This is a genomic window from Blautia hominis, from assembly GCA_002270465.1.
Classification (GTDB): domain Bacteria; phylum Bacillota; class Clostridia; order Lachnospirales; family Lachnospiraceae; genus Blautia; species Blautia hominis.
Map to the genome: position 1 here is coordinate 114,252 of NQOF01000006.1, position 230,686 is coordinate 344,937.

Below are 230,686 nucleotides of genomic sequence, written 5' to 3' on the forward strand. Positions count from 1 at the left end.
TGCAAATTGTATTTTGAAAGGAAAAGTGCCGTTTACGACAGGTGAGGATGGGGTAGTATCTGTAAAAACAATTTTGGCAGCTTATGAAAGTGCACGTACAGGGCAACGTCAAAGGTTATGAGGAGGGGATAAGAATGAAACTCGGATGTGCTTCATGGTGTTTTACAGCACCTCATTATCAGGCTCCTTATGAGCCAGCAATCCACATTGTAGGAGACCTTGGCTTTCAGGCCATTGAAATGATTGCCCACAATGAAAAGGATGTAAAAGAGTACTATACTGCGGAAAAAATAAAAGAACTTAGAGACCTGATTACATCATATCATATGGAAATTTCAGAGTTTGCTTTCTATACGCAGATTACACAGGGACTTGCAAGCCTGGATGACACCGTCAGGGAAGGTGCATTCATGAAATTTGAGGAAATGGTTAGGATTGGCCATGAACTTGGGACGGATATGATTAATATGGTGTCAAATTGGGTATATGGTCAGAAAAGTCCGGTTGAATATGTGCCAAACTACTGGTCTCCCCATGTTGAAGGGGTCCCATACCAGGAATTAACGCAGAACATGATATACCCCGTTGATTTTGACTGGGAAAAAGTCTGGGGCCGCTATATGAATACAATCTGTAGATGCCTGGATATTTGCCGAAAATATAAAATGCGGTTTAATGTAGAGGGGCACGCCAATGTTATAGTGGGAAATTCGGATGCTATGCTGCGTATGTTTGACAACATACCAGATAAAGACCTAGGGATTAATCTGGATACGGCATGGCATATGATACAGAGAGAATATGTACCGATGGTTGTGGAGAAACTAGGTTCCAGAATTTTCCACGTCCATATGAGAGACGGAGATGGTATGATAAATTATAATCTTCCACCTGGAAAGGGAATAAACAACTGGAAAGATACGCTGAAAGCTTTAAAAAATACGGGATATGACGGAGTTCTATCTTTTGAAATGGCAGGATTTTTGCATGCGGATAAAGTGATAGGAGATGCCAAACATTATATAGAAAATATTTTGGCAGAATTATGAAAGTAGGAGGTACAGATATTGAATCGTGGCATGGAAGAGAGACTTTATTTAAGTGATGACAATATATGTACCTCCTTTAAAATTTTTATTCATGAGTATTCATCGCCTCTGCATTATCATAAATATCTGGAAATTCTATATATTTTGGAAGGCAGGGTGAAGGTACAGGTAAATTCTATGGACATGATTGCAAATCCGGGTTCTTTGTTTTTCATTAACAGTAAGGAAGACCACAAGACAGATTTTATGAATGACGAAAAGCATAAAATTCTCTGTATTCAGTTTGATACTGATATTCTGTATTCTCTGGGAGGAATTGCCCATGAGGTTAAATATATAGCCCCTATATTAAATAAGCAGGTCCATTTTCCGACATACCTGGATGCCAGAAAGGAAGAGGGTATATTAGAAATCCTGAACGAGCTTCTGGAGGAGGTTCAGCAAAAAAAGGTGGGATATGAGATGGTACTGAAGGCTGATTTCTATAAATTGATAGCCTGGTATTTTAGAAAGGCTGAGGAGTGCCTAAAATTGGAAGAGGGCAGTCATGTGCTGGAAGCGGAGAAGGATGAACGTCTGAAAGTGGTGTTTGATTATGCGAATAAAAATTATATGAAAGATATAAAGACCCAGGATGCAGCTGATGAAGTGTTTTTAAGCTATACTTATTTTTGTAAACTATTTAAACAGCATACAAAACTTACATTCATGGAATATCTTAATAAAGTAAGGCTTGCAGAGGCCAGAAAGCTGTTGGTAGATACAAATATGAGTATTGGAGAAATCGCAGCAAAGACAGGATTTAAAGACCAGAACTATTTTACCAGAATTTTTAAAGATACCTTTCAGGAAACACCAAGTAAATTTAGGAAAAATGTACTTTTGCAAAAGAAAAATGAGAAGTAGGTGAGTGAAAATATTTAATAATATACAAAATTGTTCAGGGTGGATCTGTACAGAGTGTTTCTGCTGTACATATCTATCCTGGACATTTTTGTTTGTGTATAATAGACATTATATGTAAATTCAGGTAAAATAAAGAAAACTCCCTCCCGACGCCAGCCGACATTTTTTCGACAATACGGCGCTACGCTTCTTACAACTTTATTTTACGGAAAAAACAAGAGATCGGGGGATAAGCATGAAGGATACTTACAGAAAAGCAATGGAGATATGGGAGGTTCCGGAAGTGTTTTATGAGGCAGCCATTCCCATGTACCGTGATCATGAGGCAGAGCTTGCTGTCAGATTCGGAAGAGATCCCGTTTCCGGACAGGAAATCTGCCGTCTGCTCAGAGAATGGGGGAAAGAGGAGGCAGAGCGCCTGCTCTTTGAGAGTTATCAGAGGAATGTGCTGGAAAAGTGCCAGGATGACATCAGCAAAGAAACCTTCTATAGAATGACGGATTTCTATTCCCGCTATCCGTATTTTGCCCAGTATGAACCGGAAGCCTATGGGGAATTTACCCAGGAGACAGTGGACCGTTTAAATGAATGGGATCTGAAAGTATACATGGACCGCACAGCCCAGGCAGCCCTTGCCATAGCTGCCGGCAAAGATGTGCCCATGCACCAGACCCAGTATCTGACTCTGCAGGAGTCCTTTGATATGATGGACACACTGGGGGTGGAGCTTATAATCCTGCCCTGTAACTGCAAAGCCATGGGCAGATGTACCGAAAAGCCTGTGAATGTGTGTATAAACAAGCTGGAAAAAGGACCAAACACGCCGTATGACAGAAAACTCGGAACCATCCTCACACTGGAGGAGACGAAAAAACTGATTCGCCGGATCAATAAAAAAGGGCTTATGCAGTCAGGGGAAAATAATGTGCTGTGCAACTGTGACGGCGTTTACTGTTATCCCACCAAAATGGCCAGGATCCTGGGGACCAGGCTTCATTATCCAACCTCCCACTACGAGACTTTGTGGGATGAAGATCTCTGTGTTCAGTGCGGAAAATGTACGAAGATCTGTAATTTTGAGGCCTTCTGCAAGGACGAGGCAGGTAAGGTGAAGTTCGATCCTGGGAAATGCTGGGGCTGCACCATCTGTTCTGCAAACTGTCCGAAAGGCGCAATTTCATTAAAGAAAAGAGTGACAGAACCGGGAAGTGATCTTACAGAAAATAGGTAAAGGTGAAAACATGGATAGAAGATATTCTCATGACATAGAAGTTCAGCTTATGGGACGGCCGGGTGTACTGCTTTTTGGGGAAAAGGTTTCTTTTCCCTATCAGAAGGTGGAAGGCCTGTTTTATTATTTGTGTGTGAATAGCCAGATATCCAGAAGCCAGGCAATCAGCGTTTTGTGGGCAGAGAGTAGTGAATCCACTGCCAGGAAGAATTTGAGGGATGCTGTCTATAATATCAGAAAAGTGCTGGGACAGGACATTCTCACGGTTGAAGGCAACACGTTGATCGTTCTGAACCGGCAAAGGGATATAGATATAGACATTGAACATATTACAAGGGAAAACCTGCTGGAAAGCTGGAAAGGGGAATTTCTCCAGTTTTTCTTTGTAAAGAATTGTTATGAGTTTGAAGCTTGGGCAGAAGGGGAAAGGTCTGAGCGGAAACGAAGCTACATAAAGGCTCTGCAGCTTAAGATCATGGGGCAGAAGATTGGACAGGGGCTTGAATTTCTGGAAGAGAGCGGCAGGATCCTCATACAGAACGAGGTGCTTGACGAGGAACTGTACCGCATTATCATGAAAAAACTGGCGGAGGCGGGAAGATACCTTTCCGCTATGGAAATCTTCCAGTCCCTGAAAACCTTTCTGGAGAAAGAAGTGGAGGAGTCACCGGAGGAGGAGACACAGGAGCTTTACGAGAAAATATCGGATATGAAGAACAGGCTGAAACGCCGGCCTGAGGAGAGAGGAGAATATTTTTTCGGAAGAGCGGATATTCTCTATGACATCTATTCCCGTATCGGCACAAGGGATGGGGATATGGAAAGGCGGTATCGTTCTTTTCTTATTACAGGGGAACCGGGCGTGGGGAAAAGTATGCTCCTGGAACAGATCGAGAGAATGGTGGAGGACTCGGATTATCTGATGTTTACCTGGGCCTGCTGTGAGACGGAGAAAGATCTATATCTGATGCCGTGGCATGGGATCATGGCAAAGGTGGATGAATACTGTAAGAAAAACGGATTGGATGTGGAGTCTCCCACAGATATCCTGCTGCGGCAGAACGCTTCGGATGTACAGTTTTTTATGACCCGTTTTGAAATACTGACAGAGTCGGTTTTCCGATACCTGACAAAGTATTTCCGTGACAGAAAGATCCTGCTTTTTATTGATGATATTCAGTGGATGGATTCCATGAGTATGCGGCTTATGAGTAATCTGCTGTTCCGCATGGGGCAGGGGCAGATGCTTGTGGTGGCTGCCAGCAGGGAGGATGACGGCGATGACATTAAAAGCTTCAAGATTCCTCTGATCGGAAGGGGGATCCTGAAAGAGATAGAGTTAAAACCATTTACCCTGGAGGAGGCCAGGCAGGTTATTGAGGCGACTGATGCAGGCATTCTGGACAATCCGCGGCTTGTGGAACAGATTTATAAAAAGACTCAGGGCAATCCTCTGTTTTTTATGGAATCCCTGCGGCTGTATGAGCGAAAAGAGAACGGCGGTGCATTTACGGACAGAATGTCAAATGTTATCCAGAGCCGCCTGTTAAGCCTCTCCAGACGGGAAAGGGTCATGCTGGATATTGTGTCTATCTTCTCCCTTCCTGTGACAAAAGGGGAGATCAACCAGATCCTGGGTATGGAAGAGCTGCAGCTTCTGCAGATACTGGAGCCTCTGCTGGATAAAAAGATCCTTTATGAAAAACTGGTGAGCGGTGAAGTGCACTATGGGTTCCGCCATCAGATCATCCGCGAATATGTATACAGCTGCCTGCCAAAAGAAAAAAAGGATATATACCATAATTATATTGCCAGGTATTATGAACAGGAATACGAGCGCCATAAGAATCTGGGGACCTGTTCCCTGGTCATCCATCACTATGAACAGTGCGGGGATCGGTATAAAATGTATTGGTTTAAGGTAGAGTATCTGGAGGCGTTCTACAGGATTTCCTATGACTTTTATCCTATGTTAGCAAGGAAAGCGGTATTCAGCGGTAATATCGACGGCTTTTTGGCAAAGGAAGACGAGCTTGTGGAGCTGGCGGAGGAGATCAGATCCCTGCAGGAGACGGATTCCCGGATGACGCCCATACGCATGCGCGTGGAATATCTTCTCGGGCGTTATGAGATGTTTGTCAGGGACTGCCACAGAGGGAAAAAATACATTGAGAAGAGCCTGGAACTGGCAAAGGAGATTGCAGACAGGGATTATATTTTTTATAATTACCTGCAGCTTATTTTATACGGAGACCTGACAGGCCAGAATGCGTTTATGCAAAATGTGATCGAAACCTGTATGGCATTTATGAGGGACTGCACCCATCATCATCTGGAGGAGGAGTGTATGCTGATACGGTATCTGGGCATCTGTAGGATGAAAGACGGAGAGTATCAGCAGGCAGAGAAGCTTTTTATGGAGGCAGTAAAACGCCTTGACCATGCAGACGACAGAACTGAGCATTACAGAAGAGAGCTGTCAGCCTGTCATCACCATATGGGAATCTGTTATATCAGGCAAAAGAAGTGGGATATGGCCAGCGGCTGTTTAAAAAGAGCAGTGGAGATCGGAGAGAAATATATGGTATCCGGTGAGGCGGGGGTATTCTACTCAGATATGAGTCTTGTGCTGTGCCGGATGGGAGATTTGAAGGGGGCGAATGCATTTGCCGAGAAAGCACGTTCCTGCTTCATGCAGGCCGGTTCCCTGTGGGGGGAGGCCAAGACAGATCTGTGCTGCGCGCTGATCGCAGAGGCGGAAGGCAGACCGGAAGAGGGAAAACGCTGTCGGGAGCTTGCGGACCGGACAGCTAAGAAATTGGACAGTAGTTTTTTATGGGAAGAACTGAAAATGATGGAAAATTAGGGACAGATGCGGTGAGAGATCTCCGTGTCTGTTTTTTTATATAAAAAGCAGGAAATCGGCAGGTTTTAAAAAATAGTATTGGACAGCAGACGGTTTTCCGACGAATTGCTGATACAAATAGAGTATCCGTCAGATGACGAAAATGGAAAGGAGTTACAGCAAAATGAAGAAAGAAGTATTTACCCCAAAGGGAATGAAAGTGTTCGGAGGCCCTGTGGCTGAGGCTGCCATTGCAGGCGGTTTTGCCTTTGTCTCAGGACAGATAGCCCTTGACCCTGAGACAGGAGACATTATTCACGGAACCATCCAGGAGGAGACAAGAGCAGCGCTTGGCAACCTGAAACTGCTGGTGGAGGAGATGGGGGCAACTCTGGAGGACGTGGTGAAATGCGATGTGTTCTTATCCACAATGAAGGATTTTGATGCCATGAATGAAATATACACAGAATTTTTCGGCACGGAATGTCCTCCTGCAAGATGCGGTGTTGCACTTGAACTCTGGGGCGGAATGAAGATTGAAGTGGGAGCCATTGTAAAACTGTAAACGGAGGATGGCATATGTTAATAAATCAGATAAAGCAAACGGAACTGGAGACAATCCATGAAAAGACCCTGTATCTGCTGGAGCATGTAGGTGTGGATTTTGAGCACCCTGAGCTTTTGGAACTGTACAGGAAACAGGGGTTACGCACAGAGGGGAACCGGGTGTATTTTGACAAAGAGACAGTGGAGCGTGCACTGTCCACGGCACCGGCCAGCTTTGTGATGAAGACACCTTTTGAGGAATTGAAGATCGGTGAGGGGGGACAGGCCATTTGTTCCGCATCAGGGTCCAGGAAGATCCTGAGGGACAATAAAGTCTATGACCCCACACCGGAGGACTATGTGAATATCCGCAAGCTGGATGCGTCCAGCAGCATGATCAACCTATCCAGCTCTCCGCTGACTTATATCCCGGCATTTCCAAAGGAGAGGGCAGAGGTGATCAAAGGGGCGCTTACCCTGAAATATTCCACCCATCCTGTCATCATGTCCTGCTTCGGAAAAACGGATGCGGAGGAGACCATACAGCTTGCACGTGATTTTTATGATACGGACGAGGGGTATTACACCATAGGGGTGGGAAATGTTATTTCGCCCATGCGCTATGCCAAGGATGATATAGAAGGACAGCTTGCCTATACCAAGAGAAATCTTCCGGTGGTAATCGCCTGCTGCGCCATACCGGGCATGACAAGTCCTGTAACACTGGGCGGCACCATTGTCCAGAACAACGCGGAGGTGCTGGCAGGTGTCATCATGACCCAGCTTGTGAATCCGGGAGCGCCGGTTGTCTACGGAAATACCACCTATGTCTCTAATATGAGAAAGGCCATGCCGGTTTCCTGGGGCTGTGAGGAAGCACTGTTTATCCAGTATGCAAAGGCTATGGCAGACTACTATCACATTCCATGCCGTACCGGCGGTTCCCTGTCTATGGGCAAAGAGCTGGATTACCAGAACGGCGCGGAGACAGCCATGTCCCTTATGACCAGCCTGGATGTAAAGGCAGACTTTATTTTCCATTCCTTCGGGGAGATGGACGGCCTGAATGTATTCAGCTTTGAGAAATACGTGCTGGATGAACAGATGATGGCTGCCAGAAAATCTGCGGAGAGTATTGACATTTTCTCAGAGGAAGATATGGATCTGGAAACGATCGAGGAGGTAGGGCCGGGAGGAAATTACCTGGCAGAGGAGGAGACGATCCTGCGCTACCGGACAGAGATCTATTATCCGGAGCTTTACAGTCTGGAAAATTATGCGGATTGGGAGCGGAACGGAAGAGTCTCTGTAGAACAAAAAGCAAAAGAACGGGTGGAAAAACGCCTGAGAGAATACACCCAGCCAAAGTACACGGCAAAGCAGAGAGCTGTGCTTGAGAAGGCTCTGGAGGGATTTGACCTGTAACGGGGAAAAGTGCATACGGCAAAGCCGTATGATGACAAAAGGAAAAGCAAAAGAAGAGGGAGGTTGTTTTTATGACCATTATTGACAACATCGTAGTCGTGATCTGTTTTATCGGTATTCTGGTAGTAGGATATTATTTTTCCAAGACCTCACAGGATATGGACAGTTTTTACAAAGCAAACCGGGCTCTGCCCTGGTCTTTGGTGGTGGGTACCCTGATGGCATCCTGGTATGGCGGCGCAGGTGTTGTGGGAACCGTAGGCTATTCCACAACCATGGGTTTTGCAGGATTCTTTATCTGGTCCATCGGTGCCCATGCGGTGCGTTTTCCCCTGGCCCTTTGGGTGGCACCCAGAATTTCCGTGAAGGCAAAGGGAACCATCCCTGACCTTCTGCGGGTGCACTACGGAAAATTTGCGGCTGTCCTGGGCGCGATCGTTATTGTGATCACCTGTCTGTCGATCGGTGAGATCGCAGCAGTGGGATATGTAGGAGAAGGTGCCTGGCATGCGGATAAGATCATGGTGGCAGCCATTGTAGTAGCCATTTCCATCGGAGTCACCTGTCTGGGCGGCTTAATGGGGGTAGCTGTGACGGATATGATCTTCTTTTTCCTGATGGTTACCTGTGTATCCTCCGCATTCCCAAAACTGTTCTTCAGCGTGGGCGGACTGGAAGGCATCAAAGCGGCACTGAGCGGTCCGGCTCCGGAGATGCTCACCGCATTCGGCGGAATTCCGGTTCCGCAGGCTGCTATCCTGATCATTCTCTGTATCAACCTGTATAAGGACCCTGCGTTTTATCAGAGGTTTGCAGCAGCCAACTCTCCGAAAACAGGTAAAAGAGCCATGCTTTTATGTTTTTCCATCTGGCTCTCCTTCGACGTGGTCACCATTATGACAGGAACCATTATCCGTGTCCGTGACACAGCACTGGCTGTGCAGCCGGAAGTTACCTATGTGGCTACAGTGATCGAGTATCTGCCGGTTGTGGCAAGAGGTTTGTTTGTGGTAGGGATTCTGGGAGCTATCATCTCCACGCTGGACAGTTATTACCTGATTGGCGGAGAGATCATCTCTAATGATATTATTTACATGCTCAGAGGAGACAAAAAGCTGAAGGATAAAGTCAGCATTACGATCACAAGAGTGGCAGCAGTTATTTTCGGTATTATCGGTCTCTTTACCGCATTCCGATTTGACCGCGTGTATGACGCGTTCCTGTTTTTGAGCAGTATCAGTATGACGCTGTTGTTTGTGCCGATCATCGCGGCCCTGATGTTTGACGGCAAAAAGACGAATGTGGCAGGTATTGCCAGTATGCTTGTAGGTGGTGTTACCTGGATCATATTCCAGTATGTATGGCCTGTTACCATATCAGGCGTAACCATTGACCCGGTTCTCATCGGTCTGCCCCTCTCCTTTGTGGCCTTCCTCATTGGAAACCGCTTTGGCAAGGATTTGAGCGCGGAACGCAGACTGAAAGGAATGTAAGGAGGAAGCAGAGATGAAAGATCCCAAAGAAAAGACAAGTGAACTGACAGAACAGGAAAGAGCAGAGCTGAAAGTGGAATGGCTGGGTGTGGACGGCGCTTTGGTGCTCCTCTATATTGTGCTGGCATGTATTTATGGATATGGAATGCTGAACAGTGTGGATTTTATTATCGGTATCATGGCTCCGGGAATCGCCATTCTTATAACCGTGGGCGTTTTCCTGAAATATTGTACAGAAGTAGTTTCCTTTGCCACAGGCAAAAAAGGCAGTGACAAGAAAAAGAAAAAATAAAGTAATTCAGCACAGGGCTGCGCGGAATGTTAGCTGCAAAGTCCTGTGCAGAAAAAAAGAGAAGAGACGGCACATATGACTGTATGGGAAGTACCGGTCACGAAGCGGCAGGCAGTCCGGCAAGGATAAGGTTTGTAAGGAGGTATAGGTAAATGAAAATAGAATGTTTTCCTGTAAAGATGAAAGAGGAGGAAGCTCTCAGAATCGCAAAAGGTGGGAAAAATCCCATCGTGCGTGCCCTGTTTGGAAGTAAGAAAATCAACCTCCGTATTATGTATCTGGAAAGCCGTTATATTACATATGAAATGACGTACAAAGACAATATCATTGTCAAGACCATCAAGAAGAAAAAAGACGAGGACAGACAAAAGATCCGTGTGATGGTGGAAGCTACCACCTGCAGTGCCTCCTATGTGGAGGATGATATAGCAACAGAAGTAAAGGATGTGGAAGAAAATGATATCCAGCCCACCTATTATGAAGACAAGAGGCTCACAGACTGCGGCGCCATTATGGCAGGCCGGATGGTGAGACGCCATGTGGGCAGGAATTTAGCTATAAAGCCGGTTGAGGAGCGCAAGGTTTACCGTCCGTTTTACATTGCCATCTATGGGGACATGGTGCAGGGGACAAAAGCCAGATACATGCCTATAGCGGCAGACGGAAATGTAGTGTGCAGAAACTTTTAAAGGGGGAAAGCAGATGAAGGAAGAAAAAATGACAAAAGTAGTTTTAGGCAGGAAACTGACCATAGAGGAATTTATGGCAGTGGTGCGTTTTCATGCGGAGGTGGATTTTTCCCCGGAATACAGGCAGCGGGTAGAGAAATCCAGAAAAATTGTGGAGACATGCGTGGAGGAGGAGCGGGTAGTCTATGGCACCACCACAGGTTTTGGGGCCTTGGTCACAAAGACTATAGGAAAAGAGGACGCGGAAAAATTACAGCGTAATATTATCCTGACCCATTCCACCAGTGTGGGGGAGCCTTTCAAAGAGGAAGAGGTAAGGGCCATTATCCTGATGGTCTTACAGAGCCTTGGCATGGGCATGAGCGGTGTGCGGATGGAGCTTTTGGAACATTACCGGGACTTTTTGAATAAGGATCTCATACCCTACACGCCACGGGAAGGTTCGGTGGGATATCTGTGCGCGGAGGGACATATTGCGGCAGCTTTGATCGGAGAGGGAAGGATGTATTACCGTGGGGAGCTGTCTGACAGCAAGACCGCACTTAGGAAGGCCGGCATGGAGCCGTTTTCACCCAGCTATAAGGAAGGGCTTGCACTTCTGAACGGTACATCCTCCCCTACGGCCCTGGCAGCTATCGGTATTTACGATCTGCTGAAAGCAGTGGAATCTGCTGACGTGGTGGCAGCCATGTCTTTTGAGATGCTGAACGGGCTTCTGCGGGCCTACGATGACAGAGTGCTCAACTGCCGCCCCCAGAAAGAACTTTTGGAGACGGCTGCTCTTATCAAGCGGATGCTCCGTGGTTCCCAGGTGATAAAGAAGGCAGAGGGTACCCATGTGCAGGATCCCTTGTCACTGCGGTGTATCCCGCAGCTTCACGGCGCGGTGAAGAAGACCCTGCGGGATGCCTGGGCGGCAATTGAGGTGGAGATCAACGGATGTGCGGACAATCCCATTGTATGTGGGGAACCGGATGACCCCCAGGTGTTTTCCAACGGAAATCCGGATGCCTCCTATGTGGGGATTGAGATGGATTCCGCCTGCATTGCAGCCACAGCGGCGGCGAAAATGTCGGAGCGCAGAAATGTGCGCTTCCTGGATGAAAAACTGTCGGAACATCCTTATTTCCTGATCAAAAGGCCCGGCCTGAATTCCGGACTTATGATACCCCAGTATACACAGGCAGGGCTTCTGAATGATATGAAAATCCTGTCTACCCCGGCCACTGTGGACAGTGTGACCACAAGTGCCAACCAGGAAGACTATGTGTCCATGGGATACAATGCCTGTAAAAAAGCGCTCAGTATAGCTGAAAAATTCGAGTATATCCTGGCGATCGAACTGTTCTCCGCATACCAGGCGCAGCAGTTTGTGGACGCATCCCTGGCAAGGGGAGAGGGGACCGCGGCTGTATTGGAGGCCATGAAAGACCTGGTGCCCGTCATGGAGGAGGATATTTATATATACCCCTACCTGGAAAAACTCAAAGACTGGATCCACGACGGCGGGCTTCTAAAAAGTGCCCGGACTGTACTGGACAAATAAAAAACAGAGGAGGATCATACATGCATTTAACACAGCACCAGCAGGATATGCTGGATGGAAAATATGGAAAGGGAGCAGCCTATGCCATGAAAATACAGGCGGCGATCGGCGAGTCTTTTGGCGCTGAAAGGATGGTTCCCATCACCAGGGCACATGTTGCCCTGTCAAATCAGGAGGCAGACCTGTGGTTTGCGGAGAAGATGCTTGCAGGCGGCGCGAAATGCCGGATAACTCCCACAGTCAATCCCGGTTTCTGCCTGGAATTCTTCAAAAACAGGGACATGGTGGCATTGGAATATGCGGATCTGATGCAGAGAACACACAATGCCTATAAAGCACTGGGAGCACAGCTCTCCTATAACTGTACCCCCTATATTGACACAAATGTACCGAATTACCGGGAGGTGATCGCCTTCTCGGAATCCAGCGCCACACCTTACGCCAACGCGGTGTGGGGAGCCAGGACCAACCGGGAGGGGGCTAATAGTGCCCTCTGTGCAGCCATCACAGGCTGTGTGCCGGAGTACGGTCTTTTGCTGGACGAGAACAGAAAAGGTGATATCCTGGTGGAGATACAGGCAGATGTGAAGAATGACTTTGACTATCATATCATCGGTATGCTTGGCAAGAAGATCGGGGAGGGCATTCCTGTATTTACCGGCTTTCCGAAGGAAACCATCACGAAGGAGGCGCTGAGAAATCTGGGTGCCCAGCTTAATACATCAGGCGCTTACGGCATGTACCATATTGTGGGAGTTACCCCGGAAGCCCCTGATCTGGAGACCGCTTTTGGAGGTAAGGCGCCAAAGAGAACGGTGGTGATCACCAATGAGGACAAAGAAGCAATTTTAAAAGAAATCTCTCTGGAAGGCAGCAGGACAATTGACTTTGCCATGTTTGGATGCCCTCATTTCACACTGGAGGAAGTAAAATACATAGCGGAAAAACTAGAAGGAAAGAAGCTTGAAAAAGAGATGTGGATCCTCACATCCAGCCATGTAAAAGAGATGGCAGTCCGCATGGGATTTGACCAGATCATCACAGACGCAGGCGGTTTTATCGTGCCTGACAGCTGCCCGGACCAGCCCTGCTGGAGGCATTTGACAGGCAAAGTCGGAATCACGGAATCACCGAAATGTGCTTACTATCCCCAGAGGAGAGGCATTCATTTTGTTATCCGGGACCTTGACACATGTATCGAAGCAGCACTCACCGGGGAGGTAAGATAATATGGGAAAAATATTTACATGCCATAAGATTTCTGAGGGCCGTGCGGAGGCGCAGGCCATTGTATCAAAGGACCATATCATGTTCTATCTGATAGACCCTGCCACAGGCACTGTCATAGAGAAGGCCCATGATCTGGAGGGAAGATCCGTTGCTCATAAGGCACTGATCTTTCCCGGCGGAAAGGGCAGTTCCGTGGTGCAGGCAGATGGCCTCTACCAGTTAAACCAGAGGGAAAATTCACCGGCAGCCATGATCATTGAGCATCCGGAAACAGTGCTGGTGTCCAGTGCCATCATAATGGAGGTGCCTATGGTGGACAGGGTGGACCCCGCATTTTATGAGACTGTGAAGGATGGGGACCGGATCGTTGTGGATGCAGACCAGGGGATCATTGAGATCCTGGAGGAAACGGAGGAGAGCAAGTGATTCATTTGACAGAAGAAGAGCAGGAGATCCTGGACGGAAAACAGGGAAAGCTTCGCCAGACTGCTCTGGAAAATATCGTGCAGTATGCCCGGGTCCTGGGGGCGGAAAAACTCTGTAAAGTGACAAAGGCCACTGTGTTCTGCGGGAGCCATACCTATCTTGGCGTCTGTAAAAGTAAAGATTTCCATGAGGTATTTTCCAGGATGAACCTGGCCCGTGATGAGCGGATCGTCTTTGACAGCGTGGACAAGGACTGCTATGTGCAGTCCTGCGTGGCTGCCAGCGACCAGTTTGATCATGAGATCTTCAACCAGCCCAAAGAGGATTTTGATAAGAACAGTTACTATCTAGAGGAGGCCAGAAAAGCAGGAGTTACCATAGCCGGTTCCTGCTCCCCTTATCTGATGGGGTGGCTGCCTGTGCGCGGGGAGCATTTTGTGACCACAGAGTCAGGCGTTACCATCATGGGCAATTCCATATGGGGCGCGTGCTGCAATGCAGATGGGATCGAAGCGGCTTTCTGGTCAGCCATCTGCGGCAGGACACCTTACTGGGGATACCATGTGAAGGAAAACCGCTACGGGACCCATTTGATCCATGTGGAGGCGGACCTTGACTCCCCTGTGGAATGGGAGCTGCTGGGAAAAGCCATGGGAAAACGGCTGCCGCTGACCGGCTGCACACCGGTCCTTACCGGCAATTTTGAGGGTGTGGATTTTGTAAAGCTGAAAAGTTTTTTTACTGCCCTTGCTATTACTACCAACTGCAGGATGTGCCATATCGTGGGGATTACCCCGGAAGCCAATACACTTGAGGAGGCTTTTATGGGACACGAGGTGCAGGAGGAATTTACGCTGACGCAGCAGGATATCTGTTCCGCTTATGAGCCCCTGTGTGAGACAGAAGGAGGCTCTGTGGATCTGGTCAGCCTGGGCTGCCCTCATTATGATATCCATCAGATTAAAGAGGCAGCGGATTATATTTGTGGCAAAAAGATACACAATGGTGTAAGATTTATGATATGGACCGTATATCCCATCAAGGCCATGGCGGATTTAAACGGATATACGAAGATGATCGAAGATGCAGGAGGAACCATACAGACAAGTACCTGTCCGGTTACAATAGGAGACTGTTTCTTAAAGCGTTACAAAGGGCAGGTCTATGACAGTCTGAAACAGTCCGGAAGCGTGCGCTCAGAGGGCTGCGCCGAACGTGTCTATTATACGGATAAATACCGCTGCATAGACGCAGCAGTATCCGGCGTTTGGAAGGAGGAATACCGGTGGAAAAAATAGTGCTGCAGGGCAGAGGTGTGATACCGGGCATTGTGGAAGGCGAAGCATTGGTGTGCGCGGACAGTATCACAGGATGGGGCGGCATCGACCCGGAAACAGGTGTGATAAAGGATTATGAGAACATCAATAAAGGGAAAAGTATAAAGGATACCATTCTGATCATGCCGGGCAGTAAAGGCTCCAACGGATGGTCCTGCTATTTCGGGGCAGCAAGAGCCGCCGGCTCTGCGCCCAGGGGATGGGCATTTTCCAAAATAGACAGCAGTGCAGGGGTTGCCAGCGCTGTTATGCAGATTCCCACAGTGGTGGATTTTTCAAAAGAGGATGACCCGTGCGTCCGTGTGAAAACAGGCGACTTTGTGAGGCTTGACGGAACAAAAGGTACGCTGGAGATCCTGAAGGCATCTTTGCAGTAAGAACATGTGATATCAATTGAAGGCCGGGACCATGGCAGAGCCGGCACAGGAAGAGAGGAAAAACCTGCTATGCTCGTGAAGAAGATAAAAGATTCAGAAGTGCAGATGATTCATGAGAAGTCTCTGGAAATTCTGGAGCGTGTGGGCGTGAATTTTGAACACCGTGAAATTCTGGAGGTATTCAAAAAGAGAGGGATTCGTGTGGAGGGACAGAGGGTTTATTTTGAACGCTCTCTCACAGAGGAAATATTGAAAGGCCTGAAGCCCAGCTTTACCATAGAGACGCCCTTTGCCAGCCTGAAAATAGGGGATGGAGGCAAGGCTGTCTCCACTGCCTCAGGTGCCATGACCATATTGAGAGACGGGGAGATATGCACCCCCACGGTAAAAGATTACATTGATGCCACCAAGATGGACGAGACAAGCCGTCTGGTGAACCTGTGCTGCGTGCCGGGTATCTATGCCTCCGGGCTTCCGGATGGCAAGGTGGAACTGCTAAAGACCGTCCTGAGCCTGAAATATTCCCAAAAGCCGCTGATCGCATCCTGTGAAACAGGAAAGAGCGCAGCGGAATCCATTGAGTTCATTAAGGACTTTTACAAAGAGATGGGGGAATATTTTACGATAGGCGTGGAAAATGTGAGTTCCCCCCTCAGGTACAGCAGGGAGGACGTGGCAGCCACCCTGGCTTATGTAAAAAGGAACCAGCCGGTTGTGATCACCTGCTGCTCCGCGCCGGGGATGACCAGTCCCATCACAGTGGGCGGTACGGTGGTGCAGAACAACGCGGAGGTACTGGCAGGCATTCTCATGACTCAGGTGGTAAATCCCGGCGTTCCGGTGGTCTACGGCAATGTGACCTACAGCGCGGATATGAGAAAGGCAGTTCCCATCTCCTGGGGACCGGAGGTTGCGGTCTTCATGCAGTATGCAAAGGCAATGGCTGACTTTTACGGCATTCCCTCCAGGGTGGGCGGCTCCCTCTCAGGCGCGAAGCAGCTTGACTGGCAGGACGGCGCCGAGACAGCCGTGTCCCTGATGACCACTTTTGACTGCGATACGGATTTTATTTTCCATGCATTTGGGGAGATGGACTGTCTGAATGTGTTCAGCCTGGAAAAATATGTGCTGGATGAGGAGATGCTGGAAGCTAGATTCTCAGTGGAAAACCGTGATTATATAACAGAGGAGTCCATCCATATGGACATGATCAGAAGGGTAGGGCCGGGTGGGACCTATATGCTGGAGGATGAGACCCTGGAGCTGTATCAGAAAGAATTATTTCATCCCAGGCTGTTCAACAGTGAGATATACCATAACTGGAAGCAGCTGGGTATGCCCTCTGTCATCTTAAAGGCCCAGGAATTGGTAAGAGAGCGCCTGGATGGGTATTGCCTGCCTGTATATGATAAACGGCAGACCCAGATGCTGGATGAACTTCTGGCAATACTATAGAGAGGATGTAGCGATCCGGCAGGCCTGCACATTTACTGCGCTGACCGTAAGAACGTATTCGGCAGCCGGGCAATAATCCCATCGACAAAGGCGATCCTGTATGGATTTTTGCTGGTAACTGTGAAGGGGCTGTATCGTTACGAGAGGATAAAGATTTATGGGTGTTACAGTAAAAATAGAAGAGATAAAAGAGCTGATGCGCAAAGCTTTGGCACTGAGGGGCATTACAGGGGAATATGCGGAATTTATGATCTCCGATTATCTGGAATCCGAACTGGAGGGGCACAGAACCCATGGCCTGTCAAAATTTTTGACCGTGGATGCAGGTCTTTCCAGAAGGAGCGGAGACATGAAGCTGATCAAGCAGAAAGGCTGTTATGCCCAGGTGGACGGTAACGGAGAACTGGGGCATATTGCGGCCCTGTACTCCACCAATCTGGCAATTGCTGCGGCAAAAGAACACGGTGTGGGGATTACAGCCCTGAAAAATGTGGGGCGCTATTCCAGGATCACGCCCTATGCCAGAAAGATTTCCAAGGAGGGGCTTGTGGGTATGATCACCAACAACGGAGGTCCGGCCTGCGTGGCTCCCTTTGGAGGGGCAAAAGCCATGTTCGGCACCAATCCCCTCTGTTTCTCCTTCCCCAGCAAAAGAGGAAAACCTTATATTTTTGATTTTGCCACTTCCCAGAAGGTATGGGGCGAAGTCCGGCAGTCCATTGTGGAGAACCGGCCGCTTCCGGATCACTGTTTTATAGACGGGGAGGGGAATTTTACCACAGACCCGGAGAAAGCGGAGGCAGGCATGCCTTTTGGCGGCCCCAAGGGGTATGCGCTCTGTTATGCGCTGGAAGTGATGACAGGTGCTTTTGTGGGAGCAAAAATGGGATATGATGCCAAGGATGAATATGACCTGGGATATCTGTTTGTGGCATTTTCACCGGAGATGTTTACGACTCTTGATGCCTTTGCCGATGAGGTGGACGGCCTGGCGGAGGATGTGCGCAACTGTCCGCCCATGAAACCCGGCGGTCAGGTGTTTGTTCCGGGTGAAATATTCGGAAACAGACCTGTGAGCCAAATCCCATCCGATGAGGCAGAGGTGGAGGAAGATGTATACCGGAGACTGAAAATTATGAGTGTGTCCCTTGACGGGGGATATGAAAACAATAAAAAGCTGAATTGAGAAGCGCACGCAGGGGTTTTTCTCTGCGTGCGCCTCTTGGCAAATGGAGGTATGTATGGAATTTGTTACATTAGGAGGAAGAAATTCACTGGAGCAGGTGGCAGCAGTAGCCAGATACGGGGCAAGGGTGAAATTTTCAGAAGAATATAAAGACAGGGTGAATGCCTGCAGGGCTCATGTGGAACGTTTCAGCCGTGAGGGAAAAGCTATTTACGGCATCACGACAGGCCTGGGGGATAACTGCCGAAAATTCATTCCTGAGGAGGAGCGGGTGAAAATCCAGAGGAATCATATCTTGGCCCACACGGTCTCTGTAGGGGAACCTCTCTCGGAGGAGGGAGTCAGAGCCATGATGTTTGTCATGCTCCTGCATTTTGGAAGCGGGCACACCGGATTTCGTCTGGAAACCCTGGAGCTTTTGAAAGAGCTGCTGAACAGGAACATCACGCCCAGGGTTCCGAAACATGGTTCTGTGGGCTATATTGGTTTGGAAGCCCATATCGGAATGGTGCTGATCGGGGAAGGAAAAGCCTGGTACCAGGGAGATCTTCTGACAGGTGGGGAGGCACTTAGGCGTGCGGGGTTAAAGCCGGCAGTTCTTGGCTCAAAGGAAGGGCTGACTCTTGTATCGGGAACGACATCTGTGACAGCGCTGGCCTGTATGGCCTATTATGACAGTATTATCCTTGCGAAAACAGCAGATGTGGCGGGGGCATTTTCCCTGGAAATGCTGAAAGGTACGCTGAAAGCCATGGATGAAAGGCTTATGCAGGCCAGACCCCATCCGGGACAGATACAGACGGCTGCGAATATCAGAAATATTTTGTCCGGCAGTCAGATCGCAGAGAAGTACAGGGATTACCGGGTACAGGATGCTTTGTCTCTGCGGTGTATGCCTCAGCTCCACGGGGCGGTGAAAAAGGTGTTGAAGGATGGTTTGGAATCGATTGAGATTGAGCTGAATTCTTCTGTGGATAATCCGCTTATTTTTGAGGGGGAGAATGGGGCGGAGGCGCTTATGGGATGTAATGCGGATGGTACCTATCTGGGGATGGCATCGGATTTCCTTTGTATTGCGCTTGCAGATATGGTGAAAATGGCGGAGCGCCGCACGGACCGTCTGGTGAACCGGCATATCAGTGAACTGCCGCCGTTTTTGAATGCCAGTGCTGATTTTAATGACGGTTTGATGATGATCCAGTATACGGCAGCAGGGCTTGCGGGGGAGATGCGGCTTTTGGCTCATCCTGCGGTGGTGGATAATGTGCCTACGTGTGCCAATCAGGAGGATTATGTGAATATGGGTTATAATGCGGCAAGGAAGGCATGTGATGCGGTGGAGACTGCCAGGTATGTGCTGGCGATCGAGTTGATCTGCGCGGCGCAGGCGAAGGAGTTTTATCCTGCCGGACAGTCTTCACCGGCTATTGAGGCGGTTTATGGGAAGATTCGGGAGGTTATGCCTTGTTTGAAGGAGGATGAGGCGTTGGAGCCTTATATGGAAGAGGTGAAGAGGTTGATCTTGGAGGGGGAGATATTGGATGTGGTGAGGGAGAGTGGGGTTTTGGTGGAAATTTAGTGAAGGCGGATGGATGTGAGGGCGGACAGACGTGGGGGCGGATGGATGTGGGGGCGGACGGAAGGGGATGGGAAAGGGGCGGGGGAAGGCTATGCCTGTGAGCGAAGGCACTCCGCTGCCGGGGAGCTAACCTGCTCCCATTTACTAAACTCATCGGCAATGGCCTCTTCGTTAAGTAACTGGGGCAGGTGGATCTCCCCGGCGCTCCGCGGAACATCGCTCACAGGCATAGCCTTCCCCCGCCCCTTTCCCATCCCCTTCCTGGTTTTCACTGGCTGCGGAGATTTGCAGGCTTGAGGTTGATTGTTTCGGATTTATTTCTGATAATGGCTGTTTGCCAGTGAGAGAAAACAGCATGAACCATAATTTTACCACTCTCTTTTTTGGGCAGTGTCAGACTTGACACTGCCTCTTTTTTTATCAGATTTGAACGGTACCCTGCATGTGTACAAAGGTTTGGAAATATTCCCCTGCTGAATGGGGTGGGGAGAGATGATAAAATGTATTTACGGGTGCTATCCAAACGGTGCGCGAAATGAGAGGAAATGTTCTGCCGTATCAGGTATAATGAGTCTGTGATAGAAAGAAAGGGGCAGAAATATGGAGTGGAATGAAAGACTGCAGAGGATCATTGATTATGTGGAAAATCATCTGCAGCGGAAGCAGGAACCTATCGATCAGAGGGAAATTTCCGTGATGGCGGGATGCTCTTTTGACTTTTTTCAAAAGGTGTTTTCTTATATGAATGGTATCGGTTTTTCGGAGTATGTCCGGTTCAGAAAACTTACTTTGGCGGGGTATGATCTAAAGAGTACGGATAAGAGAGTGGTTGATATCAGTTATCAGTATGGGTATGATTCCCCTACGTCTTTTACAAAGGCGTTTCAGCAATTTCATGGGATGACCCCAAAGGAGGCCCGAAATGGAAATGTGAAACTGCGGGTTGTGCCGAAAATGCAGATTTTTGAGAAGCAGCGGTATGCCTGGAAACTGGAGCAGAAGCCGGGATTCCGCTTGATCGGAAAGAGTGTTTGGTGTGCCGATGAACAAAAGTATTCAAAGATACCGGAGTTTTGGAGTGATTGTCAAAATTCCGGTGTCTTTTCCAGGCTGATTTCATTGGGTACAGGTGATCCGGGGGGATTGTTTGGTCTGTGCCGTTATGAGGATAGCCTCGCCGGGGAGATAGAATATTCTGTTATGGCGGCTGCGGATGGGCCTTTGCCGGAGGGGTACCGTGAGATCAGGATCCCTGAAGCTGCGTGGGCAGTGTTTGACTGCAGGGGAGCGGTTCCGCAGGCAATCCAGAGCGGATGGAAATTTCTGCAGGAAGAGTGGCTGGTGAGGTATCCGTTTGAACACGCGGATTGTCCGGAGCTGGAATGGTATAGTATCGGTAACTCTTATGATAAGGATTATTTGAGCCAGATATGGATACCGGTTATTGACGGGCATAAGGAAAAAAATAGATGATGCAGGGTAACGGTTCAGCTTGTCTGAACTGTTACGATACAGGGAGGATGATAACATGGATTTACCGTTTCGTATAGAAAAAAGGGAGAGTTTTCGCGTTGTTGGGTATTTGATACAGACAACAAACCAAAAAGGGGAGGGCAGAAAAGCGATACCGCGGCATTGGTCCAAAATAAAAGAGGCCGGCCTTGAAAAAGCTCTTTTGGAGTTGGGGGATCAGAAGCCCGGCGGAGTATTTGGGATCAATATATATAATACAGATATTGCGGATTCCAGAAAATTTGAGTATATTATAGCTATAGCAAGTGATCGTGACGCCGGGGGTGAACTCACAGAATATACTGTGCCGGCTATGACCTGGGCCGTGTTTCCGTGTACACAGGAAACCATAGGGAAAACAGAGGCGCAGGCTATCACCAAATGGCTTCCAAAGTCTAAATACAGACCGTTAAACAAGGGGTATATCACAGGCAGGATGAGGTCAGGAGCGCCGGATATTGAGTATTATGGAGCAGACGGGCATGTGGAAGTCTGGGTTGCGGTGAGAGAAAAATAGAGAGGGATGTATCATGGATAAGAAGATAGATTTTAATGAGTTTATTGCTTCTGTGGCAGTTGAGAATCAGGATTTTGTAAGAGAATTGCATGAAAGATTAATAGGACTTGGCTGTAAGATAGAGATCAAAATGGCCAAAAGCGGTTATATGGTTTCTTACATATATAACAAGAGGACCATTGCAAATTATGTGTTTCGGAGGAAAGGGATGCTTGTGCGGATTTACGGGGTCCATGTAAATCAGTATGAAGAGGTGCTGGAAACACTGCCGGATGAAATGATACAAGCGGTTGAGAAGGCGCCTATCTGTAAGCGTATGGCGGATCCGGATGCCTGTAATCCAAAATGTGCTATGGGGTATGACTTCTGGCTGAAGAAAGAACATTATCAGAAATGCCGAAACAGTGCTTTCATGTTTTTGGTCTGCCCCCAAAATAATCCGTTTATCCGGACATTAGTATTAAAGGAAGCAGAAGCATGGGGAACGGAGGCATGAACCACAGGCCGGTATTAGACAAAAATTCAGACAGTAAAACATTTCGTGAGTTCTATTATCTGAAAGAGGAACTGACAGACTTTTGCAGAAAAAATGGCCTTCCTGTCTCCGGTGGGAAAATTGAGCTGACAGACAGGATCGCACATTTTCTTGATACAGGTGAGGTGCTGTCCGGGAAAACAGTAAAGAGAAAGACGGCATCTGTTTCACATATCAGTATTAGCGAGGATATGAAGATTGAGACGGATCTTGTCTGCTCCGAACAGCACAGGGCTTTCTTCAAAGAGCATATCGGGAACAGCTTTTCCTTTCCTGTGGCTTTTCAAAAATGGCTGAAAAGCAATGGGGGAAAGACTTACAAAGACGCAATAGAGGCTTATTATCAAATTCTTGAAGAGAAGAAAAAAGGGAAAACAAAGATAGATAAGCAGTTTGAGTATAATACCTACATCAGGGATTTTTTTGCGGATAATCAGGGAAAATCTCTGGAGGATGCTGTCAGGTGTTGGAAATACAAGAAGCAATTGCGTGGGCATAACCGTTATGAGAGGTCGGATTTAGACGCCATAAAAAAGAAGGGCAGCGGGGAACATTGATCATGGGTAAAGTGTTATTGGTAGAGGATAATCCGGGCGCGGTAAAAAAGATTGTTCAATATATCAGCAGAATATCGGCGGATCTGGAAGTGGTTTCATTTTCTGAGGCAGGAAAAGCCTTACAATATGCGAAAAGTAATGACATATCTGTTTTTATTCTTGATATTCAGCTTGAGGATTATAAGGGGACCAGCCTGGCAAAGCAGCTCCGCAAGCTGCAGGGATATAAATATACACCGATCATTTTTGAAACAGCGCTGGCCGGGGAAGAACTCACTGCCTACCGGGATGTGAAATGCTATAGTTTTCTTATAAAGCCCTTTGAAGAGGAGGAATTTACCGCGGCATTTCGTGACGCGGTGGGGTTGTCAAAACAAATGGACCGGCCGGCAGAAACGATCCGCATTGAGCAGAAGCAGTTCATCCTGGAATATACCGTGTCTGATATCGCTTATGTGGAAGCTTTTGGAAAGAAACTCTCTGTTCATACCAATAATCGTATGCTGGGTATAAAAGAAGATTCCATTTCCGGTTATACCCTGTCTGGATTATTGGAACTGCTTGACGATCCTTCTTTTGTCCGGTGTCACAAGAGTTATTTTGTGAACAGATCTCATATTGAAAAAATTGATAAATCCGGGCGTAAAATATTTCTGAAAGGGTTTATAGAAGAAATCCCCATCGGAAATAAATATCAGTCTGCATTGTGGGGGTGAGCATGGATGCTGTTGTTGATCTGGTACAGTTAGGCTTAGACGCTGGGATACTGGCTCTTTGCTGTGAGGCGGTCTTCCGGCAAAGGGCGGAGGGGAAAGCGAGAGATTTCCTGCTTTTTCCCATTCTATTTTTGTTCTGTATTGTGACAAGGGTAAACTTCACTGCCGGGAAGACAATGACTGCTTCTTTCCAAGGGGAGGGCTTTGAGATCCTGCCGGCCAACAGTCTGACCGGTTTGCTGTTTCTGGTTTTTGCCTTATTACTGCTGAACAGTATTTATTTTGAACGAAAATCCGTAGGTTATATTTTTTGCGGGACAATGGCGGTCTTTTCGGTTTACCTGTTTGTTAAATGCCTGTGTGTAGTTCTGGCTGCGGTCTGCGGGGCTTCAGGTACTCTGCTGCTTACAGGCAGCCGTGTGGTGTCCTTGTGTTTTGTATTCCTGCTGTTTTGCACACCGTTTTTTGAACGGCTGCGCCGGTTTGTCCGGGCGGGGGATTTTACGGTGGGGATCGTATCTGCCAATATAGCTGTTTTGCTGATGAGTGTGCTCTCTGTACTCTCCTTTGATGTGGGGCGTTTTCTTTCCCATTTGTGGCTGATCTCCATGCTGCTCCTTGGACTTTTGCTGTTGGACAGTGTGTTGCTGTTTTTTCATCAGCGCAGAGTGCAGGAACGAAAGAGGATCCATATGGTTGAACAGTATGTGCCGATTGTGGAAGAACTGATCTCACAGGTCAGAGCAAGACAGCATGAGTTTCATAACCGTATGCTGGCTATGGAGGCTGCTGTGGCTTCTGCTGACACGCTGGAGGATGCAAGAAGGCAAGTGGCGGCCCTGTCAGAAGGTATTGCATTAAGCCCCAATGACCGTGAGCTGCTTTCCTGTGACAGTAAGATCATTGCCGGTATGCTGTTCGGCAAGATCAAGCAAGCCGAAGCGGTGGATATACGGGTAGAAATGCAATTACAGGGTCTATTTAAGAAAACGGCTGTCCCGGAAACCGTATGGATCGAAGCCATTGGGATCTTACTGGATAATGCAATAGAGGCGTCTTCGGAAGGCAGCACCATTTATATAACAGGCAGACAGAATGGCGGGTATCTGGAACTGCTTGTTGCCAATCCGGCCCCGGCTATGTCAAACACGGAATTTATGGCCCTGTTTTGTAAAGGTGTTACAACAAAATTCGGTCAGGAGGGACACGGTTTCGGGCTGTACAATATTCTGCGTATGACAGAACAGTATCACGGTAAGATCATAACACGGAATGAAAGGAAAGCAGACGAAAATTATGTTGTCTTTGGTGTGATCCTACCGTGAAAAATGGTATGAAAGAGGGTTTTAAGGGTACAAAAATGATCTTGTCCCCTTAAAACCCTTTCTTGTTTCCGGCCTGTTGAAGCGCAGAGGAGAGTTGGGTATACTGAAAGACAAAGAAAGGGGTGAGATATATGTTTCATCTTATAGGGACTGAGTGGAAGAAAATATTTCTGCCGGTGCTGCTGACAACGGTCATCCTGGCAGTCGTTATGTGTGTGCTGTCCTGCACGCTTTATCAAAACTATTCCCTGCTGTATGATCTGGAGGCCTGGGAAGTGGGAACGGAGATGTTTTCCCTGTTTTATCCTCTGTCTGTGGTGTTTCCTCTTTGCTGGAACCTGTACTATGAGCGGAAAAACAACTTTTTGCTGTATGTCATGCCCCGGGTGCCGGTCAGGAGGTATCTGACAGCAAAATGGACCGCATATGCGCTGGGGGCGTTCGTTATCATAGTGTTTCCCTATGGATTAGCTGCTGTGTCTGCCGTTTATGTGAAACCCCCTGTGGTTCCTTTTTCCTCCGGGTTGTCAGGGCATATTTTTGAAGGTGCGTTTGCCCAAACGCCGTTATTGTATGCGGGCGTTCTTTCCTGCTGGAGAGGTCTGCTCGGTATTATAATGATGACCTTTGGCTTCGTACTGGCTATGTACTGTAAGAATATTTTTGTGATCCTTACAGGGCCGTTTATGTATTCCATCCTGGAGAACTTTATCCTGTCCATACTTCGGCTGGAGAAATTCCGGCTTGTTACTGCCTTTGACCCCACTAGTGTGGACAGCCGCGCAGTATCCGTATTTTCTTTTGCAGCGGGTCCGGTTTTGCTGCTCTTTGTTATCAGTCTGACGGCACTTTTCTTTGGGAAGTTCAAGAAAAATGCCGTTGTAACAGGATAGGTGGCTCCTATGTATGGGCTTATCAGAAAAAATCTCTGCTTGTGGGGATATGGAAAGGCTGGTGCCTTATTTTTAGGCTGCCTGATTTTTTCCATCAGCGGGCGATTGGATCATGGGATCTCTTATGAACAGCATATTTTGTCAGCGGTGTCAGATCATTACTATTTGACCTATTTCATGCTGCCAATCCTGTTGTTGAGCTGTTTTTCCTTTTTGGAGGATGACGGGATACCGGTGATCTCACGTTTTCACAGCTACCATGCCTATTTCCTGGGGAAATGGCTTAGGACGTGGGCGGCAGCGTTTCTGCTGACTGCGGTTCAGACCACGGCAATCCTGTTGTCCGGTATGGGACTGCCATTGGGGGATCAATGGGGCCTTCCTGCAGGGGCGGCGGAGACAGAGTTATTTTCCATGCTGCAGCAGATTTTTCCGGCCCCTGTGCAGGCTTTCCTTGTATGCACGCTCTATCAGTTTGCGGGAAGCTGGCTGATATTCGGAATCTGTATGTGGATCGGGCACTTTGCAGGGAGGAGAGGGGCTGTTCCTATCATTTCCGGCCTTTATATGCTCTCAGCTGTATGGCTCAAGCTTCCGGCTGTTCAGAACCTGCCCTTTACTGGATTTGGTCACTTACTGATCCTGCACCACAATCTGGGCGGACATTATCGCTTTGCAGCCACAGGGGTTACCTTCCTGCTCCTTCCCCTGGCCGCCATCCTTTCGCTGCGGTTTTGGTGGCGCGGACTGCCGCATATTCAGCTTCGGGGCCGCGGCATGGCTGCGTATTATGTTCATGAGCTGATGATAAGAAAGAATCTTCTGATCCTTTTTGGGGTCGTATTCGGAATTACGCTTTATAAAGGGATGGGGCACAGCCATACGGAATCCGGTACAGAATGGATCTATACCTTGTTTGCCGGACATGGCACAGGATATTTCCAAGTCCTTCCTTTTATAGAACAATGGATCACAGGCGGAGCGCCCCTGTATCTTCTGGCGGTTTTCGTGGAGCATACAGTCAGCGGGCAATCCGTTTTTGTCTCAGTCCGTGGGAAAAGCTGCAGAAGCCTGATGAGGGGGATCTTGTCAGCCGGTACAAAATTTATTGGGATATATACGTTCTTGTGGATGACAGGGGGACTTCTGGGAGCGGTTTTTATTGGCTGCGAAATGGAGGGACCTGCATGGAACCTACTGCTGTATGCTGTCCTGATGAAATTTCTCGATATATATTTGCAGTATCTGTTCATGCTGTGTATTTACTTGTTCACAAAACAGGTTTCGGTTAGCTTTCTTATACTGGCTGCCGGAAATCTGCTCTGCGTGCTGCCCGGGGCTTTGGCGTCCTGCTTACCCTTCGGGCTATCGGGTTTGATGCGGATTTCTCTGATGCATTCCGGCATAGGGATATCTGCAGTGACGGCCTTTGGAATACTGGTTTCTTTTTCATTGCTGCTGACTGTATGGCTGGCCGTGTTTGGATGCAGGAAAATATTGGATTAAGGGGGATTAATATGGGTTCCTATATTGAAGTGAAAAATGTATCAAAGAGTTTTGGCCACAGGCCGGTCCTCCAAAATGTGTCTTTAACCGCTGACCGTGGGAAAACGGTAGGTCTGGTGGGAGAGAACGGCAGTGGGAAATCCGTGCTGTTTAAGATACTGTGCGGGTTTGAAAAGCCTGACAAGGGCAGTGTGTTTGTGCGCGGGGAGGCGCTTGGAAAAAATGGGCGTGATTTCCCTGACAATATGGGGGTGTTCATCAATGCCCCCGGTTTTATCGGTATTTACAGTGGTTTTCAGAACCTGAAATTTCTTGCGGACATACAAAGGAAGATCGGAGAGAAGGAGATTCGGGATGCCATGAACAAGGTCGGGCTTGACCCTGACAATAAAGTGAAGGTAGATCACTATTCTCTCGGCATGAAGCAGAAATTAGGGCTTGCGCAGGCCATTATGGAGGGGCAGGACATTCTGGTATTAGACGAACCTTTCAATGCTCTGGACTACAAAACCTATGAAGATGTCAAATCTATCATCCGCATGCTGAAAGCTGAAGAAAAGACCATATTTCTGACTTCCCATCATTACAAGGATATTGAGCAGTTATGTGATGAGGTATACTTGATAGAGGACTGCCGGCTTATACCGGTCACCGAAGAAATTGCAGCCCGGTATCTGGGGTCTTGAAACGTAACCTATGAGAAGCGCCGCCTGTGTCTCTTGCCCAGGCGGCGCTTCTCATTCTCTGCTTATTACACGGGTGCGTCACAGGACGGCAAAGTCTGCATGAGAGCAAAGAAATGTTCAGATTTACCGGTGCTGAAATAGGCATACCAAGATTCCAGTGTATCTGCCCGGAAGACACCTAGATGCTCTATGATTTGTTTTGCCCACAATAAAGCCCCGGTACTGCTTGCAGTAATAAGATTATTGTCGGCTGCAGACGGTTTATCGATATAAAAATGCTGCCCTTTATAATCAGGGCAGAACATTTCGAGAAATCCCGGCCCGTTACTGGTATGCGGTCGCTGATCCAACAGCCCTAAGCCGGCAAGCGCCGTGACAGCCCCGCAGATCGCACCTACTGTAGCACCTAAAGCGAGAAATTCACTTGCTTTTTCCAGGATAGCAGCATGCTTTTGGTCGTTCCATGTATCTGCGCCCGGTAAGAGCAGCACACTTGTTTCACTCACGACAATATCGTCGATCAGGCAATCGGGCACTATCGTCAATCCGCCCATTGAACGGATGGGTTCTTTAGAATGACTGACCGTTTTGAGTGATATACGCGGCGCGTCCTTTTTGAAAAATCTGCCGGAATTCAATTCTGAAATAGCATACCCCATTTCCCAGTCAGCGAAAGTATCAAGAACGTAAACATAGATTGTAAACATAAATTTCCTCCATTTTTTATTGTTTTATTAGTTGGTTTGCTGTAACGTATTCAGTAGGTCTGTGTATATCGCTTCGCGATGGACTGGATAAAGCTGGCACTACTTTTCCATACGGTCAGCGCAGTAGATGCGCAGACCTGTCTGAACTGTTACGAACAGTTGCCATTTGTTTTTTTATAGTACCATGTAATTGTTGACAACAGTATGGCAAGAATTAAAAAAAAATTTGAAAGGCGGAAATAAAATGAAAATTGACAGACTTGTTAGCATAATCATGATACTTCTCGATAAAGGGCGCATCGGTGCACAGGAGTTGGCAGATATGTTTGAAGTTTCACCCCGCACGATCTATCGCGACATAGACACTATCAATATGGCGGGGATTCCTGTACGTTCTTCAGCGGGAGTGGGTGGTGGTTTTGAGATCATGGAGAGATACAAGATAGATAAAAATGTCTTTTCGTCTGCCGACCTTTCCGCTCTTTTGACGGGGCTTTCCAGCCTCTCCAACATGGTGCAGGGGGATGAACTGGTACATACCCTCACAAAAGTCAGGAGCTTTATCCCGGCCGACAGGGCGAAAGATATTGAAGTGAAAGCAGATCAAATAAGTATTGACCTAAGTCCGTGGACGGGCAGCAGGAGCATACAGCCATATTTAGAGATCATCAAAACAGCGTTGCAGGAGAGCAGACTGCTTGCGTTTGCATATGCAGATCAAGATGGAAATAAGACTGCACGCACAGCCGAACCGTATCAGCTCGTCTTGAAAAGCAGTCATTGGTACTTTCAAGGGTATTGTCATAAAAGAAAGGATTATCGCCTATTCAAACTGACCCGCATATCAAACCTTAAGATGCAGGAGGAAACTTTTATACCGAGAGACTATCAAAAACCAATTTTAGACTTTGAAAAAAGGTGGGATACGTTGCAGACAAAAATAAAGATCCGTATCCATAGATCCGTCATGGACAGGGCACTTGAGTTTTGCCCTTATGAAGACTTCGCTCCGGATGGCAGTGAGCATTACATTGTCCGATTTCCCTTTATAGAGAACGATTATTACTACAATATCCTTTTCGGTTTTGGGGATAAATGTGAGTGTTTAGAGCCGTTACATGTCCGTACGGAAATGAAACGCAGAATACAAAAGATAGCTGCCATGTACGGGAATCCATAGTTGTAATTAAAAAAATTGCAGATGCCTATTGACAAGTAAAACTGTAACTGCTATAGTGACAGTATAGGAACTGTAAATAATAATAATACAGATAAAAGATCCGTTATTTCGGATACCAAATACGAAAGGATGATAAATTATGTCAGTAAATGCAATCGAAAAAACAAAATTTCAAGCAGAAGTATTAGAATCCCCAAAACCGGTGGTTGTAGATTTTTGGGCACCATGGTGCGGTTACTGCCGCAGACTTGCCCCTGCGGTAGACAGACTGGAAGCGGAAATGAACGGTAAAGTCACAGTGTCCAAAGCAGATATTGACGAACTTCCGGAAGTAGCCCAGCAGTACGAGATAGATACGATTCCCACACTGATCCTGTTTAAAGACGGAAAAGAGGCAGACCGTGTTGTCAATCCTCCTTCCCAGGACGCAATAGAAGAGTGGCTGAAGGCCAATCAGGTGATCTGATCAAATCAATCCGGATGATCCGACAAACAACAAGAAAGTAAGGGTTAGGATCCGGTTTCCATATAAAGCAGCAGGAGGAAATACAAATGAGACAAGATATGTATGATGTGGCTGTTATCGGAGGAGGACCCGGCGGATATACAGCGGCTCTCTACTGTGCCAGAAGCGGGCTTTCGGTTCTGGTACTGGAAAAATTGTCACCGGGCGGACAGATGGCAACCACCAGTATGGTAGACAACTACCCCGGTTTTGAGGAGGGTATTGACGGCTTTGAACTTGGAGAGAAGATGCAGCGAGGAGCCGAGCGCTTCGGCGCAGAGACGGCTTTTGTAAATGTGACTGCCGTAGATTTGAAAAATGAAATAAAGGTGATCGACACATCCAAAGGCCAGGTAAAGGCAAGGGCAGTAGTGCTGGCGACCGGGGCTTCCCCAAGAGAGATTGGACTGCCTGAGGAAGCCTCCCTGCGGGGACGGGGCGTTGCGTATTGTGCCACCTGTGACGGTATGATGTACCGCAATAAGACCGTAGTTGTAGTAGGCGGCGGCAACAGTGCTGCGGCAGATGCCCTGTACCTCTCAAAAATATGTAAAAAGGTATATCTGGTCCACAGGAGAGATACGCTGCGGGCTTCAAACGTTTATCTGGAACCCCTGAAGAACAGCAGTGTGGAATTTATCTGGAACAGCCAAGTAAAACAGATCCTGCATGATAAAAAAGTGACAGGTGTTGTGGTGGAGAATCTTGAAGGACAGCTGACAGAGATCCCCTGTGACGGTGTATTTGCAGCCATTGGCAGGGTTCCCGACACGGAACTTTTTAAAGGCCAGACAGAGCTTGACGGCCAGGGTTATATTCAGGCGGACGAGTCAACCAGAACCAACCTGCCCGGTGTGTTTGCAGTGGGTGACGTGAGGACAAAACCCCTGCGGCAGATAGTGACGGCAGCCTCAGACGGCGCTGTTGCATCCCACTTTATTGAGGAATACCTGGTATAAAAAAACGGTTCAAAAACACGCTATCGGTATGCGGCATGATACCGATAGCGTGTTTTTTGTATGCGGTCTTATCCGCTTAAAAAAGACTGCAGTCCAGCTTTTTCGCCAGATATTCCAGAATCTTTATTCCCCCTATACTGTTTCCTTTTTCATCCAGGGCCGGCCCGTACACACCGATTCCCATCCGGTCTACGACCACAGCCGCGATTCCGCCCCCCACACCGCTCTTAGCCGGAAATCCTACTTTCATGGCAAACCTTCCGGAACCGTCGTACATGCCGCAGGTGAGCATCAGGGCCCGGAGGGCTTTGGCGCAGGAGTGTTCAATGAGGTTTTCCCCTGTAAAGGGGTTTGTCCCGTGATTTGCCAGCACCGCGCTCAGATTGGCAATATCAAGTGCCGTCACGTCCACAGAACACATACGGAAATAAAAATCCAGACATTCCTCCACATCTCCCTCTAAGATGCCGGATGCCTTCAGATAGTATGCCAGGGCACGGTTTCGGTCCCCTGTGCTTTTTTCGGAGAGATAGACATTCTCATTCAGATAGATCTCCTCATTGTTGCACAGATGCCGGATGTAGGTGAGGAACCGTCCAAATCTCTCCTCCGTATCCTTTCCCTCAATACAGCTTGCCACTGTGATGGCACCTGCATTGATGAAGGGGTTAAAGGGCCGTGTCCTGGTCTCCAGTTTTATGATGGAGTTAAAGGGGTCCCCTGTAGGCTCTACGCCTACCTTGTCCTGAAAAAGATATTCCCCTCCTCTGTCATGGAGCGCAAGGATCAGGGAGACTAGTTTGGAAATGCTCTGTATCGTGAAAGGCCTGTCATAGGCCCCCTCTTTTAGGGTTTCCCCGTCCAGACTTACAATGCAGACACCAAGCTGGTGCTTGTTGACCCGGGCAAGCTCCGGAATGTAATCAGCCGGCCGTCCAAGCCCTGTAAAACATTTTCCGTAGGACAGGGCATCGTGCAGGCAATCCTGTGATATCATGTGTTCTCTCTCCTTTATCAAATCGTTCTTTATTTCCATTGTACATCAAAAATAATTTCTGACTACCCCACAAAAGCTACGAAAATACTACTCTAAAATTGTATATAATTCACGAAAGAAAGGAAAAATATAAATTTATATTGACTAAAATACCGAAATGCTTTATTGTACAATTAACGTACGTTCTTTAAATGTTCTTTTAATTAAAAAAAGGATCCATTACAACAGGAGGAAAAACAATGAATTATTTTGATGTGGCGAACAGCAGGCTGCTCTACGTGCTGGTGGGCGGTGGACTGCTGTACATCTCCGGGCTTGTGTTGGTGTTTATGCGCAAAGCCTGGAAGCGGGCATTGGAACTCGGAATTTCCAAAAAGACGATCATGGAAGTTGTCAAGTCTTCTGCTGTGTTTACTGTTATCCCATCTATCTCTGTTATCATCGGGCTTTTTTCTCTCTCCGCAGTGCTGGGAGTGCCATGGTCCTGGTTCCGGCTTTCCGTGGTAGGTGCTGTGAGCTATGAACTGACAGCAGCGGAAATGGTGTCGGATGCCCTCGGATTTCAGTCAGCAGGTGCTATGGCATCAGCCAACAATTACGAAGTGTTCGGGGCGATCATGTTCGTAACCAGTATATGCATTTTGGCAGGAATGATAACAAATATTTTTTGTGCCAAGAAAATCCAGGTGAGCATGACTAGATACAGAAAAAGCAAAGGCGCCTGGGGAGCTGTTTTTAATTTTTCCTTTGCCGCCGCCCTGGTTGCCGCTTTTATCCCTTATATTATCCTGGGAGGCAGTGTGGGGATCGTGGTGCTGATCGTAAGTGCCTGCGTGTCTGCTTTTATGTTCTATATTGTGGGGAAATATAAAGTGCAGTGGCTGGGCAGTTTTATCATGTCAGCAGCCCTGATCATGGGGATGGCCGCCGCTGTTCTGGCTACAAACGTTCTGGGATAAAGGAGAAAAAGAATGAACAAAAACGGATTAAGTGAATATACCAACTCGGTTCACCGGATTGGCAGGATCGGTACAGTGATTGCCATTGTTGTCATGCTTGGAATCCCTGTTACCATGTGTACATATTTTGACATGTGGCCGAGGGCGGCGGATTTACTCATGTTCTGCGGCGGCCTTCTGGCTCTGTATGTCCCCACCGGGATTGTGGAATCTGTCACCTACACGCCTATTTTGGGATCCTCCATTTATATGAGCCTGATCACCGGTAATGTATCCAATATTAAGCTTCCCTGTGCACTCAATGCCCTTGACATTGCCAAAGCGGAGCAGAATACCGATGAGGGGGACGCGGTCTGTACCATTGCCATTGCCGTGTCCTCTCTCATCACCATAGCGGTGGTCATTGTGGGCGTACTCATGCTGGTGCCGCTGCAGCCTCTCTTAAGCTCCCCCACAGTCCAGGTGGCTACCTCATATATGCTTCCGGCCTTGTTCGGATGTATGTTCATCCGCCTGATGGTCACCAACCCGGCAGGAGGAAAGATCACGGGAAAATGGAAGATGATGATAGCTCCCATCCTGATCCTGCTGGCGATCCTGGTGTTTGTGGCAAAGATCAACAGGGGGATCGGTGTGCTGATCACCATACCGGTCATGATCCTCTCATCCTGGCTCCTCTTTAAATCGGGGCAGGTGAAGGTCATAAAGGAGGGAGAGGGAAATCCCGCCCCGGAGGATGAGGCGTTGAAAAAAGTGAATGACAAAACTATTACAGAGAGATAAAGGAGAAGAAAATGAACGATTTAGAGAGAGCAAAAGAACTGCTTCCGGAGATGACCGCCAACAGGAGATTTCTGCATCAGAATCCGGAGCTGGGAATGAATCTGAAAGTCACTACGGAATTTGTCATGGGAAAGCTGCGTGACATGGGAATAGAAGCGAAGATCTGCGGCGGATGCGGTGTCACGGCCCTCATCGGCAAAAAGAAGGACGGCCCGGTATTCCTTTTAAGGGCTGACATGGATGCTCTGCCTATGCGGGAGGAGAGCGGACTTCCTTTCGCCTCATCCGGCCAGGCTGCCCACTGCTGCGGTCATGACATGCACACAGCCATGCTGCTTGGCGCTGCAAAGATTCTGAAAGAGCAGGAGGAGGAGCTTCCGGGGATCGTAAAGCTGATGTTCCAGCCAGGGGAGGAGACACTGGAAGGTGCAAAAGCCATGATCGCGGACGGAATCCTGGAAAATCCTCATGTGGATGCAGCTATGGGGGTGCATATGATGCCTCTGGCACCGGCCGGATTTGTGGGATACAACGCAGGGGTTGTGTGTAATTCCAGTGATTTGCTGCAGATAGCCATTGAAGGGAAGGGCGGGCACGGAGCCAGCCCGCACCAGTCTGTGGACCCTGTCAATGTGGGGGTGCATATCCACCTGGCGCTGCAGGAACTGATTGCCAGAGAAGTGGACCCTCAGGATCAGGCTGCCCTGACTTTTGGAATGTTTCACAGCGGGGATGCAGCGAATATCATTCCAAAGACCGCTTTTCTGGGCGGTACACTGAGGACCGTCAGACAGGAGACCAGGGAGTTCCTGCTTGATAGAATTAAGAAATGTGTGGAGATGACAGCGGAAATGTTCCGTGCAAAGGCCAGTCTGGAGGTTCCGGCTTCGGTCAGTGCCCTCACTGTGGATGAGACATGCGCGGATATCATAGGTAAAGGCTTTTCAGAAACACTGGGCAAGGCCGCTGTCCGCGTCAGCCAGACGACCTCCGGTTCTGAGGATTTTGCAGAGGTAAGCCGCCTGGTGCCTTCCATGTTTTTCGTGGTGGGCGGCGGAGACAAAGAGCACGGCTATGAATTTGCAGGACACCATCCGAAAGTGCGCTATGATGAGACCAGCCTGGCAAGCGGTGCCGCAGCCTTTGCCTGCGGGGCGAAAGCATATCTTGCGGCGAAGGGAAAGTAGTAGTAAACTGGATAATAACAATTCAGTAGTCTGTGCATGTACTGCACGGACCGTAAGAAAACTTTGAAAGGTGGCAGACGATGAAATATAAAACAGCAATTATCAGCACGGAATTTATGGATAACAGGGTAAAGGAGGCAGTCCTTCCCTTTGAGGAGAGCTGTACGTTTACCACCTTCTATTATAAAAAATCATCGGAGATTCCGGACATCTATAAAAGTATCGAAGACAAGTACGACGGATTCATTATAAACGGCATTATCTCCAGAGCACTGCTGCGCGCAGCCTGCCCGGATACCAGGAAACCCATTGAAACCTTCCATGTGGATATGCTGGCATACTACCAGGAACTGTTCGGGCTGATGACATTGAACCCGGATCTGAAGGCAGAACGCCTCTACGCGGATTTTATGATGGGAAAAAATATCAGGGAGGCTGTGGAAAACAAAACCCTGGAAGCGGAAGGGGAAAATTTCTGCAGCATGGTAGCCTGCATGAGTCTGGAAGAGCTGAAAGCACTCCGCTATAAAATGGTGGAGGACGTCCGCGGGAAGTGGGAGGCAGGCCGGATTGACCAGGTGATCACACGTCTGAGCACAGCGGCTAAGGATTTTGAGGAGATGGGGATCCCCTGCCATTTTGTATACCCCGGTATTTCTTATATGCGGGATGTGATCAAAAGGCTTCTTCTCACCATTGAGCTGGATAAAATGAAGGAGAGTATGCCTGCTGTGATCAACATCACTGCGGGCAGGAACGGACAGGAGCGGGATGAACTGGGGGAACTTGCCATGCAGACGGCAATCCTGCAGTTTTCAAGAGAGCATGACTGTGATTTTATGCTGCAGCGGCATGCCTCTGTGTATGAGGTCCATACCAGCGCCGGTGTGATCGATCGAATCACAGATAAATATTCGGTCTGTATGCTGAAAAAATACCTGGAGAGAAAGACCGGTGCCAGGGTATGTATCGGATATGGACTGGGAAGAGATACCACACGGGCAAGGCTGGAGGCCATGAATGCCAACCAGGAATCCATGATGCATCCTCAAGGTGCCAGTTATGCCATAGATGAAAACGAAAACTTGATCGGCCCCCTGATTTCAGGAAGCTGTATGGTACTGTCCACAACGCCCTCTGAAAAATATGCCAAAATGGCGGAGGAGACAGGGGTATCGGCACTGACTCTGCAGAAAATCTGTGCCGTCGCCCAAAAGCAGGAGGAGGGGACGGTGACAGCCCAGCTCCTTGCGGACAGTTTGGGCGTCACTGTGCGGGCAGCAAGCAAATACCTGCAGAAGATGGTGGCAGCAGATGCCGCACAGGTGGTGGGCACCAAACAGCGGAAAACAAGAGGAAGGCCAGAACAGATGATCCGGATTCCCGACTAATGGGGATAAGATTATGGGAAATATAAAAGAGTATTTGACAGCAGCAAAATGCAGTTACCCTGTATGGGGAAAAGAGGATACCATTTACTACCTGGATACCAGGGATGGGGTGCCGCAGATTTGGGAAAAAGACCTGTGCACCGGAAGCAGCAGGAAAATGACGCATAACAGCGATAAGATCAGCCGGATGCGGTATTTCGCAGGGCAGGTGTTTTTCGCTATGGATATGGACGGAGATGAAAATGAACAGATTTACAGGATTGGTACAGACAACAGGGAAGTGATGCCTGTGGTGTACCATCCGAGAAATGTGCGCAGCCATCTGGGAGATGTGAGCGGGGACTGGGTATACTACGCTTCCAACAAAAGGCTGCGCTGTATCTTTGATATCTGCAGGAAAAATCTGCTGAACGGAAAAACAGATATATTAATAGAAGGAAAAGATGCTGTCTGTCTTCCTCTGTCCATCAGCCCGGATGAGGAAATCCTTTTATATAGTAGGAGGACCTCCTTTGCGGATATGCAGATCTACTGCAAAAACCTCCATACAGGGGAAGAGAGAAAGGTAAGCAAAGAGCAGCAGTGTGCCATGGAGGAAAGCCCGGCGTGGCTTGGGGATGGAAGCGGTTTTTATTTTATCAGTGACAGGGAGCGGGAATTTAAAAGAGTGCTGTTCTGGGACAGGGAAACCGGGCAGACACAGGAAATATATGAGGTGGATTGGGATGTGACCCATATTGCCGTGTCAAAGGATGACAGGTATCTGGCTGTTGTGGTGAATGAGGACGGGGATTCCGGGATACATATTCTGGAGACCGCATCCAAAAAAGAAATAAAGATCCCTCAGATCCCCCTGGGCACCATAGGAGATGAGGAACCGGTCACATGGTCAGAGACAGGTTACAGACTGCTCTTTTCCTTTGAGAGTGGCAGCAGGACCCAGAATATATGGCTGCTGGACGCAGAGGAAGGCACTCTGAAACAGGTGACAGAAAACGAAAACATGACAGTGGGGCAGGATGCACTTGTGGAACCTGTGCTGTGCCGTTATCAAAGCTTTGACGGTCTGGAAATTCCCTATTGGCTTTATGTCCCCAAAGGGATCCCTGCCGAAAATCTTCCGGTGGCCATCTATATTCACGGAGGGCCGGAATCGCAGATCCGGCGTTTTTACGAGGAGACCATCCAGTATCTTGTCAGCGAGGGCATTGCGGTGGCTGCGCCTAACGTGCGGGGAAGTACAGGATATGGAAAGACGTATCTGAACCTGGACAACAAGGAAAAACGTCTGGACGCAGTGGGGGATATCGAGGCCCTTGCAGATCATCTGACAAAGACAGGTACCGCGGATGCAAAGAGAATGGCAGTGTTCGGCAGAAGCTACGGCGGATATATGACACTTCTCTGTGCTGCCAGAATGCCGGAGCTCTGGGCCTGTGCAGTGGAAGTTGTGGGCATGTTTAACCTGGTGAGCTTTTTAAAGCATACGGCGGGTTACCGAAGGGCGGCAAGGGAGGCGGAATACGGAAGTCTGGAACAAGACAGACAGCTCCTGAAAGACCTTTCCCCGGAAGCCGTGATTGAGGATCTGGCCTGTCCGCTTCTCATTGTGCACGGTGCCAATGATACCAGAGTGCCGGTAAGTGAAGCGGAACACGCCGCAAAACGGCTTGAAGCTCTCGGGAGGGAAGTGGATTACCTTTGTTTTGAGGACGAAGGCCATGTGATAATTAAACAAAAAAACAGAATAAAGTATATTACGGCAGCGTCGGAATTCCTGAAATCGCATTTGTTGCAAAAATAGCCAAAATACTTTCTGGTGTATTAGTACATTTTCCCTTTATCAAACTAAAATACAGAAGGGATTTCGGTTAAAATATCTAAAAAAATTTCATACCGTCCAGGAACTTTATCGGAAATAGACGTTTTTTAGACTGTCCCGGTGCTAAAATCATAAAAAAAGTAAAGGAGACGATGTGAAATGAACAATGCGGAAATCGGAAAAGCAATGGAAATCAAACTGGATCCCGTTCTGCCGGAATACCCGACCTTCAAAGAAGGTGTCAGAAGAGCCCCCAAGAGAGAACTGACCCTGAACAAAAGGGAGATCAAACTGGCGGTAGCAAACGCCCTCAGATATGTGCCGGAAGAGCTGCACGAACAGCTTGCACCGGAATTTTTAGACGAACTTCTGACAAGAGGACGTATCTACGGATACCGTTTCATGCCAAAAGACAGGATCTATGGAAGACCCATTGATGAATATAAAGGAAAATGTGTGGAAGGAAAGGCATTCCAGGTCATGATCGACAACAACCTGGACCATGAGGTGGCCCTCTATCCATACGAGCTTGTTACATATGGTGAGACCGGCCAGGTCTGCCAGAACTGGATGCAGTACCAGCTGATCAAGAGATACTTGGAGGAGCTCACAGACGAGCACACCCTTGTGATGATGAGCGGCCATCCCATGGGCCTGTTCAAATCCCACAAGACCAGCCCCCGTGTCATCGTGACCAACGGCCTGATGGTAGGTATGTTCGACAACCCGGAGGACTGGGCGAAAGCCACAGCCATGGGCGTATCCTCCTACGGCCAGATGACAGCCGGCGGCTGGATGTACATCGGCCCCCAGGGTATCGTGCACGGCACCTTCAACACGATCCTGAACGCAGGACGTAAGTTCTTAGGCGTACCCCAGGACGGGGATCTGTCCGGTCATCTGTTCGTCACAAGCGGACTTGGCGGCATGAGCGGCGCACAGCCCAAAGCCATTGAGATCGCAAGGGGCGTGGGTATCGTAGCAGAGGTGGATGCTTCCCGTATCGAGACCCGCCACAGCCAGGGCTGGGTAGGCCTGGTGATCGAGGATGCAGCGGAGGCGTTCCGTGTGGCAGAGGAATATATGGAGAAGAAAGAGACTGTATCCATTGCCTACCACGGAAATATCGTGGACCTGCTGCAGTACGCAGTGGACAACAACATCAAGATCGAGTTGTTATCCGACCAGACAAGCTGCCACGTGCCTTACGACGGAGGCTACTGCCCGCAGGGCCTGACCTTTGAGGAGCGCACGGAGATGCTGGCAAACGACAAGGAGAAGTTCTGTGAGCTGGTGGACCAGACCCTGGTGAAACACTACCACCTGATCAAGACCCTGGTGGAGAGAGGCTCCTACTTCTTTGACTACGGAAACTCCTTCATGCGTGCGGTGTTCGACGCGGGAGCAAAGGACATCGCCAAGAACGGTGTGGACACAAGCGAGGGATTCGTGTTCCCGTCTTATGTGGAGGATATCCTGGGACCGGAGCTGTTTGACTACGGATACGGCCCGTTCCGCTGGTGCTGCCTGTCCGGAAAACCGGAGGACCTGCGTGCCACAGACCACGCGGCCATGGAAGTGATCGACCCGAACAGAAGGAGCCAGGACAGGGACAACTACATCTGGATCCGTGACGCAGAGAAGAATAAATTAGTAGTGGGGACCCAGTGCCGTATCCTGTACCAGGATGCCCTGGGAAGAAGGGATATCGCCCTGAAGTTCAATGAGATGGTAAGGAACGGCGAGATCGGACCGGTGATGCTGGGGCGTGACCACCACGACACAGGCGGAACAGATTCCCCGTACAGAGAGACCTCCAACATCTATGACGGATCCAACATCACAGCGGACATGGCAGTGCACTGCTATGCCGGAAACGCGGCCAGGGGGATGAGCCTGGTAGCGCTGCACAACGGAGGCGGCGTAGGCATCAGCAAATCCATCAACGGAGGATTCGGGATGGTGCTGGACGGAAGCGAGAGAGTGGATGAGATCTTACGTGCAGCCATCCCGTGGGATACCATGATCGGAGTATCCAGGAGGAGCTGGGGAAGATGCGAGCACTCCATCGAGACCGTAGCAGAGTACAACAAGATAAGGGAAGGGCAGGATTACATCACCATGCCGTACCTTGCAGATGACGATATGATCGAGAGAGTATGCAAAGACGTAGTGGTGGAAGAACATCACGCACATCACTGAGAATCGTTAAAAGGAGATAAGACATGAAGAAACGTTACATCCGCCATGCCTCCGAGCTTGTGACCTGTAAGGGAAAAGCGCCGAAGCATGGAAAAGAAATGTCAGATATCGGCCTGATCTATGACGGTGCAGTGATCATCCATGATGATAAGATCATAGCCGTGGGTACCACAGAAGAACTGGATAAACAGGTGAATCCGGAAGAATACGAAGTGATCGACGCAGCGGGTAAGACCGTTATGCCGGGATTCGTAGACTCCCATACCCACTTTATCTTTGGCGGATACCGTGCAGATGAATTCTCCTGGAGACTGAAAGGCGACAGTTACATGTCTATTATGGAACGCGGAGGCGGGATCAACGCCACCGTGGTTCCTACCAGAGAAGCTTCAGAGGAAGAACTGATGGAAGCCGGCAAAGAGCGCCTGAACCGTATGCTGGAATTCGGCGTGACAACCGTGGAAGGCAAAAGCGGCTACGGTATGGACTGTGACACAGAGCTGAAAATGCTCCGTGCCATGAAAAAGTTAAACGAAACCCATCCGGTGGACATTGTTTCCACATTCCTGGGGCCTCACAGTGTGCTTCCCCAGTGGAAGGGAAAAGAAAGAGAATTTCTGGACGAACAGTTAGAACATGTAATGCCAAAGGTAAAAGAGGAGGATCTGGCAGAGTTTGCAGATATCTTCACAGAGAAGAATGTATTTACGGTGGAAGACTCCGAGTATTATATGACAAAAGCAAAGGAAATGGGCTTTAAGCTGAAGATCCATGCAGATGAGATCTACCAGCTTGGAGGCTCTGAACTGGCGGCGAGAGTCGGCGCGGTTTCCGCAGACCATCTGCTGAAAGCATCCGATGAAGGCATCCGCCAGATGCGGGATGCCGGTGTCATCAGTACCATCCTGCCCCTGACCGCTTTTGGACTGAAGGAGGAATATGCGCCTGCCCGAAAGATGATTGACGAGGGCTGCGCGGTTGCGCTGGCTTCGGATCTGAATCCGGGAAGCTGCTTCTCCAATTCCATCCCTCTGATGGTTGCCCTTGGATGCATTTACATGAATATGTCTATAGAGGAAGTCATCACAGCCCTTACCATCAACGGCGCAGCCGCTGTTGACCGTGCGGACAAAGTGGGAAGCTTAGAACCGGGAAAAGCCGCAGACATTATTTTCTTAAAATTCCCGTCCATTCATTTTATGCCCTACCACACAGCAATCAATCTGGTGGAGACGGTGATCAAGAATGGCGATACTGTTTATCACAAAGAATGGTAACCCGTAATAGTTCAGATGTCTGAGACGTTACGGCAACCCCAAATCCATAACAACATAAAGGAGAAAATATCATGGAAAGAATTATCGAATGCGTACCTAATTTCAGTGAAGGAAGAGACAAAGAAAAATTAGAAAAGATCGTTGACTGCTTCCGTAACAGAGAGGGCGTTAAGCTTTTGGACTACACCTCCGATGAAGATCACAACAGAAGCGTTGTAACAGTTATCGGTGAGCCGGAGCCGTTAAAAGACGCAATGGTTGCAGCAATCGGTAAAGCAGTGGAACTGATCGATATGACAAAACATCAGGGTCAGCATCCCCGTATGGGCTGTGTGGACGTTGTTCCGTTCATTCCCATCCGCGGCGTGACAGTGGAAGACGCTGATGCAGTGGCAAAAGCAGTGGCAAAAGAGGCATCTGAGAAATTCGGACAGCCCTTCTTCTTATATGAGAAATCAGCCACAGCTCCTCACAGAGAGAATCTGGCTAAAGTCCGCCAGGGACAGTTTGAGGGCATGGCTGAGAAAATGAAAGACCAGGAAAAATGGAAACCGGACTTTGGCCCGAACACCATTCATCCTACAGGCGGTGTGACAGCGATCGGCGCAAGAATGCCTCTGATCGCCTACAACATCAATCTGGATACTCCGAATGTGGAGATCGCACAGAAAATCGCAGATAAGATCCGTCACGTAAAAGGCGGCTTCCGTTTCTGCAAAGCCATGGGCGTTATGCTGGAAGACAGAAATATCGCTCAGGTATCCATGAACCTGACAGATTATACAAAGACTTCTGTTTACACGGTATTTGAGACCGTACGCATGGAGGCAAGACGCTACGGTGTCAATGTACTGGGCAGTGAGGTAGTAGGACTGATCCCGCTGCAGGCCATCGTTGACTGCGCGGAATACTACTTAGGCTTTGAAGGCTTTGATTCCAAACAGGTTCTGGAGACACGTCTGTAAGAAAGAAATGATTACAACATATATCTGATTCGATTAGGAGAGGTTACACATCATGAAAAATATGACAGTTGAACAGTTTGCCATGCAGACAGCCTCCAATGAACCAGTACCGGGGGGCGGAAGTATTTCCGCCCTTGCTGGTGCCCTGGCGGCGGCTTTGACAGAGATGGTGGCAGGACTCACCATCGGCAAGAAAAAATATGCGGAAGTGGAAGAGGAGATGAAGAAGGCAGTTGCTCCCATGCATGAGATCTGTGAGCATCTTCTGGATGACATCAAGCGCGACAGCGAATCCTTTGACCTGTACATGCAGGCCCTGACCCTTCCGAAAGAGACAGAGGAGGAGAAGGCAGCCCGCACAAAGGCCATGCAGGATGGCTTAAAGGCAGCCGTTGCGGTTCCCTTATCTGTTGCAAAACGCGCCTACGAGGTTATGCCCTACGCGGAAGCTATGGTGACAAAAGGCAACAAGACAGCAGTGACAGACGCTCTGGTAGCCACAATGATGGCAAGGACAGCCGTATTAGGAGCGCTTTTCAATGTAAAGATCAACCTGGAATCCATCAAAGACGAGGCTTTTGTGGAAGAGACCGCCAAAGAAGTCGCAGTCATAGAAAAAAATGCCCTGGCATATGAGAAAAAGATCCTGGCACAGGCCGGTGTCTCCAGGAGCGCGGTGGAAGAATGAGAATAAGCCGATTGATTTCGGCTTTTCCAGAAGGTTCCGCATATGCCAAAGGTGTGCTGTGAGGCCAAAAGGCTGAGGTGATTTGGCGGAAGTTTCTGTAAAAGCCGGAGTCGGCGGACTATAAAAAGATATGTAATGCAGAAAGGAGAAAACCTGTGAAGATTCTCAAGAATGCAGTAGCAGGAACCCTGGAATCCAGTGATTTGTTCATCCAGATCGAGCCGGACGACAAAGAACTGACACTGGAAATTGACTCTGTAGTAGCCAACCAGTATATGGATTCCATACGGGCCGCTGTACTGGACACACTGAAAGAATTTGAAGTGTCTACAGGGAAAGTTTTTATCAAGGACAAAGGCGCACTGGATTGTGTGATCCGCGCGCGTATGGAGACCGCACTAAAAAGAGGGGGAGTTGAGCAGCCATGAGACGAACCATGTTATTTTTACCGGGAAATACGCCGAACATGCTGATCAACGGTGATACCCTGGGAGCGGATACGATCATCTTCGATCTGGAGGATGCCGTATCTCCGGATGAAAAGGATGCAGCCAGGATACTGGTGAGAAATGCCCTCCGCTATCAGTCCTATCCGGGCTGTGAGACAGTGGTGCGGATCAATCCCACGGACACAGCGTTCTGGAAAGAGGACTTAAAAGCCGTCATTCCCCTGAAACCGGATGTGATCATGCCCACAAAGGTAAGCGGCGGTGATATGATCCGGGAAGTATCCGCCTGTATGGCAGAGGTGGAACGGGAAAACAAAATAGAGGAGGGGACCGTTAAGATCCTTCCCCTGATCGAGACTGCTATGGGTGTGGAGAAGGCTTTCGACATTGCATCTGCAGACGCAAGGGTGATCGGCCTGTTCCTAGGCGGTGAGGATTTTACCGCTGACCTGCACTGTAAGAGGACAAAAGAGGGAAATGAGATTTTCTATGCCAGAACCAGGCTGGTGTGTGCTGCCAGGGCCTGCGGCATTGAAGCGTATGATACACCATTCACGGATGTGGAGGATATGGAAGGGCTTGAGAAGGACACAGAGTTTGCAAAAAGTCTGGGATTTGCCGGAAAAGCCGTTATATCACCCCGCCATGTGGACATTGTCAATGCTGTATTTTCTCCTACGGAGGCAGAGATCGCCTATGCCCACGACGTGATGGATGCCATTGAAGAGGGCAAGCGTCAGGGTAAAGGTGTGATCTCCCTCCGCGGTAAAATGATAGATGCCCCCATAGTAAAACGCGCCTCCCAGGTGCTGGAAATGGAGAAAGCCATTTATGGAGGTGCACAGTATGAGTAAATTACTCGGCTCCTTAAAAGAAGCCATGGAAAAGACAGGTTTAAAGGATGGGATGACCATCTCCTTCCATCATCATATGAGAAACGGTGACTATGTGCTGAACATGGTGCTTGCCCAGGCGGCGGAAATGGGAATCAAAGACTTAAATGTGAATGCAAGTTCCATTTTTGACATCCATGAGCCGATCCTTGAACACATAAAAAACGGTGTTGTCACAGGCCTGGAATGCAACTATATGGGCGGCAAAGTGGGCAGAGCCATCTCCCAGGGGATCCTGGAGCGCCCGGTGGTCTTCAGAAGCCACGGGGGGAGAGCCGGGGATATGGAAAACGGCTCCTCAAAGGTTGACATTGCGTTTATAGCCGCACCCTGCGCAGACTGCATGGGGAACTTGAGCGGCAAGTACGGACCTTCTGCCTGCGGCTCCATGGGTTATGCATTCTCGGATGCCATGCACGCAAAGAAGGTGGTGGCCCTGACTGACAATTTGGTACCATACCCATTGAGGGATACCTCCATTGCGGAAGGATACATTGATCATGTGGTGGAAGTGGAGCAGATAGGCGACCCCACAAAGATCGTCTCCGGAACCACAAAGATCACCCGTGACCCGGTGGGCCTGCGGATCGCAGGACTGGCCGCACAGGTGGTAAAGAATTCCGGATATTTAAAGGATGGATTTTCCTTCCAGACAGGAGCCGGCGGCGCGTCCCTGGCTGTTGCCAAATATGTGGAGGAAATGATGGAAAAGGACCATATCAAAGGCAGCTTCTGCATGGGCGGCATCACCGGATATCTGGTGGATATGGCAAATAAAGGGTATTTTGAGACCATTCTGGATGTACAGTGCTTTGATCTGAAAGCCATTGAGTCCATCCGTGAGAATCCGAAGCATCAGGAGATCTCCGCCATGCGTTATGCCTCACCGGCTGCCAAAAGCGCTGCGGTGGACAGCCTGGATGTGGTGATCCTGGGGGCGACCCAGGTGGACACAGACTTTAATGTAAATGTACATACAGATTCCAACGGTTACATTATGGGCGGTTCCGGCGGACACTGCGACACAGCGGCAGGAGCTAAGCTTGCGATTGTAGTGGCCCCCTTGATAAGAGCAAGACTTCCTCTCATTGTGGATGAGGTACTTTGCAAATCCACACCGGGCAGCACCGTGGATGTGATCGTAACCCAGAGGGGCATTGCAGTCAATCCGGCCCGGAAAGAACTGAGAGAAAAATTAGAAAAAGCCGGACTTCCGGTAAAGGATATAAAAGAATTAAAGAAGATCGCAGAAGAGATTGCGGGTGTACCGAAGGCCGTGAAACGGGGCGACAGGGTAGTGGCAAAAGTCCTGTACCGTGACGGCACACTTTTGGATACCATTAAAAATACGATATAACTGGAAGGGAGCGGTTTACAGTGGATAAGAAAAAATTAGTCATTGGCGTTATCGGAGCCGATGTACACGCAGTAGGCATCAGTATTCTGGAACATGCATTTACGGGTGCAGGATTTGAGGTGGTCAACCTGGGGGTTATGGTTTCCCAGGAAGAGTATATCGCAGCAGCGATCGAGACCAATGCTGACGGCATCATGGTTTCCTCTCTCTACGGACACGGAGAGCTGGACTGCAGAGGTCTCCGCGACAAATGTGATGAGGCCGGATTAAAAGGGATCCTCCTGTATGTGGGAGGCAACATTGTGGTCGGAAAACAGCCTTTTGATGAGGTTGAGAGGCGTTTTAAGGCCATGGGATTTGACCGCGTATTCGGGCCGGGAACCACACCGGAGACTACCATCACAGCTTTGTATGAAGACCTGGGCGTACCGGAAGAAGAACGTAAGGCAGCAGAGTAAAAGGGGCGATATATCATGAAACCAGTGCTTTTGGTGGACTTTGGAAGCACCAACACCAAAGTGACTGCTGTTGACGTGGAGAATTGTGAGATTCTGGGAACGGCGGCAGCGTATACAACAGTAGAGACAGATATCAACAACGGTCTTCATGATGCCATAGAGGTTATGGAGAAGACCACAGGCCATCTGGAATTTGCAGAGACGTATGCCTGCTCCAGTGCAGCCGGCGGACTGAAGATGATTTCCTGCGGCCTGGTTCCGGAGCTGACGGCCCAGGCGTCCAGGGAGGCTTCCCTGGGAGCAGGTGCAAAGGTGTGGAAGACTTACTCCTTCCAGCTCACCAAGGGCGATATGAAGGAGATTGAGGAGTACCATCCCGATATTATCCTGCTTACCGGAGGAACAGACGGCGGCAATACGGAATGCATCCTGTACAATGCAAAGATGCTTGCCGGGCTTAGCTATGACTGCCCCATCGTGATTGCGGGCAACCGCTGCTGTGCGGACGACTGTCAGGAGATTCTGGAGGGAAGGACCACCTATATCTGCGAAAACGTAATGCCAAGACTGGGTGAGTTAAATATTGAACCGACCCAGAAGCAGATACGGGAAATCTTCCTGAACCGTATTGTGCAGGGAAAAGGACTGACCCAGGCCATGGATCTGATGTCCGGCATTATCATGCCCACCCCGTCGGCTATGCTGACAGCCATGGAACTTCTCTCAGACGGCTGGGATGAGAGCCCGGGGATCGGGGAACTGGTGGGGGTGGATCTGGGCGGTGCCACCACAGATGTATATTCTGTTGCTGACGGAAGTCCGGCCAATACCATGACAGTCATCAAAGGACTGCAGGAGCCTTACACCAAGCGTACCGTTGAGGGTGATATTGGAATGCGTTACAGCGTCAGGGGCATCATGGAGGCAGCGGGAGACAGAAAGCTGGCAAAGATTTCGGGACTTGCCCGGAACAAGGTAAACGAGCTTGTGGACTACCTGGAGCACCATACGGATTACATACCTGACAGCGAAGAGATGGAAAAAATGGACTATGCACTGGCATGTGCTGCCGTGGAGACCGCGGTTGCCCGTCATGCCGGTTCTCTGGAACAGGTCTATACCCCCTGCGGTCTGACCTATGTCCAGAGCGGAAAGGATCTGCGCCGGGTAAAATATGTGGTAGTTACGGGGGGCGCACTGATCCACGCAAAACATACGGAAGAAATTGCAGAGCACGCACTATTTGATGAAAGCGATCCTGCCTCGTTAAGGCCGGAAAAGGCGGAAATCTTAGTGGATAGAAAGTATATCCTGGCTGCCATGGGACTGCTCTCAAAACAGTACCCACAGGCTGCTCTGGAAATCATGAAGAAGGAGATTGCTTATTATGGACATAAGGAATAAGAAATTATCTGATGATGAGTTCTATGGAATACGGAAAGAGGTTATGGAACAGTGGCCTACCGGAAAAGAAGTAAATTTCGAGGAAGCTGTTGATTACCATAAAGCGATGCCGGAGAGCAAGAGCTTTTCACGGAAACTGGCAAATGCCAAAAAAGAGAGAAAGACATTGATCCAGCCGAGAGCCGGTGTAGCATTGATCGACGAACATATCAAGCTGCTTCAGTATTTACAGGACAAGGGCGAAGCAGATCTGCTGCCGACCACCATTGACTCCTATACCCGTCAGAACCGCTACGAGGAGGCTGAAGTGGGGATCAAGGAATCTATCCACACACAGAAATCCATGCTGAACGGTTTTCCGGCTGTAAACCACGGCGTATTCGGCTGCCGTTCCATCATTGAAAATCTGGATACTCCGGTACAGGTACGCCATGGCACACCGGATGCCAGGCTGCTGACAGAGATCTGCTATGCAGGCGGATTCACCAGCTATGAAGGAGGCGGTATCTCCTACAATATTCCTTACGCCAAAGATGTGCCCCTGGAGAGGACCATCTATGACTGGATGTATGTGGACCGTCTGACAGGCATCTATGAGGAGGCAGGCGTTTCCATCAACCGTGAGCCTTACGGACCTTTGACCGGAACACTGGTTCCGCCTTCCATGTCCAATGCAGTGGCGATCATTGAGGCCATGCTTGCGGCAGAGCAGGGCGTAAAGAACGTGACTGTTGGCTACGGCCAGTGCGGTAACCTGGTACAGGACGTTGCGGCTTTAAGGGTTCTGGAGGAACTGACAGAGGAGTACCTGGATAAATACGGCTACGAGGATGTGACCGTTACCTCTGTACTCCACCAGTGGATGGGCGGTTTCCCGCAGGATGAGTCCAAGGCATTTGCGGTTATCTCCTGGGGAAGCTCCGTGGCAGCTCTGGCAAAAGCCACAAAAGTTATTGTTAAGACACCTCACGAGGCAATGGGCGTTCCCACAATGGAGGCCAATGCACAGGGACTCCGCTGTACAAAACAGGCCATCTCCCTGCTGGCAGACCAGGAACTGAAAAGTTCTGCCTTAGAGCTTGAAAAAGCCATTATCAAAGGGGAGACCTGCGCAATTGTTGACAAATGCTTTGAACTTGGCATGGGCGACCTAGCACTGGGCGCTATCCGCGGAGTAAAAGCAGGCGTGCTGGATATTCCCTTCGCACCCAGCAAGTACAATGCAGGCAAAATGCTGCCGGCCCGTGATTTTGAAGGCGCTGTGCGTTACCTGAATGTAGCCAACGTGCCGCTGCCAAGAGAGCTCAAAGACTTTAACCAGGGCAAGATCGAGCACAGGGCAAAGATGGAGAAGAGAAAAGCGTCCTTCCAGATGGTCATTGATGATGTATATGCGATCAGCAAAGGCAGACTGGTTGGAAAGCCGAAATAAGATAGATCCGGAGGCAGTCAGCGCCGTATGGAGCTAAATCCTCCATATCCGTGTATCGCAAATCGTGTTACGGTTCACAGAACTGTGCTTTTTGCAGGGCTGTGAACCGTAACCGGAAAATCACAATAATAGGAGAAGTGTATCATGAAAATTATAGATGTTGTTTGTTCCAAAGCAAGAACAGGTTTTTTCTTTGACGACCAGAGAGCGATCAAAAAGGGTGCTGTAGCAGACGGTTCCGCATACTTTGGCGAGACTGTAACACCCGGATTCAAATCTGTAAGACAGGCAGGGGAAGCGATCTCCGTCATGCTGATCCTGGAGGACGGACAGATCGCATGGGGAGACTGTGCGGCTGTTCAGTATTCCGGTGCAGGCGGAAGAGACCCGCTGTTCTTAGCTGAGGACTTTATCCCGATCATTGAAAAATACATCAAACCGGAGCTGGTAGGCAGGGAAGCAGACAGCTTTAAAGACCTCTGTGCAATGCTGGAAAACCTGCAGGTGGACGGAAAAAGGCTGCACACAGCCATCCGCTACGGTGTGAGCCAGGCTATCTTGGACGCGGTTGCAAAATCCTCCAACAGACTGATGTGTGAGGTTGTGGCAGATGAGTACGGCACCACAGTATCCGAGGAGCCGATCCCCATCTTCACCCAGTCAGGCGACAACAGATATGACAACTCTGACAAAATGATCTTAAAGGGTGCTGCGGTCATGCCTCATGCCCTGATCAATAACGTGAAGACAAAGCTGGGTGAACACGGCGAACTCTTAAAAGAGTATGTAAAATGGCTCAGTGACCGTGTGCTGAAACTGCGCAATGACGAGAATTACATGCCTGTATTCCACATTGACGTATACGGCACCATCGGCGCTATCTTCGGCGTGGATAACTATACAGCTATGGCAGATTACCTGGCAGAGCTGGAGGAGGCTGCAAAACCGTTCCATCTGAGGATCGAAGGACCTATGGACGCAGAGGAGAGAGAAAAACAGATGCTCTGCTTAAAAGGACTGAGAGAAGAAGTGGACAGAAGAGGCATTGACGTGGAGCTGGTTGCCGATGAATGGTGCAACACCCTGGAGGATGTCAAATACTTTGCAGACAATAAATCAGGCCATATGGCTCAGATCAAAACACCTGACCTTGGCGGCATCAACAACATTGTGGAAGCTGTCCTCTACTGTAAGGAAAAAGGCTTCGGCGCATACCAGGGAGGTACCTGCAATGAGACAGACCGTTCCGCACAGGTCTGCGTGAACTGCGCAATGGCGACCAAACCGGATCAGATCCTTGCAAAACCGGGTATGGGTGTTGACGAGGGTTACATGATTGTCTATAATGAAATGCAGAGGATCATTGCACTGAGAAATGCAAAAAAATCAAGATAATTAAATGAAACTTTATTTACATGCCAGACCATTTGGCGGGCTTCTGCCTGCCAGATGGTCCGGCTGTTTCAGCATTTTGGGAAGGAAGAGTCTATGGCATATTCAAAACAGATGCAGGAAGGAAACCTGTACAGCTTTTATTTTGCACCCAGAGGAAACCGGAGGATGGCGGATTTGGGAATGCAGCTCAGCCAGATGTATTTAAGCCCTTTTGACCACATTATAGGGATCATAGGAGATGCCGGGGCGGGCAAGAGCCTGCTCATCAAAGGCATGTTTCCCGGTATTGACCTGACCAATGACGATGAGGGTGTGAACATCAGGCCCCTGCCCCTTCTGCATGAGGATCTGACGGACCCGTTTTCCCCCCACACCTATCATCTGGACATCCGCTTTGAATCAGCATTTACCCAGATGCATGTGCTGGCGGACACGATCCTGGATGCAGCCAATCACGGAAAGCAGGTTATTGTGGAGCATTTTGACCTGATCTATCCTTTGCTCCACAGAAACGCGGACCTGCTTGTGGGAATCGGCGAGGAGATCATCATCACCAGGCCCAATATGTTCGGCCCTCTGCCGGAGAATATAGCCAACATTGTGCACAAATCCGTTAAATACAGAAAGATGGCCCACACCCTGGAGGACTTGTGCGTGTATTATATGGGTGACGGATACGCCCAGGACGGCCCCCGCTCCGACGTGCGCCACGGGTTTGTGCTGGAGTTTGAGGAAAAACCGGATGTGGACTTATATGAGCTGGAGAAAAAAGTGAAGGATGCGGTAAAACAGGATTTATCCGTATCTTACTATGATGAGAACCACGTGCAGATCGGTGAGATGGTCCTGGAATGCCTGGGGCCGCGGATGCATGTGTCCAGCACAGGAAAGATAGAAGATTTCACCCTGGTAAAAGACTTTCCCATTGACCCCAGAACCGGGTATTACATGCTGGTGGGGCTTATTGGCAAGCATAGGTCTGAGGACTTATCAGACTTTAACCGCATTGATGTAAAGCAGCAGTTAAGCTGAGCAGGAAGCAATAAGATTTGGAGGAGAAAGGCATGGTTCGTAGTGTAAACGTTGAACTTTTAACAGATAACATCAAAGAGATGTGTATTCAGGCCAATCACTATCTTGCCCCGGATATGGACAAGGCAATGAAGACTGCCTGTGCAAAAGAGACAAAACCCCTGGCAAAACAGATTTTGGGACAGCTATTGGAAAATCTGGATATAGCGGGCAAGGACATGATCCCCATCTGTCAGGACACAGGCATGGCGGTGGTTTTCCTGAAAATTGGCCAGGATGTCCATTTTGAAGGCGGCAGTGTGGAAGAGGCTGTGAATGAAGGAGTCCGCAGAGGATATGAGGAGGGATACCTGCGCAAATCCGTTGTGGGAGACCCGCTCCTCCGTGTAAACACAAAGGACAATACCCCTGCTATTATCCATTATGAACTGGTGCCGGGAGACCAGGTGGAGATCACTGTGGCACCTAAAGGTTTCGGCAGTGAGAATATGAGTAAGATCTATATGCTGAAGCCCGCGGATGGCGTGGAAGGTGTGAAGGATGCCATTGTCAGCGCCGTGAGAGAAGCCGGGCCAAACGCATGTCCCCCCGTAGTTGTGGGCGTGGGTATTGGCGGCACCTTTGAGAAGGCAGCCATCCTGGCAAAGAAAGCTCTCACAAGAGAAGTGGGTACCCATTCGGAACTGGAACATATCAGAGAACTGGAGGAGGAACTGCTGGCAAAGATCAATGAAATTGGCCTGGGACCTGCAGGATTTGGCGGTGACACTACAGCACTTGCGGTGAACATCAATACATATGCCACCCACATTGCAGGCCTGCCTGTGGCAGTGAATATCTGCTGCCATGTAAACAGGCATATGGTAAGGACAATCTGATTTTAGCATGGCGCAGTCCCGGATTTTGCTGCGCATGGCGCAGTATCCCCTTGGGGAAAACACCTGCCGGGACAGTGGCAGGGAATAATGACTAGGAGGTTCCGTCATGGATAGATATTTAAATGCACCGCTTGACAGGGAAGAAGTAAAAACGCTTCAGGCAGGCGATTATGTGTACATAACAGGCACCATTTACACGGCAAGGGATGCGGCCCATCTCCGCATGGATGAGGCCCTTGACAGAGGGGAGAAGCTTCCCATTGAGATGGAGGGCAATGTGATCTATTACATGGGTCCAACACCCGCGCGGGAAGGCCGTCCCATCGGTTCCGCAGGCCCTACTACAGCCAGCCGTATGGATAAATACGCCCCCAGGCTTCTTGACCTGGGACTTACAGGCATGATCGGCAAGGGTAAAAGAAAAAAAGAGGTTACAGATGCCATTGTCAGAAACGGCGCCGTATTCTTCGCAGCTGTGGGAGGGGCAGGCGCGCTGCTGTCAAGATGTATCAAGAAGGCAGAAGTCATTGCATATGATGATCTGGGCACAGAGGCCATCCGCAGGCTGGAGGTGGAAAAGTTCCCTGTTATCGTGGTTATTGATTCCCGGGGAAGGAATCTTTACGAAGAGGTATGTAAATAATCGACTCATAAATGCAGCGGAAAAGAGCACTCCTCTTTCCGCTGTATTTTTATGGGGAGAGGGCGACCGTGTGGCTGGTTCCCCTTCTTCTGACAGAACTTCTGCTCATTTATGTGATGGGACGTGTCAGCAAAGGGATAAAAAACCGGGAACTGAGGGATGCTTACGTGGAACTGGGGCAGACCCAGAGAAGGCTTGAGATTGCTCTGAGCGCGGCCCAGAAGGCGGCAGCAGTGGATGATCTGACCGGAATGATGAATTTCAAGTCTTTCCGCAAAGAAATTTCAATGGCCCTGGAAGATATGGAGGAGGACGAGAGCGGCATTCTGGTCATGATAGACGGGGATCATTTTAAAAGTATCAACGACAATTACGGACACAGCGTTGGGGATGAAGTGATCAAACTGACAGCACAGATGATCATCGGACGAATCAGGACCGTGGATCTGGCTTCCCGCCTTCACGGTGATGAATTCGCGATTTTTGTTGCCAATACCTCGGATCACTCCGTTGCAAAAAGGATCATGGAGGACATTAACAACACCTTAGGAAAAGAGGCAAAGCGGCGTAATATGCCGTCCATCACGTTATCCGCCGGCGCCGTGATCGCCAAACACGGCGACACTTACATTTCCCTTGCAAAAGCAGCGGATGAAGCGCTTTATAAAGCAAAAGTCACTCACAACGGAGGATTCGCATATCAATAAAGGAATCACCAACCTTTTTAAACAAAGGCACAGAGCCTGCAAATTCCGGCTAAACCGGAGCTGCAGGCTTTGTGCTTTTTATGGTTATATCTGTCATTGGAATAAACGGAAACTTAGGGTATAATATGAAGTATAAACAGGAAAGGAAAACGCCATGAAAAAAAAGACGATTGTTGTAATTGCAGTGATAGGTGTACTGGCTGCTGCTGCGGCTGTTTCGGTTTTCTGGATCGGGAAGGAAAAAAGAGAGAAAGAGGCAGAGGATACAGCCCTGGAAGCTTTGTTTTTACGGGACGGCAGCGGTGAGACAGTGGGAAATTATCTGTTTGTGGATACCCGGAACCAAACCCCGTTCACGGGACCGCTTGAGGGCAGTATTACAGACGAACAGGGAGAGGAACTGGAACCGTGGGAATTGGAGAATGGCGATGTGGTGAAGATCTACGGCAACGGCATTATGACCATGTCTTATCCGGGACAGTATCCGGGCATTACCAAAATTGTGCGGATCCAAAAGCAGAATCAGGAACTTCTGGAACAATACGGGGAACTTTTAAAACAATTCAGCTACCAGGAAGAGGCTTCGGCTCTGCCGTTTTTAAACCTGGAATACAGCCAGCCTCAGGCCGTGGTTACCGCTGCTGTGAACACCACAGGCGGATACCGCTGGGAATATGAGAATGAGGCCGGTGAGACCGTCAGCGAAACAACAGATGCAGCGTTTATTCTGCAGTGGAACGAATATGAGGAGATAAAAATACCGGAGCACACGGATGTAAAACTTATCTTCTCAAAGGAACCGGAAGAGATAACCGTGATACGCTATGAATCCTCTATGCAGGGACAGACAGAGGTATCCGAGGCAGAACAGTACGGTGAGGCTGTAACGGTCACAAAAGAGGAAGAAGGCAGTGTTATGCAGGCAGAACCGGGATATATTTACAGCGTGATGGCAAAATGGGATAACGGGGAGGCAGAATACGGATTCCAGACCTTCCCCATGCCCTCCTTGCAGTAAAGGTACCTGCATGACCGTTTTGAAGCTGGGGGAGAAGGTATATGAAGATTACCATATTAAATGAAAATACAGTTTACAGGCAAGGATTTCTGGCAGAACATGGGCTGTCCGTTGTCATTGAGGAGCGTGACAGAAAATTTTTGATGGATACCGGACAGAGTGACGTGTTTTTGAAAAATGCCAAAACCCTGGGAGTACATCTGGAAGACCTTGACGGCATTATATTGAGCCATGGGCATTACGACCACTGCGGAGGCATGGAATATCTGGACGGCAGCCGCAGACTGCCTCCCGTGTACATACAAAAGAGTGCTTTTGAAAGGAAATACAGCGGCACACAAAAGGACAGGCATTATATCGGTATGTCAGGCAGTCATGAGAGCTGGAAGGCGGATGTCCGATTTACCGGGGACGCCAGGGAGATAGCGCCCGGATTCTGGGTGATCGGAAATATACCATACCGCACGGATTTCGAGGAGCGGCCTGCCGGGTTCTGGATACAGGATAAGAACGGCACAGGCACATGCTGGCGGGCCGACGAGATGGAGGACGAACAGATATTGGCTGTGTGTACAAAAAAGGGACTCTGTCTCTTCATGGGCTGCAGCCACAGAGGCGTCGTCAACGGTATCCTGCGGGCAAAGGAAGTTCTGCCGGATATGCCTGTTTACAGTGTACTGGCCGGTATGCATCTGAGAAGTGCGGGGGAAAAGCGGATCACAGATACCATTCGGAGTTTGAGGGACATGGAGATTCCTGTTCTTATCCCTGTCCACTGCACGGGAAAAAGGGCTGCGGGAAGGATGGCATCCGCATTTGGGGATTCCTGTATTTGGGCTGAGACCGGTCAGGTGCTGGAATTGTGACCTTCCCACAGAGGCTTTCTAGGACAGCAAAATGCAAATTTAAGAGGACAAGAACAGGATTTGGGTGTATACTAAAAGAAGAAAAAGCTGACAGCAGCCTGCTGTTAAAAAACACGTAACTGTTCAGTAGCTTCCCAGTTACAAAAATATAACACAACAGGAGAACATAGAACCATGGACAAAGTAAGAATGGAAACAATTAAGAAAATCCAGCAGATGGAAGCATTTTACGTGCTCTTTTCCAGAGGGACCAACAATCCTTTTATCATCTGCGATCCAGATACATATAATGATCAGGTGTGGGTCTTTGAAGACAGCAAGGATCTGGAGGAAAAGGCAAAACCATACATGGAGCAGAAGAATCCGGTGGCATCCATCAAAGTGGAGAACAAAAGTTTTCTGAACTTTTATTCCACACTCTTTACACTGGGTGTCAATGAAGTGGTGTTTGTGGAAAAGGACAGTACAACTGCATTTGATCTGGAGGAGATCGTGAAAAGACCGGATTTTTCCCAACTTCCCGAGAATCAGAGACCGCTGTTTAACCCGCAGCTTCAGCTTACAGGCATTTATTTCATGCAGGAATTCAGAAGAGGCGTGGAGATGTCCGAGAAGGAGAGTTTAAATGAGCTGGAGGAGGAGATGGCAGCCAACCTGGTGAAAAGCAAATTCCTGGTGGCAGTGGAGAAACAGGAGGAAGGTAAGGAAGAGAACGTTCAGGTCCCCTATATCAAAAATAAAAACGGCGATGTGTTCCAGCCCATTTTTACAGACCCCGGTGAGTTTTCCAAATTCAACAAAGAGAAAAAGTTCAAGGCAGTGGTGGTAGAATTTAAAAATCTGGACAAAATATTAATTCCTCTGGCAAAAGGCGTTGTGGTAAATCCCCAGGGCTTTAATCTGATCGTCATGAGTGAACAGTTTGAGAACCTGCTGAAACGTTTTGGGATCCAGAAGGAAAACAAATAAGCGGGGCCGGAGAGATGATAATAGATTTCCATACACATATATTCCCGGATAAGATAGCCGGGGCAACCATAGAAAAGCTTTCCAAGGCATCAGATTCCAAAGCGTATACAGACGGAACAAAGGACGGACTTCAAAAATCCATGGAGGAATCCGGTGTGGATATATCCGTGGTGCTGCCAGTGGCAACAAAACCGCAGCAGTTTTTATCCATCAACCGCTACGCAAGAGAGATCACTCCGGAGCAGTTCCGGGGCGGCGGGGAATTCCTCTCTTTTGGCGGCATCCACCCGGACACGGAGAATTATAAAGCAGAAGTGGATGAAATTGCAGATATGGGTCTGAAGGGGATCAAACTGCATCCTGATTATCAGCGCGTATTTATTGATGATATCCGCTACATGCGGATCATGGACCGGGCAGCGGAGCGGGGACTCATTGTCATTGCACACGCAGGCGTGGATGTGGGGCTTCCGGAGGTGGTACACTGCACGCCGAAGCGGGTGGAACATGTACTTGACCAGATAGACGGAGGCGTTTTAGTGATGGCGCATATGGGCGGCTGGAACTGCTGGGAGGATGTGGAAAAGTACCTGGCAGGCAGCAGGCTTTACTTTGATACAGCTTATAGTCTGGGGCATATGGAGGATGAGCATTTTATCCGCCTCTCCAGAAAACATGGCGTGGATAAGATTTTATTTGCTACAGACAGTCCCTGGGACGGTCAGAAGGAATTTTTATCACGAATACGGGAAATGAATATGAAAGAGGTTGAGAAAAAAGCCATATTGGGGGAGAATGCGAGAAGAATTTTAAAGCTGTAGTTTTGATATAAAAGCTGCGGCGTGTTGGGAAGGAGATGTTTTGTCGTGAAAATTGACATGCACTGCCATACAAAAGAAGGCTCTATAGACGGCAAAGTAAGCATCGAGGAGTATATCCGTATGCTGAGAAACCAGGGATTCGGCGGAATGCTTGTGACGGATCATGATTCTTACGGGGGATTCCGTTATTGGAAAAAGAATATCAAAGGCCAGAAATACACAGATTTTGTTGTACTCAAAGGAATTGAATACGACACGCTGGATGCAGGCCATATCATTGTGATCATGCCGGAGAGCATCAAACTGCGTCTTCTGGAGCTGCGGGGGATTCCCATTCAGATGCTGATCCCCATAGTGCACAACTACGGGGGAATACTGGGCCCGGCCCATCCCTGCGGGGAAAAATACATGAGCTTTATGAACGCAAAAGCTTATAAGAGAAATCCGGATATTTTAAAAGAATTTGACTTTATTGAAACCTTCAATGCCTGTGAATCCATGGAAGTCAATGAGAGAGCAGCAAAATTAGCGGAAAAGTACAATCTGACAGGCACAGGCGGAAGCGATGCCCACAGAGCGGACTGTGTGGGAAAGGCATACACGGAAGTGCCGGACACGGTTACCTGTGAGTCGGATCTGATCACAGAGATCATCAAGGGCACCAGGTTTGCGTGCGGCGGTGAGATCTACAACAAGACGACCAAGGACAAAATCGGCAAGGTCAATGCAGTTCTGGTCCATTCCTTCTGGGTATACAATAAGATTGGAGGATGGAGCAAGGCCTTTAAGCGGAATAATAAGATGAAAAAGGGATTTATTGAAAGGGTGGAACAGGTCGTGAAGCCCAAAAAGGATGAGCCGGAGGAAAAAGAAGAATCGTTATGAGTGAAAAAGTGATAAAAGCTGCCCTGCTGGGGCTTGGAACCGTGGGGAACGGCGTATATAAAGTTCTGAAAAGTCAGAAAGAGGAGATGGAGAAAAAAATCGGAGCCGTGGTCCGGGTAGAAAAAATCCTGGTCCGCAACATAAAAAAAGCGGCTGCGAAGGTGGAAGACTCATCTGTACTCACCAATGACTGGAAGGCGGTTTTAGAAGACCCGTCCATTGAGATCATCATTGAGGTGATGGGCGGATTTGAGCCTGCAAGGACTTATATTCTGGAGGCACTGCGTGCAGGCAAGCATGTGGTGACCGCCAACAAGGATTTAGTGGCCTCCAATGGGGGAGAACTGCTGGACTGTGCGGCAGAGCATCAGTGCGATTTCCTTTTTGAAGCAGCAGTGGCCGGAGGGATTCCCATTATCCGGCCATTGAAACAGTGCCTGGCCGGCAACCACATTCAGGAGGTCATCGGCATAGTAAACGGTACGACTAATTTTATTTTGACAAAAATGACCCAGGAAGGCATGGAATTTTCCGAGGCTTTGGCTCTGGCAACAGAACTTGGCTATGCGGAGGCAGATCCGACAGCAGATATCAGAGGATATGACGCGGGGCGTAAAATGGCGATCATGGCTTCCATTGCCTTTAATTCCAGAGTGACCTTTGACGATGTGACAACAGAAGGCATCACGCATATCTCGGCTAAAGATATCCGGTACGCGAAAGAACTGGGCTGCCTGATCAAATTGCTGGGACTTGCCAGAAATACAGAGACGGGAATTGAGGTGCGGGTGCAGCCCATGCTGATTTCCGAGAGCCACCCCCTGGCCTCTGTCAATGACTCTTTCAATGCTGTCTTTGTGAGAGGAGATGCAGTGGGAGATACCATGTTTTACGGGCGGGGTGCGGGTGAGATGCCCACAGCCAGCGCTATTGTTGGGGATGTTTTTGACATTGTGAGAAATATACAGTTCGGCTGTACCGGAAGGATAAGCTGTACCTGTTATAAAGAACTGCCTGTGAAAAAGGCAGATGATATGGATAGCCGCTTTTTCCTGCGTCTGCAGGTGGACGACAGACCGGGCGTACTTGCCAGCATTGCCAGTGTATTAGGCAATAATGATGTGAGTATTGCACAGATGATACAGAAAAATAAAGACGGAGATCTGGCGGAGATCGTTGTTGTGACCTCAAAAGTCAGGGAGGGCAATTTTAATGATGCTATGATGATCATTGAGGGAATGAGTGTGGTACATAAGGTTTCCGCCCTGATCCGTGTATATGGAGACTGAACATGACGGACAAATTATTCTACAGGGACAGTATGACAGATAGGTTTCAGGCAGAGGTGCTGGCCTGCAGACCGCTGCCAAAGGTAAATGAAAATATAAGCGGTGCCCATTATGAGGTGGTTCTTGACAGAACCGCCTTTTTCCCGGAAGGGGGCGGACAGTACGCAGATACAGGGACGCTGCTTTTAAACAAGAGCGGGGACCAGGAAGTTAAGATACGAGTCCTGGATGTGGGAGAAAAAGACGGAACGGTCATCCACTTTACAGATAAACCCGCAGATACGGGGGCTGTTGTCACCGGCGTACTGGATTTTGAGGAACGTTTTTCTAAAATGCAGCAGCACACAGGGGAACACATTGTGTCAGGGCTTGTGAATCGTCATTTTGGTTACCGCAATGTAGGATTTCACCTGGGAAATGAAGCGGTGACTATGGACTATGACGGCCCTCTCACAAAAGAGCAGCTTTGTATGATAGAACGGGAAGCTAATCAGGCGGTGGCTGAGGATGTTCCCATAGAAGTTCTGTATCCCACAGAGGAGGAACTGGGGGAGATAGCCTACCGGAGTAAAATAGAAATTGAGGGACAGGTGCGTATTGTCCGCATTCCCGGATATGATACCTGCGCCTGCTGCGCGCCCCATGTAAAGACAACAGGGGCTGTTGGGATCATTAAGCTGACAGGGGCGATCCATTATAAAGGCGGGATGCGGGTGAACATGCTCTGCGGTTTCCGGGCACTGGAGGATTACAGCCAAAAGGAGGAGAGCGTGACAGCCATATCGTGCAGGCTTTCCGCGAAACAGGAGGATGTTGTACAGGCAGTCTGCCGGCTGGAAGAAGAGATTACCCGGCAGAAAGAAAAAATCAGGCGGCTCCAGGAACAATATCTGAGACGGTGTTTGTCAGAGGTGAAGCCCCGGACACAGGCTGTACTTTTATTTGAGGAGGAGCTGGATCCGGCTGCCATGCGGCGTTTTGTCAATGATGCCATGGAGATCACAGAGGGTGTCTGTGGTGTTTTTGTGGGCAGTGACACGGAAGGATACCGTTATGTCCTGGGCAGTTTAGGCAGAGATATTGTGGCGCTTGCAAAAGAGATGAATCAGGCCTGCAGCGGGAAAGGCGGAGGCAAACCGCCTATGGTGCAGGGCTCTCTGACGGGGAAGAGAGAACAGATAGAGAAGATACTTCTGGGTTAGTCTGTGTTTGAAAACGAATCCGGCAGCAGCAGAGAAAGAGCCGATAAAAACTGCTGCCAGGTTGAAAAATGGGAGGGTTTTACATTCATGAAACGAATTACAACTGTGTGCGGGGATATTGCGCCGGAGGAGCTGGGATTTACGGATATGCATGAACACATTATGTTCAACGGCGCGGATATGGGGGCAATCTGCAGACCGGCTATGCCCACGGACCTGCCGGTGAAGTATGAGGATAAGGTCTCACTGGAAAACATCGGGTTTTTGAAACGGAATTTTCCACTGGTACGGGATGCCATGGATCTGAATGATGAAGCAGCCATGACCAGGGAGGTACAGGAGTATAAAGACTCAGGCGGAGACTCTATGGTGGAGCTGAGTGTTCCCGGAATCCGCCTGGATGTGGAGGCAGTAAAGCGAATCTCAGAAAGGACCGGGGTTCATGTCATTACAGCTGTCGGCTATTATGTGGAGTCCTCCTGGCCGGGAGAATATGACGGCTGGAGTATCCGCCAGTTTTACGACCATATGATGGATGAGATTGAAAATGGAATTGAGTACACAGACATAAAGCCGGGGTGCGTGAAAATTGCACTGAATGATTTTACAGAGGCAGAGGAAAAAGCGCTCAGAGCAGGCGGCCAGGCCGCAAAAGACACGGGTATGTCCATCACGGTACATCCGGATTACGCTTACGGGGGTACACCGGGTGAAATCGTGGAGATACTGATGGAAGAAGGCGTGAATCCGGAGAAGATCGTGATCGCCCACATGGAGACTACCGTAAAAAGGCCCATGAAGGAGATGGTCCTCTACCCGGAAAAATGGGGTCTGGACCTGGATGTGGCAAAACGGGTGCTGGATAAAGGAGCAAACTTTTCAGTGGAATTTTTATCCGGGGATATTGGTCTGGAAGCGTTGGGAACCGCACCCATTCCGGACTGGATGAAGATGGCCGGGATCGTACGTCTTATCCAGCAGGGATACAGCCGCCAGATCGTACTTGGCACTGACATGTGCGTAAAGACCATGTGCAGGCAGTTCGGTGGTGAGGGATACTGCAGGCTGACAAAATTCGGAGTTCCTGCACTGAAGAAATACGGGGAGGTCTCTGACCTGGCAATTCGCAATATGACGGTAAATAATCCGGCCAGGATTCTGGCCTATTAAATCCGGTTTGGCTGAGTTCAGATTGTAAAGGAAAAAATGGATCAGCGCAAAACATAAGAATCAGGAGTTCGGTCCCGGTTGGGAACGGATACTCCTGATTTTTGTTTGTAACATTATCTGGAACAGGAGGGCATCCAATCTCCAAGAAACATACAGATGGGGATGAAGATGTGGATGAAGATGGGGATGAAAGAGACCGGGGCCTGGTATGAAATAAATATTGCATCGTAAAAACATAACAATGTTTAAATATAACAATGCATAACCTAAGGGCATCCAGCAATTTATGCAGCAGCGAGTACTGCACTGTAAGGCGTAAATAATGTATTGCAAAATATATAGTTGCATTATATACTAATATTAGAACAGACACAAGTACTTTTATTGTTACTGTACACAGGCCACTGTACCGGGAGGCGTTTTCATGCCGGAAGCATGAAAATCCCGAGGCAGCCAGCGCGATATGGGGCAGAATGCTCCATATCTGTGCATCGCGAAGCGTGTTACTGGACACGGAGTGTACAGTAACCTTTTATTTATTGTTATTAAAATTTATATAAAGTTCATTTGTCCTTTTTTTCTCTTTATGATATTCTGGAGACATCATATTTCTGCATCATGCAGTATACATATTTATCTATTCCGGCCGTTCGGCCAGATGATTTCCAGTGGATCAAAAGTATAGAAGGAGGAAAGATGGGAGTAAAAGATAATATTATTACGCCATATTTTGAGGACCCTAATGTTTTCTGTGATTTTATAAATGGCGCTGTTTTCGGAGGAAAACAAGTATTGCGGCCGGAGTATTTAGAGTCGTTGCCGAGAGAATTGGTCATGCAGCGTAACAGTTCAAACAAGCTGAACTGTTACGCATCCAGCCATTAAAAATCGCTTCGCGATGGGCCGGATGCCTGCCGGCGCTACCTGTTCATACGGTCAGCGCAGTAAATGCGCAGACCTGTCCTATTGTTACTATGCAGCTTTTCTGGGAAGCGGATGGCAGACAAAATCAAAAGGCTTTGATAAGAGATACAGTTAAACAGGCATATTTTAACACCATGTATGTAATCTTTATTTGTGAGAACCAGAGTGAGATACATTATGGTATGCCAATACGCATGCTCTTATATGATTCTGTTCAGTATGCTGACCAATTGAAGAAAAAACAGAAAGAGAATAAGAAAGACGGAAATTTGAAATCTTCAGCCGAGTTTCTGTCAGGTATTTCTAAGGGGGAACCGTTCATGCCAGTGGTTAGTGTTGTTTTTTATTATGGAGACAACCCTTGGGATGGCCCCCTTACCATGGAAGAGATGATCTGTCTGCCGGATGATGCGGCAGAGTTAAAGGAATATCTTCCAAGGTATAAAGTACACCTGATTGAACCCAGGAACACAGACCCAGGAAAATTTCCAGGTGACTGGAGATTGATATTAGAAACATTAAGGTGTGGAAACCATAAAAAGGATTTTATACAATATGTTAAGAAGCATGAGAAAGAACTGGGGGAATTGTCCGCAAAAGCCAGCAAAGCTTTGCTTACAATGTTGGGCAGGGATATAAAACTAAAAAATGATAAGGAGGAGATCAGTGTGTGCAGGGCATTACAAGAGTTGAAGGAGGAAGGAAAGATTGAAGGAAAGACAGAAGGAAAAAAGGAGGAAGAAGTCAATATTATCCGTAAAATGTTGAGAAAGAGACTTACAGCAATAACAATCTGTCATTGGCTTGATGTGGAGGAGGAATTTGTTAAAACAGTTGCAGAACTGCAGGATAAATACCCTGATTACAGCAATGCACAAATTCTGAATGAATATGAGACAGTAAATAAGCATTGACAAATAAACAAATAATTTCTTATAATAAAACCAGACCAAAGTAAAGAATCCGGCAGACCGGGTTCTTTCTTTAAAGATTGCGGTTAGCAAAAGCTAACTATATAAAGAAATATGGGAGAGGAAAAGAAGCGTATGAAAACAGAAAGCGCCAATAATATTTTTCACGGAGAAATTGGGAAAAATCTCCCATCTTCCAAAGGGGAACGGGAGGAGGATCTCCTTGAAATACTCTATGAATGGCAGAAAAGTGGAAACCAACTGACGAGTTCTGAGCTGTGCAGTAAGCTTGATATGGCAAAGCGGGAGCTGAATTACTATCTAAAGCAGATGGTAAAACATGGTTATCTTTATAGCCCGGATAACAAAGAGGAGCTTTATCTGACGGAATTTGGAAAATCACAAGGAGCGGAATGCAGGTTCCGCCATGAACGCCTTGCACAGTTTTTTCAGCTTATTGGAATGGAAGAAAAGCAGGCGGAGGAGGATGCCTGCCGTATGGAACACGTGCTGAGTGATGAGGCTACAAAGAAAATCTGTAACTTTTTGAATTATGGAGATACCTATAGCCGTGTCATGCGCAAGGCCAATCTGTATTCTGTGTACCGTGAAGGATGGTATGAGTTTTATATGGGTATCTATGATACAGAGAAGAGATATCCAAGAATCCTGGCAAAAGAATTTTTTTCATTTTCTGACGAGATTGCTTTGGAAGTAAAAAGTGCAGGAAGTTATTTTTATCTGAAAGAAAAGGACGGAGCAGGGATGGGCAGCGTCTGGTACAGGGGGGATATGGTCTGGAAACAGGCAGAAGAAACAAAAGAGGGGTATCAGATACCTTCAGATATTTTTAATTTTACCGTCTGCACGGATGATCCGGTGACAGAGGGGGACTGTATGATCGCTTTCCCGCCCGGGAAACAGCCGCCAAAAGAAGAGGATATTCGGGAATTAAATGTACATATCTGGTAAAGGAGAGAAAAGTTGGGAATGGGAAAAGAGGAGCATCTGAATCAGGAAAACCGTCCAAATATGCAGCAGCTTCAGTATCTTTTGGAACTGGAGAAAATTGACAAAAAAAGAGGGTGCATCATGCAGATCGCAAAAACCTGCGGGGTCAGCCACAGTCCGGTCAGCCGTTATCTGCAGTTCTGCTGTGAGAAAGGGTATTTGACAGAAGATTATGAGTTTACTAAATTAGGAAAAGCGTGGCTTGGGGGGTATAAAAAGCTTATAGAGGAATTAAAGGCCTATTTGCTGCGTATAGGAGAACCGGAAGCGGAAGTTGCTGAGAATGTAAGGGATCTGATAGAAAATGTGAGTTACCATACATTGATGTCAATGATGCGGAATGACCAGGAGATGAGACGGATATATATTGCTGAAAAAAGAGGAGCAGTATCTAAAAATTTTCTGGCCAGTACCTTTGAAAACGGAGTGTGGCATGTATGCTTCGCACTTTATAAAATGGATTCTGAGGATAAGATAAGTATCTCCATGGCAGACAGAGGTTTTCAAAAACCGGCAACCATACGGCATAACAAGAGAGGGAGCTGGCTGGAACTTCGTGTGTGTGAAATGAGTGCCAAATCACGGGCAGATGGTGAAGAAAAGCTGGGGCATCTGGAAACACTGAAATATGAGTATAAAGGTATGTTGTGTCAGGCAGAAGTAAAGGAAGATAAGCTGAGAATTCCACTGGATGCATGCCGCTTCCAGAGAAAACACGAGGGCAGAATCAAAGGCGTGATTCCGGTAACGGTGACCTGCAATGTAGGCAGAACCCATATGCCGGAGAGTACGGCACTTTTATTTTTCTGGATGTAACAGAGTAGATATAAGAATAATCAAAATATGAAATTTTTTTAGAGACGAAAAAGAAACAAAAACACCTGTATTTACAGGAAAAAAACCGTGCAGAACGGGAACGGTTTGAAAAAAAGAAGTTGACAGTATTTGCCAATATATGCTATATATTTAGCACGGGGTAGTTAGAACTAACCATACGATGGAGCTAAAAATCATATGCTTATGACAGGCGGGCAGGGACTGCTTTTTTTAGGAAAAGGTGTTAGCGTCCGCTAACTATGGCTATCATCATAAGAATGCCCTAAAATATTAAAGTTTTATAGCCGTTAAGGCAGAAAGGATGGAAGATATGTTTAAGAAATTAGTAGCATTTGGTACAGCAGCAACTATGATGATGGCAATGGGGGTTACAACATTTGCGGCCGAAGGGGACAGCACTACACTTGTTACAAAATTGTATAAAAATGACAAATTCGATGCAAGTGCACCGGACAGCAATCTGTCTATGGGAGATGCTGCGGTAGAGGATACTACATATGTTGAGCAGGCGGATGGTACATATAAAGTGACTATTAATCTGAAGGAATCATTTAAAGCTTATGGCATGACAGGATATCTCACCAATGTGCAGATAGATGCCAATGGTGATGGACAATATGATGCAACAGAATATAAGCTTACATATAACGAGTCAGGAAAAGCAGTTGTAGGTGTTACTTTTAACTCTCCCACTGTTCCGACAGAAGCGACAAAGTATGATGCAAGTTTTAAAACAAATGTTTCAATCATGCCGGCATCCGAAGGTGATTTCATTATTTTCCCCACAGTTGTGACGGAATAATATAAAAGAAATTCGCAGGGGGAGGCATACCAGATGTTGGTATGCCTCTCTTACTGACGTTGGAGGTAAAGTATGAGGGATGGAATGAAAAGTAAGATCTATAAAATAGTCTGTGCAATCATGATGGTTTGTCTATTGATGTCCAATTTGACGAATGCTTCATATGCGGCTTCAAATAATATACCAAATATAAAACAAACTGCTCAGAAATCAAGTTCCACTTTATTAGATAAGCTTCTGTCCTTACTGGAAGAGGCGGACAGCTTAAAGGAATCAGACTACACCCCGGAGAGCTGGGAGGCGTTCAAAGACCAGAGGGACACCATCACAGAGCCGGAGGAGATACCGGAGCAGTTCCTTGACACAGTGATAAACACACTGCAGGAAGCCATGGACGGACTTGTGAAACAGGAGAGCAAGCTGGACAAACTGCTTGCCTTACTGGAAGAGGCGGACAGCTTAAAGGAATCGGACTACACCCCGGAGAGCTGGGAGGCGTTCAAAGACCAGAGGGACACCATCACAGAGCCGGAGGAGATACCGGAGCAGTTCCTTGACACAGTGATAAACGCACTGCAGGAAGCCATGGACGGACTTGTGAAACAGGAGAGCAAACTGGACAAACTGCTTGCCTTACTGGAAGAGGCGGACAGCTTAAAGGAATCGGACTACACCCCGGAGAGCTGGGAGGCGTTCAAAGACCAGAGGGACACCATCACAGAGCCGGAGGAGATACCGGAGCAGTTCCTTGACACGGTGATAAACACACTGCAGGAAGCCATGGATGGACTTGTGAAACAGGAGAGCAAGCTGGACAAACTGCTTGCCTTACTGGAAGAGGCGGACAGCTTAAAGGAATCGGACTACACCCCGGAGAGCTGGGAGGCGTTCAAAGACCAGAGGGACACCATCACAGAGCCGGAGGAGATACCGGAGCAGTTCCTTGACACAGTGATAAACGCACTGCAGGAAGCCATGGATGGACTTGTGAAAAATGAGACGACTTTAGAGAAACTCGTTGCATTGCTGGCAAAAGCAGACAGTCTGGAGGAATCAGAGTATACAAGGGAAAGTTGGAATGCATTCCTTGAGGTGAGGAACAGCATCACAGAACCGGAGGAGATTCCGGAGCAATACCAGAAAATGCTTCTGAATTCACTTCAAAAAGCAATGGACAACTTGGTGAAAAAGGAAGATGACGCAAAGAATCACACCCAATTAGAAGACGGGTATTATACGATGCCGCTCACAGAAAATGCGCCGGGTAGGTCTATGAGAAGTGCAAGAGCTTTGATAAAGGCTGAGAATAGCAACTACGAAGTCACTTTGCAGTTGGCTAAAGCGACAGTGGATGAGGGCGCGTTCTTAGGAATCAGGAAGCAGGAATATTATAATTATGACTTGTCAGATTACTGTCTGACGGGGACAAAAGGCTGGGCAGATGATTTTGACCTGCAGAATTCACAGTTTTCACAGAAAATAAAAGATGGAGCGGTAGAAGAAAATAATAAATACTGGTTTGACTATACACGGGAAGATAAAGACGAATGGGTATATCTGACATTCCAGGTTGAAAATCTGGATGATCCATTTAATATCACACAACTTCTAAAACTTGATAATGGCAAAAGTATAAATCGTAGCGATACTGCACTTAATGTACAGACATCTGTGAAAATAAATCTGGATGAATTTCAGGATATTACGGAAATTGGGTTTAGAGCAGTTCGTGCCTTAGACGGCGCTGATTACCAAAAATATTTTCTGGATACAACCGCTGAGTGGAATATTGATGGAGATACAGCTACAGGCGTTTTTTCACTTAATCTGGATTTGTTGGACGAGGATCAGGCTGTGATCAGGGATGCGGACGGTAATGAAATAGATATCAGCACCGGAAAATTAGAGTTGGTGTATGATTTAAATGATTATAAAGATTTTGTTTTCGGAAAGTCGATTGTTATTTACCGGGAATATGCCAGTGGAGGAATAAGTTTTTATGATATTTGTATTATCCCTGAGCTTAATGGTGCGTCAACGGTCCAACTAAAAGACGATAAGACAGGAACCCTTCTTGTCACGGATTCTTTTGTATTGCCTGACAGCAGCCAATTGCTTGCGGAAGAAATCGTAGATGATCCGAATGATAACGTGGACGCCTATTCTCAGATCATGAACAATATATCGTATTCTGATATGTATATGTATAACTGGAAAGTACAGTTCCAGGATGGCAGAGAGATAAGACGCACATCGAATACGGTGCAGCTTAAATTTAAAATACCGGACGACTGGAACCTGGATCGTGTCAAATTAGTCAATGTTGAAGATGAAAACAAGATTATTACACTGGATGTAGGCGGGACCATAGAAAAAACGGACAGCGGAAATTATTTTGTCATTAAAACACAAGAGTTGGGTTATTATGCTTTGTATGAAGTGAAGGACAGCCAGGATGCGGGAGAGATGGAAGATGGTACCTACACGATTCCTCTTTCTATCATGCACCTGACAAATGAGGGAGCCAATTCCATGGCTAACCAGTGTGTTGACAATAATGCCAGACTGGTTGTCAAGGGAGATGAGAAGATCCTGTACCTGGATTATACAACGGTCACCTATCTTGATATGACTTCATACATGACAAAAATGTGGCTTTACGGAGAAGACATGACCATGGTGGGGGCTTATCCCACAGGAACGCTGATACCGGTTACTTTTTACTCCTACTACAAAAATCTGGACGGAAGCTTTTTTATGGACTTTGCCAACGAGGGTACTCTCAACTACTATCCTAAATCAGGATATGTGAAGCTGGTGAGTGATACGGCAAAATGGCCTGCCAGGTTCAAGGTACCTATCATGGATGAAATCGGCGGCGGAGACTTCCCACAGGATGCATGGCTGACCCTGGATTGGGAAAATGCAGAAAAGATTTCCAATGACACGCCGGATGAACCGGTAAAAGAAGCACTTGGCCAGGCAATCACCATAGCTGAAACAGCGGTGAAGGAAGAATATACACAGGAAACCTGGGAAGCTCTTGAGACTGCTTATGCCGCAGCCGAAGAAGCATATCAAACGGAAACAGCCGAATCCATGGAACGTGCATACACCGCTCTTATGGAAGCTGTCAACAACCTGAAATCCCCGGATGATGTCATTCTGAATCAGGGGCTGTACACAGCATCAGGATCCATAACCGACACAGATATTGTGACGGATACCAGGATACTTGTGAAAGAGGAAGGCGCGGATATCTCTCTTGGTGTACAGGGAATTCAAAGTCTTCAGTATTATGACCTTGCAGAAAAACAGTATGTGGATGCTGAAATGGAAAAAACAACAGGTGATGACGGCAAGGAAACCGTTACAGGGGCAGTATTTACACTTGGCACCATGTCAAACTCTGTTTCTATAAAATATGTAGACGTCCAAGGAAAAGAAGTGCAGACAGCTCTTAAGTTTTCAGATTTTGCTGAACAGACAGTAAACAAGGACGCACTGACAGAAACCTTAAACCAGGCCAATGAAAAGCTGAAGGAAGCTGCTGAAAATCCGGATAAATACCAGGCAGATGCGGTGGCAGAACTTCAGAAAGCAGTGGCAATGGCAGCACAGACAGCCCAAGACCCCTTCGCTCTGCAGACAGAGGCGGATGATCAGACAGAAAAAGTGAATGCGGCTATCAGCGTATTGACAAAAGACGTAAATCTGGATGCTTTGAAAGAAGCTGTCACCTCCGCAGAGGCGGTATTGGCAGATGCCGAAAAATATACACCGGCCTCTCTGGGGAAGCTGACAGGAGAAATCCAGAATGCAAAAGCCCTTCTTGAGGATCCCAATACATCGGGGCAGGATGTGGAAGCGCAGCTCATGAAACTGCAGGCAGCAGTAGAGGGCCTTATTGTCAGGGCTGACAAGACAGCGCTTCAGGCGGCATATGACACAGCAGCAGCGATAACGAATAACGATTATCCGGGTTGGGATAACCTGCAGACAGCCCTGGTGAATGCAAAAACGGTCTTGGACGATGAAAACGCATCCCAGGCACAGGCAGATGAACAAACCGCATCTCTGGAGGCGGCTGTAGAGAATTTATATGGTTCTGTTGACAAAAGCCAGTTAAAGGACCTGGTAGAACAGGCAGAAAAACTAGATACCAGCCCATATGCAGATAAGACGGTTGAATTTTTTAAAGCATCTATCCAGTCTGCGAAGGCAGTATACAATGATACAGGAGCCACCCAGACTGAGGTGGACAAGCATCTGCAGCTCCTGAAAGATGCGTCGGCTTCCATGGTACAGAAGGAAGAAGAAAATGTGGTATATGACGGAACTTATACTATAGACGGAAGAATCTGGCATGCAGCAGCAAACCAGGCATCCATGGGGAACGCGGCTCTCAGAAAGCCAATGCAGGTGATCGTGAAGGACGGCAAAGCCACCTTGAGAATGGAATTTGGCCCGTTGACCACATCCGGATTTACCGGGTATCTGGCAAAACTGAACTATTTCCCGGGATGGGAAGGAGGAGAAAGCGGTTATCAGATGCCAACCGACGAAACGCCGATTTCGCTGGATGTGGAAGAGTATTTTGAAGGCGTATATGACACGTACAATGATCCGGACAATGGAACCGATGAGAATGTGAAAGGGCAGTTATACCCCCACTATATGACCATGCCGGTGGACCTGGGGGATGGGGAAGTATGGGTACAGGTGTATGTACCTGTAATGGAAGCCATCAACACAGGCAGCGGTCTTCAGTACGCGAAACTGCAGCTTGACTGGAGTACACTGAGCCAGACCGGAGGGACACAGACAGATAAGACAGAACTGGATAAAGCAGTCACATCCCTGGAAACGCTGAAGGCGGAGCTTTACGCGGCAGCAGAGAAAATGAAACAGGCAGAGACAGAGAACACAAACCAGGCAGAGACAGAGAACACAGACCAGGCGGATGCACAGAAAGCTGTTCTGTCAGCTACAGACTTTACACAGGAAAAACTGAATCTTCTTGATAAGGCGATTGAAGCCGGAAAATTTGTGCAGGATAATGTGAACGTGGGCCAGGAAGCTGTGGATGCCATGACAAAAGCCCTGAATACAACCAAAACACTGTTTGATCAGGAGGAGATTAAGACAGACAAGTCCGAACTGAAGAAAGCGATTGAAGTGGCAGATACCTATTTAAATGCAGAAGACGTAACTTATACAGCCGCAACAAAGGCAATCCTGCAGCAGGCAAGAGATCAGGCATGGGAAGCATACCAGAATGAAAAAGCTACCCAGACCCAGATCAACAGATGTGTACAGGCCGTTGACAAGGCAATTCAGGGTCTTCAGACGGTGGGAGCTGTGAAAACAGAACTAAAAACAGCTTTGACAGAGGCAAAAGAGTATCTGGAGGACACTGAAAACTATTCGGCTGCAGCCATAGAAGTTTTGCAATCCCTGTATGATACGGCAAATGCGGTTTACAAGGATGATAATGCCTCTCAGGAGGAAGTTGACGCACAGGTAAGAATCCTTGCATATGCAGTCAATAATCTGGAAAAAGTGGAACCGGCTAAAGTAGAGAAGCAGGGCCTGTATGAGATGCTGGTGACTGCATCCAATATGGCAGGGCGAGAGAACCTGTACACAGAAGACTCCATTAAAGCCCTGAAGAAAGTTATCAAAGCCGCAGAGACTGTTTTCAATAATGAGGATGCCACACAGGAGGAGGTAAACGCACAGGCCTCGGCTCTTGCCCTTGCAATACTCGACCTGAAAGCCGCGCCTTCAGGAAATAACAATGATGGCGGGGATAACAATAACAACAACAATAACAACAATAATAACAACAACAATAATAATAATAACCTTGATATCAAAAATCTTGCCGACGGTGTGTATTCTATTACCGGCAGTATGGTAAAGATTGATAAAACCACAGCATCTATGTCCAATGAAGCCATCAATCACACAGTCAAGCTGACAGTAAAAGGTGGAAAGTATTATATCACCCTTGACTTCAAGGGACTTGCCATCAGCAGCCAGTTTGGTTATTTGAGCCAGCTTAAATATTATCTGACCGGTTATACACTGGATCAGTATGGAAATCCGGTCGGAACACTGGCAGACGTAACTGTGGATGCTTACCAGAAGAACAGTGACGGAAGTCTGATAAGCGATAGCTTCGGAACAAATTATCCGGATCAGGTGACTTTTGAGCTGATTCCGGAAGCACTGGAGAATGGGTATGTACCTCTTCAGGTATTTGTTCCTATTATGGAATCTATATCTGCTGGAACCGGAACACAGCCTGTGTTCTTAAAGCTGGATTGGAGTACCCTGAAATCCACAACGGCGGATGATCCTGATTTTACGGACAACAACAATAATAACTCGAATAATAATTCAAATAATAACTCTTCTCTGGGAAGCGGCTCCACACTAGGAAGCGGCTCCACATTAGGAAGCGGCTCCACATTAGGAAGCGGCTCTGGTTTAAAGAGCGGAAGCAGTTTAAGCAGTGCTTCCAACAGCACAGGTTCCACTCTGAAGGCATCCAATGCCAAGACCGATGATGAAGCACCGATCAGCGGACTGGTATTCCTGGCTTTACTTGCCCTTTGTATGGGAAGCCTTGCAGTATATGGGAAACGCCAGGAGAAAAAATGCCAAAACACAGAAAGGAAATAAGATGAAGGCACTGAAAATAAAAAAGAAATTTCTTGCCGGATTTTTAAGCATGATGCTTGCCCTCTTTATGGGGGCAGGCATTGCTGCTGTTCCGGTTTATGCTGCTTCAGGCACAGTTTATACCTGTGTTATCCATCCCTGTTATGCACACCCGGTAACAGGAGAAATTGAGGATTCAGGCGGAGAGGCATCTTATGCCACAGGGCAGGGGATGGTTGATGGGGCTGTTTACACCTCCGGGATACTGGAGGTGACAGACAGCGGGGAATACTACCTGACCATACGCATGAGCCTTATGAGCTACACATCAGGACACAGCTTTTGGGTGCAGAATGTAGGTGACTCCGGCTGGTCCAGCCCGGCTATGGGTGTTACAGGGAATGGTACAGACAATAATGGAGCAACCAATGATATCTGCATCCAGGTACCAAGTGAAAATTGTGTGGTCAGAGGTTCTATGTATGTGGAACCAATGGGAAGGGATGTGATTTTCTATCTGTATCCAAGTGATTATGCGGAGGGCAATAATACAGATATGAATGCCACCATGGTCACATCAGCTTCAGGAAGTGACACGGCAGCATCAGGCAGCCAAACGTCAGGAAATACAGACAATACGGCAGGGACAGACAACACGTCCGGCTCGGAAAATGACCAGTCTGAACCCACTCCCTCTGCTTCAGCTTTACAGAGCCAGCCGGCATCCTCAGGCAATGATGATACATCCGTAAATAAGGATAATACAGAGGATACAGAGGATACACAGAATACAGAGAATTCCACCGGTGAGGCATCCAAACTGGAGAGCAGCATTAAAGAAGCGGCAGCTCCTTCTGAAGACACAGAGACACCTTCCACTGAAAACAGTACGCTTAACAGTGCCCGGGGATTAAGCCTTTCCACTGCAGGTGAAGCGGTGGCAGCAGGCGCAGAGACCTCATCCCCCGAAAGCGGTTCAGCGGGAAAACAGATTCTGGTTCTAGTGGTTTCCATCACCATATCAGGATTGATCTTACTGGGAGCTGTGGCAGGTGTAGTATATCTGTTCCGCAAAAACTGGTATAGATGGGGCGGTGGTGATGACGATGATGAATAAGAAATTTTGTATGTATGGAAAGATGGCAGGAACGGTCCTTGGTTTACTATTGGCAGCATCGGTTCTGGGAGGATGCGTGGACCAGAACCAAAGTGAGAAGGAAAGCCAGAGTACCGGTGCGGCAGCATCCGCAGAGGATGACAGTGCGGAAATGCTCTTAAATATTGACGATCCGGAGGAAAAAGCGGCTGTGGAGGCAGCTAAGAAAAAAGTGGCCGCCATGGAGGAGGAACCCAGGATCATCGCCACATCTCCGGCAACCGCAGATATCTGTGACCGCCTGAACCTGGATCTGGTGGGAATCTGTAAGACAACCATCTCCACTTTGCCTGAACGCTATGAGGATATCGAACAGGTGGGCACGGCAATGGCGCCCGATATGGAAATTGTATCCTCCCTGAACCCGGACTGGATCTTAAGTCCTGCAAGCCTGCAGTCGGATCTGCAGCCAAAATATGAAGCCATTGACACAGACTGGGCATTTTTGAATCTGCGGAGCGTACCGGGAATGTACCGTTCCATACAGGAACTGGGTGAGATTTTCGGAAGGGAGGAAGAGGCAGAGGCAGAGGTGGCAGAGTTTACGGAGTTTTACAAGGAATACAAGGATAAGAACAAAGACAAAGAAAAACCTAAAGTCCTGATACTCATGGGGCTGCCCGGTTCTTACATAATTGCCACGGAAAATTCTTATGTGGGAAGCCTGGTTGAACTGGCCGGAGGCGAGAATGTCTATGCAGGTACAGACCAGGAATTCCTTACCGTGAACACAGAAGATATGAAAACCAAGGAACCGGATGTGATCCTACGCGCAGCTCATGCGCTGCCGGACCAAGTGGTATCCATGTTCAAAGATGATTTTGAGACAAACGATATCTGGAAACATTTTGACGCAGTTAAAGATGGAAGAGTTTATGACCTGACCTATGAATTGTTTGGTATGAGTGCTACATTCCGTTATCCGGAAGCATTAGATGAACTGCAGCCCATGCTGTATCCCGACAGCGATGAGGATATAGAGAAGGCAAAAGAAAACAGCGAGAAAGCCATAAAAGCGGCTGAAGACTCCGAGGCCACAGAAAAGACAGACGATAAAACCTTGAAAGAGGCTACCAAGTAGGAGGGATGAAAATGGAAACACCGGAGAGATCAGAAATGGTGCAGGAGACTGCCCCCTCCCTGGAAGAAATGGATAAGAACAGAAAAAAGAAGAAAACAGCCAGGGCGGCTGCTTCCTTTCTTGTGATCGCATTGCTTTTGCTCATATTGTTTTTTGCAGCGGTCAATATCGGAAGTCTCAAGGTGAGCTTTCGAGAACTGTTCAGGGGCTTGTTTGTGGAATTTAATGATGATGTGGCAACTATTTATGATTTGAGATTCCCGCGTATTATTATTTCTATGCTGGCGGGGGCGGCAATTGCCGTGTCAGGCGTATTATTCCAGGCAGTGCTGAAAAATCCTCTGGCTGACCCGGGAATCATTGGTATTTCCAGCGGTGCCAGCTTTGCGGCGGTCATGATCACTGCATTCGCGCCCACTTTGTTTTTCTTCACGCCGCTGTTTGCGTTTTTAGGAGGCGTGATCGCGTTCTTCCTGGTATACAGCCTTTCCTGGAAGGGGGGACTGAGCCCTCTTCGGATCATCCTTGTAGGTGTGGCTGTGAATTCCATGTTCACAGGATTGTCCAGCGGGCTAAATTCCATGAGTGGGGGCAATATGTCAGGCGTGGCGTCTATTGTCAATGGAAATATTACCATGAAAACCTGGGATGACGTAAAAACCCTGGTTCCTTATGTGATAGCAGGCCTGATCCTGGCCATAATCTTTTCCGGAAAATGCAACCTGCTGTCCCTGGAGGATAAAACGGCAAGAGGGCTGGGGGTCAATGTAAACACTATGCGCATCACCATCTCTCTTGTGGCTGTACTGCTTGCCAGTATTTCCACAGCCGTTGCGGGGGCTATCAGCTTTTTGGGCTTGATCGTTCCCCATATCGGAAGGATACTGGTGGGAAGTGACCACAAGGCATTGATACCGTTTTCCATGCTTTTCGGGGCGTTTACTTTCCTGCTGGCGGATACCATAGGGAGAACCGTTGCTTCGCCCTATGAGATTTCGGCATCCATTATCATGAGTGTTGTGGGCGGGCCATTCTTTATTATTCTGCTGAGGAGGTCAAAGAAATATGCAAACTAAAACAGCAATGGAGGTTAAGAATCTCTCCTTTTCTTATGGTAAGAACAAGATTTTAAGAGATGTGTCCTTTGCCATTGAGGAAGGGGAGATCACAACCATCATGGGAGCCAACGGCTGCGGCAAATCCACCCTGTTTTCCCTCATGACTAAGAACCTGTATCCAAGAAAGGGGAAAATCTTTCTGGGAGGAAAGAATATACAGAATCTGGGGCTGAAGGATTTTGCAAAGAAGGTGTCTATTGTACACCAGTATAATACCTCCAGTGATGATATTACAGTGGAACGTCTGGTGTCATACGGAAGGACTCCTCACATGAAAATGATGCAGGCCAAAAGCGAGGAGGATGACCGGCTGGTAGAGTGGGCCATGGAGGTGACAAATATAACAAAATACCGGGACCGGGAGGTGGGGAAGCTCTCAGGCGGTCAGCGGCAGAGGGTGTGGATCGCCATGGCCCTTGCCCAGAATACAAAAATACTGTTTCTGGACGAGCCCACTACATACCTGGATATCCGTTATCAGGTGGAAATCCTGGAGCTGGTAAAAAAATTGAACCGGGAGTTTGGGATAACCATCATCATGGTGCTCCATGACATCAATCAGGCCATATATTTTTCTGATAAGGTGATTGGTCTGAAAGGCGGCCTTGTGGAAATCCTGGGGAAACCAAACGACGTGATCACAACAGAGAGTATTGAAACCCTCTATGGGATCCGTCTGGATGTGACAAAAATAGATGGGCAGAAATTTGTCCTGACAATATAGGAGAGTATACGATTATGAAGAGAAATCCATTCAGGATACTATGGATCATATTGGGATTTATCAGCCTGGCGTTAGGGACCATCGGTGTGGTGCTTCCAATTCTGCCCACAGTGCCCTTTTACATGCTGACATTGTTCTGTTTTGCAAAAAGCTCAGAAAAGCTGCACAACTGGTTTATGAGCACAGGATTATATAAGAAGCATCTGGAAAGCTTTGTGAAAAGCAAATCGATGACACTGCGAAGTAAGCTGACCATCATGGGAACTGTGACCATTGTTATGTCAGTGGGATTTATTATGATGAGCCGCGTCCCTGTGGGAAGGATCTGTCTGGCTGCCGTATGGGTATGCCATGTACTTTATTTTGCTTTCTATATTAGGACCATTCCGGAAGGGGAAAAAGAATATGATTAAGACACGGCTGGTTAAGCTTCTTGCCCACGGAAAGAAGTACATTGTTTATAATATACTGTGGCAGTGGATCGCGCTGCTTTTTTGGATGGCCGCCATATTCTCTGTGACGGATCTGCTTGAAAAAGCATTATACAGAGCCATGACTGCCAGGGACTGCGGACAGACAGCCCTTGTCTTTGGGACTGCTGTAATTATGCGCTTCCTATGTGACAGGATGTCCTCCAGGGCATCCTATCACGCAAGTGTGGATGTAAAACGGATTCTGAGAGAAAAGATTTATGAAAAGCTGCTGCGCCTGGGGGCTTCCTACAGGGAGCATACAGCCACCTCTTCTGTGGTACAGATGGCCGCAGAGGGAGTGGAGCAGCTTGAGATTTATTTTGGAAAATATCTTCCCCAGTTATTCTACAGCCTGCTGGCACCGGTGACTTTGTTTGCGGTGCTGGCTTTTGTGGATATTAAGGCAAGTGTGGTGCTGCTTGTCTGTGTTCCGCTGATTCCCATATCCATTGTATTGGTCCAGAAGTTTGCAAAAAGGCTCCTGAATAAATATTGGGGCATTTATACGGGCCTTGGGGACAGCTTTTTGGAGAATCTACAGGGGCTCACCACCTTAAAGATCTACAGGGCGGATGAAAAGAAGGCAGAGGAGATGGACCGGGAGGCAGAGCAGTTCCGCAATATTACCATGAAGGTTCTTACTATGCAGCTTAACTCCACCAGTGTGATGGATATTGTGGCTTACGGCGGTGCTGCCATTGGCATGATCGTGGCTGTGCGGGAGTATCTTGCCGGAAATGTATCTCTTGCCGGAACTCTGGCCATTGTACTGCTGGCATCAGAGTTTTTTATTCCGCTGAGGCTGTTGGGTTCATTTTTTCATATTGCAATGAACGGCATGGCAGCCAGCGATAAGATTTTTGCTCTGCTGGACACACCGGAACCGGAAAGAGGAACGGGAAGAGCGGGCAAAAGTGATCTGTCGGTGGATCTGTCCCATGTAAAGTTTTCCTATGAGGAGGACAGGGGGATATTGGAGGATGTGTCTCTGCATATTCCTGCCGGAAGTATGGTTTCCCTGGCAGGCACCTCCGGTTGTGGAAAGAGTACCATTGTATCCCTTCTGATGGGGCGCAATAAAGGGTACCGGGGGAGCATACGCATAGGAGAGAAAGAGCTTTCTCAAATGGATGAAGAAAATCTCATGGAGACGGTGACACTGGTAAGCCATAACAGCTACCTGTTTAAAGGGACCGTGGAGGACAATCTGCGGATGGGCAGGCCGGATGCCTCCAGGGCAGAGCTGGAGGAAGCACTCTCAAAAGTGAATCTGCTTGCATTCTTAAAAGAACAGGACGGTTTGGATACAAAGGTACTGGAAAAAGGAAGCAATTTTTCAGGGGGACAATGTCAGAGGCTTGCCCTTGCAAGGGCACTGCTTCACGATACGCCGGTGTACATATTTGACGAAGCCGCATCCAATATTGATGTGGAGAGTGAAGAGATGATCATGGGCGTTATCCGGCAGATGGCGAAAGAGAAAACCGTGATCCTTATTTCCCACAGACTTGCCAATGGAGTGGGGGCAGACTGTATCTATATGATGGAGAACGGAAGGATTGCTGAGACAGGAACCCACGGGGAACTGATGGGACAGTGCGGAAGCTACAGAAAACTTTCTGAGAGCCAGAGTGCTTTGGAACAGTACAGTCATGGAACAGACGGCAATACATGTCCGGACAGACAGGCAGGCGTATATCCGGAAGGGTATAGAGAGAGGGCGAGAGGATGAAAGAGAGAAGAAGCGGAATACGCATTATGGGAAGTCTGATTGGTTTAGTCAGACCTCTTATGGGACGAATGTTTGCGGCAGTTACCCTGGGAGTCCTCGGCTACCTGTGTGCTATTTTTCTGACTATATTGGCCGGATGCGCCATTTTGCACGGATTAACTACAGTTGGTGCAGGGGGGATCCGTCTGACAGAACAGCCGGGATTTTTAATTTCTCTGCCCTTTGGAACTATTTTTACGGTTATGGGTATTATGGCAGTTCTACGTGGCGTGCTGCATTACGCGGAACAATATTGTAACCATTATATTGCATTCAAACTGCTGGCTATTATCCGGCACAGAGTGTTTGCGTCCCTGCGCAGGCTATGTCCGGCAAAATTGGAGGGAAGAGACAAGGGGAACCTGATCTCCATTATAACTACGGACATTGAGCTTTTGGAAGTGTTTTATGCACATACGATCTCACCCATTGCCATAGGTTCCCTGACATCTCTGGTGATGGTGCTGTTTTTAGGGCATTTTCATCTGTATGCAGGACTGCTGGCTCTTGCGGGATACTTGGTGGTGGGTGCCGTACTTCCCGTCTGGAATGGAAAACGAGGCGGAAGTAAAGGCATGGAATTTAGATCCGGTTTTGGGGAACTGAACAGCTTTGTGCTGGATTCCCTGCGGGGACTGGATGAGACCATTCAGTACGGGCAGGGACAGAAGAGGAAAGAGCAGATGAATGAGCGCTCTGTAAAACTTGGAGGTATCCAGAAGGATTTAAGCAAAATGGAGGCGTCCGCCAGGGGCATCACCAATCTGAGCATCCTGGTATTTTCCTTTTTGATGCTGTTTCTCATGCTGTATCTGTATCAGGGAGGACAGGCCGGATTTTCAGAGGTGCTTTTGTGTACGGTTTCCATGATGGGTTCCTTTGGACCTGTGGTGGCCTTATCTAGTCTTTCCAATAATCTGAACCAGACACTTGCCAGCGGGGAGCGGGTGCTTTCCATCCTGGAGGAGGAACCAATGGTACAGGAAGTGAGCGGTGAAAAAGAGACAGGGTTCACCGGCGCATCCTGTGAACATGTGAACTTCTCTTATGAGGAGGAGACGATTCTCAGAGATTATTCCATCTGTTTTAAACCGGGGCAGATCGTGGGGATACATGGTGCCAGCGGCTCCGGAAAATCCACGCTTTTAAAGCTCCTCATGAGATTCTGGGATACGCAGGACGGAAGTATAAAAATCTCCGGCAGAGATATAAAAAAGATCAATACGGAAAATCTCCGGCGGATGGAGTCCTATGTTACACAGGAGACCTACTTGTTCCACGATTCCATTGCCAACAACATCGCGGTTGGAAAACCGGATGCAGACCGGGAAGAGATCATGGAGGCGGCAAAAAAAGCTTCCATCCACGATTTTATCATGACTCTGCCAAAAGGATATGATACGGAGGTGGGGGAACTGGGGGACACCCTTTCAGGGGGAGAACGCCAGAGGATCGGAATTGCCAGGGCTTTTCTTCACGATGCGCCATTCCTTCTTCTGGATGAACCAACCAGCAACCTGGACTCTTTGAATGAAGGCATCATATTGAAGTCTCTGCAGGAGTCCTGCCATAAAAAGACCGTGATCCTTGTGTCCCACAGGAAGTCTACTATGAATTTGGCCGATATTGTATACACCATGGATAATGGAAGGCTGTCCTGAAACACGTTAAGATTTCCAGGCAGCAGGATAAAAGTTGACGTTCCGTTCAAAATCATTTATGATGATTATTGTCAGTATGAGAATAAGAGGAGCGTCACAAATGAACATATTAAATATAGAACATATCAGTAAAATATACGGGGATAAGATCATCTTTGAGGATGCGTCCTTTGGCATTCACGAAGGGGATAAAATCGGGATAATCGGCATCAACGGCACAGGAAAGACAACCTTGCTCCGAATGGCTGCCGGGATTGAGGAACCGGATTCAGGGCAGATCGTCAGGCAGAATGGACTGCGCATTGCGTATCTGCCTCAGAATCCGGAATTTCCCCGGGATGCAACCGTGTCCTCCTATGCCCTTGGAAAATCAGCGGAGACGGACTGGATGGTGGAGAGCAACCTGACTAAGCTTGGAATCGTGCAGTATGACATACCGCTGGCACAGTTGTCGGGAGGGCAGAGAAGGAAGGTAGCTATGGCAAAGGTGCTGGCTTCCGAGTTTGACGTCCTGCTGCTGGATGAGCCAACCAACCATCTGGACGAGGAGATGATCGCCTGGCTGGAAGCTTATCTGAGGGAATACAGAGGCGTGATTCTCATGGTCACCCATGACCGTTACTTTCTGGACAAGGTATCCAACCGGATCCTGGAGATCAGCCGGGGAAACATGTACAGCTATGATGCCAATTATTCCAAATTCCTGGAACTGAAAGCGGAGCGGGAGGAGATGGAACTGGCCTCTGAGCGCAAACGGCAGAGTGTCCTGCGCATGGAGCTGGAGTGGGCCAAGCGGGGCTGCCGCGCCAGAAGCACCAAGCAGAGAGCCAGACTGGAACGCCTGGAAGCCTTGAAAAACGGAAAGACCCCGGTGCAGGATCAGACTGTGGAGATGGATTCTGTGGAGACAAGGATGGGCAAAAAGACCATTGAGCTACACCACGTGGGAAAAAGCTATGGCGGGACAAAGCTTGTGGATGATTTTGACTATATTGTGCTGAGAAACCAGAGGCTGGGCATTATCGGTCCAAACGGCTGCGGAAAGTCCACCCTGATCAAGATGATAGCAGGTCTGATCCAGCCGAATTCCGGGGAGATTGAAATCGGGGAGACCATTAAGATTGGGTATCTGGCACAGGAGGAACCGGATTTGGATACAGACCGGCGGGTCATTGACTATATTAGGGATATCGCTGAGTATGTGCAGACAAGAGACGGAAAGATCAGTGCCTCACAGATGCTTGAGAGATTTTTATTCACACCGGATGTGCAGTATACCCCTGTGTGCAAACTCTCCGGCGGGGAGAAGCGGAGGCTGTACCTGCTCTCCGTGCTCATCAGCGGGGCCAATGTCTATATCCTGGATGAGCCATCCAACAACTTGGATATTCCTACACTTACCATTTTAGAGGATTACCTGAATTCTTTTTCCGGGATCGTGATCACTGTGTCCCATGACCGGTATTTTCTGGACAATGTGGTGGACAGGATATTTGAATTTGACGGAAATGGACATCTGCAGCAGTACGAGGGCGGCTACACGGATTATCTGGAGGCAAAGGAGAGAAGACTTTCAGACACGGACAGCAGCATTTCCCTGAAAAAGGAAGTCCCGGAGAAAAAGGAGGCAGCCAAAGACTGGAAGCAGAACCGCCCGGCAAAGCTGAAATTTACATTCAAAGAACAGAGAGAATACGATACCATAGATGATGACATCGCGGCTCTGGAAGAAAAGATAGAAAAGCTGGACGATGATATGATGGCAAATGCCACAAACTCTTTAAAATTGTCCGAACTGACAGCCGAGAAGGAAAAAGCAGAGGCAGAACTGGAAGAAAAGATGGAACGCTGGGTATATTTAAACGACCTGGCTGAAAAAATCCAAGAACAGAAAAATGCCTGAATCAAATCACGTATATGGTTTATAAATGCCGCACATCCTAAATGTGTCCAAAAGCAGAAGCAGACATGGGGAACCGCCAGTGTATCACCGGCACCCCATGTTCGGATAAACTTAGACACAGAGGTGAAGAACATGAAAAAGACATGTATTCAGAAGGGATGTGGGGCATTTTCCTTTCCTTATTTTGAAGGATGGTATCTGAAACACCAGAATCAGGAGAATACCATTGCATTTATCCCTGCCGTACATGGGGATAAAAACGGAAAGTGGACCGTATCTCTTCAGGTCGTCACAGAGGATGGCGCCTGGTATTTCACGTATCCCAAAGAGGCGTGCCGCATCAGCAGGAATCCTTTTGGCGTCAGAGTGGGAAAAAATATTTTTACGGAGAAGGGTATCAAGGTGGATATAAAGAGCAGGGACCTGACTGTAAAAGGCTGTATGGCATACGCACCTTTTGACAGGCTGTCATATGATATTATGGGATTTTTTAAATATATCCCCTTTCTGCAGTGCAGTCACGGCGTGCTGAGTATGCACCACAGTCTCAGGGGCAGCTTCCTAGTGAACGGCAGAGAAATACCCATGACAGGCGGACGGGGGTATATAGAGACAGACAAAGGGCGCTCCTTTCCAAGGACATATCTCTGGACTCAGTGCGGGTTTGGCAGGAGTAGCAGTGTGATGCTCTCCGTTGCAGATATTCCCTTTTTAGGCGCTCATTTTCAGGGTTGTATCTGCGCGGTGCACTGTGGAGGAAGAGAGTACAGGATGGCTACCTATCTGGGAGTCCGTATAGAGGAATATGGGGACGGAAAAGTGACAATCCGGCAGGGAAAGATGTGCCTGAAGGTGCACAGGCTGGAAGAAGCATCCCATGAACTGAAGGCACCCCAGTGCGGTGAGATGACCCGCATGATCAGAGAAAGCCCGTCCTGCCGTGTCAGATATGAGTTTTGGTCAGGAGGCGGGCTGGTATTTGACGTGATAGCAGAACAGGCTTCTTTTGAACAGGTGAATGAGAATGACTGCCTTTAGGGAGCCGCCTATTTTGTATCCCTGCATTCCCCGCAGTATGGGGATTGCGTCTGTATTCTGTCCATATGCATTTTCCCCCATTCGGACAGGCTGTCAAGCGGCTCTAAAATACTGCGTCCCTCTTTTGTGAGGGAATATTCCACCCGGGGCGGGATCTCATTATACTGCTCCCGGTGGACAATGCCGTTTTCCTCCAGCTCTTTTAAGGACTGGGACAGCATCATGTTGGTAATGCCGCAGAGCTTTCGTTTCAGGCTGTTATAACGCACAGATTCTTCACGTGCCAGAATACAGATAATAGGAAGCTTCCATTTTCCGCCCACCAGATTCAACGCATATTTCAGCGGACAGACAGCTTCCGTTTCCTCTTTTTCCATTGATGCTGCATACATAACCGGTTTCCTTTCCTTAATGAGATAGTAGGTATGAAAAAACATACCTGGTATGAAAATACTGCGTACTTGTAAAATGTTTATTTAATGATAGAATTATATCACAATACTTGGCGGATTCCAACGGATTCGCTATATATTTTAACTTGATACTAGCACTCGATTTGAATGAGTGCTGATAATACGAGGAGGATGCACCTATGATTACAATACCGATTTACGATATGATGATACTGCCCGGCGTTACCTTCTTTTTCAAAAAGGACATTTTCACAGACCGGGAGATCACTGCGGAGCATGTGGGTGAGGATGTGTTGTTCCTGATGATGAAGCAGGATAAGAAGCGGGAAGATATGACGCCGGAGGACATCTGCCCTATCGGGGTTTCCGGCAAGATCGAGAGTATAGACGAGGAGGGCAATATTCGTGTCCATACAAAAGAGCGTGTCTTGATCACGGATGTGGAAGTGACCATGCAGTCCATCTCCGCTTCTGCAGCGATCTGTGGCGAGGTGGAGGATATCTCGGACGAGGAGATGCAGAAGCGTTTTGAAGCGCTCAAAAGAGATCTGCTGAAATTTGTACAGATGTTTCAGTGGGGTGTGTGGGCGAGAAGCTTTATCCTGCACTGGAAAAATATGAACGAGATCCTCTGTGCCCTTTCAGGCTATCTGAATCTCTCCTGGCCGGAAAAATATGCCGTTTTGGAGGCGGAGACCAGGGGACAGCGCTGTGAACGGATTGAAAAGGCAATCTATGAATTTATTGAATTGTTCAAGGTCAGTGAGGAAGCTCAGAGTGCCCAGAAGGAGACCCATGAACAGGCATACAGGGAGTCAGCCATTAAAAAACAGATTGATTTTCTGCAGAACCAGCTGGATGAGATGCATCCGGAGAATATTTCCGATGTCCGCAGATTTGAAACTAAAATAAAAGAAGCGGGCATGAATGAGGAGGCAGAAAAGGAGGCCGGAAAGGTTCTGAACCGGATGAAACAGGAGGGCAAGGACAGCCATGAGTATGGCCTGCTCTATGATTATCTGGATTTTGTGACAAGTCTTTCCTGGAAAACAGAGGAGTTACCGGAGATAGATCTGGAGGAAGCGGAGAAGATCCTGGATGAGGAGCACTATGGCTTGAAAAAGGTAAAAGACAGGATCATCCAGCAGATAGCAGTCATGGCTCTGAATAAAAAACAGTCCGGTTCCATTCTGCTGTTTGTGGGAGCACCCGGAACAGGCAAGACCAGTATCGGGCAGAGCATAGCCAAAGCCCTGCACAGGGAATATGTGAGGATCAGCCTGGGCGGCATCCGTGACGAGGCTGAGATCCGAGGCCACAGGAGGACGTATGTAGGTGCCATGCCGGGCAGGATCATGGAGGGTATGAAACGAAGCGGTGTCCAGAACCCTGTCATGGTGCTGGATGAGGTGGATAAGCTCACAAAGGATTATGGCGGAGACCCTGCAAGTGCCCTTTTGGAGGTACTGGATCCGGAACAGAACAACAGCTTTACAGATCACTATATGAATGTGCCCTATGACCTCTCCAATGTATTTTTTGTCTGTACGGCCAACAGCACGGATACCATACCGGAACCACTTTTGAATCGTATGGAAGTGATTCAGTTTCCGGGTTATACACCCATAGAAAAGTCCCATATCGCCAGAAAACATCTGCTTCCCAAGGCAATGAAGAGCATGGGGATCAAGGCTCAGAATCTGAAAGTGACAGATGAAGCGATCGGGAAGATCATCAGCGATTATACGGCTGAAGCGGGAGTCCGCGGTCTGAAAAAACAGATGGATATCTTATGCCGTTTTGCGGCAGTGAAACTGGTAAAAGGAGAGCAGAAGAGTATCACGGTCAGTGAAAAGCGTGTCCCTGAGTTTTTAGGAAGAAACGCCTTGCATCACGAGGGCATACTCAAGGAGGCTGCACCGGGTGTGGTGACAGGATTAGCCTGGACCAGAGCCGGAGGAGAGATCCTGTTTGTGGAGACCACGCTCACGAGGGGCAGCGGTAAAGTGCGGATCACCGGACAGTTGGGGGATGTGATGAAAGAATCCGCTGAGATTGCCCTGACGCTGGTAAAAGCCATGTACCCGGAAGAGGCCAAGCAGCTTGATGAAAAAGACCTTCATATCCATGTTCCGTCCGGAGCAGTTCCAAAGGACGGTCCCTCTGCGGGCATTACCCTGGTCACAGCGCTGTCCTCCCTTGTAACGGGAAAAGCAGTTGCTCCTGAATATGCCATGACAGGGGAAGTTTCCCTTCGGGGCGGCGTCATGCCCATTGGAGGTCTTCCGGAAAAACTCATGGCAGCGCAGAGAGCCGGCGTGAAAAAAGTATTCATCCCTTATGAAAACGTGGAGGATCTGGAGGAAGTGGCAGAGGAGGTAAAGGAAAAACTGGAGATCATCCCGGTAAAGAAAGCCACAGAGGTTCTGGAACGGGTTTTCCATGAGGAAAAATAAAGATAGAAAAAAGTTACGGTCAGATACGAATCCGGTATCTGGCCGTAACTTTTTCTGCCTGTAACTGTGAGGGTACTGAACAGTTACTTGGGTTTTATAATAATTCGTCCGCACTATGCTGTTTCAGGCGCAGATACAAGATGCGGCATTTTTCAATCGCCAGTGTAAGATATCTGAGCACAGGCTCTGTGGCAATGGCGAAAACCACAAAGAGCATGATGCATTTCGTGGACATGCCGGTCAATGCAAACAGATTGTTCAAGAACAAGCTGCAGAATATAAGTCCGGCAATGGTTCCAAGTAAGATCCCCACACGGATCTTGTTCATAGGTGCACTGATCTTGTAGAGGATCATAAACCCTACGATCGCCAGCAGCATAGTAGCAGCGGTTGAGATATCCGTGGAATTTACCCCGAAAGTCCTTCCAAATACCACCAGTGCGCCCACGGCGAGAACATCTGTCAGCGCCGCAGGCATGGCTTTCAGACAAACATTGGTGAGAAAATGCCCTTTGATAATATTTTTGTTTGGCTCAAGTGCCAGGAAAAATGCAGGGATGCCAATAGTAAACATACTGATCAGGGATACCTGTGAGGGTTCCAGCGGATACGTCAGCATAAACACAACAGAGAACAGGGAGAGCAGGAAGGAAAAAATATTCTTGACCAGGAATAAGCTGGCGGAACGCTGGATATTGTTTACCACCCGTCTTCCTTCCAATACTACCTGAGGCATACAGGAAAAGTCAGATTCCAGCAGTACGAGCTGGGAGGCCTGAGCCGCGGCATCACTGCCGGATGCCATGGCAATGCTGCAGTCCGCATCTTTCAGTGCCAGCACGTCGTTGACACCGTCTCCTGTCATGGCAACGGTTTTCCCCGCAGCTTTTAATATCTGTACAAACTGCCGTTTCTGGTTTGGTGTGACACGTCCAAAGACAGCGTTGTTTAGAACCGCTTCCTGTATTTCTGCGTCAGTCTCCAGTTCTGAGGCATCCACGTAATTCTCTGCTCCGGCTATGCCGGCCTGTTTGGCAACCTCAGAAACGGTGGCAGGATTGTCCCCGGATATCACCTTCACCTCCACACCCTGTTCGGCGAAGTAAGTAAAAGTTTCTTTTGCCTGCTTGCGGATAGGGTTTGCGAGGAGAATATAGCATAAAGGTATAATGGGGGCGGCAAGTGCCTTGCCGTCAATCTCCTCATCATAAGTTCCGAATACCAGGACACGTGAGCCTTTGGACGCATATTCTAAAATTTCCTCTTTGTAGTCATCATAATCTTCCTTCAGGACGAATTCCGGAGCGCCCAGTACATAGGCAGTATCTTTAAAGGTGACGCTGCTGTATTTGGTTGCAGAGGAGAATCCTGTTTTACTGACCGGCTTCTTTTTCGTGGCAGTTTTAAAATGCTTTTTGATAGCTGCCATGGTGATGTTATCGCTGCTCATGGCTGCCGCAAAATCACTGATCATCACAGACAGAGGCTCCATCTCATCGGGATCATATTCTTCTGTCTCTATGACCTCCCGGACTTCCATGGAATTTTCTGTGATGGTTCCGGTCTTATCTACACAGAGTACATCTACTCTTGCCAGGGTTTCAATACATTTCATATCGTGCAGCAGGACTTTTTTCTGTGCCAGCCGGATAGAGCTGACTGCCAGGGCAACACTTGCAAGAAGGTATAAACCCTCAGGGATCATACCGATGACGGCAGCCACCATGGAGGTCACACTGGAGCGGAAAGCCTCATGCTGAAAGAAAAATGCCTGTATAAAAAGTACAAGGCCGATAGGGATAATGGCAATACCCACGAATTTTACCAGTTTGTCCAGGGAACGTATCATCTCGGACTGCTCCCCGCTCTGCATTTCCTTGGCCTCCAGCGTCAGACGGGAAATGTAGGAGTCCTCCCCGACTTTATCAAGCTTTGCGTGACACTGCCCCGACACAATGAAGCTGCCGGACATAAGCTGGTCGCCTTTTCTCTTGGTGATCTCATCCGCTTCTCCGGTGAGCAGGGATTCGTTGACCTGTACTTCCCCGGCGCTTACCAAAGCGTCAGCACAGACCTGGTTGCCGGCTTTAAAGATGACCATATCATCCAGCACCAGCTCCTCTGCATTTACCACCGAGGTTTTGCCGTTTCGCACGACAGAGGCATTGGGGGCGTTGAGCATGGTCAGATTATCCAGAACCTGCTTGGCCCGTATCTCCTGTATGATACCGATCAATGTGTTGGCAATGATGACCGGGAGAAAAGTCAGGTCTCTGAAAGAACCTACGATACACAGCAGGACTGCCAGCACTACGAAGATCAAGTTAAAGTATGTGAAGACATTGTCATGTATGATCTCTTTCGTTGTCTTGGACGGCGGGTCCACAGCTTTGTTGGTCCAGCCGTGAAGCCTGTGTTCCTGTACCTGCTGACTTGTCAGCCCGGTTTTGTAATCCGGATTATACCGGGTGGTTGGAATCCTGCGGTCTTTTTTCTCCTCCTGAACATCAGACAGCTGCGGTTTTGTTTGCTTTTTCAGTTTTATCTGTTTTTTCACCAGTATACTCTCATTCCTTCCTGACGAAGACCCTTTGTCTTTAGTATTTTCTAACTCTGATGCATATATTCTAACACAAAAGGGAGAAAATTACCAATTTATGCAAACAATTTTAGGCAATATTTCGTAACTATTCAGTAGATCTGCGCATTCACTGCGCTGACCGTAAGAAAACATTCCGCAGCCAAGCAAAAATCCCATCGCCAAAGGCGGTTCTGCATGGATTTTTGCCTGTAACTGTGAGGGTACTGAACAATTACAATATTTCTATAAATGTTATATTTACTCAGGATGGAGAATCGATTTCTGATACTGTTTCGGAGACATTCCATAGGTCCGTTTAAAAAGCCTGATAAAATAATTCATATCATTATATCCGCAGGAAGCGGCCACCGTGGTGATGGGAAGGGAGGAGGAGTTGATCATTGTGATAGCCCGCCGGATGCGCACCTGATGGATATAATCCGTCAGAGTCATGCCGCTCTCTTTTTTAAACAGCCCGGACAGGTAATTTTTACTCAGGCTGAACATTTCGGCAAAGAAAGTCAGATTTAGATTCTCCGCGTAATGAAAATCAATATAAGAGATCACTTCTTTTATCACCTGGGAATACCCGGTCATGGAATGGTTCTGGACCAGCAGGCAGTATTTGTGGAGCATATCTGTGGACAGATGCTCCAGCTCCCGTTCGGTGCGCGCTTCATTAATCAAAACAGCAAATTTCCCTGACAGATCATCAATATATAAAGGATGCACACCTCCGGACTCCGCAGACTTGCGAAACAGGGTGTTCAGGATTATGACGCCGTGCCGTTTGTTCTGCAGGGCATTATCTGTTCTTGGCCTTAACTGATAAGTCTGGAATTTCTGGTAAAATTCATGGGCGCGCCGGTCATCCCCCTTGGAGACTGCCTCCAGCATTTTATTTTCCACTTCATACCGCTCCTCAATGGTGCTGATGGAAATCTGCGGTTCTTTGCGCAGCTTTAAGATCAGGGGAGAGTGTTCCATAAATATCTCATTTTTGTCCGGCAGATGAGAGACTTTATATTCTACGTGAAATAATCCCCGGGCAAGATTCACGATCAGTGCCTCAAAGCTCTCCATATTATGCAGAACCGGTGTGGAGGAATAGACCAGGCGGATATCTGAAAAAAGGCTGTCCGGTATCCTGCGCTGTTCCATGATCTTCCGGATCTGTACAGTCTCTAACTGGTTTTCCAGGTACGGGCCTATGACAAAATGAGAAGATTCATAGTCATAGAGATATGCAGCGGGAATATGCACAAGAGTATAGTACATTCCAAAGGAGTCCTCATAGCGGACAATACTCCCGGCTGTCACATACTGTTCCAGAAAAACCTGCAGGGGCTGGTAGTTATAGTCCTCATACAGACGGAGGCGAAGCCCTTTATCCGTCTGGGAGAGATTGGAGCTGTCCTTGAAAATAATATGACATCCCACATTGCAGGCTGTGACGGCCTGCTGAAAAAGTTCCAATTGTTTATGTTCCATCTGTTTTACCTCTCAATACCCAATGGGATTTCCTTACAGTCAGCACAGTGTTTGCGGGGACCTGCGCGAGTGTTTCCGTGTGATACATATTTTAGTATGATTTTACGGAAAAATAATATAATATTCATCTGCAAAATAAAATACCATAAAATTGTGCTAAATTCAATGGATATTATTATTTTTAAAAATCGGTAAACGTTGTATTTTATACATATCAAAAGAGAGAACGAAAGGACGTGAGAACATGAACCATCCTTTTACGGATTTTACAAAGAAACAGGATCACCTCGTATGTATAGATTCAGACGGCTGTGCCATTGACAGCATGGATATCAAACATATCCGCTGTTTTGGCCCGTGTATGGTAAAAGAATGGAATCTGCAGACATATGAAAAGGAGATTCTGAAACGCTGGAATGAGATAAACCTGTATTCTATGACAAGGGGGATCAACCGCTTTAAAGGTCTTGCAAAAGCCCTGAAAGAAATTGACAGCAGATATACGCAGATCGAGGATGTGGACACCCTGGTACAGTGGGCGGAGGAAACGGATGAGCTGTCAAATGCCGCCTTACAAAAAGCCATAGCTTCAACAGGCAGTTCAATCCTGAAAAAGGCCCTGAACTGGTCAGAGGCGGTGAATGAGGCCATAAAACAGATTCCCAGAGAGGATATCAAACCCTTTGCACATGTAAGAGAGAGTATTGAGATACTTCATAAAACGTGTGATATTGCCATTGTCTCCTCCGCCAACTATGAGGCGGTAAAGGAAGAGTGGACCCGGTTCGGCCTTCTGGAACATGTGGATGTACTGCTGGCACAGAATGCAGGCTCCAAGAAGAGCTGCATAGAAAAACTGCTCACCTGCGGATATAAAAAAGAGAATGTTCTGATGACAGGGGATGCGCCGGGCGATATGGACGCGGCAAAAGGAAACGGCGTATTCTATTATCCCATCCTGGTATCCGGGGAGAGCGGAAGCTGGGCCGGTATCTTAAATGCTGTGGAGAGAATGAAAGAGGGCACCTTCGGCGGTGCTTTCCAGGAAGAACTGATACAAACATTTGTTGAAAATCTTATGAAATAAAATTTGGAGGGAATAACATGGTAAATTTAAGAGAAAAACCTTATTATCTGAATGATGAACAGATACAGTGGGTGGAAGACACCATTTCCGGTATGACTACAGAGGAAAAAATAGGACAGCTTTTTGTCAATATGGTGGCAGACGCAGAGGAGAGAAAGCCGGAAAATATCAAGAAGGTACTGGATGCCTATCATCCGGGAGCCATCCGTTATCACAATGCACTGAAAGAAGAGTTGTGGAAAATGGCAGACTGTCTCCAGAATACCACAAAGATCCCGCTGCTGATCGCTTCCAACTGTGAGGCAGGGGGAAACGGCGGCTGCCAGGGCGGAACGCCTATTGCCAACGGTGCTGCCATGGCAGCCATAGATGCACCGGAGGAAGTATTTAAAATGGCAGAGATCTCAGCCAGGGAAGCGGCTGCGGTTGGCTGCAACTGGAATTTTGCACCGGTGGTTGATCTGCTCTATAACTGGAGAAATACCATTGTACAGCTCCGTGCCTTTAACGACAGCCCGGACGATGTCATCCGTTATGCAAAATCCTTTTTTAAAGGCATGAAGACACAGAATATTGCTACCTGTATGAAGCATTTTCCGGGGGATGGCACAGAAGAAAATGACCAGCACCTGCTTATGGGCATCAATGAATTTGACTGTGATAAATGGGACCGGACATACGGAAAAGTTTACAAGGAGCTGATTGACGAGGGTGTCATGACCATTATGGCAGGCCACATTGCACTCCCTGCATATTCCAGAAAACTGCGCCCCGGTATCAGAGATGAAGAAATCCGTCCTGCAACCTTGGCACCGGAACTGATCACAGACCTGCTGAAAGGCCAGCTCGGATTCAACGGCCTGGTTGTCACAGATGCATCCCATATGATCGGTATGTTCGGGGCCACGATCCCCAGAAGCCGGCAGGTTCCCCAGGCGATCGCCGCAGGATGTGACATGTATCTGTTCTTTAATGACAGGGAGGAAGATTTCGGTTATATGATGGAAGGCTATCGAAACGGCACCATCACAGAGGAAAGACTGCAGGATGCTCTTCACAGGATTCTTGGAGTAAAAGCAGCCCTGAATCTTCACAGGCTTCAGAAAGAAGGAAAACTGGTGGTACCCAAAGAAAACCTGGCTGTGGTTGGGTGTGAGGAACACCACAGAGCATCCAGGGAATTTGCCGATAAGTATGTGACCCTTGTAAAAGACCGCCTGCATTATCTCCCCATGACACCGGAGAAATATAAGAGGATCAAGCTTGTGTATATTGGCTCTGAAGCCACTGTGATCGCCGGCATGAAATTTGAATCAAATGATAAAAACATAATCTCGGATATTGTGTCCCAGCTTGAAGAAGCCGGATTTGAAGTGGACGCAGAAGTTTCCGCAAAAAAGGGAAAAATAGAAGAGTTCAAAAAACAATATGACTGTGTTCTGCTGGTCCTCAATATACAGGGATTTGCCCAGTACAATACCATGCGGATAAAATGGGATGAGCCTGTAAAACAGCCATGGTATATGTCAGAGCTGCCCACTGTTGTGGTATCTTTGAGCAATACCAATAATCTGATTGATGTTCCTATGGCCAGATGTTACATTAATTCTTATATGGATCATCATGAGAGCTTTGCCGCTGCTTTGGAAAAGATGATGGGTAAAAGTGAATTCAAGGGAAGATACAACGAAAACGTATTTTGCGGAAGATGGGAAACCAGATTCTAAGGGGTGAGAAAAATGAATGAAAACACAATAAAACCGTTTGGGTTAAAGGATAAGATCGGATATATGTTCGGTGATTTCGGCAACGATTTCACATTTATGTTTTCCAGCACCTTTTTGATGGTGTTTTATATGAAGGTCCTGGGGATCAGCGCCGGGGCTGTGGGAACTCTGTTTCTGGTGGCAAGAATTGTGGATGCTTTTACGGATGTGACTATGGGCCGTATTGTGGATACCTGCAAACCGGGGAAAGACGGAAAATTCAAGCGTTGGATCCGCATTATGGCCGGGCCGGTGGCAATTGCCAGCTTTCTCATGTATCAGTCCGCTTTGGCAGATGCATCCATGGCTGTAAAAATGGTTTATATGTATGTCACTTACATTCTCTGGGGCAGTATCTGCTATACGGGAATCAACATTCCCTACGGCTCCATGGCATCAGCGGTCACGGATGTACCGGAAGAGCGTACGGCCCTCTCCACATTCCGAAGCATCGGCGCCACATTGGCACAGCTTGTCATCGGTGTGGGAGGCCCTATGATCATCTATGTTACAGATGCAAGCGGTGTGCAGGTTATCCGTAATGACGGAAAAATCTTCCCGGTTGTGGCTGGCATTTTCTCTGTCTGTGCCATTATCTGCTATTTTATCTGTTATAAATGCACCACAGAGCGTATCAAGATTGAGCCGGACCCAAATGCGGAGAAGATCTCACTGGCTAAGACCTTCGGGGCTATTTTCTCCAACCGTGCACTGTTGGGTATCGTGGGTGCTGCCATTTTCCTGCTGCTGAGTTCTCTTATGATGTCCAGTGTCAATACCTATCTGTATGCCGATTATTTTGGAAATGTAAAGGCGCTGTCCTCATATAATATGATCACCATGTTGTGTTCTCTGCTCATGGCCACCATTACAGGCATCACGGTCAAGAAGTTTGGAAAAAGAGAATCCGCGGCTGTGGCAACTATTTTTACAGGAGTTGTTTTCCTGGTATTAGGTTTTATTAATGTAAAAAGCGCATGGGTCTTCGTGATCGTGGCAGCAGTGGGATTTTTGGGTGTGAGCTATTTCAACCTGATCATCTGGGCAAATATCATTGATGTCATTGACGATGTGGAAGTGAGGACCGGCAAGAGGGAGGACGGTACCGTATACGCAGTCTATTCTTTTGCCAGAAAAGTAGGTCAGGCTCTTGCCGGAGGGCTGGGAGGCTATGCACTGGGACTGATCGGTTATGTTTCAACCGCCAAAACCCAGAGTGCGGAGGTTTTAAGCGGACTTTACAAATTGGCGACCATCGTTCCCGGGATCCTTTTTATCTGTGTGGCACTTATGCTGATCTTTGTATACCCGCTTTCCAAAAAGAAAGTTGAGGCAAATGTAGAATATCTCCGTACCAAGAGAGAAGATAGATAAGAGGGGGAGAAAAGGATGGCTGCACATGTATTGGATGAAGCGAACCGGTGTCTGAACTGTAAAAATCCCCAGTGCCAAAAGGGGTGTCCCATCCATACCCCGATTCCGTCGGTCATACAGCTGATGCTGGAAGGCCGTCTGGATGAGGCCGGATGGAAGCTTTTTGAAAATAATCCCCTGACCACAGTCTGCAGTCTGATCTGCGACCATGAAAAGCAGTGCGAGGGACATTGTATTCTTGGAAAAAAAGGTGCGCCCGTACATTTTTCTGCTATTGAGAACTATATTTCCAGTACCTACAGCTCCAAGATGGTGAAAGGTCCGGCATCTCCCAACGGGATGCGCGCCGCGATCATAGGTTCCGGTCCGGCAGGTCTTACCATAGCGGTGCTGCTGGCCCGAAAGGGATATCAGGTAACCATCTTTGAGAGCAAGGATAAGATCGGCGGTGTTTTAAGATACGGCATTCCGGAGTTTCGTCTGCCAAAGAGTATCCTGGATGATTTTGAATACCGTCATCTGCGGCTGAAAGATATTAAGGTTCGGCCCAACACTGCGGTTGGCGGGGCAATTTCCATTGAGGATCTGCTGCGGGATGGGTATAAGTCTATCTTTATCGGCACAGGTGTGTGGAGACCGAATACACTTCATATAAAAGGGGAAACGCTGGGACATGTGCATTACGGGATTCACTATCTGAATAATCCGGACAGTTTTCATTTGGGGGAGAGAGTGATTGTCATAGGAGCCGGAAATGCGGCTATGGATGTTGCCAGGACCGCAATGCGGAAAGGTGTGCGGTATCTGCAGTGTTTTTCCAGGGATGCTTCGGTTGCTGCCAGTAAAAGTGAATTTGATTATGCTGTGCTGGAAGGCGTGGAATTTGTTTACGGAAAGATACCGGTGGAAATAACAGATGAAGGGGTGATTTTTGCGGATGCAGGGGAGACGGAAGGCACGGAAAAACTTTATCCGGCGGACAGTGTGATCGTGTCCATCAGTCAGGGACCCCGAAACCAGCTTGTCAGAACAACCCGGGGTCTGGATGCAGATGCGTGCGGGCTGCTTGTGGCAGACGATTCGGGCCATACCTCGCGGCCGGAGATTTTTGCCAGCGGGGATGTGGTGAATGGCGCCAGGACCGTTGTGGAGGCGGTTGCCCATTCCAAGAAGGTGGCGGAGGCCATGGATCTATATATGAAAGAAACTATGTGATCGTGACGACACAGCACAGGAGTCCGGGAGGGCTTTTGGGCTGTGTTTTTTTGAAAAAGGGTATTGACTTGGAGTTAACTTCAAGGAATACAATCTTATTGAACCCGCAGCGGGCAAGAGGCGCACTGTGCCTGCGGAAATTAAAAAATGGGTTCGTGAAAGGAAAAATTTATCACAGGAGGATAGGAATATGGTATATAAAAATTATAAAGATCTGAAGCTTTCAGCGCTGGGGTTTGGCGCTATGCGGCTGCCGACTGCGGACGGGAATCCGGATGCACCCATAGATGAGAAAAAGACGGCGGATATGGTGGCTTATGCCATAGCACATGGTGTCAACTATTTTGACACGGCGTATGGCTATCATGATGGAAATTCGGAAGTTGTGATGGGAAAGGTTCTGGGGGAGTATCCCAGAGATCGTTTTTATCTGGCTACCAAGTTTCCGGGATACGATTTGGCGAACATGGATAAAGTGGAAGCTATTTTTGAAGAACAGCTTAAAAAATGTAATGTGGATTATTTTGATTTTTATTTGTTCCATAATGTTTATGAAAAGAATATCGAGCCGTATATGGACCGGAAATACGGTATTATGGATTATCTGATGAAACAGAAGGAGAACGGAAGGATCAGGCATCTGGGATTTTCTGCACATGGGCGTTATGATACGATGAAACGTTTTCTGGAAGCTTATGGAGACAGGATGGAATTCTGTCAGATTCAGCTGAATTATCTGGACTGGAAGCTCCAGGATGCTAAGGCTAAGGTGGAGCTGCTCCGAGAATATAACATTCCCGTATGGGTCATGGAGCCTCTCAGGGGAGGACGGCTGGCAAGTCTTTCACCCAAGAACGAAGAGAAATTAAAGGCTCTGCGCCCGGATGAAAAGATTCCGGCCTGGGGATTCCGTTTCCTGCAGTCTGTTCCTGAAGTGACTATGGTATTGTCCGGCATGTCAAGCATGGAGCAGATGAAGGAAAATATCGCCACCTTTGCGGAGGATAAACCGGTGACGGATGAGGAGATGGAGACGCTGATGGAAGTGACGGACAGTATGCTGGATATCCTGCCATGCACGGCCTGTCGTTATTGTACTGCACATTGTCCTCAGAAACTGGATATTCCCACACTACTGGCACTTTATAATGAGGTGCGTTTTGCCAATGGGCTGATCACGCACATGGCAGTGGAAGCCATGCCGGAGGATAAACGCCCTCACGCATGCATCGGATGCCAGAGCTGTGAGGCGGTATGCCCGCAGCAGCTTGAAATAGCCAAGGCGATGGCTGATTTTACAGAAAAGCTGAACCAGCCTGCCGGTTTGTAGATCGTCAAGATCATAGTTTTAAATGGGAGTAGACCGTAAAGCAGTATTGAATAGGTTACTATTCAGCCTTCAGGCTTCACAGAAACAAAAGCATGCACAGTTCTGCCCTTTAGGGTACATACCGCTGATGTTTTACATTGCAATATTAATTGCAGTCTGGCGCGTGGCTGTCTCGGGATTGTATTGCAATTGCAATGTAAAACATCACAGGACAGTGGACGGTTGAACTCTTACTTGAAATGATACCTATAATTATTCAATACTGCTTTTTTTTATTTTGATATGATATAATGGGTTTGATCGAAACGGGCGTAGGAAAGGAATTGCTGATAAGGGTATAATTGTGATGCGGAAATCACAAGCGGTCACCTTTCCTGGCATTTTGTCATTTGATCAAACGGGAGATTATCCATGAAGAATCTTATTAAATGCGGTATTATACTTTTGTTTGCTTTGCTTATCTTTTGGGCAGGATATACGGTAGGACAGAACAAGACCGTGGAGGGGCTTTCAGATGAAGGTGATTCCATTACTTTTTATGCTCAGATCAAAGAGATTAACGGAAATTCCATGCTGGTATCCGGCTTGAAGGAAAATGACGTGAATTTCAGAAGTGAGTTTTATCTGTACATTACCTCCAACACAAAATTGGAGTGGCATTTTACTGATATCTCATTGTCTGACTTTGTGCCGGGACAAAATATATCGGTTACTTTTTCCGGGGAAGTACAGGAAACCTACCCTGCTCAGATAAAAAGCGTAAATAAAATCTGTCTTCTGGATGACACAAATCCGGCGCTTGACCGCGTGGAGACTTCATCGGCAAAAACGTATTACATGAATGCCGATGAACTGGGGAAAACAGAGCAGAGCCTTCCATGCCTGACACTTCTGGATAAGGAAAATTTTGTTTTTAGTTATGATATCCTCAACTCTTATATTCCTGCGGGTACCTACGAAATCGCGGACGGTGAATTGGTGGCATCGGATAAAGAGAAAGGCTGTCAATATGTCTTTGACGTGGTGGATAAGAATACCTTGAAATTTAGAAAAGAAAAATCGGCGGATGTCTCTCTGATCCGGAAAGATATGGGGATCGAAATCACAGACGGGGCTTTATTTGAACAAAAAGAACAGTGAGGAAAAAAAGATGAACACAAAGACATATGAATTTGAGGCTGTTATAAAAAAGGTTCCCGATATAGATGGGGCATATATTGAATTTCCTTTTGATGTGAGGGAGGAGTTTGGCAAAGGGAGAGTGAAGGTACATGCCACATTTGACAGCATACCGTATGACGGAAGCCTGGTGCGGATGAAAACACCGGGGCATATTATCGGCATAAGAAAAGAGATCAGGCAGAAGATCGGGAAACAGCCGGGTGATATAATCAAAGTTACTATTCAGGAAAGATAATAAGCAAAAATAAAAAGTAAAAGACGGCTTTGCTTTATGCAGGGATACAAAAAAATCCACTTTGTATTTCGTTACAGATTGAATGAAAAAATGTGGTAAATTAATTTGCAAACGCAAATTTTATTATGGAAATTTTAAATACTATGTGATATAATCAAACCAGAATTCCTCTGCCCATGCGGAGGTTGTTTATGAACCAAAACAGAAAACTGGCACAACTGATGTTTAAAGATAATTTTATGTTTGGTGCAGTTATGGTAAATGAGGAAATCTGCCGGAATTTTTTGGAAATGGCGGTGGGTATTCCGATTGAGAAAGTAGAGATCAGCAAAGAGAAAAGCATGATCTACCACCCGGAATACCGCGGTATACGGCTTGATATTATTGCCAGAGATGAAAAAAGCACACATTACAATGTGGAGATGCAAGTGGCAAAAAAGTCCCATTTGGGCAAAAGAGCCAGATATTATCACAGTCAGATGGATATGGAGCTGTTGCTGACGGGAGAAGACTACACATTACTCCCCGCTTCCTATGTGATTTTTATTTGTGATTTTGACCCGTTTGATAAGAAAAGATACCGTTATATCTTCCAAAATGTCTGCAGGGAAACCGGGCTGTCTATGGCTGACGGGAGCACTACCATTTTTTTGAGCACCTGTGGGGAAAATGAAGCGGAAGTGCCGGAAAATCTTATAAAATTCCTGAAATTTGTCAAAGCCGACTTAACAGACAGTACCCGGGACTATCAGGATGATTTTATCAGAAAGATCCAGGAGTCTATAGCAAAGATTAAGGGAAGCCGGGAAATGGAGGAGAAGTTCATGCTGCTGGAAGAGTTATTGAGAGATGAACGTGCCGGGGGAGAAGCAAAAGGGCTGGCGAAAGGAAAGGCAGAATCTGTCCTGCTTCTGCTGGAGGATTTAGGCCCAGTACCCGATGAACTCAGAAAAGCGATCCTGGAGGAACAGGATATGGATATTCTTTCAAAATATCTGAAGCTGGCGGCACATGCAGGCTCTATTGCGTATTTTATGGATGGGATAAACCATATCTGAGAATCTTTATCTTACATAAATGACGCTGCTTGTTTTTACGAAATGCAGGCAGCGGGCTTCTTTTTTGCGTTTGAAATTCTAAAAACAGATGCTGCAGTTATCTGACTGCGTATCTGCTCTTACAAATCTATGCCGGATCAGGCATGTGACAAATCCAACAATTGACTACATATTTAAGAAGATGGACAGAGGAATTCTAACATATTTCAGCTTATGGAGCAGTATTTTCTGAGAGGCTGTGTGTCCCGCGGCTGTCAGACAGTGGCGTATATTTGTATATCTCAATTGTAACTTGCAGCATATAAGCAGAATATGTAAAAATATGTTGAAATTATTACTATAAATGTCTTTTTGTGAAAGACATTTATAACAGAAATAAAGAATATCAGTTGATTTATATACAAAGTGTCTTTTGTGGGAAGACGAATGTACATTTATAAATAAGCGGCTCATGAAAAAAATGCAGGAAAAGAAAAAATAACTTGCAAAAAATAAATATAATTATACAGTGATGATTAAAAAACAGTAATCTTATCTCATGTTTTGAATTAATACTTAAAAAATCTCAGCCGTATAATCAGTTACTGTTCACTCCGTGTCCAGTAACACGCTTCGCGATGCACAGATATGGGGCATTCTGCCCCATATCGCGCTGGCTGCCTCGGGATTTTCATGCGCAAGCGCATAAAAACACCTCACGGGATAACAGCCGTGAATAGTAACCCCTAATCATACAATAAATGCAGGATAAGAAATTAAAACTTGTATTTTTTCTCCTTCTATAGTAAAATGGTTAGCACAGAGTTCTTTGTGTTTACCACGTCAAAGTGGTGTCAGAATGACAGAGCACAGGGAGGACTGCGTGAATCAAAGGAGGGATTTTCTATGAAGAGAAAAGTAATTGCGGCTTTACTCTGCACATCTATGGCGATCACCATGATGGCAGGATGTGGAAGCAACAAGAAGACTGGTGCAGATAACACTGGCGACACAACAAAGACAGAAACTTCCGGTGAAGAAGGAAATGCGGATGCAGAAACAGAAACCGGCACAACAGAAAAGAAAGCCAGCGGCGAAATGCTCACAGAGTTTACAGAGGTTCCGTCTGATGTGGACACAGAGCAGACACTGCGATATGCGCAGGGTGCAGACCCCCGTGGCCTTGACCCGGCTATGATCGATGACGGAGAGTCTTCCAAGCCAATCTGCCAGATGTATGAAGGTCTTCTGAAATACGGTGACAGCAATACAGAAGTGGAAGCGTGCCTGGCTGAATCCTGGGAAGTAAGTGAAGATGGACTGACTTATACCTTCAAACTGAGAGAAGGCGTAAAATTCCATGACGGAACAGACTTCAACGCAGAAGCAGTAAAATACAATGTGGACAGACAAACAGTCAATAAAACAGAGGACATGCTTTATGCAGACTTTGTTTACGGTGATGTTACAGAGTGTAACGTGGTTGATGACTATACAGTGGAGTTTAAACTGGGCAAAAAATCCACACCGTTCTTAAACAACCTGGCAATGTCCCTGGGCGCACCCATGGTAAGCCCTACAGCATGTGACGCAGCAAACGGCAACCTGAATGAAGCCCCATGCGGTACAGGCCCGTACAAATTCGTAAGATGGAACAAGAACGAAGCCGTAGTTATGGAAAGAAATGAAGACTACTGGGGCGAGAAGGGTGTTGCAAAAGAGATCATTTTCTCCACGATCCCGGATAACTCCGCACGTGTGGTTGCACTGACAAACGGTGAAGTGGATATTATTGATGGTATTGACGCCACCGTGGTAGACCAGATCACATCTGCCGGCTGTCTGTTATATCAGGCAGAGGGTATGAATATCAACTACATGGCTTACAATACACAGAGAATAACAGACCCAGAGATCAGAAAAGCATTAAATGAAGCGGTCAATGTACCGGAGTTGGTAGAAAGCATTTATAAAGGTTACGCAACCCAGGCTACTACAATTCTTCCGACGTTCATGCCTGGCTACAGTGCAGACGTAAAACAGACGGAATACAATCCGGAAGAGTCCAAAAAGGTACTGGAAGAAAAGGGTATTACAGAACTGAAGATGATGGCTTACACAAACCCGAGACCGTACAATACTGCAACCGGACAGACACTGGCAGAAGCTCTCCAGGGATATTTCGATAAAGTAGGTGTTAAAGTTTCTATTGATTCCTATGACTGGACAACCTACAAGGAAAAACTCGGTGCCGGTGATTATGATATGTGTCTGTACGGCTGGATCGGTGACAACGGTGACCCGGATAACTTCATGTATCTGCTGACACATGAGGACCCGGCAATGAACGTTGCTCTGTACCGTGATGACGAATACAACACCATGCTGTCAGAAGCAGCATCCATGGAAAACGGCGACGAAAGAAATGGAGCTTACGGCAAAATGGAACAGAAGATTGCAGACGAAAATGTGTGGCTGCCGATTTCTCATCAGCAGAACCTGTCAGGTTATGTGTCAAATGTACAGAACTTCATTGCACATCCTACAGGAAATGTTTTCTTGAGCAAGACATATAAGAATTGATTGTAACCGGAAAGGTACCAAACCATTACAATTAATTGGTAAAACAGGATTGCATAAGGGCAGAGAGATCTGCCCTTATATGCGGTCTAAAAGCCTGTTTTACGGAGGAACAGTTCATTTCTGAGAGGGCTTTTTCAAAGACCCCTTGAGAAATGAATTGTTCCGGAGATAATCAAAAGAAAAAAGAGAGGGCAAGACATGTTTAAGTACATAATCAAACGGCTTTTACAGCTCATACCGGTTCTCTTCGGTGTATCCCTGATCGTCTTTTTCCTTATGCGTGTATGTGCACCGGACCCTGCGTCCATAGTATTGGGGCAGCACGCTACACAGGAAAGCATGGAAGAGTGGCGGGAGGCGAACGGGCTGAACGAACCCATAGTTACGCAGTATGTAGATTTTATTAAAGGCGCTGTTACCGGTGATCTGGGTACATCCTATTATACAAAAGCACCTGTAACAAAAGAAATTTTCAGTCGTTTCCCGGCTACTGTGGAGCTGGCAATCGTTGCCATTATACTGGCCGCGTTTTTTGGGATCGTGATCGGTGCTGTTTCGGCAGTGAAAAAGAACTCGATTTTTGACAACGGAGGTATGCTGATATCCCTGATCGGAGTGTCCGTACCTATTTTCTGGCTGGGCATTATGCTGATCATTCTGTTTTCCGGTGTTCTGCACTGGCTGCCCTCCAGCGGACGGATCGACCCGGCTTTGCGTCCTGATACCGTGACGGGATTTATGATCATTGACAGTATCTTGGAAGGAAACACAGAGGCTCTGAAAGACAGCCTTCTGCATATGGTTCTTCCGGCAGTGACACTGAGTCTTTATTCTATGGCTATCATTGCCCGTATGACACGTTCCAGTATGCTGGAAACGCTGGGACAGGATTACATCCGTACTGCAAGAGCAAAAGGAATCAGCGAAGGCAAAGTGACGAGAAGACATGCACTGCGCAACGCTATGCTTCCCGTCACAACCGTTATCGGCCTGCAGTTAGGTTCCCTGCTTGGCGGTGCGGTATTGACAGAATCTGTATATGCATGGCCCGGAATCGGAAACTACACGGTGCAGTGTATCATGAAATCGGATTTCCCTGTTGTGCAGGGAGTGGTACTGCTGATCGCAGTCATATTCGTGCTGATGAATCTGATCGTAGACGTTATCTATGCATTTTTAGATCCGCGTATCAAATATGTTAAGAAGGAGGTGTAGCCGTCATGCGGAAAAAACAACAGGTACAGACAACAGGAGAGACACTTGAAAAACCGGAATCCCAAATCCGTGTGATGTGGGACACCCTGAAAAAGAATAAGGCAGCAGTGGCGGGTCTTATCGTTATTGTATTTTTTGTATTTTTAGCGATCATGGGAGACTGGCTGGCTCCTTATGATCCGGAGTATTCTGATATGGCCCATACGTTTGTTGCGCCTTGTAAGGATTACTACTTTGGAACAGACCAGCTTGGGCGGGATATCTTTTCCCGTGTACTGTCAGGTACCAAAGTCTCTCTCTTTGTAGGTGTGGCTGCCGTTGTGTATTCTCTGCTGATCGGTACCATCCTCGGTTCTGTGGCAGGGTATTTCGGCGGTAAAGCCGATTCCTTTATTATGAGATGTATGGATATTATGCTCTCCATTCCCTCGATCCTTCTGGCAATCACATTGATGGCAGCACTGGGGAAAGGGCTTGATAAGGCTATTATTGCCATTGGTACCGTGTCAATCCCGGAATACGCCCGGATTGTGCGAAGTTCCATTCTTTCAGTCAAGGAAAATGACTATGTGGCTGCCGCTAAGGTTGTGGGGAATTCTGACAGGAGGATCATCTTTCATCACATCCTTCCAAACGTGGTAAGCTCCATTGTGGTCAGGGCAACCCTTGGTATCTCCACCGCGATCCTGGATACTGCGGCCCTTGGATTCTTAGGCATGGGTGTACAGCCGCCTATGGCAGAGTGGGGAGATATGCTGGGACGTGCGAGGACCTATATTTTCTCAGCGCCCTACACCCTGATTTTCCCGGGTCTTGCCATCACATTGGCAGTGCTGGCATTCAACCTGTTTGGCGACGGCCTGCGCGATGCGCTGGATCCGAAAGAAAGAGTATAAGGAGGACCGTATCATGTTATTGGAAGTAAACGATCTGGAGACAGAATTTAAAGTAAAAAGAGGTACGGTCAAGGCGGTAAACGGTGTCAGCTTTGCAGTGGACAAAGGAGAGATCCTGGCGGTGGTGGGAGAATCCGGTTCCGGAAAAAGTGTTACCTCCCTCTCTGTCATGGGATTGATCCGTGACCCAGGCCGGGTGGCAGGAGGGGAAATCCTGTTCAACGGCGAAAATCTGTTAAAGAAAAACACAAAAGAGATGCAGGCTGTCCGCGGAGATAAGATCTCAATGATCTTCCAGGAGCCAATGACCTCTCTAAATCCGGTGTACAGGATCAAGGACCAGATTATGGAGACCATTCTGACCCACACCACTATGAGCAAGAAGGAGGCTCTTGACAGAGCCATTCAAATGCTGGACCTGGTAGGTATTCCTGCTCCGGAGCAGCGTGTGAACGACTATCCGCATCAGATGTCCGGCGGTATGCGTCAGCGTGTGATGATTGCCATGGCTCTGGCCTGTGATCCCGAGCTTCTGATCGCAGATGAGCCTACCACTGCCCTTGACGTTACCATCCAGGCACAGATCCTGGATCTGATCAACCGTCTGAGAGAAAAACTGGGTATGGCAGTGCTCCTCATCACCCATGACCTGGGGGTTGTGGCTGAGACTGCGGACAAAGTGGTGGTCATGTACTGCGGACGCGTGGTGGAGCAGGCTACTGTGGAACAGCTTTTCACAAAACCCCTGCATCCTTACACACAGGGACTTTTGGACTCCATCCCGAAAATGGATGAAGACAGGGAACGCCTGTACATGATCAAAGGTATTGTACCGGACCCAATACATCTGCCGAAGGGATGTTCCTTTGCGGACCGCTGTGACAAATGTATGGATAAGTGCAGGGAACATATGCCCAAACTGGCTGAGACAGAGGATGGAAGAAAAGTTAGATGCTTCCTGGTAAGCGATGAAGTGGAGGGTGCGTAAGATGAGTGAAGAGAAGAGAGAAGTGCTTTTGGAGGCCAGACACCTGAAAAAGTATTTCGATGTGGAGACAAATTTCTTCGGAAAACCCACCGCTGTCCTGAAAGCTGTGGATGATGTTTCTTTTAAAATATATAAAGGCGAAGCTCTGGGCCTGGTTGGAGAGTCCGGCTGCGGTAAATCCACGATCGGCAAAATGCTGGTGGATCTGTACAAGCCCACTTCAGGCGAAATCATATACAATGGAACCGATATATCCAAGCTCTCCACAAAAGAGAGAAGAAAATACTGCAAGGACATCCAATTGATCTTCCAGGATCCTTATGCATCCCTGAACCCGCGTATGACGGTGGGCGACATTATCGCTGAACCCATCCGTATCAACAAGCTCATGCCGGATAACCAGGTGGAGGACAGGGTTACCTATCTGATGAACTGCGTAGGCCTTGCAAATCATCAGAGAAACCGGTATCCTCATGAGTTTTCAGGCGGACAGAGACAGAGGGTGGGAATTGCCAGAGCGCTGGCTGTACAGCCCAAGCTGATCGTCTGCGATGAGCCGGTATCCGCACTGGATGTCTCCATTCAGGCCCAGGTTCTGAACCTGCTGGATGATCTGAAGGACGAATTTGGACTTACCTACCTGTTTATTGCCCATGGACTGAACGTGGTGAAACACATAAGTGACCGTGTGGGTGTAATGTATCTTGGTAAGCTGATGGAGGTAGCAGATAAGCGTGAGATCTATGATAATCCGCTGAATCCATACACACAGGCCCTCCTTTCCGCGATTCCATCCACGGATATCACGAAGAAAAAAGAGAGGATCATTCTCACGGGGGATGTGCCAACGCCTATTAACCCTCCGGCAGGCTGCCGTTTCTGCTCCCGCTGTTTTAAGAAAACAGAGGGCTGTGATACGGTGATGCCTGAATTAAAGGATATTGGAAACGGGCATATGGCTGCCTGTCATCTCTATGATCAATAAAGCGGCAACTGTTTTGTATGTGCACAGTTATAAGATCCTTCCTGTAACTATTCAGTAGGTCTGCGCATTCACTGCGCTGACCGTAAGAAAGCATTCCGCAGCCAAGCAAAAATCCCATCGCCAAAGGCGATTCTGCATGGATCTTTGCCTGTAACTGTGAGGGTACTGAACAGTTACTCCTTCCTATAAAATACAAACACAGCCCCGGCAGTTCTATGCTGCCGGGGCTGTATTTTGAATATATAAAAGGATTTTATCAGTTAGGCTTTTTCTTTTTTGAAACTGTGGTTTCTGTGCTCCATATACTTGTCAGTATTGTGCTTATAGACATTATACCATGATATAAAGATAAGTAAAGATAAAAATGGGCAAAATGACGAATATATATAGTTGCTGTTCCACTGTACCGGGAGGCGTTTTCATGCCGGAAGCATGAAAATCCCGAGGCAGCCAGCGCGATATGGGGCAGAATGCTCCATATCTGTGCATCGCGAAGCGTGTTACTGACACGGAGTGGACAGTAACTATATATACTTCATGGTCTTTGGCAGCAGCCGTAAACAGGAACCCGCAGCAGCAAAGTTTATGCAACTTTAATAATTAGTCTTGTTGACACCATTCCTGTAAAGACATATAATTTTAACATCAGACTGACCGGTCAGTCGGTCGAGCAAAAATACAGGAGGACTTCAAATGTTATCGCGTTTTAGTGTGAAAAAGCCCTATACCGTCGTTGTGGCGGTAGTGCTGGTGATCCTATTGGGAGTGGTGTCTGTGACAAAAATGAACACAGATCTTCTGCCCAGTATGAATCTGCCTTATGCAATCGTAATGACTACCTATGTGGGCGCCAGCCCGGAATCGGTGGAGGAGACTGTTACAAAGCCTATTGAACAGAGTATGGCGACAGTCAGCAATATTAAGAATGTAAGTTCTGTCTCCAGAGAAAATGTATCTATGGTCATCCTTGAGTTTGAGGAGACCACCAATATGGATTCCGTGTCCCTGGAGATGCGGGAGAATTTGGACCAGATAAAGGGATATTGGGACGACTCGGTGAGTAATCCCATTATTATGAAACTGAACCCGGATATGCTTCCGGTCCTGGTTGCCGCCGTGGATGTGGATGATATGACGGCTGCGGAACTTACGGATTACATAGAAGATAATGTGCAGCCTAATATCGAGAGTATTGACGGTGTTGCCAGGGTTTCCCAGAGCGGCAGCGTTACTGAGAATATTGAGGTGAGGATCAACCAGGAGAAGCTGGATGCCATGAACCGGAAGGTACAGGATGCCATTAACGGCAAGTTCGCTGAGGAGGAAGAGAAGCTGGACGATGCCCAGGCTGAGATCGACTCCGGCAAAAGCGAACTGGATTCCGGCCAGAGTGAACTGGAATCCGGTCAGAACGAAGCGGCTTCCCAGATCGGTGAGGGAAGCGGACAGCTCTCCCAGGCACAGAGTGAACTGACAAAGAGCGCTGCTGAGGTGGATATGCAGCTCCAGAACCTGGAGAGTAAGCAGACAGAGCTGGACAGCCAGTCAAAACTTCTGCAGGCTACAGAGGAAGGCCTGAATCTCACAGTGGAAAAGCTGACAGAAGCAAAAAACAAGCTGCTGGAAGCCCAGGAGGGAATGCAGAAACTGGAGGAGGGAATTGCCACGATCCAGGGCCAGATTGAGGAGCTGGAGGAGCAGTTAAATGCCTTAACACCTGAGAAGCCTGACAATATGACAGATGAGGAATGGCAGCAGACCATCGCCCAGCTGACCGCAGCCAAAGAGGAGATGGAGGGCAAAAAGGCGGAGATGGAGCAGCAGCTTGCAGCTCTCAATGAACAGTTTGCCCAGCTTGACCCGATGGAAGTGGTGGATAAAGGGCTGGAAGCAGCCAATAGCGGCCTGCAGGAGATCGCAGGGGCAAAAGCGCAGTTGGCAGAGGGCCAGACCCAGTTAAATGCAGGGATACAGAAGCTGCAGGAGGCAAAGGCTCAGATCGAGGCAGGCCAGTCTCAGATGAGTGCAGCCCAGATCCAACTTGAAACGCAGAAGATCATGGCCTCCATTCAGCTCAGTTCAGCTTCCTCCAAGATCGCCATGGGAACGGCCCAGCTGGAGGCAGCCCAGTCTCAGCTTGACTCCGGAAGAGACCAGCTGAATGAGGCAAAAGAGCAGGCGCAGGACAAAGCCGATCTGAATACGATCCTCACATCCGATATGGTGAAGGGAATCCTCACGGCAGAGAACTTTGCCATGCCGGCAGGGTATGTGACAGAGGACAATAAGGAGTATCTGATCCGGGTAGGGGATAAAGTACAGGATGTGGACAGTCTGGGGGACTTGGTCCTTCTGGACCTGAAACTGGACGGTCTGGCATCTATCCGCCTGTCTGATGTGGCAGATATCAGTGTCACAGATGATTCTGCAGAGGTATATGCAAAGATCAACGGCAATCCCGGCATGATACTTTCCATAGAGAAACAGACCGGTTATTCCACAGGAGATGTGGCTGACAAGATCCTGGACCGTATGGAGGAATTGGAGAAGGGAAATGACGGCCTGCATTTTACAACACTGATGAATCAGGGTATCTATATTGATATGGTTGTAAATTCCGTGCTGCAGAATATGCTGTACGGAGGTATTCTGGCTATTCTGGTACTGTTTTTATTCCTGCGGGATATTAAGCCCACTTTTGTTATTGCCTGCTCGATCCCGATCAGTGTGGTGGCAGCTTTGGTGCTCATGTATTTCTCAGGCGTGACGCTGAACATCATTTCCCTCTCAGGTCTTGCCCTGGGTGTGGGTATGCTGGTGGATAACTCTATTGTTGTTATTGAGAATATATACCGTATGCGGAGCCAGGGGATACCGGCCAGAAAAGCCGCTGTGGAAGGAGCAAAACAGGTGGCGGGAGCCATTGTCTCCTCAACCCTGACAACCGTGTGCGTGTTTGCGCCCATTGTATTTACAGAGGGCATTACCCGTCAGCTTTTCGTGGATATGGGGCTGACGATCGGTTATTCCCTGGCGGCCAGCCTTGTGGTAGCGCTGACCCTGGTACCTATGATGTCCGCAGGACTTTTGAAGAGGGCTGAGGCGAAGCCATCCAAACTTTTGGATAAGGTGCAGGATTTTTATGGACGTATGATTCATAAGACCCTGAAACATAAAGCCTGGGTGCTTTTGGGAGCACTGGTTTTATTTTTGGGAAGTATGTACCTGTCAGTGAAAAAGGGGACGGAATTTTTCCCATCCATGGAGAGCACACAGGCAAGTCTTACTGTGACCACGGACAAGGGAACCCCTCTCAAGGATACCGCGGCAAAAGCGGATGAAATTATCGACAAGATCTCTGATATCGATGATATTGAGACCATCGGTGCCATGGCTGGCGGTTCTTCCATGTCTATGGGCAGTTCCACCAATGAGGTCACTATGTATTTGGTGCTGAAGGAAGATAAAAAGCTGAACAATGAGCAGCTTGAAAAAGAGATCCTGAAAAGGACCAAGGGTGTGGATGGTTGTGAAGTGGCGGTTTCTACTTCCAATATGGATATGAGCGCACTGGGCGGCAGCGGCCTCCAGGTGGAGATCAAAGGAAAAGATTTGGAACAGCTCCAGGAGATCGCCACAGACCTGGCCGGTAAGATAGAGAAGGTAAAGGGTACACAAAATGTCTACGACGGCATGGAAGAGACCGATGCCCAGTATAAGGTGGTTGTGGATAAGTCAAAAGCTATGCGCTATGGCCTGACCGTGGCACAGGTGTTCCAGGAGATCAATAAGAAGATCGCAGAGGCCACAAGCGCTACAACAATCTCAACGGCAACGAAAGACTATGATGTGTATGTCAGAAGCGAGAAGGATGAATCCCTTACCAGGGAACAGCTTGCGGATATATCCATCCAGACCACCAACGCAGAAGGGGAGACGGAAGAGATAAAGGTTGGGGATATTGCCACCTTTGAGGACTCTGTAAGCCCCCAGGCTATCAACAGGGATAGCCAGTCACGTTATATGTCAGTGACTGCCGAGATCGCGTCCGGTTATAATATCGGGCTGGTAAGCCAGGATGTACAGAAGATCCTGGATAAATATAACGTACCCGAAGGGTATACGATTGAAATGAAGGGTGAAGATGAGAGTATCAACGAGGCTATGGGGCAGCTCCTTCAGATGCTGGCTCTGGCATTGGTATTTATGTACCTGATCATGGTGGCACAGTTCCAGTCCCTGCTGTCTCCGTTTATCATCATGTTCACCATTCCTCTGGCGTTTACAGGCGGATTTATGGGCCTGCTTGTGAGCAACAAGCCGGTCAGCATCGTGGCTATGGTGGGATTTGTCATGCTGTCAGGCATCATTGTAAACAATGGTATTGTGCTGGTGGATTACATCAACCAGCTCCGCAAGGATGGCATGGAAAAACGCGCGGCGATCGAAGAGGCAGGCCGTGCCCGTCTGCGCCCCATCGTCATGACAGCACTCACCACCATTCTGGGCCTTCTCACCATGGCTATGGGCATGGGAATGGGCGCGGATATGGTGCAGCCAATGGCGATCGTAACAATCGGAGGTTTGATCTATGGTACACTGCTGACACTCTTTGTCGTGCCGTGTATCTATGATATACTGAACCGCCGCCATTATAAAAAGGATGAGGAGAGATTAGTGGATGAAGGAGAAGCTCAGTGAGAAGGAACTGGCTCTTTTCCGGGCCGTCATTGAACTGATAGAGGAAGATGTGGACATTCACTCCATTAAGGTATCTGATATTACCAGCCGGGCCGGGATCGGCAAGGGTACCGCTTATGAGTACTTTTCCAGCAAGGAGGAGATGGTGGCGAAAGCCATCATCTGGTCCGGGGAGAAATTGTTTCAGAAAATTATGGATGTTCTCAGAAAAACAGAGAGCCTGAAAGAGCAGATCAAGGCAGTGCTTGATTTCATCGAGACAGAGATGAGCAGCAGCAGATGCAGCACACAGCTTATGCGCCTGCAGGGACAGGAATGTCAGATGAAAGAACACTTATATAGGGAATATGCAAAATTCGGCGGCCCTCAGAGTCAGGTGGAGAGTGTGCTCCGCATTCTGACGGAACAGGGGAAACGCGAGGGAACCATTCCGGCGGATATGCCGGAAACATTTGTGACTATGGTATTGATGGCAGGATTTATGAGCTATTTTGTATATCTGCTTCAGGGAATGGAGACAGAGGACGCCCCAAGAGATCAGACAAAAGAATTTCTACAGAGAAATATACTTCTGTCTTTTGGCAGCAGCCGGGAACAGAAGTAAAAAGGAGGGAATACCGCGTCAACGAGCGGTATTCCCTCCCTTTCTGAATAAAATGCCTTATTGTAACGATTCAGTACCCTCACAGTTACAGGAAAAAATTCATGCAGAATCGCGCCTTTGGCGATGGAATTTTTGCTTGGCCGTGGTACACTTTCTTACGGTCAGCGCAGTGAATGCGCTGACCTACGGAATCGTTACGATTTATTTTCTATAGACAAACGCAGGCAGTCCGTCTGTACCCATGGGGATTTCAACGGTTCCCTGGATAAGCGGAAGCGCATAGATGACGAAATCATCACTGATATCCGAGCCGTCCCCGGTGATCCATTCCAAGGGAACGGTCTTTTCTTTGTTACAGATCTCGTTTACATCCTCCAGGCCAAGCGTGATCGCGTAGGGAAGGTTGCAGGTCCTTTTGTAGGCTACCATTTTCCCTGTATATCCTTTGAGTGCTGCACGGACGCCGAATTCACCGGCCATGACAGCCTCTTTCTGGTCTGCAGCGGACATCATGGAGGCAGAACAGCGCTGGCTTACATTCAGCTCCACGGAGCGGGCCTTTACGCCCAGACGGTTTCTCACCAGGTTTTCCAGATATTTGCCGCATCCGGCCAGCATTTTGTGTCCAAAGGTATCTGTGCCTACATGGTTGTCGTATTCACAGATAAAAGTTCCCTTGTCATCGTGGATCCCCTCGGAAACGCACACTATGACATTGGGGTTTTTATCAAAGCATGCTTCCACTTTTTTGAGGAATGCCTCCTGGTCAAAGGCTGTCTCAGGCAGATAGATGAGCAGAGGGTTGTCCCCTTTATATTTTCTTGCCAGGGCGGAAGCGGCTGTGAGCCAGCCTGCATGCCGTCCCATGATTTCTATGATAGTAACTGATCTTTTCTCATATACATTGGCATCAATGACGATCTCACGCACAGTGGATGCCACATATCTGGCTGCGCTGCCAAAACCGGGGGTATGGTCAGTGAGGACCAGATCATTGTCCACGGTCTTGGGTTCTCCGATAAAGCGGATATCACTGTTCACAGAGGCAGCATAGCGGGAGAGCTTGCTCACCGTGTCCATGGAGTCATTGCCTCCGATATAGAACACGTATCCGATCTGCAGTTCCTCAAACTTGGCAAACAGCTCCGGGTAGACCGGATCAGATAAATCCTCCGGCAGTTTATAGCGGCAGGAACCTAGGTAAGCACCCGGAGTCGTTTTCAGGCCTTCCAGTGTATTGCCCGGAAGCGCGTCTTCAAAGTCCAGGATCCTTCCTTCCAGAAATCCCTCAATCCCATTTACCATTCCGTAGACACGTCCGATAAATTCTTTTTGGCGTAAGCCCTCCGCTGCGACGCCGTACAGGCTGCTGTTGATGGCAGCGGTTGGGCCGCCGGATTGGCCGACGATCATATTTTTCATTTCCATAATCCTGTATTCACTGTATAATTGCAATCTTTGTTACGATTCAGCAGGTCTGCGCATTTAGCAGGCAAAACTCCCATTGCCGAAGGGGTTCCTTCATGGGTTTTTGCAGGAATTTGTGAAGACACTGAACCGTTACCAATATTCCGGCAATTATACCCTCCTTTCCATATGAATCAGAAATTTTGCTACAAATATATCATACCATAGATATCCGGGAGTGAAAACAGAAATTTACAGGACAGAGATAAGTTTTTCTTGCTATTTTAGTAAAGCTGTGATAAAGTATGGCATGTATGGAAGACAGATAAAGGCGAAGATTTCCATGCAAATATTTCCGGCAATTTTATTGCCTTATTGATTGAGTTAGAAGCTCAAATTTTATAAGTTGGTTACTTTATAACTAGTGCGTATACAAAACGTCAAACTTGTGAAACGGTCAATAAGAGTATTAAAAGTATAAATATTTGCTATATAGACTCTAAACCATATCTGTTTTTGTGAAAAAGAATAAAAGCCATGTTTTACCCGGTGCGGGTCTTATTTGAGGGCCGGCGGAGACGGGGAACGGTGGATTTCTATAAGGATGAACAGAAGCAAGCAAAGGACTATGTATACGGTCCTGCTTGCTTTTTTTGTGTTGAGACAGAGCGCACCCGTATGCAGGCAGGAATCGGATAAGGAGGTCGAACATGTTAGAATTAAATCAGGAACGGGCGCCCATCTACGAGGCGCTGGAACGTTTCAGGAAAATGCGGGTCGTGCCCTTTGATGTTCCGGGACATAAGCACGGAAAAGGGAATCCGGAGCTGGTGGAGCTTCTGGGGGAGAAGTGTGTGGGGATTGATGTGAATTCCATGAAACCCCTGGATAATCTCTGCCATCCTGTTTCCGTCATCAAGGAGGCGGAGGAACTGGCGGCTGAGGCCTTCGGCGCAGCCCATGCGTTTCTCATGGTGGGAGGCACCACGTCCTCTGTACAGAGTATGGTCCTGTCCTGCTGCAAGCGGGGGGATAAGATCATCATGCCCAGGAATGTGCACAGAAGTGCCATCAATGCCTTGGTTCTCTGCGGGGCGCAGCCGGTATATGTGAATCCGGATGTGGACTGCAGGCTCGGAATTTCCCTGGGGATGCGGCTGGAACAGGTGGAGGCAGCCATTCGGAACAATCCCGACGCGGTGGCTGTGTTTGTCAATAACCCTACCTATTACGGAGTCTGTTCCGACTTGCGTTCCATAGTAAAACTGGCCCATGAACATGGGATGCTGGTGCTGGCCGACGAAGCACATGGGACACATTTTTATTTTGGAGACGGACTTCCCGTGTCCGCCATGGCAGCCGGAGCCGATATTGCAGCGGTGAGTATGCACAAGTCAGGGGGAAGCCTGACACAGAGTTCTTTTCTTCTGACAGGACCGGGGGTGAGTGAGGGGCATGTGCGGCAGATCATCAATCTGACCCAGACCACAAGCGGCTCCTATCTGCTTCTCTCCAGCCTTGATATTTCCAGAAGAAATCTGGCGCTGAGGGGAAAGCGGGAATTTGAGAAAGTGATTGGCCTTGCAGAATACGCCAGGGAGGAGATCAACAATATTGGGGGCTATTATGCTTTCTCCAAGGATTTGGTAAACGGGAACAGTATCTTTGCTTTTGACCGCACAAAGCTCTCTGTGCACACGCTGGAAATCGGACTGGCGGGGATTGAAGTCTATGATATTCTGCGGGATGAGTATGACATTCAGATCGAGTTCGGTGACATCGGCAATATTCTGGCCTATCTGTCCATCGGGGACCGCAGGCAGGAGGTGGAGCGGCTGGTGAGCGCCCTGGCGGAGGTGAAGCGGCGGTATAAAAAAGACCGGGCGGGTATGCTCTCCCAGGAATATATTGATCCCAAAGTGGTGGCAACGCCTCAGGAGGCTTTCTATGCGCCCAAGGAATCCCTGCCCCTGGAACAGACGGCGGGAAGAATCTGCAGTGAGTTTGTCATGTGCTATCCTCCGGGTATTCCGATCCTGGCGCCGGGGGAAGAGATCACAGAGGATATTTTGGATTACATAGTCTATGCAAAAGAAAAGGGATGTTCCATGACCGGACCTGAGGATGCGGGGATCAGACGGCTCAATGTACTGAAGGGAGGGACGGTATGATGGAAATGTGGTTTTCCGATGTGCACACACCAAATGTAAAATTATCCATCCGTGTGGATGAGCAGCTTTTTTCTGCCAACAGTGAACTGCAGCGTCTGGATGTGCTGAGTTCCAGGGAATTCGGGAAGATACTGGTTGTGGACGGGGATTTGGCCCTGACTGAGAAGGATGAATTTATTTATCACGAGATGATAAGCCATGTGCCCATGGCTGTCCATCCGAATGTGAAGCAGATCCTTGTTATCGGCGGCGGTGACGGCGGTGTTGTCCGGGAACTGGTAAAATACGAAGATGTGGAGCAGATTGATGTGGTGGAGGCAGACCCGCTTCTGGTGGAGGTGTGCCGGAAATATTTTCCCCAGATGGCCTGCAGCCTCAATGACAGAAGAGTCAGCATATACCATGAAGACGGACTGAAGTTTATCCGCAGCCGTTCCGATGCCTATGATCTGATCATCATTGACTCCCCCAATCCTTTCGGGGCAGCGGAAGGGCTGTTCACAAAAGAATTTTATGGGAACTGCTTCAACGCGCTTCATGAGGATGGGATCATGATCAATCAGCATGAGAGCCCTTTTTACGATGAGGAGGCCTTCTGGTGTCTGCGGATGCACAAGCGGATCGTGGAGTCTTTTCCCGTGAGCCGGATCTATCAGGCCCATATTCCTTCCTACCCTTCCGGGCACTGGCTCTTTGGCTTTGCATCAAAAAAATATCACCCGGTGGATGACCTGGACGGGGTCAGATGGAAGCTGCTTGGGATCCATACCAGATATTATCTGCCCAGGCTTCATGCTGGTGTCTTTGCGCTGCCGGCTTATGTGGAGGAGATGCTGAAAGATGTTGAGTAAAAATATTGTGAATTTTATCGGATGTGACGGGGAATATGAGGCGTCGCAGGTGGTTCTTTTCGGAGCACCTTTCGATTCCACCACCTCCTATCGTCCGGGGACCCGCTTTGGAAGCCAGGCCATCAGAAATGAATCCTACGGACTTGAGACTTACAGTCCTTACCAGAAAAAGGACCTGACGGACTATCCTATATTTGACAGCGGGGATTTAGAACTTCCCATTGGGGATACCGTGCGGGTGCTGGAGGAGATTGAAGGCCGGGCCGCAGTGATCTTAGAGGATGGGAAACTGCCTTTTATGATCGGAGGCGAACATCTGGTGACCCTGGGAAGCGTGCGGGCCGCGGTGAAGAAATATCCCGACCTCTGCCTGGTACATTTTGATGCCCATGCGGATCTGCGCAGGGATTATCTGGGAGTGGAGCTGTCCCACGCCTGTGTGTTGAGAAGATGCTGGGAACTGGTGGGGGATGACCGTATCTTCCAGTTCGGTATCCGCTCCGGGGACCGGGAAGAATTTTTATGGGCAGAGGAGGGGCATGTGAATATGCACCCCTTTGATCTGGAGGGCGTTTCAGAAGTCGCTGCCGCACTTTCGGGTCGGCCGGTGTATTTTACACTGGACCTTGATGTGCTGGACCCGTCCGTGTTTCCCGGAACCGGGACCCCGGAGGCAGGAGGCGTATTTTTCCGGGAGCTGCTGCAGGCCGTTTTGTCGGTGTGCAGGGGGTGCAGGGTGATAGGCTGTGATGTGAATGAACTATGCCCGCCATTTGACCAGAGCGGCGTTTCCACTGCTGTGGCAGGGAAAATAGTGAGGGAAATGCTGCTTGCACTGCAGTATTAGAACATAAGAGGTAAGGATCAGCAGGTCTGCCCATTTACCGGGCGACCGCAAAAAAAGATACAGGAGGAAAATAATATGGGAAAAGTAATGGTGATCGGCTGCGGCGGCGTGGCAGGTGTGGCGATCCGTAAATGCTGTGCAAACAGCCAGGTATTTGAGGAGTTGTGTATAGCCAGCAGGACACTGTCAAAATGTGATGCCCTGAAGTCAGAGCTGGAGGGTACTACCGGGACAAAGATCACCACCGCACAGGTGGACGCAGGTAATGTGGAGGAACTGACTGCGCTGATCAAGAGGGAAAAACCTCAGGTGGTTTTAAATCTGGCCCTTCCATATCAGGATCTTGCAATTATGGAAGCCTGCCTGGCAGCGAAAACCCACTATGTGGACACTGCCAACTACGAACCGGAGGACACCGCGAAATTTGAATACAAATGGCAGTGGGCCTACAGGGAAAAATTTGAAAAGGCAGGCATCACAGCACTGCTTGGCAGCGGATTTGATCCGGGTGTCACAGGTGTATATTCGGCGTATGCGCTGAAACACTATTTTGATGAGATCAATTACATTGATATTTTAGACTGCAACGGGGGAGAACATGGGTATCCCTTTGCTACGAATTTTAATCCGGAGATCAATATCCGGGAGGTTTCCGCAAAAGGCTCCTATTGGGAGGACGGACAATGGGTGGAGACAGAACCTATGGAGATCAAACGTGTATACAATTTCCCGGAAGTAGGGGAAAAGGATATGTATCTGCTCCACCACGAAGAGCTGGAATCCCTTGCCCTTAACATACCGGGGATCAAAAGGATCCGCTTTTTTATGACTTTCGGACAGAGCTATCTCACACATCTGAAATGTCTGGAGAATGTGGGGATGACATCCATTGAGCCTATCCTGTATGAGGGAAAGGAGATCGTGCCTCTGCAGTTTCTGAAGGCAGTGCTTCCCGACCCGGCATCTCTGGGGCCGAGAACGAAAGGCAAGACCAATATCGGTTGTATTTTTATTGGCAAAAAGGATGGGAAAGAGCAAAAATTGTATATTTATAATGTGTGTGACCATCAGGAGTGCTATAAGGAGACCGGTTCCCAGGCAGTATCTTATACAACCGGAGTGCCGGCCATGGTTGGCGCCATGATGCTTATGAACGGTACATGGAATAAGCCCGGTGTACATAATATCGAGGAGTTTGACCCGGATCCATTTATGGATGCGCTGAACCAATGGGGACTTCCGTACCAAATTTCCCACGATCCATGTCTGGTGGAGTAGGCCTATGAGACGGAATGAACTGCCGACACCGTGCTATCTAATTTCCATACCGGCTTTGGAGAAAAACCTGCGCATCCTCAAAGGGGTTATGGACCGGACCGGATGCAGGATATTGCTGGCCCAGAAAGCGTTTTCCATGTATGCACTCTATCCGCTGCTGGGCAGATACTTAAGCGGAACTGCGGCCAGCGGGCTGTTTGAGGCGAAACTTGGGTGGCAGGAGATGGGGAAGGAAAACCATATCTATTCTCCTGCCTATAGGGAGGAAGAGTTTGATGAGATCCTCTCCTACTGCGGGCATATTGTTTTTAATTCTTTTGAACAGATAGAAAAGTACAGAGAGCGGGTGCTGGATGCGGGAAAAAGCATAGGGATACGGATCAATCCCCAGTGTTCCACCCAGGAGGGACATGCGATCTATGATCCATGTGCTCCCGGCTCCCGTCTGGGCGTGACGAGAGAGCGGTTTGTGCCGGAACTTTTGGAGGGGGTGGAGGGGATACATTTCCATACTCTCTGTGAGCAGGATGCGGAGGATTTAAAAACAACCCTGGATGCAGTGGAGGACAAGTTCGGTGAGTTTTTGTACCGGATGAAATGGGTAAATTTCGGGGGCGGGCATCACATTACCAGGCCTGGATACAATATCCGGCTTTTGGAGGAGTGTATCTGTAAGATCCGGGAGAAATATCAGGTTACGGTTTATCTGGAACCGGGGGAAGCTGTGGCTTTAAATGCCGGTATACTTCTTACCAGGGTATTGGATACCTTTTCACAGGACGGCAATATTGCCATTCTCGATACTTCCGCTGCCTGCCACATGCCTGATGTACTGGAAATGCCCTACAGACCGCCTCTGGCCGGCAGCAAGGAGGAGGGGGAGTACCCGTACACATACCGCCTGGCAGGACCAACCTGTCTGGCAGGGGATGTGATCGGGACCTATTCCTTTGACCATCCCCTGGCTGCGGGAGAATACCTGGAGTTTGAAGATATGGCAATTTACACTATGGTAAAGAATAATACCTTTAACGGGATGTGTCTGCCTGCCATAGCAGTGGAGCGGGAAGATGGGTCTTGTGAAGTGATAAAAACCTTTGGGTATGAAGATTTCAGAATGCGTCTGTAGATGTAAAGCGGCGCTTCTGCCGCCTGCATTGGTAAATTTGCGTAAGAAAAGCTTGCCAGAAGGGGGAAATGTGTTATAATAATAACAAATCGTTCTTTCCTTATGAACAGGCCGTTGGTCTGTACAAGGATGGGAAAAGCGAGAATTTTCAATTAGTGGAGGTTAGATTTATGTTAGTATCAGCAGCAGAAATGCTTAAAAAAGCAAAAGCAGGACACTATGCAGTAGGACAGTTCAACATCAATAACCTGGAGTGGACAAAGGCAGCTCTGTTAACAGCAGAAGAGTGCAAATCCCCGATCATCCTGGGTGTATCTGAGGGCGCCGGAAAATATATGACCGGATTCAAAACCGTTGCAGACATGACAAAAGCTATGATAGAAGAGCTGAACATTACTGTTCCGGTAGCTCTGCATCTGGATCATGGTACTTATGACGGATGCTACAAATGCATCAAAGCAGGATTCTCATCTATCATGTTTGATGGTTCTCACTACCCGATCGAAGAGAACGTTGAGAAGACAAAAGAGTTAGCAGGTGTCTGCAAAGGCCTCGGCTTATCTCTGGAAGCTGAAGTCGGCTCCATCGGCGGCGAGGAAGACGGCGTTGTAGGAATGGGCGAATGCGCAGACCCGCAGGAATGCAAGATGATCGCTGACCTGGGTGTGGACATGCTGGCAGCAGGTATCGGAAATATCCATGGAAAATACCCGGAAAACTGGGCAGGCCTCCGCTTTGACGTTCTGGATGACATCCAGAAGCTGACAGGCGAAATGCCGTTAGTTCTGCACGGCGGTACAGGTATCCCGGCTGATATGATCAAAAAAGCCATCGACCTGGGCGTATCCAAGATCAACGTAAACACAGAGTGTCAGCTGACTTTCGCTGCTGCTACACGTGAGTACATTGAAGCAGGAAAAGACAATCAGGGCAAAGGCTATGACCCGCGTAAATTATTAAAACCGGGCTTTGACGCTATCTGCGCTACCATCAAAGAGAAAATGGAACTGTTCGGTTCTGTTGGAAAAGCTTTCGAGTAATTCGTTACTGTACACTCTGTGTCCAGTAACACGCTTCGCGATGCACAGATATGGAGCATTCTGCCCCATATCGCGCTGGCTGCCTCGGGATTTTCATGCTTTCGGCATGAAAACGCCTCCCGGTACAGTGGCCTGTGTACAGTAACAGTAATTCCACTGTAAAACATATGCGATTCAAAAACTGCTCCGGGTGACCGGGGCAGTTTTTTTGCGGAATATCATTTGTGCAGAAATCATGCTGACAGGGGTTTCTTTTATTTCTGCGGCTCTCAGGTTGTTCATAGTTTGGACAGCATCCACATATACTGCTATGAATATCTTTTTGGGCAGGTCTTTTTGTATGTCAGATCTATTGCATACGCTCCATGAGTTTGTCTGGAGCCCCGGAATGCTGTTTTTTTTCCTGGCTACCGGCATTCGTTTCACCATAAAATCACGGTTTTTTCAAATTACCCATGCAGGGGAATGGTTCCGCACCACACTGGGTTCCCTGCTGAAAAAAGAAGAAGTCAGAAAGACCAAGGAGGAGCATTCCATCTCCCAGTTTCAGTCCTTTTGTACTGCACTGGCAGCCACGCTGGGCACCGGAAATATAACAGGGGTGGCAACAGCGCTGATGGCCGGCGGGCCCGGGGCTATTTTCTGGATGTGGGTATCCGCCTTTTTGGGTATGATGACCAATTACGCGGAGAATTATCTGGGCATCCGTTACCGCTACAGAGATGAGAACGGAGCCTGGGTAGGCGGCGCCATGGTGTATATGGACAGGGGGCTTCACTGTAAATGGATGGCTGTTATTTTTTCCATATGCTGTCTGGGGGCATCCTTTGGCATGGGAAATATGGTGCAGGGTAATTCCATGGCAAAAGGGCTGGAGGAGGCCTTTCATATACCGGCCTTTTTGACAGGCGTAGTGACTATGCTGGCAACGGCCTACGTGCTGAACGGAGGCCTGAAGCGGGTGGCTGCCTTCACGGAGAAACTGGTCCCTGTCATGGCAGCCGCCTATCTCCTTGGAGCCTTAGTAGTATTGTGGGTACATAGGGAAATGATACCGGATGCATTCGGTATTATATTCCGGGAAGCATTCCGGGTAAAAGCGGCGGTGGGCGGAGCGGCCGGATACGGAATCAGCAGGGCGCTGCAGATGGGGGTTGCCCGCGGCATATTTTCCAATGAGGCGGGCCTTGGCTCCTCTGTGATCGCACACGCCCAATCCGACGTCAAAGACCCAAAAACACAGGGGATGTGGGGAATTGCGGAGATCTTTATCGATACCATTCTGGTATGTACCGTCACAGCCCTTGTGATCTTAGTGAGCGGCGTCTACCAGCCGGAGATCTGTCTTCAGAATCTGGCAGCAGGAATTGAAAATATTGACGGCACCACCCTCACCGGAATGGCTTTTTCCACAGCCATACCCTATGGCAAACAATTTTTGGCAGCCGCCACGGTCCTCTTTGCCTTTGCAACCATTGTGGGATGGTCCTGCTTTGGTGAGCGCACAGCCGCTTATCTCTGTAAAGAGAAGGGGGCAGCCGCATACCGGTTCTGCTATATCCTGCTCACACTGCCGGGGTGTATGCTTTCCCCGGGCGTCATATGGGAGCTGTCCGATACCCTGAACGGTATGATGGCAATACCAAATCTTTTGGCGCTGTTCTTTTTGGGACGGGAAGTGAAATATATTACGGATAAAAGAAGAAATTAAACATTCTTGCTGGTGTGGAGAGAAGGTGATATACTAAAACATAATCGTAACTGTTCAGTACCCTCACAGTTACAGGCAAAAATCCATGCAGAATCGCCTTTGGCGATGGGATTTTTGCTTGGCTGTGGTACACTTTCTTACGGATAGCGCAGTGAATGCGCAGACCTACTGAATAGTTACACAAAATCTATTAAAACAGGGTATTTGACTGCAGGAGAAAAGAAACGGTGGTGTATTATGGCAAAAATAAGAGACCTGGATATGGAGAATGCGGATGCACTCTGTGATGTGGGAAAGGCGTTGTCCTCACCTGTGCGCGTGGAGATATTGAAGCTTCTCTATTCTGACAATATGATCATAGGAGAGATCGCGAAGGCGCTGGACATTCCCCAGTCCAGTGCGGCTTTTCATCTGAAACTTCTGGAAAAAGCAGATTTGATCCGCATGGAGGAACAGCCCGGCAGCAGGGGGACCATGAAGGTTTGCAGCAGAAAATTTGATTTTGTAAATATGTGCCTGCTCAGGCGGAATCTGGATGTCAATGAGATCGTCAGTGTGGAAATGCCTATCGGCAGCTACACCGGCTGCAAAGTCCATCCCACCTGCGGCCTGTATTCCCCGGAGGGCGTTATCGGTATGGAGGATACGGAATACAGTTTTTATGATCCTGAGAAAATAAGGGCAGGGCTTTTTTGGACATCTGCCGGCTATGTGGAATACAAATTTGCAAATGCGGTTCCCAGGAACCGTCATGCCAAGAGTCTGAGCCTGTCCATGGAAATCTGTTCCGAGGCGCCGGGATACAGGGAAGACTGGAAATCAGATATTACGGTGTGGATAAACGGTGTGGACTGCGGGACCTGGACATGCCCCGGGGATTTTGGAAGCAGAAGAGGGAGACTGAACCCTTCCGTATGGCCGGACGGCTCCACCCAGTATGGAATGCTCATGACCTGGGAGGTGTTGGAAAACGGCTGCTTTATCAACGGAAGTGAGGCTGCCAAAGTAAGTTTGGAGGACCTTTGTTTAATGGAAAAACCCTATATTGATGTGCGCATAGGGAATAAGGAGGATGCAAGATACATTGGGGGATTTAATCTATTTGGAAAATCCTTTGGCAACTATGAGCAGGATATTGTAATGAGCGTTGAGTATTGAATACTTGTAAGCGGCCGGGAAGATCAAAACTGCCGTATGCCAAAAGTTGTCAGATTATTTACAGCTTTCCGCATACGGCAGTTTTTTTATGAGAATAGAAAACCTGTGGAGCGCGGCTTCTGTTATGACATGGCCCTTTGTGAAAGAGTTATAACAGAAATACTGAAAACAGTAGGTCAAATAGCAGTAAATGCAACAGTATAACTGTTGTTAATAAATGAAAATACTGCTACAAATGGTCAAAACCACAAATTATAGCAAATTTATACTTGACATACAGACAAAATGACGGTATTATGGATGCATAAAGAACAATAAAACTGTTCTAAAGAACAAGGGTACATAGCAATAACCAACAGTAATATTGTTTTTATGACCGGTCAAAAAGATAGGAAACCAATTTCAAGGAGGAAAAGAAAGTATGAAACGTAAAGCAATCGCATCAATCCTGGCACTTACATTAACTGCAACAGCAGCTCTTGCCGGCTGTGGAAGCGAAAGTTCAGAAAAAAGTGAGGGGGGGGGGTAAAATCCTCTCAGGAAGAAGGAACCGCAGAACAGGGGGAGGAAGCCTCTGCAGATGTCAATGAAGACGGAACGGTAAACAACCCGGAGGCAGTAGCCATAGATAAGGACAAGCTGGTATTCTGGTCCCTGTTCAGCGGCGGTGACGGGGAATTCATGGACAAGATGATCAGTGAGTACAATGAAGGAGGCCCGGAGAAACAGGTACAGTCCATTATGCTGGTATGGGCAGATTACTATACAAAGCTGCAGACAGCGGTGGCAGCAGGTAAAGGGCCGGACATTGGAGTCTCTCATGCATCTTCCCTGCCGGAGCTGGTGGAACAGGGTGTGGTGGCACCCATTGATGATTATCTGGATGAGCTGGGAGTGGATCTGAGTACCATGTATTCCGAGACATCCCTGGAATCCGTAACCTTTGACGGTTCCGTCTATGCAGTCCCGCTTGACACCCATGCAGAGATCATGTATTTCAACAAGGATATCCTGGAACAGGCAGGTGTTGCGCTGAATGACAAAGGCCAGCTAGAGATTGCCAGCGCAGACGATTTCTACGGGATCTGCGATAAGATCAAAGCGGTTATCCCCGAGGGCGGCTCTGTCATTTCCCTGACAAATAACGGCGACGACCCGTACCGCGTGTGGTGGGCTACATACTTCCAGATGGGAGGAACACCTCTTGTCAATGAGGACGGCAGCGAAGTTACCATGGATAAGGATACGGCGGTGAAGGCAGCGGAATTTGTAAAGAGCCTCTACGAAAAAGGTTATGTAGCGGAAGGGATTGATGATCATCAGCAGTTCTTCCAGAGCGGAAAAGCCGGTATCTATATTGGCGGCACATGGGGGACCGGCGCCTTGGAGAAAACAGAGAACCTGAATTTCGGCGCTATGCCTTACCCGCAGATGTTTGATAAAAACGCATGCTGGGCAGATTCCCATACACTGATCCTTCCTACCAAAAAAGACAGAAGCGAAGAGGACAGCAAGGCAGCAGTAGAGTTCATGGTAAGTGCTTCCGAAAAAGGCGGTCTTACTTGGGCCGGTTCCGGTCAGATACCTGCCAGCAATGCTGTCCGGGAAAGCCAGGAATATCTGGATATGCCGTACAGGAGCAGCTACATGGAAGCTCTGGACACAGCAGTCCTTCCTTCCAAGGTTTCTACATTTAATGCTATGAAGACAGGCATGATCGACAGTCTGAACACTCTGTGGTCAGGAGATACAGACGCGGCAGAGGCCGTTGATATGCTTTACGACGAACTTGATACGAATCTTCCATAAAGGAGCAGGGCAGAGAAGGGGGAGCATACAAGCTCTCCTTTCCCTTGCAGACAGCAAAACTATTGTGAGCGTTAAGCTGTAAGGAGGAAATCAAGTGAGCAAAAAAAGAAAGCGCAAAAACCTGCTGGCAGGACTGGGATTTATACTTCCCTTTTTCATCCTGTATACAACATTTACGATCTGGCCGGTGATCCAGGGTGTCTATGTCAGCCTCCACAAATGGTCCCTTATGGGAAAAGTAAAATTCGTGGGACTTGACAATTACGTTAAATTCCTGGGAGATAAAAAGTTTCTGGATGCCCTTTGGCACACCACCTATTTCGTGCTGATCACCACACCCCTTCTGGTGGTCATGGCACTGATCCTGGCACTGTTTGCCAACAGGCCGAACAAATTAAAGAAGGGTCTGCGTATCTGTTATTACCTTCCCAGTGTACTGTCTGTATCGGTTGCGGCATTTGTTGCAAAATATATGTTTACACCGTACAGGGGATTCATCAACGGATTTCTGCATTTTATCAAAGTTCTGCCCCCGGACAGGGAGCTGCAGTGGCTGAATGAGAGCGGGCTTGCCTGGGCGGCCATTACATCCATGACCATCTGGTGGACTGTGGGCTTCTCCATGCTTCTGTATCTGTCAGCCCTGCAGGATATTTCGCCTCAGATATATGAGGCGGCATCCATAGACGGTGCCACCAAGAGACAACAGCTTTTTTCCATCGTGCTGCCTCTTCTGAAGCCAACCACATACCTGGTGATCCTTTTACAGGTCATTGCCTGCTTTAAGGTGTTCGGACAGATCTATATGATCACGGGAGGCGGGCCTGCAGGCTCCACAAGGCCGCTGATCCAGTACATATACGAGACGGCATTCAAGAAAAACAACATGGGCTATGCAGCGGCTATGTCGTATGTACTGTTTTTGATCCTTGTGGTGCTGACAATTGTGCAGAAGACGATTGAGAGAAAGGGGGCAGAGGCTGATGAATACTAATGCAAAGAAAAAGCCGGGCAGTGTGGTGTTGTCTGTCATATCCGTGATTCTGGCGGTTATATTTATGACGCCCATTCTGTGGTCTCTTGCAGTTTCCTTCCAGAGAGAAGGTAAGCAGATCAACAGTATACTGGATTGGTTCACGCCGCCGTATACCTTCCAAAACTACCCGGACCTTATCCTGGGTTCGGATGTGACAAAATGGCTGTTCAACAGCGTATTCATTGCTGTGCTGACCACGGTCCTGACGGTCATCCTGTCCGCCATGGCAGCATACGCGCTGGCAAAAATTAAGTTTAAGGGAAGCAATGCGCTTTATTTTTACTTTCTTCTGGGCCTGATGGTACCGGGGGAAGCCACCATTGTGCCCCTTTTTATCACCGCAAACGGCCTGAATCTGATTGATTCCTATGCGGGCCTTATATTACCCACCATTGCAGGTTCCATGAATCTGATCATTATGGTAACATTCTTTAAAGGGCTTCCCAATGAGCTTTTGGAGGCAGTGCAGATTGACGGAGGAGGAGAATTGACCGCATTTTTCAAGGTGGTCCTGCCCCTGTCAAAAGCAGTCATCTCAACGGTCTGCATTTTCGCCTTTATAGGAAGCTGGAACAATTATTTATGGCCTCTGCTTTGTTCCATGAGCAGCAGCAAGTTCACCCTTCCCATTGGTATCCCCACCTTTGCGGGAACCTACACTGTGGACTATGTAAAACCAATGACAGCAAATATGATAGCAGCCGTGCCTGTGATTCTTATTTACATCCTGTTCGAGCGTCAGATCGTGGAAGGGATCACCATGTCAGGCGTCAAGGGATGACAAGAAAAGCAATTGACATTCACCTATAAGGAGGACAAACAGAAATGAAGTGCTACAAAAAAGACTATCCAAGACCCCAGTTTGTGAGGGACAACTGGATGAATCTGAACGGAACATGGGATTTTGGATTTGATGACGGCAACCGCGGGGAAAAAGAGGTGTGGTACAAGAATTTCGGTGGAAAGAAAGAGATTCAGGTTCCCTTTACTTATGAGACCAGCCTCAGCGGTATCGGTCAGGAGGAGATCCATGAAAATGTCTGGTACAGACGCAGCTTCACAGCGGAGGACGAGAAACTCAGCAATAAGAGACTCCTCCTGCATTTTGAGGGCAGCGATTTCCTGACAAAAGTATGGGTCAACGGCAGTTTTGCAGGGAGCCACAGAGGCGGATATTCCCGTTTTTCCTTTGACGTGACAGACCTTGTGCAGGACGGGGAAAACCAGCTGGTGGTGAAAGTGGAGGATTCCACAGACATCCGCCAGCCCAGAGGAAAACAGCGCTGGATCAAAGAAAATTTTGCCTGCTGGTATGTGCAGACAACGGGGATCTGGAAAACAGTCTGGATGGAATATGTTCCGGAGATCAGGCTGGACAATGTGAAGATAACCCCGGTCCTGACAGACAACGCGGTGGAGCTGGAATATGAGATCACTGGGGATCTTGCCTGCCTGGGGGATGAACTTATGGTGGAGGCAGTGGTCAGCTTTGACGGCATGTTTGTGGCGAAAGGTGTGACTGCCATGGCTTCCTCCCATGCAAGGACAGTGCTGGATGTTTCAGGTACCGGGGAGAATGCCTTTGTCTGGGGCGTGAGGACCTGGTCTCCGGAAGAACCGGATCTGTATGATATTTCCTTCCGTGTACTGTATAAGGGGGAGGTATGCGATGAGGTTGGTTCTTATTTTGGCATGAGAGAGATCAGGATCGACGGGCCAAACATCCTGCTGAACGGCAGGCCTCTGTACCAGAGGCTGATCCTGGATCAGGGATACTGGAAAGATTCCCATCTGACTCCGCCCAGTGAGGAGGCGCTGATCGAGGATATTGACAAAATCCATGCCCTTGGCTACAATGGCCTGCGCAAGCACCAGAAGATTGAGGACGAGCGTTTCCTGTACTGGTGTGATGTGAAAGGTATGCTGGTCTGGAGTGAGGCTGCCGCTGCCTACGGATATTCTGACTATGCGGTGGAACTGTTCACAAAAGAGTGGATTGACATTGTGCGTCAGAATTATAACCATCCGTCCATCATCACCTGGACCCCGTTCAACGAATCCTGGGGCATCCAGAGGGTGGAAGTGGAGAGAAAACAGCAGCATTTCACAGAGGCAGTCTATCATCTCACAAAGAGCATGGACGGATACCGCCCTGTAGTGGTCAATGACGGATGGGAGCATACAGTTTCCGATATCATCACGCTTCATGACTATGAGGAGTGCGGCGATATTTTCTACAACCGGTATGCAGGGCATAAGGAAGAGATCCTGAGTACAGACATGTATCACAGCAGCAGCAAATCCGCTATGGCAAACGGATATGAATACAAAGGCCAGCCTATCCTGATCAGCGAGTATGGCGGAATTGCTTTCAACAATGATGACAGCGGCTGGGGATACGGGAATAAAGTAAACAGTAAGGAAGAATTTATCCGCCGTTTCGATGAGATCACGACGGCTGTGAAAAAGGTGCCTTATATCTGCGGCTTCTGCTACACACAGGTGTCGGATGTGCAGCAGGAGATCAACGGTCTCATGGATATAGAGAGAAACTTCAAGGTGGAACCGGAGATCATCAAAGAGATCAATGAAAGGCATGTGGGATACTGGAGATCTTATATGTAAGACAGACAGCTCTGCGGAGGAGAAAACCGCAGAGCTGTTTTTATCCTGCCGGCAATTCTTTTACAGGCAGATTTTTTCTGTATTCGGGAACAGAGTAGATTACAAGCAGGTCATTTTCCATGATGATGGTATCACCTTTTGGGACAACGGTTTCATCGCCCCGCAGGATCATTATGACCAGCTCACCCGGATAGGGGGAAAAGTCGGAAATCTTAATGCCGATCCAGGGGCTTTTGGCAGTTATTTTCATCTCTGTCAGTTCCAGATCCTCCTGTTCCTGATATCCCCGGGCGCTTAATACAGCCGTATCTCCTGGCCGGAAGATGGTCTCACCGCTGGGTATCACCGTCTCCTCCCCCCGCAGCAGCATGAGGAATAAAGTGTCAGGCGGAAGTGAGATGTCTTTGACAGCCTTGTGGCTCCAGATATGTTCCTCCGTGATGCGGATGCGGATAAACTGCAGATCTGCCTCCTCGGAATAGTCACTGAAGGTCTTCATGACGTCTGTTTCCGTATCGCTCATATTAAGCTTTTTGGCTGCCTGGGACAAAAAACTACCCTGGAACAAGATGGATAAAAGTACAATACAGAATACAATATGGTAGACATCAAAGCCGGTATAAGCTTCATCTACGGTTGCCATAATGGCAAAAACAATAGATGCGGCGCCTCTGAGACCTGCAAAGGAGACCAGTACCTGCTGGTTCAAGCGGCATTTAAAGGGTGCCAGTATGGCGGAAACAGCTAGAGGTCTTGCAGCCAGTGTCAAAAACAGGGCGATGGCCAGGGCGGGCAGGAAGATGCGGGGGAGCTGCGACGGTGTTGCCAGAAGGCCCAGGAGAAAGAAAATAAGCATCTGCATGAGTCCGGTGATCCCGTCAAAAAAGTTTACCAGCGATTTTTTATTCTTGATCTTGGTATTCCCAAGAATGATCCCCACCATGTATGCGCTCAGATATCCGTTTCCGCCGGCAATGGAGGGCAGTGTGTAGGAAAGCAGCGCCACCGCGATGACAAAAGCCATGTCAAATCCGGCGATATCAAAATTTATATGCCGCAGGATAAACCGGGCAGCAAAGGCTATGAGGCATCCGAAAAGAATGCCGAAGAACAACTGGGCAAATATCATATAGAAGATGGAGCCTGCGCTGGCAGTGCCGCTCATGGCGGATAAGACCACTGCAGTGAGCATATAGGAGCAGGGGTCATTGCTTCCGCTTTCCAGCTCCAGCATGGAGGCAGTCCCATATTTAAGTCCCATATTTTTGGAACGGAGTATGGAGAAGACGGAGGCCGCGTCCGTGGAGCTGACCACAGAACCGATGAGCATACTGTCCAGAAAACTGAATTTCAGGATAAAATAACAGAAGAAACCTGTGAGGGCGGCTGTTATCACAACGCCCAGAGTGGAGAGGAGCACAGATTTGACAGCAACGGGCCTGGCCTCATTCCAGCTGGTGCCAAAACCGCCGTAGAACATAATAAAGATCAGGGCAGTGGAGCAGACATTTTCTGCCAGTTCATAATTTTCAAAAGGGATCTTTACAATTCCGTCTGTGCCGAAAGCCATGCCGAGGACAATAAAAGCCAGCAGCATAGGCACACCGATTTTATCGGAAACCCGGTGCAGCAGAATACAGAGCAGAATCACAGATGAAATTAAAAGTAAGTTCCATGTCATTGTTTAAACCTCCTGGTGGTGTCCGCAGAGAAAGCAGAATGTTAAGAAGCCGGGCAGGCGTCAGGGATAGTAAAACCTAACTGCATTGTAACACAAAAACAGGTTTTTGTAAAAAAGAGACTCATGACCTTTTCTATTCTCTGTGTTTTGTTATAATAAACCTATGAGGCACGTAAATTACAGGAAAGGGATGAATGTATGATCAACTATTCGGAAGTAGAGGGAAAACAATACCACACACAGGTGGGAAGAGGGGATGTGGGGCGCTATGTCATCATGCCGGGCGACCCCAAGCGATGTGAAAAGATCGCAAAGTATTTTGATGATCCCAGGCTGATCGCGGACAGCAGAGAGTATGTGACCTATACGGGTACATTGGAGGGAGAGATGGTAAGCGTAACCTCCACAGGCATTGGCGGCCCCTCTGCATCTATTGCTATGGAAGAACTGGCTGTGTCAGGTGCGGATACTTTTATCCGGATAGGCACCTGCGGGGGGATGGACCTGGATGTGAAGAGCGGTGACATTGTCATTGCCAACGGGGCCATCCGTATGGAAGGGACCAGTAAGGAGTATGCCCCCATTGAGTTCCCGGCTGTACCTGATTTCGGTGTGACAAATGCCCTTGTAAGTGCAGCGGAAACATTGAAAAAACCTTATCATGTGGGAGTGGTGCAGTGTAAAGATTCTTTTTTCGGCCAGCACTCTCCGGAGACAAAACCGGTGGGATATGAGCTTTTAAACAAGTGGGATGCATGGCTGAAGCTGGGCTGCAAAGCGTCAGAGATGGAATCCGCGGCCCTTTTCATTGTGGCCAGCTATCTGAGGGTCCGCGCAGGCAGTGTTTTTCTGGTGGTTGCCAACCAGGAACGGGCCAAAAAAGATCTGCCCAATCCGGTGGTACACGACACGGAAGGTGCGATACAGGTGGCAGTGGAGGCTGTCCGGGAATTGATACGAAAAGAAAAAGCAGGGAAGGGGGACAACAGGGCATGATTCCGGTAACAGAACTGATCCGGCAGGCTGTGGAGGCCATGGGCAAGGCTTATACCCCCTATTCCGGCTTTCAGGTAGGAGCAGCGCTCTGTACAAAAGAAGGGAAAATTTATCAGGGCTGCAATATTGAAAATGCCGCATATACACCCACCAACTGTGCGGAACGGACTGCATTTTTTAAGGCTGTAAGCGAGGGGGAACGGGAATTTTCGGCTATCTGTATAGTAGGCGGAAAGGAAGGTGTGCTCACTGATTTTACAGCACCCTGCGGCGTCTGCAGGCAGGTGATGATGGAATTCTGCAATCCTGAGACTTTTCAGATCATCCTGGCAAAGAATGAGGAAGACTACTGTATATATACCCTGAGAGAGATGCTGCCTATGGGGTTTGGGCCGGATAATCTGGCTTAGAATTTGTTTGGAAAGAGGTTGTAAATGGAAAATAGAGAAAGATTCAGAAGAGTATTTGTGATCGTGATAGATTCCCTGGGGGTGGGCGGCGCTGCGGACGCGGCCCAGTTTGGGGATGCAGGGGCAGACACCCTGGGACATATTGCCTCACATGTAAAAGGATTTTCCCTGCCGAATCTGCAGAAGCTGGGAATCGCAAACCTTCACCCGCTGGAGGGAATCAAGCCTGCAGAACATCCCATGGGGTATTACACAAAGCTGAATGAGATCAGCAGGGGAAAGGACACCATGACAGGCCACTGGGAGATGATGGGGCTGAAGACAGAAAAGCCTTTTATCACCTTCACGGAAACCGGATTTCCGCCGGAATTGATCTCTGAGCTTGAAAAGCGGACCGGGCATAAGGTCATTGGAAATAAAAGTGCCAGCGGAACAGAGATTCTGGATGAGCTGGGGGAGGAAGAAATGGCAACCGGGCATATGATCGTGTATACCTCTGCCGACTCTGTGCTCCAGATCTGCGGCAATGAGGAAACTTTCGGACTTGAAGAACTGTACCGTTGCTGTGAGATCGCAAGGGAACTTACCATGAAAGATGAGTGGAAGGTGGGAAGAGTCATTGCGAGGCCCTATGTGGGCAGGAAAAAGGGCGAATTTAAGCGTACCAGCAACCGCCACGACTACGCGGTAAAGCCCTTTGGAAAAACGGTGCTGAATGCCCTGAAGGATGCAGGGCTGGATGTGATCTCCATTGGCAAGATCAATGATATTTTTGCCGGGGAGGGGATCACAAAAGCACTGAAGTCAAAAAGCTCTGTCCATGGCATGGAACAGACCATCCGGGAAGCAGAAGAGAATGATTTTCATGGGCTTTGTTTTGTGAATCTGGTGGATTTTGATGCCCTTTGGGGGCATAGGAGAGATCCGGAAGGCTATGCCCAAGAGCTCATGCGATTTGATGAGAAGCTGGGAATCCTGCTTCATACCATGAGGGAGGATGACATGCTCATCATCACGGCTGACCATGGAAATGACCCCACCTATACGGGGACAGACCACACAAGAGAACAGGTACCGTTTCTTGCCTGGTCCCCCTCTTTTAAAGAGGGTAAAGAGCTTCCCGAAGCGGATTCCTTTGCTGCGGTGGGAGCCTGTGTGGCTGAGAATTTCGGCATACCTATGCCAAAAGGGACCATTTTTGTATCCCGTAACTATCTGGAGGAATGCAAATGAATACCATTGAGGAACTGAAAAAATATGACCTGCACTGCCATCTGGACGGGTCTCTTTCTGAGGCGGTCATCCGGAAGCTGGCGGCAGGAGCCGGGGTGGAGATCCCGGCAGGAGAAAAGCTTATGGACCTGCTTCAGGTGCAGCCGGACTGCAAAAGCCTGAAAGAGTATCTGGAGAAATTTGATCTGCCGTTGTCCTGTCTGGCGGACAGGGACAGTTTCCGTATTGCTGTGTCTGAGCTGCTGGGTGACGGGGCTAAGGAAAATGTGGTATATATGGAAATCCGGTTTGCGCCTCTTTTATCTGTGCGTGAGGGCCTTACCTGCAGGCAGATCATTGAGGGGGCGCTGGATGGCCTGCAGGAGGGAAAAGAGAAATATGGTGTGGAGGGGAACTTGATCCTCTGCGGTATGCGGCATATGCCGGCGGAACAAAATGTGGAGCTTGCAAAAACTGCCAGGGAATACCTGGGGCAGGGAGTAGCTGCTCTTGACCTGGCAGGAGATGAAGCGGCTTTTCCGGTAAAGCTTCACACCGAAATGTTTGAAACTGCCAGACAACTGGGGATTCCTTTTACCATCCACGCCGGGGAATGCGGCAGTCCGGGGAGTGTGTGGGATGCCATAGCACTGGGGGCTGACAGGATCGGTCATGGAATCGCGGTCAGAAGGGATAAAGAACTGAAAGCCCTGTGTGCTGCAAAGCAGATTCCTTTTGAAATGTGCCCTGTCAGCAACCTGCAGACCAGGGCGGTAAACAGCATGGAAGAATATCCGTTCCTGGAATTTCTGGAGGCCGGTATTCCCGTAACCGTGAATACGGATAACCGGACGGTCAGCAAAACCACCATAACCGGGGAACTGGAACTGCTTCAGGCATATTATCACATCACTTACAGCGATATGGAACTTCTTATGAAAAATGCAGCTCAGGCGGCATTTATCCATAATTGACAAAACTAACACCGTTCGTATATAATATAGATTATACGAACGGTGTTAGTTTTTGGTTTTACCTCATAAATCTGCTTCGCGTGTGTGCATGTTACCGGGGGATACGGGGTGCATCCGCTATGCGCATGAGAAACATAGTATTGAAGCGTGCGTATTTTGGCAGGAAAAAAGGGTGAAGCTGCTATGCGCATGAAAAATATGGCCGGAAAGGACAGCAATCCGGCGTGAGGGACTTGCAGCAGAATTATGTGTTAGAGAATCAAGGAGGCATAATGGGAAGAAAAGGACTGAATACAGAAGTGATCGCGGAGGCGGCCATTGAACTGGTGGAGGAGAAGGGATACCGGAATTTCTCCATGCGTGAGCTGGCAGCCCGTCTGGGAGTACAGCCGGCTTCTCTCTATAATCATGTGAATGGCATAGAGGCAGTTCATAAAGCAGTGGGGCTTCATGGTATCTCCATTCTGGAGAAGGCACTGGAGCAGGCATATGGGTATCAGGATTTTGTAGAAGCGCTTTTTATTATGGCGGATGCATATCGGAAGTTTGCCAAGGACAGCCCGGAACTGTACCAGGCTGTCATAGAGATGCGAACCTCGGAAAATGAGGAACTGCGGCAGAGTATACAGCGTATCATACATCCGTTTCTGGTTCTGATCGGCAGGGAAGTGAAGGACCCGGAGAAGGTGGTGCATTTCCAGCGGATGATGCGGAGCGCGCTTCACGGATTTGTTTCCCTGGAACGGGAAGGGTATCTTACTTATGAACTGACAGACAGCAGCGCCAGCTTTCGGTTTATGGTGGAAAATTTGGCAGGACTTATATTGAGAGAGGGGGAAAAAGAAAAATTATGACAGCAGCAGAAATCACAGCAGAGGAGCGGGAGCGGAGACAGTACGAGAAAATGACAGAGACACCGGTATCCAATCTGATCGTGCGTTTGGGGATTCCTACTATTATAAGTATGCTGATCACCAATATCTACAATACGGCAGATACCTATTTTGTCAGCCGTCTGGGAACCAGCGCCAGCGGTGCGGTGGGAGTGGTCTTCAGCCTGATGGCAATTTTGCAGGCTTTTGGATTTATGTTCGGACACGGGGCGGGAAGCATTATCTCCAGAAAGCTTGGGAAAAGGGACAGGGAGAGTGCCAGCAGGTTTGCATCCACCAGTTTTTTTCTTTCTATTTTGACAGGGATCGCGATAGGCGCAGTGGGAATTTCATTTTTGACCCCGTTTATGAAAGTGCTGGGAAGTACGGATACAATCCTTCCTTTCGCGAAGCAATACGGTTTTTTTATATTGCTGGCAGGCCCTTTTATGACCGGAAGCTGTGTTCTGAATAATATTCTCCGCTACGAGGGGATGGCGGCCTACGCCATGATCGGACTGACCACTGGAGGTATCCTGAATATGATCGGGGACCCGATCTTTATGTTTGGCTTGGATCTTGGGGTGGCAGGAGCCGGCTTGGCGACGGCTCTTTCTCAGATGATCAGTTTTTTTATCCTGCTCTATATGTTTGTGGCAAAGAAAACCCAGAGCAGGCTGTCTATCCGGCTTATGACACGGGACATCCATGAAGTGGGACGGATCATTGCCACAGGATTTCCAAGTCTGATCCGGCAGGGGTTGGGAAGTGTGTCCACTATGCTTCTGAACCATCAGGCCGCAGTATATGGGGACGCGGCGGTGGCGGCTATGAGTATCGTAAACAGAATCTGTATGCTGGTGTTCTCTGTAGGCCTTGGGCTGGGACAGGGATTTCAGCCGGTGGCTGCCTTTAACTACGGCGCAGGGAAATATTCCCGCGTGAAGAAAGGGTTCTGGTTTACAGCAGGGGCCGGTGAGGTGATGCTTGGCAGCTTTGCCATTATCTGTCTTCTGGTTTCCTCAGGCATCATCGGCGTATTCCGGGATGACCCGGAGGTGATCGCCATCGGTGTCTTTGCACTCCGCTGCCAGTGTGTTGCCTTCTTCTTCCAACCCCTCTCTGTCTGTACCAACATGATGCTCCAGAGTGTGGGGGAGAGCAAAAAGGCATCCCTCCTCTCCGCGCTCAGAAGCGGGATCTGTTTTATTCCTTTGATTCTTATATTACCCATGGTGATGGGGCTTAGAGGAGTGCAGATCGCACAGACAGTGGCAGATGTTCTGACCTTTGCCATATCGCTTCCCCTGGTGGCGGCATTTTTAAAGAAACTGCCAAAGGATGAGGGAATGCCTGTTATTCAGTTGGAAGAAGCGGATATGGATGTATGATGGTGGATATGAGTACGGCAGCCTATGCTGCCATGCGTTATAATTTTCATGCAAGACAGGCGCAGCGTATGGAGGATTATATTTATGACAATTATATGTAGAAAAGGAGTTTTATGATTCCCACGTATATTAAATCTTATTTTGGGGTAATTTTGGTCTTATTAGTTTTTGAATACATTTTTCATAAAATATATATTATAATTCATCCAACGTATGCTTCCGGCAAAAAAATAGAGAGACCGCCTGCATATTGGGGGCCTTTTTCCAAAGGGGAGTTTGCAGCCTGGCTTGTCCGGAGTATAGGAGCTCCTACATGGATCTTCCTTGACGGTATTATTTTTCCGAATGCAGTCTCAAAGCTGCATAATAATATAGTGATTGGGGGATTTGTTGTATTTTTTATTATCATACCCATGATCCTAACCATAAAAATCGACAGGTAAAAAAATCGCAAGAAAGCCCCGTATTTCAGACGGAAAATCTGAAGTACGGGGCTTTCAGAGCCTCTATTATTCCTGGATACCAGGTATTTTAGGCAGCCGTGCAAAGCTCTTTTCCAGCTCTGCATCTGTTGGGATATAATCTTTCATAGTTCCGTCCATATAGGACTGGTAAGCATACATATCAAAATAGCCGGTTCCGGTCAGGCCGAAGAGGATGGTCTTGGCCTCTCCGGATTCTTTGCATTTCAGCGCTTCCTGGACAGCGCCGTAGATGGCATGTGCAGATTCAGGTGCCGGAAGGATGGTCTCCTGCTTTGCGAACATGGTGGCTGTCTCGAACACTTTACTCTGTTCCACAGAGATTGCCTCCATAAAGCCGTCGTGATACAGCTTGGAGAGGATAGGAGACATGCCGTGATAACGCAGGCCGCCTGCATGGTTTGCGGATGGGATAAAGTCACAGCCTAAGGTGTACATTCTGGCCAGAGGTGTCACTTTTCCCGTATCACAGAAATCATAAGCGTATTTACCCCGGGTCAGGGACGGACAGGAAGCCGGTTCCACTGCCACAATGCGTGGGCTTGCTTTTCCTGTGAGTTTATCCTGCATAAACGGTGCGATCAGACCGCCCAGGTTGGAGCCGCCGCCTGCACATCCTACCACAACATCTGGGTATTCATCCAGCAGTTCCATGGCTGCTTTGGACTCCAGACCGATAATGGACTGGTGAAGCAGTACCTGGTTCAGCACGGAACCCAGCACGTATTTGTACCCGTCCGTGGAAACTGCTTTTTCCACAGCCTCGGAGATGGCACAGCCAAGGCTTCCTGAAGTACCTGGATTTTCAGCCAGGATCTTACGGCCGATCTCTGTGGTCTCACTGGGACTTGGAACGATCTCCGCATCAAATGTATGGATCACGGATTTGCGGAAAGGCTTCTGCTCGTAGGAACATTTTACCATATAAACGATCAGGGGCAGATGGTAGAAAGAGCAGGCTTCTGCCAGGGCAGTTCCCCACTGGCCCGCACCGGTCTCTGTTGTCAGTCCTTTTAAGCCCTGTTCCTTTGCGTAATAGGCCTGAGCTACTGCGGAGTTTAATTTGTGGCTTCCTGAAGTGTTGTTGCCCTCAAATTTATAGTAAATTTTAGCCGGGGTGTCCAGGTATTTTTCCAGGTTATAGGCACGGATGAGAGGGGAGGGACGGTACATTTTATAAAATTCCTGTATCTCTTCCGGAATATCAATGTAACGGGTTGTATTATCCAGTTCCTGGTGTGCCAGCTTTTCACAGAATACGGGATATAGTTCCTCCTCGGTGATGGGTCTGCCTGTGCCCGGATTTAAAAGGGGGTCGGGAAGATCTTTCATATCTGCCCTCAGGTTATACCACTGTTTTGGCATCTGCTCCTCAGTTAAATAGACTCTGTGCGGAATTTTTTTCATAATTATGTTCTCCTTTCTTATGGCGCGAATCCCGGAGATGGAGTTTAAGTATGTCTGAAAATGCATTCTGACACACTCAGGGGAGGACAGCAGCAATAAAAAAAGCCTCTGCCTCTGCAATTTCTGCAGGGACAAAAGCTTGTTATACAATCTTTTGCGGTACCACCCGGCTTGATGATTTGATCATCCACTCTGTTCATGTACTTCCATACATGGTTCCTTGATAACGGGTGAACATCCCGTCGGGTATTACTTGGAAAAAATTCCTTTCTTCCCGACCTCATAAGTCCATTCAATATCCGTTCTATTATCTTAATCCCACCATTTTAAGACTCTCTGCCGGCAGTTTTACTCTGCCGTTATCAATAAAACCTGGATATTTACTACTCTTATTCTACGGTTTCGCTGTTACGATTATTTATTTTATGTTTATCACTATAGTAGGTGAAAGTGGATTTGTCAAGAGAAAAAGTGAAAAATTTCTCTTTTCGTCGAATGGGATGTCTGATAGAATAGACAAAAACGAAGGCATATTATGAGAAGAGGGATATAAAATGAATTACAGACTGGATATACAGTATGACGGAACACGCTATGAGGGCTGGCAGAGGCAGAAAACCACGGGCAATACCATTCAGGGGAAAATCGAGGAGGTCCTGTCCAGAATGCTGGAGACACCGATCCGGATAGACGGCGCAGGCAGAACAGACGCGGGCGTGCACGCCAAAGGACAGGTGGCGAATGTACACATGGAAACAGATAAAAGCCCTGAGGAGATATGCGCATACCTGAACCGCTATCTTCCGGAGGATATAGGGATTGAGAGAGTAAACCGGGTTAACGAGCGTTTTCACAGCCGTCTTCTGGCTAAGAAAAAGATATATCAGTACAGGATCGCAGCAGGGCATCACAAGAATGTCTTTGAAAGAAAGTATCAGTGCCCTCTTCATGAGGAGCTTGATGTGGATGCCATGAAAAGGGCAGCTCAGCGGCTGACGGGCACCCATGACTTTAAGAGCTTCTGTTCCAACAAAAAAATGAAAAAATCCACAGTGCGGACCATTTACGGCATTGATGTGGAATCACTGCCCGGGGAACTGAGGATCACATACACCGGGGATGGATTTCTCTACAATATGGTGCGGATTCTTACGGGAACCCTGGTGGAAGTGGGAAGAGGGGACAGAAAACCGGAAGAAATGACGGATATCCTGCTGGCCTGTGACAGAGGATCAGCGGGATTCACAGCGCCTGCCCAGGGATTGACACTGCTCCAAGTGGAATATTAGAGCACATCAAAACATTTGGGCGGGCCGAAAGCCCCTTTCAGGCTGCTGTACTGGTATATTTTGGAAGGAGAATAAAGGGTGAAACCTGCCGATTTTAGATTGCAAAAGAGACTCCGGGCATGTAAAATATAATATGCGAGATCATCATTTAACCCCGGGTTTATTTTGGGGTGGCAGAGGGGGCCGTTTATGTATGGAAAAGTATTGAGGACGATCTACAGAATAGAAAATAACAGTGTCATCTCCTCCATCCGAAAAGGATTTACACTATTGATCCCCGCTCTGCTGGTGGGGGCTTTTGCACTGCTCTTCAGGAGCTTTCCGGTGCCTGTGTTTCAGACATTTATAGAAAAGTGGGCAGGGGGTGTGCTGTATCAGATATTAAGTTTTCTCTTTGATTCCACTGTGGGATTTATGTCGGTCTACCTGGTAATGAGCATCAGTTATTACTATGCCGCAACCATGAAAAACAAAGACCAGTTTCTACAGGTCATGGCCATAGTGGTATCCGCCATCTGTTTTGCGGTGTCCTTCGGCGCGGCGAGCGGTTCCATGGAATTAAGTGATCTGGGTCCGGTGGGAGTATTTACAGCCATGTTTGCCGCGGTTGCCGGCACCAGGATCTTTTACTTTTTCTGTGAAAAGGTGTCTCCTGCGTTTAAGTTTCGCTCCGCCGGTTCGGATGTGGATTACCGGAATTCCCTTTCCACTATTTTCCCGCTTTTGTTTTGTGCACTTATTTTTGTGGCCATGAATCTGCTGATCCAGACAATTTTTAAAGCAGATAATCTGAATGATCTGATCACTGATTTTATTGTGGGTCTGTTTCACAACATCAATGACGGTCTGGGGGCAGGGGTCCTGTATGTACTTGTGCTGGATATGCTGTGGGCCTTTGGGATACACGGCGGAAATGCTTTAGAACAGGTGTCCCAGACATATCTGGTGCCAAACGATGCGGTTACAGGGACCGTCATATCGAAATCTTTTTTGGATAATTATGCTTTGATCGGCGGATGCGGTACGTCCATCTGTCTCGTGCTGGCACTGCTGCTGTTTACGGAAAGCAGGGATAACCGGCAGCTTGCACGTTCGGCAGCGCCGGCAGTCTTTTTTAATATCAACGAGATCCTTGTATATGGACTGCCCATTGTATTGAATCCAATCATGATCATCCCTTTTATCCTGACGCCCCTATGTTCCCTGCTGCTTGCCTACGGTGCCGCAGTAAGCGGATTTCTTCCCGTTGTGAAGGAGACTGTCACGTGGACTACACCTGTTTTTTTCAGCGGCTATCTGGCATCCGGCTCCTGGAGAGGGGTGGCAGTACAGGCGGTGATCGTGCTGGTGGGAACAGCCATCTATACACCGTTTGTGAAGCTCTCTGAGCGGGTGAGAAAACTACAGGCGGAGATGCTGCGGAAGGAGCTGACAGAATATCTGAAAGAACAGCAAAAGAACGGCACGGCGGTAAGTCTTCTTGACAGGCGGGACAGCATGGGAATACTGGCAAGAAATATGGCGGCCCAGCTTCGGATCGACGTGGAGGAGAAGAATCTGCCCATGGGTTATCAGCCCCAGTTTAACTGCGAAAGTAAAATGGCAGGTGCAGAGGCACTTTTGCGGTGGCGGTACATGGGGGAGACAGTTTACCCGCCGCTGGCCGTGGCACTTGCCCAGGAGGATGGCTTTTTTGACAGGCTCACGGAATGTGTTATAGAGATTTCCATGAAAGCGTGCAGCAGGCTTTTGACCCTTGGAAGCCCGGTCACCATATCCGCCAATATATCGGGAGAGCAGCTGAATTCTCCACGGTTTGTGGAAAAAGTCATACGGATGGCAGAGTCGTACGGTGTGGCCGGATATTACTGTCTGGAGATCACAGAGGAATCGGCAGTGGACAGAATGGAGGAGATCCCTCAGCATATCAGCAGGCTGAAAGCAGCGGGGATTTTGGCGGCTGTAGATGATTTCAGTATGGGGAGGACCAGTCTGAAGTATCTGCAGCACAACAGTTTTTATGCTGTCAAGCTGGACGGCAGCCTTGTCAGGGGGATTGTGGGCAATAAAAGAAATCAGGAGATCGTATCCTCCATCATCGCTCTTGGCAGGAACCTGGATTTTGAGGTGATGGCCGAATACGTGGAGACAGAGGAAATCCGCAGCCTTTTGGAAAGCATGGGATGCTGCCAGTATCAGGGATACCTGTACAGCCCTGCAGTGCCTCTGCAGGATCTGGAAGAAATGCTGCTGGAACAGAAAGGAAATATATGACTATAGATGAAAAACAGATAAAAATGGAAACAGAGATTCAGCGTGATATAGAAAAAATGTACCCTGTGGACCCGGAACACCTCTATTGTAAAATGGGACTGGAATTTCATTCCTGCAGTGCCGCAGATCATTCCCTGACCCTGCGCTATCCCATACGGGAATGGGAGCTGAACCACATGTCAACTATGCACGGAGGGCTTATAGCGGCAGCAATAGATACCACCAGCGGAGCGCTTACACGCAGCCTGACCGGATGCGCAGTGACCCCCACCATTAACCTGAACATCAATTACCTGCTTCCCGGAACCAGGGAGGATGCACTGCTGGTGACAGCAAAAGCGGACAGAATAGGAAAACATCTTGCGAATATACATACAGAATGCCGTTCTGAGAATAGCGGAAAACTCCTGGCAACAGCCATGGTAAATTTTATGTTGAAAAGAGACTGAGAAAGAGGCCGTCACGGATATCCCACAGCGGAAATCCATGATGGCTTTTTCTTGTGCGGACAGTAATATTTTACCTGAGAGATCGTTGTGTCAGCGTATATTTTTACAGGAAAAACAGACTTTCCGACAGAAATACAAAAAAATTTGTGATGCCTCAAAAATTTTTAGAAAAACACTTGCTATTACTGCAATGTAATGATAAACTAGAGTTAATAAATATGGGAAATGCAAAATACTATCAAGTATGGAATGCGCAAGGAGGTATAAGCTATGTTAATGATTGGGAACGGAAGGCTTGTGACAAGAGATGACCAGGCGCCTTTTTTTGAACACGGCGCAGTAGTTCTGGATGGCAGCGTGGTGAAAAAGGCTGGGGAGGAAGCGGAACTTAGAAAAGAATTTCCGGATGCAGAGTATGTGGATGCAAAAGGAGGGGTGATCATGCCGGCATTTATCAATGCCCATGAGCATATTTACAGTGCCTTTGCAAGGGGCCTGTCCATAGACGGCTACGATCCCCACGGTTTTCTGGATATCCTGGACGGCATGTGGTGGACCATTGACAGACATCTGACACTGGAAGGCACAAAATACAGCGCCTACGCCACGTATCTGGACAGCATTAAAAACGGTGTGACCACCGTATTTGACCACCATGCCAGCTTCTGTCAGATACCGGACAGTCTGTTTACCATCAGTGAGGCAGCAAAAGACCTGGGGATCCGTACCTGTCTCTGCTATGAGATCTCCGACAGGGACGGGATGGAGAAGGCCCGTGAGTCTGTGCTGGAAAATGAAAGATTCGCACGCCATGCGCTGGCGGATGACAGCGATATGATAGCCGGTATGATGGGAATGCACGCATCCTTTACGATATCCGATGAGACAATGGAAATGGCGGCAGCGCACAAACCTGAGGGAGTCGGTTATCACATCCATGTGGCGGAGGGGATTGAAGATCTGCACCACTGCCTGAAGCACTATGGAAAACGGATCGTGGACCGTTTGATGGACTGCGGGATTTTGGGAGAGAAGACACTCCTGGGGCACTGCATTTACATCAATGAGCATGAGATGGATCTGCTGAAAGAGACAGATACTATGGTAGTACATAACCCGGAATCCAATATGGGAAATGCCTGCGGATGTCCTCCGACCATGAAGATCGTGGAGAAGGGGATCCTGACCGGACTTGGCACAGACGGATATACCCATGATATGCTGGAATCCTACAAGGTGGCAAATGTCCTTCACAAACACCATCTCTGTGACCCCAATGCGGCATGGGGAGAGGTTCCCAAGATGCTCTTTGAGGGCAATGCAGGGATCGCAGGCCGCTACTTTAAAAAGGAGCTGGGTGTGTTAAAAGAGGGTGCGGCAGCAGACGTGATCGTCATGGATTATGATCCGCTTACCCCTATGCACGCAGGAAATATCAACAGCCATGTACTGTTCGGCATGAGCGGAAGGCAGGTAAACACCACCATCTGTAACGGTAAGATCCTTATGAAAGACAGGGAAGTCCTGGTTGCGGATGAAGCGGAAGTTATGGCAAAATGCAGGGAAGAAGCAAAGAGATTAGCAGATTCTATTAATGGAAGATAAGGTATTTATGGGAGGTTTTTATTATGGGCGATAAGATGACATGTATGCCGTTTTCCCAGATCATGGACTGGATTCTAGAGGAAAACAAGGCCAGTAAAACGGTGTTCGGAACACATAAAAAGTACGTGGCAAAAGAGGCAAAAGCGGAGATCTTCGGAAGGGATCTGGAGACTCCCATAGGCCCCGCAGCCGGTCCGCATACACAGCTTGCTCAGAACATTATTGCAGCATATTATACAGGCAGCCGTTTCTTTGAGCTGAAGACCGTGCAGATCATGGACGGCGCGGAGTTGTCCGCCTGCGTGAACAAACCCTGTATCCTGGCTGAGGATGAGGGGTATAACTGTGAATGGTCCACAGAGCTTACGGTGCCGGATGCCATGAGCGAGTATATCAAAGCATGGTTTGCCCTGCATGTGATGGCAAAAGAGCTGGGTCTGGGGGCCCAGGACGGATTCCAGTTTAATATCAGCGTGGGTTATGACCTGGCAGGGATCAAATCAGAAAAAATAAATCATTTCATTGACACTATGATGCATGCAGGTCAGGATGCCACATTTGCAGAATGCAGAAAATGGCTGCTTGAAAATATCGGCAGATTTGAGAAATATACAAAAGAAGATGTGGAAGCAATCCCGGAGGATATCTGTAATTCCGCCACCATTTCCACCCTTCACGGATGCCCGCCTCATGAGATCGAGAGCATAGCTAACTACCTGCTCACAGAAAAGCATATCCATACCTTTGTGAAATGTAATCCCACACTTCTGGGATATGAATTTGCCAGAAAGACCATGGATGACATGGGATATGATTATATGATGTTCGGTGATTTCCACTTTAAGGATAATCTGCAGTATGGGGACGCGGTTCCCATGTTCACAAGGCTTATGAAGCTTTCAGAGGAACTGGGGCTGTCTTTCGGGGTGAAGATAACCAATACCTTCCCGGTGGATGTGACCAGAGAGGAACTGCCCAGTGAGGAGATGTATATGTCCGGCAAGGCATTGTTCCCGCTGTCTATCTCCCTGGCGGCAAAGCTTTCAAAAGAGTTTGACGGACGCCTGCGGATCGCCTATTCCGGCGGTGCGGATTATTTCAATATATCCAGGATCGTGGGAGCCGGTATCTGGCCGGTGACCGTGGCGACCACACTTTTAAAACCGGGTGGATATAACCGCAGTGCGCAGATGGCTGAACTGCTGGCGCAGGATGGCCTGAAACCTTTTGCCGGTGTGGACGTGGAGGCGGTCACAAAGCTTGCCGAGGATGCAAAACGTGATGTGCACCATGTAAAACCCATAAAACCCCTTCCAAACCGCAAGGTTCAGGACAATGTTCCGCTTATGGACTGTTTTATGGCTCCCTGTGAGGCTGGATGCCCCATTCATCAGGATGTGAGCAATTATATGGAACTTGCCTCTGCAGGTAAATACGAGGAGGCATTGGAAGTGATCCTTGACAAGAATCCACTTCCGTTCATCACCGGAACAATCTGTGCCCATAATTGTATGAACAAATGTACCAGGAATTTCTATGAAGATCCTGTGCACATCCGGAATGTAAAGCTTGAAGCAGCCGAAAAAGCCTATGATGCGGTAATGGAAAAACTGGCTGTTCCTGAAAGGACAGCAGGCAAAAAAGCAGCAGTTATCGGCGGCGGCCCAACCGGAATGGCAGCAGCTTATTTCCTGGCAAGAGGCGGTGCAGATGTTACTGTTTTTGAAAAAGAAAATGCTCTGGGCGGAGTTGTGGCACACGTGATCCCTGACTTCAGGATCTCAAAGGAAGCCATAGAAAAAGACGCTGCCATCATCCGCAAAATGGGTGTAAAAGTGGAGCTTGGAAAAGAAGTATCTTCTGCCAAAGAGCTGAAAGACCAAGGTTTTGACGCTGTATTTTTCGCCGCAGGAGCCGGAAAACCGGGTGTATTAAAACTGGAAAAAGGGGAACCTGTGGACGCTGCAGAGTTCCTGAAAGAGTTCAAGGCAAAAGACGGGGATGTGGATCTTGGAAAACATGTGGTTGTCATCGGCGGAGGCAACACAGCCATGGATACAGCCAGAGCAGCCAAACGCACAAAAGGTGTGGAGCATGTCTATCTGGTATACAGAAGAACCAGACGTTATATGCCTGCTGACGCGGAAGAACTGATACTGGTACAGGAGGAAGGCATTGAGTTTAAAGAGCTGTTGTCCCCGGTATCTATGGAAGATGGAAAATTGCTGTGCAGGAAGATGAAACTGGGAGAGATGGATGCTTCCGGAAGAGCTTCTGTGGAAGAGACCGGCGAGGAGGAAACTGTGCCTGCAGATACCGTGATCGCGGCTGTAGGAGAGCGTGTGGATACTGCGCTATATCAAGCGAACGGGCTTCCTCTTGACAACAGAGGAAAGGTTGTGGCAGACAGTGCCACACTGGAAGCCTGCAGCGGCATCTATGTGATCGGTGACGGTCTGGGCGGTCCGGCCACCGTGGTGGAAGGAATCCGGGATGCGCAGAAAGCGGCGGCAGCATTCCTTCAGAAAGCAGTCGTTTCTGAACTGGAAAAAGAGGGCTGTGAGGAATCCTGTTACAGCAAAAAAGGCTTACTGGACAGTGAAAAGGAACCGGCCAAAGAAAGCGGCAGATGTCTGAACTGTGCATATGTCTGTGAGAACTGTACCGATGTATGTCCAAACAGAGCCAACATTGCCGTCAAAGTGCCCGGTATGGCTATGCGCCAGATCGTCCATGTGGATTATATGTGTAACGAGTGCGGCAACTGTAAGACCTTCTGCCCGTACTCCAGTGCTCCTTATAAAGACAAATTTACCTTGTTCGCGGATGAGGCTGACATGGAAGACAGTGAGAACAACGGTTTTGTGGTCCTTGACCGAAAAGAGAAACGGGTAAAGGTGCGTCTCTTTGGCGGACCGGTGGAAATCCTTTTGGATGATGAAAATCCCGCGGTTCCGGCAGGACTTCGGAAGATCATGGATGCAGTCATATCTGATTACGGGTACATGATTCCGTAATTGCGCTTATCCATGAAAGAACAGGGGCCGGCAGATTGGGCTTCCCCGGAAAAATAAGGCCGTTGTCAGGTTTTGGGCAGAAATTGCCTGAGAAAAAGCCTGACAACGGCCCTTTTAAATTTTTTCCTATAAAGCCTTTGAAAATTACCATTTTTATGGTAGTATATTTCTTAGACAAAAAATTACCATAAATATAGATGATGGAGGAACTGTAAGTGGAAAAGGAAACAGCAAAAGAAACCGTTTCTAAAAACTTTATTGAACAGATTATCGACAAGGATTTAGAGGAAGGAAAGTACGAGGAGATTTGTACCCGTTTTCCGCCGGAACCCAACGGATATCTGCATATCGGACATGCAAAATCCATCCTGCTCAACTACGGTCTGGCACAGAAGTATCACGGCAAATTCAACATGCGTTTTGATGATACCAACCCCACAAAAGAAAAAGTGGAGTTTGTGGAATCCATTAAAGCGGATATCAAATGGCTGGGTGCAGACTGGGAGGACCGTCTGTATTTTGCGTCCGATTATTTTGAACAGATGTATGAGGCAGCCGTTAAGCTGATCAAAAAAGGCAAGGCTTTTGTCTGTGACTTATCTGCAGAGGAGATCCGTGAATACCGGGGAACCCTCACGGAACCCGGCAAGGAAAGCCCATACAGGAACAGAAGCATGGAGGAGAACCTGGACCTGTTTGAGCGCATGAAAAACGGAGAGTTCGAGGACGGAAGCAAAGTGCTCCGCGCCAAGATTGATATGGCCTCCCCTAATATTAATATGAGAGATCCTGTCATCTACCGTGTGGCTCATATGACACATCACAATACCGGGGACAAATGGTGTATTTACCCCATGTACGATTTTGCCCATCCCATTGAGGATGCCATTGAGGGTGTGACCCACTCAATCTGTACTCTGGAATTTGAGGACCACCGTCCTCTTTACGACTGGGTTGTGAAGGAACTGGAATACCCGCATCCGCCCAAGCAGATCGAGTTCGCAAAACTGTACCTGACCAATGTGGTGACCGGAAAGCGTTATATCAAGAAACTGGTTGAGGACGGCATTGTGGACGGATGGGATGATCCCCGTCTGGTGTCTATTGCCGCTCTGCGAAGACGTGGATTTACACCGGAGTCCATCAAAATGTTTGTGGATCTCTGCGGCGTGTCAAAGGCCAACAGTTCCGTGGATTACGCTATGTTAGAATACTGCATCCGCGAGGACCTGAAGATGAAGAAACCTCGTATGATGGCAGTTTTGGACCCGCTGAAGCTGGTGATCGACAACTATCCGGAGGATCAGATCGAATATCTGGAAGTTGCCAACAACATGGAAAACCCGGAACTCGGCAGCAGAAAAGTACCTTTTGGAAGAGAACTGTATATTGAGCGTGAGGACTTCATGGAAGTACCGCCGAAAAAATACAAACGCCTCTATCCGGATAATGAAGTGCGCCTCATGAATGCTTACTTTGTAAAATGCACCGGATTTGAAAAGGACGAAAATGGCAATATAACTGTCGTTCACTGTACCTATGATCCGGAGTCAAAGGGAGGAAATTCCCCTGACGGCAGAAAAGTAAAAGGAACCATTCACTGGGTAGCCGGGAAAACCGCAGCAAAAGCGGAATGCCGCCTGTATGAAAATATTGTGGATGAGGAAAAGGGTGTCTATAACAAAGAGGACGGAAGCCTGAACTTAAATCCCAACTCCCTGGTGGTATTGAAAGACTGTTATGTGGAGCCGGCACTGGCCGAGGCCCAGGCGTATGACAGCTTCCAGTTTGTGAGAAACGGCTTTTTCTGTGCTGACTGTCATGATTCCAAACCGGGAGAGCCGGTCTTTAACAGGATCGTTTCTTTGAAAAGTTCCTTTAAATTATAGAAGATATGTGTGCATATTTTCTATCGCTCAATCATGGATCAGAGAAAAAAGAATGAACGATTTGATTATTTCATTGGATACCAAGGCGGGAGCGCCTTTGTACGAACAGATATGTGAATATTTTAAGCAGGAAATCCAGGAAGGACGGCTTGCCGCAGGAATGCGGCTGCCGTCCTCCCGCGCACTTGCGGGAAATCTGTCTGTGAGCAGGAGCACCGTGGATTTGGCCTATGACCAGCTGGTCTCAGAGGGATATATTGAGGCGGTCCCGTGCAAGGGATATTTTGTATGCGACATCGAAGGGCTTTATTACGGCACGGGCGGAAGAGAGAAAACGCGTGAGACAGGAAGAAAAGCATGGTCTGACAGTCCTCAAAAAGGCGGCAGCGTGGGCATGGGGGAGGAACGAAAGGCAGAGACGGACAGGGATAAATATGCGTACGATTTTGCCCTGAACGGAATTGCCCCCGGCAGTTTTCCCCACAATGCATGGCGGAAATTGTCGCGGCAGGTCTTGACAGATGCGCAGGATGCGCTCTTCGCACTGGGGGATCCCTGCGGGGAATTGTCTCTTAGACAGGCTGTCTCTGCGTATCTCTATCAGGCCAGGGGTGTCCACTGTGAACCGGAGCAGATCCTTGTGGGGGCGGGGAATGATTATCTTTTGATGCTGCTGTGCACCATTCTCGGGAAAGACAGAAAAATTGCCATGGAGAACCCTACATACAGAAGTGCCTGGCATGACTTTGGGCATATGGGATTTGAGAGGTGCATCGTAAACCGGGACACACAGGGAATTGATGTACATGACCTGGAGCAGACCGGAGCGGATATGGTCTATGTCATGCCCTCCCACCAGTTTCCCATGGGGACGGTCATGCCCCTGAAACGCCGCCTGTCGCTCCTGAAATGGGCCGGGAGGGGAGACCGCTACATCATCGAAGATGACTATGACAGTGAATTCCGTTACAAAGGAAAGCCCATACCTGCCTTACAGGGATTTGATAAGGAAGAGCGGGTCATCTATCTTGGTACTTTCTCAAAGTCTATCGCACCCTCCATCCGGATCAGTTATATGGTACTGCCAAAGAAACTGATGCAGCGGTATCTGAGCGGGGAGAATCCCTTCTCCGTCACGGTTTCCAGGGCGGATCAGAGGATCCTTGAGCTTTTTTTGAGGGAAGGCTATTACGAGCGGCATTTAAACAGAATGCGCAGTCTCTATAAAGGAAAACATGATCTGCTCCTGCACTGGCTGAAAGAGGGCTTGGGAAACGTATGCACCTGTTCCGGTGAAAATGCGGGGGTCCATCTGCTGGTACATTTTAAAAATGGATCATCCGAACAGGAAGCAGTGGAAAGGGCAGCAAAAGCCGGTGTCAGAGTTTACGGATTGTCCGAATTCCTGGTCAGCGGTAAGGCACCTCAAATGCCGGCAACGGTTCTTCTGGGATATGCCACCATGTCGGAGGAAGACTTGGAGGAAGGCATGAAAAGGCTTGTGAAAGCCTGGAATGGAAGAGAAAAGAGTTACTGAGAACGGAGTGGTTACTGTACACGGAGTGAACAGTAACATTAAAAAGCCGGAGGATTGGCTTGACAATTATTTTACAATGAAGTACACTTGAGAAGACAACAGGGGAGCTGGAGAGAAGTCCGGCTGAGAGTAAAACCGTAATCGTTTTTCACCCTTAACCTGATCCGGGTAATGCCGGCGTAGGGAGCATAAGAGAGGCACTGCAGGCCAGTGCGCATTCGTTCTGATAACCAGCTCCTGTTCAGGTAAAACCTGCCGGGAGCTTTTATATTGTAAAAAACCCTGCAGACAAAAAGTGAAACTTATAAGGATTCTAAGGAGGAAAAGAAAAATGAATGCAAGTGTAGCGATCCAGACATTGCCGGAGGCAAAGAATGACGAGGAATTGATCCGTATTGTGGACGAGGTGATTGATTATATTAAGAGTACAGGGCTGAACTACTATGTAGGGCCTTTTGAGACCGCCATTGAGGGTGACTATGATGAACTGATGGATATTGTAAAAGAGTGCCAGCATATTGCAGTCCGTGCAGGTGCGCCTTCCGTTGCGGCCTATATCAAAGTGTCTTATAAGCCAGAAGGAGATGTGCTGACCATTGAGAAAAAAGTTACAAAGCATCACCAGTAAGCTGTGGGCAGCAACCGCCCTTTTTGCGATCCTGCTCATCTGGCAGATCGTCTCCATGGCAGGTCTGGTTCCCAACTTTATGCTTCCCTCGCCGCTGCAGGTACTGAAAGCTTTTGGCAGTGAGTTTCCATTGCTTATGGAAAATTCCGGGGTTACGCTTCTTGAGGCGGCAGCGGGACTGCTCTGCGGTGTGGCTTTTGGGTTTATCATGGCGGTCCTCATGGATCGTTTTGAAAAACTTTACAAAGCCTTTTATCCGCTGATCGTCATCACCCAGACTGTGCCCACAGTAGCCATAGCACCGCTTCTTGTGCTGTGGTTTGGGTATGAGATGCTGCCAAAGGTTATCCTGATCGTAATTGTGACCTTCTTCCCTATCACCATAGGGCTTCTGGAAGGCTTCCGTTCTGCGGATAAGGACATGATGAATCTTTTAAAAAGCATGGGGGCAGGCAATTTTCAAATATTCAGATATATTAAAATGCCCGGTGCCATGGGACGTTTTTTTGCCAGTCTCCGTATTTCCGCTTCCTATTCTGTTGTGGGTGCGGTTATCTCAGAGTGGCTGGGTGGGTTTTCCGGGCTTGGTGTGTATATGATCCGTGTGAAAAAGGCGTTTGCTTTTGATAAGATGTTTGCGGTTATTTTTCTGATATCCATTATCAGCCTTCTTCTTATGAAGCTGGTGGATATCCTGCAGAAAAAATGCATGCCCTGGGAAAAGGCAAAATAAGACAGAAAAGAGAGGACAATAGAGGATGAAAAAGAAGATCTTGGCGGCTTTCCTTGCCGTCTGCATGCTCACATCCATGACTGCCTGCGGCAGCAGTGAGGACAAAGGAAACAAGGATTCTGCCGCAGAAAATACAGGGGATAAAGACAGCGGTTCAGAGGAGCTGGAAAAGCTTACTTTCGTGCTGGACTGGACGCCTAATACGAACCATACCGGACTTTATGTGGCAAAAGAGAAAGGCTATTTTGAAAAAGAAGGTCTCGATGTGGAGATCGTACAGCCCCCGGAGGACGGCGCGGACGCTCTGGTGGCATCAGGAAAGGCACAGTTTGGTGTCTCTTTCCAGGACAGTATGGCTCCGGGTGTGGCAGGTGAAAATGCGCTGCCAAGCACAGCGGTAGCTGCACTGATCCAGCATAATACATCCGGTATCATATCCAGAAAAGGAGAGGGGCTGGATACCCCCAAAGGCCTGGAAGGAAAGAAATACGCAACCTGGGATGGACCGATCGAGAAAGCTATGGTGCAGAATGTGGTGGAAAAAGACGGCGGGGATTTCTCCAAGGTGGAGATGATCCCAAGCACGGTCACAGACGAAGTGTCTGCCCTGAAATCAAAATCCGTGGATGCTATCTGGATCTTCTACGCATGGGCAGGTATTGCCACAGAGGTTGCAGACCTGGAGACGGATTATTTTGCATTTAAGGATATCAATCCGGTATTTGATTACTATACACCGGTTGTGATCGCCAACAATGATTTCCTGGAAAAAGAGCCGGATACGGCAAAGGCATTTTTAAGAGCATTGAAGCAGGGCTATGAGGAGGCCATTGAAGACCCGGACGGGGCAGCGGATATTCTTCTGGAAGCTTCCCCGGAACTGGATGAAAAACTGGTGAAGGCCAGCCAGGAATACTTAAAAGACCAGTATAAAGCGGAAGTCGGTCAGTGGGGTTATATAGACCCGGCCAGATGGAATGCCTTCTATAGCTGGCTGAATGAAAGCGGGTTGTCAGAGGCAGAGATTCCGGAAAACGCGGGATTTTCCAATGACTATCTGCCGGAATAAAACGAAGCTCCGGAGGTAAATATGGCAGAATTAAAGGTTTCAAATGTAAGTAAATCCTTTGACGGAGTAAAAATTCTGGAGGATATTACCATTGCCCTTCATGACCAGGAACTGGTATGCCTTTTAGGGGTCAGCGGCGGCGGAAAGACTACCCTTTTTAATGTGATCTCCGGGCTGGAAAAACCGGAAGAGGGGCATATATATCTGGATGGAAAGGAGATCACGGGCTGTCCCGGAAATGTAAGCTATATGCTGCAGAAGGACATGCTCCTCCCGTACCGCACCATTGAGGATAATGTGGCCCTTTCTCTTCTCATAAAAGGGGAGAAGAAAAAGGCCGCAAGGGAAAAAGTGCAGCCTTATTTTCAGGAATTCGGCCTGGAGGGAACACAGAAGAAATATCCGGGGCAGCTCTCAGGCGGTATGCGCCAGAGGGCAGCCCTTCTAAGGACCTACCTGTTTTCCCGAAAACTGGCCCTTCTGGATGAGCCGTTTTCGGCCCTTGACACCTTGACAAAGAGTGCTATGCATAAATGGTACCTTCAGGTGATGGAACAGATACATCTGTCCACGATCTTTATCACCCATGATATTGATGAGGCCATATTATTGTCAGACAGGATCTATCTGCTCACCGGTAAACCGGGACGGATCACGCAGGAAATTCGTATCCGGGAACCACGTCCAAGGCCGGGTGATTTTAATCTGTCAGAGGAATTTCTGCACTACAAACGGCAGATACTGGAAAATCTCGATGCCGGTCAGGAGTAAAATAAAAGAAAGCCCCCGGGATTTGGCTTGTACAAGTCACCGGGGGGTCTGTGTTATTCTGTTTTCTCTGTATTCTCAGAACTGCTGTTTTCCATGGCTTTTTTTGCGTTTTCCATTCTTGCTTTCAGGTCCTCAGATACCTGTTCCACGCTTTTTTCCACAGCGTCTTTTACGTCCTTGGCAGTTTCAGCAGCGCCGTCTTTGGCAGTTTCGGCAGCGTCTTTTAAGTCCTCTTTTACATCCTCTGCAACGTCTTTTACATCTTCTGCCAGATCATCCAGATCCATGTCATCATCCTCGAAAATGTCCTCATCGTCCAGGTCATCCAGAATGTCATCTGTATGTTCTTTTACTTTATTCACAGTCTCTTCTACGGTTTTTTCTACTTTTTCTTTCAGCTTGCTTGCTACATTTTTAGCAGATGCAGCGGTTTCCTTTACATTGTCCTGGAAATCGGCAAAATCTTCTTCCAGATCAGGATCTTCTTCTTTCTGTTTCTTTAAATAATAAAATGCCGCACCTGCAGCCGCACCGATTACACTAAATCCCAATAATTTTTTTCCAAAGCTACCCATATTAATCCCTTTCCTTTCAAATGACTATTTTTAGTATTACCATTATAATACTTTTTAACAGAATATTGGAAGACCTATTTTATAAATTTTACATGAACTTTTCGATGATTTCAGCCACTCCGCCCTGGTTATTGTCCAGTATGGTGATATGATCCGCATGGTCTTTGGCCTCCTGGGTGCCGTTTTTCATGCAGACCGCAAAGCCTGCAGCATCCAGCATGGTCAGGTCATTTTCAGCGTCTCCTATACCGATGGTCTGTTCTATGGGCACATGCAGATACTGACAGAGCCAGCGGATAGCAGCGCCTTTCGATACACCCTCCATAACGTGTTCCAGGTAATACTCACTGGAGAAGAAAATGGAGACCTTTCCCTTTGCCCAGGGAAGCATAAAATCCCGGTATGCCTCGTGTTTTTTTCTGTCATCCAGACACGAAGTCAGCACTTTGACAGGCTCCTCTTCGAGGTGTTCCAGAAGGTTCGGATCAACCCGTACTTCCATCTGGGAGGACCAGTGATACTGGGCGGCCTCCGGCCTGTCTTTGGGGGTGACAACGTAATCTCCCTCGTAGGTCTGGCAGTAAAGGTCAAAACGTGCAGCCTGCTCAAAAATGTATTTCACGTAGGACATGGGCATGGTGTTTTGGCAGAGGATATCACCGCTGCAGCAATCGTAGATCATGCCTCCGTTGTAGAGAATGGCATAGCACCCCTTCTGATCCAGCCCCAGTCTGTCCACAAATTTTTTTGCGGAAAAATAGGAGCGCCCGGTGCAGATCACCACAGCATTTCCTTTTGAAAGGGTTTGTTTTACGGCTGCGGAGTTGACTTCGGGAATCTGTTTTTCATCGTTGAGCAGTGTGCCGTCCAGGTCAGTAAAAAGTATTTTCATAAATAGCTCCTCTAATTCTGTGTTAAGCAATGGCAAGTGGCTTTCCTGGTGTCTATTATATCCTATATCTCCGGGTTTTTAAAGGGGAAATAAGTTTTGACAGGCACAGGGGAGTTTTTGCCTGTACCTTTTAAATAGTTTCTGGTAAAATAATATCAGATTTTGCAGAACCAAGGAGAAAAATTTGGCAAAAAATTATATTGCGTGGAAGAGGGAGAGACGCTATACTTAAAAAAGTATTGAGAGGAAGGAAGCAGGGAATAAATATGAAAAAAATAATATTAGCCAGTGCTTCTCCAAGACGCAGGGAACTGTTGGAGCAGATTGGGGCATCCTTTGATGTATGCCCTAGCAATGCGGAGGAGATCATAACATCCAGTCTGCCCCAGGAGGTGGTACAGGATTTATCCCGCTGTAAGGGCAGAGAGGTTTTTGAAAAGACATGCGGGGATGTGCTGGTGATCGGAGCAGATACCGTGGTGGCTTTTCAGGATTCCACTCTGGGAAAACCTGCGGATGAATGTATGGCCAGGGACATGCTCGGGCGACTACAGGGCAATACCCACCAGGTATACACGGGCGTGACCCTTCTTTTGCGGCAGAATGGTGCTGAGACAGAAAAGAGCTTTTTTGAAAAGACAGAGGTTGTTTTTTATCCCATGTCTGAGCAGGAAATTGACGCCTATGTGAGGACCGGGGAGCCAATGGACAAGGCAGGTGCCTATGGAATCCAGGGCAGATCCGCAGTCTTTGTGGAGAAGATAGACGGTGACTACAGCAATGTGGTGGGCCTTCCTCTGGCCAGGCTCTATCAGGAGTTAAAGCATATGGGAATAGACATAAAGGAGTGGCATTCATGATTCGGGCATGTATATTTGATTTGGACGGAACCATAGCGGACACGGTGGAATCCATCGGTGTAGTAGGAAACAGGCTTCTTTGTCATTATGGACTCCCCAAGCGGCAGATCCGGGAGTATAATTATTTTGCAGGGGATGGGGCCGATGAACTGGTGAAGCGGATCCTAAAAGCTTCCGGCGGTACGGAAACGGTGGATTATGAGGAGGCAAAAGCACTCTACAGGAAATGGTTTGAAGAGGACCCTTTTTACCATGTAAAACCATTTGACGGTATTGTGGAGCTGCTTGAAGCGCTGAAAGCGGAGGGGATATCTATTGCCGTATTTTCCAACAAGCCTCATCACGCAGCCGTGGATGTTGTGAAGCGGATCTTTGGTGAAGGGCTGTTCGATGAAGTACAGGGACAGACAAAAGAAGTTCCAAGAAAACCGTCCCCGGTTGGCGCGCTGGCTATTGCGGGCAGGCTTGGGGTCACACCCAAGGAATGTCTGTATCTGGGGGATACCAATACGGATATGGATACGGGGAAGGCCGCGGGAATGTTTACAATAGGCGTTACATGGGGATTCCGTCCCAGAAAAGAGCTGGAAGAGCATCAGGCTAAGAAAATAGTGGACAGACCGGAAGAGGTGCTGGCATTTGTGAAGGAGAGAAACCATGCTGAAACTCATTGCCAGTGATCTGGACGGAACGCTTCTGCAGGGCACAAGGGAAATTTCCCGGGAAGCGGTAGAGATGATCAAAAAACTATCCGGAATGGGTATCTTATTTGCCGCAGCCAGCGGAAGGCAGTATCCGAATCTGCGCAGGTTATTTGCGCCCGTGAAGGATGAGATCGCATATATTTGTGAAAATGGGGCACTTGTGGTCTATCAGGGCAGAGTCCTACATAAAGATGTGTTTGACAGGACATTAGGAGATGAGATACTGGAGAGCATTCTTAAGAAGGAAAGCGCGGAGGCTCTGGTCTCCGGTGAGAGCACATGTTATATCCAGCCAAAGCAAGCCTCTTTTTATGACCATATCGCTAATTTTGTAAAAAATGATGTGACTCTTATGGATGATATTTTCCGTATAGAGGAACCATACCTGAAGATATCGGTGTATGAGGAGGCCGGGGTGGAGGAGATCTATCCTTACTGGAAAGAAAAATTCGGGGAGAGAGCCACTGTTGTGACTTCCGGATTTGCCTGGCTGGATATGATGCCAAAAGGCGCGGATAAGGGAAACGCCATGCAGATACTGCAGCAGAGCCTGAATATCAGACCGGAGGAGTGCGCAGCCTTCGGTGACAATTATAATGATCTGGAGATGCTTTCCAGGGTAAAGTACAGCTATGCCGCAGGTGATGCAAAAGAGGCAGTGAAAAAGGCGTGCAGAGCAGAAACAAAACGGGTGGAAACCGTTTTAAATAAAATAATCATTAAAGGAGGATATGTAGAATGAACGAATTCAGTGATGAATGCTTACTCACATTTTTACAGAATCAGGGGCAGTTGTTTGCCGAGCCGGTGGCGGAGACTGTGGAGGAGGCTGAGGCCTTTCTGGAAGACTGCATGGCTGTTGTGGTTGATTCTATTGAGGAAGTCAGGGAGTATTTTGAGGAAAACGGGATGGATGTGGATGGAATGTCCCTGGACGAGATCGAGGAGGCAAGTGAGGTGTTTTCACTGCCTAACGGGCAGTATTTGATCGTGGAGGGATAAAGATGGAGTATTGCGAAACCGCAGTGGGAAGCTGCGGGATCGTGATGCCGGTGAGAATGGAATTCATGTAATGCAGAAAGCCGGAAAAGGGAGAAAAGTGTGCCTTTTTCGGCTTTTTTATTTTATTAGGATGAAGGCGGACGGAAGAGAAAGGCGGTGAGCCGGGGAATGGACGGGAATGGACAGGGGTGCCTTGTTCTTTTTGGGGAAATGTATTACAATAGGGAAAAGCGCGGAAAAGAGGAATGTGTATGGAAATAGATGAACTGGTGCGGGGGCAGAGGAGGTTTTTTGAGAAGGGATGTACGAAATCTTTGGCGTTTCGGATGCAGGCTTTGGAACGTTTGGAGAGGACTGTGAAGAGGTATGAAGGGGAGATACGGCAGGCATTGTATCAGGATCTGCATAAATCTTCTTTTGAGTCTTATATGACGGAGACAGGGCTGGTCTTGAGTGAGCTGGCTTTTGTGAAGAAGCATTTGAAGGGGTGGATGAGGGAGAAAACAGTGCATACACCTTTGGCGCAGTTTCCGGCCAGGAGCTTTGTAACGCATGAACCTTTCGGGGTGGTGCTGGTGATGGCGCCGTGGAATTATCCTTTTATGCTTTGTATGGAACCGCTGATCGGGGCGATCGCTGCCGGGAATTGCTGTATTCTGAAGCCGTCCGGATATGCGAAGCATGTGTCGGCAGTGATCGCTAAGATGATCCGTGAGGCATTTCCGCCTGAGTTTGCTGTAGTGGTGGAAGGGGGACGGGAGGAGAATCAGGAGCTTTTAGAACAGCGGTTTGATTATATATTTTTTACGGGCGGAGTGACAGTTGGCAGGCTGGTGATGGAAAAGGCAGCCAGGAATCTGACGCCGGTTACACTGGAACTTGGAGGGAAGAGTCCTTGTATTGTGGACCATACGGCTAATCTGAAAATGGCGGCAAAAAGACTGGTGTTCGGCAAATATTTAAACAGCGGGCAGACGTGTGTGGCGCCGGATTACCTGCTTGTGCAGGAGGATGTAAAAGAGGAATTTTTGGTTTATGTGAAACATTTTATCAGGCAGATGTTTGGGGAGGAGCCATTAAAAAATCCGGATTATCCGCGGATGATCAATGAGAAGCATTACCACAGGGTGATGGGACTGCTTGAGGATGAGAAAGCTGAGACGGGCGGTTATGGGGATGAGGAGCACTTGCAGATCGCGCCTACGGTATTGACCGGTATTACGGAAGATTCTCCTGTGATGCAGGAGGAAATCTTTGGCCCGGTGCTTCCGGTACTCACCTTCGGAGAGATAGAAGAAGCGATAAAGTTTGTAAAAGAGAGGGAGAAGCCACTGGCTTTGTATCTTTTTACAAGGGATGCGAAGACGGAAAAAAGGGTTCTCAGGAATCTTTCTTTTGGCGGGGGCTGTATCAACGATACGATCATTCATCTGGCTACTCCTCATATGGGTTTCGGGGGAGTGGGCGGAAGTGGTATGGGAAGTTATCACGGGAAAGAAAGTTTTGACACCTTCAGCCACAAAAAGAGTGTGGTGAAGAAGTCGGATAGGATAGATCTGCCTATTCGTTATCAGCCTTATACAAAGGGGAAAGAATGGCTGCTCCGCAGATTTTTATAATGGTTTAAACAGCGGATGCAGTCCGCGGCAATGAAGGAAAGGGGAAACATGAGATGTCAAAAAAACCATCAGACAATGAATATTTCTGGAACAGGAGATCCAGAGTTTACGACGACCAGGTATGGAAGGTATATAAAAAAGCCTATAAAAAGACAGTGAAACGTACACTGCCGTACCTGAATGAGGAGGCAAAGGTCCTGGATTTCGGATGCGGGACAGGCAATACCACCATTCCAATCTCACAGAAGGTGAGGGAGATCGTGGCAATCGATACATCAGAGGAGATGATGGAGCAAGCCGTGCAGAAGGCAGCAAGGGAAGCGTGTCACAATATCACGTTCTGTCACACGGATATGATGAATTTCAGCGGGGAACCGGGCAGTTTTGATGTGGTAACCGCTTTTAATGTGCTTTTATATCTGCAGGACAGGGATGAAGTGCTGGAAAAAATATGGTCTCTTTTGAAGCCCGGCGGGGTGTTTATATCCGCTACAGACTGTCTGGGCAGGAACTTTTCAAAAGATTCCATTAAAAAGTTTGTGAAAAGCAAACTGCACCTGATGCCCTATGTTGCTTTTGACACGCCCATTGGCCTAATGCGTAAAATTCAGAAAAAGGGATTTCTGGTGCTGGAGATCGTTAATCTTCACAAAAATCCGCCGAATATCTTTATCGTGGCGCAGAAAATTGAAAACGAGGATTAAGTGTGGCAGAGACAGCCGGTTCGTTTAAGGATGGACCGGCTGCAGCTGCCTCGTTTTTATATTTGCAGGAAATCATGTATCCTCCGGTACATATTATCCAACTCTCGTACCGTTTGGTACAGGCTTTTCGGGCATTGCAAGTACAGGGATAATTCCGTCCTCGTAACCGATATCCCATAACATTCCGTGAGATTCTATGCCGAACATCTCCCGTGGTGCTAAATTGACCACAAACAATGCCTGCTTACCTTCTACTTCCTTGGGATTTTCCCGTTCCTTTTTCATACCAACAAGTATGGTTCTTTTAAATGCACCAAAATCGACAGTCATTTTAATGAGTCTGTCTGATGCAGGTACATCTTCAACCGTTTCTATGGTTCCTACTCTGATATCTATTTTATCTAAATCCTTTATCTTGATTTCTGCTTTGATTTCTTTCATGCGGATGACCTCCCATTTTCTCCTTAGATTTCTTAAAAGTATAACAGAGCAAATACGAAAAGGAAAGAGGTGTTTTCCCTGAGGGTATACTGCGTGATGCAGGATCTTGCATCTTCGACTTTGTTGAAGAGGATTGATTGACAGCATGAAAAGGGGAAGTCTATAGACCCGGAGAGGTGAAATAAGGTTGACAAATTCCTTAATATAACTTATAATTCCATATAAAAGAATAATAAGGAATAAAAAGGAATGGAAAAATATTATACAGTCGAACAAATAGCAGAGCTGCTTGCCCTGCACCCTAAAACAATTCAAAGATATATCCGTGAAGGAAGGCTGAGGGCTCATAAGGTTGGAAAAAGCTGGCGTGTGACAGGCCATGATTTAAGTGTATTTACTGAAAATGTTGGTTTGACAGGCGCAGAAGTTGCTGATAACAGCCAAAACAGAGTTTCCATTTCCTGTGTTGCGGATATTACGGTCAGTGACAACGGGGAAGGAATGCAGCTTGTCAATTTACTTACAGCATCCTTGAACTGCAAACCGAAAGAGTATGGAAAATCCACAATGTATGCTCAATTTTTAGAACATGAAAATAAAGTTAGAGTTACACTATGGGGGAATCTTCGCTTTATACAGGAAATGTTAGAATTTATCTCTGTTGTAACAGGACAGACTGTGGAATGATCCCAGCGATCAGAGATAGTAAAATCCTGTTTAGACCGGGTCACCTCCACTGATCAATGCCCTTCTGCGGGCATTATAATGATTTTCAGACACATAAAGGAGTTTATAATGAATATTACACGAAAAGGAACACACAAAAACATTGCAGTGGTCCAAAATGACAGTTTAATCATTACGGATTTACAATCCGCTTTAGATTTCGCAATGACAATCAGCTACGATACGGGGACGTCTAATCTGGTGATTCCCAAAGAATGCGTAACTGAAGATTTTTTTGTTTTGTCAACAAAACTTGCAGGGGAAATTCTTCAGAAATATGTAAATTATGGTATAAAGCTTGCCATTGTCGGTGATTTTTCCGGTTACACCAGTAAACCGCTCCATGACTTTATTTATGAAAGCAATAAAGGGAAGGATTTCTTTTTTGTTCCCGATGTGGAAGAAGCGATTAAAAAAATGGAAAGCAGCATGGAATAGTACGAAGAAAACCAGGTTTCTGTTCTATTATAGCTTAGTTTCCCATGTTAAAAGCAGTTAGTCTGAATGATGATACGTTCTTTGTGAGGTGGTCAATGGCGTATCAGCATTCAGACTAACTGTTTTCATTTTGTGGAAAAACATCTGCACGAGGAAAAATTTTTAGATTGTAGGAAAAGTATGACTGAACAGCTTCACGGGCGTTTCAATCTATGAACAAACAGTGGAGATTCTATCCGTTCTTGATTAAATTGCAAGGGATAAGACAGGGAATACAGGATAATTCAATTTATAACAGAAAATGTTACTACTGGAATACTATATGAAATTGAGTTGCCTTCATAAATTGTGTAGTATCAGCATAGGACTTCTGAAAACGGTCAGTCAGGGGTTCTAAGAGGATATGAAATGATCTGTGAAAGGAGAAGATAGATGATAAGAACTTTTGAAACACATAAAATCAGAAAGATGAAGGAACTGTCTTCATGCTTATGGGATTTTGAAACTTTGTCGGGGGAGGGGGACTGCAGGCAGCAGGTGTATGTTCCGAGCTGTTGGGAAAACTATCCCGGCACGGCTGCATATACCGGAAAAGCCAGATATTGCCGTACCTTTGAGGCCGAAGGAAATGTTCGGCTGGAATTTAAAGGCGTGAGTCATACAGCATGTGTGTATGTAGATGGGGAAAAGGTGGCATCTCATTATAATGCCTATACCATTTTTGAAGCCATTGTACCAAATCTCAGACCGGGAAAACATACATTGGAAATTATTGCGGATAATTCTTTTGGACCGGAATCCGCGCTTCATGTGCCAAACGATTACCAGTCTTATGGCGGTATTTCCAGGGCAGTTATAATGGAAGAGATAGAGGATGTCTATATAAAATGGATCCATTTTACGCCCCTATTGAAAAGAAATGAAAATGCAGAAGGGAAAGCCTGGTTCGGAAAAGCTGAGATAAATTTATGCAATGTGTCGGACTTGGATTTTACAGGAACCATTGTGGTTAATTTTGCAGGACACAGACTGGTTTCATTACCTGTAACTTTGAAGGGTAAGGAGACAAAAATCATCACAACAGAGGAACTTCTTTGCAGGGAGGCAGAGGAATGGAGTCCCGAGTCTCCCCGGCTATATTCTATAGAAGCTATTTTAGAGGACAAAGACAGCATATCCGTAGATGACCTGATCGAACGTGTGGGATTCAGGATAATAGAAGTTTCAGGAAAAGATATCCTCTTAAACGGAAAAAAACTTCTTATCAAAGGACTCTGCAGACATGAAGACCACCCTCAGTTCGGCTGTGCGCTTCCATTAGAAGCGATGCAGTATGATCTGATGATCGCAAAAGATTTAGGGGCCAATTCCATAAGGACAACCCATTATCCAAATGATGAGTTGTTTTTGGACTTATGCGATGAACAGGGGATTTTAGTATGGGAAGAAAATCATGCCAGGGGCTTATCTGAGGAACTTATGAGAAATCCGTATTTTAATAAACAGTGTGAGGACTGCATCTATGAAATGATAACGGCCCATTATAATCACCCTTCGATTTATATTTGGGGAATATTAAACGAATGTGCAAGTCATACAGAATATGGGAAAGCGTGTTATGAAGCCCAATATGAGTGGATCAGAAAACTGGATGCCTCACGTCCCCGCTCCTCAGCCAGTTGTCAGTTTAAGACAGATATCTGCTTTGGGTATCCGGAAATAGTATCCTATAATATTTATCCCAAGTGGTATCATGATACGCCTGTAAAAGAATACCTGAAGGATTTATATGAATGGGTTCAGGATAATACGGAAGGAAAAGAGAAACCTTTTCTGATCACAGAAATCGGCGCAGGCGCCCTTTACGGATACCGGCATCCCTCTCATGTAAAATGGACAGAAGAATATCAGGCGGAGACATTAAAAGAACAGATTACCGCAGTGTTTGAACAGGATGGCTGCAGCGGTATCTATATATGGCAGTTCTGTGATACACGGGTAAGCAGCAGCTGGTTTGGCACCCGCCCGCGTACCATGAACAATAAAGGGATCGTTGATGAATACAGACGGGCGAAGCTGTCATATGAAATAGTAAAAGGAGTGTATAAAGCCAAAGGTAATTATAAAGTATAAACCTGTGAATTTTGATCATTGGATCAAAGTATATCTGTATGAAAGGCAGGAGGGCCGTACTTCCGGTATTTGTTGGGTGTTATGCCTGTAAGGGATTTAAACTGTCTGTAAAAATGGACATTGCTTGTATATCCGCAGCGGTCCGCAATCTCTTCCATTGTCAGATTGGTAGTGGACAGCAGATATTGGGCCTCCTCAATGCGGAGCCGGATCAGGTCTTTCTGAAAAGAAACTCCAAAGTAGTCGGTATATAAGTGCTGAAAATAGGATTCACTTATACCAATCATCTGGGCATAGTCTTTTATGCTGTGTTTTTCTGACAAAGTATTCCTCATTTCCAGGCGCAGGGACTGAAACTGAGATTCATAAGATAAAGAGGCAGTAGTGATCATATCTTTGCTTCCGTATGAAGCCAGAAGATGGTTGATAAGTATCGTAAAAAAAGAATCAATATTTTGTTTCAAGTAGGGAGGCTTCGTATAAGAAGCCTCCCATAATATTTGTTTGATCAATTGGGTCAGGGTTTTTGTATCGCTCACGGGAAACAACTGGTTTGTCATGGGAAAAACCTTGGAGAAATCTATGGTGCTGCTTACGGAAAAGTGCAGCCAGTCATCAATATAGGCACCCTGAGGGTTGCCATAGCGATAAGAAGTATTGGGAGAAATAAGTAGTGCATGCCCTGGTGTGATATGGGTAATGTCCTGTCCGATCTGAAATTGTCCGGCCGTATGTATGATGAGCAGTAGATAATTTGGAATTCCCACAGGACAGGAACGGACAAAAGAGTTGGGATGCTTTGTTTCGTATCCCCCGCGTATTACTTGATACATAAGATTCTCCTTACTACATAACAGAATAAGTTAGTTTTTCTACATTATAGGATATTAAGATGTGGTTGTCAATATTGTATTATATAACTTGTAAGAAATACAGGATAATCATACAAAGCAACCAAAAAAAATCATATATGATCAAATAGCAGGCTATATTATTGGGGCAAGGTGCACGTTAACAGCGCCTTTCTGACTATCTTATTGAAAAAAATCACAAATGGAGGGAATTATGAAAAAAAGGTTTATCAGTGTGCTTTTAACTACAGCGATGGTTTTGTCCGTGGCATTGACCGGATGCGGCGGAGCAGAAAAGGCTAGTGCAAAATCTGATGGAGAGACAGGTAAGGTACATTTAAAATGGGCAGTTTGGGATTATAGTCTTATAGAATACTGGGAAGATCTGGCGGAAGAATATATGAAGGCCAATCCTGGAATCGAGATAGAATGCGTGGATTTTGGCTCTAATGACTATTCCAATGTTCTGGCTACCGAATTGTCCGGAAGTGGTACAGAGTTAGATATTGTAAGTATTAAAGACGTTGCCAGTTATGCAACATTAGTTGAAAAAAATGCTATCATCCCTCTGGATGAATACATAGAGGAATCCGGTGTGGATCTTACTAAATTTAATGGGGTTACAGAACAGGTGGCTGTAGATGGCAAATTATATGAACTTCCATTTAGAAGTGATGTCTGGTGGATTTTTTATAACAAAGACATTTTTGATAAGAAGGGAGTCTCATATCCCTCTAATGATATGACATGGGAAGAGTACGATGAATTAGCACGTTCTGTTGCGGACACTACATTTGGTTCAGAGGTGTACGGTGCTCATTACCATCCATGGACATCAACGGTACAACTGTTGGGAACATTAGATGGAACACATAGTATATTAGATAAAAAGTATGATTTTATGAAGCCATATTATGAAATGGTATTAAAACAGGAAGAAGATGGCATCTGCATGAAATATTCCGATCTGATAACAGAGGGGCTTCACTATTCAGCGGCCTTCTCAAATGGAAACGTTGCAATGATGAATATGGGAAGCTGGGCTGTGACCACTTTGCTTACAAAGCTTTCAAGTGGAGAGTTTGACCCCGAACTCTGCGGTAATTGGGGAATTGCAAGTTATCCACATGCAGAGGGTGTGGAACCGGGGACAACTTTAGGTGCCATTACAGGTCTTACTATCGCGGAAGAATCAGTAAATAAGGATGAGGCATGGAAGTTCATCAATTGGGTAACAGGTGAAGAGGGGGCCAAAATATTAGCTAAAACCGGTAATTTCCCTGCGATCAGTAATGACGAGATCATAGAAGAAATCTTATCTATGGAGGGATTTCCGCAAGATGAACAGACAAAAGAAGCTCTTACTGTAACAAAAATGTATTTGGAAGCACCCTATGGCAAAGAACTATCTCAAATCAATGAAGTGTTAGGAACGTACCATGCGATGATAATGAACCGTGAATGTACAGTTGAGGAAGGGATTTCTAAAATGAATGAAGAAACTGCTAAAATTCAATAGATAGCAGGGGAATCAAACAGGGTGCGGCAATGAGGCCGGGGCCCTGTTTGAAGTTTAGAGGCGAGGTATATTTATGAAAGTACAGACTCTTAGTGAGAAGGAAAAAAAGAGAAAACGAAAAAATGATCTTGTGGCATATAGTTTTTTGGCACCAAATTTTATAGGCTTTGCTGTTTTTACATTAGTGCCTATAGTAGTTGCCGTATATATGGCATTCTGCCAGTGGGATGGAAGCAACCCCGCAAAGTTTGTGGGATTTGATAACTTTGTTAATTTAGCCAAGGATGAGTTCTTTTTGAATGCATTGCTTAACACGTTATTATACTGTCTTGGAACAGTACCGATTACAATGATCGTGGCTCTGGGCCTGGCGATCCTTTTGAATCAGAAAATAAAAGGACGGGGATTTATCAGAGCAGTAGCCTGTTTTCCTTATGTCAGTTCTATCATCGCTGTCACCACAGTTTGGAGAATGTTATTTCACCCTTCAAAGGGTCCTGTGAATTCAATATTATTTGATCTGTTTCAGAGCGATGCACTGCCTCAATGGTTCAGCGGAAGACTGATCATTGTTTCCTATATCTTGTTTTCTCTGTGGAAATCCATGGGATATTACATGGTTATTTACCTGGCAGGACTTCAGGGGATTTCTAATGATCTTTATGAAGCCTCTGAACTGGACGGTGCCGGAAGATGGCAAAAATTCAGATATGTAACCTGGCCGCAGTTAAGGCCTACAACTTTTTTCGTTGTTATCATACTTACCATAGGATGCTTTAAGATTTATGATACGGCGGTTTTGTTATCCGGTACAAACAATATGTCAACATCATCTATGGTATTGGTATCCTTTATTTATTCAAAGGCATTTACCAACTGGGACTTAGGCTATGCGTCTGCAGCTGCAATCTGCTTGTTCCTTATTGTTCTGGCAGTTACATTGGTACAGTTTAAAAATGAATCGAAATTTTCTAATGATTAAGCGGGAGGAAGACTATGCATTCCATAAGTTTCAATAAGAAAATAAGCAGGATCATAATATATGTTCTGCTGCTGACAGTTATTATTGTTACCGTGCTGCCCTTTGTCTGGATGCTTTCCGCATCTATTAAAACAGACAGGGAAGTATTTCAGATGAACCCCTTTGTGCTCATACCGGAGAATGCCAAATGGAGCAATTATATAAGTATTTGGAGCAGGATACCACTGTGGACATTTATAAAAAATACAATAATATTGACAGTTACCGTTACGGCACTTCAGTTGTTTACCAGCTCATTCGCTGCCTATGCATTTGCAAAAATGGAGTTTTCAGGCAAAAAGACCCTTTTCATGGCCTATATCTCTACCATTGCCATGCCCTGGCAGGTCTATATGATTCCTCAGTTCTTAATGATGAGGAAAATGGGACTGAATGATACACTTTTAGCGATGGTGATTTTACAGGCATTTTCCGCATTCGGCGTTTTTCTAATGAGACAGTTTTATATGGGAATACCGGATTCCCTTTGTGAGGCAGCCAGAATTGACGGTATGAGCGAGTATGGTATTTATGCAAGGATCATGCTCCCTCTGTCCAAGCCATCGCTGGCAACATTGACAATTTTCACTTTTGTGTCAACCTGGAACGATTATCTGGGGCCGACCATTTACTTGAAGACAGAAACAAAAAAGACGATCCAGATTGGGCTTCAAAGATTCATCGGGCAGTATTCCAGTGAATATGGACTGATGATGGCAGGGGCGGTGATATCTCTGGTTCCTGTATTGATCGTATTTTTAGCACTTCAAAAATATTTTGTGGCGGGAATTGCTACATCCGGTATCAAAGGCTGATATAAAGAAAGCAGAAAGGAAGACAGAACATGGAAAGAGAGATTCTTTGGGCACAGGAGATTTCCGGAAAGATAAAGAGCAAGATGGCAGTCGTTGCAGAAAGAAATCAGCATAAGATTCCGTATACAACAGAAAATGGCTGTTTTGATGACCTGACAGATAAAAATATCTGTTGGTGGACCAATGGGTTTTGGGGCGGTATTATGTGGCAGTTATATCATGCTTCCGGAGATGAACTTTACAGGGGAATAGCCCTGGAAGTGGAAGAGAAGCTGGATAGAAATCTGATGATACATATGGGGATGGACCATGACAGCGGATTCAAATGGCTTCCTACATCAGGGGCCCATTACAGAATAGACGGCGACAAGGCATCCTATAACCGGCTCATGCTTGCGTCCGATAATCTGGCCGGCAGGTTCAACATGGCAGGTGGATTTTTGAGAGCCTGGAATGATAAAAGGGATGGCAGCCGGGCAGGCTGGGCGATCATAGACTGTATGATGAATCTTCCGCTTTTATATTGGGCATCAGATCTGACAAAAGACCCCAGATATGGTCAGATCGCCAAGATTCATGCACAGACAGCCATGAAGTATTTTATCAGGGAAGACGGGTCTGTGAATCATATTGTAGAATTTCATCCGGCCACAGGTGAATTCCTCACCTCTCATGGAGGGCAGGGATACAGACAGGGTTCCACATGGACAAGGGGACAGGCATGGGCAATTTATGGATTTGTGCTGAGCTATTTATATACAAAGGAGGAAGGGTATCTCCAAAGTGCAGAAAAAACAGCGGACTACTTTAGGGAAAACATACCGGATGAGGGTGGCATACCGGTAGATTTCAGACAGCCTCCGGACTGTACTTGGGAAGATTCCACTGCAGCGGCCATAGCTGCCTGCGGCATGCTTGAACTGAGCAAAATAGTAAAAAGTGGAGAGAAATACAAAAAAACAGCCATAAACTTATTGCATTTTTTAGCAAATGAAAGATGTAACTGGTCCCTGAAGTGTGATCATATATTGGAAAAGTGTACGGCGGCATTTTCAGATGATAAGCATGAATTTGCCATCATTTATGGAGATTACTTTTTTATTGAAGCGATCTGGAAACTGACAGGAGAAGAACTTTTTATATGGTAGGTGATCAAAGGATGATATTTCAACCTAAGACTGTGGATTACGAACGCAGCCCCTATACAGGGCTGACCAGGGAAAGCTGGCTGGAAGCAGCGGAATATCTGCTCACAGGCATATTTCAGAATATTAAATCAGAGGATGCCCCGATAGTCATGCCCCGCAAGGAGACGACGATCACATATCCTCACATAAATGCTGCTGAGAAAATCCTGGAAGCGGAGAGAAGGGCAGAAATATTTGAAGGTCTGGCCCGTTCCTTTTTTATAGCTGCGCCATTGGTTGATAACAAACCGGATATAGTGGTCAGCGGATATAATATCAGAGAGTATTATAAAAAACAGATACTTCGGATCTGTACAAAAGATGATGAATTATATGTCGGTACATATGAAGACTTACAGGAATTAACAGATCATGAAGATCCATTTCGGGCATTCCAGCAGACGGTAGAAACCTGCGCGTTGGTCATCTGTCTATGGATCAGCAGAGAAAAAATATGGGATACTTATACAAAAAAAGAGAAAGATAAGATTGCCGGATTCATCAGCAGTTTTGCCCATGCAAATACAGTACCGCAGAACTGGCGTCTGTTTAATATGCTGGATATGGCATTTCTGCATATGGAAGGCTATCCTATCCGGGAAGATATCATGCTTGACCATGCGCAGTCTGTCCTTAATTATTATGTGGGGGATGGCTGGTATAGGGATGGCCATTCTTTTGATTATTATTCATGCTGGGCTTTTAATGTCTATGGACCGCTGTGGAATTTGTGGTATGGATATGAACATATGCCGGAGATAGCCGGAAAATTTGAACGTAACTCTAATCAGTTGATGATGACCTATCCGGACTTTTTTGACCGGGACGGATTCACCAATATGTGGGGAAGAAGCAATATTTACCGCAATGCAGCTACCAGTGCATTTGATGCAAACATGTTCCTGCAGAACCCGTCCGTTAACCCGGGAGTTGCCAGGCGGATTTCTTCGGGTTCGTTGCTGCAGTTTTTGACCAGAGAGGATTTTCTTTTTGAAGGGATTCCGACGCTTGGCTTTTACGGAACCTTCTCTCCGTTGGTGCAGGCCTATTCCTGTGCGGAATCTCCCCTGTGGCTGGGAAAGGCATTCCTGTGTCTGCATCTGCCCGCGGAACATCCATTCTGGACAGCAAAAGAGGAGAACGGCACGTGGGAGGTGATGGAGGAAAATGAGGTAAAAGAGACTGTACTTGACGGCCCTGCTCTCTGTTTTACCAATCATCAGGCCAATGGGGAAACCGTCTTACGCACAGGCAAGGTTGTAAAGGACCGGAATGACGATCATGGCATGTGGAATTACTCAAAATTATGTTTCAATACGAAATATCCCTGGGAAGCAGCTCCGTGTCAAAAAGGTGTAAAAGTCCGGAATGTGGAGGCTCAGCAGTATGTACTGAAGGACCTGGCATCAGATGAGGTACAGAAAGCTAACGTGACATTTTGGAATGGCAGCAGGGGCGGCGTACTTTACAGAAGACAGTTCTTTGACTACAATCTGCAAAAGGAGTCCATGTGGATACAGGCCATGAATTTAGCTGATTTCCCTGTACCCCATGGTATTTTTCGGGCAGATAAACACAGATTGTTCAGACGGCCCGTTGCCTTTACACTGGGTGCATACGGATTTCCTGACAATGGAACACAGATAATGGAAAAGACAGATGGAGTGGGGAAAGCAATGATCCTAAAGGGAAGAGATTTTACTGGCAGAGAGAAACAGCTGGCCATGACCATTTATCAGGGGTGGAACGAACTAAAATACGTCCATAGTGAGGGCAGTGATCCGGATTCGGAAAAATCGATCATAGTTTATGCTGAAACGAAGCTGGATAAACAATATGGCGGATTTGAGCCATATCTATTGCTCTCGCAGGTCATCACTAAGGAAAGCCATGATGATTTTACAGAGGATGAAATCTTTCCGGTTGCTTATTTGGAGTATGATGATTATAGGAAAAACGGAAGCTATGGGACAACGGTGATCGGATTAAAAAACGGGGATAAAAAAGAGATAAATTTTGAGGAGATGGAGAGAACGCTTTTATTATAAGATCCTTTTACAAGATCACAGGATATATCGGCGTCGACGGCAAGTGAAATCAGGACAACTATGGTTTATTCATAGTTGTCCTGTTTTCGCAGCAATATTTTTGTATACGACGGTATGTATTAATTTTATATCAATTGCCATGGACTTATGTTATTGCCAGAGTGGGTTATGGAGAATGATCTTCATAAGGCATATATCATGGCCCATCTTTATACTTTTTAGTAAATCCACATCCGCAGTGCAGGCAAACGCTTTTTCAAAAAGGACTTTACTGTAACCGGTAGTGCACTGGCACCATGTATTTGTCTCTAATCTATCCACTTCTGCAAGCATAGGGCAGGGGCAGAAATCAAACCGCAGATATAGTTCCCCGTTTTTGCAAAAAAGCCCGGCAGCCTCAGCTTTCTTTGAATTTGCAAATTCTTCTATGCTTGATGCACCGGACATCAGCTCTCTTACAAGCGCAAGCTTTTCCTCCATCCCGTAACCACATTGGCAGTTCATGCGTATTTTTTTTATCGTTTGACGGTCAAAACGGTTTTCCAATCGGTTCATTGCAGATTTTACCCAATCAGCATTACTTTCTCCATTTGCGGACCGCTCTTTGCCGTACACGACTTCATTGGCTGCATCTGCATTGCTTTCTGCCAGGACAGAATTGTAAATTACATTCTCTTGAATTTTCCTTATATCAAACATAGTTTTCTCCTTTTTCTTTCATTTGATGGATGAGACAGACTTCTATTATTTCTGATTATGAATATCATTTTCATCTGACGGCATAAAAAATGACTCTCTTTCTTTATAGAAGTATTTCTTGGTACTTCTGATTATAGAAAGAAAGTCACTTGTTGACTTCTGAATTCTTGCTTTTATGAAACGGGTATGCATAAATCCATGACAACCTGATGGCAGCCTCGGTCAATATGGCGATAAATATTTAAACCATACCGTTTTGCCATTTTATAACCGCTCCCCGGCAGCCAAACGTTGAAAACTCCTTGCAATGTCTCGAAAATGTCCTTGATCTCTCCTTGGAAATGATACACGATCCATTTGCCGCCATTTATCCACATGACATTATCAAGCGTGCAGTCCTGCCCAACTGTCATACAAATATCGCAGATACATTGAGAAGCGTTTGTAATAGCAGGATCATTAAAAAAACGTTCTGCCAGAATGGTCCTCTCATTCATAAACGCTTTATACTTATCTAAAAAGAGATACCAGTTTTTTTCAATGTCCACATAATTTCCGATAAAACGTTCATAGATCACAAAAAGGTCAGGGGACTCTTGGATTTCGATTTGGGCAGCATATTCCTCCGCAGTTTTAAAGTGAGCCGTTCGTGCAGGGGAAAAAGGAACAGGCATACTATGAGTTGGGATTGACTGCCGAAACATAGAAGGAGAAGTATCATGGTGTTTTCTGAATACAGAACTATAATTGGAAGAACTATATCCGTAATCTAATCCGATGTCAGTTACTGTTTTCATTGGATTTAGTTTCATATCAATTGCGCTTTGGTCAATTTTACAGCGTTTAATAAATGCATAGATGCTTTCACCGGTTTCTTCCTTAAATATCCGGCTAAAATGATATTTTGAGATATAAAACTGAGCAGATATGGAATCAAGTGATAAATCATCATCTAAATGCTGTATTATATGATCAATAATCTGATCAACAAGTTTTTTTCTGTCCATATATATTTTTACCTGTGTGTATTTCATACTTTACATTAGGCGGCTTATTACATTTTGATTGTAGGGTTTCTCCGGTATGGTGTCAACACAAAACGGTGTGGTATTGTTTCCCATAGAAATTTGCATTGCGCCCTTAAGGGGCGTATAATAAAAACTGAATCTGTTCTGTTCACCGGTCGAAAGCAAAGAACTTTTGTGCAGCGATATGGAAAATGCCAGGTCTGCTAAAAAGTGACGGTGGATAGAGATCAGGAAACGGAGAGATATGAATGGGAACAGGGATTATGATATGCGGCTTAAATGGTGCCGGAAAGAGTACACTGGGAAAAGCGTTGGCAGAGAAACTGGGTTTTCATTTTATTGATAATGAAGATTTGTTTTTTCCAAAAACAGACGCTCATTATATTTATGCATCGCCACGATCCCGTGAAGAAGTGGAAAAACTTCTGCTGCATGAGATCAGTACACACGAAAACTTTGTCTTTGCCGCTGTGAAAGGGGATTACGGGAAAGATATCCTACCGTTTTATCAATATGCAGTGGTCATTGACGTACCAAAAAATATTCGGCTGCAAAGGGTGAAAAATCGTTCTTTTCAAAAATTCGGCAGCAGAATGCTGTCCGGTGGAACTTTATATGAACAGGAACGTGCATTTTTTGATATGGTCAGATCCAGAACAGAGGATGAGGTTGAAGAATGGGTACAAGCCTTGCGCTGTCCTGTCATACATGTGGATGGGACCTTGCCCGTTGAAGAAAATATAAATAGCATCATAGAGCGGCTGCATAGCTGAATATACTTTTTAAAGCCGGAAAATAAGAGGTTAAGGAGTGCCTGAAATGAAAACGATCGGACTAATTGGCGGAATGAGCTGGGAGAGCACAGTTCCGTATTATCGAATCATAAACGAAGAAGTGAAAAATAGACTTGGAGGACTTCATTCTGCGAAAATCATTCTTTATAGCGTAGAATTTGATGAAATTGAAAAATGTCAGTCAAGCGGTGACTGGAAAAAGAGCGGAGATATACTTGGCAAAGCGGCGCAGGGGTTGGAAGCAGCCGGTGCTGACTTTATTTTGATCTGTACAAATACCATGCACAAAGTAGTTCCTCAGATATCATCAATGATACATATTCCTATCATACATATAGCCGATGCCACAGCAGAAGAACTTGAAAAATGTCATATTCAGAGAGTGGGTTTATTAGGAACCAAATACACTATGACACAAGAGTTTTATAAGCAAAAGCTGATAGACAGAGGCATAGATGTAATAATACCGGAGGAAGAGGATATTGATACGGTCAATGCGATCATCTTCCGTGAACTTTGCATAGGGGAGATCAGGAAGGAATCCCGCAAAAAATTCCAAAAGATCATTGATAGGCTGAAGGACAAGGGAGCGGACGGTGTCATCCTCGGATGTACTGAAATTGGACTCCTCATTCATCCGTCTGACTCTTCACTGCCTGTTTTTGATACAACTCTGATCCATGCAAAACGAGCAGTTGAGACAGCGTTAGAAAGTTAAAATTTAAATGGAGGATTCGGCAGTGAATATAACGATCGTACATGGACAGAGTCATAAAGGTTCAACTTATCATATTGCAAAAATACTTTCCGAAAAGTTGAAAGGTGAGGTTACGGAATTTTTTCTGCCGAGGGATTTTCGCTCTTTTTGCGTGGGGTGCACCAATTGTTTTGAGAAATCTGAAACGTTATGTCCTCATTACGAAAGTCTGAAGCCCATTACAGAAGCCCTGGATAACGCCGATGTGATCATTTTGGCCAGCCCTGTATATGTTTTTCACGCTACAGGCGCCATGAAGGTCTTTTTAGACCATTATGGCTATAGATGGCTGGTACATCGTCCAGAAGAAAAAATGTTTCACAAGCAGGCAGTCTGTATTTCAACAGCAGCAGGCGGAGGCATGAGGAGTACGAATAAGGATATGGCGGACAGTACATTCTTTTGGGGAATTGGAAAGACCTATAAATATGGGGAAGCGGTTAAGGAAGTCTCATGGAATCGGGTTGACGACAAGATAAAACACCGTATTGAAAAGAAAACTTCATCTCTGGCTCGAAAGATCAGAAAAAATTATGGCAATGTCAGACCCTCTTTAAAAACAAAGGCATTCTTTGGTGTTATGAGACATGTACAAAAAAACGGCTGGAATGAGGCAGACGCAGATTACTGGCGTGAAAAAGGATGGACGGGTAAAAAACGTCCGTGGAAAAAGTAAAAGAGAGGCAGCTCCCGCCGGAGTGTAAAATGTTTAAGGAAGAGGTGATATGAGATTACCAGAAGATTATGGCTTTTATGCGGATCGTTATTTTTTGCAATGGCTGTCCTTATGGGCTGTAATGATCATAAACAGCCAGACGCTGACAATACATGGATCCTGTTTTGACAAAAGAACAGGTATTACTGCTTCATGACCGTCTCGTTGAGGTTACAGGAGGCAGCTGCAAGAGAGCATCATTATTTTGAGTATTTAGGAGAATCCTTCCACGATATAGGATATCAACTAGTCATTGTGAAACGGCCCTTTTTAGTCCGTATTACTGTATGGGGTGCAATTTTATAGGAAACCCTCCGGTTAATGGGAGGGTTTCCTAAATTCACTGGGACTTAACCCAGTCTGCTTCTTGAATATACGGCTGAAGTATTTTTCGTCGCTGTACCCTACATCACAGGAGATCTGTTGGACAGAATTGGATGTATGGAGCAGATATTCCTTAGCTTTATTAATACGCATCTGTGTACAGTATTCGCTGAAAGGGATACCAATGATATCATGGAAACAGCGGCTGAAATAGCCATAGCTCATATGGGCGTTCCTGGCGATTTCGGATGTCTCGAAGGATGAAGAAAGATGGGAATCCACATATAGCTTTGCGGCGAGTATGTTCTGCGTTACCTCCATAGAATATTTGGAGGAAGCGCTGAACATATTGCTTTTTTCATAAAGCTGTGACAGCCAGTCTTCAACTTCTTTCCAGCAATGAAATACAGAAGGCAGTTTTACAGATTCCCCCGAAAGTTTCCCGTAGGAGGTATTCCATATATTTTCCAAAGAAAGCAGCAGGTGGTATAATTTAGAATACTTCAGCTTGCTGTTTTTTAAGTCGATTTTGAACTTGTCAAAAAGTGCATTCTCATATATCCAGTTTAGTGAACTCCATTCCTCTTTTAATCTGTCTAAATCTATTTCGTCGGTGATATATTTCTCTTCCTTTAATTCATAGGCCCTCTTATAATTGATGGCGTGCAATGGCTGATAGTCATAAAAGAACTGTTCCGTCTTATAGTTTCGGAGCAGCCTGCCCAGTTCTTCATAAGTCATGCCGCTGACATCAGAAATACTCAGCAAAGTAGTATTAGGGAAAGAACTTGGAAAATCAAACTCTTTCTTGTCTGAGGAGAAGATCCAGCATCCTGGTATCAGTTCATAGATTTCCAGGTTTTGGGAGAGATGATTCAGATCCCAGAACTGTATGATATGGTCGTCATTTTCGGATTCCATGCTGATGAGAGCATACATTTCAGGATAGAGTATCTGGCTTTTTTTCCAGTTGATATCCTGGGTGTTCAGGGAGGCCGCCAGTTTTTTGGATACGCTGGCGTTAATCCGTTCCAGTATCAGATCAAAATTTTCCTGGTCAAACTGTGTCTTGGCAATATAGTCAATAGCTCCCAGACGCAGTACATTCTGGATATATTCAAACTCTGTATGGACAGTGAGCACTACATAATTTAAGTTCGGATAAGATTCCTTAGCCCTTTGGATAAAGGTGATGCCATCCATTACAGGCATGTCTAAATCCACCAGAGCCAGGTCAACTTCGTGGTTCTCCAGAAATTCAAGGGCGTTTTTCCCATTTGAGGCCTCCCCGACTATCTCCATATTGTGGGCGGCCCAGGGCATCAGCGTCTGGATACCTTTCCTGGTAAGCACATCGTCATCAATAATCAGTATTCTCAGCATAATAGCCCCCTCCTTTAATTTTAGGAATTTTTAAGGTAATGACAGTTCCCTCGTCGGGTATGCTGCCAATTTCAAATTTATAATCCCCTTTGTAGAAATCATTCAGACTCTGAATCACATACTGCAGTCCGATTCCAAATTGGACTTTGTCTGTATCAGGCACAATGCCGGTGGCAGAAGCCGTATTTTCTATGGGAGACAGACACTGCAGTTTCTTTAACATATCCGGTTGGATTCCGGTGCCGGTATCCTTAACAGTCAGTTCCACCATTTGTCCGTCCGTTTTTACCGTAAGTGTGATGTCCATATGTTCACGGTAACCGTGGCTGAGAGCATTTTCAATCAGCGGCTGTAGTATGAATTTAGGACAGGGATACATCAGCGACGCAGCTTCCTGGGGTGAAACAATCTTAAAGTCAAACAGATAGCGGACTTTTTGTAATGTCACATATTCCTTCAGCGCATTCAGTTCATTTCCCAGGTTTGTAGAATGACTTTGTTTGTCCAGATTATAGCTCAGCAGATGGGAAAGAGCCTGGGTAATATTATCAATATCGGTCTGGTGGTTCATAAGCGCCATCCAATGCAGGGTATTCAGCGTATTCATCAGGAAGTGCGGGTTGATCTGGGCCCTGAGTTTCTCAAGCTGCATACGGGAGTGGCGCTTTTCCTGCAGGACAGCACGTTTTAGCATCTCCTGGATCTGCTTCTGGAGAACAAGGATTTTATTCAGCAGATTGTCATATTCCGGGATGGATGAATGCATCTGTTCAGCCGGAATCTCATCAGAAAGAAGACAGGAGAGCTGACGGTCAAATAACTGCAGGGGTTTATATATGGTTTTCCAGAAGTACAAGGCAAAAACCCCCACCAGGACAGCAAGCAGCACTGTCTGAAGTATGAATGCCTGCAGGGCAGATCTGTAGTCCCTTGTATATATGAACGCAGGTATCACTATGTGTACTCCCCAGCCCTGGGAACTTTCCTTGCTGAAAGAGCGGTATTCCCTGGCGGAGCCGCCCAGAAGTTCTTTCAGCAGTGCCTCTGAATCCTGTTCTTCCGGAAGCGTGCTGTACAGAAGCTTATTTTCGTTATCTGTAAACATCAGATAAGCGGATTTCTGCGCTGCGGCACTGAAAGGCCTTTCCAGAGTGTAAATGCCGGACTCTACAGATAAAGTAACCGGGCTGCCGCCAGGTATGTCTTCTGTCCGGTTGAGGATCAGCACCGGATTGCCAAAAAAGTCGCTCTGGCTCTTGCATGGACCGCGGAAACAGAATACTGTATTCTGGTAGAGGACAGGCTCTGATTCGGCTGTGCCGGTAACTGGCAGGCTGCTGTATATAAAGTCTTGTTCGGATGTGTCGTAGAGGTAAATAAGCCCGATATCTGTGTTGGACATGGTGAGCGAAGATACGGTATCCAAAAGAAGGGTATAATTGTCCTTCTTTGCATAGAGGTTCGGGGAGTTCTGGTAACTGGCCGCTGTTTTCTGAATCTCTTCATTTTCCAGTATCTGCTGGGAAGTAAGCGTCAGATTCCAGAGGGCATTTTCCACAGCATCGCAGGTTTCTGATACAATATTTTCATAATCCGTATCCAGACGTTCTTCCGTAAAACGGGTGATGAATCTGCTGAACGTAAATGTATAGACACTGGCAATTAAAATCAGGACGCCAAAAAAGAAGACAAAAATCCGTTTTTTCAGAGACAGGCTGTTTTTTAGTCGTGACATGGGAAAGCACCTCTCTATCATCATTGGTTTGAAATTATTATAAAACGCTGTAATGCAAATAGCAATAAAATGAGTGGAAAGACAGGTGGACTATTTGTACGGGATGGTGGACAATTTTAAACACAGGATTTAAAATAAGCAAAAAAATCCACCTTTCCATTAACCATATCAGTCCAAATGCAGGATGAAAAATCTTATAATGATACCATCAAAAGAAAGAGGAGGAAGTAATAATGAAGAGAAAAAGTTACCTTGCGGTGTTGCTGGCCTGTGCGATGGCAGTGACTGGATTAGCCGGATGCGGCGGGAATGACAGTGGCAAAAAAGACACATCAGCAGCAGGCGATAATCTTCCGGTGGATGAAGAAGGAAATCCCGGTCCCTTTGGGAAATACAAGGAGCCTGTCACAGTGGAGATTGTACAGTCTATCAACCCGACTCTGCCAATACCAGAAGGGGAATCCGCAACAGACAATTATTACACCCGTTATGTAAAAGAAAATATGAACATTGACACTAAGGTGAAATGGTCAGCGTCAAATGCAGACTATACGCAGAAGCTGAACCTCGCCATAGCTTCAAATGATTTGCCGGATATTTTAGTTGTGAATGAGCAGGAGCTGCGCAAGATGGTAAAATCAGATATGCTGGAGGATCTTACCGATTATTATGATACATATGCATCAGATATCATAAAAGACAATATTAATGCCACAGATGGGAAAGCGCTGGAAGCAGCCACATTTGACGGAAAACTGTATGCCCTGCCAAATGTCCAGGCAGAGGCGGACGGTTATAACAATATGTGGATTCGCATGGATTGGCTCGAAAAACTCAACTTGGAAGTACCTACAACCATTGAGGAACTGGAAACAGTGGCAAAGGCATTTGTGGACAACCAGATGGGTGGGGAGGATACCATCGGGATTTTAGGTCCTACAGTGAATAACAGGCTTTATAATGATTTTATATCTTCCACAAACAATATGAATAACCTGGACGGTATTTTCCAGGCATATAAATCCTGGCCGGGATTTTGGATTGAAGGGGAAGACGGAAAAGCGGTGTACGGTTCTACTACCCAGGAAACAAAAGCAGCCCTTGGCGAACTGCAGAAAATGTATCAGGATGGAATTCTGGATCAGGAAATCGGTGTCAGGAAAGATGCGGATGAAGCCTGGAAGGGCGGAAAAGCAGGAATTTTATTCTCCCCCTGGTGGAATGGATATAACGTAAAAGACGGCCTGGCAAATGACCCTGAGGCTGACTGGCAGGCATTTGCAGGTCCTCTGGCAGAAGACGGGCAGTGGTATCCGAAACAAGGGGGTGTAGGCGGAAGCTTCTGCGTTGTCAGGAAAGGTTATGAGCATCCTGAAGCAGCATTCGTGCTTAATAGTTTCCTGCGCAGAGACGAGGGAAAATTTGCGGCTGAGACAAAACTGGATGCAGGATATTATCCCGGCAGAGTGGTGATTACCCCTTATGATGAGTGTTCTTTTTCCGTGGAAGCGCTGCGGGCAAAGATGGATGGTGAAGAAGTTCCTGAATACGACCCCATCAATTACAAGCTGCTGGATCATGATTTTGAAACTTTGGAGCAATGCTTACAGCCTCCATATGACGATTTGCGTATTGGCAGCTGGGATCAGACTCCTACAGATTTTGGACGTTTATATTCTCTCCTGAAAGGATATGAATGTGTGGTGGATGCCAAGGAGGAAGGCATTGTAAATCAAACTTACAGTTTGATTTACAGCCAGACCGAGACCATGGAGAAGAAGTGGGCAAACCTTAAGAAGAAAGAGGATGAAGTTTTCCTGAAGATTATTATCGGAGAAGCTTCCTTAGATGATTTTGACACTTTTGTGAAAGAGTGGAAAGCTGAAGGCGGAGATGAGATTACCGCTGAGGTGCAGGAGACAATGAAAAAATAGGATAGGTCATATAATGAAATAGGACAGTGCTTTGAGACAGCCGTGATATTTGCGGCTGTTTCTTGCTAAAAGGGAGGTAGGAAATTGAATACCAGAAAAGGAAACTTATTTAGATCAAAAACAGGAATTTACTGGATTATGGTGATCCCGGCACTGGTTTGGATGGTCTGCATTAATATAGTCCCTATGTTTGGGATTGTAATGGCATTTCAGGATTATAATCCGGGGAAAGGAATTCTGCATTCCGGGTTTGTTGGATTGGAAAATTTCCACTATATGTTTGAGATGAAGGACGTAAGCAGTATTTTCATAAATACGATCGTGATTGCCGTATTCAAACTTTTACTGAATGTTGCGGTGCCTGTTATCTTTGCGCTGCTTCTGAATGAGATTAAGAATGTATTCTTTAAGCGGAGTGTACAGACAATCGTGTATCTGCCTCATTTTATCTCATGGGTAGTCATGGGAGGAATACTTCTGGACGTGTTTGGGCTTTACGGCCCTATCAATGGCGTCCTGTCATCTCTGGGCATGGACCCCATTGCCTTTTTCAGGAAGCCGGAACTGTTCCGGGGGCTTGCCGTGGGGACGGATGTTTGGAAAGAATTCGGCTTCAATGCGGTTGTATACCTTGCGGCTTTAACCGGTATCAGCCCGGCCCTGTATGAAGCAGCTGCCATTGACGGTGCGGGACGGTTTCAGAGGATGATACACATTACCTTGCCGGGACTTAAGCCGATCATTGTCCTGATGACAATTCTGGCCCTGGGAAATATCCTGAATGCCGGATTTGACCAAATCTATAATATTTATAACCAGGCGGTATATTCCACAGGTGATATTATTGATACCTGGGTTTACAGAGTCGGCCTGACGGATATGCAGTTCTCTCTGGCAACGGCAGTGGGACTTTTGAAATCGGTCATCGGTTTTGGACTTATTTCAGGTTCTTACTATATTGCCTATAAAAAAGCAAATTACAGGATATTTTAGGAGGTGCCATTATGGTAGAAAAGAAAACAAAGGGGGCAGCCGTTCTAAAAGCGTTCTTTGCATTTATTCTGATTCTGGCCGCGCTGAGCTGCCTGCTTCCGCTGGTATATAACCTGGCGGTATCATTCAGCTCAAAGGCGGCTGCTGAGGCCGGAAAAGTGGCATTCTGGCCGGTGGATTTTACGGCGAATGCCTATAGAGAGATCATGAAAGAAAAGAACTTTTTTATATCATTCTGGGTGGCAGTCCAGAGGGTTTTGGCCTCGCTTGCCATAACCCTGCCCGTACTTACACTGGCGGCCTATCCCCTTGCAAAGACAAAGAAAGAATTTGCACCGAGAAATGTACTCCTCTGGATATTTGTTTTCTGTATGCTGTTTTCAGGAGGAACGATCCCATGGTATATTACCATGAAAGCATATGGGCTGACCAACAGTGTATTTGGCTTGGCGGTCTGCGGTGGTATACCCGTTTTCAATCTGATTCTGATGGTCAATTTCTTTCAGGATATTCCGAAAGAACTGGAAGAGGCAGCTATGATAGACGGGGCGGGGCCGTGGCGTATTCTTATGCAGGTTGTAGTCCCGCTCTCAAAGCCGGTATTGGCGACGATTGCGTTGTTTACCATCGTGACTCAATGGAATGATTTCTTTCAGGGCCTGGTATTGTCCACGAGTGCGGAGCATTATCCACTGCAGACTTACATAAAACAGCTGATATTCCAGCTGGATACTTCCCAGATGACAGCGGAACAGATTAAACAGATGGCATCCATGTCAAATACTACATTAAACGCAGCTAAAATATTTATTTCCATGGTACCGGTCCTTTGTATCTATCCATTTTTACAAAAATACTTTGTGACAGGAATTACACTTGGAGGTGTAAAAGAGTGATCATATAGGAGGAATAGCTATGCAGGAGGATAATGATGAAAAAAATCACACATATAAAAGAGATTATCTTTAAAGAGGACAGGTATCATATGAACTGGCTGAGGGAAGATTTCCCCTATGCCGCGGTGAAAGTGCCAAAAGAGCTGGATTACCAGGTTTACCATAAAAAACAAGGCGACTGCATCCATACGGAAATCCTGTTTAACAACAGGCAGGATAAGCCGGTGTTTACCCATACAGGCAGTATAAGTGTTTCCTTTCCGCTGCAGGATAAGTATGAAAGCAGTGAGGTTTGTATGAAATACAGATGCCATACCCATATTTTCTGCGGGGAAGATGTAAGTTATGTCATGGCCCTGCGTATGGGCGGAGATGCGCCGCATCTGGGGATGGTGGTTGAGGAGGGAAGCCTGTCATCTTACAGTGTAACCCGTAATGTTGCCAGCAGGAGCAATGACAGGGGATGCTTCTGGCTCCATCCGTCTGCCATGCAGTTTGCGCCGGGAGAGACGAAACGGCTTAGCTGGGTGGTCTTCCCCCACAAGGGTAAGATAGATTTTTATGAACAGATGGGGAAATACAGACAGTATGTGAAAGTGGAGGCTGATCATTATGTTCTTTTTCCGGATGAGAAAGTAAATATCCGCATTATGCCGTCCTTTGAAGCAGAGCATGTCTGGGTTGATGGAGCTGAGATCATGGCAAAAGATGGGCAGTACCATGTAGAGTATTCCTCGCGGATTCCCCGGGAAAAGATCCTGCATATCTGCGTTGACGGCATCCGCACCATATGCAGGCTGCTGGTACAGGAGGAACCATATAAACTGGCAGCGGCAAGATGCAGATTTATCGCGGAGCATCAGCAGTATTATGGGGAACTCAGACAGCTGGACGGCGCTTATCTTGCCTATGACAACGAGGAAAAACTGCAGGTTTACCGTCCGGTTAACGATTATAACGGCGGCCGGGAACGTGTGGGTATGGGGCTTCTGTTATCTGAATATCTGCAGGATGGCAGTGAAATTGCAGAGGACCTGGAGAAAAGTCTCCAAAGCTATATCCGGTTTGTGGAGAGGGAACTGGCAGACCCTGAGACCGGTGAGGTATTTAATGATGTAGGACGGGACGGAAGTTACACCAGACAGTATAATCTTCCTTGGTATGCCACATTCTTTACAGAACTTTACCGGCAGTACCATGAGAAACGGTATCTGGTTACAGCATACCGGATACTATTACGGTTTTATAAAGAAGGCGGGAGCAAATTTTATCCCATAGACCTTCCTGTCCTTCTGATTGATGAGGCTTTGAAGGCAGCAGGGATGGAAAATGAGCGAATAGAACTGGGAGTCTGGTTCAGGGCACATGCTGACCAGCTGGTGAAAACCGGGCGGGATTATCCGCCGTCAGAAGTGAATTATGAGCAGAGCATCGTGGCGCCTGCGGCAGATGTCCTGTTAAAAGTCTACTGCCTGAGTGGGGAGGGAAAGTATCTGCGCGCGGCAAGGGAGCAGATGGAAGTCCTGGATCTGTTCAACGGAACCCAGCCGGATTACCATCTCTATGAAAATGCAGTCCGCCATTGGGATGGCTATTGGTTTGGAAAACGGGAGCTGTACGGGGACACATTTCCCCATTACTGGAGTGCCCTGACAGGAAATGTCTTCCTGCTGTATGCACAGATTACCGGGGATGCCTTCTATGAAAAGCGTGCAGAGGATTCTCTAAGAGGCGTGCTGCCGCTTATCTTCCCGGATGGTTCGGCTTCCTGTGCCTATGTATTCCCCCAAAGTGTAAACGGCATTTCAGGCGCATATTATGACCCATACGCCAATGACCAGGACTGGGGACTCTACTTTTATCTGCGGAACAGGAAACAGAGGGGAGGACAGAAAAATGGGGAGAATGCTTAATGGCTTTACGGAAAGTGACAGCATTACCTTGTTCTGGGAGAAACCTGAAACAGCAGAAAAGGGCGATTTCTACCGGATATATATTGACGGTACAAAAGCAGGGGAGACAGACAGGACGCATTATTGTATGGAGGGGCTTGAAAACGGCCGGGAATATCAGGCAGAAGTCCGTGTATTAAAATGCGGTGGCCCGGAGGAAAGTCTGGGGACGCTGCCCCTGAAAACTGGAGAGAAAAAGAGAGTGCTGGATGTATCCAAAGCACCTTATCTGGCTTTGGGGGATGGGGAATCCCTGAATACAGAAGTATTACAGAAGGCGATTGATGACTGTACAGAGAATGATCTTGTCTATATCCCGGCGGGTATCTTTGTGACAGGAGCCTTACGGCTGCACAGTGATATGGAGTTGTATCTGGAGCAGGGGGCGGTTCTCCAGGGGACGGATCGCCCAGGGGATTATCTGCCGCGGATCAGTAGCCGGTTTGAAGGACTGGAGATGGAATGCTACAGCAGCCTTCTGAACCTTGGGCAGCTTGACCATACTGGCGGTTATAGCTGCAGGAACGTGGTTATCCGGGGAAAGGGCACAATCGCCAGCGGCGGCAGGGCACTGGCAGAGAAGGTCATCTGTTCTGAACGGGAGCGGCTCAGGGAGTACCTGAAGGAGTTGGGTGACGGGATTGAGGCATATGAAAATGCAGATACCATACCCGGAAGGGTAAGGCCGAGGCTGCTGAATATCAGCAACTGCCAGGATATCCGGATATCGGGCCTTACCTTGATGAACGGAGCCAGCTGGAACGTACATATGATTTATTCCGACCAGATTATTACCAATGACTGCGTTTTTCGGTCAGAGGGAGTCTGGAACGGAGACGGATGGGACCCGGATTCCTCGACGAACTGTACTATTTTTGGCTGTACTTTTTATACAGGGGATGATTCCATTGCCATTAAGTCGGGAAAGAACCCGGAGGGAAACCGGATCAGCCGTCCCTGTGAGCACATCCGTATCTTTGACTGCAGAAGCGTAAAAGGGCATGGAATAGCTATGGGAAGCGAAATGTCCGGCGGAATCAGCGATGTTTCCATCTGGGACTGCGATTTGACAGGCTCCCGGTATGGTATTGAAATTAAGGGCACCGAAAAACGGGGAGGCTATGTAAGAAACATATGGGTCAGGGACTGCAGTGCGCCAAGGATTATGGTCCATGCCGTGGAGTACAATGATGACGGCATTGCTGCACCACAGCCCCCGGTTTTTGAGGGATTCCGGTTCGATAATATCTATCTTACGGGAATGGTTACGGAAAAAGACGGCAGCCGGGTGCCGTGTAAGGCCATAGAATTATGCGGATTTGACAAACCGGGGCATGCGCTGCGGGACGTGGCGATCACCGGTCTAAAACTGTCCGGTGATCATGACAGACAGAAAATAACACTGCATGCATGTGAAAATATTGAACTGGAATGGAAGACGGGAATATAGCCGGGGAAAAATGTTAGCACTCACTTTAAATGAGTGCTAATTTTCTCTTGACTTTTTCACGAATGGGTATTAATATTGTTTTTAGCAGCAGAAACCGGAGTATGGTTTTCTGTAATAAATAACAAGAATACAGAGAAAAGGCAAAGGAGATGCATATCATGGCTAACAAGCGTGGTAATTTATCAATCAATAGCGACAATATTTTTCCGATCATTAAGAAATGGTTGTATTCCGACCATGACATTTTCTTCCGTGAGATGATTTCCAACGGATGTGATGCCATCACCAAACTGAAAAAATTAGAGGTTATGGGTGAGTACACATTCCCGGAAGGACATAAGAACAGAATTGAAGTGATCGTGAATCCGGAAGAAAAGACTCTGAAATTTATCGACACCGGACTTGGCATGACTGCTGAAGAGGTGGAAGAATATATCACTCAGATCGCATTTTCAGGCGCAACAGAGTTTCTGGAGAAATACAAAGACAAAACAAACGAGGACCAGATCATCGGCCATTTCGGTCTGGGATTCTACTCCGCTTTCATGGTAGCTGACGAAGTGCACATTGATACACTTTCCTACAAAGAGGATTCCGTACCGGTACACTGGGAATGTGACGGCGGTACAGAGTATGAGATCGGTGAGGGCAGCCGTACAGAGGTTGGTACGGAGATCACTCTTTTCCTCAATGAGGATGCTCTGGAGTTTGCCAATGAATACCGTGCAAGAGAAATTATTGAGAAATACTGTTCCTTTATGCCGGTTGAGATCTTCCTGTCCAAAGCTAACGCAGAGCAGGAATATGAGACCATTGACGAGGCGGACCTGAAAGAGGATGATGTAATTGTAGAGCATATCCACGAGGAGGCCAAGACAGAGGAGAAGGAAAACGAGAACGGTGAAAAAGAAATCGTTGAGGTGTCACCGGCTCAGGACAAAGTAAAGATCAATAAACGCCCGGTATCTTTAAGCGATACCCATCCGCTGTGGACAAAACATCCCAATGACTGCACAGACGAGGAGTACAAAGAGTTCTACAGAAAAGTATTTATGGATTACAAGGAGCCTCTGTTCTGGATCCATCTGAACATGGATTATCCGTTCAACCTGAAAGGTATCCTGTATTTCCCGAAAATCAACATGGAATATGAATCCATTGAGGGAACCATCAAGCTGTACAACAACCAGGTGTTCATTGCGGACAATATTAAGGAAGTGATCCCTGAATTCTTAATGCTGTTAAAGGGTGTGATCGACTGCCCGGACCTGCCTCTGAACGTATCCAGAAGTGCGCTGCAGAACGACGGATTTGTAAAGAAAATCTCTGAGTATATCAGCAAAAAGGTAGCTGACAAGCTGTCCGGCATGTGCAAGACAGACAGGGAAAATTATGAAAAATACTGGGATGATATCAGCCCATTTATCAAATTTGGCTGCTTAAAGGATACAAAATTCTCAGAGAGAATGATGGATTATATCCTGTATAAGAATATCGACGGCAAGTATCTGACTCTGGAGGACTGCATCAAAGCCAATGAAAAACCGGAAGAGGCCAAAGAGGCTGAGGAAACTGTAGTTGAGGAAACAAAAGAGGAGACTGCAGAGGACGGCAAGAAAGACGAAGAAGAGAAAGAACCGGAGAAGACAAATATTTACTATGTGACAGATGAAGTACAGCAGAGCCAGTACATTAATATGTTCAGGGAAGAGGGCCAGGATGCTGTCATCATGAAGCACAATATTGACTCCCCGTTTATCTCCCATGTAGAGCAGATCAAAGAAAATGTGAGATTCCTTCGCATTGATGCGGATATCAATGACTCTGTAAAAGAAGATGACGCAGCAGCGCTTGAGGAGGAGACAAAGACACTTTCAGAACTGTTCAAGAAGGTGCTGAATAAAGAGAACCTGACCGTCAAAGTGGAAAAACTGAAAAATGAAAATGTTTCTTCCATGATGACAGTTTCAGAGGAAAGCCGCCGTATGCAGGAAATGATGAAAATGTATAATATGTACGGCATGGACCCGTCTATGTTCGGCGGACAGGAGACTCTGATACTGAATGCCAATAATAAGCTGGTACAGTATGTTCTGGACAACGGAGATACAGATAATACAAAAGTGATCTGTGAACAGCTCTATGATCTGGCTGTACTGAGCCACAGACAGCTTACACCTGAGGAAATGACAAAATTTGTGGCACGCAGCAATGACATTATGATGATGCTGGCAAAATAAGAAACAGAGTGTAGAACTAAGAGGAACGAGCATAGTGCAGTTGTAAAAATGATTTTTTACAGCTGCACTTTTTTGCGTTCACAGCAGCAGGTGTTTGTCAGTTACTGTACACAGGCCACTGTACGGGAGGCGTTTTCATGCCGGAAGCATGAAAATCCCGAGACAGCCAGCGCAATATGGGGCAGAATGCTCCATATTTGTGCATCGCGAAGCGTGTTACTGGACACGCAGTGTACAGTAACGTTTGCCAGTTACTGTACACAGGCCACTGTACCGGGAGGCGTTTTCATGCCGGAAGCATGAAAATCCGAGGCAGCCAGCGCGATATGGAGCAGAATGCTCCATATTTGTGCATCGCGAAGCGTGTTACTGGACACGGAGTGTACAGTAACGTTTGCCAGATGTCTGCAAAGAAAACTTGGCAAAAAGTGTTGACAAGAAAACTTGGCATGTTATAATATAGATGACAAGAAAACTTGGCAAAGAGAGGATGGTGCTGTAATGGAGAAAAAGGAAGTTTTAGAGCGGGCCAGGAACAAAAAGAAAGGCTCCATGGATGAATGGGAAATGCAGGTCACGCAGAAAGGATTCAGCTTTGTGCTGATGGGAATCCTTTTGGTGACTTTGGCGCTGATGATCGTAAAAATTGTGGCGGGACAGCCCTGGAGTGATGTGTACTGCATATTTTTTGTGAGTATGGGGATTCATTATCTGTATAACGGTGTGAAGCTTCACAAGAGATTTGAGACAGGACTGGGAATTGTGTCAGCGCTGGCTGCTGTGCTGCTGTTTGTGGGTTATATCAGTGAGATCTTTTAGGCGGGCTGCAGATGGACGATGAATTGATTTTAAAAAACCGCCTGAAGGAAGCCAGAAGTGAGAAAAAACTGTCCCAGAACCAGTTGGCGGAGATGGTGGGGGTGTCCAGAAACACCATCAGCTCCATTGAGACGGGACAGTTTAATCCAACAGCAAAACTGGCACTGATCTTATGCATTGCACTGGACAAGAAATTCGAGGACTTATTTTATTTTTGAGGGAGATATATTATGCCGCATATTTTACTGCTGGAGGATGATGAGACAATTGCTTTTGGAATAGAGCGCGCAATGAAAAAAGAGGGCAGCACCACTGTCTGGTGCCGGACCTTAAAGGAGGCACAATCCTGCCTGGATGAAAATACGAATCTTGTGCTCCTGGATTTGAATCTGCCGGATGGGAACGGCTTTTCCTTCTGCCGGCAGGTAAAGGCTTTTGATGAAACACTTCCTGTTATATTTCTCACTGTGCGGGATGATGAGAAGGATATTGTGAGAGGACTGGATATGGGAGCGGATGATTATATTGTGAAGCCGTTCCTCCTGTCTGTTCTTTCCTCCAGAATCCGTGCTGTTTTAAGAAGGAGCAGCAGGACGGCGGAAAAGGGAAGGCTCATCTGCGGTGATATTTCCATGGATACAGAGAAGCTGAAAGCATATATAGGAACCGCGGAGGTGGTTTTGACAGCCGGAGAACTGCGCCTGCTTCGGGTGCTTTTGGAAAATAAGAACCAGGCCATAACCAGGAACCGTCTTCTTGAGCTTCTGTGGGATGCGGATGGAAATTTTGTCAATGACAATACCTTGACAGTCACTATGAAACGTCTCAGGGAAAAGCTGGGGAACCCGAAGCAGATCCAGACACTCCGGGGGATCGGTTACCGTATGGAGGAGAACACTGAGAATGGATAAGAGAGCAAGGAGGATCACCATACTGGCAGCACTTGCGGCGGCACTTTTCCTGGGAACAGCTCTGGGTTTTTGCTTTTCCGTGATTTCCTCTCACACGCAGAGAAAGAATGCGGAGCATATGATCTCCTACACTATGGTGGAGGAACCGGAACTTACGGAAAAGGTGACGGAGATTCTGAGAGAAAGCCGGAGTGCATCTGTATCCCGGGAGGGAAAAGAGTGGCTGGACAGATATGGATATACGGCTGGATTTTACCGGGGCGGCCTCCTTCCTGTATATCTGGGGATTTCCTGTGTGGGATTTGCAGGGATATTCCTTATCTGGCTGTTTTGGTATACCAAGGGAGAGCGCATGAAAGCCCGCCGCGTTGGGGATCTGACCGCCTACCTGGAGGATGTGAATCAGGGCCGTGAGACTATGCTGGCCCGCAAGGAGGACTCTTTCTCCATACTAGAGGATGAAATATATAAGACAGTCCGGGAGCTTCGCAGGACAAAGGAGGATGCGTGCAGGGAACGGCAGAATCTGGCGGATAATCTGGCAGATATTGCACACCAGCTAAAGACGCCCATTACCTCCATGTCCCTGATGGTACAACTGATCCAGGAGGAGGGAGAGATCCGGGAAACAAAGGTTTATCTGGAACGTCTGGAAAGCCAGATCTCCCGGATGGAATATCTGGTAGCCGGACTTTTGACACTGTCCAGACTGGATGCGGGAACACTGGAACTGGAACAGGAAAGTCTGGATGCTGCCTCTGTGATCATCCAGGCCTGTGAACCGCTGGAACCGCAGATAAAAAAGAGAGAGCAGGCCCTGGATGTACAGATGCAGCCGGAGGCTGTTTTCTGCGGTGACAGACACTGGACGGCTGAGGCCTTATCCAATCTGATAAAAAACTGCAGCGAACATGCAGGGGAGGGCGGAAGGATCGCAATAAAATACCACCAGAATCCCCTTTATACGGAGATCCTGGTGGCGGACAACGGCCCCGGGTTTGATCAGGATGACCTGCCGCATCTTTTTCAGCGGTTTTACCAGGGAAAAAATGCCTGTAAGGACAGTATTGGCATTGGTCTGGCCTTGTCAAAATCACTGATTGAGCGGCAGAACGGTACTCTGCGGGCAGAGAATAGAGAAAATGGGGGAGCATGTTTTACTGTAAGGTTTTATGAGGGAAAAAGATGATCCCCACGCCCCACTCTAAACCGTATCGTCTTTCAGTGCATCAATAATATTTTCTTTTCGTATTTTTCTGCTGCCGGAGGCATATGTTGCCAGCATGACAGCCAGCAGCAGAGCCGTGTATGCAAGAATCTTCAAAAACGGCGCGTGTACCAGATAAGCGCCAAAGGGCAGTCCTGATGCGTTCAGGAAGAATGCTACGAACAACACCTGTACGGGAAGACTGATAAGGAACGGTGTCAGCCCGAACAGCAGGGCTTCCAGGGATAATATACGTGACAGTGCTCTTGGAGAGAGGCCTACGGAGCGCAGTGTGGAGAGTTCCCGTCTGCGGCTTTTCAGGGTCCCGGATATGGTTGCCCATACATTGGAGAGACCGATGACGGCCATCAGCCCGGAGATAAAGAAAATGATCGCACTGTACATTTTGCTGGTGTCTTTGTCCAGTTTTTCTTTTTCCAGGATATCGGAAATAATATAATCACCGGAGCCGTAATATTTGTCACTGAATGTTTCCAGTTCATCTCTGATCTGGGGGATGTATTTTCTGTCGTCGGCTTTGAATAGGCCAATGGCATGGTAAGCGCCCAGACGTCGTTTTTCCCTGAAGGTTTCGGAAATAGAATCCAGGGTGCTCATAGGTACAAACTGAAGCAGTGTATACCCGGGAAATTCCACACCGGGGAGAGGAGATTGGTCTGTAATGTGTCCGGCCTTCACCTGAATGTTCGATTCCCCTTCCTCCTCATCCAGGATCTTATCGGTAAAGGTCAGGATGTCACCCTCCTGTATCTTGAGAAAGTCTATGATATCCGTCTCGGTGGACGTGGCATTCACTTTATCGGCAATGCTGTTGCAGACAATAGACTGTATATCTGCAGTATCAAAATAAGGCGCAGGGTCAATGCCCAGAGTGCTGCAGTATGCAGTGAAGGATTCGTCATCCAGTCCAATGAAATAGTTCTGTACCCGGTATTGCCCGTCTCTTTTAATGGGATAATATTTCCCTGTGTCGACAACAGCATCCATGCCTCCGGCATTTTCCAGCTCATCTGACACCATATCCGGTGTGACCCAAAGCGCAGACTTTAAATTAGAATAAAAGACCGCTTCCTTTACATGGGGAAAACGTTTCAGGTCCTTAAGGATTTCCGGTTCCGGTGCCTGGCCGTTATCCAGGTAATACTCAATATCCGCCTGGTTTTGCTCCTCCTTTGCGGAGAACTCTGCCTGGACCGCCCTGAAAGCGTTTAAGTGCCAGAAACAGGCCAGGACCAGAAAGGAAAGGGTCAGAGAGATGGTAGCTGTCCGATAGGATCGCTTTCTGGAAGAAAGTGCGCTGGAAGCTATTTCCCCCTCAATCCCGAAGAAGCGGGAGAGTATGTGCCGGGAGCGGGTCTTCTTTATATTTCCACTTCCACCCTGGCGGATCGCCTCAATGGGAGTCAGCCGGGCTATTTTTCTGGCAGGGATCCTGGCTGAGAACCACACGGTAAAAAAGGTGAGCAGTATGGCAGGCAGGATACTGGGCAGTCCGTATGAAAAAGTGACCTTCGGTATATTGCCGCTTCTGGCTGCGTCATTGATGGAGTTCACATATTGTATCAGCAGATTATCCAGAAACCATCCGGTGGCAAGTCCTGCAGGCAGGGGAAGAAGCATAAGGAACAGGCCTTCCCAGATGACGGACTGCCGGATCTGGCGGGGAGAGGCGCCGATGCTTGCCAGAATACCCAACTGTGTAATGCGTGAATTGGCGGACAGAGAGAAAGCATTGTGGATGATCAGGACAAAAAGCCCCACCACCAATACCCCCAGGAACAGAAACATAATAGGAAATGCAAGTGCTTCCAGTACATTGTCAATTTGGAACTGTCCTTTAGGAAAGACAAAATGCTGGGAGAGATAATCTGTATTGTATTTTAGATTATAATCACCGTATTCATCCTTTTCCCAGCCGATCAGAGCTGCTATTTGCGGTAAGTCCTTATAGGTGTCACGGATGGACCGGAACCGCAGATATACGGTTATGGATTCCTCCGGCCGGATTTCCTCATCCTCCATGTAGCCCATTGCATAATAGGAGGGGACAGAGGAGGGGGTGGCAGCGTCCAGGATCCCTACTATAGTAAAGGTGCGCTCCTCCTTTTTGGTAAATGTCTCCCCGCTGCGAAGCGGTTCCGTGGCCTGCAGGACAGTGCCGTCTTTTACCCGTTCCCCCATGGGAAGGGTTATGGTATCGCCGATTTTAAATTCCGGATGGTTTTCAAAATATTGTTTTGATATGACGATCTCATTGGGAGCTGCGGGAACGCGTCCGTCCGCCAGCTCATTTTTTTCCGGCATATGTTTCCAGTATGCGGCATTGGCACGGCGCAGGGATAGATATTCTCTTCTGGGGTCCTCAATATCAGCTGTGATAAAATCGCCTTTTATCAAGACGCTGTCCACAGTGGAATACCCTTTGATGAGGGGCAGATCCCTGCCAAAGGACTCACCGAACAATTCCCCGTGCCAGTCCCCGGATTTAAATACCGTGAGTGTGGTGGTATCCTTCCACATGGTATTGATAAACCCGCAGAGGGCGGAGAGGAAGGTGCTGGCCAGATAGAGGGCTATCATGATGGCACAGCTTGTGCGTTTGTTCCGCCGGATAAAATCCAGGGTGTATTCTCTCAGGATCTTCATGACCGGTTCACCTGGTCTTTGATGACCCTGCCGTCCTCCATGGTCAGGATACGGTCAGCCTCCAATGCCAGCTTTTCGTCATGGGTGATCAGAAGGACCGTCTGCCCGAACCGGCGGTGTGATAATTTCAGCAGATCCAGTGTCTCCTGGGAATTTTTCCGGTCCAAATTGCCGGTGGGTTCATCTGCCAGTAAGATGGCAGGGCGGCAGATCAGGCTTCTGGCAATGGCGGCCCGCTGCTGCTGGCCTCCTGACAGTTCTCCGGGGAGATGGTCCAGTCTGTCGGTCAGGCCCAGGGTTGTGACGATCTGGTCAAACCTTTTCTGGTCAGGTTTGCGTCCGTCCAGAAGAACAGGCAGCAAAATATTTTTCTTGATGGTGAGTGTGGGGATCAGATTGTAAAACTGATAGATAAGACCAACTTTCCGCCTTCGGAAGGCGGCAAGTGCCTCCTCGTCCAGGGTGGAGATATCGGTGTCTTCAATACGGATTTCACCTTCGCTGGGCCGGTCCACGCCTCCCAAAAGATGCAGAAGCGTGGATTTTCCGGAACCGGAAGCGCCCACAATGGCTACGAATTCTCCGCTTTCCACGGAGAGTGTGACATGGTCCAGGGCAGTGACCGCATTAGGGCCAGTGCCGTAAATTTTTGTTAGATCATTACATGAGAGTATTTCCATAATTGTGTATCCTCCTTATGGAAACACAGTATAGCAGGGCAAAATGACATTTCAGTGACATTTATAACGGTAATGGTAACTGTTCAGTACCCTCACAGTTACAGGCAAAGATCCATGCAGAATTGCCTTTGGCGATGGGATTTTTGCTTGGCTGCGGAATGCTTTCTTACGGTCAGCGCAGTGAATGCGCAGACCTGCTGAATAGTTACCGGTAATGCCATTTTATAGTTAGATTTTGTCATCAAGTCCGTTTTTGAAAAGTGTCATCATTTCTCGGGTAAGGCTGATTTCATATTCGTCCACAGGAATCTGGGAACGCTCCTTCCATACAGCCAGAGCCAGCTCTTCCTCATCCAGGCAGATGGTGTCATCCCCGTCCAGGTCACAGAAAAAGCCAAAGAGCAGGGTGTCTGTGAAAGACCAGGGCTGGCTTTTGTAAAAGCGGAGATTCTTTACCTTGAGTCCAACCTCCTCCATGACTTCGCGCCTAACAGTATCCTCAATGGGTTCTCCGATTTCCGCAAACCCTGCGATCAGGGCATAGTTTGTAAACTCACGGCCTGCATATTTTGACAGAAGCAGTTTTTCCCCGTTTCTCACAGCTACAATAACGGCTGGGGAGAGCTTTGGGTATTCCATAGTGTGGCAGTTGGGACAGTACATCATACGTTCTTTTTTGTCCGGTTTCATCTTTCTGCCGCAGCAGCCGCAGAATCTGCGGCCTTTATACCATTTATAGAGCTGATGTCCCGTAATCCCGGCAAAGATAAGATGACGGGGGCTTAATGTGCGCAAACTGTCCGTTTTTTCAAAAGCATAGTTTGGCATCTCCTCATAAGGAAGCTGGGATACCAGATAATAGGCAGTTTCATCTATGGTAAAAAGGTAAGTCCAGAGGTCTTTTACAGCCGGAAATACAGCTTCCGCTTCGGAATAGGTGGGAAAGGAGATCTCCCCTTCCGCAGCCTTCATAAAGATCTGGTCTTTTTTATAGCAGAGCAGCACACTGTTCTTTTGGGGTTCATGGGGCAGATATTCGTTGTGGTAAATATGTGGTGCAATATCCTGAATCATAATTTTTCTCCTGTCAGTTTTGTTTATATAACAGTTCAGACAGGTCTGCGCATTCACTGCGCTGACCGTATGAAAAAGCAGTGCCGGCAGGCATCCGGCCCATCGCGAAGCGATTTTTAATGGTTGGATGCGTAACAGTTCAGCTTGTCTAAACTGTTACTTGTTTATAAATAAAAATGCCGAAACCGAGGCCTGCCTGATGGCCTTCCATCAGCCAGGAGCGGTAAGCTCTCTGGAGTCCGGTATCTCCCGGCAGTTCTGCTGCCGGTTTTTCATAATCCTCATAAAAGATTCTCCACAGATCTCCGTTGTTATACTCCTCTTTATAGATATCATAATCCTGCATAAATCCCAGGATATTGGATGTTTTCGGAAGAAAAAGCTTGTGTTCGGGAAATAGCATCCAGGATTCGCACAGAAAGACGATAGGCCGGTCTGTAAAAGCATCCCGGAAAAAGTCTGCTGCCATGGCGTAGGATCTCATGTATTCCTCTCTCACAAGCCGTCCGCAGGAGGGGATGTGCACATTGATGACAAGGTCCCCCGGATGCAGAGTTACACCGTTTTTTTCATAAGTTTCTTCAAAGGGCACCAGTTCATACTGGAAGCGCCCCAGAGCAAAACGTTTGACCTCAAACCACCATATCTGCCAGTCAGCCACGCTGGTGCCCCAAATACCGAACATTTTGCGGCATTCCAGCAGCTTCCAGTGCAGGTCCATCATGGATGCACGGAAGATTTCCGGTGCAATGCCCCGCTCCTCGTAAATTTTCCTGGTTTTTCGTGACAGGATAATGAAAAAGAGCATGTGCAGGGTATAAGTGTGGACACCGCAGCGGGGGGAGATATCCTTCAGCTCTTCCAGGACTTTTTTATAGTCCATATGGATGTTTTCGCTGTATGCGCGGTCAGTAGATATAAGTATATGGAGCACTTCCGGGCATTGGAATACCTGTTCCAGGGACTGCGTAAGAGATTCGGCAGCCTCCTGCGGATACTCCATCTCACCGGTGAACAGATGCAGGTTATCTATCCATTCCTGTTTTAAAACATTTGTTTCATGATTTTGCATATTTTTCCCTCTTTCACATAAACTATTTATAACGATTCCATGTAAATCAGACAGGCAGTACAGGAATCTGCTGCTGCCTGAAGAATTTTGTTACCATTTCATCCCACACCCGGTCCAGGGACTTGTCCATGGAGAAGGTTTTGAGGGACGTGCCTGTTGTGCAGGTCACATGACTGCCGTCGTACTGCAGGTTCAGATACAGGCCGAAGACATCTGCCGATGTCCAGGAAAGTCCGCTTCCTGTCAGCAGTTTTTCTACATTCTGCCTGGAGAGCTGGAACACGATTTTAAAGTGCAGCGGGGTATGTTTTCCTTTCATGATGGAGAAGCAGAAGGGTTTGATCTCCTTCCACGTAGAGAAGGTGCGCTCAGTCTCATGGAGCATTTCCGCCTGTTCTGAATCAAAGAACTCCTTGTGGAGGGAACCGTCAATCTTGTAGGAGACAAATGTGGTCACATTGGCCTCACAGAGCCAGAAAGCATCAAAATCGGTTCCTATAAGCAGACGGGACATAAATTCTTTTACATCCTGTACCTGTAAAGCTATCATGATATTATTTCCTCTTCCTGTCATAGTCTAATGAATAGTATATACGAAAAACGGGAAAAATCAAAGTATTTTCATGAAAAAAGCCCTTTTCAACAGCATGGTTTTGTGTTATCATAAAACATAGTATTAAAAACTACATATAAGAGGTTGCAAGATGAGATATAAAATAGTAATAGACAGCTGCGGAGAATTAATAGAACGTTGGAAAGAAGACCCGGCCATTGAGCGGGCATCCCTGACTCTTACTGTCGATGAAGAAGATATAGTGGATGATGAGAGCTTTGATCAGGCATATTTCTTAAAAAGAGTGGCAGAATCCCCCAACTGTCCAAAATCCTCATGTCCCTCCCCGGAGAGATATATGGAAGCCTATGACTGTGAGGCTGACCATGTGTATGCAGTGACACTCTCCTCAGAACTGAGCGGCTCTTACAACAGCGCCGTTCTCGGCAGGAACCTTCTTCTGGAGAGCCAGCCTGAGAAAAAGATCCATATCTTCAATTCACGCTCCGCGTCTGTGGGCGAGACACTGATCGCTCTGAAAATCGAAGAGTGCGAGAACAAGGATATGGAGTTCGAGGATATTGTCCGGGAGGTGGAGGCTTATATTGAAAGCCAGAACACTTATTTTGTACTGGAAAGCCTTGAGACCCTGCGCAAGAACGGACGTCTGAGCAATCTGAAGGCGTTTGTGGCAACAGCCCTGAAGATAAAGCCTGTCATGGGAGCTACCCCGGAAGGCACGATCATACAGCTTGACCAGGCAAGAGGCATTAACAAAGCGCTGATGAAGATGGTGGACTATATTGTGGAGCGCTCAGCAGACAGTGCGGACAGGATTCTGGGTATTTCACACTGTAACTGCCGGGAACGGGCAGAGATTGTGAGAGATGCCATATTGAAACGGATTCCGGTAAAAGATGTGGTCCTTTTAGATACAGCGGGTGTCAGCAGTATGTATGCTAACGACGGCGGGATCATTGTGGTGATTTAAAGATCAAGAGGTGGGAGCGGAACAGAGAAATCCGTTTTCACCTCTTTTTTTCTGCTTTTCTATACGCGCTTGAAAAAAACAACCTTCCCCGTAAAATACATTTTGACCGGACAGTCATTTTATAGTAGGATATATGTATATCATATTTAGCAGAGCTAAATAAGCGTATCATATTTAGCGGAGCTAAATAAGCGTATCATATTTAGCAGAGCTAAATAAGCATGAGAAAAATGTGACAGAAGAAGGTAAACGTATTATGGGAGGACAACTAAAGAAATTATTCGGCCCTGTGGACATGACAGAGGGCAAACCGTGGGAGAAGATCGTGGCTTTTACTGTGCCGCTGGTTATCGGCAATATCGCACAGCAGCTCTACAACACGGTGGACAGTATCATTGTAGGACGGTATGTGGGGGACAATGCCCTGGCAGCGGTGGGCAGCGCCGGCCCGATCCTCAATCTGCTGCTTGTTTTATTTATCGGTATTTCCGTGGGGAGCAGTGTAATGGTTTCCCAGTATTTCGGGGCAAAGGAGAGAGAAGAGCTTTCAGGGACTATAGGAAGCTGCGTTACCCTGACAGCCATTGCCTCCATCATTATCATGGCATTGGCACCCTTTGTCATTATGCCTATGCTGGAGCTTCTGCATACGCCGGACACTATCATTGACTGGTGTAATTCCTATCTGAGGATTTTATTTATCGGCATTGCAGGTGTGGCTTACTATAATATTCTGAGTGGTATTTTGAGAGGTCTCGGGGATTCCATATCAGCCCTTTTATATCTGCTTGTAGCAACCGTATTGAATATCATTCTGGACTTGTGGTTTGTAGCAGGTCTGGGACTGGGCGTGCCGGGTGTCGCCCTTGCCACAGCCATTGCGCAGGCAGTATCTGCAATTCTCTGTATGTGGAAGCTGACCCGTATGAAGGAAATCTTTGATTTCAAACCCCATTATCTGAAGATGAAAAAGAACCATGCGGTCAATATTATCCGTCTGGGACTTCCCTCAGGCCTTACTCAGGCTATTTTCTCCTTGGCTATGGTCATTGTACAGTCACTGACAAACAGCTTTGGGGAAATGTTCATAGCGGCCAATGTGATCGTCATGCGTGTGGACGGTTTTGCCATGATGCCCAACTTCTCTTTCGGAACTACCATGACCACCTACGCAGGCCAGAATGTAGGTGCAAACAGCTATGACCGGGTGGAAAAAGGAGCCAGGCAGGGAACTCTTATAGCAGCGGGAACCTCCGCGGTCATCACGGCCATGATCCTGCTGTTCGGCAAAAATCTTATGGGGATCTTTACCAGTACCTCTGAGCTTGTGGAGCTGAGTATGCGCCTGATGTGTATCCTGGCTGTGGGCTATATTGCCATGGCTGTGACCCAGAGCCTTTCCGGTGTTATGAGAGGGGCGGGTGATACCATGACACCTATGTGGATATCCATTATTACTACTGTGCTGATCCGTGTGCCCCTTGCCTACGGAATATCCTGGGCTACCAGAACGCCTGAGCTTCCAAACGGCCGCAGTGAATGTATCTTCATCTCCCTGCTGGTCTCCTGGGTATTGGGAGCCATTGTCACCGGATTTTTCTACAGAAAAGGAAAGTGGAAAACAAAAGCCCTTGCATCATAAAAACAGAACCATAAAAGCCGGTTATGCCGGCTTTTATAATAAATAAAAAGGAAGAGGAGAATGATTATGGAATTTACGAAGGAAAAAGCAAGAATTGCCTACTACAATGAAGAAGGAAAAATGCTGGCAGAGATCACATTTCCGGCTGTGAACAAAAATACGGTGAACATAAACCATACCTTTGTAGATGAATCCCTGCGCGGGCAGGGGATTGCGGGAAAACTTATGCAGGCAGCGGCACAGTATTTGGATGAGAACGGGAAAAAGGTACTTCCCACATGTTCTTATGCGGTTGGCTGGTTTGCAAAACATCCGGAATATAGTCATCTTCTGATTGACGGCAGTGAAGATCAATAGTAACTATTCAGCAGGTCTGCGCATTCACTGCGCTGACCGTAAGAAAGCATTCCGCAGCCAGGCAAAAATCCCATCGCCAAAGGCGATTCTGCATGGATTTTTGCCTGTAACTGTGAGGGTGCTGAACAGTTACGATCAATAGGTAAGAAGAGGAGAAGGCAGCTAAATGATAAAACAGAATCTGGATAAAAATTGGGAAATGCACACAGCAGGGTGGGATGACTGGCAGCAGGCAGAGGTGCCCGGAACGGTATACACGGATCTTTTGAGAAACGGCAACATGGAGGACCCTTTCTGGAAAGACAATGAAAATAAAGCCCTGGCGCTGATGGAAAATGATTTTGAATATGAGACCATATTTGCCTGTGAACCGGACCTTCTGGCCTGCGACAGCGTTCTGCTGCGCTTTGAAGGGCTGGATACCATTGCGGATATCTATGTGAATCATGAATATATAGGCAGGACCGAGAATATGCACCGTACCTGGGAATTTCCGGTGCGGCATCTGCTCCATGAAAAGGGAAACTCTCTGCGGGTTCTTTTTCATTCGCCGCTGGCTTATATCAGGGAGAAATTCGCGGAGGCACCCACCAGGGGATCTGAGGATGCTATGGATGGCTTTGTGCACATCAGAAAGGCACACTGTATGTTCGGCTGGGACTGGGGTGCGCATCTGCCGGATGCAGGAATCTTTCGGCCGGTATCTCTGCTTGGGATACAAAAGGCCTGTCTTGACAGCGTGTATCTGCTCCAGGAACACCGGGCCGGATGTGTCCGTCTGACTCCACAGGTGTATGTAAGGACAGCTAAGGACGGGGCGGCAAAAGAGCCTGTGAAGTTCAGCAGGGAGGTTTCCGGCTGCTCTTACCGGATAACCATAGAGGACCCTGCCAGGGAGAAACGTGTCTATGAAGGCTCTCCGGAGGAGATCCTGGTGGAAGATCCAAGACTCTGGTGGCCCAACGGTATCGGGGAACAGCCGCTCTACACAGTCAGGACAGAGCTTATTTGCTCCGGGACGGTGGTGGATGAGCATACGCAGCGTATGGGACTTTGCACCATGACCATGCATGTGGAGAAAGATGAATTCGGGGAGAGCTTTGCCCATGAAGTAAACGGGATACAGGTATTTGCCATGGGGGCCGACTATATTCCGGAGGATCATCTGCTGGGCAGGACAACTCCGGAAAAGACAAGAAAACTTCTGGAAGACTGTAAGGCTGCCAATTTTAATGCTGTGCGCGTGTGGGGCGGCGGCTATTACCCTGAGGACTGGTTCTATGATATCTGCGATGAGCTGGGACTTATGGTATGGCAGGACTTTATGTTTGCCTGTGCCGTCTATGATCTGACGCCGGCCTTTGAGGCGAACATCAGAGAGGAACTGGCGGACAATATAAAACGTATCCGTCATCACGCCTCCCTGGGACTCTGGTGCGGAAACAATGAGATGGAAATGTTTGTGAAGGAAGGCAACTGGGTATCCAAACCCTCTGAAGTAAAGGATTATCTGCTCATGTACGAGAGGGTGATACCGGAGGTGCTGAAAGAATATGACCCGCAGACCTTTTACTGGCCTGCAAGTCCTTCCTCAGGCGGTTCCTTTGACGAACCCAACGCCCCGGACAGAGGTGATGTACATTACTGGGATGTATGGCATGGCAGCAAGCCTTTTTCAGATTACAGAAATTATTTCTTCCGCTATGCGTCTGAATTCGGTTTTCAATCCTTCCCATGCCTGAATACCATCAAGACTTTTACAGATGATCCGGATGACTGGAATATCTTTTCCTATGTGATGGAAAAGCACCAGAGAAATGCAGGTGCAAACGGTAAGATCATGAATTACATGCAGCAGACGTTCCGCTACCCCTCATCTTTTGAAACCGTGCTCTATGCATCGCAGCTTCTTCAGGCAGAGGCGATCCGCTACGGGGTGGAGCATTTCAGGAGGAACAGGGGAAGGTGTATGGGTGCTATTTACTGGCAGCTGAACGACTGCTGGCCTGTGGCCTCCTGGTCTTCCATTGACTATACCGGCCGCTGGAAGGCACTGCACTACTATGCGAAGCGTTTCTTTTCCCCTCTTATGGTGTCCTGCGAGGAGGAGGGATGGCTGACCCAGAAGCCGGATATGAACCGGGAACACTTTGAATTTGAAAAGTCCATCCGTCTGAATGTGGCCAATGAGACCAGAAAAGAACAGCAGGTACTGGTCAGATGGGCAGTACGGAACAGGAGCGGGGAAATTTTTTCATCCCATGAAGAGCTGGTCTTTGTACCGGCTATGTCAAGCGTCTGGCTTGATAAGATGGAGTTCCCCCATATTCAGGTTTTTGACAGGTATGTGAGTTATGAATTGCTAAAAGACGGGGAAGTCATCTCAGAGGGAACGGTGATCTTTTCCCTTCCGAAATACTTTTCCTATGCAGACCCGAAGCTTACCTGCCGGGTGGAGGGAGATGAAATTATAGTTCAGGCGCAGGCTTACGCCAAGAGTGTTGAGATACGCAATGATACGGAAACGCTTCTTTTGTCCGATAATTATTTCGATATGAATGCCGGAGAGAAACGTGTCAGGATTTTGGGCGGAAAACCGGAGAACTTACAGCTTAGAAGTGTTTATGACATTCGGTAAATGGGAGGAAAAAAGATGGAACTCTGGGATATATGTGACAGCAAAGGGATTCCTACGGGGAGAACCATTGAAAAGGGCAGAGACTTTGGGGAAGGGGAGTATCATATTGCGGTGGAGGCTTGGATCATCAACCGGAAGGGAGAATTCCTGATCCAGAAGAGAAGCAGCAGATGCCAGCACTATCCAAATGTCTGGTCTTTGACTGCGGGAAGGATCCAGGCAGGCGAGGATGCCTGGGACGGCTGTATTCGAGAGGTCAAAGAAGAGATAGGCCTTGCACTTGAGAGGGAAGAACTGATACATCTGGCCCATGTGAACCGGGAAGACAACAGCCATATGATATGGGAGGTATTTCTTGCCCGGCGGGATATCTCTGCTTCCGGTCTTACCCTTGACCCGGATGAGGTGGCAGAGGTCAGATGGGTGACAAAAGAGAAGCTGGAGGATATGATACGGACGGAAGAAATATTTACCTATCCGGAGATGATGGATTTTTTCTGTTTGATCACAGAAAAATATCTGGATAAAACAACAGAGGGGAAAGGGTAATGTTTAACAAAAGGTTTTTAAACCAGATGACAGAGTTCATATTTGTGGAACAGGAGCCAAAGCCGGCGGACATTATTTTTGTCCCCGGCAGTGGATTTCCGCAGATCGCAGAAAAGGCAGCCCGGCTGTACAGAGAGGGCTTTTCCCCCTGTGTTCTGCCCTCCGGAAAGTACAGCATCCTGCAGGGGAAATTTGCAGGAGTACAGGCAAAGGCGGAAGTGTATGAAGGTGAGTACCGGACAGAGTGGGAATTTTTAAAGACAGTCCTTGTAAAAAACGGTGTGAAAGAGTGTGATGTATGGCGGGAAGAAAAGGCGACCTACACATATGAAAATGCCATCCGCTCCAGAGAGGTGACAGACGCTGCAGGTCTCCATGTGGACCGTGGGATCATCTGCTGCAAACCGGCACATGCCAGACGGGCGCTTCTATATTACCAGCTTTTATATCCGGATACGGAACTTCTGGTCTGCCCTGCGGATGACTGTGATATCACCCGTGAGAACTGGTTTTTGAGTGAAAAGGGATGTGAGACCGTCCTCGGTGAGATCGCCCGCTGCGGGGAGCAGTTCCATGAGATCATGAAAAATATGAGAGATAAAGAAAAGAAGCCTTCCGCATAGTGCGGAACGGCTTCTTTTTAAGAGGATCTTATTTCTTTTCTTCAATCTGTTCAAGGGGTTCCTGTTTGTCCAAAAGTTCATCTTCCGGTACCGTGTAATCATCCGGATTGCCCTGTTCTTCTGTCTCTTCCTGAGGTTCGTATTTGGCAAATACCTTGCGGAAGATGTAGGAGTTACAGAAAGCAATAAAGGAAAGCCCGATCAGGAACCAGAATAAGCTTCCGTAAACCAGAGTAGTGGAGTTGAACATAGTGATAAACACCAGTCCCACCGGAATACACACAACCAAAATGGTCTGTGGCAGGTTCAGAATGCTGATAAGCAGTGCATTCTTGACCGTGTTTTTTACATTGTTCTCAAATCTTGCCACATAGGGGAAGACATAAGTCATCAGCAGGAGGTAGAAGGTTATCACAACACCCACAAGGATGCGGAAGATATTCTTCATATTATCAGGCAGGAACTGGGTTGCTTTGTAATCCGCAAAGATCAGCAGACCCAGCAGTGCCAGGATCAGCCAGATTATGGTGGAGATTTTGAAGTTCTCCTTGAAAGCCTTGAAGAATCCTTTAAAGATATAAGATTCCTCTCCCCTTACCATTTTCAGGGTAACAGAGTAAAGCGCAGTGACCGATGCTCCTATGGTCACAATAGGAATGCAGCAGATCAGGCACATAAAATTTAAGATCATCAGGTCACATACGCGGGACAGAAACCGCATAACAGGGCTGTCCATGTTAAAAAAACCGCTCATAATTCGTTGTTGTCCTTTCCATTTGTGTTGTCAGCGGCAGGATTCCGGGATTTTCCGGCTGCCGGTCATTCTTCTTCTTCAGGCTGTTCCTGTACCTTAGGCAGGTATATATGTACAGCCTCAATTCTGTTCTTCTCTATCTTGTCCACAACCAGGCGGACATGATCCGGGGTGGTGATGCTTTCTCCAGGTTCCGGAAAACGGTCAAGCTGTTCGATGATGTATCCGCCGATCGAATCGTAGTCCTCAGATTCGATCTCTACAGGCAGCACCTCATTCAGATCATCCAGCCTTGCGGATCCAAGTGCCACATATTCCCGTCCGGGAATGATTTCCGTCAGGTCATCTTCCTCGGTATCGTCATATTCATCATGGATATCCCCCACGATTTCCTCCAGCAGATCCTCCAGGGTTATGATCCCTGCGGTAGCCCCGTATTCATCAAGCACAACAGCAAAGGATACGCTTTCTTCTTTCATTTCAACCAGAAGTTCAGAAGTCTTTTTGTACTCAAAGGTAAAATAAGGTTCCCGCATAATATCCCTGAGAGCGAAGCTTTCCCTGGACCCCATAAGCAGCAGGTCCTTTACATTTACAATACCTACCACATTGTCTGTGGTATCCTCATAGACAGGAAACCGGGTGTGTTTCTCCTCCCTGAACATGGATACCAGGTCATCATAGGAGCTTCCGATATCTGCGAAAGCTACATCAATACGGGGCACCATAACATCTTTGGCCTGGGAATCCCCGAAATCAAACACATTGTATATCATCTGGCGTTCTTCACTTTCAATGACACCCTCCTCATGGCTGACATTGACGATGGTACGCAGTTCGTGCTCTGTGATCTTGCTGCCGTTTCCATTCTGATCCACGCGCAGAAGGGACAGCACGCCTGCGGAAAGCTTATTCACAATATAAATGACCGGCGTGAGGAGCACCATCAGTCCGTGAATAGGTCCTGCGTAAGACAGCGCAAGCCTTTCGGCGTTTAAGGTTGCCATGGTCTTGGGTGTGATCTCTCCAAAGATCAGAATGAGCAGTGTCAGAACACCGGTACAGATGCCCACTGCTGCATTGCCGAACATGCGGATTGCCATGGATGTAGCCAGGGAAGAGGCCCCGATATTCACCAGGTTGTTGCCTATCAAAATGGTGCTGAGCATCTTTCCGGAATTGCCTGTTACTTTCAGAAGGGTTTTGGCCTTCTTGTTCCCCTGTTCGGCCAGGGTCTGGATGCGTATTTTGTTTGCGGTTGTCATAGAAGTTTCTGCGGATGAAAAGAATGCCGACAGGCATATGAGAATAATCAAGACGAGAAACTGTATGGCGTCACTGGAATCCAATTAAATTTCAACTCCTTTGTAATATAAAATTATATTAAGAAATGATACATGATTTTGGGAAGGATTGCAAGTATAGCAGAAAAAATAAAAAAATTGAATTTTAGGGGTGTCGAAACAAACAGAAATATGCTATAATATCTCCGATAGAGGTATGATGATTATGCCTAAAGAAAGCGTATTAAAATTGTCTAATATGCACAATGTGCAAAATGGCAGTTTTTACATATATAAGATACTAGTACAGCATTGCGTAAGTTTCGGTGATAGAGTGTCTGATATTTTCGTCAGTGCAAGGCGCCGAAGCGACGGCGTAGCGGTTCCTACGACTAGCTTCGGCAACGCGGCACTGGCGTAAAGAGCGGGTACTATATCATTGGAACTTATGCAACGCTGTACTAGGGGTGTGTCTTGACATTTATAGCCGACACGCTCTGACAGACCACGGCGAGATAGATTTAAAAAAGGGGCAGATTATGAAGAAAAATTACAGCGGGAATAACAGTAGATCATATAAAAACAGAATCTGGAAAACAACACTGGGTATCACTCTGGCAGCAGTGCTGGTGGTACAGGGAACCGGCACCGGTATGCACATGGGATTATCCCAGGTGGCAGCAGCGGAGCAGCAGGCAGACAATACCGCCAAATTAAAGACTGTTTATTTAAGCGGCAGCGGTAAAAAGAGCGGAGACGGCACTTCCAAGGATACGGCAGTCTCCAGCTTTGAGAAGGCGAAGTCCCTGGCCGCTGACAACGCAACCATTCTGGTGTGCGGGACCATAACCGTTTCCGGTGAGACAAAGCTCACCATGCCTTCCGGCATTACTGTGAAGCGGGCGGACGGTTTCAGCGGCCCTATCATCAAAGTGGAGGGCAGCGGCAGACTTACGCTGACCTACGGATGGCTGAGCGCTTCTGACGTGGATACAAAAAGTGCGAATCTGGGTGCGGATGCTTTTGTCATAGGAGAAAAGCCGAAAGAGGAGAACAAAGAGAATGCTTCCGGGGAGAGCAGCGGGAATAAAGAAGAAGTAAAAGAGGAACCAAAGGAAGAGGCAAAAGAGGAGCCAAAGGAAGAACCTAAGGAAGAGCCAAAAGAGGAGCCAAAGGAAGAGACACCGGTCAAAAAGCAGGAAGCTCCTGCAGTGACAGTTCCGGATACCATGACTATGAAAGAGCCGGCCACCCTGGAGTCCCTGTTTATGGGCGACGGTTTTAACGGTGACGGTACCTTCCGTTTCGCGGAACCGGAGAAAGTGCCCGATACATACGAGAGTACCCAACAGATAATTTTTACACCAAACGACACAGAGACATATGACTATTCCAATATCCCCGGCTGGAGCCAGGAGGGACAGCAGGTGATCCGCAGTGTGACCGTGTACCTGGAATCTTTAAAAGCACCGGAACCACCTAAGGAAGAAGAGAAAGAGGAGCCTAAGAAGGAAGAGGCAGGCACAGACGACCAGAAACAGGATGCAGGCAGCAGCGACACCGGCAAGGGTGAAGAGGCGGAAAAACCGGCAGACGATAAAAATACAGACCAAGATAAGACAGAAAAGCCTTCAGATGATAAAAAGGGAACAGAGGATAACAAGGGGGATTCCCAAAAGGATGACTCCAAAAAGGATGACTCTGAGAAGGAGGGATCCGATAAGGAGGATTCTAAGAAAGACGACCAAAAGCAGGAGGAGTCTACCAAGAAAGATGATACCAAGTCAGAAGAGTCCAAGAAAGAGGAGTCTACCAAGAAGGCGGAGTCTGACAAAAAAGATCCGGTGGGAAGTCTCTGGGACAAAGCCACAGATGTTAAAATATCCGGTGATTTTATTCCATCCTATGTGGAAATCAGGGTGTCACTGAACACAGATGTGGACCGTATGCCGGCGGCTAATATAGAGCAGATCCTGCAGGCGTACGAGATTGAACTGTGGGATTTAAAGGCAGATAAAAAGTACGAGATTCCCGAAGGCAAAAAAGTTACAGTGTCCATACCGGTGCCCAAGGACGCAAACCTCTATGAGAAGCTTGTAATAGGGCATTACATGGAAGAGACAGGCAATTATGAATACTTCACACTGGGAAGTAATATGAATGTTGTTGACGGATATCTGGTATTCGAGACCGGTTCTCTGAGTCCGTTTAATGTGGGCGGCAGTCAGCTGGTAGGGATTGGCACAACAAGTCCGAATCATAAACCTGCGGTGCCGTCGACCGGTACATCAGGCAGCAACAGCGGTTCCTCCATTAACCAGAGCAACAACAGCGGCGGTTCCTCCACTGTGAAGAAGCCCACCAACACATCCGTAAAGAAAAACAACGGGACAGTGATCGTGAACCCCAGAACAGGTGACGAGACACCAATACTCACTTATGTACTGGTAGCTGCAGCCGCGGCTATCGTGGTAGTGGTTCTCTTAGTTCTGAGTAAAAAGAAAAAGAAATAATCGGGAATTACATAGTAATACATTAGAAAGCCCTTCCATATATATACATATGGGAGGGTTTCTTTATGGAGCAGACAGTTGCGAAACAATCAAAACCTTTACTGATGATGAAAGCGCTGCTGGCGGCTTATCTGGCAACAGGGATCATGCTGCTTCTTCTGGCGCTTCTTCTGTACAAGACGGGACTGGGAGAGAACCAGGTGAATCTGGGCATCCTGATTATTTACATAGTGTCCTGTTTTCTGGGAGGCTTCTATCTTGGAAAAAAGGTAGGAAACCAGAGATATCTTTGGGGAATGGCCCTGGGGATTGGATATGCAGTGCTGCTGACAGCCGTCACTTTTCTGACGGAACATCAGATTTCCGCTGATTTCAAGGAAATGGCAGTTACCTATTTCCTCTGTTTTCTGGGCGGTGCGCTGGGCGGTATGCTGTCGTAGCGGTGAAGGCGCGGGCCGGTTACTGTTCACAGGCCACTGTACCGGGAGGCGTTTTCTGCCGGAAGCATGAAAATCCCGAGGCAGCCAGCGCGATATGGGGCAGAATGCTCCATATCTGTGCATCGCGAAGCGTGTTGCTGGACACGGAGTGAACAGTAACGCGGGCCGGGATGGGGTCCTAAAAGACGAAAGAAATACTTGCCTTGCTGGTTATAGATATGCTATAATAGCCACAAGCGTGCAGACGCATAGAATTACATTTAAGCACAGGGAGGAATATGTTATGGAACATATCAAAACATTAAATACAAAAAACTTACAGAATACAGTTAAAAAAGGCGGATGTGGTGAATGCCAGACATCTTGTCAGTCAGCCTGTAAAACATCCTGTACAGTAGGGAATCAGAGCTGCGAGAATAAATAATGGAGATCACGCCCCGCGAGTTTTCTATTATCATGAATAATATGCTGTCATAGGAAGACATCAGAAGCAGCGGTATAAAAGCCGCTGCTTATTCATTGTCATACGGGAATGCTCCTGAGGCAGGATTCTTTTTTGTATTCAGCATAAGAAGAAAGGAAAAATACTGTGATTCATCGTTATAAAAATAATGGCTACAATATTGTACTGGATGTGAACAGCGGTTCCGTACATGTGGTGGATGAGATCGTCTACGATATGGTTGGACTGCTCGATGAAGGGAACAGTGAGGAGGAGATCCTGGCTGTCCTGAAAGACAAGTATCAGGAGGGGGATATCAGGACCGCTCTTGAGGAATGTGCAGAACTGAAAAAAGAACAGATGTTGTTCACAGAGGATGTGTACGAGAAAGCAATCGACAGCTTTAAGGACAGGCCCACTGTGGTGAAGGCCCTCTGCCTGCACATTGCCCACGACTGTAACCTGGCCTGCCGCTACTGTTTCGCGGAGGAAGGGGAGTATCATGGACGCAGAGCCATGATGACTTATGAAGTGGGGAAACAGGCGTTGGATTTCCTGATCGCCAATTCCGGCAACAGAAAGAATCTGGAAGTGGATTTCTTCGGCGGGGAACCGCTTATGAACTGGAAGGTAGTCAAAGACCTTGTGGCCTATGGACGTTCCCAGGAAAAAATACATAACAAGCGTTTCCGCTTTACACTGACCACAAACGGCGTCCTGCTCAATGATGAGATGATGGATTTTGCCAACAAAGAAATGGACAATGTGGTACTCAGCATTGACGGCCGCAGGGAAGTCCATGATTTTATGCGTCCTTTTAGGAAAGGGGCAGGCAGTTATGACCTGGTCGTGCCCAAATTTCAGAAATTTGCGGACAGCAGAGGCCAGAAAAAGTATTATGCCAGAGGAACCTTCACACGTCATAATCTGGATTTTTCCAAGGATGTGCTCCATTTGGCCGACCTGGGATTTGAGCAGATTTCCGTGGAGCCTGTAGTGGCGGACGAAAAGGAAGAGTACGCCCTGAAGTGGGAGGATGTTCCGAAGATCTGTGAGGAGTATGACAAGCTGGCAAAAGAGATCATCAAGAGGGAAAAAGAGGGAAGAGGCTTTCACTTTTTCCACTTTATGATAGACCTTACGGGGGGCCCCTGTGTATACAAAAGGCTTTCCGGCTGCGGTTCCGGAACGGAGTATCTGGCCGTGACACCCTGGGGAGATCTCTATCCCTGCCACCAGTTTGTAGGTGAGGATAAATTCCTTATGGGCAATGTTTGGGACGGTGTACAGAAACCGGAAATCCGTGATGAGTTCAAAGAGTGTAATGTATATGCAAAGGAAAAATGCCTGAAGTGTTTCGCCAGATTTTACTGCAGTGGCGGATGCGCGGCAAACGCCTATAATTTCCACGGCTCCATCAATGATGTCTACGACCTTGGCTGTGAACTGCAGCGTAAGAGAGTGGAATGTGCCATTATGATAAAAGCTGCTTTGGCAGACAAGTGAGTATAAACATCACACACATTAAGACTAAAAGTAAAGAAGGGAAAGAACAATGAAGAAAAGCAGAGGTATCCTCGTACTTGTGCTGACGGTTCTGATTACCGGTTTTCTGGTATTCACCTCCGCAGTGGGACTTGGTCCCACCGGAACAGGTGCCGCCAAACACATTAAGACCGGACTGGATCTGGCAGGCGGTGTCAGCATAACATACGAGGCATCAAAAGAGAATCCGACAGACGATGAGATGGCAGATACCATCTACAAATTACAGAAACGTGTGGAGCAGTACAGCTCTGAAGCCCAGGTATACAAAGAGGGCACAAACAGGATCAACGTGGAAATCCCGGGAGTGACAGATGCCAACAAGGTTCTGGAAGAGCTGGGAAAACCCGGTTCCCTGTATTTTATTGCCCATAAAGGTTCTGACGGTTCTGAGAACTACACGTTCAACGGCTCTGAGTATGTTCTGAATAAAACCATTGAAGAACTGCAGGAGGATGGTTCCATTGTCCTGACAGGTACCGAGGTAAAGACGGCGAAAGCCTCCATGATCGAAAATGATCTGAAGAACAAAGAGAATGTGGTGGACTTGACTCTGACAGAGGAAGGTACTACAAAATTCGCAGAGGCAACAAAAGCTGCATATGAGGACAACCATGACAGCATTGGTATTTACTATGACGGCAAGTTCGTCAGTGTCCCCAATGTAAACGCTGAGATCAAGGACGGCAACGCCCAGATTTCCGGTATGAAGGACTCCGCTGAGGCGGAAAACCTGGCTTCCACCATCCGTATCGGTGGTCTGAAGCTGGAACTGAGCGAACTGCGTTCCAACGTAGTTGCTGCCCAGTTAGGTGAGGAAGCCATCGCAAGCAGCTTAAAAGCAGCAGGGATCGGCCTTGCCCTGGTTATCCTTTTCATGATCTTTGTATACAGGATTCCGGGACTTGTATCCGGTATTGCGCTGATCATTTATACATGTCTGGATCTGATATTCCTGAATGCTTTTGACCTGACCCTGACATTGCCGGGTATTGCAGGTATTATCTTGTCTATCGGTATGGCTGTGGACGCAAACGTCATCATCTATGCCCGTATGCAGGAGGAGATCGCACTTGGCAGAAATGTTCGGACTGCTATCCAGAATGGTTTCCAGAAAGCGTTCTCCGCCATCTTTGACGGCAATATTACAACATTGATCGCAGCGTTTGTACTGAACTGGCTGGGTTCCGGTACGGTAAAAGGATTTGCACAGACGCTGGCACTCGGTATTGTTCTGTCCATGTTCACCGCGTTAGTGGTTTCCCGTTTTATTGCCTACGCTATGTATGCAGTGGGAATCCGCGATGAAAAGTTTTATGGCAGAAAGAAAGAGAGACAGCCGATCCGTTTTCTGCAGAAGAAAAGGATCTTCTTCGCAGTTTCCATCATCCTGGTTCTTTGCGCCCCGATTGCTATGGGCGTGTTCAAAGCCAGCACAGGGGATGCACTGAAATACAGCCTGGAGTTTAAAGGCGGTACATCCACCAACGTGACCTTTAATGACAATATGGACATTAAGGAGATTGATGCCAAAGTGGTTCCCATCGTGGAAGAGGTTACAGGGGACAACAATGTACAGGCCACTAAGGTGGTGGGTACCAATCAGGTCATCATTAAGACCATTACTCTGGATGTGCAGACAAGAGAGGAGCTTAACCAGGCTCTGGTAGATGAGTTTGATGTGGATAAGGATTTGATCGCAACGGAGAGTATTTCCTCCACAGTCAGCAGCGAGATGCGCGCCGACGCGGTGAAGGCAGTGGTGATCGCTACAGTCCTCATGCTGCTTTACATCTGGTTCCGTTTCAAAGATATCCGGTTTGCCAGCAGCGCAGTTGTGGCACTGCTGCACGATGTGCTGGTAGTTCTGGCTTTCTATGCAGTAGCCAGAGTATCTGTGGGCAACACATTTATTGCCTGTATGCTTACGATCGTGGGTTATTCCATCAATGCGACCATCGTTATCTTTGACCGTATCCGTGAGAACCTGGCAGTGGCCAAAAAGAAATCAGATTTGGAGGAGCTGGTCAACAACAGTATCACCCAGACTCTGACAAGAAGTATCTATACATCACTGACTACCTTTATCATGGTATTCCTGCTGTTCGTGCTGGGAGTTTCCTCTGTAAGGGAATTTGCCCTGCCTCTGATGGTTGGTATTGTGTGCGGCGGATATTCTTCCGTGTGCATCACAGGTGCCCTGTGGTATGTTATGAAGACAAAGATCAAAAAGAAAATCGCGTAAAAACAGATGGGGGTGCTGCACAGCAGTACCCCTTTCTTTTTCAACATGAATAGGAGAGGACAAAAGATGGAAAAATGGGTGATCTCCGCTAAGAAAGCGGATTTTTATGAGATCAGCCGGAAATTCGGTGTGGACCCGGTTATTGCAAGGCTTATCAGAAACAGAGACCAGATCACGGACGAGGAGATTGACCGGTATCTCCACGGAAAGATGTCGGGCCTTCATTCCTGGAAGCTTTTAAAAGGAATGGATGCTGCCCTTGATATTCTTGAACAGAAAATCGGGGAAGGGAAAAAAATCAGGATTATCGGTGATTATGACATTGACGGTGTCTGCTCCACCTATATTCTGCTGACAGGACTTCGCCATGCAGGTGCCTGCGTGGATGTTGATATACCAGACAGGATGAAAGACGGGTATGGGGTCAGCAAAGAGCTTATTGATCTGGCTTATGAAGCCGGAACAGATACCATTGTTACCTGTGACAACGGTATCAGCGCTATAGAGCAGATCGCTTATGCCAAAACTCTTGGCATGACTGTGGTGGTCACAGACCATCACGAGATCCCATACGAGGAGCAGGAAGACGGAAGCCTGCGGACGTTTGTGCCTGACGCGGACGCCATTGTGAATCCGAAACAGCAGGATTGTCCCTACCCTTATAAAGGGATCTGCGGGGCTATGGTGGCCTATAAAGTCATCTGCGGGCTTTATGAGCGCATGGGTTTTCCTGCTTCTGATATGGAGGAGCTTATAGAATTTGCCGCCATCGCCACCGTGGGAGATGTGATGGATCTGCAGGATGAGAACAGGATCATAGTAAAAGAAGGGCTGAAAAGGATCATGCGCACACAGAATCCCGGATTAAAAGCCCTGATCCATGTAAACCATCTGGAGGACAAGCCTCTCACGGCATACCACATCGGGTTTGTCATTGGTCCCTGCATGAATGCCAGCGGGCGCCTGAGCACTGCCAAGAGAGCGCTGAATCTGCTTTTGTGCCGGGACGGGGAGGAAGCGGCAGCACTTGCGGAAGATTTGAAAGCACTGAATGACAGCAGAAAAGATATGACGGCAAAAGGCGTGGAGGAAGCGGTACAGATGGTGGAAAACACATCCCTTAAGGAGGACAGGGTACTGGTCGTCTATCTTGCGGACTGCCATGAAAGTCTGGCGGGAATCATTGCAGGCCGTATCCGGGAACGCTACAGCAAGCCGGTGTTTGTGCTCACAAGAGCGGAGGAGGGGGTCAAGGGCTCCGGCCGTTCCATTGAGAGTTACCATATGTTCCGGGAACTGACCAGGTGCAGGGAACTGCTGACCAAGTTCGGCGGTCATCCCATGGCTGCCGGGTTATCCCTGCCGGAGGAAAATGTGGATCCTTTCAGGCGGATGCTCAATGAGAACTGCACACTTACAGAGGAGGATATGGCGGAAAAGGTGCTGATTGATGTGCCTATGCCCATCTCCTATGTGAACATGCCCCTCATACGCCAGCTTTCCCTTTTAGAACCATTTGGAAAGGGAAATACCAAGCCTTTGTTTGCCCAGAAAAATGTCCGTGTTGAAAATTGCCGGGTCTTTGGAAAGAACCGCAACGTGGTGAAAATGAATCTCTTTGATGAAAACGGATGCCAGGCCCAGGGTGTCTGGTTTGGGGACGGGGATGCCTTTGCTGAAAAGATAAAGGAGAAGCCCAGGTGGTCCGTTGCGTATTATCCCTCCATAAACGCCTACAATGGTAGGGAGAGCATAGAAATCATCATACAGAATTTTATTTGACCGTCACAGGCCGAAATGCGTTATTTTGCTGTCTGTAATGATTGTATTACGCAGGATTATCATGTATGATGTATTTATAATCTGATGCCTGTGCAGGGGGTGCAAATGTGAAAGAGGGAGACGTAAAAAAACAAATTACCATATCCGTAATTCTGGTTTCTGTAGTAAGTCTTATTTTAGTGCTGATCTGTGGCGTCGTTTATTTGAGCATGAAAGATACACAGGAAAATGAAGCGCAAAAGTATATGAAAGAAATTGTGTCACAGTATAAAAACATTATTACAGCCCAGATTGATGGAGATTTCCGGACTCTGGATGCCATGTCTGCTTTTATCGGGCAGGGGGATACCATAGATTTGGAGGAAGCGCTCTCCTGTCTGGAAGAGGAAAGCAGCCGCAATGATTTTATCCGCATGGGTTTTGTCTCCGCAGATAAGACTGGATATTTTGTTGATACAAACGGTGAGAAATATTATGATGTTGATATCAGTGACGAGACGTTTATAGACAAGGCTTTCTTAGGAGAGGCTGTTGTTTCGGAAATTATGGATGACAGGTTTTCAGAGGGCACGGTAGTCTGTTATGGAGTTCCGATCATCAATAACGGGAAGGTCACCGGAGCTGTCACAGCAACCCGCACAACTGCCGATTTTTCAGAGATCATAAGCCAGGATATATTTGACGGTGCTGCCTATATCCATATCATTGACCATGAGGGGAATTTTATTATCCGTTCTGACCATGCGGTCATCAGAAAACATCTGGATAATGTCTTTGACGGCGGGGATATTCCGGATGATATCCGGGCATCCATTCTCGCCGATATGGAGCATGGAGGGGACTCTTTCGCCACCTTCCGTTACGGGGGCAAGGCTTATTGGGTGACATTTATTCCTGTGGGAACCAATGACTGGCAGATATTCTGCCTGGTGCCGCAGACATTTCTGAACCATAATTTCAATACCATGTTTCTTGTCTTTTTATGTGTGATGGTCTGTGTTTTTTTCATGTTCGGCATTTTGTTTTTCTATATATATAATTTGCTTAAGAGAGAACATGAGGCCCTCAATATCTTTGCATATCAAGATGTTTTGACAGGCGCTGACAACCGGAACCGTTTTGTCACAGACCTTCCGGCTTTGCTCAGGGAGCCTGCGGATTATGCCATGGTATTGATGAACATGAGCGGATTTAAGTTTGTGAACGAATTCTTTGGTTTTGAAAAAGGAAACCTTCTCCTGCAGCACATTGCCAGGGTCCTGGAGGAAAACCTTGCGCAAGGTGAACGGTATTACAGAGATAACGCGGATCATTTCGGAATGCTGCTTTACTATAAGAGCAGGGAAGAGATCATTTCCAGAATGAAAAAGATACATCAGGATATCAATGATCATGTCATAAGCCCGAATCAGGATTACCGTATTAACTGCAATTTCGGAATCAATATCATACAGGGAAATGAACCGAGAATGAAAAATATCCTCTCCCCTGATGCAGCGATCAATGGAGCTTTGCTGGCGCTTAACAGTGTGAACGGCAATACCTCCAACCCCATTGCGTTCTACGATGAAGAGATCCATGAAAAAGCACGTAAAAAGATTGAGATTGAAAGCCAGATGCATGCAGCACTTGCCAACGGGGAATTCCACATGTATCTTCAGCCGAAATATTATCTGGGAGACCAGACCCTGCACAGCGCCGAGGCTCTTGTCCGCTGGTGTTCGGAGGACGGTGTGATGCATTACCCGGATGAATTTATACCGGTATTTGAGGAGAACGGATTCATCACAGAACTTGATATGTATATGCTGGAGGAGGCGTGTAAAAAGGTTTCCTGCTGGATGAAGCAGGGGTATCAGGTAAGGCCCATTTCGGTAAACCAGTCCCGGGTGTTTTTTTATGATGATGAGTATCTTGACAAATTCCATGATATTGTGGACCGGTATCAGATAGATCCGTCCCTGATCATTCTGGAGGTTACAGAGAGTGTGGCTATGAGTAATCTGGATCAAGTCAAGATGGTGATCAAAAAGCTCCATAAAATGGGCTTCACTATCTCTATGGACGATTTCGGAAGCGGATATTCATCCCTTAATACCCTGAAGGACCTGGATATTGCGGAATTAAAGCTGGACAGGGAATTTTTGTCTGAGCAGTCCACATCCCCGAAGGGAAAAGTGGTGGTGGAAAGTATAATCCGCCTTGCCAGGGAACTTTCCATCACTACCGTTGCGGAAGGGATAGAGAATGAAAGACAGCTTGAATTCTTAAGATCCATTTCCTGTGATATCGGGCAGGGGTTCTATTTTGCAAGGCCCATGCCGGTGGATGCCTTTGAAAACAAAGTGCTTCACGGACCGCTGGCAGAGCCAAAACCGGACGGGAATTGAATGAAATGGAAAAAGTTGGGGATATTGTATATATATATCCCGGTGTTTCCCGGCAATATACCAAGTATTACCTTTGCCGCGTGGGAGAAAATGTAGAAAAATGTATAAAATTGCAATTGGTATATAAAAACCATTAGGCAAATGTGTATGAATATAGATAGATAAAGTCTAATAGATAGCAATTGCATTTGATTCCGACAAAAAAAGATGATATACTAAAGACTACACCCAAAATTTGAGTATAATTGACATATCGTGAGATAACAAAAAGAAACTAAAGGCAGGAGAGAGTTATGAAGAAGATTGAGGAATATGTGCGCAGTATCCCGGATTTTCCTGAACCGGGAATCATTTTCAGAGATGTGACAAGCATATTACAGGATGCAGATGGATTTGCACTGGCTGTGGATTCCATGCAGGCCCTTTTGGACGGCGTGGAGGTAGATGTGATCGCCGGAGCAGAGTCCAGGGGCTTTATATTCGGGGCGCCTATTGCCTACAACTTACATAAGCCCTTTGTACTGATACGAAAGAAAGGGAAACTGCCCTGCGAGACCATAGAGAGCAGCTATGATTTGGAATACGGCAGTGCTACTATCGAGATGCACAAGGACGCTGTCACACCGGGCCAGAAGGTGGTACTGGTGGATGACCTGATCGCCACAGGCGGAACCATTGAAGCGACAGCCAGGATGGTGGAGGAGCTTGGAGGCAAAGTGGTGAAGATCATCACCCTTATGGAGCTGGCAGGTTTGAACGGCAGAAAACGTCTCAAAGATTATGATGTGGCTTCCGTTATATGTTATGAAGGTAAATAGAAATCAGGTGATGGCAGATGGAGAAAAGTAAAGAGGCAGCGCTTCAGGATGATGAAATAGCGAAAATTAAAAAGGCTGATGCAAGTGTGAAGACCATGGAAGATTTTACAAGCCCTTCTGTTCTGTATGAAGAGCTTATTTCCAGTGTGCGAAAGTACCATCCCTCCACCGATATATCTATGATTGAGAAGGCTTACCGGATTGCCAGAGATGCCCACGAAGGGCAGGTGCGCAAGTCCGGCGAGCCTTATATCATTCATCCCCTCTGTGTGGGCATTATCCTGGCGGATCTGGAGCTGGACAAGGAGACTATTGTGGCAGGCCTGCTGCACGATGTGGTGGAAGACACAGTCATGACTACAGAGGAGATCACCCGGGAATTCGGCGCGGAGGTGGCCCTGTTAGTGGACGGTGTCACAAAGCTGGGACAGTTGAATTATTCCGCAGACAAAGTGGAAGTACAGGCAGAGAATCTGAGAAAGATGTTCCTTGCTATGGCAAAGGATATCCGGGTGATCCTGATAAAACTGGCTGACCGGCTTCACAATATGAGAACGCTGAAATATATGCCGCCCCACAAACAGAAGGAAAAGGCCAGGGAGACCATGGATATCTATGCTCCCATTGCCCAGCGGCTTGGTATTTCCAAAGTAAAAATAGAACTGGACGACCTGTCCTTAAAGTACCTGGAACCTGAAGTGTATTACGATCTGGTGGAAAAAATCAACCTGCGGAAAAGTGAGCGGGAGGCTTTTGTCAGCGGAATCGTGAACGGTGTCAGGGAACAGATTGAAAATGCGGGTATTCACGCACAGATTGACGGGCGTGTCAAACACTTTTTCAGTATTTACAAGAAGATGGTCAATCAGGATAAGACCCTGGATCAGATCTACGACTTGTTTGCCGTCCGCATTATTGTGGATACAGTGAAGGACTGCTATGCGTCCCTGGGAATCATCCATGAGATGTATAAGCCTATACCGGGACGGTTCAAAGACTATATCGCCATGCCAAAACCCAATATGTACCAGTCTCTGCACACTACTTTGATCGGACCGAACGGACAGCCTTTTGAAATACAGATCCGTACGTTTGAGATGCACCGCACAGCGGAATACGGTATTGCTGCCCACTGGAAATACAAAGAGGCATCCGGCAGCAGCAAGGCCAGTGTGACCCAGCAGGAAGAGGAAAAAATGAGCTGGCTGCGACAGATCCTGGAATGGCAGCGGGATATGTCCGACAACAAGGAGTTCTTAAGTCTTTTAAAAAGCGATCTGGATCTGTTTTCCGAAAGTGTTTACTGCTTTACCCCGGCGGGTGATGTGAAGACACTTCCCAACGGCTCCACCCCCATTGATTTTGCCTATAATGTACATAGTGCGGTAGGTAACAAAATGGTGGGCGCCAGAGTGAACGGAAAGCTGGTTCCCATTGACTATGTGATCAAGAACGGGGACCGGATTGAGATCATTACCTCACAGAACTCCAAGGGACCAAGCCGCGACTGGCTGAAGGTGGTTAAGAGCACCCAGGCCAAGAACAAGATAAACCAGTGGTTTAAGCAGGAGTTAAAAGAAGACAACATTTTAAAGGGCAAAGATATGCTCGCCCAGTATGCAAAATTAAAAGGCATAGGACTGGGAAATCTGACAAAACCGAAATATCTGGAATCTGTTATGAAAAAATACGGTTTCCGGGACTGGGATTCTGTATTGGCAGCCGTAGGACACGGCGGTCTGAAAGAAGGCCAGGTCATCAATAAGCTCCTGGAGATCTACACCAAGGAGCACAAGGGTGAACTGACAGACGAGAAGGTGCTGGAGGCTGCGGAGGAGACAAAGGATAAGCTCCATATCCGCAAGAGCAAGAGCGGTATTGTGGTGAAGGGTATCCATGATGTATCCGTGCGGTTTTCCAGGTGCTGCAACCCCATTCCCGGGGACGAGATCGTGGGATATGTGACAAGGGGACGGGGGGTGACCATCCACCGTACCGACTGTATCAATATTATCAATATGTCCCTGGAAGACAGGGAGCGCCTGATCGATGCGGAGTGGCAGTCAGAAAGCGTGGGAGACGGGGAGCAGTACACAGCGGAGATCAATGTGTACGCCAATAACCGCACCGGGCTTCTGGTTGACATTTCCAAGATTTTCACGGAGAGGAAGATTGATATCACCTCCATGAATACAAGGACCAGCAAACAGGGGCGTGCCACCATAAATATTGCCTTTGACATTAAGAGCAAGGAAGAGCTGAGCAGCCTGGTGGAAAAAATCAGACAGGTAGAGAGCGTTCTGGATATCGGACGTACTACCGGCTAAGGAGTCGAGATATGAAGAATCTGAATCTGAGAGGAATTGTGGTTGGCCCGGTCATGACCAACTGCTATTTCCTGAAAAATACACAGAGCGGGGAAATCCTGGTGATTGACCCCGCCGCTGAGGCGGACCGTATCTGCCGTACCATAGACAGGATAGAGGGAAAACCGGCAGGGATACTTCTGACACACGGGCATTATGATCATATTATGGCAGCAGGCGAGCTGCAGAAGAAGTGGCAGGTGCCCGTCTATGCGGCCAGAGCGGAGGAAGAGATGCTCACAGACCCGCAGTTGAACCTGTCAGCCTCCTGGGAGGGAATCGGTTATACGGTGAAAGCCGACCGTTTCCTGGAAGACGGCGAGACCTTTTTACTTGCAGGCTTTCAGATCAAAATGTATCTGACTCCGGGACATACGGAAGGTTCCTGCTGCTATTATCTGGAGGACGAGGGTGTGCTCATGAGCGGGGACACCATTTTCTGTGAGAACTGCGGCAGATGTGACCTGCCCGGAGGCAATTTTGCAAAAATGCAGGAGAGTCTGAAGAAGATCATCAACCATTTACCCGAGGATGTGAAGATTTATCCCGGACACGGGGAAGAGACCAGCATCCATCATGAGCGATCATATAATCCCTATCTATAAAAAATCAAAGAAAGAGGAACCTATATGATTGGCATTTCATTTAATAAAAGAGAGTTTGAATATGATGCCTACACTCTGGTCAAGGCCTTTTATCCCCAGGAAGAAGTGGAGAACTTCTATGCGGAAGAGACGCAGGAAGAGAAAGCTTATGACCTGCTGGTGAGAATCGCCTACGGGGAGGAAGAGACGCACCTCTCCCTGGAGAGGGATGGAGAAATTATATTCGGAGAAGCGGCCCGCTTTGTAAAAGGGCAGGACAGAAAAGAAAGAAAGAACATACTGAAACAGATTTTGTACAGAGGACTCACACAGGAGACAGGAATCACCCTTCCCTGGGGGAACCTGACCGGAATCCGGCCTACCAAGATCGCCATGGGGCTTATTGAGTCGGGAATGAGCAATGCGGAGGCTGCAGACTATATGCGCCGTACTTATTTTACCGGCAACGCAAAGACGGCACTGGCAATAACCATTGCCAACCGGGAGCGGGATCTGTTAAAAGATATTGATTATCAGAACGGATACAGCCTGTACGTGGGAATCCCCTTCTGCCCAAGTATCTGTCTTTACTGTTCTTTCAGTTCATCCCCCATAGAGAGATGGCGGGATAAAGTGGATGAATACCTGGATGCGCTCTGCAGGGAGCTGACTTATATCGGAGAGACCATGAAAGTGCGCACCCTTGATACCATATATATCGGCGGTGGGACTCCCACCACTTTGGAACCGGAGCAGATGGAACGGCTGCTGTCACATATTGATGCCTGTTTTCCGGTGGAACAGGTGAAGGAATACACAGTGGAAGCAGGAAGGCCGGACAGCATCACCAGGGAGAAACTCATGGTGATCAAAAGGCATCCGGTGACAAGAATTTCCGTAAATCCCCAGACTATGAACCAGAAGACACTGGATTTGATCGGACGCAGGCATACAGTGGAGGACACAAAGCACGCCTTCGCCCTTGCCAGAGAGTGCGGATTTGATAATATCAATATGGATCTGATCGTAGGCCTGCCCGGGGAGTGTGCGGAGGATGTAAGGCACACTCTGGAGGAAGTAAAGGCTCTGGCCCCGGACAGTCTGACGGTACATTCCCTGGCTGTCAAGAGGGCCACCAGGCTTCATCTGTTCCGGGAACAGTATGAAGAGATGACCTTTGAAAACAATCAGGAGATCATGGATATGTGCATGGACTACGCACGGCAGTGCGGCATGGGCCCATATTATCTGTACAGGCAGAAGAATATGTCGGGCAATCTGGAGAATGTGGGATATGCCAAACCGGGCAAAGCGGGTATCTATAATATTCTGATCATGGAAGAGAAGCAGTCCATTCTGGCGGCGGGAGCGGGAGCTTCCACCAAGTTTGTTTTCCAAAACGGGGAGCGGATAGAACGGGCTGAAAACGTAAAAGATGTGACAAATTATATTACCAGGATCGAAGAGATGACAGACCGAAAACGGATTGGGCTGGAAACGTATCTGAATATAAAGAGCGGGGATGGCGGGAATGGCAAATACGCAGAAGCATCTGATTAGTTTCAATCTGGAGAAGGAAATTGAACATGGCATTCAGGTGAGCAACCTGGCTTTCCGTGTGGGAAAACAGATGGGACTTTCTGAGGAGGCCTGCCATGAGCTGGCAGTGGCCGGAGTGCTTCATGATATCGGAAAACTGAGACTTTATAACTACATTGCCGGGGAGGAAAATCCTATGGTGGTGGAGGAGATGAAGTATGTAAGGCGTCATCCGGAATTGGGATATGAGAGCCTGAAGGACAGGGGATATTCCCGGTTTGTGCTGGACAGCATTTACTACCATCATGAAAACTATGACGGCAGCGGATACCCGGAAAATCTGGCAGGGGAAAAGATTCCAATGGGTGCCAGGATTATTAGGATCTGTGATGTCTATGCAGCCCTCACATCCAAAAGGACATACCGTGACGCGTTTTCCAGCGAGACTGCCATGAAGATGGTGATCGACGAAGTTAAAAATTTTGATATGCAGGTTTTTCTTGCATTTCAGAGAGCAATACATGAAAATGATTAGAGATAGGAGAGAAGATTATGCAGTTAAAGAAAAAACCAGTTACAGGAATGAAAGATATTCTGCCAAGAGAGATGGAGATCCGTGATTATGTGATCGGACTGATCAAGGAAACGTATAAGGAGTTCGGATTTACCTCCATGGAGACTCCCTGCGTGGAACACATTGAAAACCTGACCAGCAAACAGGGCGGAGATAATGAAAAACTGATCTTCCGTATTCTGAAAAGAGGGGAAAAACTGAAGATCAATGAGGCGAAAGAGGAGAATGACCTGGTTGACAGCGGTCTGCGTTATGACCTGACTGTTCCGCTCTGCCGTTTCTATTCCAACAATGCCAATGATCTGCCCTCCCCTTTCAAGGCTCTGCAGATGGGAAACGTATTCCGTGCGGACAGACCGCAGAGAGGCCGTTTCCGCCAGTTTATGCAGTGTGATATTGATATCCTGGGAGATCCTACCAATCTGGCAGAGATTGATGTTATTCTGGCAACCTCCACACTGGTCGGCAAGCTGGATTTTGAGAGCTTTGCCATCCGCATCAATGACCGCCGTTTCTTAAAAGCCATGGCAGCTTACAGCGGATTCCCGGAAGAGTCTTATGACCAGGTATTCATCATCCTGGATAAAATGGATAAGATCGGCCTGGAAGGCGTGGCAGCAGAGCTGGAGGAAGCCGGATTTGCGAAAGAGGGTATTGAAAGATACATTGCACTGTTCGACGCCATCGGAGAAGGTCTTGACGGAGTAAAATACTGTAAGGACAAGCTGGAAGGATTCCTGGAGCCGGATGTGGCAGACAATATGTCCACCATTATCGAGAGTGTGACAGAGGCGAAAACAGCTAACTTCAGGATCATCTTTGATCCTACATTAGTGCGCGGTATGTCTTATTATACGGGACCGATCTTTGAAATCTGTATTGACGGTTTTTCCGGCAGTGTAGGCGGCGGCGGACGTTACGATGAGATGATCGGCAAATTTACAGGAACCCCCACACCGGCAACCGGATTTTCCATTGGTTTTGAGCGTATCGTTATGCTGCTCATGGAGAGAGGATTCCAGGTACCGGGCAGTGCGGACAAGAAAGCATATCTGCTGGATAAGAAGCTCAGCTCTGAAAAACTGGTGGAGGTTGTGAAAAAAGCCGGGGAAGAGAGAAAAGCAGGCAAGAGCGTTAATATTGTATATATGAAAAAGAATAAAAAATTCCAGAAGGAACAGCTTCAGTCTGAAGGCTATGAGACGATTGAAGAGATATATAACGACTGATATTTAAGGAGAACTGACACAATGGCAGAATCAATGTACGGGTTAAAGAGAACCCACAGATGTACGGAAGTGACGAAAGAAGAGATCGGCAGCACGGTAACCCTCATGGGATGGGTACAGAAAAGCCGCAACAAAGGCGGTATTGTTTTCGTGGATCTGCGTGACCGTTCCGGGATCATGCAGATAATCTTTGAAAACGGTGATATTGACGAGGAAGGCTTTGAGAAGGCCGGCAGATTAAGAAGTGAGTTTGTTATCGCTGTGACGGGACGCGTGGAGGCGCGTTCCGGCGCAGTGAATGAGAATCTGAAGACAGGTGAGATTGAAGTCCGGGCAAATGCCCTGCGCATCCTGTCCGAGTCAGAGACCCCTCCTTTCCCCGTTGAGGAGAACAGCAAGACCAGAGAGGAAGTGCGTTTGAAATACCGTTATCTGGATCTGAGAAGACCGGATCTGCAGAGAAATCTGATCATGCGTTCCCAGGTTGCTGTGCTGGTTCGCCAGTTCCTGGCAAATGAAGGATTTTTGGAGATCGAGACACCGATTCTGAATAAAAGTACACCGGAGGGAGCAAGGGATTACCTGGTTCCAAGCCGTGTACATCCGGGCAGTTTTTATGCGCTGCCTCAGTCACCTCAGATCTTTAAGCAGCTTCTTATGTGCTCCGGATACGACAGGTATTTCCAGATCGCCAAATGTTTCCGCGATGAGGACCTGCGCGCTGACCGTCAGCCGGAATTCACACAGATCGACATGGAGCTTTCCTTTGTGGATGTGGATGATGTCATAGATGTAAATGAGCGTATGCTGGCGTTTCTGTTTCGTGAGGTGCTGGGTGTGGAAGTGCAGCTTCCCATTCAGAGAATGACCTGGATAGAAGCTATGAACCGTTTTGGTTCCGACAAACCGGACCTGCGTTTCGGCATGGAGCTTACGGATGTGTCAGAAGTGGTAAAAGGCTGTGAGTTTGCTGTATTTAAAAATGCGCTGGAGGCAGGCGGCAGTGTCCGCGGTATCAATGCCAAAGGACAGGGGGCTATGCCCAGAAAGAAGATTGACAAGTTAGTGGAATTCGCCAAAGGATACGGTGCCAAAGGTCTGGCGTATATTGCCATCCAGGAGGACGGCAGTGTGAAATCTTCCTTCGCAAAATTCATGCAGGAAGAGGAGATGAAGGCCCTAATAGAAGCTATGCAGGGTGAAGCAGGTGACCTGCTCCTCTTTGCTGCGGACAAGACCAAGCTTGTATGGGATGTTCTGGGGGCACTTCGTCTTGAATTGGCGCGCCAGATGGAGCTGTTCGATAAAGACGAGTACCGTTTTGTATGGATCACAGAGTTCCCGCTTCTGGAGTGGTCAGAGGAGGAGCAGCGCTTTACTGCCATGCATCATCCGTTTACCATGCCTTTTGAGGAGGATATCCCGCTTCTGGATACAGATCCGGGTGCAGTGCGGGCTAAAGCCTATGATATTGTGCTCAACGGCAATGAGATTGGCGGCGGCAGTGTGCGAATCCACCAGAACGATGTGCAGGAAAAAATGTTTGAGGCTCTTGGGTTTGAAAAGGCACAGGCATACAAGCAGTTCGGCTTCCTTCTGGATGCCTTCAAATACGGAGTTCCGCCTCACGCCGGGCTGGCTTACGGCCTGGACCGTATGGTCATGCTCATGGCAAAGGAGGAATCTATCCGTGAGGTGATAGCGTTCCCGAAGGTGAAGGATGCCTCCTGTTTGATGTCGGAGGCACCGAATACCGTGGATGTAAAACAGCTGGATGAACTGGGGATTGCACTGAAAGCACAGGAGAGTGAGCAGTAATGGAGCCAGGTATTGTCTCCTATCTGATCGTCTGTCCGCTGGTGTTTTTGGCCAGTTTTGTAGATGCCATAGCAGGCGGGGGTGGACTGATCTCCCTGCCTGCTTATCTTTTAGCCGGAGTTCCCATACACAATGCCATTGCCACCAACAAACTGTCCTCAGCGGCCGGCACGGTCATCTCCACAGCCCGTTACTGCAAAAACAGGTATGCGGATGTGCCGCTTGCGGTTCCCTCTTTTCTCGTGGCGCTTTTGGGGTCCTTCATGGGAGCAAATCTGGCTCTTATTACAAGTGATAAAGTGCTGAAGCTTATGCTCATTGCAGTGCTGCCGGTGGTGGCGTTCTATGTGCTGAAGAATAAAAGTATGGAGTCAAAGTTAAAAAGGCAGCTTACAAAAAGGCAGAAGTATGCCATTGTGATCACGGCTTCTTTTGTCATCGGTACATATGACGGCTTTTACGGGCCGGGAACAGGAACTTTTCTGCTGCTTGTCTACACAGGGCTTGCAGGGATGGATATCCGAACCGCTTCCGGAAACACAAAGATCGTGAATCTGGCTTCCAACCTGGCGGCTCTTGGGGCTTTCTTTTTCAGCGGCAAGATCGTAGTTACATTGGGCCTGGCGGCAGCCGTGTTCAGCATTGCGGGGCATTACATCGGCTCCGGCATGGTAATAAAGAACGGGACCAGGATAGTCCGTCCTATTGTGGTCACGGTTCTTGTTTTATTGTTTATTAAAATTGTATCAGGATTTTTTGTATAGAAAAATGCCCGGCTTTTGTCAGACCCAAGCCGGGCATTCATTTTGTCTGTCCATAACAGTTCCATGATCGGAACGGTCATATCTATTCCACATCTTCCGACACATCTGCCAGGGCGCTGTCCACGCCTCCCAGTATGGCTTGTGCCACATTTTCATCCATCTGCATTTTCCAGCTTGTCCCGTCATTGATAAGAGAAATATCCACGTTGCGGGTGGTGGAATCCTGGTTCTTTTCTATGCTTTCCAGAAGGAGCTGCCGTTCTTTCTCGCGGCGTCCTTCAGCACCGCCTGCCATGGCCTGAGAAGTCTGAAGCCACTGGGAGAGCTGCTCCTGGTAGGAGGCCACAATGCTTTTGAAATCACTGCTGGTTATCCGGACTTTTACCAGAGCATTGCGCTCGTCGTTTTGAGTATCCAGGATTTTAAAATCAAAACAGGTCTGGATCTGTTCTGCCATAGCGTGGGCAATAGAACTGCTGTATGTGTCATCCGTGTCCAAAAGGCTGTCCAGAGACAGATAGATGTTGAGCTGTTCCGTATCGAATTCTTTTATCGTATTAAAATGGATCTTGACCACTTCCGGGGGCGGCAGCAGATCAGAATCTGCCATATAAGTGAGAAATCCGCCGGTGATCTGATTGTCCAGGTCCTCGCTGTGGACAATAGTCCAGGTTTCCCCGTCCTTTTTCAGTTTCAGGTCAAAGGTGGTATCCACCTGTTTATAATCATTCTTTTTCAGCGTCTCTCCAAGCAGCAGGTAAGAATCTTTCAGGGAAAATTCCACCTGACTGGGGTTGGCGTCGCAGGTGATCCGTTTTTTCAGCGCAGCGGCTGTGTAATCTTCGGCAAGCGCATGGGCATCCAGATTGGTTATGGTGACTGTGGCGCTGGCTTTTTTTTCTTCGGCTTTGACAGTATCCACGGTGTAAGAGAAGTTTTTAAAGTAGCGTGAGAAGATCTTAATGATCTCAGGGTCTGCGCTTTCTTTTTCGCTGTCGTTTTCGGCTGTGTCCTCTTCGGGGAACAGTTGATGGGCGGAAAGGTATGTTTCAATGGTCTTTTTATCCGGGCTTTTCAACTGGTCAAGTTCTGCTGAAACTGCCTGCTTTACCGCGCGCTCCTCCTTGCTGTCACATCCTGTAAGCAGCAGGGCAGATGTCAGGAAAACTGCGGCGTATAGCCATTTCTTATGTCGAATCTTCATGTGTCATCTCCTGTTTGCGGAAGTTACCGTATTTGTTTAGTTTAACAGAAATGACGGAAAAGTCAACTTTTTAATCGTTAAGGGGCGGACGGAAGAGACTGCGGAAAGGCCGGGGGCCCTTCCCGCAGCCCCTTCCTGGGGGGCGCTGGGCCGCAGGGATTTGAAAGTGGGGAGGGGAAAAGAAAAAAGCGGATTGAGGGGGCAGCGGTTGTGGGTTTGGGAATGGACGATTATTTTAGCAGGGTTGGTTCAAGTTTTTTAATATGGGTTTCCAGGGTGTTGTGGTCTATCAGGGCGGGGACCACGCCTTGTCTGGAGACGCAGAAGCCGGCTGCATAGGTGGCTATGCGGATGGATTTTTCCAGGGAGTAACCTTCGATCAGGAAGGAGGCCAGGGCGGAGATGAATGCATCTGCACCGCCGGTGGTGTCTATGGAAATAAAGTCGGCGGCAGGAAAGTATTTTGCGGTTTCCGCGGTTTTCAGGTAGCAGCCTTCGTGTCCAAGGGTTATGATGACAGTCTCGATCCCTTTTTGAAAAAAGTATTCGGCTTGTTTTTCTACAGTAGTGTGCTGGGGGCACAGGGCGGCAGCTTCTTTTCGGTTGGGGATGAAGATATCCGTATTCTGAAGAAGCTGCTCGGGGATGGATTTTAAGGCAGCCGGTTTGACGATATTTTTGGCACCGTATTTTCTGGCGATTTTGGCTGCTTCCAGGACCGTGTGGATGGGAATCTCCGTGGAGAGCAGGCAGAAACCGGCATTTTCAAAAAGATGTTGTCTTTTTTGGATATCTTCGGGGCTAAGATTGCCGTTGGCCCCGGACATGATGGTGATGGTCCCTTCACCGTCACGCTCGATGTAAATGTATGCTTTTCCGGTTTGGGCTTTCATGTCTCTGTGGACACCCTGGGTGGTCACCTGTTCTTTTTCCAGTATATCGAAGATGAACGTGGAATCCGTGTCGTTTCCGATTTCCCCAATGAGGGAAACCTCGCGTCCCAGTTTGGCGGCACCTACGGACTGGTTGGCCCCTTTTCCTCCGAGGGTGGTGGTGGAGCTTAGGATCGTGGTGGTCTTTCCTGCCTGGGGAAGCCAGTCTACATTGAAGGTTATGTCTGTGTTGATACTTCCTACGACCACGATTTTTTTTGCGCGGAAGAAGGAAGGGATGTCCAGGCTGTCCTCGTTGTCAAAGATACACTGGGATACAAAGGTATATTCCGGTTCTCCCTCGTCTTTTTTTTCGCATTTTTGAATCAGGTTTCTGCACACATAGTAGCCGAATTCCCGGTAAGGGATTTTGATGCTGGATATATGTGGGAAGGAGATGGCTTCCCGTACGTCATCTTTTAAGCTTACCAAAGATAAGTCGGAGGGTACATAGTAGTGCAGTTTATTCATCTGTTCATACAGAATCAGGGCGGAGGCAAAATGAGAACTGACAATGCCTGAAAAACCATGGCTCAGCACTTTGGAACAGCAGGCAGGGTCAGAGATAAAAAGCCTCATTTTGTCATGATAGGGAATCTGATTGTCAAATAAACATTTCTTGAATCCCTCAAATACCATTTTGGAGCGCCTGCTTTTTTCTTTCATCAGACAGGCAATTTTGCTGTGCTTGTACTCCAGAAGCTTCTGGGTCAGGACATAGCCCATTTTTTCAAAGTCGATGTTGTAGGCAGGCAGGGTGTCAGGGCCATTTATATAGCAGACAGAAATGTTCTGTTCTGCAAAGTAATGCTCATATTGGGAACTGTTCTCGTCCACTGGCTCCCAGATCACACCGTCCACATTGTTCTTGCACAGGGAGGTGATATGCTTTAGCTCGGTGTCTGTACTGTTCAGACTATCCAGAAGCAGC

Annotated in this window: 193 protein-coding genes and 1 riboswitch (2 of these 194 only partly in view); of the genes, 166 read left to right on the forward strand and 27 right to left on the reverse strand. The window is 47.5% G+C overall.

The genetic code is table 11. The annotated features are described in order from the left end of the window. The 18 genes from CI595_RS18835 to CI595_RS18920 form a co-directional block, all read left to right on the forward strand. Window positions 1-121, forward strand: the 3' portion of a protein-coding gene (locus CI595_RS18835) for a Gfo/Idh/MocA family protein (protein WP_162291923.1). It extends 893 nt beyond the left edge of the window; only the last 121 of its 1,014 coding nucleotides appear in the window; its start codon lies off the left edge, out of view; it ends in the stop codon at window positions 119-121. Further along, on the forward strand, window positions 84-1,049 hold the full coding sequence (locus CI595_RS18840; RefSeq protein WP_095175169.1) for a sugar phosphate isomerase/epimerase family protein: 966 nt from the start codon (window positions 84-86) through the stop codon (window positions 1,047-1,049). Before CI595_RS18835 ends, CI595_RS18840 begins: the two co-directional genes overlap by 38 nt. An 18-nt stretch (window positions 1,050-1,067) precedes the next feature. Continuing rightward, the gene (locus CI595_RS18845) at window positions 1,068-1,955 is read left to right on the forward strand and encodes an AraC family transcriptional regulator (protein ID WP_147737747.1); all 888 of its coding nucleotides are present in this window, start codon (window positions 1,068-1,070) and stop codon (window positions 1,953-1,955) included. Window positions 1,956-2,190: 235 nt separating this feature from the next. Further along, window positions 2,191-3,186, forward strand: coding sequence for a 4Fe-4S binding protein (locus tag CI595_RS18850; protein ID WP_095175171.1), 996 nt, complete (start codon window positions 2,191-2,193; stop codon window positions 3,184-3,186). 10 nt (window positions 3,187-3,196) lie between these two features. Further along, window positions 3,197-6,052, forward strand: a complete 2,856-nt coding sequence (locus tag CI595_RS18855; protein ID WP_095175172.1) for an ATP-binding protein — start codon at window positions 3,197-3,199, stop codon at window positions 6,050-6,052. A gap of 163 nt (window positions 6,053-6,215) precedes the next feature. Next, window positions 6,216-6,596: a RidA family protein gene (locus tag CI595_RS18860; protein WP_065542326.1), complete on the forward strand. Its 381-nt coding sequence runs from the start codon at window positions 6,216-6,218 to the stop codon at window positions 6,594-6,596. Window positions 6,597-6,610: 14 nt separating this feature from the next. Then, window positions 6,611-8,002 carry a trimethylamine methyltransferase family protein gene (locus CI595_RS18865; protein WP_095175174.1) on the forward strand — a complete coding sequence of 464 codons (1,392 nt, stop codon included), beginning with the start codon at window positions 6,611-6,613 and terminating at the stop codon, window positions 8,000-8,002. A gap of 71 nt (window positions 8,003-8,073) precedes the next feature. Next, the gene (locus CI595_RS18870) at window positions 8,074-9,495 is read left to right on the forward strand and encodes a sodium:solute symporter family protein (protein WP_095175175.1); all 1,422 of its coding nucleotides are present in this window, start codon (window positions 8,074-8,076) and stop codon (window positions 9,493-9,495) included. 13 nt (window positions 9,496-9,508) lie between these two features. Continuing rightward, window positions 9,509-9,787, forward strand: a complete 279-nt coding sequence (locus CI595_RS18875) for a hypothetical protein (protein WP_095175176.1) — start codon at window positions 9,509-9,511, stop codon at window positions 9,785-9,787. A 152-nt stretch (window positions 9,788-9,939) separates the two neighbouring features. Continuing rightward, window positions 9,940-10,476, forward strand: coding sequence for a hypothetical protein (locus CI595_RS18880; RefSeq protein WP_095175177.1), 537 nt, complete (start codon window positions 9,940-9,942; stop codon window positions 10,474-10,476). Between the two features lie 13 nt (window positions 10,477-10,489). Beyond that, complete coding sequence (locus tag CI595_RS18885; protein ID WP_095175178.1) at window positions 10,490-12,022, forward strand: HAL/PAL/TAL family ammonia-lyase; 1,533 nt, start codon at window positions 10,490-10,492, stop codon at window positions 12,020-12,022. A 20-nt stretch (window positions 12,023-12,042) separates the two neighbouring features. Continuing rightward, the gene (locus CI595_RS18890) at window positions 12,043-13,251 is read left to right on the forward strand and encodes an aconitase X catalytic domain-containing protein (protein WP_095175179.1); all 1,209 of its coding nucleotides are present in this window, start codon (window positions 12,043-12,045) and stop codon (window positions 13,249-13,251) included. A 1-nt stretch (window position 13,252) separates the two neighbouring features. After that, window positions 13,253-13,678 carry an aconitase X swivel domain-containing protein gene (locus CI595_RS18895; RefSeq protein WP_095175180.1) on the forward strand — a complete coding sequence of 142 codons (426 nt, stop codon included), beginning with the start codon at window positions 13,253-13,255 and terminating at the stop codon, window positions 13,676-13,678. Next, window positions 13,675-14,976, forward strand: coding sequence for an aconitase X (locus CI595_RS18900; RefSeq protein ID WP_095175181.1), 1,302 nt, complete (start codon window positions 13,675-13,677; stop codon window positions 14,974-14,976). The genes CI595_RS18895 and CI595_RS18900 overlap by 4 nt, the downstream gene beginning before the upstream one ends. Beyond that, window positions 14,964-15,392 carry an aconitase X swivel domain-containing protein gene (locus tag CI595_RS18905; RefSeq protein ID WP_095175182.1) on the forward strand — a complete coding sequence of 143 codons (429 nt, stop codon included), beginning with the start codon at window positions 14,964-14,966 and terminating at the stop codon, window positions 15,390-15,392. Before CI595_RS18900 ends, CI595_RS18905 begins: the two co-directional genes overlap by 13 nt. 6 nt (window positions 15,393-15,398) lie before the next feature. Continuing rightward, window positions 15,399-16,847, forward strand: coding sequence for a trimethylamine methyltransferase family protein (locus CI595_RS18910; protein ID WP_243135212.1), 1,449 nt, complete (start codon window positions 15,399-15,401; stop codon window positions 16,845-16,847). 157 nt (window positions 16,848-17,004) lie between these two features. Next, window positions 17,005-18,033 carry an Ldh family oxidoreductase gene (locus CI595_RS18915; protein ID WP_095175183.1) on the forward strand — a complete coding sequence of 343 codons (1,029 nt, stop codon included), beginning with the start codon at window positions 17,005-17,007 and terminating at the stop codon, window positions 18,031-18,033. 55 nt (window positions 18,034-18,088) lie between these two features. Further along, on the forward strand, window positions 18,089-19,612 hold the full coding sequence (locus CI595_RS18920; RefSeq protein ID WP_095175184.1) for an HAL/PAL/TAL family ammonia-lyase: 1,524 nt from the start codon (window positions 18,089-18,091) through the stop codon (window positions 19,610-19,612). An 89-nt stretch (window positions 19,613-19,701) separates the two neighbouring features. On the opposite strand, the gene CI595_RS26725 is transcribed toward CI595_RS18920, so the two are convergent. Further along, window positions 19,702-19,836: a hypothetical protein gene (locus CI595_RS26725; protein WP_279233392.1), complete on the reverse strand. Its 135-nt coding sequence runs from the start codon at window positions 19,834-19,836 to the stop codon at window positions 19,702-19,704. 376 nt (window positions 19,837-20,212) lie between these two features. On the opposite strand from CI595_RS26725, the gene CI595_RS18925 reads away from it, so the two are divergent. The 9 genes from CI595_RS18925 to CI595_RS18965 all read left to right on the forward strand — a co-directional run bounded on the left by CI595_RS18925 (window position 20,213) and on the right by CI595_RS18965 (window position 27,859). Next, window positions 20,213-21,085: an AraC family transcriptional regulator gene (locus CI595_RS18925; RefSeq protein ID WP_095175185.1), complete on the forward strand. Its 873-nt coding sequence runs from the start codon at window positions 20,213-20,215 to the stop codon at window positions 21,083-21,085. Between the two features lie 55 nt (window positions 21,086-21,140). Continuing rightward, window positions 21,141-21,641, forward strand: a complete 501-nt coding sequence (locus CI595_RS18930; RefSeq protein ID WP_095175186.1) for a GyrI-like domain-containing protein — start codon at window positions 21,141-21,143, stop codon at window positions 21,639-21,641. A gap of 13 nt (window positions 21,642-21,654) precedes the next feature. Further along, window positions 21,655-22,137, forward strand: a complete 483-nt coding sequence (locus CI595_RS18935; protein WP_095175187.1) for a hypothetical protein — start codon at window positions 21,655-21,657, stop codon at window positions 22,135-22,137. Further along, complete coding sequence (locus CI595_RS18940) at window positions 22,134-22,733, forward strand: DUF6434 domain-containing protein (protein WP_095175378.1); 600 nt, start codon at window positions 22,134-22,136, stop codon at window positions 22,731-22,733. Before CI595_RS18935 ends, CI595_RS18940 begins: the two co-directional genes overlap by 4 nt. 2 nt (window positions 22,734-22,735) lie before the next feature. Further along, on the forward strand, window positions 22,736-23,449 hold the full coding sequence (locus CI595_RS18945; protein WP_095175188.1) for a LytR/AlgR family response regulator transcription factor: 714 nt from the start codon (window positions 22,736-22,738) through the stop codon (window positions 23,447-23,449). A gap of 2 nt (window positions 23,450-23,451) precedes the next feature. Continuing rightward, the gene (locus CI595_RS18950) at window positions 23,452-24,774 is read left to right on the forward strand and encodes a sensor histidine kinase (RefSeq protein WP_095175189.1); all 1,323 of its coding nucleotides are present in this window, start codon (window positions 23,452-23,454) and stop codon (window positions 24,772-24,774) included. Window positions 24,775-24,905: 131 nt separating this feature from the next. Then, window positions 24,906-25,667, forward strand: coding sequence for a hypothetical protein (locus tag CI595_RS18955; RefSeq protein WP_095175190.1), 762 nt, complete (start codon window positions 24,906-24,908; stop codon window positions 25,665-25,667). Window positions 25,668-25,676: 9 nt separating this feature from the next. Next, window positions 25,677-27,173 (forward strand): hypothetical protein, encoded by a 1,497-nt coding sequence (locus CI595_RS18960; protein ID WP_095175191.1) that lies wholly within the window; start codon window positions 25,677-25,679, stop codon window positions 27,171-27,173. Window positions 27,174-27,184: 11 nt separating this feature from the next. Then, window positions 27,185-27,859: an ABC transporter ATP-binding protein gene (locus CI595_RS18965; RefSeq protein ID WP_095175192.1), complete on the forward strand. Its 675-nt coding sequence runs from the start codon at window positions 27,185-27,187 to the stop codon at window positions 27,857-27,859. A 65-nt stretch (window positions 27,860-27,924) separates the two neighbouring features. Here the strand turns inward: CI595_RS18965 and CI595_RS18970 are convergent, their stop codons facing one another. After that, complete coding sequence (locus CI595_RS18970) at window positions 27,925-28,566, reverse strand: type 1 glutamine amidotransferase family protein (RefSeq protein ID WP_095175193.1); 642 nt, start codon at window positions 28,564-28,566, stop codon at window positions 27,925-27,927. Window positions 28,567-28,810: 244 nt separating this feature from the next. Between CI595_RS18970 and CI595_RS18975 the strand changes: the two genes are divergently transcribed. The 3 genes from CI595_RS18975 to trxB all read left to right on the forward strand — a co-directional run bounded on the left by CI595_RS18975 (window position 28,811) and on the right by trxB (window position 31,210). Next, window positions 28,811-29,746, forward strand: a complete 936-nt coding sequence (locus tag CI595_RS18975) for a helix-turn-helix transcriptional regulator (RefSeq protein WP_095175194.1) — start codon at window positions 28,811-28,813, stop codon at window positions 29,744-29,746. 139 nt (window positions 29,747-29,885) lie between these two features. Next, window positions 29,886-30,212: a thioredoxin gene (gene trxA, locus CI595_RS18980; protein WP_095175195.1), complete on the forward strand. Its 327-nt coding sequence runs from the start codon at window positions 29,886-29,888 to the stop codon at window positions 30,210-30,212. A gap of 86 nt (window positions 30,213-30,298) precedes the next feature. Next, window positions 30,299-31,210 carry a thioredoxin-disulfide reductase gene (gene trxB / locus CI595_RS18985; RefSeq protein WP_095175196.1) on the forward strand — a complete coding sequence of 304 codons (912 nt, stop codon included), beginning with the start codon at window positions 30,299-30,301 and terminating at the stop codon, window positions 31,208-31,210. Window positions 31,211-31,286: 76 nt separating this feature from the next. On the opposite strand, the gene glsA is transcribed toward trxB, so the two are convergent. Next, on the reverse strand, window positions 31,287-32,207 hold the full coding sequence (gene glsA, locus CI595_RS18990) for a glutaminase A (RefSeq protein WP_095175197.1): 921 nt from the start codon (window positions 32,205-32,207) through the stop codon (window positions 31,287-31,289). Between the two features lie 239 nt (window positions 32,208-32,446). On the opposite strand from glsA, the gene CI595_RS18995 reads away from it, so the two are divergent. The 43 genes from CI595_RS18995 (at window position 32,447) to CI595_RS19205 (ending at window position 84,428) form a co-directional block, all read left to right on the forward strand. Beyond that, window positions 32,447-33,166: a DUF5058 family protein gene (locus CI595_RS18995; protein ID WP_095175198.1), complete on the forward strand. Its 720-nt coding sequence runs from the start codon at window positions 32,447-32,449 to the stop codon at window positions 33,164-33,166. 12 nt (window positions 33,167-33,178) lie between these two features. Beyond that, a complete protein-coding gene (locus tag CI595_RS19000; RefSeq protein WP_095175199.1) occupies window positions 33,179-33,949 on the forward strand; it encodes a hypothetical protein in 771 nt (256 codons plus the stop codon). 11 nt (window positions 33,950-33,960) lie between these two features. Continuing rightward, window positions 33,961-35,136, forward strand: a complete 1,176-nt coding sequence (locus CI595_RS19005; protein ID WP_095175200.1) for a M20 metallopeptidase family protein — start codon at window positions 33,961-33,963, stop codon at window positions 35,134-35,136. An 80-nt stretch (window positions 35,137-35,216) separates the two neighbouring features. Next, window positions 35,217-36,527 (forward strand): helix-turn-helix domain-containing protein, encoded by a 1,311-nt coding sequence (locus CI595_RS19010; protein WP_095175201.1) that lies wholly within the window; start codon window positions 35,217-35,219, stop codon window positions 36,525-36,527. 13 nt (window positions 36,528-36,540) lie between these two features. Beyond that, complete coding sequence (locus tag CI595_RS19015) at window positions 36,541-38,331, forward strand: S9 family peptidase (protein ID WP_095175202.1); 1,791 nt, start codon at window positions 36,541-36,543, stop codon at window positions 38,329-38,331. A 177-nt stretch (window positions 38,332-38,508) separates the two neighbouring features. After that, complete coding sequence (locus CI595_RS19020) at window positions 38,509-40,551, forward strand: urocanate hydratase (protein ID WP_095175203.1); 2,043 nt, start codon at window positions 38,509-38,511, stop codon at window positions 40,549-40,551. Window positions 40,552-40,574: 23 nt separating this feature from the next. Then, window positions 40,575-41,828 (forward strand): imidazolonepropionase, encoded by a 1,254-nt coding sequence (gene hutI / locus CI595_RS19025; protein WP_095175204.1) that lies wholly within the window; start codon window positions 40,575-40,577, stop codon window positions 41,826-41,828. Between the two features lie 71 nt (window positions 41,829-41,899). Beyond that, window positions 41,900-42,793 carry a glutamate formimidoyltransferase gene (gene ftcD, locus CI595_RS19030; RefSeq protein ID WP_095175205.1) on the forward strand — a complete coding sequence of 298 codons (894 nt, stop codon included), beginning with the start codon at window positions 41,900-41,902 and terminating at the stop codon, window positions 42,791-42,793. A gap of 52 nt (window positions 42,794-42,845) precedes the next feature. Continuing rightward, a complete protein-coding gene (locus CI595_RS19035; RefSeq protein WP_095175206.1) occupies window positions 42,846-43,481 on the forward strand; it encodes a cyclodeaminase/cyclohydrolase family protein in 636 nt (211 codons plus the stop codon). Between the two features lie 155 nt (window positions 43,482-43,636). Continuing rightward, a complete protein-coding gene (gene citD, locus CI595_RS19040; protein ID WP_065542302.1) occupies window positions 43,637-43,909 on the forward strand; it encodes a citrate lyase acyl carrier protein in 273 nt (90 codons plus the stop codon). Next, window positions 43,906-44,784 (forward strand): HpcH/HpaI aldolase/citrate lyase family protein, encoded by an 879-nt coding sequence (locus CI595_RS19045; protein ID WP_095175207.1) that lies wholly within the window; start codon window positions 43,906-43,908, stop codon window positions 44,782-44,784. Before citD ends, CI595_RS19045 begins: the two co-directional genes overlap by 4 nt. Continuing rightward, window positions 44,777-46,180: a citrate lyase subunit alpha gene (gene citF, locus CI595_RS19050; RefSeq protein WP_242987091.1), complete on the forward strand. Its 1,404-nt coding sequence runs from the start codon at window positions 44,777-44,779 to the stop codon at window positions 46,178-46,180. Before CI595_RS19045 ends, citF begins: the two co-directional genes overlap by 8 nt. Before the next feature lie 20 nt (window positions 46,181-46,200). Further along, window positions 46,201-46,638 carry a methylaspartate mutase subunit S gene (gene glmS / locus CI595_RS19055; RefSeq protein WP_095175209.1) on the forward strand — a complete coding sequence of 146 codons (438 nt, stop codon included), beginning with the start codon at window positions 46,201-46,203 and terminating at the stop codon, window positions 46,636-46,638. Between the two features lie 15 nt (window positions 46,639-46,653). Further along, window positions 46,654-48,042: a methylaspartate mutase accessory protein GlmL gene (gene glmL, locus CI595_RS19060; protein ID WP_095175210.1), complete on the forward strand. Its 1,389-nt coding sequence runs from the start codon at window positions 46,654-46,656 to the stop codon at window positions 48,040-48,042. Continuing rightward, window positions 48,026-49,474 carry a methylaspartate mutase subunit E gene (locus CI595_RS19065; RefSeq protein WP_095175211.1) on the forward strand — a complete coding sequence of 483 codons (1,449 nt, stop codon included), beginning with the start codon at window positions 48,026-48,028 and terminating at the stop codon, window positions 49,472-49,474. The genes glmL and CI595_RS19065 overlap by 17 nt, the downstream gene beginning before the upstream one ends. Before the next feature lie 144 nt (window positions 49,475-49,618). Continuing rightward, window positions 49,619-50,869, forward strand: coding sequence for a methylaspartate ammonia-lyase (locus CI595_RS19070; RefSeq protein WP_095175212.1), 1,251 nt, complete (start codon window positions 49,619-49,621; stop codon window positions 50,867-50,869). Between the two features lie 93 nt (window positions 50,870-50,962). Further along, the gene (locus CI595_RS19075) at window positions 50,963-51,901 is read left to right on the forward strand and encodes an alanine-tRNA synthetase second additional domain-containing protein (protein ID WP_065542295.1); all 939 of its coding nucleotides are present in this window, start codon (window positions 50,963-50,965) and stop codon (window positions 51,899-51,901) included. A 32-nt stretch (window positions 51,902-51,933) separates the two neighbouring features. Further along, a complete protein-coding gene (locus CI595_RS19080) occupies window positions 51,934-52,779 on the forward strand; it encodes a fumarate hydratase (RefSeq protein ID WP_095175379.1) in 846 nt (281 codons plus the stop codon). 106 nt (window positions 52,780-52,885) lie between these two features. Continuing rightward, window positions 52,886-53,422: a Fe-S-containing hydro-lyase gene (locus CI595_RS19085; protein WP_095175213.1), complete on the forward strand. Its 537-nt coding sequence runs from the start codon at window positions 52,886-52,888 to the stop codon at window positions 53,420-53,422. Window positions 53,423-53,490: 68 nt separating this feature from the next. Continuing rightward, window positions 53,491-54,129, forward strand: coding sequence for a GGDEF domain-containing protein (locus tag CI595_RS19090; protein ID WP_243135213.1), 639 nt, complete (start codon window positions 53,491-53,493; stop codon window positions 54,127-54,129). Between the two features lie 154 nt (window positions 54,130-54,283). Further along, window positions 54,284-55,147 carry a hypothetical protein gene (locus CI595_RS19095; protein WP_095175215.1) on the forward strand — a complete coding sequence of 288 codons (864 nt, stop codon included), beginning with the start codon at window positions 54,284-54,286 and terminating at the stop codon, window positions 55,145-55,147. A 41-nt stretch (window positions 55,148-55,188) separates the two neighbouring features. Beyond that, complete coding sequence (locus tag CI595_RS19100; protein WP_095175216.1) at window positions 55,189-56,013, forward strand: MBL fold metallo-hydrolase; 825 nt, start codon at window positions 55,189-55,191, stop codon at window positions 56,011-56,013. A 174-nt stretch (window positions 56,014-56,187) separates the two neighbouring features. Continuing rightward, entirely contained in the window at window positions 56,188-56,982 is a 795-nt protein-coding gene (locus tag CI595_RS19105; protein ID WP_095175217.1) for an SseB family protein, read from the forward strand. A 14-nt stretch (window positions 56,983-56,996) separates the two neighbouring features. Next, window positions 56,997-57,803, forward strand: a complete 807-nt coding sequence (locus tag CI595_RS19110; protein ID WP_095175218.1) for an amidohydrolase family protein — start codon at window positions 56,997-56,999, stop codon at window positions 57,801-57,803. Between the two features lie 45 nt (window positions 57,804-57,848). Then, complete coding sequence (locus tag CI595_RS19115) at window positions 57,849-58,688, forward strand: CehA/McbA family metallohydrolase (RefSeq protein WP_095175219.1); 840 nt, start codon at window positions 57,849-57,851, stop codon at window positions 58,686-58,688. After that, window positions 58,685-59,977: a homoserine dehydrogenase gene (locus CI595_RS19120; protein ID WP_095175220.1), complete on the forward strand. Its 1,293-nt coding sequence runs from the start codon at window positions 58,685-58,687 to the stop codon at window positions 59,975-59,977. Before CI595_RS19115 ends, CI595_RS19120 begins: the two co-directional genes overlap by 4 nt. A 2-nt stretch (window positions 59,978-59,979) precedes the next feature. After that, window positions 59,980-61,179 carry an alanyl-tRNA editing protein gene (locus CI595_RS19125; RefSeq protein ID WP_095175221.1) on the forward strand — a complete coding sequence of 400 codons (1,200 nt, stop codon included), beginning with the start codon at window positions 59,980-59,982 and terminating at the stop codon, window positions 61,177-61,179. An 87-nt stretch (window positions 61,180-61,266) separates the two neighbouring features. Beyond that, complete coding sequence (locus CI595_RS19130) at window positions 61,267-62,349, forward strand: phosphotriesterase family protein (RefSeq protein WP_095175380.1); 1,083 nt, start codon at window positions 61,267-61,269, stop codon at window positions 62,347-62,349. A 696-nt stretch (window positions 62,350-63,045) separates the two neighbouring features. Further along, window positions 63,046-63,234 carry a hypothetical protein gene (locus CI595_RS19135; protein ID WP_104805029.1) on the forward strand — a complete coding sequence of 63 codons (189 nt, stop codon included), beginning with the start codon at window positions 63,046-63,048 and terminating at the stop codon, window positions 63,232-63,234. Window positions 63,235-63,407: 173 nt separating this feature from the next. Then, on the forward strand, window positions 63,408-64,187 hold the full coding sequence (locus tag CI595_RS19140) for an Rpn family recombination-promoting nuclease/putative transposase (protein WP_279233394.1): 780 nt from the start codon (window positions 63,408-63,410) through the stop codon (window positions 64,185-64,187). A gap of 132 nt (window positions 64,188-64,319) precedes the next feature. Then, window positions 64,320-65,156 carry a metal-dependent transcriptional regulator gene (locus CI595_RS19145; RefSeq protein WP_162291925.1) on the forward strand — a complete coding sequence of 279 codons (837 nt, stop codon included), beginning with the start codon at window positions 64,320-64,322 and terminating at the stop codon, window positions 65,154-65,156. Window positions 65,157-65,168: 12 nt separating this feature from the next. Then, a complete protein-coding gene (locus CI595_RS19150; RefSeq protein WP_147737749.1) occupies window positions 65,169-66,011 on the forward strand; it encodes a hypothetical protein in 843 nt (280 codons plus the stop codon). A 331-nt stretch (window positions 66,012-66,342) separates the two neighbouring features. Next, the gene (locus tag CI595_RS19155; RefSeq protein ID WP_095175225.1) at window positions 66,343-66,834 is read left to right on the forward strand and encodes a hypothetical protein; all 492 of its coding nucleotides are present in this window, start codon (window positions 66,343-66,345) and stop codon (window positions 66,832-66,834) included. 72 nt (window positions 66,835-66,906) lie between these two features. Beyond that, the gene (locus CI595_RS19160) at window positions 66,907-73,524 is read left to right on the forward strand and encodes an NEAT domain-containing protein (protein WP_095175226.1); all 6,618 of its coding nucleotides are present in this window, start codon (window positions 66,907-66,909) and stop codon (window positions 73,522-73,524) included. Beyond that, window positions 73,478-74,620, forward strand: a complete 1,143-nt coding sequence (locus CI595_RS19165) for a heme-binding Shp domain-containing protein (protein WP_243135215.1) — start codon at window positions 73,478-73,480, stop codon at window positions 74,618-74,620. The genes CI595_RS19160 and CI595_RS19165 overlap by 47 nt, the downstream gene beginning before the upstream one ends. Then, window positions 74,610-75,740 carry a heme ABC transporter substrate-binding protein IsdE gene (isdE, locus tag CI595_RS19170; protein WP_330397384.1) on the forward strand — a complete coding sequence of 377 codons (1,131 nt, stop codon included), beginning with the start codon at window positions 74,610-74,612 and terminating at the stop codon, window positions 75,738-75,740. The genes CI595_RS19165 and isdE overlap by 11 nt, the downstream gene beginning before the upstream one ends. 35 nt (window positions 75,741-75,775) lie before the next feature. Beyond that, entirely contained in the window at window positions 75,776-76,816 is a 1,041-nt protein-coding gene (locus CI595_RS19175; protein WP_416385728.1) for a FecCD family ABC transporter permease, read from the forward strand. Further along, window positions 76,806-77,582 carry an ABC transporter ATP-binding protein gene (locus CI595_RS19180; protein WP_095175228.1) on the forward strand — a complete coding sequence of 259 codons (777 nt, stop codon included), beginning with the start codon at window positions 76,806-76,808 and terminating at the stop codon, window positions 77,580-77,582. Before CI595_RS19175 ends, CI595_RS19180 begins: the two co-directional genes overlap by 11 nt. A 14-nt stretch (window positions 77,583-77,596) precedes the next feature. Beyond that, on the forward strand, window positions 77,597-77,995 hold the full coding sequence (locus CI595_RS19185) for a YbaN family protein (RefSeq protein ID WP_095175229.1): 399 nt from the start codon (window positions 77,597-77,599) through the stop codon (window positions 77,993-77,995). Further along, the gene (locus CI595_RS19190; protein ID WP_095175230.1) at window positions 77,988-79,787 is read left to right on the forward strand and encodes an ABC transporter ATP-binding protein/permease; all 1,800 of its coding nucleotides are present in this window, start codon (window positions 77,988-77,990) and stop codon (window positions 79,785-79,787) included. The genes CI595_RS19185 and CI595_RS19190 overlap by 8 nt, the downstream gene beginning before the upstream one ends. Further along, entirely contained in the window at window positions 79,784-81,487 is a 1,704-nt protein-coding gene (locus tag CI595_RS19195; RefSeq protein WP_095175231.1) for an amino acid ABC transporter ATP-binding/permease protein, read from the forward strand. Before CI595_RS19190 ends, CI595_RS19195 begins: the two co-directional genes overlap by 4 nt. 100 nt (window positions 81,488-81,587) lie before the next feature. Next, window positions 81,588-83,390, forward strand: a complete 1,803-nt coding sequence (locus tag CI595_RS19200; RefSeq protein ID WP_095175232.1) for an ABC-F family ATP-binding cassette domain-containing protein — start codon at window positions 81,588-81,590, stop codon at window positions 83,388-83,390. A gap of 132 nt (window positions 83,391-83,522) precedes the next feature. Next, complete coding sequence (locus CI595_RS19205; protein WP_095175233.1) at window positions 83,523-84,428, forward strand: tocopherol cyclase family protein; 906 nt, start codon at window positions 83,523-83,525, stop codon at window positions 84,426-84,428. A gap of 8 nt (window positions 84,429-84,436) precedes the next feature. Here CI595_RS19205 and CI595_RS19210 read toward each other — a convergent pair whose 3' ends face one another. Further along, window positions 84,437-84,820, reverse strand: coding sequence for a winged helix-turn-helix transcriptional regulator (locus CI595_RS19210; protein WP_243135216.1), 384 nt, complete (start codon window positions 84,818-84,820; stop codon window positions 84,437-84,439). Window positions 84,821-85,020: 200 nt separating this feature from the next. On the opposite strand from CI595_RS19210, the gene lon reads away from it, so the two are divergent. Further along, window positions 85,021-87,297: an endopeptidase La gene (lon, locus tag CI595_RS19215; protein ID WP_095175234.1), complete on the forward strand. Its 2,277-nt coding sequence runs from the start codon at window positions 85,021-85,023 to the stop codon at window positions 87,295-87,297. Between the two features lie 94 nt (window positions 87,298-87,391). On the opposite strand, the gene CI595_RS19220 is transcribed toward lon, so the two are convergent. Both CI595_RS19220 and CI595_RS19225 read right to left on the reverse strand, forming a co-directional pair. Next, window positions 87,392-89,836, reverse strand: coding sequence for a cation-translocating P-type ATPase (locus CI595_RS19220; RefSeq protein ID WP_408608208.1), 2,445 nt, complete (start codon window positions 89,834-89,836; stop codon window positions 87,392-87,394). Window positions 89,837-90,136: 300 nt separating this feature from the next. After that, on the reverse strand, window positions 90,137-91,369 hold the full coding sequence (locus CI595_RS19225) for an AraC family transcriptional regulator (protein ID WP_095175235.1): 1,233 nt from the start codon (window positions 91,367-91,369) through the stop codon (window positions 90,137-90,139). Between the two features lie 244 nt (window positions 91,370-91,613). On the opposite strand from CI595_RS19225, the gene CI595_RS19230 reads away from it, so the two are divergent. The 15 genes from CI595_RS19230 (at window position 91,614) to CI595_RS19305 (ending at window position 112,567) form a co-directional block, all read left to right on the forward strand. Then, entirely contained in the window at window positions 91,614-92,456 is an 843-nt protein-coding gene (locus CI595_RS19230; RefSeq protein WP_095175236.1) for an HAD family hydrolase, read from the forward strand. A gap of 17 nt (window positions 92,457-92,473) precedes the next feature. Next, entirely contained in the window at window positions 92,474-94,183 is a 1,710-nt protein-coding gene (locus CI595_RS19235) for a glycoside hydrolase family 3 protein (protein ID WP_095175237.1), read from the forward strand. Between the two features lie 12 nt (window positions 94,184-94,195). Continuing rightward, window positions 94,196-95,596 (forward strand): MFS transporter, encoded by a 1,401-nt coding sequence (locus tag CI595_RS19240; RefSeq protein WP_095175238.1) that lies wholly within the window; start codon window positions 94,196-94,198, stop codon window positions 95,594-95,596. A gap of 15 nt (window positions 95,597-95,611) precedes the next feature. Beyond that, the gene (locus CI595_RS19245; RefSeq protein ID WP_095175239.1) at window positions 95,612-96,811 is read left to right on the forward strand and encodes an NAD(P)-dependent oxidoreductase; all 1,200 of its coding nucleotides are present in this window, start codon (window positions 95,612-95,614) and stop codon (window positions 96,809-96,811) included. Between the two features lie 190 nt (window positions 96,812-97,001). Next, window positions 97,002-98,141 (forward strand): aldo/keto reductase, encoded by a 1,140-nt coding sequence (locus CI595_RS19255; RefSeq protein ID WP_095175241.1) that lies wholly within the window; start codon window positions 97,002-97,004, stop codon window positions 98,139-98,141. Between the two features lie 411 nt (window positions 98,142-98,552). Continuing rightward, window positions 98,553-99,281 carry a hypothetical protein gene (locus CI595_RS19260; protein ID WP_095175242.1) on the forward strand — a complete coding sequence of 243 codons (729 nt, stop codon included), beginning with the start codon at window positions 98,553-98,555 and terminating at the stop codon, window positions 99,279-99,281. A 10-nt stretch (window positions 99,282-99,291) separates the two neighbouring features. Further along, window positions 99,292-99,558, forward strand: a complete 267-nt coding sequence (locus tag CI595_RS19265; RefSeq protein ID WP_095175386.1) for a DUF1905 domain-containing protein — start codon at window positions 99,292-99,294, stop codon at window positions 99,556-99,558. 191 nt (window positions 99,559-99,749) lie between these two features. Then, a complete protein-coding gene (locus tag CI595_RS19270; RefSeq protein ID WP_095175243.1) occupies window positions 99,750-100,616 on the forward strand; it encodes an Rpn family recombination-promoting nuclease/putative transposase in 867 nt (288 codons plus the stop codon). Between the two features lie 885 nt (window positions 100,617-101,501). Next, complete coding sequence (locus CI595_RS19275) at window positions 101,502-103,178, forward strand: ABC transporter substrate-binding protein (RefSeq protein ID WP_095175244.1); 1,677 nt, start codon at window positions 101,502-101,504, stop codon at window positions 103,176-103,178. Window positions 103,179-103,376: 198 nt separating this feature from the next. Then, window positions 103,377-104,393 (forward strand): ABC transporter permease, encoded by a 1,017-nt coding sequence (locus CI595_RS19280; protein WP_095175245.1) that lies wholly within the window; start codon window positions 103,377-103,379, stop codon window positions 104,391-104,393. A 5-nt stretch (window positions 104,394-104,398) separates the two neighbouring features. After that, complete coding sequence (locus CI595_RS19285; protein WP_065542275.1) at window positions 104,399-105,289, forward strand: ABC transporter permease; 891 nt, start codon at window positions 104,399-104,401, stop codon at window positions 105,287-105,289. 13 nt (window positions 105,290-105,302) lie between these two features. Then, window positions 105,303-106,277: an ABC transporter ATP-binding protein gene (locus CI595_RS19290; RefSeq protein WP_095175246.1), complete on the forward strand. Its 975-nt coding sequence runs from the start codon at window positions 105,303-105,305 to the stop codon at window positions 106,275-106,277. A 1-nt stretch (window position 106,278) separates the two neighbouring features. Further along, window positions 106,279-107,262 carry an ABC transporter ATP-binding protein gene (locus tag CI595_RS19295; RefSeq protein WP_095175247.1) on the forward strand — a complete coding sequence of 328 codons (984 nt, stop codon included), beginning with the start codon at window positions 106,279-106,281 and terminating at the stop codon, window positions 107,260-107,262. A gap of 693 nt (window positions 107,263-107,955) precedes the next feature. Further along, entirely contained in the window at window positions 107,956-111,963 is a 4,008-nt protein-coding gene (locus CI595_RS19300; RefSeq protein WP_095175248.1) for an efflux RND transporter permease subunit, read from the forward strand. Then, window positions 111,944-112,567 carry a TetR/AcrR family transcriptional regulator gene (locus CI595_RS19305; RefSeq protein ID WP_095175249.1) on the forward strand — a complete coding sequence of 208 codons (624 nt, stop codon included), beginning with the start codon at window positions 111,944-111,946 and terminating at the stop codon, window positions 112,565-112,567. Before CI595_RS19300 ends, CI595_RS19305 begins: the two co-directional genes overlap by 20 nt. Before the next feature lie 201 nt (window positions 112,568-112,768). Here CI595_RS19305 and CI595_RS19310 read toward each other — a convergent pair whose 3' ends face one another. After that, a complete protein-coding gene (locus CI595_RS19310; RefSeq protein WP_187144045.1) occupies window positions 112,769-113,995 on the reverse strand; it encodes a 6-phosphofructokinase in 1,227 nt (408 codons plus the stop codon). Window positions 113,996-114,684: 689 nt separating this feature from the next. Between CI595_RS19310 and CI595_RS19315 the strand changes: the two genes are divergently transcribed. The 12 genes from CI595_RS19315 to CI595_RS19370 all read left to right on the forward strand — a co-directional run bounded on the left by CI595_RS19315 (window position 114,685) and on the right by CI595_RS19370 (window position 129,629). Next, the gene (locus CI595_RS19315) at window positions 114,685-116,145 is read left to right on the forward strand and encodes an aminotransferase class I/II-fold pyridoxal phosphate-dependent enzyme (RefSeq protein WP_095175251.1); all 1,461 of its coding nucleotides are present in this window, start codon (window positions 114,685-114,687) and stop codon (window positions 116,143-116,145) included. Beyond that, window positions 116,145-116,996 (forward strand): polyamine aminopropyltransferase, encoded by an 852-nt coding sequence (gene speE / locus CI595_RS19320; protein WP_095175387.1) that lies wholly within the window; start codon window positions 116,145-116,147, stop codon window positions 116,994-116,996. Before CI595_RS19315 ends, speE begins: the two co-directional genes overlap by 1 nt. Next, window positions 116,986-117,843 carry an agmatinase gene (speB, locus tag CI595_RS19325; protein ID WP_095175252.1) on the forward strand — a complete coding sequence of 286 codons (858 nt, stop codon included), beginning with the start codon at window positions 116,986-116,988 and terminating at the stop codon, window positions 117,841-117,843. The genes speE and speB overlap by 11 nt, the downstream gene beginning before the upstream one ends. 75 nt (window positions 117,844-117,918) lie before the next feature. Beyond that, complete coding sequence (locus CI595_RS19330) at window positions 117,919-119,121, forward strand: saccharopine dehydrogenase family protein (protein WP_095175253.1); 1,203 nt, start codon at window positions 117,919-117,921, stop codon at window positions 119,119-119,121. Window positions 119,122-119,125: 4 nt separating this feature from the next. Further along, entirely contained in the window at window positions 119,126-120,250 is a 1,125-nt protein-coding gene (gene nspC, locus CI595_RS19335; protein ID WP_095175254.1) for a carboxynorspermidine decarboxylase, read from the forward strand. Between the two features lie 170 nt (window positions 120,251-120,420). After that, window positions 120,421-121,290: a class II fructose-1,6-bisphosphate aldolase gene (gene fba, locus CI595_RS19340; protein ID WP_095175255.1), complete on the forward strand. Its 870-nt coding sequence runs from the start codon at window positions 120,421-120,423 to the stop codon at window positions 121,288-121,290. Window positions 121,291-121,630: 340 nt separating this feature from the next. After that, on the forward strand, window positions 121,631-123,001 hold the full coding sequence (locus CI595_RS19345) for an alanine/glycine:cation symporter family protein (RefSeq protein WP_095175388.1): 1,371 nt from the start codon (window positions 121,631-121,633) through the stop codon (window positions 122,999-123,001). 237 nt (window positions 123,002-123,238) lie between these two features. Beyond that, complete coding sequence (locus CI595_RS19350) at window positions 123,239-124,159, forward strand: ArsR/SmtB family transcription factor (RefSeq protein ID WP_095175256.1); 921 nt, start codon at window positions 123,239-123,241, stop codon at window positions 124,157-124,159. A 681-nt stretch (window positions 124,160-124,840) separates the two neighbouring features. Next, a complete protein-coding gene (locus CI595_RS19355; RefSeq protein ID WP_243135217.1) occupies window positions 124,841-125,968 on the forward strand; it encodes an extracellular solute-binding protein in 1,128 nt (375 codons plus the stop codon). Window positions 125,969-126,062: 94 nt separating this feature from the next. Beyond that, entirely contained in the window at window positions 126,063-126,962 is a 900-nt protein-coding gene (locus CI595_RS19360) for a carbohydrate ABC transporter permease (RefSeq protein WP_095175258.1), read from the forward strand. Then, window positions 126,952-127,785 carry a carbohydrate ABC transporter permease gene (locus CI595_RS19365; protein WP_095175259.1) on the forward strand — a complete coding sequence of 278 codons (834 nt, stop codon included), beginning with the start codon at window positions 126,952-126,954 and terminating at the stop codon, window positions 127,783-127,785. Before CI595_RS19360 ends, CI595_RS19365 begins: the two co-directional genes overlap by 11 nt. A gap of 44 nt (window positions 127,786-127,829) precedes the next feature. Then, the gene (locus CI595_RS19370) at window positions 127,830-129,629 is read left to right on the forward strand and encodes a glycoside hydrolase family 2 protein (protein ID WP_095175260.1); all 1,800 of its coding nucleotides are present in this window, start codon (window positions 127,830-127,832) and stop codon (window positions 129,627-129,629) included. Between the two features lie 40 nt (window positions 129,630-129,669). Here the strand turns inward: CI595_RS19370 and CI595_RS19375 are convergent, their stop codons facing one another. Continuing rightward, window positions 129,670-131,310, reverse strand: coding sequence for a potassium/proton antiporter (locus CI595_RS19375; RefSeq protein ID WP_095175261.1), 1,641 nt, complete (start codon window positions 131,308-131,310; stop codon window positions 129,670-129,672). Between the two features lie 198 nt (window positions 131,311-131,508). Here CI595_RS19375 and udp point away from each other — a divergent pair, with 198 nt between their 5' ends. The 6 genes from udp to CI595_RS19405 all read left to right on the forward strand — a co-directional run bounded on the left by udp (window position 131,509) and on the right by CI595_RS19405 (window position 137,165). Beyond that, the gene (udp, locus tag CI595_RS19380; RefSeq protein WP_095175262.1) at window positions 131,509-132,306 is read left to right on the forward strand and encodes a uridine phosphorylase; all 798 of its coding nucleotides are present in this window, start codon (window positions 131,509-131,511) and stop codon (window positions 132,304-132,306) included. Continuing rightward, window positions 132,303-132,716 carry a cytidine deaminase gene (locus CI595_RS19385; protein ID WP_095175263.1) on the forward strand — a complete coding sequence of 138 codons (414 nt, stop codon included), beginning with the start codon at window positions 132,303-132,305 and terminating at the stop codon, window positions 132,714-132,716. Before udp ends, CI595_RS19385 begins: the two co-directional genes overlap by 4 nt. Before the next feature lie 24 nt (window positions 132,717-132,740). After that, complete coding sequence (locus CI595_RS19390; protein ID WP_095175264.1) at window positions 132,741-133,949, forward strand: phosphopentomutase; 1,209 nt, start codon at window positions 132,741-132,743, stop codon at window positions 133,947-133,949. Beyond that, a complete protein-coding gene (add, locus tag CI595_RS19395; RefSeq protein ID WP_095175265.1) occupies window positions 133,946-134,902 on the forward strand; it encodes an adenosine deaminase in 957 nt (318 codons plus the stop codon). The genes CI595_RS19390 and add overlap by 4 nt, the downstream gene beginning before the upstream one ends. 272 nt (window positions 134,903-135,174) lie before the next feature. Beyond that, the gene (locus CI595_RS19400) at window positions 135,175-135,756 is read left to right on the forward strand and encodes a TetR/AcrR family transcriptional regulator (RefSeq protein ID WP_095175266.1); all 582 of its coding nucleotides are present in this window, start codon (window positions 135,175-135,177) and stop codon (window positions 135,754-135,756) included. Beyond that, window positions 135,753-137,165, forward strand: coding sequence for an MATE family efflux transporter (locus CI595_RS19405; protein ID WP_095175267.1), 1,413 nt, complete (start codon window positions 135,753-135,755; stop codon window positions 137,163-137,165). The genes CI595_RS19400 and CI595_RS19405 overlap by 4 nt, the downstream gene beginning before the upstream one ends. Window positions 137,166-137,367: 202 nt before the next feature. On the opposite strand, the gene CI595_RS26145 is transcribed toward CI595_RS19405, so the two are convergent. Next, window positions 137,368-137,574: a hypothetical protein gene (locus CI595_RS26145; protein WP_147737750.1), complete on the reverse strand. Its 207-nt coding sequence runs from the start codon at window positions 137,572-137,574 to the stop codon at window positions 137,368-137,370. Window positions 137,575-137,674: 100 nt separating this feature from the next. After that, a complete protein-coding gene (locus CI595_RS19415; protein ID WP_095175389.1) occupies window positions 137,675-139,054 on the reverse strand; it encodes a TrpB-like pyridoxal phosphate-dependent enzyme in 1,380 nt (459 codons plus the stop codon). A 554-nt stretch (window positions 139,055-139,608) separates the two neighbouring features. Here CI595_RS19415 and truA point away from each other — a divergent pair. The 11 genes from truA to CI595_RS19470 all read left to right on the forward strand — a co-directional run bounded on the left by truA (window position 139,609) and on the right by CI595_RS19470 (window position 154,315). Continuing rightward, window positions 139,609-140,343 (forward strand): tRNA pseudouridine(38-40) synthase TruA, encoded by a 735-nt coding sequence (gene truA / locus CI595_RS19420; RefSeq protein WP_095175269.1) that lies wholly within the window; start codon window positions 139,609-139,611, stop codon window positions 140,341-140,343. A 189-nt stretch (window positions 140,344-140,532) separates the two neighbouring features. Beyond that, window positions 140,533-142,617, forward strand: a complete 2,085-nt coding sequence (locus CI595_RS19425; RefSeq protein WP_095175270.1) for a PTS sugar transporter subunit IIC/EAL domain-containing protein — start codon at window positions 140,533-140,535, stop codon at window positions 142,615-142,617. Further along, a complete protein-coding gene (locus tag CI595_RS19430; RefSeq protein ID WP_095175271.1) occupies window positions 142,614-143,066 on the forward strand; it encodes a PaaI family thioesterase in 453 nt (150 codons plus the stop codon). The genes CI595_RS19425 and CI595_RS19430 overlap by 4 nt, the downstream gene beginning before the upstream one ends. A 270-nt stretch (window positions 143,067-143,336) precedes the next feature. After that, window positions 143,337-144,671: a putative aminohydrolase SsnA gene (gene ssnA / locus CI595_RS19435; RefSeq protein ID WP_095175272.1), complete on the forward strand. Its 1,335-nt coding sequence runs from the start codon at window positions 143,337-143,339 to the stop codon at window positions 144,669-144,671. 23 nt (window positions 144,672-144,694) lie between these two features. Beyond that, window positions 144,695-147,688 (forward strand): putative selenate reductase subunit YgfK, encoded by a 2,994-nt coding sequence (ygfK, locus tag CI595_RS19440; RefSeq protein WP_095175273.1) that lies wholly within the window; start codon window positions 144,695-144,697, stop codon window positions 147,686-147,688. A gap of 215 nt (window positions 147,689-147,903) precedes the next feature. Next, window positions 147,904-149,577, forward strand: a complete 1,674-nt coding sequence (locus tag CI595_RS19445; RefSeq protein WP_095175274.1) for a glutamine--tRNA ligase/YqeY domain fusion protein — start codon at window positions 147,904-147,906, stop codon at window positions 149,575-149,577. Between the two features lie 52 nt (window positions 149,578-149,629). After that, window positions 149,630-151,114 carry a MocR-like pyridoxine biosynthesis transcription factor PdxR gene (pdxR, locus tag CI595_RS19450; protein WP_095175275.1) on the forward strand — a complete coding sequence of 495 codons (1,485 nt, stop codon included), beginning with the start codon at window positions 149,630-149,632 and terminating at the stop codon, window positions 151,112-151,114. 90 nt (window positions 151,115-151,204) lie between these two features. Beyond that, a riboswitch (TPP riboswitch) is annotated at window positions 151,205-151,317 on the forward strand. A gap of 128 nt (window positions 151,318-151,445) precedes the next feature. Next, window positions 151,446-151,742, forward strand: a complete 297-nt coding sequence (locus CI595_RS19455; protein WP_095175276.1) for a thiamine-binding protein — start codon at window positions 151,446-151,448, stop codon at window positions 151,740-151,742. Continuing rightward, complete coding sequence (locus CI595_RS19460; protein WP_095175277.1) at window positions 151,711-152,475, forward strand: ABC transporter permease; 765 nt, start codon at window positions 151,711-151,713, stop codon at window positions 152,473-152,475. Before CI595_RS19455 ends, CI595_RS19460 begins: the two co-directional genes overlap by 32 nt. Before the next feature lie 25 nt (window positions 152,476-152,500). Beyond that, a complete protein-coding gene (locus tag CI595_RS19465; protein WP_095175278.1) occupies window positions 152,501-153,544 on the forward strand; it encodes an ABC transporter substrate-binding protein in 1,044 nt (347 codons plus the stop codon). Between the two features lie 21 nt (window positions 153,545-153,565). Next, complete coding sequence (locus CI595_RS19470; protein ID WP_095175279.1) at window positions 153,566-154,315, forward strand: ABC transporter ATP-binding protein; 750 nt, start codon at window positions 153,566-153,568, stop codon at window positions 154,313-154,315. Between the two features lie 53 nt (window positions 154,316-154,368). Here the strand turns inward: CI595_RS19470 and CI595_RS19475 are convergent, their stop codons facing one another. Continuing rightward, window positions 154,369-154,890, reverse strand: a complete 522-nt coding sequence (locus CI595_RS19475) for a hypothetical protein (protein ID WP_095175280.1) — start codon at window positions 154,888-154,890, stop codon at window positions 154,369-154,371. Between the two features lie 88 nt (window positions 154,891-154,978). After that, a complete protein-coding gene (locus CI595_RS19480) occupies window positions 154,979-155,782 on the reverse strand; it encodes a Cof-type HAD-IIB family hydrolase (RefSeq protein ID WP_095175281.1) in 804 nt (267 codons plus the stop codon). 266 nt (window positions 155,783-156,048) lie between these two features. Here CI595_RS19480 and CI595_RS19485 point away from each other — a divergent pair, with 266 nt between their 5' ends. The 6 genes from CI595_RS19485 to CI595_RS19510 all read left to right on the forward strand — a co-directional run bounded on the left by CI595_RS19485 (window position 156,049) and on the right by CI595_RS19510 (window position 160,671). Beyond that, window positions 156,049-156,642 carry a Maf family protein gene (locus tag CI595_RS19485; RefSeq protein WP_095175282.1) on the forward strand — a complete coding sequence of 198 codons (594 nt, stop codon included), beginning with the start codon at window positions 156,049-156,051 and terminating at the stop codon, window positions 156,640-156,642. Then, the gene (locus CI595_RS19490) at window positions 156,639-157,322 is read left to right on the forward strand and encodes an HAD family hydrolase (RefSeq protein WP_095175283.1); all 684 of its coding nucleotides are present in this window, start codon (window positions 156,639-156,641) and stop codon (window positions 157,320-157,322) included. The genes CI595_RS19485 and CI595_RS19490 overlap by 4 nt, the downstream gene beginning before the upstream one ends. After that, a complete protein-coding gene (locus CI595_RS19495; protein ID WP_095175284.1) occupies window positions 157,300-158,088 on the forward strand; it encodes an HAD family hydrolase in 789 nt (262 codons plus the stop codon). Before CI595_RS19490 ends, CI595_RS19495 begins: the two co-directional genes overlap by 23 nt. Then, a complete protein-coding gene (locus CI595_RS19500; RefSeq protein ID WP_095175285.1) occupies window positions 158,085-158,348 on the forward strand; it encodes a glyoxalase in 264 nt (87 codons plus the stop codon). Before CI595_RS19495 ends, CI595_RS19500 begins: the two co-directional genes overlap by 4 nt. Window positions 158,349-158,599: 251 nt before the next feature. After that, entirely contained in the window at window positions 158,600-159,967 is a 1,368-nt protein-coding gene (locus CI595_RS19505; protein WP_095175286.1) for an aldehyde dehydrogenase, read from the forward strand. A 53-nt stretch (window positions 159,968-160,020) separates the two neighbouring features. Further along, the gene (locus CI595_RS19510; RefSeq protein ID WP_095175287.1) at window positions 160,021-160,671 is read left to right on the forward strand and encodes a class I SAM-dependent methyltransferase; all 651 of its coding nucleotides are present in this window, start codon (window positions 160,021-160,023) and stop codon (window positions 160,669-160,671) included. 93 nt (window positions 160,672-160,764) lie between these two features. On the opposite strand, the gene CI595_RS19515 is transcribed toward CI595_RS19510, so the two are convergent. Beyond that, complete coding sequence (locus tag CI595_RS19515; protein WP_095175288.1) at window positions 160,765-161,112, reverse strand: tRNA-binding protein; 348 nt, start codon at window positions 161,110-161,112, stop codon at window positions 160,765-160,767. Window positions 161,113-161,361: 249 nt separating this feature from the next. On the opposite strand from CI595_RS19515, the gene CI595_RS19520 reads away from it, so the two are divergent. From CI595_RS19520 to CI595_RS19530, 3 genes are all read left to right on the forward strand, one after another. Then, window positions 161,362-161,799, forward strand: a complete 438-nt coding sequence (locus CI595_RS19520) for a helix-turn-helix domain-containing protein (protein WP_095175289.1) — start codon at window positions 161,362-161,364, stop codon at window positions 161,797-161,799. 108 nt (window positions 161,800-161,907) lie between these two features. Next, the gene (locus CI595_RS19525; protein ID WP_095175290.1) at window positions 161,908-162,276 is read left to right on the forward strand and encodes a DUF4180 domain-containing protein; all 369 of its coding nucleotides are present in this window, start codon (window positions 161,908-161,910) and stop codon (window positions 162,274-162,276) included. A gap of 432 nt (window positions 162,277-162,708) precedes the next feature. Continuing rightward, on the forward strand, window positions 162,709-164,409 hold the full coding sequence (locus CI595_RS19530; RefSeq protein WP_095175291.1) for a glycoside hydrolase family 2 protein: 1,701 nt from the start codon (window positions 162,709-162,711) through the stop codon (window positions 164,407-164,409). A 23-nt stretch (window positions 164,410-164,432) separates the two neighbouring features. On the opposite strand, the gene CI595_RS19535 is transcribed toward CI595_RS19530, so the two are convergent. Beyond that, window positions 164,433-165,242, reverse strand: a complete 810-nt coding sequence (locus CI595_RS19535) for a helix-turn-helix domain-containing protein (protein ID WP_095175292.1) — start codon at window positions 165,240-165,242, stop codon at window positions 164,433-164,435. Window positions 165,243-165,474: 232 nt separating this feature from the next. Between CI595_RS19535 and CI595_RS19540 the strand changes: the two genes are divergently transcribed. The 5 genes from CI595_RS19540 (at window position 165,475) to CI595_RS19560 (ending at window position 171,850) form a co-directional block, all read left to right on the forward strand. Then, window positions 165,475-166,779 (forward strand): ABC transporter substrate-binding protein, encoded by a 1,305-nt coding sequence (locus tag CI595_RS19540; protein WP_095175293.1) that lies wholly within the window; start codon window positions 165,475-165,477, stop codon window positions 166,777-166,779. Between the two features lie 73 nt (window positions 166,780-166,852). Beyond that, a complete protein-coding gene (locus tag CI595_RS19545; RefSeq protein WP_095175294.1) occupies window positions 166,853-167,761 on the forward strand; it encodes a carbohydrate ABC transporter permease in 909 nt (302 codons plus the stop codon). Between the two features lie 14 nt (window positions 167,762-167,775). Continuing rightward, window positions 167,776-168,615 carry a carbohydrate ABC transporter permease gene (locus CI595_RS19550; protein WP_095175295.1) on the forward strand — a complete coding sequence of 280 codons (840 nt, stop codon included), beginning with the start codon at window positions 167,776-167,778 and terminating at the stop codon, window positions 168,613-168,615. Window positions 168,616-168,644: 29 nt separating this feature from the next. Next, window positions 168,645-169,763, forward strand: coding sequence for a glycoside hydrolase family 88 protein (locus CI595_RS19555; protein ID WP_095175296.1), 1,119 nt, complete (start codon window positions 168,645-168,647; stop codon window positions 169,761-169,763). An 11-nt stretch (window positions 169,764-169,774) separates the two neighbouring features. Then, window positions 169,775-171,850, forward strand: a complete 2,076-nt coding sequence (locus tag CI595_RS19560) for a DUF2264 domain-containing protein (RefSeq protein ID WP_095175390.1) — start codon at window positions 169,775-169,777, stop codon at window positions 171,848-171,850. A gap of 150 nt (window positions 171,851-172,000) precedes the next feature. Here CI595_RS19560 and CI595_RS19565 read toward each other — a convergent pair whose 3' ends face one another. Both CI595_RS19565 and CI595_RS19570 read right to left on the reverse strand, forming a co-directional pair. Further along, window positions 172,001-172,549 carry a DUF6144 family protein gene (locus CI595_RS19565; protein WP_095175297.1) on the reverse strand — a complete coding sequence of 183 codons (549 nt, stop codon included), beginning with the start codon at window positions 172,547-172,549 and terminating at the stop codon, window positions 172,001-172,003. Window positions 172,550-172,722: 173 nt separating this feature from the next. Beyond that, on the reverse strand, window positions 172,723-173,556 hold the full coding sequence (locus CI595_RS19570; protein ID WP_095175298.1) for an AraC family transcriptional regulator: 834 nt from the start codon (window positions 173,554-173,556) through the stop codon (window positions 172,723-172,725). Between the two features lie 284 nt (window positions 173,557-173,840). Here CI595_RS19570 and CI595_RS19575 point away from each other — a divergent pair, with 284 nt between their 5' ends. Genes CI595_RS19575 through CI595_RS19585 form a run of 3 tightly spaced genes read left to right on the forward strand, consistent with a single transcriptional unit; the run spans window position 173,841 to window position 175,804 of the window. Next, entirely contained in the window at window positions 173,841-174,350 is a 510-nt protein-coding gene (locus CI595_RS19575) for an AAA family ATPase (protein WP_279233395.1), read from the forward strand. A gap of 46 nt (window positions 174,351-174,396) precedes the next feature. Then, a complete protein-coding gene (locus tag CI595_RS19580; protein WP_095175300.1) occupies window positions 174,397-175,089 on the forward strand; it encodes an aspartate/glutamate racemase family protein in 693 nt (230 codons plus the stop codon). Window positions 175,090-175,111: 22 nt separating this feature from the next. Next, window positions 175,112-175,804, forward strand: a complete 693-nt coding sequence (locus tag CI595_RS19585) for a flavodoxin family protein (protein WP_167388475.1) — start codon at window positions 175,112-175,114, stop codon at window positions 175,802-175,804. Window positions 175,805-176,161: 357 nt separating this feature from the next. On the opposite strand, the gene CI595_RS19590 is transcribed toward CI595_RS19585, so the two are convergent. Beyond that, window positions 176,162-177,550 carry a response regulator transcription factor gene (locus tag CI595_RS19590; RefSeq protein ID WP_095175302.1) on the reverse strand — a complete coding sequence of 463 codons (1,389 nt, stop codon included), beginning with the start codon at window positions 177,548-177,550 and terminating at the stop codon, window positions 176,162-176,164. After that, window positions 177,528-179,285, reverse strand: coding sequence for a sensor histidine kinase (locus CI595_RS19595; RefSeq protein WP_162291926.1), 1,758 nt, complete (start codon window positions 179,283-179,285; stop codon window positions 177,528-177,530). Before CI595_RS19595 ends, CI595_RS19590 begins: the two co-directional genes overlap by 23 nt. A 233-nt stretch (window positions 179,286-179,518) precedes the next feature. Here CI595_RS19595 and CI595_RS19600 point away from each other — a divergent pair, with 233 nt between their 5' ends. From CI595_RS19600 to CI595_RS19650, 10 genes are all read left to right on the forward strand, one after another. Next, window positions 179,519-181,219: an extracellular solute-binding protein gene (locus CI595_RS19600; RefSeq protein ID WP_095175304.1), complete on the forward strand. Its 1,701-nt coding sequence runs from the start codon at window positions 179,519-179,521 to the stop codon at window positions 181,217-181,219. Window positions 181,220-181,303: 84 nt separating this feature from the next. Beyond that, the gene (locus CI595_RS19605) at window positions 181,304-182,212 is read left to right on the forward strand and encodes an ABC transporter permease (protein WP_330397411.1); all 909 of its coding nucleotides are present in this window, start codon (window positions 181,304-181,306) and stop codon (window positions 182,210-182,212) included. 11 nt (window positions 182,213-182,223) lie between these two features. Then, window positions 182,224-183,108 carry a carbohydrate ABC transporter permease gene (locus CI595_RS19610; protein WP_095175305.1) on the forward strand — a complete coding sequence of 295 codons (885 nt, stop codon included), beginning with the start codon at window positions 182,224-182,226 and terminating at the stop codon, window positions 183,106-183,108. Between the two features lie 35 nt (window positions 183,109-183,143). Next, window positions 183,144-185,021 carry a hypothetical protein gene (locus CI595_RS19615; RefSeq protein WP_095175306.1) on the forward strand — a complete coding sequence of 626 codons (1,878 nt, stop codon included), beginning with the start codon at window positions 183,144-183,146 and terminating at the stop codon, window positions 185,019-185,021. Then, the gene (locus CI595_RS19620) at window positions 185,005-186,510 is read left to right on the forward strand and encodes a glycoside hydrolase family 28 protein (protein WP_095175307.1); all 1,506 of its coding nucleotides are present in this window, start codon (window positions 185,005-185,007) and stop codon (window positions 186,508-186,510) included. The genes CI595_RS19615 and CI595_RS19620 overlap by 17 nt, the downstream gene beginning before the upstream one ends. A 158-nt stretch (window positions 186,511-186,668) precedes the next feature. Further along, window positions 186,669-188,750, forward strand: coding sequence for a molecular chaperone HtpG (gene htpG, locus CI595_RS19625; protein ID WP_095175308.1), 2,082 nt, complete (start codon window positions 186,669-186,671; stop codon window positions 188,748-188,750). Window positions 188,751-189,251: 501 nt separating this feature from the next. Further along, the gene (locus CI595_RS19635; protein WP_095175310.1) at window positions 189,252-189,569 is read left to right on the forward strand and encodes a DUF6442 family protein; all 318 of its coding nucleotides are present in this window, start codon (window positions 189,252-189,254) and stop codon (window positions 189,567-189,569) included. 11 nt (window positions 189,570-189,580) lie between these two features. Then, complete coding sequence (locus CI595_RS19640) at window positions 189,581-189,787, forward strand: helix-turn-helix transcriptional regulator (protein ID WP_095175311.1); 207 nt, start codon at window positions 189,581-189,583, stop codon at window positions 189,785-189,787. Between the two features lie 12 nt (window positions 189,788-189,799). After that, window positions 189,800-190,480, forward strand: a complete 681-nt coding sequence (locus CI595_RS19645) for a response regulator transcription factor (protein WP_095175312.1) — start codon at window positions 189,800-189,802, stop codon at window positions 190,478-190,480. Further along, the gene (locus tag CI595_RS19650) at window positions 190,473-191,669 is read left to right on the forward strand and encodes a sensor histidine kinase (protein ID WP_095175313.1); all 1,197 of its coding nucleotides are present in this window, start codon (window positions 190,473-190,475) and stop codon (window positions 191,667-191,669) included. The genes CI595_RS19645 and CI595_RS19650 overlap by 8 nt, the downstream gene beginning before the upstream one ends. Before the next feature lie 15 nt (window positions 191,670-191,684). Here the strand turns inward: CI595_RS19650 and CI595_RS19655 are convergent, their stop codons facing one another. From CI595_RS19655 to CI595_RS19675, 5 genes are all read right to left on the reverse strand, one after another. Beyond that, window positions 191,685-194,354 carry an ABC transporter permease gene (locus CI595_RS19655; protein ID WP_095175314.1) on the reverse strand — a complete coding sequence of 890 codons (2,670 nt, stop codon included), beginning with the start codon at window positions 194,352-194,354 and terminating at the stop codon, window positions 191,685-191,687. Next, window positions 194,351-195,034, reverse strand: coding sequence for an ABC transporter ATP-binding protein (locus CI595_RS19660; protein WP_095175315.1), 684 nt, complete (start codon window positions 195,032-195,034; stop codon window positions 194,351-194,353). Before CI595_RS19660 ends, CI595_RS19655 begins: the two co-directional genes overlap by 4 nt. A gap of 228 nt (window positions 195,035-195,262) precedes the next feature. Further along, a complete protein-coding gene (gene nudC / locus CI595_RS19665) occupies window positions 195,263-196,108 on the reverse strand; it encodes an NAD(+) diphosphatase (protein WP_095175316.1) in 846 nt (281 codons plus the stop codon). Window positions 196,109-196,256: 148 nt separating this feature from the next. Further along, entirely contained in the window at window positions 196,257-197,180 is a 924-nt protein-coding gene (locus CI595_RS19670) for an acyltransferase domain-containing protein (protein ID WP_095175317.1), read from the reverse strand. A gap of 46 nt (window positions 197,181-197,226) precedes the next feature. Further along, complete coding sequence (locus CI595_RS19675) at window positions 197,227-197,730, reverse strand: DUF5721 family protein (protein WP_095175318.1); 504 nt, start codon at window positions 197,728-197,730, stop codon at window positions 197,227-197,229. 154 nt (window positions 197,731-197,884) lie between these two features. Between CI595_RS19675 and CI595_RS19680 the strand changes: the two genes are divergently transcribed. The 6 genes from CI595_RS19680 to CI595_RS19705 all read left to right on the forward strand — a co-directional run bounded on the left by CI595_RS19680 (window position 197,885) and on the right by CI595_RS19705 (window position 204,533). Continuing rightward, on the forward strand, window positions 197,885-198,724 hold the full coding sequence (locus CI595_RS19680; protein ID WP_095175319.1) for a DegV family protein: 840 nt from the start codon (window positions 197,885-197,887) through the stop codon (window positions 198,722-198,724). A 256-nt stretch (window positions 198,725-198,980) separates the two neighbouring features. Continuing rightward, complete coding sequence (locus tag CI595_RS19685) at window positions 198,981-200,366, forward strand: MATE family efflux transporter (RefSeq protein WP_095175320.1); 1,386 nt, start codon at window positions 198,981-198,983, stop codon at window positions 200,364-200,366. A 66-nt stretch (window positions 200,367-200,432) separates the two neighbouring features. Then, window positions 200,433-200,723: a GNAT family N-acetyltransferase gene (locus CI595_RS19690; RefSeq protein ID WP_095175321.1), complete on the forward strand. Its 291-nt coding sequence runs from the start codon at window positions 200,433-200,435 to the stop codon at window positions 200,721-200,723. Between the two features lie 166 nt (window positions 200,724-200,889). Beyond that, window positions 200,890-203,361, forward strand: coding sequence for a beta-mannosidase (locus CI595_RS19695; protein ID WP_095175322.1), 2,472 nt, complete (start codon window positions 200,890-200,892; stop codon window positions 203,359-203,361). Window positions 203,362-203,376: 15 nt separating this feature from the next. After that, window positions 203,377-203,910: an NUDIX hydrolase gene (locus CI595_RS19700; RefSeq protein ID WP_095175323.1), complete on the forward strand. Its 534-nt coding sequence runs from the start codon at window positions 203,377-203,379 to the stop codon at window positions 203,908-203,910. After that, window positions 203,910-204,533: a YdcF family protein gene (locus tag CI595_RS19705; protein ID WP_095175324.1), complete on the forward strand. Its 624-nt coding sequence runs from the start codon at window positions 203,910-203,912 to the stop codon at window positions 204,531-204,533. The genes CI595_RS19700 and CI595_RS19705 overlap by 1 nt, the downstream gene beginning before the upstream one ends. A 28-nt stretch (window positions 204,534-204,561) precedes the next feature. On the opposite strand, the gene CI595_RS19710 is transcribed toward CI595_RS19705, so the two are convergent. Then, window positions 204,562-205,287 (reverse strand): YesL family protein, encoded by a 726-nt coding sequence (locus CI595_RS19710; protein WP_095175325.1) that lies wholly within the window; start codon window positions 205,285-205,287, stop codon window positions 204,562-204,564. A gap of 65 nt (window positions 205,288-205,352) precedes the next feature. Then, entirely contained in the window at window positions 205,353-206,636 is a 1,284-nt protein-coding gene (locus CI595_RS19715; protein ID WP_095175326.1) for an HlyC/CorC family transporter, read from the reverse strand. Between the two features lie 473 nt (window positions 206,637-207,109). Here CI595_RS19715 and CI595_RS19720 point away from each other — a divergent pair, with 473 nt between their 5' ends. The 15 genes from CI595_RS19720 to CI595_RS19790 all read left to right on the forward strand — a co-directional run bounded on the left by CI595_RS19720 (window position 207,110) and on the right by CI595_RS19790 (window position 227,619). Beyond that, window positions 207,110-209,083: a hypothetical protein gene (locus CI595_RS19720; protein WP_095175327.1), complete on the forward strand. Its 1,974-nt coding sequence runs from the start codon at window positions 207,110-207,112 to the stop codon at window positions 209,081-209,083. A gap of 65 nt (window positions 209,084-209,148) precedes the next feature. After that, window positions 209,149-209,523, forward strand: coding sequence for a TIGR04086 family membrane protein (locus CI595_RS19725; protein WP_065542219.1), 375 nt, complete (start codon window positions 209,149-209,151; stop codon window positions 209,521-209,523). A gap of 283 nt (window positions 209,524-209,806) precedes the next feature. Next, window positions 209,807-209,947, forward strand: a complete 141-nt coding sequence (gene scfA / locus CI595_RS19730; protein ID WP_015541285.1) for a six-cysteine ranthipeptide SCIFF — start codon at window positions 209,807-209,809, stop codon at window positions 209,945-209,947. 165 nt (window positions 209,948-210,112) lie between these two features. Further along, window positions 210,113-211,471, forward strand: a complete 1,359-nt coding sequence (gene scfB / locus CI595_RS19735; RefSeq protein ID WP_095175328.1) for a thioether cross-link-forming SCIFF peptide maturase — start codon at window positions 210,113-210,115, stop codon at window positions 211,469-211,471. A gap of 49 nt (window positions 211,472-211,520) precedes the next feature. After that, window positions 211,521-213,755 carry a protein translocase subunit SecD gene (secD, locus tag CI595_RS19740; protein ID WP_095175329.1) on the forward strand — a complete coding sequence of 745 codons (2,235 nt, stop codon included), beginning with the start codon at window positions 211,521-211,523 and terminating at the stop codon, window positions 213,753-213,755. Window positions 213,756-213,821: 66 nt separating this feature from the next. Next, window positions 213,822-215,537, forward strand: coding sequence for a single-stranded-DNA-specific exonuclease RecJ (gene recJ / locus CI595_RS19745; protein ID WP_095175330.1), 1,716 nt, complete (start codon window positions 213,822-213,824; stop codon window positions 215,535-215,537). Window positions 215,538-215,644: 107 nt separating this feature from the next. Further along, the gene (locus CI595_RS19750; RefSeq protein WP_095175331.1) at window positions 215,645-217,927 is read left to right on the forward strand and encodes a bifunctional diguanylate cyclase/phosphodiesterase; all 2,283 of its coding nucleotides are present in this window, start codon (window positions 215,645-215,647) and stop codon (window positions 217,925-217,927) included. A 293-nt stretch (window positions 217,928-218,220) separates the two neighbouring features. Beyond that, a complete protein-coding gene (locus CI595_RS19755) occupies window positions 218,221-218,745 on the forward strand; it encodes an adenine phosphoribosyltransferase (protein WP_095175332.1) in 525 nt (174 codons plus the stop codon). Window positions 218,746-218,762: 17 nt separating this feature from the next. Beyond that, window positions 218,763-221,072 carry a RelA/SpoT family protein gene (locus tag CI595_RS19760; RefSeq protein ID WP_095175333.1) on the forward strand — a complete coding sequence of 770 codons (2,310 nt, stop codon included), beginning with the start codon at window positions 218,763-218,765 and terminating at the stop codon, window positions 221,070-221,072. 11 nt (window positions 221,073-221,083) lie between these two features. Continuing rightward, a complete protein-coding gene (locus CI595_RS19765; protein WP_095175334.1) occupies window positions 221,084-221,716 on the forward strand; it encodes an MBL fold metallo-hydrolase in 633 nt (210 codons plus the stop codon). Window positions 221,717-221,740: 24 nt separating this feature from the next. Then, window positions 221,741-223,255 carry a coproporphyrinogen dehydrogenase HemZ gene (gene hemZ, locus CI595_RS19770; protein ID WP_095175335.1) on the forward strand — a complete coding sequence of 505 codons (1,515 nt, stop codon included), beginning with the start codon at window positions 221,741-221,743 and terminating at the stop codon, window positions 223,253-223,255. Then, window positions 223,227-223,769: an HD-GYP domain-containing protein gene (locus CI595_RS19775; protein WP_095175336.1), complete on the forward strand. Its 543-nt coding sequence runs from the start codon at window positions 223,227-223,229 to the stop codon at window positions 223,767-223,769. Before hemZ ends, CI595_RS19775 begins: the two co-directional genes overlap by 29 nt. A gap of 17 nt (window positions 223,770-223,786) precedes the next feature. Beyond that, complete coding sequence (gene hisS, locus CI595_RS19780) at window positions 223,787-225,037, forward strand: histidine--tRNA ligase (RefSeq protein WP_095175337.1); 1,251 nt, start codon at window positions 223,787-223,789, stop codon at window positions 225,035-225,037. A gap of 21 nt (window positions 225,038-225,058) precedes the next feature. Continuing rightward, on the forward strand, window positions 225,059-226,855 hold the full coding sequence (gene aspS / locus CI595_RS19785) for an aspartate--tRNA ligase (protein ID WP_095175338.1): 1,797 nt from the start codon (window positions 225,059-225,061) through the stop codon (window positions 226,853-226,855). After that, the gene (locus tag CI595_RS19790; RefSeq protein ID WP_187144046.1) at window positions 226,855-227,619 is read left to right on the forward strand and encodes a sulfite exporter TauE/SafE family protein; all 765 of its coding nucleotides are present in this window, start codon (window positions 226,855-226,857) and stop codon (window positions 227,617-227,619) included. Before aspS ends, CI595_RS19790 begins: the two co-directional genes overlap by 1 nt. Before the next feature lie 82 nt (window positions 227,620-227,701). Here the strand turns inward: CI595_RS19790 and CI595_RS19795 are convergent, their stop codons facing one another. Together CI595_RS19795 and CI595_RS19800 are read right to left on the reverse strand one after the other, a co-directional pair. Next, window positions 227,702-228,823, reverse strand: coding sequence for a hypothetical protein (locus CI595_RS19795; protein ID WP_095175339.1), 1,122 nt, complete (start codon window positions 228,821-228,823; stop codon window positions 227,702-227,704). A 230-nt stretch (window positions 228,824-229,053) separates the two neighbouring features. Further along, window positions 229,054-230,686 carry the 3' portion of a PfkB family carbohydrate kinase gene (locus tag CI595_RS19800; protein ID WP_095175340.1) on the reverse strand. It continues 269 nt past the right edge of the window, so only the last 1,633 of its 1,902 coding nucleotides appear in the window; its start codon lies off the right edge, out of view; its stop codon occupies window positions 229,054-229,056.

Bases quoted from the DNA above. Each gene is read 5' to 3' on its own strand.
- CI595_RS18995 (WP_095175198.1), top strand. From the start codon at position 32,447: ATGAATTATTTTGATGTGGCGAACAGCAGGCTGCTCTACGTGCTGGTG.
- CI595_RS19515 (WP_095175288.1), bottom strand. From the start codon at position 161,112: ATGAAAGAAATCAAAGCAGAAATCAAGATAAAGGATTTAGATAAAATA.
- ygfK (WP_095175273.1), top strand. From the start codon at position 144,695: ATGGGCGATAAGATGACATGTATGCCGTTTTCCCAGATCATGGACTGG.
- CI595_RS19655 (WP_095175314.1), bottom strand. From the start codon at position 194,354: ATGAAGATCCTGAGAGAATACACCCTGGATTTTATCCGGCGGAACAAA.
- CI595_RS19300 (WP_095175248.1), top strand. From the start codon at position 107,956: ATGTTATCGCGTTTTAGTGTGAAAAAGCCCTATACCGTCGTTGTGGCG.
- CI595_RS19680 (WP_095175319.1), top strand. From the start codon at position 197,885: ATGAGATATAAAATAGTAATAGACAGCTGCGGAGAATTAATAGAACGT.
- ssnA (WP_095175272.1), top strand. From the start codon at position 143,337: ATGTTAATGATTGGGAACGGAAGGCTTGTGACAAGAGATGACCAGGCG.
- CI595_RS19695 (WP_095175322.1), top strand. From the start codon at position 200,890: ATGATAAAACAGAATCTGGATAAAAATTGGGAAATGCACACAGCAGGG.
- CI595_RS18935 (WP_095175187.1), top strand. From the start codon at position 21,655: ATGGATAAGAAGATAGATTTTAATGAGTTTATTGCTTCTGTGGCAGTT.
- CI595_RS19130 (WP_095175380.1), top strand. From the start codon at position 61,267: ATGAAACGAATTACAACTGTGTGCGGGGATATTGCGCCGGAGGAGCTG.
- pdxR (WP_095175275.1), top strand. From the start codon at position 149,630: ATGAACGATTTGATTATTTCATTGGATACCAAGGCGGGAGCGCCTTTG.
- CI595_RS19295 (WP_095175247.1), top strand. From the start codon at position 106,279: ATGAGTGAAGAGAAGAGAGAAGTGCTTTTGGAGGCCAGACACCTGAAA.
- CI595_RS19265 (WP_095175386.1), top strand. From the start codon at position 99,292: ATGAACACAAAGACATATGAATTTGAGGCTGTTATAAAAAAGGTTCCC.
- CI595_RS18875 (WP_095175176.1), top strand. From the start codon at position 9,509: ATGAAAGATCCCAAAGAAAAGACAAGTGAACTGACAGAACAGGAAAGA.
- CI595_RS19185 (WP_095175229.1), top strand. From the start codon at position 77,597: ATGAAGAGAAATCCATTCAGGATACTATGGATCATATTGGGATTTATC.
- recJ (WP_095175330.1), top strand. From the start codon at position 213,822: ATGGAAAAATGGGTGATCTCCGCTAAGAAAGCGGATTTTTATGAGATC.
- CI595_RS19390 (WP_095175264.1), top strand. From the start codon at position 132,741: ATGGAAAATAGAGAAAGATTCAGAAGAGTATTTGTGATCGTGATAGAT.
- speB (WP_095175252.1), top strand. From the start codon at position 116,986: ATGTTGAGTAAAAATATTGTGAATTTTATCGGATGTGACGGGGAATAT.
- CI595_RS19350 (WP_095175256.1), top strand. From the start codon at position 123,239: ATGGCAAAAATAAGAGACCTGGATATGGAGAATGCGGATGCACTCTGT.
- CI595_RS19475 (WP_095175280.1), bottom strand. From the start codon at position 154,890: ATGGGTAGCTTTGGAAAAAAATTATTGGGATTTAGTGTAATCGGTGCG.
- CI595_RS19540 (WP_095175293.1), top strand. From the start codon at position 165,475: ATGAAAAAAAGGTTTATCAGTGTGCTTTTAACTACAGCGATGGTTTTG.
- CI595_RS19455 (WP_095175276.1), top strand. From the start codon at position 151,446: ATGAATGCAAGTGTAGCGATCCAGACATTGCCGGAGGCAAAGAATGAC.
- CI595_RS19105 (WP_095175217.1), top strand. From the start codon at position 56,188: ATGGACAAAGTAAGAATGGAAACAATTAAGAAAATCCAGCAGATGGAA.
- CI595_RS19795 (WP_095175339.1), bottom strand. From the start codon at position 228,823: ATGAAGATTCGACATAAGAAATGGCTATACGCCGCAGTTTTCCTGACA.
- CI595_RS19110 (WP_095175218.1), top strand. From the start codon at position 56,997: ATGATAATAGATTTCCATACACATATATTCCCGGATAAGATAGCCGGG.
- CI595_RS19505 (WP_095175286.1), top strand. From the start codon at position 158,600: ATGGAAATAGATGAACTGGTGCGGGGGCAGAGGAGGTTTTTTGAGAAG.
- add (WP_095175265.1), top strand. From the start codon at position 133,946: ATGAATACCATTGAGGAACTGAAAAAATATGACCTGCACTGCCATCTG.
- CI595_RS19020 (WP_095175203.1), top strand. From the start codon at position 38,509: ATGAACAATGCGGAAATCGGAAAAGCAATGGAAATCAAACTGGATCCC.
- CI595_RS19610 (WP_095175305.1), top strand. From the start codon at position 182,224: ATGGTAGAAAAGAAAACAAAGGGGGCAGCCGTTCTAAAAGCGTTCTTT.
- hemZ (WP_095175335.1), top strand. From the start codon at position 221,741: ATGATTGGCATTTCATTTAATAAAAGAGAGTTTGAATATGATGCCTAC.
- CI595_RS19710 (WP_095175325.1), bottom strand. From the start codon at position 205,287: ATGAGCGGTTTTTTTAACATGGACAGCCCTGTTATGCGGTTTCTGTCC.
- CI595_RS19270 (WP_095175243.1), top strand. From the start codon at position 99,750: ATGAACCAAAACAGAAAACTGGCACAACTGATGTTTAAAGATAATTTT.
- CI595_RS19775 (WP_095175336.1), top strand. From the start codon at position 223,227: ATGGCAAATACGCAGAAGCATCTGATTAGTTTCAATCTGGAGAAGGAA.
- CI595_RS19145 (WP_162291925.1), top strand. From the start codon at position 64,320: ATGAAAACAGAAAGCGCCAATAATATTTTTCACGGAGAAATTGGGAAA.
- secD (WP_095175329.1), top strand. From the start codon at position 211,521: ATGAAGAAAAGCAGAGGTATCCTCGTACTTGTGCTGACGGTTCTGATT.
- CI595_RS19580 (WP_095175300.1), top strand. From the start codon at position 174,397: ATGAAAACGATCGGACTAATTGGCGGAATGAGCTGGGAGAGCACAGTT.
- CI595_RS19670 (WP_095175317.1), bottom strand. From the start codon at position 197,180: ATGCAAAATCATGAAACAAATGTTTTAAAACAGGAATGGATAGATAAC.
- CI595_RS19345 (WP_095175388.1), top strand. From the start codon at position 121,631: ATGTCAGATCTATTGCATACGCTCCATGAGTTTGTCTGGAGCCCCGGA.
- htpG (WP_095175308.1), top strand. From the start codon at position 186,669: ATGGCTAACAAGCGTGGTAATTTATCAATCAATAGCGACAATATTTTT.
- CI595_RS19600 (WP_095175304.1), top strand. From the start codon at position 179,519: ATGAAGAGAAAAAGTTACCTTGCGGTGTTGCTGGCCTGTGCGATGGCA.
- CI595_RS19065 (WP_095175211.1), top strand. From the start codon at position 48,026: ATGGACATAAGGAATAAGAAATTATCTGATGATGAGTTCTATGGAATA.
- CI595_RS19465 (WP_095175278.1), top strand. From the start codon at position 152,501: ATGAAAAAGAAGATCTTGGCGGCTTTCCTTGCCGTCTGCATGCTCACA.
- CI595_RS19480 (WP_095175281.1), bottom strand. From the start codon at position 155,782: ATGAAAATACTTTTTACTGACCTGGACGGCACACTGCTCAACGATGAA.
- CI595_RS19310 (WP_187144045.1), bottom strand. From the start codon at position 113,995: ATGGAAATGAAAAATATGATCGTCGGCCAATCCGGCGGCCCAACCGCT.
- CI595_RS19305 (WP_095175249.1), top strand. From the start codon at position 111,944: ATGAAGGAGAAGCTCAGTGAGAAGGAACTGGCTCTTTTCCGGGCCGTC.
- trxA (WP_095175195.1), top strand. From the start codon at position 29,886: ATGTCAGTAAATGCAATCGAAAAAACAAAATTTCAAGCAGAAGTATTA.
- CI595_RS18965 (WP_095175192.1), top strand. From the start codon at position 27,185: ATGGGTTCCTATATTGAAGTGAAAAATGTATCAAAGAGTTTTGGCCAC.
- CI595_RS19315 (WP_095175251.1), top strand. From the start codon at position 114,685: ATGTTAGAATTAAATCAGGAACGGGCGCCCATCTACGAGGCGCTGGAA.
- CI595_RS19290 (WP_095175246.1), top strand. From the start codon at position 105,303: ATGTTATTGGAAGTAAACGATCTGGAGACAGAATTTAAAGTAAAAAGA.
- CI595_RS19660 (WP_095175315.1), bottom strand. From the start codon at position 195,034: ATGGAAATACTCTCATGTAATGATCTAACAAAAATTTACGGCACTGGC.
- CI595_RS19330 (WP_095175253.1), top strand. From the start codon at position 117,919: ATGGGAAAAGTAATGGTGATCGGCTGCGGCGGCGTGGCAGGTGTGGCG.
- CI595_RS19370 (WP_095175260.1), top strand. From the start codon at position 127,830: ATGAAGTGCTACAAAAAAGACTATCCAAGACCCCAGTTTGTGAGGGAC.
- CI595_RS19205 (WP_095175233.1), top strand. From the start codon at position 83,523: ATGAAAAAGACATGTATTCAGAAGGGATGTGGGGCATTTTCCTTTCCT.
- CI595_RS18890 (WP_095175179.1), top strand. From the start codon at position 12,043: ATGCATTTAACACAGCACCAGCAGGATATGCTGGATGGAAAATATGGA.
- scfA (WP_015541285.1), top strand. From the start codon at position 209,807: ATGGAACATATCAAAACATTAAATACAAAAAACTTACAGAATACAGTT.
- CI595_RS19535 (WP_095175292.1), bottom strand. From the start codon at position 165,242: ATGTATCAAGTAATACGCGGGGGATACGAAACAAAGCATCCCAACTCT.
- CI595_RS18885 (WP_095175178.1), top strand. From the start codon at position 10,490: ATGAAGGAAGAAAAAATGACAAAAGTAGTTTTAGGCAGGAAACTGACC.
- CI595_RS19260 (WP_095175242.1), top strand. From the start codon at position 98,553: ATGAAGAATCTTATTAAATGCGGTATTATACTTTTGTTTGCTTTGCTT.
- CI595_RS18870 (WP_095175175.1), top strand. From the start codon at position 8,074: ATGACCATTATTGACAACATCGTAGTCGTGATCTGTTTTATCGGTATT.
- CI595_RS19120 (WP_095175220.1), top strand. From the start codon at position 58,685: ATGAGTGAAAAAGTGATAAAAGCTGCCCTGCTGGGGCTTGGAACCGTG.
- CI595_RS19135 (WP_104805029.1), top strand. From the start codon at position 63,046: ATGGGAGTAAAAGATAATATTATTACGCCATATTTTGAGGACCCTAAT.
- CI595_RS19720 (WP_095175327.1), top strand. From the start codon at position 207,110: ATGAAGAAAAATTACAGCGGGAATAACAGTAGATCATATAAAAACAGA.
- CI595_RS19700 (WP_095175323.1), top strand. From the start codon at position 203,377: ATGGAACTCTGGGATATATGTGACAGCAAAGGGATTCCTACGGGGAGA.
- CI595_RS19365 (WP_095175259.1), top strand. From the start codon at position 126,952: ATGAATACTAATGCAAAGAAAAAGCCGGGCAGTGTGGTGTTGTCTGTC.
- CI595_RS18925 (WP_095175185.1), top strand. From the start codon at position 20,213: ATGGAGTGGAATGAAAGACTGCAGAGGATCATTGATTATGTGGAAAAT.
- CI595_RS19235 (WP_095175237.1), top strand. From the start codon at position 92,474: ATGGTAAATTTAAGAGAAAAACCTTATTATCTGAATGATGAACAGATA.
- CI595_RS19015 (WP_095175202.1), top strand. From the start codon at position 36,541: ATGGGAAATATAAAAGAGTATTTGACAGCAGCAAAATGCAGTTACCCT.
- CI595_RS19190 (WP_095175230.1), top strand. From the start codon at position 77,988: ATGATTAAGACACGGCTGGTTAAGCTTCTTGCCCACGGAAAGAAGTAC.
- CI595_RS19180 (WP_095175228.1), top strand. From the start codon at position 76,806: ATGCAAACTAAAACAGCAATGGAGGTTAAGAATCTCTCCTTTTCTTAT.
- CI595_RS19575 (WP_279233395.1), top strand. From the start codon at position 173,841: ATGATATGCGGCTTAAATGGTGCCGGAAAGAGTACACTGGGAAAAGCG.
- CI595_RS19160 (WP_095175226.1), top strand. From the start codon at position 66,907: ATGAGGGATGGAATGAAAAGTAAGATCTATAAAATAGTCTGTGCAATC.
- lon (WP_095175234.1), top strand. From the start codon at position 85,021: ATGATTACAATACCGATTTACGATATGATGATACTGCCCGGCGTTACC.
- CI595_RS19100 (WP_095175216.1), top strand. From the start codon at position 55,189: ATGAAGATTACCATATTAAATGAAAATACAGTTTACAGGCAAGGATTT.
- CI595_RS18970 (WP_095175193.1), bottom strand. From the start codon at position 28,566: ATGTTTACAATCTATGTTTACGTTCTTGATACTTTCGCTGACTGGGAA.
- CI595_RS19415 (WP_095175389.1), bottom strand. From the start codon at position 139,054: ATGAAAAAAATTCCGCACAGAGTCTATTTAACTGAGGAGCAGATGCCA.
- CI595_RS18840 (WP_095175169.1), top strand. From the start codon at position 84: ATGAAAGTGCACGTACAGGGCAACGTCAAAGGTTATGAGGAGGGGATA.
- CI595_RS19690 (WP_095175321.1), top strand. From the start codon at position 200,433: ATGGAATTTACGAAGGAAAAAGCAAGAATTGCCTACTACAATGAAGAA.
- CI595_RS19620 (WP_095175307.1), top strand. From the start codon at position 185,005: ATGGGGAGAATGCTTAATGGCTTTACGGAAAGTGACAGCATTACCTTG.
- CI595_RS19210 (WP_243135216.1), bottom strand. From the start codon at position 84,820: ATGTATGCAGCATCAATGGAAAAAGAGGAAACGGAAGCTGTCTGTCCG.
- CI595_RS19240 (WP_095175238.1), top strand. From the start codon at position 94,196: ATGAATGAAAACACAATAAAACCGTTTGGGTTAAAGGATAAGATCGGA.
- CI595_RS18960 (WP_095175191.1), top strand. From the start codon at position 25,677: ATGTATGGGCTTATCAGAAAAAATCTCTGCTTGTGGGGATATGGAAAG.
- speE (WP_095175387.1), top strand. From the start codon at position 116,145: ATGGAAATGTGGTTTTCCGATGTGCACACACCAAATGTAAAATTATCC.
- CI595_RS19510 (WP_095175287.1), top strand. From the start codon at position 160,021: ATGTCAAAAAAACCATCAGACAATGAATATTTCTGGAACAGGAGATCC.
- CI595_RS19500 (WP_095175285.1), top strand. From the start codon at position 158,085: ATGAACGAATTCAGTGATGAATGCTTACTCACATTTTTACAGAATCAG.
- CI595_RS19470 (WP_095175279.1), top strand. From the start codon at position 153,566: ATGGCAGAATTAAAGGTTTCAAATGTAAGTAAATCCTTTGACGGAGTA.
- CI595_RS19285 (WP_065542275.1), top strand. From the start codon at position 104,399: ATGCGGAAAAAACAACAGGTACAGACAACAGGAGAGACACTTGAAAAA.
- CI595_RS19545 (WP_095175294.1), top strand. From the start codon at position 166,853: ATGAAAGTACAGACTCTTAGTGAGAAGGAAAAAAAGAGAAAACGAAAA.
- CI595_RS19255 (WP_095175241.1), top strand. From the start codon at position 97,002: ATGGTATATAAAAATTATAAAGATCTGAAGCTTTCAGCGCTGGGGTTT.
- CI595_RS18895 (WP_095175180.1), top strand. From the start codon at position 13,253: ATGGGAAAAATATTTACATGCCATAAGATTTCTGAGGGCCGTGCGGAG.
- CI595_RS18950 (WP_095175189.1), top strand. From the start codon at position 23,452: ATGGATGCTGTTGTTGATCTGGTACAGTTAGGCTTAGACGCTGGGATA.
- CI595_RS19760 (WP_095175333.1), top strand. From the start codon at position 218,763: ATGGAGAAAAGTAAAGAGGCAGCGCTTCAGGATGATGAAATAGCGAAA.
- CI595_RS19430 (WP_095175271.1), top strand. From the start codon at position 142,614: ATGACTATAGATGAAAAACAGATAAAAATGGAAACAGAGATTCAGCGT.
- CI595_RS19595 (WP_162291926.1), bottom strand. From the start codon at position 179,285: ATGTCACGACTAAAAAACAGCCTGTCTCTGAAAAAACGGATTTTTGTC.
- CI595_RS19675 (WP_095175318.1), bottom strand. From the start codon at position 197,730: ATGATAGCTTTACAGGTACAGGATGTAAAAGAATTTATGTCCCGTCTG.
- CI595_RS19725 (WP_065542219.1), top strand. From the start codon at position 209,149: ATGGAGCAGACAGTTGCGAAACAATCAAAACCTTTACTGATGATGAAA.
- CI595_RS19405 (WP_095175267.1), top strand. From the start codon at position 135,753: ATGACAGCAGCAGAAATCACAGCAGAGGAGCGGGAGCGGAGACAGTAC.
- udp (WP_095175262.1), top strand. From the start codon at position 131,509: ATGATCAACTATTCGGAAGTAGAGGGAAAACAATACCACACACAGGTG.
- CI595_RS19035 (WP_095175206.1), top strand. From the start codon at position 42,846: ATGAAAAATATGACAGTTGAACAGTTTGCCATGCAGACAGCCTCCAAT.
- CI595_RS18930 (WP_095175186.1), top strand. From the start codon at position 21,141: ATGGATTTACCGTTTCGTATAGAAAAAAGGGAGAGTTTTCGCGTTGTT.
- CI595_RS19375 (WP_095175261.1), bottom strand. From the start codon at position 131,310: ATGACATGGAACTTACTTTTAATTTCATCTGTGATTCTGCTCTGTATT.
- CI595_RS19650 (WP_095175313.1), top strand. From the start codon at position 190,473: ATGGATAAGAGAGCAAGGAGGATCACCATACTGGCAGCACTTGCGGCG.
- CI595_RS19400 (WP_095175266.1), top strand. From the start codon at position 135,175: ATGGGAAGAAAAGGACTGAATACAGAAGTGATCGCGGAGGCGGCCATT.
- hutI (WP_095175204.1), top strand. From the start codon at position 40,575: ATGAAGAAACGTTACATCCGCCATGCCTCCGAGCTTGTGACCTGTAAG.
- CI595_RS19550 (WP_095175295.1), top strand. From the start codon at position 167,776: ATGCATTCCATAAGTTTCAATAAGAAAATAAGCAGGATCATAATATAT.
- CI595_RS26145 (WP_147737750.1), bottom strand. From the start codon at position 137,574: ATGATAATAAAAAATACAACAAATCCCCCAATCACTATATTATTATGC.
- CI595_RS19275 (WP_095175244.1), top strand. From the start codon at position 101,502: ATGAAGAGAAAAGTAATTGCGGCTTTACTCTGCACATCTATGGCGATC.
- CI595_RS19075 (WP_065542295.1), top strand. From the start codon at position 50,963: ATGGCATATTCAAAACAGATGCAGGAAGGAAACCTGTACAGCTTTTAT.
- CI595_RS19005 (WP_095175200.1), top strand. From the start codon at position 33,961: ATGAACGATTTAGAGAGAGCAAAAGAACTGCTTCCGGAGATGACCGCC.
- CI595_RS18915 (WP_095175183.1), top strand. From the start codon at position 17,005: ATGGGTGTTACAGTAAAAATAGAAGAGATAAAAGAGCTGATGCGCAAA.
- CI595_RS18860 (WP_065542326.1), top strand. From the start codon at position 6,216: ATGAAGAAAGAAGTATTTACCCCAAAGGGAATGAAAGTGTTCGGAGGC.
- CI595_RS19645 (WP_095175312.1), top strand. From the start codon at position 189,800: ATGCCGCATATTTTACTGCTGGAGGATGATGAGACAATTGCTTTTGGA.
- CI595_RS19565 (WP_095175297.1), bottom strand. From the start codon at position 172,549: ATGTTTGATATAAGGAAAATTCAAGAGAATGTAATTTACAATTCTGTC.
- CI595_RS19570 (WP_095175298.1), bottom strand. From the start codon at position 173,556: ATGGACAGAAAAAAACTTGTTGATCAGATTATTGATCATATAATACAG.
- CI595_RS19635 (WP_095175310.1), top strand. From the start codon at position 189,252: ATGGAGAAAAAGGAAGTTTTAGAGCGGGCCAGGAACAAAAAGAAAGGC.
- glmL (WP_095175210.1), top strand. From the start codon at position 46,654: ATGAAACCAGTGCTTTTGGTGGACTTTGGAAGCACCAACACCAAAGTG.
- CI595_RS19640 (WP_095175311.1), top strand. From the start codon at position 189,581: ATGGACGATGAATTGATTTTAAAAAACCGCCTGAAGGAAGCCAGAAGT.
- CI595_RS19200 (WP_095175232.1), top strand. From the start codon at position 81,588: ATGAACATATTAAATATAGAACATATCAGTAAAATATACGGGGATAAG.
- fba (WP_095175255.1), top strand. From the start codon at position 120,421: ATGTTAGTATCAGCAGCAGAAATGCTTAAAAAAGCAAAAGCAGGACAC.
- CI595_RS19230 (WP_095175236.1), top strand. From the start codon at position 91,614: ATGAACCATCCTTTTACGGATTTTACAAAGAAACAGGATCACCTCGTA.
- CI595_RS19490 (WP_095175283.1), top strand. From the start codon at position 156,639: ATGATTCGGGCATGTATATTTGATTTGGACGGAACCATAGCGGACACG.
- hisS (WP_095175337.1), top strand. From the start codon at position 223,787: ATGCAGTTAAAGAAAAAACCAGTTACAGGAATGAAAGATATTCTGCCA.
- CI595_RS19225 (WP_095175235.1), bottom strand. From the start codon at position 91,369: ATGGAACATAAACAATTGGAACTTTTTCAGCAGGCCGTCACAGCCTGC.
- CI595_RS19085 (WP_095175213.1), top strand. From the start codon at position 52,886: ATGGATAGATATTTAAATGCACCGCTTGACAGGGAAGAAGTAAAAACG.
- CI595_RS18880 (WP_095175177.1), top strand. From the start codon at position 9,940: ATGAAAATAGAATGTTTTCCTGTAAAGATGAAAGAGGAGGAAGCTCTC.
- CI595_RS19590 (WP_095175302.1), bottom strand. From the start codon at position 177,550: ATGCTGAGAATACTGATTATTGATGACGATGTGCTTACCAGGAAAGGT.
- CI595_RS19385 (WP_095175263.1), top strand. From the start codon at position 132,303: ATGATTCCGGTAACAGAACTGATCCGGCAGGCTGTGGAGGCCATGGGC.
- aspS (WP_095175338.1), top strand. From the start codon at position 225,059: ATGGCAGAATCAATGTACGGGTTAAAGAGAACCCACAGATGTACGGAA.
- CI595_RS18920 (WP_095175184.1), top strand. From the start codon at position 18,089: ATGGAATTTGTTACATTAGGAGGAAGAAATTCACTGGAGCAGGTGGCA.
- CI595_RS19355 (WP_243135217.1), top strand. From the start codon at position 124,841: ATGGACAAGATGATCAGTGAGTACAATGAAGGAGGCCCGGAGAAACAG.
- CI595_RS19560 (WP_095175390.1), top strand. From the start codon at position 169,775: ATGATATTTCAACCTAAGACTGTGGATTACGAACGCAGCCCCTATACA.
- CI595_RS19280 (WP_095175245.1), top strand. From the start codon at position 103,377: ATGTTTAAGTACATAATCAAACGGCTTTTACAGCTCATACCGGTTCTC.
- CI595_RS19045 (WP_095175207.1), top strand. From the start codon at position 43,906: ATGAGACGAACCATGTTATTTTTACCGGGAAATACGCCGAACATGCTG.
- citF (WP_242987091.1), top strand. From the start codon at position 44,777: ATGAGTAAATTACTCGGCTCCTTAAAAGAAGCCATGGAAAAGACAGGT.
- CI595_RS19140 (WP_279233394.1), top strand. From the start codon at position 63,408: ATGTATGTAATCTTTATTTGTGAGAACCAGAGTGAGATACATTATGGT.
- isdE (WP_330397384.1), top strand. From the start codon at position 74,610: ATGATGAATAAGAAATTTTGTATGTATGGAAAGATGGCAGGAACGGTC.
- CI595_RS19685 (WP_095175320.1), top strand. From the start codon at position 198,981: ATGGGAGGACAACTAAAGAAATTATTCGGCCCTGTGGACATGACAGAG.
- CI595_RS18945 (WP_095175188.1), top strand. From the start codon at position 22,736: ATGGGTAAAGTGTTATTGGTAGAGGATAATCCGGGCGCGGTAAAAAAG.
- CI595_RS18975 (WP_095175194.1), top strand. From the start codon at position 28,811: ATGAAAATTGACAGACTTGTTAGCATAATCATGATACTTCTCGATAAA.
- CI595_RS19615 (WP_095175306.1), top strand. From the start codon at position 183,144: ATGAAAAAAATCACACATATAAAAGAGATTATCTTTAAAGAGGACAGG.
- CI595_RS18940 (WP_095175378.1), top strand. From the start codon at position 22,134: ATGAACCACAGGCCGGTATTAGACAAAAATTCAGACAGTAAAACATTT.
- nudC (WP_095175316.1), bottom strand. From the start codon at position 196,108: ATGATTCAGGATATTGCACCACATATTTACCACAACGAATATCTGCCC.
- CI595_RS18850 (WP_095175171.1), top strand. From the start codon at position 2,191: ATGAAGGATACTTACAGAAAAGCAATGGAGATATGGGAGGTTCCGGAA.
- CI595_RS19790 (WP_187144046.1), top strand. From the start codon at position 226,855: ATGGAGCCAGGTATTGTCTCCTATCTGATCGTCTGTCCGCTGGTGTTT.
- CI595_RS19425 (WP_095175270.1), top strand. From the start codon at position 140,533: ATGTATGGAAAAGTATTGAGGACGATCTACAGAATAGAAAATAACAGT.
- ftcD (WP_095175205.1), top strand. From the start codon at position 41,900: ATGGAAAGAATTATCGAATGCGTACCTAATTTCAGTGAAGGAAGAGAC.
- CI595_RS19495 (WP_095175284.1), top strand. From the start codon at position 157,300: ATGCTGAAACTCATTGCCAGTGATCTGGACGGAACGCTTCTGCAGGGC.
- truA (WP_095175269.1), top strand. From the start codon at position 139,609: ATGAATTACAGACTGGATATACAGTATGACGGAACACGCTATGAGGGC.
- CI595_RS19165 (WP_243135215.1), top strand. From the start codon at position 73,478: ATGGGAAACGCCAGGAGAAAAAATGCCAAAACACAGAAAGGAAATAAG.
- CI595_RS19705 (WP_095175324.1), top strand. From the start codon at position 203,910: ATGTTTAACAAAAGGTTTTTAAACCAGATGACAGAGTTCATATTTGTG.
- CI595_RS18955 (WP_095175190.1), top strand. From the start codon at position 24,906: ATGTTTCATCTTATAGGGACTGAGTGGAAGAAAATATTTCTGCCGGTG.
- CI595_RS18855 (WP_095175172.1), top strand. From the start codon at position 3,197: ATGGATAGAAGATATTCTCATGACATAGAAGTTCAGCTTATGGGACGG.
- CI595_RS19175 (WP_416385728.1), top strand. From the start codon at position 75,776: ATGGTGCAGGAGACTGCCCCCTCCCTGGAAGAAATGGATAAGAACAGA.
- CI595_RS19070 (WP_095175212.1), top strand. From the start codon at position 49,619: ATGAAAATTATAGATGTTGTTTGTTCCAAAGCAAGAACAGGTTTTTTC.
- CI595_RS19000 (WP_095175199.1), top strand. From the start codon at position 33,179: ATGAACAAAAACGGATTAAGTGAATATACCAACTCGGTTCACCGGATT.
- CI595_RS19195 (WP_095175231.1), top strand. From the start codon at position 79,784: ATGAAAGAGAGAAGAAGCGGAATACGCATTATGGGAAGTCTGATTGGT.
- CI595_RS19520 (WP_095175289.1), top strand. From the start codon at position 161,362: ATGGAAAAATATTATACAGTCGAACAAATAGCAGAGCTGCTTGCCCTG.
- CI595_RS19765 (WP_095175334.1), top strand. From the start codon at position 221,084: ATGAAGAATCTGAATCTGAGAGGAATTGTGGTTGGCCCGGTCATGACC.
- CI595_RS19555 (WP_095175296.1), top strand. From the start codon at position 168,645: ATGGAAAGAGAGATTCTTTGGGCACAGGAGATTTCCGGAAAGATAAAG.
- CI595_RS19125 (WP_095175221.1), top strand. From the start codon at position 59,980: ATGACGGACAAATTATTCTACAGGGACAGTATGACAGATAGGTTTCAG.
- CI595_RS18865 (WP_095175174.1), top strand. From the start codon at position 6,611: ATGTTAATAAATCAGATAAAGCAAACGGAACTGGAGACAATCCATGAA.
- glsA (WP_095175197.1), bottom strand. From the start codon at position 32,207: ATGATATCACAGGATTGCCTGCACGATGCCCTGTCCTACGGAAAATGT.
- CI595_RS19525 (WP_095175290.1), top strand. From the start codon at position 161,908: ATGAATATTACACGAAAAGGAACACACAAAAACATTGCAGTGGTCCAA.
- CI595_RS19485 (WP_095175282.1), top strand. From the start codon at position 156,049: ATGAAAAAAATAATATTAGCCAGTGCTTCTCCAAGACGCAGGGAACTG.
- CI595_RS19755 (WP_095175332.1), top strand. From the start codon at position 218,221: ATGAAGAAGATTGAGGAATATGTGCGCAGTATCCCGGATTTTCCTGAA.
- CI595_RS19530 (WP_095175291.1), top strand. From the start codon at position 162,709: ATGATAAGAACTTTTGAAACACATAAAATCAGAAAGATGAAGGAACTG.
- CI595_RS19155 (WP_095175225.1), top strand. From the start codon at position 66,343: ATGTTTAAGAAATTAGTAGCATTTGGTACAGCAGCAACTATGATGATG.
- CI595_RS19095 (WP_095175215.1), top strand. From the start codon at position 54,284: ATGAAAAAAAAGACGATTGTTGTAATTGCAGTGATAGGTGTACTGGCT.
- CI595_RS19080 (WP_095175379.1), top strand. From the start codon at position 51,934: ATGGTTCGTAGTGTAAACGTTGAACTTTTAACAGATAACATCAAAGAG.
- CI595_RS19010 (WP_095175201.1), top strand. From the start codon at position 35,217: ATGAAATATAAAACAGCAATTATCAGCACGGAATTTATGGATAACAGG.
- CI595_RS19245 (WP_095175239.1), top strand. From the start codon at position 95,612: ATGGCTGCACATGTATTGGATGAAGCGAACCGGTGTCTGAACTGTAAA.
- nspC (WP_095175254.1), top strand. From the start codon at position 119,126: ATGAGACGGAATGAACTGCCGACACCGTGCTATCTAATTTCCATACCG.
- trxB (WP_095175196.1), top strand. From the start codon at position 30,299: ATGAGACAAGATATGTATGATGTGGCTGTTATCGGAGGAGGACCCGGC.